Annotated in this window: 188 protein-coding genes, 11 tRNA genes, 1 rRNA gene, 22 pseudogenes and 3 riboswitches (1 of these 225 cut by a window edge); of the genes and pseudogenes, 60 read left to right on the top strand and 162 right to left on the bottom strand. The window is 42.9% G+C overall.

What is annotated here, in order from left to right:
• Nucleotides 1–305: the 3' end of an NAD-dependent epimerase/dehydratase family protein gene (locus tag JCM16418_RS12565; protein ID WP_036649291.1), read on the top strand. Its footprint begins 619 nt before the window's first position; 305 of the gene's 924 nt are visible here — the last part of the coding sequence; its start codon lies off the left edge, out of view; the stop codon is at nt 303–305.
• Nucleotides 306–381: 76 nt separating this feature from the next.
• On the opposite strand, the gene JCM16418_RS12560 is transcribed toward JCM16418_RS12565, so the two are convergent.
• Genes JCM16418_RS12560 through JCM16418_RS12550 form a run of 3 tightly spaced genes read right to left on the bottom strand, consistent with a single transcriptional unit; the run spans nt 382 to nt 2,227 of the window.
• The gene (locus JCM16418_RS12560; RefSeq protein ID WP_036649289.1) at nt 382–783 is read right to left on the bottom strand and encodes a hypothetical protein; all 402 of its coding nucleotides are present in this window, start codon (nt 781–783) and stop codon (nt 382–384) included.
• A 23-nt stretch (nt 784–806) separates the two neighbouring features.
• On the bottom strand, nt 807–1,868 hold the full coding sequence (locus JCM16418_RS12555) for a glycosyltransferase family 4 protein (RefSeq protein WP_036649287.1): 1,062 nt from the start codon (nt 1,866–1,868) through the stop codon (nt 807–809).
• Nucleotides 1,869–1,891: 23 nt separating this feature from the next.
• Entirely contained in the window at nt 1,892–2,227 is a 336-nt protein-coding gene (locus tag JCM16418_RS12550; protein ID WP_036649285.1) for a hypothetical protein, read from the bottom strand.
• A gap of 190 nt (nt 2,228–2,417) precedes the next feature.
• On the opposite strand from JCM16418_RS12550, the gene JCM16418_RS12545 reads away from it, so the two are divergent.
• The gene (locus tag JCM16418_RS12545; RefSeq protein WP_036649283.1) at nt 2,418–3,050 is read left to right on the top strand and encodes a DUF1796 family putative cysteine peptidase; all 633 of its coding nucleotides are present in this window, start codon (nt 2,418–2,420) and stop codon (nt 3,048–3,050) included.
• Between the two features lie 287 nt (nt 3,051–3,337).
• Here the strand turns inward: JCM16418_RS12545 and JCM16418_RS12540 are convergent, their stop codons facing one another.
• The 25 genes from JCM16418_RS12540 to JCM16418_RS12430 all read right to left on the bottom strand — a co-directional run bounded on the left by JCM16418_RS12540 (nt 3,338) and on the right by JCM16418_RS12430 (nt 27,577).
• Nucleotides 3,338–3,526 carry a hypothetical protein gene (locus JCM16418_RS12540; RefSeq protein WP_036649281.1) on the bottom strand — a complete coding sequence of 63 codons (189 nt, stop codon included), beginning with the start codon at nt 3,524–3,526 and terminating at the stop codon, nt 3,338–3,340.
• A gap of 3 nt (nt 3,527–3,529) precedes the next feature.
• On the bottom strand, nt 3,530–4,939 hold the full coding sequence (locus tag JCM16418_RS12535) for a glycosyltransferase family 4 protein (RefSeq protein ID WP_242403822.1): 1,410 nt from the start codon (nt 4,937–4,939) through the stop codon (nt 3,530–3,532).
• Nucleotides 4,940–5,010: 71 nt separating this feature from the next.
• Entirely contained in the window at nt 5,011–5,739 is a 729-nt protein-coding gene (locus JCM16418_RS12530) for a glycosyltransferase (protein WP_036649278.1), read from the bottom strand.
• Complete coding sequence (locus tag JCM16418_RS12525; RefSeq protein ID WP_036649275.1) at nt 5,736–6,680, bottom strand: NAD-dependent epimerase/dehydratase family protein; 945 nt, start codon at nt 6,678–6,680, stop codon at nt 5,736–5,738. Before JCM16418_RS12525 ends, JCM16418_RS12530 begins: the two co-directional genes overlap by 4 nt.
• Complete coding sequence (locus JCM16418_RS12520; RefSeq protein ID WP_036649272.1) at nt 6,647–7,489, bottom strand: dTDP-4-dehydrorhamnose reductase family protein; 843 nt, start codon at nt 7,487–7,489, stop codon at nt 6,647–6,649. Before JCM16418_RS12520 ends, JCM16418_RS12525 begins: the two co-directional genes overlap by 34 nt.
• A complete protein-coding gene (locus JCM16418_RS12515; RefSeq protein ID WP_036649269.1) occupies nt 7,489–8,472 on the bottom strand; it encodes a polysaccharide biosynthesis protein in 984 nt (327 codons plus the stop codon). The genes JCM16418_RS12520 and JCM16418_RS12515 overlap by 1 nt, the downstream gene beginning before the upstream one ends.
• Nucleotides 8,465–9,556, bottom strand: a complete 1,092-nt coding sequence (gene wecB / locus JCM16418_RS12510) for a non-hydrolyzing UDP-N-acetylglucosamine 2-epimerase (RefSeq protein WP_036649265.1) — start codon at nt 9,554–9,556, stop codon at nt 8,465–8,467. The genes JCM16418_RS12515 and wecB overlap by 8 nt, the downstream gene beginning before the upstream one ends.
• A 20-nt stretch (nt 9,557–9,576) precedes the next feature.
• Nucleotides 9,577–10,911 (bottom strand): glycosyltransferase family 4 protein, encoded by a 1,335-nt coding sequence (locus JCM16418_RS12505; RefSeq protein WP_052020244.1) that lies wholly within the window; start codon nt 10,909–10,911, stop codon nt 9,577–9,579.
• Nucleotides 10,912–11,143: 232 nt separating this feature from the next.
• Nucleotides 11,144–12,214, bottom strand: a complete 1,071-nt coding sequence (locus JCM16418_RS12500) for a CgeB family protein (protein WP_242403825.1) — start codon at nt 12,212–12,214, stop codon at nt 11,144–11,146.
• Between the two features lie 102 nt (nt 12,215–12,316).
• On the bottom strand, nt 12,317–13,402 hold the full coding sequence (locus JCM16418_RS12495; RefSeq protein ID WP_052020243.1) for a CgeB family protein: 1,086 nt from the start codon (nt 13,400–13,402) through the stop codon (nt 12,317–12,319).
• 178 nt (nt 13,403–13,580) lie between these two features.
• A complete protein-coding gene (locus JCM16418_RS12490) occupies nt 13,581–13,931 on the bottom strand; it encodes a hypothetical protein (RefSeq protein WP_036649259.1) in 351 nt (116 codons plus the stop codon).
• 3 nt (nt 13,932–13,934) lie between these two features.
• Nucleotides 13,935–14,234, bottom strand: a complete 300-nt coding sequence (locus JCM16418_RS12485) for a hypothetical protein (RefSeq protein WP_036649256.1) — start codon at nt 14,232–14,234, stop codon at nt 13,935–13,937.
• Nucleotides 14,231–14,575 (bottom strand): alpha-helical endospore appendage domain-containing protein, encoded by a 345-nt coding sequence (locus JCM16418_RS12480; protein ID WP_036649253.1) that lies wholly within the window; start codon nt 14,573–14,575, stop codon nt 14,231–14,233. Before JCM16418_RS12480 ends, JCM16418_RS12485 begins: the two co-directional genes overlap by 4 nt.
• 30 nt (nt 14,576–14,605) lie before the next feature.
• A complete protein-coding gene (locus JCM16418_RS12475) occupies nt 14,606–14,893 on the bottom strand; it encodes a hypothetical protein (protein ID WP_036649250.1) in 288 nt (95 codons plus the stop codon).
• A gap of 133 nt (nt 14,894–15,026) precedes the next feature.
• Nucleotides 15,027–15,548: a hypothetical protein gene (locus JCM16418_RS23755; protein ID WP_052020242.1), complete on the bottom strand. Its 522-nt coding sequence runs from the start codon at nt 15,546–15,548 to the stop codon at nt 15,027–15,029.
• On the bottom strand, nt 15,520–16,494 hold the full coding sequence (locus tag JCM16418_RS12470; RefSeq protein ID WP_052020241.1) for a glycosyltransferase family 2 protein: 975 nt from the start codon (nt 16,492–16,494) through the stop codon (nt 15,520–15,522). The genes JCM16418_RS23755 and JCM16418_RS12470 overlap by 29 nt, the downstream gene beginning before the upstream one ends.
• Nucleotides 16,495–16,522: 28 nt before the next feature.
• Complete coding sequence (locus tag JCM16418_RS12465) at nt 16,523–17,413, bottom strand: GT-D fold domain-containing protein (RefSeq protein ID WP_148298799.1); 891 nt, start codon at nt 17,411–17,413, stop codon at nt 16,523–16,525.
• 224 nt (nt 17,414–17,637) lie between these two features.
• On the bottom strand, nt 17,638–18,369 hold the full coding sequence (locus tag JCM16418_RS12460; RefSeq protein WP_036649248.1) for a sugar phosphate nucleotidyltransferase: 732 nt from the start codon (nt 18,367–18,369) through the stop codon (nt 17,638–17,640).
• 36 nt (nt 18,370–18,405) lie between these two features.
• Nucleotides 18,406–19,164, bottom strand: coding sequence for a glycosyltransferase family 2 protein (locus JCM16418_RS12455; RefSeq protein WP_242403821.1), 759 nt, complete (start codon nt 19,162–19,164; stop codon nt 18,406–18,408).
• Nucleotides 19,165–19,989 carry a glycosyltransferase family 2 protein gene (locus tag JCM16418_RS12450; RefSeq protein ID WP_242403820.1) on the bottom strand — a complete coding sequence of 275 codons (825 nt, stop codon included), beginning with the start codon at nt 19,987–19,989 and terminating at the stop codon, nt 19,165–19,167.
• Nucleotides 19,986–20,330, bottom strand: coding sequence for a hypothetical protein (locus JCM16418_RS24660; RefSeq protein WP_148298798.1), 345 nt, complete (start codon nt 20,328–20,330; stop codon nt 19,986–19,988). The genes JCM16418_RS12450 and JCM16418_RS24660 overlap by 4 nt, the downstream gene beginning before the upstream one ends.
• 5 nt (nt 20,331–20,335) lie before the next feature.
• Nucleotides 20,336–21,163 carry a glycosyltransferase family 2 protein gene (locus JCM16418_RS12445; protein ID WP_242403819.1) on the bottom strand — a complete coding sequence of 276 codons (828 nt, stop codon included), beginning with the start codon at nt 21,161–21,163 and terminating at the stop codon, nt 20,336–20,338.
• 186 nt (nt 21,164–21,349) lie between these two features.
• Nucleotides 21,350–23,569 carry a WIAG-tail domain gene (locus tag JCM16418_RS12440; protein WP_036649245.1) on the bottom strand — a complete coding sequence of 740 codons (2,220 nt, stop codon included), beginning with the start codon at nt 23,567–23,569 and terminating at the stop codon, nt 21,350–21,352.
• Entirely contained in the window at nt 23,515–26,355 is a 2,841-nt protein-coding gene (locus JCM16418_RS12435) for a hypothetical protein (RefSeq protein ID WP_036649242.1), read from the bottom strand. The genes JCM16418_RS12440 and JCM16418_RS12435 overlap by 55 nt, the downstream gene beginning before the upstream one ends.
• Nucleotides 26,356–26,419: 64 nt before the next feature.
• A complete protein-coding gene (locus JCM16418_RS12430; protein ID WP_081765420.1) occupies nt 26,420–27,577 on the bottom strand; it encodes a glycosyltransferase family 4 protein in 1,158 nt (385 codons plus the stop codon).
• Between the two features lie 132 nt (nt 27,578–27,709).
• On the opposite strand from JCM16418_RS12430, the gene JCM16418_RS12425 reads away from it, so the two are divergent.
• Nucleotides 27,710–28,825: a YheC/YheD family endospore coat-associated protein gene (locus tag JCM16418_RS12425; RefSeq protein WP_242403818.1), complete on the top strand. Its 1,116-nt coding sequence runs from the start codon at nt 27,710–27,712 to the stop codon at nt 28,823–28,825.
• 164 nt (nt 28,826–28,989) lie between these two features.
• Nucleotides 28,990–29,796 (top strand): archaetidylserine decarboxylase, encoded by an 807-nt coding sequence (gene asd, locus JCM16418_RS12420; protein ID WP_036649235.1) that lies wholly within the window; start codon nt 28,990–28,992, stop codon nt 29,794–29,796.
• Nucleotides 29,797–29,806: 10 nt separating this feature from the next.
• Here the strand turns inward: asd and JCM16418_RS12415 are convergent, their stop codons facing one another.
• From JCM16418_RS12415 to JCM16418_RS26660, 5 genes are all read right to left on the bottom strand, one after another.
• A complete protein-coding gene (locus JCM16418_RS12415; RefSeq protein WP_036649233.1) occupies nt 29,807–30,658 on the bottom strand; it encodes an SDR family oxidoreductase in 852 nt (283 codons plus the stop codon).
• Between the two features lie 23 nt (nt 30,659–30,681).
• Nucleotides 30,682–31,683: a phosphotransferase enzyme family protein gene (locus JCM16418_RS12410; protein WP_036649230.1), complete on the bottom strand. Its 1,002-nt coding sequence runs from the start codon at nt 31,681–31,683 to the stop codon at nt 30,682–30,684.
• Between the two features lie 395 nt (nt 31,684–32,078).
• Entirely contained in the window at nt 32,079–32,864 is a 786-nt protein-coding gene (locus tag JCM16418_RS12405) for a helix-turn-helix domain-containing protein (RefSeq protein ID WP_036649228.1), read from the bottom strand.
• 54 nt (nt 32,865–32,918) lie between these two features.
• Nucleotides 32,919–33,617, bottom strand: a complete 699-nt coding sequence (locus JCM16418_RS26665) for an aminotransferase-like domain-containing protein (protein ID WP_306304780.1) — start codon at nt 33,615–33,617, stop codon at nt 32,919–32,921.
• Nucleotides 33,542–34,369, bottom strand: coding sequence for an aminotransferase class I/II-fold pyridoxal phosphate-dependent enzyme (locus JCM16418_RS26660; RefSeq protein ID WP_306304779.1), 828 nt, complete (start codon nt 34,367–34,369; stop codon nt 33,542–33,544). Before JCM16418_RS26660 ends, JCM16418_RS26665 begins: the two co-directional genes overlap by 76 nt.
• Nucleotides 34,370–34,498: 129 nt before the next feature.
• Here JCM16418_RS26660 and JCM16418_RS12395 point away from each other — a divergent pair, with 129 nt between their 5' ends.
• The 3 genes and pseudogenes from JCM16418_RS12395 to JCM16418_RS25295 all read left to right on the top strand — a co-directional run bounded on the left by JCM16418_RS12395 (nt 34,499) and on the right by JCM16418_RS25295 (nt 36,826).
• Nucleotides 34,499–35,134, top strand: coding sequence for a pyridoxamine 5'-phosphate oxidase family protein (locus tag JCM16418_RS12395; protein ID WP_036649226.1), 636 nt, complete (start codon nt 34,499–34,501; stop codon nt 35,132–35,134).
• A 106-nt stretch (nt 35,135–35,240) separates the two neighbouring features.
• Nucleotides 35,241–36,556, top strand: a pseudogene (locus JCM16418_RS12390) (aminotransferase class I/II-fold pyridoxal phosphate-dependent enzyme).
• Between the two features lie 132 nt (nt 36,557–36,688).
• Nucleotides 36,689–36,826: a hypothetical protein gene (locus JCM16418_RS25295; RefSeq protein ID WP_162832475.1), complete on the top strand. Its 138-nt coding sequence runs from the start codon at nt 36,689–36,691 to the stop codon at nt 36,824–36,826.
• A gap of 152 nt (nt 36,827–36,978) precedes the next feature.
• Here the strand turns inward: JCM16418_RS25295 and JCM16418_RS12385 are convergent, their stop codons facing one another.
• The 5 genes from JCM16418_RS12385 to JCM16418_RS12365 form a co-directional block, all read right to left on the bottom strand.
• Complete coding sequence (locus JCM16418_RS12385; protein WP_306304778.1) at nt 36,979–38,199, bottom strand: ABC transporter permease; 1,221 nt, start codon at nt 38,197–38,199, stop codon at nt 36,979–36,981.
• A gap of 2 nt (nt 38,200–38,201) precedes the next feature.
• The gene (locus JCM16418_RS12380) at nt 38,202–38,948 is read right to left on the bottom strand and encodes an ABC transporter ATP-binding protein (RefSeq protein ID WP_036649224.1); all 747 of its coding nucleotides are present in this window, start codon (nt 38,946–38,948) and stop codon (nt 38,202–38,204) included.
• 90 nt (nt 38,949–39,038) lie between these two features.
• A complete protein-coding gene (locus tag JCM16418_RS12375; RefSeq protein WP_036649221.1) occupies nt 39,039–40,583 on the bottom strand; it encodes a DEAD/DEAH box helicase in 1,545 nt (514 codons plus the stop codon).
• A gap of 157 nt (nt 40,584–40,740) precedes the next feature.
• Nucleotides 40,741–41,538: an SDR family NAD(P)-dependent oxidoreductase gene (locus JCM16418_RS12370; RefSeq protein ID WP_172679231.1), complete on the bottom strand. Its 798-nt coding sequence runs from the start codon at nt 41,536–41,538 to the stop codon at nt 40,741–40,743.
• Between the two features lie 22 nt (nt 41,539–41,560).
• Entirely contained in the window at nt 41,561–42,019 is a 459-nt protein-coding gene (locus JCM16418_RS12365) for a chemotaxis protein CheX (protein WP_036649218.1), read from the bottom strand.
• A gap of 367 nt (nt 42,020–42,386) precedes the next feature.
• Between JCM16418_RS12365 and JCM16418_RS12360 the strand changes: the two genes are divergently transcribed.
• Together JCM16418_RS12360 and JCM16418_RS12355 are read left to right on the top strand one after the other, a co-directional pair.
• A complete protein-coding gene (locus JCM16418_RS12360) occupies nt 42,387–43,292 on the top strand; it encodes a LysR family transcriptional regulator (protein WP_036649215.1) in 906 nt (301 codons plus the stop codon).
• 55 nt (nt 43,293–43,347) lie between these two features.
• Nucleotides 43,348–44,159: pseudogene (locus JCM16418_RS12355) on the top strand (histidinol-phosphatase).
• A gap of 233 nt (nt 44,160–44,392) precedes the next feature.
• On the opposite strand, the gene JCM16418_RS12350 reads toward JCM16418_RS12355, so the two are convergent.
• The 4 genes from JCM16418_RS12350 to JCM16418_RS12335 form a co-directional block, all read right to left on the bottom strand.
• Nucleotides 44,393–45,307 carry a phosphotransferase gene (locus JCM16418_RS12350; RefSeq protein WP_036649213.1) on the bottom strand — a complete coding sequence of 305 codons (915 nt, stop codon included), beginning with the start codon at nt 45,305–45,307 and terminating at the stop codon, nt 44,393–44,395.
• Nucleotides 45,308–45,512: 205 nt separating this feature from the next.
• Nucleotides 45,513–46,460: a DMT family transporter gene (locus tag JCM16418_RS12345; RefSeq protein WP_036649210.1), complete on the bottom strand. Its 948-nt coding sequence runs from the start codon at nt 46,458–46,460 to the stop codon at nt 45,513–45,515.
• Between the two features lie 39 nt (nt 46,461–46,499).
• Nucleotides 46,500–47,081, bottom strand: a complete 582-nt coding sequence (locus tag JCM16418_RS23750) for a GNAT family N-acetyltransferase (protein ID WP_052020240.1) — start codon at nt 47,079–47,081, stop codon at nt 46,500–46,502.
• A 34-nt stretch (nt 47,082–47,115) separates the two neighbouring features.
• Nucleotides 47,116–47,970 carry a metallophosphoesterase gene (locus tag JCM16418_RS12335; protein WP_373280710.1) on the bottom strand — a complete coding sequence of 285 codons (855 nt, stop codon included), beginning with the start codon at nt 47,968–47,970 and terminating at the stop codon, nt 47,116–47,118.
• A gap of 172 nt (nt 47,971–48,142) precedes the next feature.
• Here JCM16418_RS12335 and JCM16418_RS12330 point away from each other — a divergent pair, with 172 nt between their 5' ends.
• On the top strand, nt 48,143–49,522 hold the full coding sequence (locus JCM16418_RS12330; RefSeq protein ID WP_036649207.1) for an aldehyde dehydrogenase: 1,380 nt from the start codon (nt 48,143–48,145) through the stop codon (nt 49,520–49,522).
• A 16-nt stretch (nt 49,523–49,538) separates the two neighbouring features.
• On the opposite strand, the gene JCM16418_RS12325 is transcribed toward JCM16418_RS12330, so the two are convergent.
• The 4 genes and pseudogenes from JCM16418_RS12325 to JCM16418_RS12310 all read right to left on the bottom strand — a co-directional run bounded on the left by JCM16418_RS12325 (nt 49,539) and on the right by JCM16418_RS12310 (nt 53,546).
• Nucleotides 49,539–50,159, bottom strand: a complete 621-nt coding sequence (locus JCM16418_RS12325; RefSeq protein WP_081765425.1) for an ion channel — start codon at nt 50,157–50,159, stop codon at nt 49,539–49,541.
• Nucleotides 50,160–50,331: 172 nt separating this feature from the next.
• The gene (gene sdhB, locus JCM16418_RS12320) at nt 50,332–51,099 is read right to left on the bottom strand and encodes a succinate dehydrogenase iron-sulfur subunit (RefSeq protein ID WP_036649205.1); all 768 of its coding nucleotides are present in this window, start codon (nt 51,097–51,099) and stop codon (nt 50,332–50,334) included.
• A gap of 18 nt (nt 51,100–51,117) precedes the next feature.
• Nucleotides 51,118–52,862: pseudogene (gene sdhA, locus JCM16418_RS12315) on the bottom strand (succinate dehydrogenase flavoprotein subunit).
• Between the two features lie 15 nt (nt 52,863–52,877).
• A complete protein-coding gene (locus JCM16418_RS12310; protein ID WP_036649390.1) occupies nt 52,878–53,546 on the bottom strand; it encodes a succinate dehydrogenase cytochrome b558 subunit in 669 nt (222 codons plus the stop codon).
• A 222-nt stretch (nt 53,547–53,768) separates the two neighbouring features.
• Here JCM16418_RS12310 and JCM16418_RS12305 point away from each other — a divergent pair, with 222 nt between their 5' ends.
• Nucleotides 53,769–54,671 (top strand): LysR family transcriptional regulator, encoded by a 903-nt coding sequence (locus JCM16418_RS12305; RefSeq protein ID WP_036649203.1) that lies wholly within the window; start codon nt 53,769–53,771, stop codon nt 54,669–54,671.
• Between the two features lie 73 nt (nt 54,672–54,744).
• Here the strand turns inward: JCM16418_RS12305 and JCM16418_RS12300 are convergent.
• The 3 genes and pseudogenes from JCM16418_RS12300 to JCM16418_RS12290 form a co-directional block, all read right to left on the bottom strand.
• Nucleotides 54,745–55,919: pseudogene (locus JCM16418_RS12300) on the bottom strand (cation:proton antiporter).
• 85 nt (nt 55,920–56,004) lie between these two features.
• A pseudogene (locus JCM16418_RS12295) lies at nt 56,005–56,672 on the bottom strand (potassium channel family protein).
• A 19-nt stretch (nt 56,673–56,691) separates the two neighbouring features.
• Nucleotides 56,692–58,020, bottom strand: a complete 1,329-nt coding sequence (locus tag JCM16418_RS12290) for a TrkH family potassium uptake protein (RefSeq protein WP_036649387.1) — start codon at nt 58,018–58,020, stop codon at nt 56,692–56,694.
• Nucleotides 58,021–58,100: 80 nt separating this feature from the next.
• Nucleotides 58,101–58,255: riboswitch (cyclic di-AMP (ydaO/yuaA leader) on the bottom strand.
• Between the two features lie 299 nt (nt 58,256–58,554).
• Here JCM16418_RS12290 and JCM16418_RS12280 point away from each other — a divergent pair.
• Genes JCM16418_RS12280 through JCM16418_RS25910 form a run of 3 tightly spaced genes read left to right on the top strand, consistent with a single transcriptional unit; the run spans nt 58,555 to nt 60,243 of the window.
• Nucleotides 58,555–59,844: a hypothetical protein gene (locus JCM16418_RS12280; RefSeq protein WP_242403817.1), complete on the top strand. Its 1,290-nt coding sequence runs from the start codon at nt 58,555–58,557 to the stop codon at nt 59,842–59,844.
• Nucleotides 59,845–59,875: 31 nt separating this feature from the next.
• On the top strand, nt 59,876–60,082 hold the full coding sequence (locus JCM16418_RS25915; RefSeq protein WP_242403816.1) for a CPBP family glutamic-type intramembrane protease: 207 nt from the start codon (nt 59,876–59,878) through the stop codon (nt 60,080–60,082).
• Complete coding sequence (locus JCM16418_RS25910) at nt 60,082–60,243, top strand: hypothetical protein (protein ID WP_242403815.1); 162 nt, start codon at nt 60,082–60,084, stop codon at nt 60,241–60,243. Before JCM16418_RS25915 ends, JCM16418_RS25910 begins: the two co-directional genes overlap by 1 nt.
• Here the strand turns inward: JCM16418_RS25910 and uvrC are convergent.
• Together uvrC and trxA are read right to left on the bottom strand one after the other, a co-directional pair.
• Nucleotides 60,238–62,139, bottom strand: coding sequence for an excinuclease ABC subunit UvrC (uvrC, locus tag JCM16418_RS12275; protein ID WP_148298797.1), 1,902 nt, complete (start codon nt 62,137–62,139; stop codon nt 60,238–60,240). The two genes, JCM16418_RS25910 and uvrC, sit on opposite strands and share 6 nt — an antisense overlap.
• 107 nt (nt 62,140–62,246) lie before the next feature.
• Nucleotides 62,247–62,564, bottom strand: coding sequence for a thioredoxin (gene trxA, locus JCM16418_RS12270; protein WP_036649199.1), 318 nt, complete (start codon nt 62,562–62,564; stop codon nt 62,247–62,249).
• 232 nt (nt 62,565–62,796) lie between these two features.
• Between trxA and JCM16418_RS24655 the strand changes: the two genes are divergently transcribed.
• Complete coding sequence (locus JCM16418_RS24655) at nt 62,797–62,955, top strand: YqzM family protein (RefSeq protein WP_148298796.1); 159 nt, start codon at nt 62,797–62,799, stop codon at nt 62,953–62,955.
• A gap of 80 nt (nt 62,956–63,035) precedes the next feature.
• Here JCM16418_RS24655 and dnaI read toward each other — a convergent pair whose 3' ends face one another.
• The 3 genes and pseudogenes from dnaI to JCM16418_RS12255 form a co-directional block, all read right to left on the bottom strand.
• Nucleotides 63,036–64,001, bottom strand: a complete 966-nt coding sequence (gene dnaI / locus JCM16418_RS12265; RefSeq protein ID WP_036649197.1) for a primosomal protein DnaI — start codon at nt 63,999–64,001, stop codon at nt 63,036–63,038.
• 41 nt (nt 64,002–64,042) lie between these two features.
• Nucleotides 64,043–65,569: pseudogene (locus tag JCM16418_RS12260) on the bottom strand (replication initiation and membrane attachment family protein).
• Between the two features lie 137 nt (nt 65,570–65,706).
• Complete coding sequence (locus JCM16418_RS12255; protein WP_036649194.1) at nt 65,707–66,003, bottom strand: YuiB family protein; 297 nt, start codon at nt 66,001–66,003, stop codon at nt 65,707–65,709.
• Between the two features lie 234 nt (nt 66,004–66,237).
• Here JCM16418_RS12255 and hemQ point away from each other — a divergent pair, with 234 nt between their 5' ends.
• Nucleotides 66,238–66,987, top strand: coding sequence for a hydrogen peroxide-dependent heme synthase (gene hemQ, locus JCM16418_RS12250; RefSeq protein WP_036649191.1), 750 nt, complete (start codon nt 66,238–66,240; stop codon nt 66,985–66,987).
• Nucleotides 66,988–67,058: 71 nt separating this feature from the next.
• Here the strand turns inward: hemQ and JCM16418_RS12245 are convergent, their stop codons facing one another.
• Both JCM16418_RS12245 and JCM16418_RS12240 read right to left on the bottom strand, forming a co-directional pair.
• Complete coding sequence (locus JCM16418_RS12245) at nt 67,059–67,307, bottom strand: hypothetical protein (protein ID WP_036649189.1); 249 nt, start codon at nt 67,305–67,307, stop codon at nt 67,059–67,061.
• Nucleotide 67,308: 1 nt separating this feature from the next.
• Complete coding sequence (locus JCM16418_RS12240) at nt 67,309–68,502, bottom strand: NAD(P)/FAD-dependent oxidoreductase (protein ID WP_036649187.1); 1,194 nt, start codon at nt 68,500–68,502, stop codon at nt 67,309–67,311.
• A 497-nt stretch (nt 68,503–68,999) separates the two neighbouring features.
• On the opposite strand from JCM16418_RS12240, the pseudogene JCM16418_RS12235 reads away from it, so the two are divergent.
• A pseudogene (locus tag JCM16418_RS12235) lies at nt 69,000–70,000 on the top strand (NAD(P)/FAD-dependent oxidoreductase).
• 113 nt (nt 70,001–70,113) lie between these two features.
• Here JCM16418_RS12235 and JCM16418_RS12230 read toward each other — a convergent pair.
• Together JCM16418_RS12230 and JCM16418_RS12225 are read right to left on the bottom strand one after the other, a co-directional pair.
• Nucleotides 70,114–70,257 carry a sporulation histidine kinase inhibitor Sda gene (locus JCM16418_RS12230; protein WP_148298795.1) on the bottom strand — a complete coding sequence of 48 codons (144 nt, stop codon included), beginning with the start codon at nt 70,255–70,257 and terminating at the stop codon, nt 70,114–70,116.
• A 288-nt stretch (nt 70,258–70,545) separates the two neighbouring features.
• The gene (locus tag JCM16418_RS12225) at nt 70,546–71,193 is read right to left on the bottom strand and encodes a YheC/YheD family protein (protein ID WP_242403814.1); all 648 of its coding nucleotides are present in this window, start codon (nt 71,191–71,193) and stop codon (nt 70,546–70,548) included.
• A 234-nt stretch (nt 71,194–71,427) separates the two neighbouring features.
• Between JCM16418_RS12225 and JCM16418_RS12220 the strand changes: the two genes are divergently transcribed.
• Nucleotides 71,428–71,640: a hypothetical protein gene (locus JCM16418_RS12220; RefSeq protein ID WP_036649183.1), complete on the top strand. Its 213-nt coding sequence runs from the start codon at nt 71,428–71,430 to the stop codon at nt 71,638–71,640.
• 75 nt (nt 71,641–71,715) lie between these two features.
• On the opposite strand, the gene JCM16418_RS12215 is transcribed toward JCM16418_RS12220, so the two are convergent.
• Entirely contained in the window at nt 71,716–72,078 is a 363-nt protein-coding gene (locus JCM16418_RS12215) for a HesB/IscA family protein (protein ID WP_036649181.1), read from the bottom strand.
• Nucleotides 72,079–72,424: 346 nt separating this feature from the next.
• Between JCM16418_RS12215 and mqnE the strand changes: the two genes are divergently transcribed.
• Nucleotides 72,425–73,531, top strand: a complete 1,107-nt coding sequence (mqnE, locus tag JCM16418_RS12210; protein WP_036649179.1) for an aminofutalosine synthase MqnE — start codon at nt 72,425–72,427, stop codon at nt 73,529–73,531.
• A gap of 89 nt (nt 73,532–73,620) precedes the next feature.
• A complete protein-coding gene (locus tag JCM16418_RS12205; RefSeq protein ID WP_036649177.1) occupies nt 73,621–74,682 on the top strand; it encodes an NAD(P)/FAD-dependent oxidoreductase in 1,062 nt (353 codons plus the stop codon).
• On the opposite strand, the gene JCM16418_RS12200 is transcribed toward JCM16418_RS12205, so the two are convergent.
• Complete coding sequence (locus JCM16418_RS12200) at nt 74,679–74,933, bottom strand: YuzB family protein (RefSeq protein WP_036649174.1); 255 nt, start codon at nt 74,931–74,933, stop codon at nt 74,679–74,681. The two genes, JCM16418_RS12205 and JCM16418_RS12200, sit on opposite strands and share 4 nt — an antisense overlap.
• A gap of 167 nt (nt 74,934–75,100) precedes the next feature.
• Here JCM16418_RS12200 and JCM16418_RS12195 point away from each other — a divergent pair, with 167 nt between their 5' ends.
• Nucleotides 75,101–75,346 carry a NifU family protein gene (locus tag JCM16418_RS12195; protein ID WP_036649172.1) on the top strand — a complete coding sequence of 82 codons (246 nt, stop codon included), beginning with the start codon at nt 75,101–75,103 and terminating at the stop codon, nt 75,344–75,346.
• Between the two features lie 67 nt (nt 75,347–75,413).
• On the opposite strand, the gene JCM16418_RS12190 is transcribed toward JCM16418_RS12195, so the two are convergent.
• From JCM16418_RS12190 to JCM16418_RS12155, 8 genes and pseudogenes are all read right to left on the bottom strand, one after another.
• Nucleotides 75,414–76,190 carry an SDR family oxidoreductase gene (locus JCM16418_RS12190; protein ID WP_036649168.1) on the bottom strand — a complete coding sequence of 259 codons (777 nt, stop codon included), beginning with the start codon at nt 76,188–76,190 and terminating at the stop codon, nt 75,414–75,416.
• 229 nt (nt 76,191–76,419) lie between these two features.
• Nucleotides 76,420–77,253, bottom strand: coding sequence for a MetQ/NlpA family ABC transporter substrate-binding protein (locus JCM16418_RS12185; RefSeq protein ID WP_036649165.1), 834 nt, complete (start codon nt 77,251–77,253; stop codon nt 76,420–76,422).
• 132 nt (nt 77,254–77,385) lie between these two features.
• Nucleotides 77,386–78,060 (bottom strand): methionine ABC transporter permease, encoded by a 675-nt coding sequence (locus JCM16418_RS12180; RefSeq protein WP_036649162.1) that lies wholly within the window; start codon nt 78,058–78,060, stop codon nt 77,386–77,388.
• Nucleotides 78,060–79,078, bottom strand: a pseudogene (locus JCM16418_RS12175) (methionine ABC transporter ATP-binding protein). Before JCM16418_RS12175 ends, JCM16418_RS12180 begins: the two are co-directional and overlap by 1 nt.
• A gap of 100 nt (nt 79,079–79,178) precedes the next feature.
• Nucleotides 79,179–79,316: riboswitch (SAM riboswitch) on the bottom strand.
• A 100-nt stretch (nt 79,317–79,416) separates the two neighbouring features.
• Nucleotides 79,417–80,136, bottom strand: coding sequence for a Cthe_2314 family HEPN domain-containing protein (locus tag JCM16418_RS12165; protein WP_036649156.1), 720 nt, complete (start codon nt 80,134–80,136; stop codon nt 79,417–79,419).
• 162 nt (nt 80,137–80,298) lie between these two features.
• Nucleotides 80,299–81,009: a COX15/CtaA family protein gene (locus JCM16418_RS12160; protein WP_306304777.1), complete on the bottom strand. Its 711-nt coding sequence runs from the start codon at nt 81,007–81,009 to the stop codon at nt 80,299–80,301.
• A complete protein-coding gene (locus JCM16418_RS26655; protein ID WP_306304776.1) occupies nt 80,955–81,191 on the bottom strand; it encodes a COX15/CtaA family protein in 237 nt (78 codons plus the stop codon). The genes JCM16418_RS12160 and JCM16418_RS26655 overlap by 55 nt, the downstream gene beginning before the upstream one ends.
• A 244-nt stretch (nt 81,192–81,435) precedes the next feature.
• Complete coding sequence (locus JCM16418_RS12155) at nt 81,436–81,780, bottom strand: thioredoxin family protein (RefSeq protein ID WP_036649153.1); 345 nt, start codon at nt 81,778–81,780, stop codon at nt 81,436–81,438.
• A gap of 118 nt (nt 81,781–81,898) precedes the next feature.
• Between JCM16418_RS12155 and JCM16418_RS12150 the strand changes: the two genes are divergently transcribed.
• Nucleotides 81,899–83,230: a DUF2515 family protein gene (locus JCM16418_RS12150; RefSeq protein ID WP_036649150.1), complete on the top strand. Its 1,332-nt coding sequence runs from the start codon at nt 81,899–81,901 to the stop codon at nt 83,228–83,230.
• Nucleotides 83,231–83,262: 32 nt separating this feature from the next.
• Here JCM16418_RS12150 and JCM16418_RS12145 read toward each other — a convergent pair whose 3' ends face one another.
• The 8 genes and pseudogenes from JCM16418_RS12145 to JCM16418_RS25290 form a co-directional block, all read right to left on the bottom strand.
• On the bottom strand, nt 83,263–84,900 hold the full coding sequence (locus JCM16418_RS12145; protein ID WP_036649147.1) for a putative polysaccharide biosynthesis protein: 1,638 nt from the start codon (nt 84,898–84,900) through the stop codon (nt 83,263–83,265).
• Nucleotides 84,901–84,964: 64 nt separating this feature from the next.
• The gene (locus tag JCM16418_RS12140) at nt 84,965–85,450 is read right to left on the bottom strand and encodes a DUF456 domain-containing protein (protein ID WP_036649144.1); all 486 of its coding nucleotides are present in this window, start codon (nt 85,448–85,450) and stop codon (nt 84,965–84,967) included.
• A 9-nt stretch (nt 85,451–85,459) separates the two neighbouring features.
• Nucleotides 85,460–86,206, bottom strand: a complete 747-nt coding sequence (locus tag JCM16418_RS12135; protein ID WP_036649140.1) for a Cof-type HAD-IIB family hydrolase — start codon at nt 86,204–86,206, stop codon at nt 85,460–85,462.
• A gap of 182 nt (nt 86,207–86,388) precedes the next feature.
• On the bottom strand, nt 86,389–88,482 hold the full coding sequence (locus JCM16418_RS12130) for a peptidoglycan D,D-transpeptidase FtsI family protein (RefSeq protein ID WP_036649138.1): 2,094 nt from the start codon (nt 88,480–88,482) through the stop codon (nt 86,389–86,391).
• 149 nt (nt 88,483–88,631) lie between these two features.
• A pseudogene (locus JCM16418_RS12125) lies at nt 88,632–90,760 on the bottom strand (peptidoglycan D,D-transpeptidase FtsI family protein).
• A gap of 328 nt (nt 90,761–91,088) precedes the next feature.
• Nucleotides 91,089–92,072 carry a helix-turn-helix transcriptional regulator gene (locus JCM16418_RS12120; RefSeq protein WP_036649136.1) on the bottom strand — a complete coding sequence of 328 codons (984 nt, stop codon included), beginning with the start codon at nt 92,070–92,072 and terminating at the stop codon, nt 91,089–91,091.
• Between the two features lie 112 nt (nt 92,073–92,184).
• Entirely contained in the window at nt 92,185–92,883 is a 699-nt protein-coding gene (locus JCM16418_RS12115) for a hypothetical protein (protein ID WP_036649134.1), read from the bottom strand.
• Between the two features lie 269 nt (nt 92,884–93,152).
• A complete protein-coding gene (locus JCM16418_RS25290; RefSeq protein WP_162832474.1) occupies nt 93,153–93,314 on the bottom strand; it encodes a hypothetical protein in 162 nt (53 codons plus the stop codon).
• Between the two features lie 242 nt (nt 93,315–93,556).
• On the opposite strand from JCM16418_RS25290, the gene JCM16418_RS12110 reads away from it, so the two are divergent.
• Complete coding sequence (locus JCM16418_RS12110) at nt 93,557–93,988, top strand: hypothetical protein (RefSeq protein WP_052020238.1); 432 nt, start codon at nt 93,557–93,559, stop codon at nt 93,986–93,988.
• Between the two features lie 31 nt (nt 93,989–94,019).
• Nucleotides 94,020–94,723: pseudogene (locus JCM16418_RS12105) on the top strand (AIM24 family protein).
• Between the two features lie 7 nt (nt 94,724–94,730).
• Here the strand turns inward: JCM16418_RS12105 and JCM16418_RS12100 are convergent.
• Together JCM16418_RS12100 and JCM16418_RS12095 are read right to left on the bottom strand one after the other, a co-directional pair.
• Nucleotides 94,731–95,528: an EcsC family protein gene (locus JCM16418_RS12100; protein WP_052020237.1), complete on the bottom strand. Its 798-nt coding sequence runs from the start codon at nt 95,526–95,528 to the stop codon at nt 94,731–94,733.
• 121 nt (nt 95,529–95,649) lie between these two features.
• Entirely contained in the window at nt 95,650–96,105 is a 456-nt protein-coding gene (locus JCM16418_RS12095) for an Lrp/AsnC family transcriptional regulator (RefSeq protein ID WP_036649132.1), read from the bottom strand.
• 204 nt (nt 96,106–96,309) lie between these two features.
• On the opposite strand from JCM16418_RS12095, the gene JCM16418_RS12090 reads away from it, so the two are divergent.
• On the top strand, nt 96,310–97,149 hold the full coding sequence (locus JCM16418_RS12090; RefSeq protein WP_036649128.1) for a sulfite exporter TauE/SafE family protein: 840 nt from the start codon (nt 96,310–96,312) through the stop codon (nt 97,147–97,149).
• Nucleotides 97,146–97,508, top strand: coding sequence for a DUF1634 domain-containing protein (locus tag JCM16418_RS12085; protein WP_036649125.1), 363 nt, complete (start codon nt 97,146–97,148; stop codon nt 97,506–97,508). Before JCM16418_RS12090 ends, JCM16418_RS12085 begins: the two co-directional genes overlap by 4 nt.
• A gap of 99 nt (nt 97,509–97,607) precedes the next feature.
• Here the strand turns inward: JCM16418_RS12085 and JCM16418_RS12080 are convergent, their stop codons facing one another.
• Nucleotides 97,608–99,137 carry a potassium/proton antiporter gene (locus JCM16418_RS12080; protein WP_081765418.1) on the bottom strand — a complete coding sequence of 510 codons (1,530 nt, stop codon included), beginning with the start codon at nt 99,135–99,137 and terminating at the stop codon, nt 97,608–97,610.
• Between the two features lie 277 nt (nt 99,138–99,414).
• The gene (locus JCM16418_RS12075; RefSeq protein ID WP_052020236.1) at nt 99,415–101,337 is read right to left on the bottom strand and encodes an ATP-binding protein; all 1,923 of its coding nucleotides are present in this window, start codon (nt 101,335–101,337) and stop codon (nt 99,415–99,417) included.
• 261 nt (nt 101,338–101,598) lie between these two features.
• On the opposite strand from JCM16418_RS12075, the gene JCM16418_RS12070 reads away from it, so the two are divergent.
• Nucleotides 101,599–102,534: a hypothetical protein gene (locus JCM16418_RS12070; RefSeq protein ID WP_036649120.1), complete on the top strand. Its 936-nt coding sequence runs from the start codon at nt 101,599–101,601 to the stop codon at nt 102,532–102,534.
• A gap of 71 nt (nt 102,535–102,605) precedes the next feature.
• Complete coding sequence (locus JCM16418_RS12065; protein WP_036649118.1) at nt 102,606–102,845, top strand: NHLP leader peptide family RiPP precursor; 240 nt, start codon at nt 102,606–102,608, stop codon at nt 102,843–102,845.
• Nucleotides 102,846–102,921: 76 nt separating this feature from the next.
• Here the strand turns inward: JCM16418_RS12065 and JCM16418_RS12060 are convergent, their stop codons facing one another.
• Entirely contained in the window at nt 102,922–104,760 is a 1,839-nt protein-coding gene (locus tag JCM16418_RS12060) for an ATP-binding protein (RefSeq protein ID WP_158442429.1), read from the bottom strand.
• Between the two features lie 647 nt (nt 104,761–105,407).
• Between JCM16418_RS12060 and JCM16418_RS25900 the strand changes: the two genes are divergently transcribed.
• Entirely contained in the window at nt 105,408–105,881 is a 474-nt protein-coding gene (locus JCM16418_RS25900; RefSeq protein ID WP_242403811.1) for a hypothetical protein, read from the top strand.
• A gap of 155 nt (nt 105,882–106,036) precedes the next feature.
• Nucleotides 106,037–107,080, top strand: coding sequence for a copper amine oxidase N-terminal domain-containing protein (locus tag JCM16418_RS12050; RefSeq protein ID WP_036649116.1), 1,044 nt, complete (start codon nt 106,037–106,039; stop codon nt 107,078–107,080).
• A 74-nt stretch (nt 107,081–107,154) separates the two neighbouring features.
• Here JCM16418_RS12050 and JCM16418_RS12045 read toward each other — a convergent pair whose 3' ends face one another.
• Nucleotides 107,155–108,177, bottom strand: a complete 1,023-nt coding sequence (locus JCM16418_RS12045) for a YeiH family protein (RefSeq protein WP_036649114.1) — start codon at nt 108,175–108,177, stop codon at nt 107,155–107,157.
• A 180-nt stretch (nt 108,178–108,357) separates the two neighbouring features.
• Between JCM16418_RS12045 and JCM16418_RS12040 the strand changes: the two genes are divergently transcribed.
• Nucleotides 108,358–109,248, top strand: a complete 891-nt coding sequence (locus JCM16418_RS12040) for a LysR substrate-binding domain-containing protein (RefSeq protein WP_036649112.1) — start codon at nt 108,358–108,360, stop codon at nt 109,246–109,248.
• A 7-nt stretch (nt 109,249–109,255) separates the two neighbouring features.
• Here the strand turns inward: JCM16418_RS12040 and JCM16418_RS12035 are convergent.
• From JCM16418_RS12035 to JCM16418_RS12020, 4 genes and pseudogenes are all read right to left on the bottom strand, one after another.
• Nucleotides 109,256–110,070, bottom strand: a pseudogene (locus tag JCM16418_RS12035) (formate/nitrite transporter family protein).
• A 286-nt stretch (nt 110,071–110,356) separates the two neighbouring features.
• Nucleotides 110,357–111,363, bottom strand: a pseudogene (gene moaA / locus JCM16418_RS12030) (GTP 3',8-cyclase MoaA).
• 6 nt (nt 111,364–111,369) lie between these two features.
• Nucleotides 111,370–112,212, bottom strand: a complete 843-nt coding sequence (fdhD, locus tag JCM16418_RS12025) for a formate dehydrogenase accessory sulfurtransferase FdhD (protein WP_081765417.1) — start codon at nt 112,210–112,212, stop codon at nt 111,370–111,372.
• Nucleotides 112,209–112,556: a Na-translocating system protein MpsC family protein gene (locus JCM16418_RS12020; protein WP_036649107.1), complete on the bottom strand. Its 348-nt coding sequence runs from the start codon at nt 112,554–112,556 to the stop codon at nt 112,209–112,211. The genes fdhD and JCM16418_RS12020 overlap by 4 nt, the downstream gene beginning before the upstream one ends.
• A gap of 327 nt (nt 112,557–112,883) precedes the next feature.
• Between JCM16418_RS12020 and fdhF the strand changes: the two genes are divergently transcribed.
• Nucleotides 112,884–115,799: a formate dehydrogenase subunit alpha gene (gene fdhF / locus JCM16418_RS12015; RefSeq protein WP_373280709.1), complete on the top strand. Its 2,916-nt coding sequence runs from the start codon at nt 112,884–112,886 to the stop codon at nt 115,797–115,799.
• Between the two features lie 18 nt (nt 115,800–115,817).
• Nucleotides 115,818–116,294 carry a helical membrane plugin domain-containing protein gene (locus JCM16418_RS12010; RefSeq protein ID WP_036649103.1) on the top strand — a complete coding sequence of 159 codons (477 nt, stop codon included), beginning with the start codon at nt 115,818–115,820 and terminating at the stop codon, nt 116,292–116,294.
• A 74-nt stretch (nt 116,295–116,368) separates the two neighbouring features.
• Here JCM16418_RS12010 and JCM16418_RS12005 read toward each other — a convergent pair whose 3' ends face one another.
• Together JCM16418_RS12005 and JCM16418_RS12000 are read right to left on the bottom strand one after the other, a co-directional pair.
• Entirely contained in the window at nt 116,369–117,031 is a 663-nt protein-coding gene (locus tag JCM16418_RS12005; RefSeq protein ID WP_036649101.1) for a phosphotransferase family protein, read from the bottom strand.
• Nucleotides 117,028–117,279 (bottom strand): hypothetical protein, encoded by a 252-nt coding sequence (locus tag JCM16418_RS12000; protein ID WP_148298794.1) that lies wholly within the window; start codon nt 117,277–117,279, stop codon nt 117,028–117,030. Before JCM16418_RS12000 ends, JCM16418_RS12005 begins: the two co-directional genes overlap by 4 nt.
• A gap of 144 nt (nt 117,280–117,423) precedes the next feature.
• Between JCM16418_RS12000 and JCM16418_RS11995 the strand changes: the two genes are divergently transcribed.
• On the top strand, nt 117,424–118,326 hold the full coding sequence (locus JCM16418_RS11995) for a polysaccharide deacetylase family protein (protein ID WP_036649097.1): 903 nt from the start codon (nt 117,424–117,426) through the stop codon (nt 118,324–118,326).
• 150 nt (nt 118,327–118,476) lie between these two features.
• On the opposite strand, the gene JCM16418_RS11990 is transcribed toward JCM16418_RS11995, so the two are convergent.
• The 3 genes from JCM16418_RS11990 to JCM16418_RS11980 form a co-directional block, all read right to left on the bottom strand.
• Nucleotides 118,477–121,572, bottom strand: coding sequence for a PAS domain S-box protein (locus JCM16418_RS11990; protein ID WP_052020234.1), 3,096 nt, complete (start codon nt 121,570–121,572; stop codon nt 118,477–118,479).
• Nucleotides 121,573–121,754: 182 nt separating this feature from the next.
• Nucleotides 121,755–122,300, bottom strand: a complete 546-nt coding sequence (locus tag JCM16418_RS11985; RefSeq protein WP_036649093.1) for a glutathione peroxidase — start codon at nt 122,298–122,300, stop codon at nt 121,755–121,757.
• Nucleotides 122,301–122,518: 218 nt separating this feature from the next.
• The gene (locus tag JCM16418_RS11980) at nt 122,519–123,889 is read right to left on the bottom strand and encodes a hypothetical protein (protein WP_052020233.1); all 1,371 of its coding nucleotides are present in this window, start codon (nt 123,887–123,889) and stop codon (nt 122,519–122,521) included.
• Between the two features lie 280 nt (nt 123,890–124,169).
• Between JCM16418_RS11980 and JCM16418_RS11975 the strand changes: the two genes are divergently transcribed.
• The 3 genes from JCM16418_RS11975 (at nt 124,170) to JCM16418_RS11965 (ending at nt 128,405) form a co-directional block, all read left to right on the top strand.
• A complete protein-coding gene (locus JCM16418_RS11975) occupies nt 124,170–124,598 on the top strand; it encodes a hypothetical protein (protein ID WP_242403810.1) in 429 nt (142 codons plus the stop codon).
• Nucleotides 124,599–124,904: 306 nt separating this feature from the next.
• On the top strand, nt 124,905–126,098 hold the full coding sequence (locus JCM16418_RS11970; protein ID WP_036649089.1) for a MalY/PatB family protein: 1,194 nt from the start codon (nt 124,905–124,907) through the stop codon (nt 126,096–126,098).
• Between the two features lie 300 nt (nt 126,099–126,398).
• On the top strand, nt 126,399–128,405 hold the full coding sequence (locus JCM16418_RS11965; RefSeq protein WP_242403809.1) for a methyl-accepting chemotaxis protein: 2,007 nt from the start codon (nt 126,399–126,401) through the stop codon (nt 128,403–128,405).
• 127 nt (nt 128,406–128,532) lie between these two features.
• Here JCM16418_RS11965 and JCM16418_RS11960 read toward each other — a convergent pair whose 3' ends face one another.
• A complete protein-coding gene (locus JCM16418_RS11960; protein ID WP_081765424.1) occupies nt 128,533–129,846 on the bottom strand; it encodes a (Fe-S)-binding protein in 1,314 nt (437 codons plus the stop codon).
• Nucleotides 129,847–129,892: 46 nt separating this feature from the next.
• Nucleotides 129,893–131,308, bottom strand: coding sequence for an FAD-binding oxidoreductase (locus JCM16418_RS11955; RefSeq protein WP_036649085.1), 1,416 nt, complete (start codon nt 131,306–131,308; stop codon nt 129,893–129,895).
• A gap of 166 nt (nt 131,309–131,474) precedes the next feature.
• Between JCM16418_RS11955 and JCM16418_RS11950 the strand changes: the two genes are divergently transcribed.
• The gene (locus tag JCM16418_RS11950) at nt 131,475–132,212 is read left to right on the top strand and encodes a FadR/GntR family transcriptional regulator (protein ID WP_036649083.1); all 738 of its coding nucleotides are present in this window, start codon (nt 131,475–131,477) and stop codon (nt 132,210–132,212) included.
• A gap of 3 nt (nt 132,213–132,215) precedes the next feature.
• Here the strand turns inward: JCM16418_RS11950 and JCM16418_RS11945 are convergent, their stop codons facing one another.
• Nucleotides 132,216–132,689 carry a hypothetical protein gene (locus JCM16418_RS11945; protein WP_036649081.1) on the bottom strand — a complete coding sequence of 158 codons (474 nt, stop codon included), beginning with the start codon at nt 132,687–132,689 and terminating at the stop codon, nt 132,216–132,218.
• 326 nt (nt 132,690–133,015) lie between these two features.
• Here JCM16418_RS11945 and JCM16418_RS11940 point away from each other — a divergent pair, with 326 nt between their 5' ends.
• The 5 genes from JCM16418_RS11940 to qoxD all read left to right on the top strand — a co-directional run bounded on the left by JCM16418_RS11940 (nt 133,016) and on the right by qoxD (nt 138,984).
• Nucleotides 133,016–134,857, top strand: coding sequence for a DUF2339 domain-containing protein (locus JCM16418_RS11940; protein ID WP_036649078.1), 1,842 nt, complete (start codon nt 133,016–133,018; stop codon nt 134,855–134,857).
• Between the two features lie 347 nt (nt 134,858–135,204).
• The gene (qoxA, locus tag JCM16418_RS11935; protein ID WP_081765416.1) at nt 135,205–136,134 is read left to right on the top strand and encodes a cytochrome aa3 quinol oxidase subunit II; all 930 of its coding nucleotides are present in this window, start codon (nt 135,205–135,207) and stop codon (nt 136,132–136,134) included.
• A gap of 27 nt (nt 136,135–136,161) precedes the next feature.
• Nucleotides 136,162–138,105: a cytochrome aa3 quinol oxidase subunit I gene (gene qoxB, locus JCM16418_RS11930; RefSeq protein ID WP_036649076.1), complete on the top strand. Its 1,944-nt coding sequence runs from the start codon at nt 136,162–136,164 to the stop codon at nt 138,103–138,105.
• Nucleotides 138,102–138,698, top strand: a complete 597-nt coding sequence (gene qoxC / locus JCM16418_RS11925) for a cytochrome aa3 quinol oxidase subunit III (protein WP_036649074.1) — start codon at nt 138,102–138,104, stop codon at nt 138,696–138,698. The genes qoxB and qoxC overlap by 4 nt, the downstream gene beginning before the upstream one ends.
• A 1-nt stretch (nt 138,699) precedes the next feature.
• On the top strand, nt 138,700–138,984 hold the full coding sequence (gene qoxD / locus JCM16418_RS11920) for a cytochrome aa3 quinol oxidase subunit IV (protein WP_036649073.1): 285 nt from the start codon (nt 138,700–138,702) through the stop codon (nt 138,982–138,984).
• 93 nt (nt 138,985–139,077) lie between these two features.
• Here qoxD and JCM16418_RS11915 read toward each other — a convergent pair whose 3' ends face one another.
• From JCM16418_RS11915 to gnd, 7 genes and pseudogenes are all read right to left on the bottom strand, one after another.
• Entirely contained in the window at nt 139,078–139,590 is a 513-nt protein-coding gene (locus JCM16418_RS11915) for a mismatch-specific DNA-glycosylase (protein WP_036649070.1), read from the bottom strand.
• A 255-nt stretch (nt 139,591–139,845) separates the two neighbouring features.
• Nucleotides 139,846–141,207, bottom strand: coding sequence for a hemolysin family protein (locus JCM16418_RS11910; protein WP_036649066.1), 1,362 nt, complete (start codon nt 141,205–141,207; stop codon nt 139,846–139,848).
• Between the two features lie 194 nt (nt 141,208–141,401).
• A complete protein-coding gene (locus JCM16418_RS11905) occupies nt 141,402–142,331 on the bottom strand; it encodes a hypothetical protein (RefSeq protein ID WP_036649064.1) in 930 nt (309 codons plus the stop codon).
• A 226-nt stretch (nt 142,332–142,557) separates the two neighbouring features.
• Nucleotides 142,558–144,107, bottom strand: a pseudogene (gene gntK, locus JCM16418_RS11900) (gluconokinase).
• Between the two features lie 48 nt (nt 144,108–144,155).
• On the bottom strand, nt 144,156–145,514 hold the full coding sequence (locus tag JCM16418_RS11895; RefSeq protein WP_036649062.1) for a GntP family permease: 1,359 nt from the start codon (nt 145,512–145,514) through the stop codon (nt 144,156–144,158).
• Between the two features lie 130 nt (nt 145,515–145,644).
• Nucleotides 145,645–146,325, bottom strand: coding sequence for a GntR family transcriptional regulator (locus JCM16418_RS11890; RefSeq protein ID WP_036649060.1), 681 nt, complete (start codon nt 146,323–146,325; stop codon nt 145,645–145,647).
• A gap of 100 nt (nt 146,326–146,425) precedes the next feature.
• Nucleotides 146,426–147,337 carry a phosphogluconate dehydrogenase (NAD(+)-dependent, decarboxylating) gene (gnd, locus tag JCM16418_RS11885; protein WP_036649058.1) on the bottom strand — a complete coding sequence of 304 codons (912 nt, stop codon included), beginning with the start codon at nt 147,335–147,337 and terminating at the stop codon, nt 146,426–146,428.
• A 331-nt stretch (nt 147,338–147,668) separates the two neighbouring features.
• Between gnd and JCM16418_RS11880 the strand changes: the two genes are divergently transcribed.
• Complete coding sequence (locus JCM16418_RS11880; RefSeq protein ID WP_036649056.1) at nt 147,669–148,538, top strand: hypothetical protein; 870 nt, start codon at nt 147,669–147,671, stop codon at nt 148,536–148,538.
• A 146-nt stretch (nt 148,539–148,684) separates the two neighbouring features.
• Here the strand turns inward: JCM16418_RS11880 and JCM16418_RS11875 are convergent.
• The 5 genes and pseudogenes from JCM16418_RS11875 to JCM16418_RS11855 form a co-directional block, all read right to left on the bottom strand.
• Nucleotides 148,685–149,646, bottom strand: a pseudogene (locus tag JCM16418_RS11875) (DMT family transporter).
• A 123-nt stretch (nt 149,647–149,769) separates the two neighbouring features.
• A riboswitch (FMN riboswitch) is annotated at nt 149,770–149,931 on the bottom strand.
• Nucleotides 149,932–150,132: 201 nt separating this feature from the next.
• Nucleotides 150,133–151,170, bottom strand: coding sequence for an S-layer homology domain-containing protein (locus JCM16418_RS11870; protein ID WP_036649054.1), 1,038 nt, complete (start codon nt 151,168–151,170; stop codon nt 150,133–150,135).
• A 95-nt stretch (nt 151,171–151,265) separates the two neighbouring features.
• Nucleotides 151,266–153,266, bottom strand: coding sequence for a DUF4972 domain-containing protein (locus tag JCM16418_RS25895; RefSeq protein WP_242403823.1), 2,001 nt, complete (start codon nt 153,264–153,266; stop codon nt 151,266–151,268).
• A gap of 12 nt (nt 153,267–153,278) precedes the next feature.
• Nucleotides 153,279–154,914: pseudogene (locus tag JCM16418_RS27075) on the bottom strand (DUF6359 domain-containing protein); the annotation flags it as partial.
• Between the two features lie 138 nt (nt 154,915–155,052).
• Nucleotides 155,053–157,008, bottom strand: coding sequence for a bifunctional 2',3'-cyclic-nucleotide 2'-phosphodiesterase/3'-nucleotidase (locus tag JCM16418_RS11855; protein WP_036649050.1), 1,956 nt, complete (start codon nt 157,006–157,008; stop codon nt 155,053–155,055).
• 284 nt (nt 157,009–157,292) lie between these two features.
• Here JCM16418_RS11855 and JCM16418_RS11850 point away from each other — a divergent pair.
• From JCM16418_RS11850 to JCM16418_RS11825, 6 genes and pseudogenes are all read left to right on the top strand, one after another.
• Nucleotides 157,293–158,272: pseudogene (locus JCM16418_RS11850) on the top strand (phosphate/phosphite/phosphonate ABC transporter substrate-binding protein).
• Nucleotides 158,273–158,392: 120 nt separating this feature from the next.
• The gene (phnC, locus tag JCM16418_RS11845; RefSeq protein WP_036649367.1) at nt 158,393–159,160 is read left to right on the top strand and encodes a phosphonate ABC transporter ATP-binding protein; all 768 of its coding nucleotides are present in this window, start codon (nt 158,393–158,395) and stop codon (nt 159,158–159,160) included.
• Nucleotides 159,157–159,975: a phosphonate ABC transporter, permease protein PhnE gene (gene phnE, locus JCM16418_RS11840; protein ID WP_373280708.1), complete on the top strand. Its 819-nt coding sequence runs from the start codon at nt 159,157–159,159 to the stop codon at nt 159,973–159,975. The genes phnC and phnE (JCM16418_RS11840) overlap by 4 nt, the downstream gene beginning before the upstream one ends.
• Nucleotides 159,972–160,790 (top strand): phosphonate ABC transporter, permease protein PhnE, encoded by an 819-nt coding sequence (gene phnE / locus JCM16418_RS11835; protein ID WP_052020230.1) that lies wholly within the window; start codon nt 159,972–159,974, stop codon nt 160,788–160,790. Before phnE (JCM16418_RS11840) ends, phnE (JCM16418_RS11835) begins: the two co-directional genes overlap by 4 nt.
• Nucleotides 160,791–160,931: 141 nt before the next feature.
• Nucleotides 160,932–161,333 carry a hypothetical protein gene (locus JCM16418_RS11830; protein WP_052020229.1) on the top strand — a complete coding sequence of 134 codons (402 nt, stop codon included), beginning with the start codon at nt 160,932–160,934 and terminating at the stop codon, nt 161,331–161,333.
• 103 nt (nt 161,334–161,436) lie between these two features.
• Nucleotides 161,437–161,688 (top strand): hypothetical protein, encoded by a 252-nt coding sequence (locus JCM16418_RS11825; RefSeq protein ID WP_036649048.1) that lies wholly within the window; start codon nt 161,437–161,439, stop codon nt 161,686–161,688.
• A 5-nt stretch (nt 161,689–161,693) separates the two neighbouring features.
• Here the strand turns inward: JCM16418_RS11825 and speD are convergent, their stop codons facing one another.
• From speD to JCM16418_RS11780, 10 genes are all read right to left on the bottom strand, one after another.
• On the bottom strand, nt 161,694–162,500 hold the full coding sequence (gene speD, locus JCM16418_RS11820; protein ID WP_036649045.1) for an adenosylmethionine decarboxylase: 807 nt from the start codon (nt 162,498–162,500) through the stop codon (nt 161,694–161,696).
• A gap of 125 nt (nt 162,501–162,625) precedes the next feature.
• On the bottom strand, nt 162,626–163,912 hold the full coding sequence (gene hflX / locus JCM16418_RS11815; protein WP_036649043.1) for a GTPase HflX: 1,287 nt from the start codon (nt 163,910–163,912) through the stop codon (nt 162,626–162,628).
• A gap of 505 nt (nt 163,913–164,417) precedes the next feature.
• Nucleotides 164,418–165,989, bottom strand: a complete 1,572-nt coding sequence (locus JCM16418_RS11810) for a sensor domain-containing diguanylate cyclase (protein ID WP_036649040.1) — start codon at nt 165,987–165,989, stop codon at nt 164,418–164,420.
• A 165-nt stretch (nt 165,990–166,154) separates the two neighbouring features.
• Complete coding sequence (locus tag JCM16418_RS11805) at nt 166,155–166,466, bottom strand: GRAM domain-containing protein (RefSeq protein WP_081765415.1); 312 nt, start codon at nt 166,464–166,466, stop codon at nt 166,155–166,157.
• Nucleotides 166,467–166,559: 93 nt separating this feature from the next.
• Nucleotides 166,560–166,853, bottom strand: a complete 294-nt coding sequence (locus JCM16418_RS11800) for a hypothetical protein (RefSeq protein ID WP_242403808.1) — start codon at nt 166,851–166,853, stop codon at nt 166,560–166,562.
• A gap of 29 nt (nt 166,854–166,882) precedes the next feature.
• On the bottom strand, nt 166,883–168,148 hold the full coding sequence (locus JCM16418_RS11795) for a Tle-like phospholipase domain-containing protein (RefSeq protein WP_036649033.1): 1,266 nt from the start codon (nt 168,146–168,148) through the stop codon (nt 166,883–166,885).
• 31 nt (nt 168,149–168,179) lie between these two features.
• Nucleotides 168,180–168,464 carry a hypothetical protein gene (locus JCM16418_RS11790; protein ID WP_036649357.1) on the bottom strand — a complete coding sequence of 95 codons (285 nt, stop codon included), beginning with the start codon at nt 168,462–168,464 and terminating at the stop codon, nt 168,180–168,182.
• Nucleotides 168,465–168,696: 232 nt separating this feature from the next.
• Complete coding sequence (locus tag JCM16418_RS11785) at nt 168,697–169,029, bottom strand: nucleoside triphosphate pyrophosphohydrolase (protein WP_036649031.1); 333 nt, start codon at nt 169,027–169,029, stop codon at nt 168,697–168,699.
• A 301-nt stretch (nt 169,030–169,330) separates the two neighbouring features.
• Nucleotides 169,331–169,501, bottom strand: coding sequence for a hypothetical protein (locus JCM16418_RS24960; protein ID WP_156327218.1), 171 nt, complete (start codon nt 169,499–169,501; stop codon nt 169,331–169,333).
• Complete coding sequence (locus JCM16418_RS11780) at nt 169,498–170,514, bottom strand: TIR domain-containing protein (RefSeq protein WP_036649029.1); 1,017 nt, start codon at nt 170,512–170,514, stop codon at nt 169,498–169,500. The genes JCM16418_RS24960 and JCM16418_RS11780 overlap by 4 nt, the downstream gene beginning before the upstream one ends.
• A gap of 147 nt (nt 170,515–170,661) precedes the next feature.
• Here JCM16418_RS11780 and JCM16418_RS11775 point away from each other — a divergent pair, with 147 nt between their 5' ends.
• Together JCM16418_RS11775 and JCM16418_RS11770 are read left to right on the top strand one after the other, a co-directional pair.
• Nucleotides 170,662–171,198: an RNA polymerase sigma factor gene (locus JCM16418_RS11775; RefSeq protein ID WP_036649027.1), complete on the top strand. Its 537-nt coding sequence runs from the start codon at nt 170,662–170,664 to the stop codon at nt 171,196–171,198.
• Entirely contained in the window at nt 171,185–172,336 is a 1,152-nt protein-coding gene (locus JCM16418_RS11770; protein ID WP_036649021.1) for a DUF4179 domain-containing protein, read from the top strand. The genes JCM16418_RS11775 and JCM16418_RS11770 overlap by 14 nt, the downstream gene beginning before the upstream one ends.
• Before the next feature lie 161 nt (nt 172,337–172,497).
• Here JCM16418_RS11770 and JCM16418_RS24635 read toward each other — a convergent pair whose 3' ends face one another.
• The 7 genes from JCM16418_RS24635 to JCM16418_RS11740 form a co-directional block, all read right to left on the bottom strand.
• Nucleotides 172,498–172,707 carry a hypothetical protein gene (locus JCM16418_RS24635; protein ID WP_148298793.1) on the bottom strand — a complete coding sequence of 70 codons (210 nt, stop codon included), beginning with the start codon at nt 172,705–172,707 and terminating at the stop codon, nt 172,498–172,500.
• A gap of 351 nt (nt 172,708–173,058) precedes the next feature.
• Complete coding sequence (locus JCM16418_RS11765; protein WP_036649017.1) at nt 173,059–173,886, bottom strand: carbohydrate ABC transporter permease; 828 nt, start codon at nt 173,884–173,886, stop codon at nt 173,059–173,061.
• On the bottom strand, nt 173,883–174,785 hold the full coding sequence (locus JCM16418_RS11760) for a carbohydrate ABC transporter permease (protein WP_036649013.1): 903 nt from the start codon (nt 174,783–174,785) through the stop codon (nt 173,883–173,885). Before JCM16418_RS11760 ends, JCM16418_RS11765 begins: the two co-directional genes overlap by 4 nt.
• 122 nt (nt 174,786–174,907) lie before the next feature.
• On the bottom strand, nt 174,908–176,221 hold the full coding sequence (locus tag JCM16418_RS11755; RefSeq protein WP_036649011.1) for an ABC transporter substrate-binding protein: 1,314 nt from the start codon (nt 176,219–176,221) through the stop codon (nt 174,908–174,910).
• Nucleotides 176,222–176,367: 146 nt separating this feature from the next.
• Entirely contained in the window at nt 176,368–177,972 is a 1,605-nt protein-coding gene (locus JCM16418_RS11750) for a response regulator (protein ID WP_036649008.1), read from the bottom strand.
• The gene (locus JCM16418_RS11745; protein WP_036649006.1) at nt 177,950–179,746 is read right to left on the bottom strand and encodes a sensor histidine kinase; all 1,797 of its coding nucleotides are present in this window, start codon (nt 179,744–179,746) and stop codon (nt 177,950–177,952) included. The genes JCM16418_RS11750 and JCM16418_RS11745 overlap by 23 nt, the downstream gene beginning before the upstream one ends.
• A 114-nt stretch (nt 179,747–179,860) precedes the next feature.
• Nucleotides 179,861–181,843: an alpha-amylase family protein gene (locus JCM16418_RS11740; protein WP_036649004.1), complete on the bottom strand. Its 1,983-nt coding sequence runs from the start codon at nt 181,841–181,843 to the stop codon at nt 179,861–179,863.
• A gap of 132 nt (nt 181,844–181,975) precedes the next feature.
• Between JCM16418_RS11740 and JCM16418_RS11735 the strand changes: the two genes are divergently transcribed.
• On the top strand, nt 181,976–182,890 hold the full coding sequence (locus tag JCM16418_RS11735) for a helix-turn-helix domain-containing protein (protein ID WP_052020228.1): 915 nt from the start codon (nt 181,976–181,978) through the stop codon (nt 182,888–182,890).
• Between the two features lie 18 nt (nt 182,891–182,908).
• Here the strand turns inward: JCM16418_RS11735 and JCM16418_RS11730 are convergent, their stop codons facing one another.
• From JCM16418_RS11730 to JCM16418_RS11710, 5 genes and pseudogenes are all read right to left on the bottom strand, one after another.
• Entirely contained in the window at nt 182,909–184,846 is a 1,938-nt protein-coding gene (locus JCM16418_RS11730) for a PAS domain S-box protein (protein ID WP_036649002.1), read from the bottom strand.
• A gap of 207 nt (nt 184,847–185,053) precedes the next feature.
• On the bottom strand, nt 185,054–185,596 hold the full coding sequence (locus tag JCM16418_RS11725) for a hypothetical protein (RefSeq protein ID WP_036649000.1): 543 nt from the start codon (nt 185,594–185,596) through the stop codon (nt 185,054–185,056).
• Nucleotides 185,589–186,575 (bottom strand): Gfo/Idh/MocA family protein, encoded by a 987-nt coding sequence (locus JCM16418_RS11720; RefSeq protein ID WP_036649353.1) that lies wholly within the window; start codon nt 186,573–186,575, stop codon nt 185,589–185,591. The genes JCM16418_RS11725 and JCM16418_RS11720 overlap by 8 nt, the downstream gene beginning before the upstream one ends.
• A gap of 96 nt (nt 186,576–186,671) precedes the next feature.
• Nucleotides 186,672–187,222: pseudogene (locus tag JCM16418_RS11715) on the bottom strand (SLOG family protein).
• Nucleotides 187,223–187,331: 109 nt separating this feature from the next.
• Nucleotides 187,332–188,444 (bottom strand): slipin family protein, encoded by a 1,113-nt coding sequence (locus JCM16418_RS11710; RefSeq protein WP_036649350.1) that lies wholly within the window; start codon nt 188,442–188,444, stop codon nt 187,332–187,334.
• 675 nt (nt 188,445–189,119) lie between these two features.
• Here JCM16418_RS11710 and JCM16418_RS11705 point away from each other — a divergent pair.
• From JCM16418_RS11705 to JCM16418_RS11690, 4 genes are all read left to right on the top strand, one after another.
• Complete coding sequence (locus tag JCM16418_RS11705) at nt 189,120–190,445, top strand: helix-turn-helix transcriptional regulator (RefSeq protein ID WP_036648997.1); 1,326 nt, start codon at nt 189,120–189,122, stop codon at nt 190,443–190,445.
• A complete protein-coding gene (locus tag JCM16418_RS11700; protein ID WP_036648996.1) occupies nt 190,420–191,226 on the top strand; it encodes a WYL domain-containing protein in 807 nt (268 codons plus the stop codon). Before JCM16418_RS11705 ends, JCM16418_RS11700 begins: the two co-directional genes overlap by 26 nt.
• A gap of 61 nt (nt 191,227–191,287) precedes the next feature.
• Nucleotides 191,288–191,761, top strand: a complete 474-nt coding sequence (gene greA, locus JCM16418_RS11695) for a transcription elongation factor GreA (RefSeq protein WP_036648994.1) — start codon at nt 191,288–191,290, stop codon at nt 191,759–191,761.
• A 169-nt stretch (nt 191,762–191,930) separates the two neighbouring features.
• Nucleotides 191,931–192,278, top strand: a complete 348-nt coding sequence (locus JCM16418_RS11690; RefSeq protein ID WP_036648991.1) for a hypothetical protein — start codon at nt 191,931–191,933, stop codon at nt 192,276–192,278.
• A 69-nt stretch (nt 192,279–192,347) separates the two neighbouring features.
• Here JCM16418_RS11690 and JCM16418_RS11685 read toward each other — a convergent pair whose 3' ends face one another.
• The 8 genes and pseudogenes from JCM16418_RS11685 to JCM16418_RS11650 form a co-directional block, all read right to left on the bottom strand.
• Nucleotides 192,348–194,306 carry a methyl-accepting chemotaxis protein gene (locus tag JCM16418_RS11685; protein WP_242403807.1) on the bottom strand — a complete coding sequence of 653 codons (1,959 nt, stop codon included), beginning with the start codon at nt 194,304–194,306 and terminating at the stop codon, nt 192,348–192,350.
• A 220-nt stretch (nt 194,307–194,526) separates the two neighbouring features.
• Complete coding sequence (locus JCM16418_RS11680) at nt 194,527–197,160, bottom strand: transglutaminase domain-containing protein (protein WP_036648986.1); 2,634 nt, start codon at nt 197,158–197,160, stop codon at nt 194,527–194,529.
• Nucleotides 197,161–197,166: 6 nt separating this feature from the next.
• Nucleotides 197,167–198,188 (bottom strand): annotated as a pseudogene (locus JCM16418_RS11675) (carbohydrate-binding family 9-like protein).
• A gap of 39 nt (nt 198,189–198,227) precedes the next feature.
• A complete protein-coding gene (locus tag JCM16418_RS11670) occupies nt 198,228–200,963 on the bottom strand; it encodes an alpha-mannosidase (RefSeq protein ID WP_036648984.1) in 2,736 nt (911 codons plus the stop codon).
• Nucleotides 200,956–204,122: pseudogene (locus tag JCM16418_RS11665) on the bottom strand (beta-galactosidase). The gene JCM16418_RS11670 and the pseudogene JCM16418_RS11665 overlap by 8 nt, the downstream one beginning before the upstream one ends.
• Entirely contained in the window at nt 204,119–205,438 is a 1,320-nt protein-coding gene (locus tag JCM16418_RS11660) for a glycoside hydrolase family 125 protein (protein WP_036649347.1), read from the bottom strand. Before JCM16418_RS11660 ends, JCM16418_RS11665 begins: the two are co-directional and overlap by 4 nt.
• 140 nt (nt 205,439–205,578) lie before the next feature.
• Entirely contained in the window at nt 205,579–206,865 is a 1,287-nt protein-coding gene (locus JCM16418_RS11655; protein WP_036649344.1) for an alpha-L-fucosidase, read from the bottom strand.
• Between the two features lie 62 nt (nt 206,866–206,927).
• A pseudogene (locus JCM16418_RS11650) lies at nt 206,928–208,312 on the bottom strand (alpha-L-fucosidase).
• Between the two features lie 169 nt (nt 208,313–208,481).
• Between JCM16418_RS11650 and JCM16418_RS11645 the strand changes: the two are divergent.
• Nucleotides 208,482–210,608, top strand: coding sequence for a PDC sensor domain-containing protein (locus JCM16418_RS11645; protein WP_306304773.1), 2,127 nt, complete (start codon nt 208,482–208,484; stop codon nt 210,606–210,608).
• Nucleotides 210,545–210,778 carry a helix-turn-helix domain-containing protein gene (locus JCM16418_RS26640; RefSeq protein WP_306304772.1) on the top strand — a complete coding sequence of 78 codons (234 nt, stop codon included), beginning with the start codon at nt 210,545–210,547 and terminating at the stop codon, nt 210,776–210,778. Before JCM16418_RS11645 ends, JCM16418_RS26640 begins: the two co-directional genes overlap by 64 nt.
• A gap of 68 nt (nt 210,779–210,846) precedes the next feature.
• Here JCM16418_RS26640 and JCM16418_RS11640 read toward each other — a convergent pair whose 3' ends face one another.
• From JCM16418_RS11640 to JCM16418_RS11610, 7 genes and pseudogenes are all read right to left on the bottom strand, one after another.
• On the bottom strand, nt 210,847–212,457 hold the full coding sequence (locus JCM16418_RS11640; protein ID WP_036648982.1) for a type 2 periplasmic-binding domain-containing protein: 1,611 nt from the start codon (nt 212,455–212,457) through the stop codon (nt 210,847–210,849).
• Between the two features lie 14 nt (nt 212,458–212,471).
• A pseudogene (locus JCM16418_RS11635) lies at nt 212,472–213,396 on the bottom strand (carbohydrate ABC transporter permease).
• Nucleotides 213,397–213,414: 18 nt separating this feature from the next.
• On the bottom strand, nt 213,415–214,380 hold the full coding sequence (locus tag JCM16418_RS11630) for an ABC transporter permease (RefSeq protein WP_036648980.1): 966 nt from the start codon (nt 214,378–214,380) through the stop codon (nt 213,415–213,417).
• 309 nt (nt 214,381–214,689) lie between these two features.
• Complete coding sequence (rnhA, locus tag JCM16418_RS11625; protein ID WP_036648978.1) at nt 214,690–215,379, bottom strand: ribonuclease H; 690 nt, start codon at nt 215,377–215,379, stop codon at nt 214,690–214,692.
• 107 nt (nt 215,380–215,486) lie between these two features.
• Nucleotides 215,487–215,861, bottom strand: a complete 375-nt coding sequence (locus JCM16418_RS11620) for a DUF948 domain-containing protein (RefSeq protein WP_036648976.1) — start codon at nt 215,859–215,861, stop codon at nt 215,487–215,489.
• A 28-nt stretch (nt 215,862–215,889) separates the two neighbouring features.
• A complete protein-coding gene (locus JCM16418_RS11615; RefSeq protein WP_036648973.1) occupies nt 215,890–216,366 on the bottom strand; it encodes an acyl-CoA thioesterase in 477 nt (158 codons plus the stop codon).
• A gap of 120 nt (nt 216,367–216,486) precedes the next feature.
• Nucleotides 216,487–217,290, bottom strand: coding sequence for a helix-turn-helix domain-containing protein (locus tag JCM16418_RS11610; protein ID WP_158442428.1), 804 nt, complete (start codon nt 217,288–217,290; stop codon nt 216,487–216,489).
• Between the two features lie 120 nt (nt 217,291–217,410).
• Between JCM16418_RS11610 and JCM16418_RS11605 the strand changes: the two genes are divergently transcribed.
• The gene (locus JCM16418_RS11605; protein WP_036648969.1) at nt 217,411–218,637 is read left to right on the top strand and encodes an MFS transporter; all 1,227 of its coding nucleotides are present in this window, start codon (nt 217,411–217,413) and stop codon (nt 218,635–218,637) included.
• 80 nt (nt 218,638–218,717) lie between these two features.
• Here the strand turns inward: JCM16418_RS11605 and JCM16418_RS11600 are convergent.
• From JCM16418_RS11600 to rrf, 19 genes and pseudogenes are all read right to left on the bottom strand, one after another.
• Nucleotides 218,718–218,788: transfer RNA gene (locus tag JCM16418_RS11600), tRNA-Gly, on the bottom strand.
• 8 nt (nt 218,789–218,796) lie between these two features.
• Nucleotides 218,797–218,870, bottom strand: a tRNA-Pro gene (locus JCM16418_RS11595).
• 8 nt (nt 218,871–218,878) lie between these two features.
• Nucleotides 218,879–218,953, bottom strand: a tRNA-Gly gene (locus JCM16418_RS11590).
• Between the two features lie 282 nt (nt 218,954–219,235).
• Nucleotides 219,236–221,167, bottom strand: coding sequence for a family 16 glycosylhydrolase (locus JCM16418_RS23740; protein ID WP_052020227.1), 1,932 nt, complete (start codon nt 221,165–221,167; stop codon nt 219,236–219,238).
• 39 nt (nt 221,168–221,206) lie between these two features.
• Nucleotides 221,207–222,040 (bottom strand): carbohydrate ABC transporter permease, encoded by an 834-nt coding sequence (locus JCM16418_RS11580; RefSeq protein ID WP_036648966.1) that lies wholly within the window; start codon nt 222,038–222,040, stop codon nt 221,207–221,209.
• Nucleotides 222,037–222,918: a carbohydrate ABC transporter permease gene (locus tag JCM16418_RS11575; RefSeq protein ID WP_052020226.1), complete on the bottom strand. Its 882-nt coding sequence runs from the start codon at nt 222,916–222,918 to the stop codon at nt 222,037–222,039. Before JCM16418_RS11575 ends, JCM16418_RS11580 begins: the two co-directional genes overlap by 4 nt.
• Nucleotides 222,919–223,026: 108 nt before the next feature.
• Nucleotides 223,027–224,171: pseudogene (locus JCM16418_RS25890) on the bottom strand (ABC transporter substrate-binding protein).
• A gap of 364 nt (nt 224,172–224,535) precedes the next feature.
• A complete protein-coding gene (locus JCM16418_RS11565; protein ID WP_036648964.1) occupies nt 224,536–226,053 on the bottom strand; it encodes a glycoside hydrolase family 31 protein in 1,518 nt (505 codons plus the stop codon).
• Between the two features lie 86 nt (nt 226,054–226,139).
• Nucleotides 226,140–227,708, bottom strand: coding sequence for a response regulator transcription factor (locus JCM16418_RS11560; protein WP_036648963.1), 1,569 nt, complete (start codon nt 227,706–227,708; stop codon nt 226,140–226,142).
• 15 nt (nt 227,709–227,723) lie between these two features.
• Complete coding sequence (locus tag JCM16418_RS11555; RefSeq protein WP_036648960.1) at nt 227,724–229,481, bottom strand: cache domain-containing sensor histidine kinase; 1,758 nt, start codon at nt 229,479–229,481, stop codon at nt 227,724–227,726.
• A 72-nt stretch (nt 229,482–229,553) separates the two neighbouring features.
• A tRNA-Leu gene (locus JCM16418_RS11550) sits at nt 229,554–229,634 on the bottom strand.
• Nucleotides 229,635–229,670: 36 nt separating this feature from the next.
• Nucleotides 229,671–229,746: transfer RNA gene (locus tag JCM16418_RS11545), tRNA-Lys, on the bottom strand.
• A 5-nt stretch (nt 229,747–229,751) separates the two neighbouring features.
• Nucleotides 229,752–229,826, bottom strand: a tRNA-Gln gene (locus tag JCM16418_RS11540).
• 92 nt (nt 229,827–229,918) lie between these two features.
• Nucleotides 229,919–229,994 (bottom strand) — tRNA-Thr (locus tag JCM16418_RS11535).
• Nucleotides 229,995–230,014: 20 nt separating this feature from the next.
• Nucleotides 230,015–230,092 (bottom strand) — tRNA-Asp (locus JCM16418_RS11530).
• 10 nt (nt 230,093–230,102) lie between these two features.
• A tRNA-Met gene (locus tag JCM16418_RS11525) sits at nt 230,103–230,179 on the bottom strand.
• Nucleotides 230,180–230,197: 18 nt separating this feature from the next.
• Nucleotides 230,198–230,273: transfer RNA gene (locus JCM16418_RS11520), tRNA-Val, on the bottom strand.
• An 18-nt stretch (nt 230,274–230,291) separates the two neighbouring features.
• Nucleotides 230,292–230,366, bottom strand: a tRNA-Glu gene (locus JCM16418_RS11515).
• A gap of 127 nt (nt 230,367–230,493) precedes the next feature.
• Nucleotides 230,494–230,609 (bottom strand): 5S ribosomal RNA (gene rrf, locus JCM16418_RS11510).
• Nucleotides 230,610–230,686: the final 77 nt, after the last annotated feature.

Genomic DNA, 230,686 nt, shown 5'->3' with positions numbered 1-230,686 from the left:
CTAGGGATTTTGTGTATGTACAGGATGTCGTGCAAGCGTTAATCAAAGCAGCAGAATTGAAGGATTCAGACACACTTCATGTCAGCACTGCTTTGCGCACCTCTGTCAATCGTTTAGTAGAGCTATTGCAATACTGCCATGGAAGCCATATTCCAGTCATCCATCGTCAGCATCAATCAGGGGATATCCAGCATAGTTGTCTCAGTAATACCAAAACAAAGGCTAATCTGAGCTGGAATCCTGCTTATACGATTGAGTCTGGAATTGCAGCAACGTATCATTACCATCGTAATCAATCCATATAAACAACATTAAAGCCGGTTCCTTGATAAAGGAATCGGCTCATTTTAAGAATAGGATTGGGATGGATTATATAAGATTTCATGACTGAGAATTGTCTTCCTCCGAGAATACTGTGCCTTCTAGAAAGTAATCTCCGCTAATGATTGCCTGTTGATGAAGAGAGCGAACAATTAAATAGAAATGCTCCATTTGCTCATTACCTGTTAGCGTTATACTTTCTCGTGTACGGGCTTTTAAATAACAACTTTCTAGTGACCAGTAAAGGATAGGCCCATCAGACGTATTCTGACGTATAAAAACCTCGATTTCACCCATGTCCCATCGCGAAGGCTTTTCCCATCCAATATTAATGGAAAGTACAATGCGATCACCCTGACTAATACCTGGGAGTGTAACGGCAGTTAATATGATATCTTCAGCACCGACTAGAAAAGGGGTATACGTAGTAGCTACTGCTTCAATCTTTGTTGTGCTTTTCATCGTCATAAGACCTCCCCCAAAAATTAAATGTTGTACAACATATGAATAAAATTTCGGCAGTATACATCTGTATTAAACTCTGTCAGCAGTAACGCTTGGGCGTTATCACGGATACGTTCCCGCAGTACTGTATCCTGCATAAGCTCCAATGCTTCCGTAACCGCCCCCGGTACATCACCTAGATTATAATTCTTCCCCGTATCATTGTGACGGATGGACACCGCCACTCCATCTGAATGGGTTGCCAATACAGGGCATCTACAGCTCATCGCTTCAAGCACAGACAGCGGTCCTCCTTCGACTTTAGAAGTCGAACACATCAATCCACCCGAATCCCCAATGGAAGAGTAATAATATTGCATCTGCACGTTAGGTACATTTGAGTGTAGCACCAAGTTGTCTTCTAACCGCAGTTGACTTATAACCTGCATAAACTTCTCTCGCTCCGAAGGAATGGACAAGTTCTTATCTTCGAACATCCACATTTCTAAATTAGGAATGTAGTAGGAGAGCTGATACCCAATATTCAGAAATTCTCGCCAATTCTTGTTGTCTTCCATTCGGCCTAACCAAGCAATGATCGGGTGATCCGGTTTAGGTTGTTCTTGATACTTAAATGTTTCTGAATTAAAGCAATTCGGAAAATAAAACCGAGGGACATGCGGATATATGGTTTGGAATATCTCTTCAATATAAGGGGTAGGGGGATGAAGTAATCCCGAGGCGTATTGATTCACAAAAGGTAACGCTTCAGTAAGCTGCGACTGTGCCATCTCCCTTGACCCGAAGCCCTGAATTTCCAAAATAAATTTTCCGTTATAACCCAAATTTCGAAAACGTGGAAAAGTATGATGATCCGTTATAACTACAACAACATTATATTGGCCTTCGTCCAAAATTTTCTTGATTTCATCATCTTCATTCGTAATATATATGGGGAAATCAGCTGCATTCTGCAAGCCTGATCCCCAGCTATAATATAGACAGGACGCATGTATTCCATAGTTGCGTAACGCCTCACATCGCTGACGATTCAATGTTTCTACACCACCACTTGGCACAAAAAAAACAAACAGAACCTTCAACCTCTCATCCCTCCTTTTGAATACTAAACAGATTCAGTCATATCTCGACGCGTATATACAGCAAGCAGCGTTCCGTTATGCTTGAGTCTCACCATCACTTCGGTATGTTCAGCATGATTAGTATTTGTAACCAACACTAACTGAAAAGGCATATACGCAGTTTGAATATCTGAAATCGACACCTTTACTCCAGGATCCAAACTGATCAGATGTGTATCATACAAACCCCGTTCTCCATACATACCAATAAGCATTTCATAGGAATCATTTCCGCTGTTGACGACCTCTAAATCCAAAGCCTGTACGTAGCGAGAATCAACATTGGTATGGGGAGCCGAGTGTAAACTTAATATGGACATGAAGCTTCCTCCTGGCGAAAGTCTTTAACTCATCGTATGAAATTACCGAGTAAGTGGAAAGGGCATATGTATTGCTACTGCAAAAGTAATTGTGCTGGTTCATAAGAACATCCATCCAATCAAGCTGCTCAGTATATGCATTTAATAGAATATAGCGGGAGCTACATTGCCAAGAAAGGAAGGATAGAAGATGCACTTAGCTGATCTGAAAGGGAATTATTCAACCATTTACAGTCTTGGAGACTTATGTCTTGCCGCGATCCAGCTTGAGAAGAATGACCTTCGGCCATTTGCGGGTCCTATCGATTGGATGGGATCTTACAACTTGCCAGATGTAAGTCGTCTTATCCACAACCGTTTTTCGGGTTTTATGAGCTATGGACATCTCCAAGTACAGGAAATCATCAATAATAATATTTATCTCGTACTGGAGAGAGAGTATCAAATTATGTCCAATCACGATTTTTATACACACAATAATTCCCCTACTCAACTGGAAGCGTATCCTGAAATTAAAGCCAAATACGATCGCCGTATTGAGCGTTTTCTTCATAAGGCAGCGACCAGTAAGCATATTCTGTTTATTCGTACAAGAGGAACCTTCGAACAAGCCGCTGAGCTGCAAGAGGTACTCTCAAACTTAGTTGTTCATGAGTTCAACATTCTGCTTGTAAATCATGGGCCCGTCGAAGGACTAATCGAACAGGATTGTCCGCTGGAGCGAGTATGCTCTGTTGTGCTTCCCGATACGGAGATCTGGGAAGGCAATAATCATTTATGGACACAAATGCTAGCTGGTGTTCATTTAGATGAGAGTATTTAATTAAATAAAGATTCTACCCACATTCATGTGGACAGCCGCTACGATAACGGATTGTCATCCGATTGCTGTTGCCCTCTGATTTCTCAATGAATATGCCGCTTTTAGCAATTGAAATCAGAGAGCATAGTCCCGCGATTACGCTTCTTCAGAACAATTAAGTTTCCTTCACTAATTCGAATATCAACAAAGGCGACATTTCATTCAAATAGAATGGAATGTCGCCTTTATCTGTTACATTCAGCTTTAAATCACAAACTTTTTCAGTGGCCAAGAGCCTATTATTCATTTCATTTGGAACCTCGCGTGGGCTGATCCATAAGCAAGACAGGCATATCGGGTAACTTATAGGTTTTGGGCAAATTTGCAAATATCTGGTTCCATGTATTGTAATGTACAAGCAGATCGATGTGAGAAGAAGGTGTGACGAAAATCCGATTGTATAAATCGCCTATAACCCTGAACTCTTCATTCGCCATGTGCTACCTCCCCTCAGTAATCACAGAATGATAGACGGAAAGAAGACGCTCAATCATCACATCGAGCGACCAATGTGTACTTCCCCAAGCTGCTGCATTCTTACCAATTTCTATACGATATTCATCATCTTCAAGCAAGAGATGAAGCTGTTTAAATAGCGCTATAGGATCATTAACAGGCGTTACGAAACCCGTGACACCCTGCTTAACCATTTCTGGCAGTCCGCCTGCGGAAGACACGCATACGGGAAGGCCAGCAATCTGTGCCTCCATAACCGAGAAAGGCTGATTGTCCTGTATACATGAGTGAACGAAGATATCCGAACGTGTTAACAAGGCGGGTACATCATCTCGTTCGCCAAGAAATAGCACATCATCCTCAAGGGCAAGACCTGCGACTTGGAGCTCTAATTCTTTTCTCATCTCTCCATTGCCTACAATCCAGCAAACCCAGTCCTGACGAACAGGCTTGAGCAGTGCCAGTGCAGAGATGAGCACGTTAACGCCTTTAACAAAGGCAAGTCTAGCTGGGAAAATGATAACCTTTTTATTCGCTGGACGCTCAATGGATGTCCCCATATTTGCTCTTTTCCAAAAGCTCTCCGTATCTAAGCCATACTGAAACACATGAATATTTGGGTCAGGAATTCCAAAATATTCAACGAGTTCACTTCTTTGCCACTCATTAGCTGTAATGATTGTGTTCCCCGAAGATGCCCCATAATACTCAATCGAATCATAATATTTCCAAGCAATTGAATGTTCGTCAACGCCCATATCTGGATTCATCCGAAAATGGTTCTTCATCTCCGTAGCCACGGATCCGTGAAGATGGGCCACCAAGGGTACATGTGCAGGCTTCGCTCTACCTAACGCTCGTGCAGAGAAAATATCTTGCGTATGAATAACATCATATTGGTCCAAACCGAAGTAAGCTGCCGCTAGTTCCATACAGTATCGATCTTCTTCATAAAAACTAATATTATAATCGCGATGCAGCAAAGGTGAGTACTCTTTACTCAGCTTTGCTGAGAGGAACGGACGAATGAACTCTTTGGATAATTCCCGGTTCCGATTGTAAATATGAAATTTTTTATAATCGGGGCTGTTTCCTAGCAGATCAACCTCATGTCCCATCGACTCCAGCCTATGCTGAATTTGTTCCATGAATTTCCACACTCCACCAACATGGGGAATAAGCCAAAAGGTAGCGAGTAATATTCTCATGCCTTCTCCTTTCCACGCAATCTCATCTGCGCGCTGAGTGCTGCGGTCATTTGACATAAGGTCGCGGCAATATTCAGATAGGATATTATATTGAATCGGCGCGCATTTGGACACATCTAAGAACCCTGTTTGACTGAAAATATTCATGGTATCCACTTGTCTACCCTGAATATAACGAGTCAACACAAAAACACCGGCACGGTTGTCCCGGTATCTTCATGAGCTCTTCTCCATAGCGCTAATACTCCAATCTAAAGTTAGCTCCGCTGCCGTTCCATCGCAGCAACAATTGGAGACAGGCTATGAATCACATTTCGTTGTGTTATTGCAATTTCCTCCAGAATAACGGATCTATGCTTCATCGTTCCCATGCCATCATGCCAGCGATAACCAACGAGCGCTTCATCCAGATATGGAAAGGAAATTCCCGCTTGGATCACACGTCTCCATAAATCTAGATCATGCGTATATGTCAACTGTTCATTAAACATCCCCACACGGTAAAATAAATCTTTTTTCATCATAACCGTGCAACCATTCACTGGATTACCTTCTAAAAAACTGCGATAAAAATCGAGAATATCATTCGTGCAAATATACCCCGCACGATGATGGGTGATCTGGCTTTGATTATTGAGATAGTTGAAATTCGTATGAGAAATCCATGCATAATGTTCTAGCATATAATAGATTTGGTTGTGGATTTTATCTGGATAGAACACATCGTCTGAGCTAAGCCAAGCGATATATTCTCCTGCTGCGAACCGGATACCATGATTTAGTGCGCTAGCCGTGCCTCCATTGGCTTTGCCCAAATAATGAATATGGGGCAGATAGGGTTGTATTCGTTCCGTATGCATGGTAGAACCATCATCAACTACAATAATTTCAATAGGAGCATATGATTGTGACAAAGCGCTCTGAAGTGCCTGATCAATATATGGATCATTATAAAAAGGAATGACAATCGTAACCAGCGGTTTCATACGGAATCTCCTTCCTTTCGATAATAATCAAGCACGTCCAGTAGAGATGACAGAATGGAGATCGAAGCTTGCCATCCTAGCTTCTCCAATTCACCGATCGTTATGGGACTTTCTATTGTACGTTGACTGGATAGGTTTGTTTCTCCCACCTCTTCCCAAGTCACCGGAACTTTGGCCTTTGATAATCCAATCATCAGCTCACTCACATCGCCCAAGGTTCGCTCAACTGCCGAACGAACCATATACATCTCTCCTGACTTTCCTTGTGTGAGAATCATGCCATATGCCCTAACCGCATCACGAACATCTAGAAAATTACGGCGTGTATAACGAGAGGAAATTTGAAATGTATTGGTCTGCTGATTCCGCTCCGTGGCAACGATATGTCTTCCAAGTAAGGAACAGAAACCAGTAGATGGCCCGGGACCGATCAAATTGGAGGGTTCAGCAAGCATCACATGCTGACCATATAATTTCTCCCAAGAGAGCGCAGCCGCTTTCTGTAAGCTTTTACTAAGACTATACGGATGGGGTGCTTCGAAGGGAGGCGTTAGTTCGAATGCAGTTAGAGAGCCGACGACTAGTATTTTGGTGGAGGGGAATGAACGAAGTGCATTCAGTAAATAAAGCGTGGGGAATATATTCGTCTCCATATATAATAGTGGATTAGACCAAGATTCAGGCACCGAGTTTTTACCTCCGAGATGAAGCACTTCATCTGGAGCAATTTCCCTAACCAGCTCTTGAAGACGTTCTTTATTAAGCAGATCACAGGGATAATAGTGGACGCCTTCGATCGGCTCCATTATACTACCATCGCGTACAAGTGCAGCAACGCCCATACCCTGCGCTGCAAAATACTTACACGCATGAAAACCTGTAAAACCTGATGCACCCGTGACAAGGATTACATGCTTTCGGAGGGCATCTCTCGCATCCATCTCTCCAACTCCTTCAGCATGTCACGGTAATGAGGAACCTCATAGCTCCAATCACTTCGGATGGAGGACAGCGTTCTATCCTGAATAGGGACTTCTCTCGGAACCACTGTAACGTCCTTCACATTCCATATTTCTTGGAATAACAAGAGCAGCTCATATTTACTGATCGGTACAGGATGTGCCAGATGGATGAGACCTGACAGAGATTTCTGCATGACTGCATCAATCGCTTTAGCCAATTCCAGCGTCGTTACTCCATTCCAAAATACATTACGATAACCGTTCACCGTACCATGTTGATGCATAAACCAATGCATGAGTCCAATGCCGCCATGACGTATTTCTGGACCGATAATTGAAGTTCGAATGGTTAAATGTCCATTCGCACGAACCTCTCCCAGTTCTTTTGTTATCGCATAGGTGCTGATGCCATCTGGTGTATCGTCCTCACAATACATTCCACGCGTGCCTTCGAATACGCAATCCGTGCTAATATGAATCAATCTCGAACCGATCGCATCCGCCGCTCGCCGTAACTGGTGCGGAAGTATGCCATTAATTTGATATGCATTCATTTTATCCTTCTCGGCGAAATGATTAAGCACGCCAATCGCGTTAATAACGATATCTGGTCTAACGATCTCCATAACCTGATCGACCTTTGCCATATCTGCAACGTCCAGTACCAGACCCTCCGAATTTCGGAGGTCTCTGGACGTATAGAACACATGGTGCTTGCCCTGTCTTTTGAAATAATCCACTAACATATGGCCCGCCATTCCGCCTGCTCCAAGTATAAGCAGCTTCATTACAGGAATCCCCCACGCTGTAGGATATCCCGTATCTCCTCTTTGCTCATTAAATCATAATTAGAGCTAAAGCTACTGAAAGAGACTGGTTCGCAATGTCTGTATCGTTCCTTAAGCTCTGGCATATTAAGTGTAGGAAGAATAACCAGATACTCTTCATCGTAAACTACGGTCGTCATACTCTCAAAGTCACTCATGAGAATTTCGTGGATTTTTTCACCTGGACGTGTTCCTGTCTCTACAATTTCTACATCATCTCTACCTGATGCCTCGATTAAAACTTCAGCCAGATCAACAATATTACAAGCCGGCATCGTCATTACGAAAATCTCGCCACCTGTACTTTCTTCAGCAGCTTTGAATAGCAGAGTAATTGCATCGCGTAGTGTAAAGAAGAAACGGGTCATTCTTACATCTGTGATCGATACCTGACCTTTGTTGCGGATTTGATCTTTGAATACATGCACTACACTTCCATTTGTTCCTAGCACATTACCACCACGAACCGTAACAAATCTCGTTTCACTGCGTAGCAGATTTGCGTAGACGATCAATTTTTCACCAATCGCCTTCGTCATACCGTAAAAATTCGATGGATTTGCTGCTTTATCGGTCGAAATATAGAATACTTTCTTGACGTTATTATCAATGGCAGCTTCAATAACATTTTGAGTTCCAATGACGTTAGTCTTAAGTGCTTCATACGGTTGATCTTCGCACACGGGAACATGCTTTAGCGCCGCTAGATGAAACACATAATCAATATCCTGACATGCTGTTGTCAGTGCTTCTTTATCACGAATATCTCCGATACGGAAACTAAGACGTTCATTCTCAAACTCACGACTCATCGCTACCTGTGTGGATTCATTTCTGGAATAGACAATTACCTCTTTAGGTTGTAGTGGAAGCAACTGTGCAATCAACTCATAACCCCATGAACCGGTACCTCCGGTCACCAATATACGCTTATTCTCAAACATGAACTTTCCCTCCAAGCAGAAATTTAACAACCTTATCCGATACATCTTCCGCCAAATAACCCTGCGGGCACTGCCATTGACGCTTCATGTGCAGCATGAGTGATGCTGCACCAGCAATTGCATCTGCCTGCACACCCGATACGATATTGCTTCCACAGTCCACGGTCTCAGGACGTTCTGTTGTCCGCCGCATCGTCACGGTCGGTACCTGCATAATGCAGCATTCTTCTTGAACGGTACCACTGTCGGTAAGTGCGCAGCAGGTGCTACGTTCAAGCATGACAAAGTCAAAGAATCCAAAGGGTTCATGACATTCTACTAGAGGATGCAAGGACAGTTCAGTCTGTCCCTTCATCCGCGAGGCCGTCCGAGGATGAATGCTACATATAATTCGGCGGTCATGTGTTTCTGCGATTTGATTCAAACCCTTGATAATCTGCATTAGGGACTCAGGCTGATCTACATTCTCCGCACGGTGGGCAGTCACTAGAAAATAGTCATTTGGTTTAAGTTGAAGCTGGTCTAGAATATCACTTTCGTTAATTTGCGGTTCATAATGCTTCATAACTTCATAAATGGGGTTACCTGTCAGCACAATCCTACGACTAGGAAAACCCTCCGCGAGCAGATGCTTCTTACTCTGCTCCGTGTACGGCATATTAATGGATGAGATCGTATCAATAACACGCCGATTCTTCTCTTCAGGCACATTCAAGTCGAAGCAGCGGTTGCCAGATTCCATATGCACGACGGGATATCCCAGTCGCTCCGCTAGTATGGCACATAGTGCGCTATTGGTGTCTCCAAGCAGCAGAATGGTATCAGGCTTCTCCTGTTCCAGAATCCTTTCCATCTGCGAGAACATGGCAGACAATTGCCCTCCCAATGAGGCTGCTGAATCTTGTAGCACATAATCGGGACTTCGTAAATTCATCTCCCTGAAAAATATACCGCTTAACCTATCCGCAAAGTTCTGTCCGGTGTGCACAAGAATATGCCGCTCTGCGTACTGGTCCAGCTTGGGTAGGATAAGACTCAGTCGTATAATTTCAGGACGTGTACCTAAAATGGTCATAATTTTCATGCAGTCGTCTCCACCTTCACTTATCCGTGTTTACGATACTTCGAGGATGACCGAACTTTACCTATTTTTCGTTTATGTCTACTTTTTGTTGTTGCAGTAGATCTGCTGCTTTTTCTTTTTGCCCGGCGAGCGGGAAGTTTTTTGGCATGTTTAATGAAGCGAAATTTCTTGCGAGAGGTTCTCTTTCTTCGAGGAGATCGATCATTCGCTACCTTGGAGGAATCAGAGGTATTTGGTTGAGGTACATCTCCTAGTTCCGCTTGAAACCATGAGGGATTATGAAGCTGCCATTGCCCTACTAAATGGTGCAGCTTTGTTATATAAGCTTCAATACCATACAAATCTCGGGCAGCACGGGCATTATGCTCCCCTGATGCCGTAAGCGCAGCAGGGTTATGCAGAACTTCTGATACTTTGGCGGCAAGCATCAAAAAGTCTCCAGGCGTTGCTACCAAATGACCATTGCCCGTCTGTTCCATCATCTCACCTAGACCACCGTTAGAGTAGGCAACCACGGGTGTGCCACATAACATGCCTTCTAGCGCCGTCATTCCGAATCCCTCAGCAACCATGCTAGGGACAACTAGAATATCCATTGCGCTGTAGACCTTCTGCACGGACTCAACATAAGGAATCCATTGAAATCGGCGTTTATAAGGCGATTGTTTCACTTCTGTCATGCAGCTATCATAGTACGCCAAATCGGCAGGACGCCCAATGATGAGAAAGCGGCACATCGGATGTGCTGCACAAAGAGATAAAGCCATACTTACAAACTCTCGTAAACCCTTTTCTGGATGAATAAAAGCCGAGATGTAGCCAATACAGTACTCACGATCTTTCAGGGATAACCGCCTGCGTTCCTTTCTCCGAACCAAGCTGCTGGATGGATAGAACTTTGTATGATCTGCGGAAGGAGAGAGGTAGCTGATCGGAGATAAGATATGCCCTTCAAGCATGCTGCCCGCTGCTCTAGAGATCGCGATCACCCAATCACTATACTGATCAATTAGCTGGATAGCGACCGGTGTATACGGAGTCTCTCGCATAACCTCAGTGATTTTCCATACCACAGGTATGTTTAAGGATTTAGCAGCCATCGCAGGCAGGATGTTGACCACCGTGTTGGTCATTACCACGTCCGGTGAACAATCCTTAATAAGTTGAACTACCGTTTGATATTCGGGATGAAGATGCAGATCAAAGACCTTTTGAGCGAGATCTTGGTCTGGTTCATACATCGTGTGCATCAGCGGAAAATGCTGAATCCGTACGGATGTCCCCTGTGCTCTGGCATGCGTTGTTAATTTACCTTCTTGTGGAGCGACCATAATACATTCATAATAGGGAGCCATGTGACGACAAAATAATAAAAGTAGCTTTTCAGCCCCCGTAATACTACCGCTATTACTAACATGAGAGAATAACAGCAGCTTAGGTTGGCGCGTTAACATACATTTCGGATCGTACTACCAGAGGGAGGGATACGATCCACACCTCCATTCACCCGGGTCATATAATATATTAGTATCCGTCGATTGCCGGCACGTCATTTGATCCCCTCCATTCATCCAAAATCGCTGTAGATTAAGGGAAAATGATGGACAACATCTCATGAATACGGTTATTGTACGTATGATCTCGGTACGTACGTTGAAGCGCGTTCAGTGCTATCTCGCATCGTTCTTTCTCATGAGTAAGATAGTATTCAACTTTCTCCAGCAATTCCTGAGGTGAGCTATATGTTTCAATTTCAACACCTGGTGTATAGAACTTGGTTAAGTCATCCCGACTATCACTTAGCTGTAAAGTGGCGCATGCTGAAATTTCAAACGTGCGTGGATTAGGCGATCCTGCTGGAATCTTAATTGCATTGTTATTGACTGAATCATCTTCATGTGAGCGGTGAAGATTGATGACGATTTTGGAGCTATTATAAGCAGCTGCCGTATCCTCAGGTCCCATCCATTTGTTCAACTCAATCTTGTGTTGATATAGACCATATTCAGGTAAACGATCCCACCAAATTCCGTTAACCATCGTATTATGCTGCATCAAATTACCCATAATGGGACTCAGAAAATTAACCCTATTCCAGTAGGCAGATCCGATAAAACTAATTTCTCTGCGTACCGGAGAAGGCGTCTTGAGGGGATGATAATGCCCGGTATATGCTGCAAATGGAAGATGATGCACGTTCACACATCCGAGCTCTTTGTAGAGCGGTATGCAATTGGATTCCAGTGTGAACACATAATCATAATGTGTAACAGACTGTGTGGTCATATCGGTGTAATAGGGGTCATCCGTCAACCAGATCGCTGTGCGAATACCGTTCTCACGGACCGCATCGATCTGTTCGTTCGGTAAATACATACCGTCCAGACCGAGAACGAGATCGGGCTTCATCTGGATGGCCATTTCAGCGATTGGTTGCCCTGGCTCGATCACCGTTACCTCAGCCACCTGAGTCCGGAGTGTAGCCGCAATGGCTTCATCCAAAGGAGAGTATGGGTAGCCTTTACCCGAGGTCACATACAAGACATGCATTTGTCGAAAAGGAAATACTTCTGCAGGGCGACTCGCGATTACATCCGCTCTTCCTCTTACATATCCGTCCTCATAGCCGCCGTGGTACCCTGCCTCGCGTCCTTGCATTTTAGCTTCAAATGCAACGGATCCTCGAACTGTATGCACTGGCGAAGCCTTTCTCCGCCGACGTTGAATTGACATGTAGACACTCCTTCAAGTTAAAATAATTTAGACATACGCCAGCAGTGATTTCATACGTGACTCAAACGTATGCTCTTGACTTGTCGTCCAGAGACTGCGACATGCCATGTTCAGCCTTTCTTCTTCATGGGTCAAGTAATACGTAATCTTATTCTTCAGTTCCTCGACTGTCTCGAATGTTTCAATGTCATACCCAGGCCGATAATGTCGGGACAAATCCGAACGGATATCCGTAATTTGCATGGCACCGCAGGCACTGATTTCGTATGTTCGAGGGTTTATCGATTCTCCGTGCAACTGAAAGCTATTGCGGTTATCCTGACCTTGCTGCGTCGGGCGGTGAATATTGATTACCACTTTTGCTCCATTGTAATAATGAACAGTTTCCTCTGGCGGTATAAATCCCATGTGAACAGAGCGTTGAAGCAGCCTTGTTTGTGAAAGACGTTCCCAAAAACCGCCAGCTATCATCACCTTTTTATCATTTAAAAACGGTGCTAGTTCATCAAAAATAGCCACGCGATTCCAGAACGCATTACCTATGAAACAAACATCATACAAATGCTCAGGTTTACAACGCTGAGGCTTAAACATAACTGGATTCACTGCCAGGGGGAGGTAATGCACATTAGTTGCACCAAGGTCTCGATAGAATGGAATACAACTCATCTCATGTGTAAATACCGAATCATATCCTGTGCACAAGAGCGCTGTATCTTGTGTAAAATAGGGGTCATCCACAAACCATACCGCCGTTTTGATCCCCATTTCCCGAATTTGTCGTACACTGTCCATGTGGTTCTCTGGGAACACATGCAGACCATTCAGTACGAGAACTAAATCGGGTCGTTCTTTCTTCGCCAACTCCAGCATTGGGGAGGCATCACCAATGGTACATTCCCGTACCAAGCTCTGTAATGCTGCCGAGACACCTTGGTCAATGGCTTGGAAGCCTTGGGGAATAAACAATACCTTCATATTTCGAAAATAAGGCTCTGGACCCGGTAGCCGCTGATGGATCGCTTCACAGACACCGAGACGGTAACCTTCACCATAGCCTTGCTGGTAGCCCCCACTTTCTCCTGCAACAGCTTCATAACCCACAGTCTTCACCCTGTCTTGTTTAGATTTCAAAGGACAATATAAATATATGCGGAAGAGATACTTGCATCATGGACGACAGCCTTGCAGGCGTTAAATTGGCGTTTGCCCTGCATGTCACATCACACAAAAACCCCCAGCCCCATGGTTATCCATGGAGCTGAAGGCTTGACTGTATCCCATTATTCGATTATTTCGACTGATATGCTAGCTGGTGCCCATCCTCGTACCCTTTAGCAAATCCGGCGTTGAATCCTTCGTTATACGCTTCATCAAAGCCTTGGCTATATGCAACATCCGGACTTGTACCTGTATCTACAATCTGATTAACAGGTAGAGGCAGTACAGGCTTTATTCGTCTGTGCTTACGTAAGCGTGCTCCTCTACTTCCACGTAATCTCTTCGCATGCTTCGTCCCTAGTTTACCTTTAACTAGTCGCCGCTTCTTCACTTTAAGCAAACGCGTCTTACGGCTCAATAATAGCTTGCGCTTGCGCGGCTTAGCTACGCCAGATCGGGAAACGTTTTTTTTGGTCTTCATCCGTTATTCCTCCTGTACTCCTCGGTTCGGCATTAATACAGCAGTATGGGATGCGTTTAACCAGGGTGAGGTAGGTATTCCATCGATGCGCCTGTGCAGAGAAATACCCGTCAACATCTCGCACATGATACCTTGATACTGGCTGAGAAGACGGATATTCTCCTGGAGATTTCGAGCCGACAACTCCGAATATGCAGAAATATCTGCAATGCTACTAAGAATTCGAGCGAGCGCTTGCTGACTTTGAGCGATGGAGCTTACCAATGCAAGCTTGGTCTCATGCTCCTTACTGGACCAACTCATTTGCCCAGATCCCCAAGATCAAAGTCGCCGCCAAATCCATTACTACCTCCGCTGTCTCCGGAATATCCCTCATCCTGAGCGAGAACGACTTTTAGATTACTACACAATCCAATTTCCAGTTTAGTTAAGCCTTCAAGTAGCTCAACGATCTGACTATGCACCTGTAAAGGTTCATTCAGTTGGTCTTCATGGCTTGTAAAAGCGTCCGCGTTCAAATGATGGAGCGTCCAGTTCCGTACCTTCTCTGCTTCAACAGCTTTGGCTTCCAGAATCATTGCGATATTCCATTGTATCTTGGAGGCGGCATCCAGCATATGCAAAAATGCTTGTTCTCTGCTCATCGACAGCTCTCCTCCGCATATGGTATGAGATCACTCTTCCTCATGGCTACCCAATTCCTTCATCACATAGCCTAGCGTTTCCGCCAGCGCCTCTTGTAGATCGGCTATACTACCCAGATAAGCAATAATACTCTTATTGATCTGACCTGAATTTTCAATTAAGCCGCTGACGCCTTCGAATTCCGGATGGACGTCAGGCAATGCATGAATAACTTGGGACATCCGGACCGCCATTTGACGTTCGGCATCCAGGACCCTAGCCATCTGCTGCTGGGAGTGCGACATATGATTAAGCATTTCATCAATTTTACTCTGCATTCCGGTCCCCCCTTATGTGGTTCACACCGACCGCGAAAGGCGGCCCCGCCTGATCCGCATCTGCCTGCTCTATCCTATGCCGAATGAACGTAGACAGTTACGGATTCTCGAAGGCGATTTGTTCATCTTGGAGTTACAATATGGGATTTAGTAGAACCGGAGGTGCGATGATTGGAAGTCCTTCAGGTGCAGCATACAATTTCTCCTGAGCTATTTGCTGTATTTCGCTTCCTTCAAGCATCCACCGGCTCACCGCTTCTTTCGAAACAAAAGGTCTTCTTGTTCCCTGCTGCCATTGATAGATATTCCCATCACCGCAAGAGAATAACTGACCTTCTTTGAGTGCATCTGAAGTGGAATTCGCTAATTCAGCCCGCGCTGAAAGCCAATCCACTACTGGACCCTCTGGAATGCTATTTATATCTAGCATTGACACCAGCACCGCTGTCCTATTTTCCTCTATATCCTCGCTGCAAAGGAATTTCCGACCACCCTGCAACCAGTACTTTCGGCCAGATTGATCTCGAATAATAACTCCAGTTGGATAGAAATCTACGGCCTGACAACTAGAAGAGGTTCCTGAATCACTGCGCACAGCCCCAAGCGCCTTAACCTGCTGAACCCACTTATGTGGATTTCCCCCATTTCTGCTCATAAAATGTTCCATTCTGCTCATGTACGACCTCAAACTTCTGCTGCCCGAGATTCTTCATACTCACACTGCCATAATGATGGATAAACGTATCGCCCGCAATGACCAGCTCCCGCCCACTCAAACGCACGCGGATCATCCAATCCTCATCCTCATAATTGCCAATTTCAAAACCTTCATCGAAATAACCAGTACTCTTAAGCAGCTCACGCCGGAACAACAGACAATATCCGACCAAGCGATCTGCCTTGGACCAGCGGCTCTCATCTGGCACATTATGCTGCTCTGCAAATGCCCACATTTGCGGTACAGCATCGTATGGCACCTGTATTTGTTGCTCACCGCTAATGTAATTTGTAACAGGACCAACAACACCAATAGTGGAGTCACTATATAAGCAGCGAAGCATATTACTTAACCACCTCGGCGTGACCAACGTATCATTGTTAAGAATGACAATACTATCGCCTTTAGCCATCATTAATCCTTGGTTGACCCCACCAGCGAATCCGCGATTCGTCTCCAATTGCTTGAACCGGATTTGTCCGACTCGCTGCTGTAGATATTGCCCTGTATGGTCGCTCGATCCATTATCAACAACGATAATTTCATATGGATCTGTTGTATGGGCTTCAATGCTAGTGATGCACTGTATTAAATAGTCTGCTTGATTATACGTGGGAATAATAATACTCGTTCCGTGAAAAGGCTCAGCAAAGCTCTCAACCCCTTGATTGACACCAGAGGTATAACCTCGCTCATACCCGTGCTGAAATTGCTGGTTCCCCACAGTTCCTCTGTCTGTACGCTTACGACTACCGATAATCTTCCTACTAGTTTTACTACCCTTAGCTATAGTATTCCTCTGAATTAAACCGTTACGGTTACGGGATAAGCTACCTTTGTGTGCTCGATGTTTGCGCGCAGCCGTATGCAATTTGCCTCGCATCGCTATTCCTCCCACTTCTGTATCCCTCTTATCTATAAAAAGAAATCTCGCCTGTAACGAGCTTGTTAGCAAGATGTCCGAAATCCAAAGCGGCTCTACCCAGTTCACTTGCGATACGCTGGCAAATGACCACAGCCGGAATACCACTGGAAACTAGGGCGATATCAAAATCAATACCTGCTGCTGCGGCCATAACGTTAGGAATGTCACTAAAGCCCTTAACTGGGGTTATGATTCCGGCTACATTCACCGCTACAGTGGATAATACATTTGCTAACTCGCCTGCCATATTTCCAACTAGCAGTACTCGCCTGCCTTGCAGTAACTGCTGTAATAAACCCAGTTCTAGTAGAGCATAGTTAATAGTCGACGAAGTCAATACAACCTGATGAAACTGGATACCATAATGGTAGAAAACCGGCGTAAGCAGTCCCTGATAACTAGGCAATCGTGACAATGGAATACCGATAATACCGGAATTTTTAATAGACTCAGCAAGCAGTTCACGCGATTGCGCATCAGGAAGTGTTATGCCAGCATACGAGAGGAATGGCCCTCTCGCTTGGGCTTCCGCTACAGGTAGCACAGTTTCATGAGCAAGAGCTAACAGCTCGCCATCTCCAAGTCGAACTACCGAGAGGGGCTGCTTCGAGGATAATGCATTTTCAAGCCGCTGATATACTTCTTCAGGAGATAGGAGAGGAATCAACTGAGGGATATATTGCTGAATTCCCGCCGCAATAATATCGTGAGCACCTACATTTGCCAGCAGTGTATAAGGGGGTAATTGAGCCGAAATTGCTTCCTCCACTCCAACTGCACACCCTGCCCGGTAGCCATCCTCATAAGTAGGATCTCCTGCTTCATCCTTAGACAGGATATGCCGCGCAGTTTCGGCAGGAATGACTTTACTATGCACCTCTCCTTCAAGCGGTGAAGGCCTAAATGAGGCTATACTCTTCCTGAATCGACTCCGTAAGCCCCTACTTTTTGACTTAGGATGCCTTTGTTTTTGGGTTGCTCCCCTCTGTGAGCGGAGAATCTCTTTGCTACGCTTGCGTCGAGATTTTGGATGTAACGTTGGTATAGAAATAGCCTTCTTCCTCGAAAGGATGAAGGCTGTCCGCATAGGTAAATGGCGGCTCATGGTTGTCTTCCTTTCAATTTACGGCCAGCTTCCTGTAATGATTCAAAAGTCCCCGCATCACTCCACCAATATTTCAGCATATCGTATTCAAGATGGCCGCGATGGGCATAAACATTATTCACATCCGTAATTTCGAGCTCGCCCCGGGCGGACGGAGCAATTTGCGAAATAATATCAAATACGGAAGTATCGTACATATAAATTCCCGTCACACAATATGAGGAAAGTGGAACGGAGGGTTTCTCTTCAATCCGGCTAATTAATTCTGGGTGATTCGGATCAAAAACTGCGACGCCGTAACGCCTAGCATCATTCACATGTTTTAGTAATATTTTAGCCGTTCCATCTGATTGCCTCATGTAACTATCGACAAATGGTTTTAAATTATCTACAAATAGGTTATCTCCTAACAGAACTACAAACCTCTCTTTCTCGTCCACGAAGCTCCTTGCAAGTTCGAGCGCTTCGGCAATGCCTCCTGCTTCTTCTTGAATACGATAGGTTAAATGCACTTCCCACTCTTTACCGCTTCCTAATAAATCGATAAACAATCCAGCCGACTGCTTACCCATTACAATAAGAATATCCGTAATCCCCGCCTGCCGCAGTCGATCAATACCATAGATAATCATAGGATACCTTCCGACAGGAAGTAGATGCTTATTAACCATCCGGGTCAGGGGATACAACCTTGATCCCGTCCCACCAGCCAAAATGATACCTTTCACTGTAGTCCTCCTCCTTCTGGTGTATCGTTACATCTCTTACATCTCTTCAATAAATTGATGGGGATTGACTTGCCATTTATGGATAAACAATCGGTAATTCCGATCGATTAATTCACTAATATCCTCCGTAGAATGCTTCTTAAAACTCGCGCTCCCCTCATGATGAACAAGTACATCTGCACACACGATAAGGCGATAACCTGCAGCTCTAATTCGGTAACAGTAATCATCATCTTCATAATGACCTGGTGAAAAAGCCTCGTCCAATACACCTACATTTCTCATCATGTCCCTTGTGAAAAGTAGGCACATACCAATCACTCGTTTAACTTCACGCCAGCGGGAAGGGTCTGACACATTATTAACTGCGGCCTGCTGTTGGAATTCTGCCTTATTCTGAAATTCAATTTCCACTTTCTGAATCCCACTGGCTTCATTCGTGACCGGGCCAACAAGACCAATATCAGCAGCACTGTAAAGGGCAATGGTCATATTTCGTAACCAGTTGGCTGTGACGGTCACATCATTATTCAGCAATAGAAGTCGGTTTCCCGAAGCGGCTGCTAGTCCGAGATTGCAGGCCTTGGGAAAGCCCATATTTACAGGCAATGAAACAAAAGTAATCTTCTCACGAATGCAATACTGACTCGTTCCATCCGTAGATGCATTATCAACGACAATAATTTCGTAGGGCTCTGACGTATACGTACGAATGGATTCGATGCAGGTCTTAAGTAAATGCAGACCATTATAAGTCGGAATGATAATACTCGTTAAATTTATATCACTGTTCATTTAGGCATTCCTCCGCATGGCAACATCTTTGCGGGACAATGGAACGGGCGAGCGTGCATCTTTAATTAGCCCCATAACCGTCTGTAATGCTTCCACATGATCTCCAATGATCATATGAGCAACTGGATTTCCTTGGCCCATATTGCCAGTACGAAGCCGATTACTCACAAATACATTCACAGTATCCACCTGAGCGACATGGAAACCTCCCGTAATTGCTAAAGCTTGCGCTTTAGGTGGAATCATCAGCGCCTCCTTACCTATGGTTGCGAGCACACCTGCGGATAGAGCATGAGGTACAGCTGTCAGTGAACTCGCTCCTAAATCGCTCCGTCCAAGCGCCATGTTCAGAAAACTTTTGCAGCGCGTCACATCGTCCTGATGCACGAACAATGGAAGAAATGGATTGATGTCATTTAGAGCCACATCACATCCTCCATCCACTGCATACATAAATGCTGCCAGCTGTTCAGCGGGAATGGGAATATCTCCGTCCGTGAACAAAATGATGTCTCCTCTAGCCATCCCAGCACCAATGCTTCGCCCAACATCATGTCCCAATCGTTCATCATAATGAACGATTGTTACCTGTGGGTGCTTGCGGGTAATCGAATAGCTGTTATCGTCGCAACCGTTGAGCACAACGATCAGTTCCTGTAGCGGAAGACGCTCTAGCTCGTTAAGGACTTGATCCAGACGATCTGCTTCATTAGATGCACTGACTACTGCGGATGCCGAAACATGTAATAATAATGGAAAAAAAGATTCCTTCTCCCCTGAACCGAGGCTATACCCTCTTACATACGCAGATGACAACTCCATCATGTGGCATAATCAGGCCGCATATCTAAACTTGAGGAACACCACTCCATAAAGGAATGCTGCATGTTATGATTCAAATGTAGTGCCGCTCGATGCTGCTCAGCACCATTTTTTTTACTTAATATGCCGTCTCTAACTCCTGCTTTCAGGGCATGCCGCATCCACGACGATTGGATACTAGATTTTCGCTTTCGGGAGGAGGTTGACTTGCGCAGGGCTGAAGACGTTCTACTTGGTACACTTTTCTTTTTGGTGGAGAGAAGTTTGCCCGTAGCCCTTCTTCTTGGGCTACTAGAATCAGACGACCTTAGCCTGCCTGGAGTTCCAGCAGCTTTATGTTTCACCTGCTTCACCTTCCTACCCGATTTCGTTGCCGCCCTAAATCCGTATACCCACATCGGGGCCCATTTTGCGAAATTACCCATTGTAGCGCCTGTAGATGATCCTGTATGACTAAAGGCTGAAGAGGATCTATCTCACCCAGCTTTCGCCTCTTTCGATTCATACGACCTACCGACACCTCATGTACGGTTTCAATGATAAGTCCAGATGTCGTTGCCTTTGCTAAAGCTACAGGAGGGACAGATAAACATTCTGCACCTAATGTATCTACCGCATGGCGGCTGAGCGCATGTGGGACAGCTGTCATGGATGCGCCCTTTAAATCACTTCGGGCAAGCATGGTGTTAAGGACATGCTTAGCTAACACGACGGGATGAGCTTTCGTCTGTTGAACGGGCCCACTATATCGGTTCAATGCCACATCGGTTCCCGATAACACCGCATTTACGAATGGGCGCAAATGCTTAGCGGCTATACGCATATCACCATCAAGATATAGTAGAACACTCCCCTTAGCAGCCTGAGTACCCACAGTTCTACCCACATCATGTCCTAACGCCTGTTCATGCCATATGACAGTCGCTCCCATTGAAGCAGCAATAGTCGCAGTCCGGTCCGTACATCCATTCGCCACCACGATAACCTCCTGCTCTGAATGAACAAGACGAGCTTGCTTGATGACATCCGCTATTGTTCGCTCCTCATTCATTGCAGGGATAATGATAGACACAACAGGCTCCGTTGAATTAACAGTTACTTGCACGGTAGGAACTTTGCGCTTCTTCATTTTAGATCGGACATGTGAACGGGACCTGCGTAGAATCGGTCTCGACATGAGGACATGAACCTCCCTGATGTAAATCTGTCATTCTATTGCATTTTATGCTGCCCATAAGAACCAGGTAACGGCGTTTGTGCCTGAACTAACGGATAAAATCATGATCAGCTTGCTCCCGTGATCATGTACGCATAATAAAGAGACGTGGGAGTATCACCCACGCCTCTTATCTCTTCATTTCAATTATTTGCGCCGACCCGCATCTCTAACGGTTCGAACTCCTTTAGAGAGTCTGTTCGATTTAGACGTTCCACGAGATTTCTGTTCATTCACCGATGTCAATTTCACTTCCTTTACTTCCTTTATTTCATCTACCTCTTTTACTTCATCTACCTCTTTTACTTCATCAACCTCTTTTACTTCATCAACCTCTTTTACTTCATCTACCTCTTTTACTTCATCTACCTGTTTTACTTCATCTAATTTTACTAATTCATCGACTTCATGGGAATTCTCTTTTTCATTCCATCCATCAATTTCATCCGATATCACTTCACTATTAACGTGTGCAGCATCGTTAGGTAGCGCCGTACGATGCGATGATTCAGAAGGTGCAGAGCCAAGAGCGATCCATGAAAGAAATCCAAATGACTCTGTTCCCCCTTCCCTTCGAATAACTTCGAGACTAGCCGAATCCTTACGCTGTGTTTTTAGAACCACATAGAAATCAGGATGGTTACACATCGCAACAATGACGTAGTGGATGCTAGGATAAGGGGTATCCAGCGTAACAACCACCTCTATCCGTGTCTCTCCTCCATTAAAGCCAAATGAAGTCATGCCAAATTGCTGAAGCGCAGGATTACCTGTTACGCTCTGTACAGGCGTAAATGATAAATGCTGCGGCGTTACCGTCTTATTAGCCAGATGACGTCCTTCAATGGCTGCATCCTGAACATGATTTGTGCTTACCGCTGATGGACTGATATGCCAATCCTTCACACTATCTGTCTGAAGATGGAGAGCGCGAATGGCTTCTGGCTGGATATGAATACTTCCTACAGCTCCAGGAGCAATCTTCTCCTGAGTTACCGCACCATTCTGCAAGGCTTCTTGATGAATCGAAGAGATGCTGAGATGCCTTTCATTAATAATGCCCAGCTGAATTTGTTCCTCGCCTACGGATTCGGGAGCTAAATGACGAAATTCTACAGCTCCAGATGCGATATGCCATGGTTGGATACTCTTCTCCTGCACATGTGAAGCTCCAACGGTTTCAGACTGTAGATGTTCGCTCGTGATCGCATTCAATGAAATTTTATCACCAGTCACAGCTCGATCTTGAATGGATTGAGCAGACACTGATTCAGGGGTCAAATGCTGTTCTTTGATAATACTTGTTTGAAGCTGCTGGCTGCCTACGGATTCAGGAGCTAAATGACGGAATCCGAGCGACGTTTGTGCCAAATGATGCTCTAGTATGCTCCCTGATTGAAGATGATGGGAGGCAATGGATTCATGCTGCAAATGATCACTGCCTACGGATTCTGGAGCAAGCTTAGCTGTGGTAACCGATTGATCCTGCAGTGCATCTTCCGAAATACTCGCAGAAGTCAGATGTTGCTCTATAATACTCCCTGGCTGAATATGGGCCTCACCTACAGATTTAGAAGCAAGCTTAGCTGCGGTAACCGATTGATCTTGTAGCGCCTCTTCGGCGATACTCGCAGAAGTCAAATGTTGCTGATGAATACTTCCTGGCTGAATATGAGCTTCACCTACAGATTCAGCCCCCATTTGACGGAAGCCAATAGCTCCTGGGGCTAGATGCCGCTGCAGAACGCTTTTTTCATGCAAATGAATTGAACGAATCGAAGCAGGTTGAACATGAATACTCCCTATAGATTCTTCTGCCAAGTGCCGTCCCTCAACCACTCCATTAGCTATGGACCTACTATTTACAGCTCCATCTGTTAACTGTTCGTTGCTAACGGAAGCTTTACCTAGTTTCTCTGCCGTAACACTTCCTTGTGCCAATTTACTCGCCGTAATAGCTGAATCTTGAATTTTATCCGTTGCAATACTCTCCGGTGATAGCTTGAGGGATGTAACCACGTGGTCTGCCAAATGTTGTGACGTCACCGCTTGGTCTGCCAGATGACGTCCATCAATCGCCGCATTCTGCACGTGCTTCGAGCTTACGGCAGCTGGGCTGATATGACAATCCTTCACACTCTCTATCTGAAGATGCACATCTCGGATTGCTTCTGGCTGAATATGGTTACTATCCACAGCTCCAGTCGCAATCTTAGCCTGAGTTACCGCACCATTCTGCAAAGCTTCTTGATGAATGGAAGCGATACTCATATGCCTTTCCCTAATAATCCCCGGCTGCAGTTGTTCTTCACCTACAGATTCGGCGGCCAAGTGACTGAATTCCACAGCACCTGAGCTAGATGCCAAGGTTGGATACTCTTCTCCTGCACATGGGATGTACCTATGGATTTAGGCTGTATATGATCACTCGTGATCGTATGCAGTGAAATTTTATCTCCAGACACAGCTCGATCTTGAATGGCTTGAACTGATACCGATTCAGGGGTAAGGTGCTGCTCTAAAATGATCCCTTCTTGTAGCTGCTGACTACCCACTGATTCAGGAGCTAGATGACGAAATCCGAGCGCTGTTTGTGCCAAATGATGCTCTAGAATGCTACCTACTTGAAGATGATGGGAAGCAATGGATTCATGCTGCAAATGATCACTGCCCACTGATTCAGGAGCAAGCTTAGATGAGGTAACGGCTTGATCTTGCAGTGCATCTTCCGAAATGCTCGCAGAAGTCAGATGTTGCTGCCGGATAATTCCGTGCTGTACATGATCACTGCCCACAGATTCAGGTGCAAGCTTGGCTGAGGTAACAGCTTGATCTTGTAGCGCCTCTTCGGAGATACTCGCAAAGGTCACATGCTCCTGCCGAATACTTCCGTGCTGAATATGGGCCTCTCCTACCGATTTGGATTCCATTTGCCGGAAGCCGATGGCTCCTGGAGCAATATGCCGCTGCAGAATACTCTTTTCATGGAGATGGATCGAACGAATGGATGCTGGCTGGACATTGATACTGCTTACAGATTCTCCCGCCAAATGCCGTCCCTCAATCGCTCCATCGGCTATAGATCTACTATTGACAGCTCCTTCGGTTAATTGCTCGCTGCTAACGGAAGCTTTACCTAGTTTCTCTGCCGTAACACTTCCTTGTGCCAATTTACTCGCCGTAATAGCTGAATCTTGAATTTTATCCGTTGCAATACTCTCCGGTGATAGCTTGAGGGATGTAACCGCATGGTCTGCCAAATGCTGTGGGGATACCACACCATTACTCAGATGTACGGACTGTATGCTGGCTGCTGCCAGTTTCTGTGCAATAACAGATTCATTCTGGAGTATCGCGGAATTCACACTATCCTGCTGCAAATGATGCGTCGTCACCGCGTTAGCAGCAATTTGTCTGGAATGAATCGCATCATCCTGAATCGTAGCAGCCCCAACGCTTCGATCAGCCAGATGGATGTTCTGAATCGCTTTAGCGCGGACGTGTCCGCTGTCAACCGCCTCTTGCGATAGAATGTGACCTTCAACCGAATCGCTTGCTAACTTCTCTGTAGTCACACTATCATTTTCTAACTGATCTGTAGAAATGGATCTTGCTTGAACATGACGTCTGCCAATCGCTCCATCCGCAATATGCTCTGCTTCTACTACCTGGCTTCCGATTGTGCGGGAAGTGACAACAGACTGCTGCAAATGACTACCACGGATGCTATCCTCTGCGATATGATTTCCTGCGATGATACCCGGCTGGACATGAGCAGCCAGAATAGCATTCGCCGCAATCTGCGTCTCATGAATTGCACCCTTAGCAATGTGTCGCGACTGGACCGCTTCATCGGCGATTTTTTGAGATAAAATACTTTGGTCAGCTATCTTCGAAGCCGTTATCGTCTGCTCCACGATATGAGCCGTACCAATGGATTGTTCTGCGAGTGCTCTAGAGCTTACGCTCTGATCAGCAAGATGCTTGCTTCCAATTTCACCTGTTCCAATATGTCTTCCAAGCAGCGTTCCATCTGCCAAATGATTGCCTGTTACTGCATGTGGCGCGATGATTTGCGAATTGACTGCACCGTCCTGCAGATGACCTGTACTAACTGCATCAAGTGATAATTGCTTCGGCCCTACACTGCCAGCTGCAAGCTGCTCCTGCCCAATCATTCCATTCTCAATAAGATCTGCTGTGAAAGATTGCTTGCGAAAATGTATGCCCTCCAAGGTGCGTTCCTGAAGCATATCCCCTGTTATTTCACCTTTGCGAATCTTAGAGCCTGTAACTGCTCCGTCTGCCAGTTTAGACGTATCTACTGCTTCATTGACTAAATGATGTGTCTTAATACTTGAAGCTGCAATTTTGGCTTCCGTTATGGATTGGTCGTATAGTAATTCAGTCGTAATCAGCAAGTTACTCAAATGTTTGGAAGTGATTGATCCATTAGCAATTTTGGAGGCATCAATCACTTGATCAGCCAGCTTAGCTACAGTAATACTACCGTCACGAATCTTCTCTCCGCCGATAGACTGATCTCGAATTTTGCTTCCTGTTAAGGCACTATCGACGATATGTTCCTCTCTTACGGACTCCAGAGCGATCTTTGGAGATATGACTGAGCCATCGGCTAAATGAACATGGGTTACTGAATAATCAGCAATCGATTCATTTCCAACCGCTCCTGGCTGAATTCTAGCGGAATCAATCGATCTTAGTGCAATTTTATCTTTCGTGACAGATCCGTCGCTCAGATCATCCGTATATATAAAAGCTCTAGATGGGTCTGGCATTTTCTTCGAGGCAAGCTGCTGGGCGAGCGGGATTTCCGCTGCTACCACCTGTTCCGTTGCGACCACCTGTTCCTCTGTTACAACGCTTTCCTCAGTACTCTTTCGCCCCTCTGTTGGAATATGTTCACGTTCTACAGATATTTGATTTTTTTCTTCCGTAATTTCAGTAATTAAATTTACTTCATCCTCTTCTACGGCAAATGATCTAATATTAGCTTGAGTACTTTTCTTCTCTACAGAGGGACTTATGGTTTTCTTGATCAAACTGAGCTCCTGCATGTTCGGATTATCTACATAGTATAGAGATTGAGATTTTTCCACCTTCGATTTGACAATTTTATTTTTTTTCTTCAAATGATTCACTCCTCCTTAACCGGGTTGCACCTTGTAACATCATATGCACCCCTTTAGGCTGGTGTCACCGCTTCGCAAGCATTTGCATAAGCTCGTGCCAGCGGTCGGCAGTATATTGCCAACGGAAGTGCTGAACAACTCTGCTCCGACCTGCGAGCCCCATAGATCTGCTAAGCTCATCATCCTGAAGTAAGCGAATCAAAGCAGCAGACAGATCTCTATCCAACCGATCTACTGGAAGTGTTAGGCCTGTTAATCCATCCTGAACAATTTCCGGAATCCCCCCTGCGGAAGAGGCAACTACGGGTACTCCGGATGCCATCGCTTCAACATTAACAAGACCAAACGCCTCGCCTTCACCTGAAGGTACGACAATGACATCTGCGAGTCTATACCACTTAGGCATTTCTGAATGTGAGACCAGTGGGATGAACGTAACATGATGCCGATAAGGAGTAGCAAGCTGGTGAAGCTTCGCCTCATAAGCTGTGGATGTACCTGATCCATAAAAAGCACTACCAATAATAACAACCATAACCTCAGGTACCGCCTTAACCAGATCAGGCAATGCCGCAAGCAAGTGATGAATCCCTTTAATCGGTAATAAACGGCCCGCATACATGATGATCTTGCGCCCAGTCCACCCCTGTTGCTGAAGCTGAGCTCTTCTCAAATTGTCCTGTTGCGGTGACCAGCGAGATGGAAAGTCGGCGATCGAAACACCGAGCCAATTAACATATACACGATCAGCTATGGCTGGAAATCGAGATTTCAGTTCTTCTCCGAGATAGGTACTATTCGCTACAATGGCATCCACAGATGCAACATAGCGAGCCGCTTGCTCATGACGAAGATGAGGTTCAGATATAAAACTAAGAGAGTGTAGAGACAGAGCCACCTTCGTTTGGGGAAGAGCTTGTTTAAGCGTATAGGCAATCCGTGGTCTATTCATTACATCAATAACTTGCGGACGCCAGTGTAATAGCGAAGCTTGAACAGACCGAATATAGGCAGATCCTTTTGGATAACGATGAACGGGTATCTTTCCAACTGACCCTATTTCATCTTTGCCTTCTCCACATATCCCGTATATACGGATATTTAAACCTTCTGCCGCCAGAGGGATGGATTGCTCTGCCACTCGCTCGACGGAGCTGCTGTTCCCGGATGGAATTACAAACGAACCAGGAGTGATGACCGCCACTCGGGGTTCATTCATCATAGCTCCCTCCCTTCACTAACATCATTTATGAAAAAATAGGCCACTTCTACACGGACAAACGTCCGTGGCTCCATAGCCTGAAATGCATACGATATACACAAAGCCTGTAACGGATAGCTAGGAGGGGTAGCTTTGTGGATTTCATACGTTGGGATTCTAGTGAATGCGGCCATGCACAAAGGAATCCCGCAGAGGAGAACAGGGCAAGAATCGATAACCAACTATGAAGAAGCCGCAAGATCATTCGGCTTAATTCCCTGTTTTATGCGGCTGCAGGATATACATTTGGAAAGTGGACAATGCTTAGCGTATGTGCTGAATAATAACGAATATGCTCGAATACGGCTTCCAATACCGCGTATTATTCATAATCGAGCTCTTTATTTTGATAAAAACTCGCGACACAAGATCGAACTTATGCTCGGACAGGGTTACCGAATTTTTAATGCTTACAACCGTTACGGTAAAGATGAGATTCATCATGTACTATGTAGTGATACACAAATTGCCCCGCACCTCCCAGAAACGATAAACGCCACATCCCTTTCCATTAAGGAAATGATGCGGCGATATGATGATATGATTATTAAGCCATGTGCAGGAAGCGTGGGCAAGGGTTTAATGAGACTCCGTTATAAAGGTTCCTCTTGGACACTAAAATTTTCACGAAGTGGTCGTGCCCATGATTGGCACACCCTTCGACTACGACGGCAGCAGCTTCCCGTTATATTGCTGCGACGCATGCGCAGTGTTCCATTTATTGTACAAGAGCGAATTAATCTGGCTGAGTACAATAAGCGTCCCTTCGATTTACGTGTATCTGTGCAGAGGGGAATAAACGGACAGTGGGATATTACTGGCATGTTTGCAAAAGTTGCAGCATCTAATGCATTCGTATCCAATGTAGCTCAAGGGGGAAGCGTGTTTCCCGTTAATGTTGTGCTGCCCTCCAGCTTGCCGAATATTCCAACAGGACGTATCGTTGCAGATGTAAGGGAGCTATCGATGCGAATAGTAATGAAGCTAGAACGCCATCTTCCTATGGTAGCCGATTTCGGACTTGATATTGGCATAACTTCTTTAGGTAAACCTTATTTTATCGAATGTAATGGTCGTGATCAGAGATACGGTTTTCATAAGGCGGGAATGTATGAAACGTGGAAAGACAGCTATCGCCAACCGATGGCATATGCACGTTATTTACACAATTCACAGGATTATATTGACCGGGTCGTGAACACTCTTTGATAGGATAAAGGGTATTTACGACCCTTTATTATTCATTTTTAACAACAATTAGGTCTCAAGCTTATTCTCCATGGTTATTGCTTAAAACGTCATTCTATGTCAATATATTTCAGAGCGCCCAAACGACTCCAAAATGATTGTAATGACCCGAAGGGAGATTAAGCATGGCAAAAGAAATACTGCGGCTGATGACCGAACTCTCCTCACATAAATGGATCTCCGCCATGATGGGACGTTTTTCTCATAGCAGAATCAGCAAACGCGTTATACCTACATTTATCAAAAGCTATCAAATCCCCGCCCATGAAGCGGAGAAAGAAATACATGAATATCGCTCACTCAATGAATTTTTTGCGCGACGTCTTAAGCCCGGCATGCGACCTATAGGTCAAGGAGATCAGGTGCTCACTAGCCCCGTCGATGGCAAAATTACGGCCATGGGCCGTATTAACGCGGGTACCCTTCTCAATGTAAAAGGACAAGATTATTCCTTAGAGGAACTGTTGAATTACTCCCCTCATTTGGAATTATACAAGCATGGCTATTTTTTCGTGCTTTATCTTAGTCCGACCGATTACCACCGAATTCATTCGCCTGTTACTGGCGTAAAGGTTGAAAGTGAACATATCAAAGGTCGTGCTTATCCCGTTAACGAATTTGGTATGACCCATATGAAGACCGTATTAAGCCGCAATGAACGACTCATTACGTATATCGCCCATAACCAAGGCGAAGTCGCCGTCGTCAAAGTGGGAGCTATGAATGTCAGCAGCATCCACTACAACGACAAAACCGTCACGCAGTGGCGTAACGGTGATGATCTAGCTTATTTTGAATTTGGATCGACGGTCGTGTTAATTACAGAAGATGACACTTTTACGTTAGACTCTAACATACATATGGGTGATGCCGTGAAGATGGGACAACTTCTCGGACAGCTTCATACTTCTCGCTCTAAAGCTCCCAGCTAATTGCCTTATCTTATTTCCACAACACCATAGATAAAATCCGCTGGAAGAGACGATCTGGCAGTAGAATCTTTACAGCTATCATCATCCTTGTCGCATGCGGCAGTGCATATCGCATCGAAGGGGAACGCCGGAGGGCGGTGTATGCTACCAGCCGTGCAACGTCACGTGGATCTCCGCCTTGCTCAGCACTTTGCTTGGAGAAGGTCATGACCTTCTCCAGCATGCCGCGGTAAGGCGAGTTGTCCTTGGTGCTCATTTGCGAGAAGCCCTTATCCCAAATCGGCGTACCATATGAACCTGGCTCGATCAAGATGACGTCGATCCCAAAGGGCTTCATTTCGAGCGCTAAACATTCACTAAATCCTTCTAATGCAAATTTGGAAGATGCATATGGACCAAAGCCGGGAAATCCCATGATGCCGCTGATGCTGCTCATTTGGATGATCCGGCCTTTTTGTTGCTCACGCATTAGAGGTAGTACGGTCTGCGTTACGGAAACAACGCCAATAAAGTTAGCATCCATCTGCTCACGCCATACTTCAAGTGGAATCGCTTCGATAAAACCACCATAGGCAGTACCTGCATTATTGACCAGTACATCAATCCGCCCATAGCGTTCATGAATTAACTCGACTACCTGCTTAACCTGTTCTTCAAGGGTCACATCCAGCTCAATGACATGAACATGCTCGGCAACTCCAGCCTCCTGAGCAGCATCCATTAGCTTCCCTTTAGCTTCAGGCCTGCGCATACCCGCTATAACGGTAAAGCCCCGCAGTGCAAGCTCCACACAGATGAGTAGTCCAAAGCCACTAGAACAGCCGGTGACCAGCGCAACTGCTCCTGGATCAGCTCTACGCATACATCTCCTCCCTTGCTACGTGATCACATCGAAATACGATTAAACAAAAACAATTCTCCGCTCAAATAGTGACGAATTAAAGCGAGTGAATATCGCTTTTGTCCGAGTAATTCTTCCTTTTCCCTCGGATTGGCCGCATGGAAGCTCTGATTCTCAATCAGTGCCTTGATAAAAAAGGTTTCAAGCTGCGCCTCCGCATCATCCTCAAGCTGAACGATGTCTCGGTAAGCCTCCACAAATCTCTGACGCTGCAACGGATGAAGCCCGATGAATGCCTCGGCCATATCATATAAGTAATATCCGAAACCACAGCGCCCGAAGTCAATTAAATAAGGCTTGCCTTCATTAAATACTAGATTCCCTTCATGGAAATCCGCATGAATCATCCCGAAATGATTAGGGCTTGGCTGTAGCTCACCAAGGTGACGAATAACTTTACCCGCCGCCTGCTGATAAAGTTCAAAATCTTCATCCGATAAAAATGCTCGATAATGCTTCTGCAAATGCGCAAAATCTTGTTCAAAGCGTGCTACTCCCCATGTCTGACGCTTAAAGCCATTAGGAGATACGAAATCTTGAGAAGCTTTATGGAGCCTTGCCATCAACGAACCCATTTGTTTAACCTGATTTTCGCTGATTTCCCCTGCCTCATGATCGCCCTCGATCCAGCGAAGCATGGTAACTAGCCAGTGCCGTCCCTTGTCGGTGACCACTTCCGTCACATACTCATCCTGCAAGTTCTTCATCCCTAAGGGAACGGTAATTCCTTCGTGAGCTAGCGCTTCGAGCCATGTAAGTTCTGATCGAATTTCATCTGGGGCTAGTGTTTCAGTATGTATCCGAAGTAAGAATGACTCTCCATTATTCGATTCCAATTTATACGTAATATGATCTGATATCTGAATAAAGTGAATACGGTCTATCTCCTGCGAATATTGCTCCAGAGCACCCATGACAACCTGCTCCGCTTCAACGAGTAGTAACCGGCGTCCCTCTTCTGTATTTGCATCAAATGCTTCATTCATAAGTCGTATCTCCTTCTATCATGTCTAATAGGCCGCTGATGAATTGCCTTACTACCTATACTAGCAGACATCTTCACGATGGAACAAAAATTATCCATCATATCAATCAAAAAGAGCAGCTTCGGACCTTCCTCCGTCGCTGCTCTTCGTTATTAAACATATGTACATCATGTTTATATGAATTTTAATAGAATTAGAACCAAAGGTCGCTTTCAGAATCGCCTGTTTTCAACCGGCTTATACGATTCCGGAAGATCATGCGTCCGGCTCTGAAGCTGTCCCTACTGCGAATCCGCCGTCTGTAACTCATCCATACGTCCTCCCTTCATTTGCATCAACGTGCAAGTATGAAAGTATTTACCCCTACTTTACACTCTCGAAACAAATGGGAGTAATTACCTGATTTCCGACGGGTTCTTGCCGGTATATTGTTTAAACTGACGGCTAAAGAAGAAAATATCACGATACCCTAGCGCATCAGCAACCTCAGTAACATTCATCCCTGCATGTAGAAGCAAATGCTGCGCACGTTCAATCCGAGTTTTAATAATATAGGACTGAACTGGAAAGCCAATCAGTTCCTTGAACTTGATAGAGAAGTATCTTGGAGATAGACCAGCACGCGCTGCAAGATCCTCGACCCGATGTGGAATTCCCGGATGCTGCTGAACATAATTGGCGATTTCATGAATCGCTTCCGTTAGCTGGTTGCTCACTTTCTTCTCTGCTGGCTGTTGCCTGTCCTCGCGCAGCAAATGAATCATAAGCTGCTTCAGAATCAGTTGCCCTTCTTCCTTGGCACCATACGTAGGAACTAGAAACAAACGTACATACCGGGACAACATGTATTCGAAATCTACCGTTTCCGACAACTTACGATAGGGTTCAGGAATTTCATGAATCGGTTCAGCTATGTGAAAATGACTATAGGTCAGCACCAGTGGCTTTTGAGGATTATGTGTAGCACTTGTATGATCGCCTGGCCGGAAAAGAAAACAGCTGCCTTTGCCAACTTCAAACGGCTCATCATTGCGGATAACCGTTCCCTCCCCGCTCCATACATAGAATAAATCATAATTTAATAATGCTTTCTCGCGCTTTTGCCATTTCCATCCGGGCTCGCACACAATTTTAGCGAGGGATGGCAATATTTCAAAAGAAGACGGCGATGCATGCAGCATGTCGTCATTCCCCCCTATAGATAGACTAATAATTACCTTTATTATGATAACGCTTCAGACGTTATTTTGCACATCCTGCCATGCGGCTGCCAGCCTTTTCACCCCTTCGGTAAGCTGCTGCTCATCGAGATGGGCAAAGCCAAAGCATGCTGCCAGCGGTCCCTGTTCCACATGAAACACCGCTGCATCTCGAAAAATAACATTGCTCCGTTTAGCCGCCTCAATGAATGCCGCATATTCCTCAGGTGAACGCTGCCAGTATGCATATACATGCAGCCCGGAATCACCGGGCATCAGCGTAAATATCTCGGATACGAACTCCCGCATCAGAGTGCAGAAATGTCGATGCCTTGCTCCATACATTCGAGTCATGCGCCGCAAATGCTTTCCATAGTCGCCCTTTGCCATGAACCTTGCCAAAGCACGCTGCTCTAGCAGACCCGGCGACATCGGGTCATAGATCGCTTTGGCGCGGATAACTGGATCAACAAGCCCCGCAGGTAGCAAAGCGTATCCGAGACGCAAGCCTGCGAACATCGTCTTCGAGAACGAACCAAGATAGATGACGCGTTCCTGCGTATCCAGTGTCTTGAGCGGCTCAATCGGTCGCCCTCCCCAGCGGAACTCACTATCATAATCATCCTCTATGATAACGGCATCGCGGCGCTGCGCCCACTCTAACAGCTGGCGCCTCCGCTCCAGACTAAGTATCGCACCCGTTGGATACTGACGACTTGGGGTGACAAAGAGCATGCGAGAATCCCAATTCTGTGGCTGAATGCATGATGATCTACATTTGCTGCAAGAGGTTGTCCACCAATGGCAGCAAGCGCACGCCTAATTCCATTGAAACATGGATTCTCTACGACTGCGGTTTCTCCTTCATTCATTAATAGTTGGAATAATAGCATAATTCCCTGCATCGAGCCGCTGAACAAGACGATATGCTCAGGATCTGCAAGTATGCCGCGTGTTAGGCGTAAATGGGCAGCTATCGCTTGACGCAATAACAGGTCGCCCTGAGGCGGCACCTCCTGCTGTAAATCGATCCCACCCTTACCTCCTGCAAAAGCCAGCGCACTACGCCACTCCGAATAGGGAAAATAAGACATACTCATGCTTTCACTCAAAAAACTAATATCTTCAGGGCCGCTATGCTCCTTCCATGAGAAGGTTGGTAGGGCCGCCAATCGCCTTCCCCAATTAGAGAGCTGTATGGGTGAATCCACAGGTTCTAAATTTTCTACTATTGAACCTGCTTGGGAGACGAACGTGCCTCTCCCTACTTGCGCTTCTACATACCCTTCCGCTAGCAGCATATCGTAACTTTGAGCAACACAGCCACGTGACAAATCATATCTATCCGCTAGCTCACGTGTAGAGGGTAGCTTGCTACCCGCAGATAGCCTTCCTTCCAATATTGCCTCACGAAGAGCATAGTAAAGGGCCAAATATTTATAATGATATTTTTCTAGATACGTCGTTAAATGTAGCGCTGGCTCCATCTCATCTTACCTCCGCCGAACCTATCATCCTTAAATTGGACTATAAATTTGAATATAAATTGGATCTTTTTAATTGTCAATGTATTCGATATGCTAATTCAAATTAAATCTATCGAAGGAGATAACGCCATGAGAAGAAGTGAGTTTAGTATTGAAGAAGAACAGGAAATTGAACAATTTCTATCCACGATGACCTTCGGTTTCCTCGGAACCGTAGGAGAAGACGGGCGGCCTCGGGTGACCCCTCTTAATTTTGTATATACCAATGGCCTATTTTATTTCCATGGAAGCCGTATAGGCGAGAAAATGGAGCATCTTAAACATAACCCTATAGTCAGCTTCAGCGTGGCCGATGAGTATGCGATTATCCCTTCGTATTTTACCGATCCTCACATGGCCTGTCCTGCTACCGCTTTTTTCAAAAGTGTTACCGTAAGCGGTACAGCTGAAGTCGTCAAAGATATCGAAGAAAAGGCCTCTTCCTTCTCATTTTTTATGAAGAAATTACAACCTGAGGGTGGGTATGATCCTATCGATGCAGAGAACCCGAAATATAGAAGCAGGTTAAATGGAGTTGCTGTCGTTAAGATTACACCCGATCATATGAGCACTAAATTTAAGTTTGGTCAAAATTTAACGGAAAGCAAGCGAAATGATGTGTTAAATGGCCTTACCCAACGAAGCAGCGATCGAGATCAAGAAACAGCAGAAATGATCCGAGGCCTTGCATGTCCTCATATGGAGAGTAAGTCTAAGAACGAATAAACTTTCAACCCGCTGGTTTTTACCGTGACGGTTCCCCTACCAAATGGTATAATATTAGGCAGTAAAAACGGATAGTAACCTTAATATTACACACACAGTTGGAAGGATGGAATCCATGTTAAACCCATTGGCTGAACAGTTGAACGCAAGTATCGTAGCAGGTAATGCGCATGTGTATGAAATGTTATCTTCGCTCGGCAGAGAGATCTATTTTCCTAAGGAAGGTATTCTGAATCAATCTGCAGAGGCATCAGCCCACGCAAAGAAATACAATGCCACAATCGGTATTGCTACTGAAGATGGTATTCCGATGCATTTGGAGGTCATTCAGCGGAATCTGTCTGCCTACCAACCGAAGGATCTTTATAGCTATGCTCCACCTGCCGGTAAACCAGAGCTCCGCTCCGTTTGGCGTACCAAAATGATTGAAGAGAATCCCTCTCTACAAAATAAATCATTTAGTAGTCCAGTGGTAACCAATGCCCTGACACACGGTCTAAGTATTGTTGCTGACTTATTCACTGATGAAGGAGACGCTGTGATTTACCCCGATAAAAACTGGGAAAACTATGAGCTTACCTTCGGCATTCGTCGCCACGGTGTAACGATAAACTATCCGCTGTTCACTGAGCAAATGACATTTAACAGCGCAGGACTTCGTGAAGCTTTGCTTGCTCAGAAGGATAAGGGTAAAGCTATTGTGCTGCTCAATTTTCCGAACAACCCTACGGGCTACACGCCGGGACCAAAGAAGGCGAAGAGATTATTGCTGCAATTCTAGAAGCAGCTGAAGCTGGCATTAATGTCGTAGCGGTAACCGATGATGCGTACTTCGGTTTATTCTTTGAGGATTCGATGAAAGAATCCTTGTTCGGACGATTGGCTGACCTCCATCCGCGTGTATTAGCTGTGAAGATTGACGGTGCTACCAAGGAAGAATTCGTATGGGGATTCCGTGTTGGATTCATTACCTTTGCCTCGGAGAACCAAGAGTTACTCAGTGCATTGGAACAGAAAACACTCGGCATTATCCGGGCTACGATTTCCAGTGGCTCACATCCATCTCAGACCTTTGTGCTTGAAGCTCTGAAATCACCTGAGTTCGCTCAGCAGAAGGAAGAGAAATTCAACATCATGAAGGGTCGTGCTAACAAGGTGAAGTCTATCCTTGATAGCGGCAAGTATGGAGATATTTGGGAATACTATCCGTTTAATTCAGGTTACTTCATGTGCCTTAAGTTGAAAGATGTTAAGGCCGAAGATCTGCGGACTCATTTAATCCATCAATACGGCGTAGGTACAATTGCGCTAGGCGAACATGATTTGCGTATTGCCTTCTCTTGTATTGAAGAAGCTTATCTCGAAGACCTCTTTGACCTCGTATACCAAGGTGTTCAAGATTTGCAGAAGCAAAATTCTTAATATGAAATAGGTGCCAAATATCGCAAGATATATTTTTACAAAAAGAATGGTGATTTGCCCAAGCACGAAATTCCCCTTGCACATACAATACCGTGTAACAAACACAAACCATTGCACGAAAGGGGAATGACAATGAGCGGAGTTGAAGAAGTAAGAGGCGGATATGGTTACGGTGGCGGTTGTGGAGGCGGAGGAATTTTCACGAACACAGGAGCTATTCTGGTTCTCTTCATCCTTCTGGTAATTATCACTCGTTCTTTCTGGGTATAATTAATAACCAGCCAAACCTCTAGCACTTAGCAGTCCATTATGAGTTGTTGAGTGCCAGTTTATAACCAAACAAAAGACCGGGGGGAATCCCCCGGTCTTTTGTTTGGTTATTTCACTTGCCTTCAAGTTCTCCTCATATCATGCAAGTGATATTACTCATCATCCTCATCCTTAGGCACTTTCCGTGACAAGAAGAAACGGAATAACGCACATACCACCACTCCTACTACCAGCGTACCAAATACAGTACTCATCTGACTCTTAAGTGCTCCTAGCATTGGAAGCCACATGAGCAAGGCAAACATCAGCTGAATCTGAAAAGCCAGCAAGACAGCATTCGTATGCCGACTTTCTGCGGGTACTGGATAGACCGTTAGCCAGAATGACTCACTGTGATACCGCAGTAACGAGGACATTTGTACCCCAATAAGAAAAATAAAGAACAGATAAATGCCGCTTCCGAGCATTGTTCCCCTTGTCCACCATACGAGTAAGGCTCCCAGAACAGCTGCGCGTAGCACAATACCAAGAATATCACTTCGAATGAAACTCTTCGTAAGCAAATATCGATAAGCCGCCTGAGGCTTCCAAGGGATATTGTTGCCTGCCCAAGATAGCCATTTACGCTGATACACTCGTTGCTGTCGGCCTGGTACATCTACAAACCAACCGAGCACCAGCATCACACGACCGCTATGTATTTTCTCCAGCGCAATCAGGCGTTCCCATGCCACAAGGTGACGGGAGGGGATCTTTAGTGAAGCCATGTATGCTGCAACAAGCAGAGCGATAAAGATTAGGCTTTTTCCAGCGGGTTGCCATAGCCAAGCAGCAAGAGCCAATGCAATCACTGCATAACGCAGTAGACGATACGATGAATACGCCCGTTTAGACACCATCTGTTGCTCTTTCCAGCTTCCGATGCTTGCCACTATTTTCAGAGCATATAATAGAATAAGAAATAACCAGAAAGGCTTGGGATCTACATCAGCACGGAAATACAATAGCCATGAAACCATAAACACGAGGGTAACACCGATCATTTTATAGATCACACCACTCGTCCAAGAAGCCCTGAAATATTGATTCATACGTGATTCCTGTGGCAATAGAAATACGGTGTCTGCAGACTGCATATAGGTGCGGAAGCTACTGTTCACCGTCAGTGGTACGAACAGTATCAACATGATCCAACGAATCGGAAGACCAGCTGGTATATGCTGAACCAGAGATGTGTACCAAGCAGAGAAAGCAATAATCAGGAATAATGTCAGAACGGCAACACCGCTCTGAATGACATATCCTAGATAGGGGAGTACTTCACCCCAAAAGCGACTGCGTCGCTTCAATCGTAGTTCGCTAAGATCCATCATGTTTAATCCCTGCCTTGCACAAGACTGTAGAACAACTGCTCCAGCGGAACACCAGGCTGGCCCGCCTGCTGAGCAATTTCTTGCAATGAACCCTGGGCAATGACTTTGCCCTGATGCAAGACGATAAAGCGGTCGCAGTAATTCTCAATCGTTGACAGAATATGAGAGCTGAGCAGGATCGAAGATCCGCCCTGCTTTAGTTCCACCATGAAATCAAGTAAAGAGCGAATACCGAGTGGATCTAGGCCGAGAAAAGGCTCATCGATAATATAGAGCGAAGGACGTGCCACGAACGCACACATAATCATAACCTTCTGCCGCATCCCTTTCGATAGATGGGTAGACAAGGTATCAATCTTGTCTTCCATTCGGAAAATTTGAGCGAGTTTCTTTGCACGCTCCTCGTAATCCTTTTGGCTTACATCGTATGCTCTTGCCGTAAACTCAAGATGCTCACGAACCGTCATCTCTTCATAGAGAAGTGGAGACTCAGGTACGAAAGCCAGTGCTCCATGATAAGCAGCTGAATCTTCTTCTCTCTTCTTGCCTTTAACACGGATGTCACCCTTCTGTGGATTCATCAGTCCCAGAATATGCTTCATCGTGGTACTCTTACCGGCACCATTTAGACCGATCAGTCCTACCATCTCACCTGGCTGAACCTGAAGCGAAATATCATGCAGCACAGGCCGGTTCAGACTGTATCCTCCGCTTAATCCCTGAATATCTAATACAGACGTATCATTCATCATTTCACCTCATCTATGCCAGCATGCTGCTCTAAGTATCAGCTGCTGGCTGAATCCATAAGATAATCTTCACATGTACGCTTAAAGGCCCTAGTCACGTGATGGCTTATCTTTCAACCATTTCGGAGCTCCCTTGTTCTTACGCGCACGTTCCTTCTCACTCTTGCTGAGACGTTTCATTTCTGCTGGTTTCCCCCCACGGAATGCTTCCTTTTTAGGTGAAGCATCTGTTGGCGTGCCTTGTGCTGTATCCGTTGTTTCAGGTGCAGCTTGAACTTTACTACCATTACGATTAGATTCAGCTTGTACCGGTTTTGAAGTCACTACACTGCTGTTTGCGGTAATAGGACGATTAGTTGTCGTTAATGGTTTACGAGCGATTATAGGTGTACCTGAGTTCATCTCAGGAGCACGTGTCTCACTTGATCTGCGGCTGTTGTCTGCAGACAACTCTTTCTTATCACGACGATTCCCTTCGCGCTCAGTCTGTGGAGCCGATGCAGGATCCACAACTTTACCACCAAAAAGTGTACGCTCATCCAGCTGAATTTGTAGTTCTTTCGTAAACTTTTTCATAATGAACAATTGCCGACTCGTTACAATAGATAGTACTGTACCTGTACGTCCCATCCGTCCAGTACGTCCAGCTCGGTGTACGTAATGCTCTGAATCCGTTGGAGGATCATAGTTGACGACTACATCCAGCCCTTCAATGTCGAGTCCCCGTGCCGCTACATCACTCGCAACGAGTACTCTAAACTTCCCACTACGAAATCCAGATAGGACGCTGCTACGTGCCATTTTATCAGCATCACCATATAATGCCTTCGCGGCAATGCCTAAGTGGTTCAATTTCGCCTCTACCTCACCGATGGTCTCCGTCATGTTCACAAATACAATCGCCTTTTTGGTCTTGTACTGGTGAATTAAACGACGCAGCATGTTCATCTTGTCCCGTTCTTCACTCACAAAATAATAATGAGAAAGTCCTGCTGCCGTTGATTGATCTGGATCTATGCCGATTTCAACAGGCTGATTCATTTCCCGCTTAACGAGGTTAGCTGTGTCTGCACTAACCGTAGCGGATAGAAATACCAATTGACGGTCACGGAGCGCGCTGCGAAGTATACGATCTACATCACCCGCACCACCAAGCTGAAATACCTGATCCACTTCATCAACGACAATGGTCGAAACGGTATGCATCTTCAGCTTTCGTACTTCAATCAGTTCGCGAACTCGCCCTGGTGTACCTACGACAAGCTGTGGATGTAGTCTCAACTTCTCCACCTGACGTTTTACCGCTGCTCCTCCAATCAGACCAAGCACACCAATGCCGTGCTGCTCTCCGTACTTCTCACCCTCACGTACAATTTGCATAGCCAGTTCTTGCGTTGGTGCTAGAATAAGCTTCTGTGTAGACTTCAGCTCTGGGTCTATGGATTGTAATAGCGGTAACAGATAAGCAAGCGTTTTGCCCGTTCCTGTCTGTGAGCGTGCAAGTACATCTGCACCACTCAAAATAGCAGGTATCGCTTGAACTTGTACCGGTGATGGTTCAGTAATGCCAAATTCCATTAGTTTGTTATTCAAATCTGTATTTAAACCTATTGCTTCAAAAGTAGTAGAACTCATGTATGTCCATCCTTTGTGTTTGAAATCATTCTTTTTCATTATATGTTATAAACGGCTCCCTACCAAATATCTTTCAATGTATGTGTACGAAAACCCTACAATGTTTATCCATTAGACCCGATTACACAAAAAAAAAGGCCCCAGAATGGGCCGATATCTACTTCTTATTCATCATGCGATAAGTCAGCCTATCCGACAGACGGGGAAAAAGTTGGTATAAACGCATAGCCGCTGCTGCTGACACAGGAAGATTTATCTCTTCCTTACGTGTATTCATCACCCTAACAATTTTGCGTGCTACATGCTCAGGCTTCATCATAAGCCAACGGACATTGTTTACGTATGATCCAGATGGATCTGCCTGTTCAAAAAAAGCAGTATCAATCGGCCCCGGATTAATCGTCGATACCGTAATCCCTGTACCTCGCAGCTCTTGTCTAAGGGAATTACTAAAACCGAGCACCGCATGTTTGGTAGCCGTGTAAGCAGTAGATTTCGCTGTACCAATCTTTCCCGCCATCGAGGCAACATTGATAATCTGTCCACGCTTGCGCTGCAACATATGAGGGAGCACCGCCTTCGTGCATCTGACGGTTCCCATATAGTTCACGTCCATCATTTTGCCATACTCTTCTGCTGGCATATCAAGAGCATTTTCAAACTTACCGTAACCTGCATTGTTCAGTAAAATATCAATACCGCCGTATCTATGTATAATATCTTCTAGAGTCCGCTGTACCTCATTTTCCTGAGTAACATCCATTAATCTAATCTCATGTGGTCCTTGAATCAACCGAGCAGTCTCCTCAAGACGTTGCTGTGAGCGCGCAGCCAGTATAGGAATAGCCCCTTGGCTACTCACCATTTGTGCGGTCAACGCGCCGATCCCACTCGAAGCACCCGTAATGAATACTACCTTATTTTTTAACACGATTCCGATTCCTCCTAAGGGCATCCTACATCATCTTACCCTTATTCTAAGAAATCATAACTTGAATATCCAGTTCACCAATTCCATCCATTATTAAAGGAATGCTAAGTGCTTTTTGCGGTAAAAATGAAGTTATTTGCTCGCTCTTCACGACTTTAGGTGGTGTAATATCCACGCTAACTCCTTGATTGGACAGAATGGTACTGGCATTACCACTGATCATGTTGCCAAGCTCAGATATGGCACTTTGCCCCATCTCATCCATCTCAGTCATCACGTATCCACCCATCATAATCGATACCATTCGTAAAGCAACGGTCTCTTGAATACCAAAAATAATATTTCCGCTGAGCTGGCCGGTCATGCCGATCTGAATCCATATATGACCGTGGATTAATTCCACCGTTTTAATACCCAGAGTTCCCGCTGATGGAGAAACCTGAATGACTTGTTCGATGACTATCCGTGCGGACTCCAGAAAAGGATTGATGACTTCCGCCTTCATAAATGAATACCCCCCTTCTATAACACGTTGTTAAATAGAGTACCAAAGTCCCATAATTCATTTGAAGCAATTATACTTTAAACCCTAGAATAAATCATCATAATTTCATTTGCGACAGCAGACAGGGTCTTTGTTCCCTATTTACTAAACCGTTTTTCCTATTTGAGCAAATTTTAATATCAACCCTCTATGTTTATCGGTCCTAACCGCCGTTCTTTGAATACTATGACGAATTTTTCCCATTTAACTACAGTTATTCTGCACATCCATTGCTCTGTCTCTTTGAATCCCATATAATTTAAACATATAGAATGATCGGCATAATGCAGATCCAACATGACCGAAATACAGTCTAAGGAGGACATGCATGAATATCAGTCAACTGGAGACCCTGATTACCATCTCCAAGACCATGAGTTTCCGTAAAGCTGGGGAGTTATTGAATTTAACTCAACCTGCCGTATCCGCTCAGATCAAAAGTTTAGAGGATGAGTTTAAAACGGTGCTTGTAGACCGTAACCAACCCGTCACTCTTACAGATCGTGGTCAAGTATTCCTTGAGCATGCGGAACAAATCCTTACTGTTGTCGAAGATCTGAAGCAACGTTTATCAGACCTTGACCAAACACCACAAGGACATATTGTCCTTGGTACAACTACTTCAATAGCCATTCAAATTTTGCCACGGGTACTTTCTTATTTCCAAGATCAGTTCCCGCTTATCAAAACTTCAATCCAATCCATGGCCTCTTCTCAAATTTATAACAGTGTAGTTAATGGTCAGATCGACGTAGGCATAGGCTATCTCATTGAGCGTAATCCGAATCTGATGACCTCCGTGCTCTACTATGACACGTTCGAGTTAGTAGTCTCTCCGCGGCATCCATTGGCACGTAAACAAGGGGCTGCTTCAGTCGATGTACTGCGGGAAACACCCTTGATTCTCCTCTCCCACGACACAGTCGGCAGACGTTTTGCAGATGCAATATTTAAAAAACATGGCATTGTGCCTAATGTTGTCATCGAACTATCGAGTAGTGAGGAAATTAAACGAATGGTTGAAATTAACTTGGGGGCTGCAATTATGTCAAAACAGTCTGTAGCAAGCGAACTTCGGCACGGCACACTCAAAATTATCGCACTCTCAGAACTCGAAGTAAGCCATCCCGTCGGTGTTATTTACAGATCAGGCAGGTACTTAAACTCAGCCATGCAGCAATTTCTAAGCGACCTAAAAGGAATGCCGGAAACACAGTTTATCAGCTCCGAATGAGAATAAAGAATGAGAATGAATATGTACATTTCAAATTCAAGGAGGAATCGCATCCATGAAGTTAGACCTTCACACTCATCATTTCCGCTGCGGACATGCAGATGGAAATATACGCGATTATATTGAAGCGGGGATCGCCGCAGGTCTTGAAGTGATTGGTATCTCAGATCACACTCCTTATTTTGGCGAACAAGAAGAGCAAGCCTTTCCTCGCATTGCCATGGGTAAGTCTGAGCTACAGCACTATGTTGCTGAAGTACTTAAGCTAAAAGCTGAATACACAGGAAAAATAGATGTTCTACTAGGCGTCGAATCTGATTTCTTCCCAGAGCATGCGTCACTATATAAGCAGGTATTGGGCAGTTATCCAATGGACTATATTATCGGATCGGTACATAATGTTGGCGGTTTGAGTATATTTAACCGCAATCGCTGGAAGGGACTAGACGAAACAGCACATATCGCTGTGAAGGAACAATACTACCACTTGATCCAGGCCTCTGCTCGTAGCGGTTTATTTCAAATCCTTGGGCATATTGATGCCATGAAAGGCAATTACCCTGCCTTTGCAGATATTCCAGGCACACGGATTTGGATGAGACGTTGCAGGTCATCGCTGAATGCGGTGTAGCTATTGAAATCAATACATCGGGTAAAACCAAGCTTAGTGGGGGTTGGTATCCAGCGGATGCCATCTTAGAGCGGGCTCACCATTTCGGAGTACAAGTTACATTCGGGTCAGATGCCCATAAACCTTCCCGCGTTGCAGATGATCTTGAGGAAGTGGCGTCACGCCTAAGGGAAATCGGATATAGAGAATGGGTGTATTACAAGAATAAACAGAAACAAGTTGTTTCATTGCCTTAAAAAAAGGCTATGTTAAATTCTAATGTTGATATTTGACCATAAGAAAACCGCATTCGTTGAAAAGGCGGCTTATTGCTATCGTGTCCCGTTAGCGCAACGACCTACTCTGTTGAATTTCGTGTTCCGAAACATAAAGCGGCATCAGAGAAGTCGGGTCTTACCTTATCGCGGCCTTTAAACGACAAAATGGTGCCGATAGCAATAGCCACATAGCCGCTAACGAAATAATGAGCCTAATCCGACAGTGCCCGCATGATGATGGATTTCGCCTCTGCCGCAATCGCTTCATTCCCGTCATCGATCGCTTGCATTAAGATCAGGATGGGGATGTATACCGCTATCAGCCGCGCCAGCAGCTTCGTTTCTTCGTCCGCTCCTCCGTACGTTTCGAAAAACACGCCACGAGCGTAAGGTGGTAAAAAGCTATAAGCAACGCTCAAATCGCAAGCCGGATGGCCTATGCTCAGATCGCCCCAATCAATGATGCCGGAAACGATCCCGATCTCATTCACAAGCATATTTTTGAAATGAAGATCGCCATGTAGCAGTGTATTCACCGCCTCGACATGGTCCTTTTGCAGACTGCTAATATACGCTTCGATCACATCGGACTCCTCTGGCGACAAGTGTTCAACCACCTTCGATAGAAAGCCCTCCAATTTCACTTTGCGCGATGCTATGTCCGTCAAGTTTCGATGATCCTGCTGAACTCCGTACTTCAGCGCCGCCTGCACCGGAAACTCATGCAATCTCCGCAAAAAGTTCGCCAGCGTCTCTGCCGATAAAGCCCGGCGTTCTTCGGTCAAACCGATTGGGAAATCTCCTGGCACGTAGGTATAGCCAAGAAATGGTGCAGGGTATTCGTCACTTGCTTCGCCATAAAACAACGGTTTCGGATAGGGGATGGTCATATATGCCTCCAGCTTCGGCAGCAGCTTCCCTTCCATACGAATTGAGCCAACTGCAATCGTTCTTCTTGGAAATCGGAACACGTACTCATCACCGATGAGAAAAACCGTATTGTCCCAGCCCCAGCCCATTCGCTTCACTTGCTTCGATGACAGCTGAGGGAATTGTCTGCCGATCAGCGTCCGCGCCTGCTCCTCGTTAACCTCCCACTCCGCATCCCATACATTCGTTCCTCCCATGATTTGTCTACCTCCTCGTTTCTTACGTTATTTACGCCTTTCACACGTTGTTTTCCGTCGTTTAACATAACCAAAACAAAAAAAGAGGACCCGTCACGTGCGGGTCCCAAACATCATTTATATTTTCAAAAAGGGGGTCATGAGTACATTGTATCCTGTCTCTGTTAGAGTTCCGTAACAGTAATATTTCATTTGTGTAACAAAGCTAATTACGAACGATGTTCTCAACTTTCTTTCTTCCCGCCCGGTTCGCAATAATAATGCCTGTTACTACAAGAAGTAAAGAAGCGCCGATCCAAATGGATAACTTTTCACCAAGCAACAAAGTAGATAATAATACCCCAAACACAGGAATTAAGAACAAATATAAGGATACTTTTCCCACATCATTATACTTCATCACCGTATTCCAAAGCGCAAATCCCGCCGCAGACAGTAGAGAAAGATACATGAGTAAGCCCCAGCCCTCAGCATCTAAATGAAATGGGGTAAGCCCTGTATTTAAGGCTCCTAAGATCAATAGACCTAGACCACCAACCAACATTTGTTTCCCTGTCAGAGAAATCACAGATTCATATCCACTTTCCCGCTTCGCAAGCACATTACCAAAGCCGCCAAATATCGCTGATGCAAGCAAAAGCACGCTTCCGATCCCGAATGTAACATGCATACCCTGCTGAGCAAATCCTATGACCAGTATGCCTGAGAAACCCATCAACAGTCCGAACCACTTACCCGCATTTAAACGTTCACGATTGTCCAAGAGCCTTGCTGACAGAATTTGAAATAAGGATGTCGAGCCCACTAGAATAGAACCTTCTACGCCTGAACTGTAGCTTAAGCCTACATACAGAACCAAGTATTGTAGCAACGTCTGCACCACGCCCAAACGCAGAAGCCTCGGCCAAGGCAAGGTTGTGATGTTATCTCTTCTCTTTCGATTAAGGAGCATGGAGAGCAGTACCAGCATTAATCCTGCCAGTGTAAAGCGGTATCCTGCAAATAACCACTGTTCAAACGTATCCCCTGGTTCGATGCCTATATGAGCATAGCTTAACTTAATTACGGGTAATGCACTTCCCCAAAGCATTGTTGCTGCCAGAGAGCTGACCAAAATACCTCCTGGATGTCTAAACCATGTCTCCGCCTTCACAACTAATAATTTCTCCTTTATAGCTTTATTCGTTTTGTTCTAATCCGAAGTATGAAGAATACCATACATTTCATCTGTCATTCGGTATAATTTCATTTCACTTGCTGACGAGAACAACCCTCGTCTCTGCATCATCGTTTGTTCAAGCTGCATGCCATTCTTCTGCATGACTCGTTCCGAAGCAGTATTCACCGCATGGCATTTGCCTTCAATCCGTTTCAACTCCAGCTCTCTGAATCCGAAATCAAGAAGGAGTCTGAGCGCTTCAGTTGCTAGTCCCTGCCCCCAACAAGAACGATCTAACATATATCCAATCATGGCCTCATGTTTCTCAGGACGCCAATGCTGAAAGGATACAACGCCAATCGGCCCGTCGCGTCCGGGAAGACAAATCCCATAATGCATTGAGCCATGACGACCTGTACTGAGGATCTCTGAAACAATACGCCGGGAACGTGAAAAATTGAATAGAGTGCCTTGGGTCACATAACGCATCACAAACGGGTCCGAAACAATTTCTGATACATACGGTGCATCCTGCTTCGTGATCTGCACTAAACTGATTCGCTCGCCTTCACATACGGGTAGCCGTTTGTCATGATAGGCACTACGTCCAAACATTAAGTATATCCCCTTCCTGTCCACAAGGAAATGATTACGTATGCGAGGTTCTCAGAGTGAATACGGTAAGCTCCGGCTTACACATAAACCGTAATGGTAGATGAGTTTCCCCGATACCACGGTTAACATACAGCGGCATAGATCTGGGTCCGACTTTATACATTCCCTTAATATAACGTTTAGAGCCTAGTGGCAGCATCAGAGCGCCAAGTAGAGGCAAGCGAACCTGTCCACCATGACTATGTCCGGATAGCTGAATATCAAATGAATAATCTGCAGTAACATCGGCATAATCCGGTTCGTGCATGAGAAGTAATGTAAACATATCCTCTGGGATGCCTTGAAGCCCTTTGTCCGGATCAGGCGTCCCTAACAATTGATCATCTAGACCCACAATTGCGATGCTGTGTCCTTGACTCTTCACTATATGATTCGCATTAACCAATACCTTAAATCCACAATCTCCTAACATCTGCATAACCTTATCCGGCTGTCCCCAAAAATCATGGTTACCCAGCACTGCAAATTTCCCCATAGGAGCCTGTAAGCTATATAAATATGGCATGTAAGCTCTCATAGGCTCTGCTTCCCCATCCACAATATCTCCCGTAAAACAAATCATATCCGGCTTTTCTTGTTGAATTCGTTCCATAATTCGCTTTATGTAAGCTTCATTAGAATAAAATCCAAGATGCACATCGCTGAATTGGACAACTTTCATGCCATCAAAAGCCGCTGGGAGACGCTCAAAGCGAAGTGTATGATAAGTTACATCTAATTGCCTTGGTTCCCACAACCATGCATAACCCCCAGCCAGTATCCCTGTACCCAGTAGAGTCGCTCCACTGCGCTTTAAAAACTGCCTGCGAGTCATAGCTTCACTGTTCATACTCCCACGTGGTGGATAGCTAGATGCTTGCTCTTTGAATTCATTCTGGGCTAATGATAACTCTTCCTGAAATGCAGCATCATGAGGCTGCTGATTCTTTTTCATTTTTATACAGCCTCCCTGTATAATGATTATTGAACATCTTTTCCATTTCAAAAAGGATGGTGCGCATATGAATAACGATACCATGGCTGAACTCATACAGAAACAAAAACATTTTCACCGCAGTGGAACTGCTCGGACTTTAGAATTCAGGATAACGCAGTTGAAACGTTTACGAGAAGCTATCGTATCGCATGAACGACAAATTATTGACGCTTTAAAACAAGATTTGAATAAAAGCGAATATGAAGCGTATTCAACAGAAATCGGCATCATTTATGGAGAAATATCATACACCCTTAAAAAACTAAAAAAATGGATGGCTCCGCGCAAAGTGAGAACTGCATTCACTCATATCGGAAGTAAAGGATATATCGTTCCTGAACCTTACGGTACAGCGTTGATTATTGCTCCTTGGAACTATCCTTTCCAATTAGCAATAGCGCCGCTGATCGGAGCTATTGCTGCGGGTAATACTGCTGTTCTGAAACCATCCGAACTCACGCCGAACCTCTCGGCATTGCTCTGTTCAATGATCGGTAACACTTTTGAGGAAGATTATGTAGCTACAATTGAAGGGGGTGCAGAAGTCAGCCAACAGCTACTACAGCAGCCATTTGACTACATCTTCTTTACGGGAAGTGTAAATGTAGGGCGCATTGTGATGGAAGCAGCTGCGAAACAGCTGATTCCGCTTACGCTAGAGCTAGGCGGCAAAAGTCCCTGTATCGTTCACTGGGATGCGCCGCTCAAACTGACAGCAAAGCGTATTGCTTTTGGTAAGTTTACGAATGCTGGTCAGACTTGTATTGCCCCAGACTATTTGTTAGTGCATAGCAAAGTAAAAGATCGATTGCTTTTGCATCTTAAAGAGGAGATCACCGAGTTCTATGGTAAAGAGCCTTTAACGAATCCAGACTATAGTCATATTGTCTCGGAGAAGCATTTTAAGCGTCTAGCTGCTTTCTTAGACCAAGGCACCGTCGTTAGCGGTGGTAAAACATCTCCAGAACAGCTATGTATTGAACCTACACTGCTCGACCATATCACTTGGGATATGCCTGTTATGCAGGAGGAGATATTTGGTCCGATCCTACCTATTATCGTGTATGACAAAATTCAAGATGCCATAGATATGATTAATAATCGTCCTAAACCTCTCGCTCTGTATCTATTCAGTCAAGAGCAAGAGATACAAGACATCGTTATCGAGCAAGTTTCTTTTGGAGGCGGCACCATCAACGATACCTTAATGCATATCGCCACCCCTTATTTACCTTTTGGAGGTGTCGGAGAGAGCGGAATTGGTTCTTATCATGGGCAGAGTAGCTTCGAATGCTTCTCACATCAAAAAAGTGTCCTCAAGCAAACAACCGCCTTCGATTTTAAATTCCGCTATCCCTCTTCGAAGAACGGATTAAAATATTTGCGTAAGCTTCTGAAGCCATGAATAATGGCTTCTTTTTTCACTCATCAGGACCAGGCTTGAAAATTTTACGGAACATACTAAGCATCGATAGGGCGTAGCCTACTGTAATAAAACTGAATGCAATCTCCATAATGACTGCGAGTCGTGAAGTATTATCGACGGCTGAAATGTCACCATAACCAACCGTAACAAATGTAGCCACGCTGAAATATAAAAAGGAAATGAGCTGGCTTAATAGATCGGATCCAATATTCTTGCCCTCAAAGGCCGTTTCACCAAACAGCTTATAGATGGATGTATATATAATCATGAAGAAAAGAATACAGGTAAGAGCTGCCATACTGATTCGGCTAACTAACTTCATTAGCTGTACATTTTTGTTAATAGCAGATTCAGCAATTTTGTTGAAGATATAGAGAATATAAAAAATAACAGAAATTAGACAAAAAATCAAAATCAGTGCACGCATCCCTCCTTTTCCCGGAACAATAGACATTAGATCAATCCATTCCAATAAATCTTCAACCGAAATCAGTACATATATCGTAATTGGGGCAAGGAGCACGGCCTTACTAGTCCATTTCTTCTCAAAATTGTAGAATACATATGTTAAAGCAGCCAATCCCACAATATTAACAATCCACATCCACCATGTCACGTTGTCACGCTCCATTCTTTCACAAGTCATCCTTCATTGATTGATTAACCCCGCGTGATGATCCACTAACCAACAATATGGATTAGAAAGTAAATTTAATCCATATTTATACATTAAAACACCCCTATGATTGCAATCGAACACAATCATAGGGGTGTCAGTTAGTTCAAGCTTATACACCAAGCCATTGTTTAAACATATGTTTGGTGGTTTGTTTGTTGATCTCTGCGATGGACGTCGTAAGCGGAATGCCTTTCGGGCATGAGCGTACGCAGTTCTGAGAGTTACCACAGCCTTCAATACCACCATCCTGCATGAGTGCATCCAAACGTTCGTCAGCATTCATTTCGCCCGTTGGATGAGCGTTAAAAAGGCGTACTTGCGATAGGGCTGCTGGACCAATAAAGTCCGTCTTGTCATTCACGTTAGGACATGCTTCTAGACATACTCCGCAAGTCATACATTTAGACAACTCGTAAGCCCACTGACGCTTCTTCTCTGGCATACGAGGTCCTGGTCCCAAATCATAGGTTCCATCAATTGGAATCCATGCTTTAACCCGTTTCAATGCATTAAACATCCGGCTACGGTCGATAACAAGGTCACGCACAACTGGGAATGTCTTCATCGGTTGTACACGAACTGGTTGCTCCAGATTATCAATCAGAGCAGCACAGGCTTGACGCGGTTTGCCATTAATAACCATTGAACAAGCTCCGCACACTTCCTCCAGACAGTTGGATTCCCAACATACAGGAGCAATGGATTCACCCTTTACGTTTACCGGATTACGTTGAATTTCCATCAGTGAACTGATGACATTCATTCCGGGACGGTAAGGAATTTCAAACTCCTCAACATATGATGCAGAATCAGGGCTATCCTGACGAGTAATGATAAACTTCACTAATTTTTTTTGGGAAGCAGTTGTTTCCGCCATGTCTATTCCCCCTTCTACTTAATCTTTGGAATAATCGCGAATCCGCGGAGGAATCAAGGAAACGTCCACAGGTTCATAAGAAATTTCAGGTCCGTTCGGAGTCCACTTCGCTTTTGTTGTCTTCAAGAACTCCTCATCGTTACGATCTGGGAATTCAGGTTTGTAGTGAGCTCCACGGCTTTCGTTACGCAGCAACGCTCCGAGTGTCATCGCTTCAGCTAACTCCAGCATGTTCCACAGTTGACGGGTAAACGCTACGCCCGGATTATTCCAACGTGACGTATCATTGATGTTGATATTCTTGTAACGCACCTTCATATCCTTAATCGTGCTGATGGTTTGCTCAAGCTTTTTGTTATATCGCACAACGGTCATATTGTTGGTCATGATTTCACCAAGCTCTTTATGAATACCATAAGCATTCTCATTACCTGTGTTCATCTTCAAGATACCTTCGTACTTGTCCGTTTGTTGTTTCTTGTAACCATCGTACAAACTAGGAGATAAGTCTTGAGCCGATTTCTTCAATCCTTTGATATACTCAACAGCCTTAGGTCCTGCTACCATACCGCCATAAATAGCGGATACAAGAGAGTTAGCACCTAGACGGTTAGCTCCGTGGTATTGATAATCACATTCACCAGCTGCAAAGAGACCCGGAATATTTGTCATTTGGTTATAATCTACCCAAATGCCGCCCATGGAATAATGGACTGCTGGGAAGATCTTCATCGGAATTTTCCGTGGATCATCACCGGTGAATTTCTCGTAGATTTCAATGATACCGCCGAGCTTCACATCTAGTTCCTTCGGATCTTTATGTGATAGGTCAAGGTATACGGTGTTCTCACCGTTTACACCCAAACCTTCATCTACACATACATGGAAGATTTCCCGAGTCGCAATATCACGCGGAACCAAGTTGCCGTATGCCGGATATTTCTCTTCAAGGAAGTACCAAGGCTTGCCGTCTTTATACGTCCAGATCCGTCCACCTTCACCACGAGCAGATTCCGACATCAAGCGCAGCTTGTCATCACCTGGAATCGCAGTCGGGTGAATTTGAATAAACTCACCATTCGCATAATAAGCACCTTGTTGATATAGCGCACTAGCTGCAGTTCCCGTATTAATGACGGAGTTCGTAGTTTTACCGAACACAATACCAGGTCCACCACTCGCCATAATAACAGCATCCGCTGCAAACGTGTGAATTTCCATTGAACGCAGATCTTGAGCACAAATACCGCGGCATACGCTTCATCATCTACAACAGCTTGCAAGAATTCCCAATGCTCATGCTTCGTTACAAGACCTTCTGCCTCATGACGGCGAACTTGCTCATCAAGTGCATATAGCAATTGTTGTCCCGTTGTTGCTCCTGCAAAAGCCGTACGGTGAAATTTAGTTCCTCCGAAACGACGGAAATCCAGAAGTCCTTCCGGTGTCCGGCTAAACATAACGCCCATACGGTCCATCAAGTGAATGATACCTGGTGCAGCATCACACATGGCTTTAACCGGAGGTTGGTTAGCTAGGAAGTCACCGCCGTATACCGTATCATCAAAGTGTAGCCAAGGAGAATCTCCTTCCCCTTTTGTGTTAACAGCGCCATTAATACCGCCCTGTGCACAAACGGAGTGCGATCTTTTTACGGGTACTAATGAAAATAAGTGAACATGGACGCCTGCTTCTGCTGCTTTGATGGTAGCCATAAGCCCTGCCAGGCCGCCGCCCACGATAATAATATTAGATGTTGCCATTCCTGCTCACTCTCCTTAACTTAGAACTGACTTAACCGTATCAATCCATACGGATGCTTCTTGGAACTCTACTCTGCGGAATGCAATGAGAGACAATACAAACATAATAGAAACAAGGACAAATAATGTCATACAAATATATGAAGATACGCGTTGTGCTCTCGGCCCAACCGTGATTCCCCAGCTTACAAGGAAAGACCAGATGCCGTTAGCGAAGTGGAAAGATGCAGAAATAACACCGATTAAGTAAAGTGTAAATAATACAGGCTGAGTAACGATGTCATGCATAACTGAACCTAGTTGTTCATGTGTCACATTACCAAGCGCCACTTGAATACGAGTCTCATACACATGCCAAATTACATAGACGAACGTAATAACCCCGGTAACACGTTGCAACAAGTAACGCAGGTTGCGCTCGTAACCGAAGCGACCGTTATTTGGCTTCGCCTGATAGGCAATATACAGCCCGTACACACCGTGATAAAGAAGTGGTAAGTAGATAAGCACAACTTCAAGCACAAGTACAAGCGGAAGGTCATTGAGCAGTTTTACCCCTGCATTAAACCGGCTAGGCCCTCCCTCAAACGCGCCAAAATTCGTCAGCGCATGCTCAATAAAAAATAAAGCGAGCGGAATGACCCCCAGAAGCGAGTGAAGCTTTCTGGCATAGTAACCCTTCATAAATTGACGTACCCCTTTCTCATATACAACATTTTCAAAAATCAACATTTCATAAGAATAGCCCAAGTTCCATAAAAGTGTGAACAACTTGTGGCACTTTTCATGTTACTCCTTTTTATCTTATAATGGAATTGCAATATTATTATTAATAGTTATAACACAAACGCATAAGAGGTAATATGCCTCCTATTTTTATACCCTAATATCAGGAAGGTGAATATATTGTTTGAAGATCTCGATGTTTTTGCAACCGTTGTTGAGCAATCCAGTTTGAACAAAGCTTCGAAGCTATTAAACCTATCACAGCCCGCTCTCTCACGTAAAATTGCAAAACTTGAAGCAGATCTAGGCGTCAGCCTTTTTAATCGCCGTGGCAAGCGTTTGGAGCTAACTCCTTTTGGACAAACAGCATATACCTTCGCACTTGAGCAACGACAGCAGCAGCTTAAATTCATGCAGGTGATTGCTAAGTACAAAGGAGATGATCAAATTGCTGTCACCTTAGGCGCTAGCTTGACGACGCTTCAGACGACACTTCCTCCCTTGGTTAATGCATTTATGGAGAAACACCCTACAGCAGAGTTGAAACTTATAACGGGCAAAACGCACGAGATTGTCTCGGCAGTACGTGATAAGAAAGTGGATGCGGGCATTGTCGCCTCATCTATAGAAGAGACTGGACTACGCTGCATTCCTCTCTTTGATGACCATCTAGTACTCGTGCTCCCCCGAAACCATCCGCTGACTGACCAACCCAATGCGGGTATGGAGCTCATGCAGGGTCTACCTATGATTATATTTTCAACAGGAACTTGGTATCGCAAATTAACGGACGATCTATTTCATCGTACTGGCATCGTTCCAGACATCCGCATGGAAATGGATTCTTTTGAGGCCATTGTACGATTACTTCCAACCTGCAAAGCAGCAGCGCTACTACCTAAATCTTATTTGCGGAGTCAACTGCTCGCAGACAATGATCTAGTCTCTATTCATATCCCGGATTTGAAAGAAACTCGGCGCACGACGTCGCTCATCTACGCTGTAAATGCGGGTATGACCGTAGGAGCCAGACTCTGGATCGAAGAGACAAGTCTACTCTTCAGACGGATGAGCCTCAACTGAGGAGATTGTGATTTCCATATTAAAAGAGCCCTGCATGAGATGGCAGGGCTCTTCGCTATTTTCATTTTGAATCTTATTTGTTTCCGGGCACCGATTTCACTTCCAGCCCTAACTTGCGGGCTACGAAAGCCGTTGTGCTCGCCTGAATTAGAATCGTAAGCATGATGGCCATAAATGTTACGGCTGAAATAACGTCGGCATGAGCCACCCCTAACCCAGCGATCATACCTGCTAGAGCAGCTGGAATAACACCCGTTTCACGTACCCACATCATAAATATAAGCTCACGCCAAGACCATTTCACCTTGCGGTCTGGCAATGCACATAGAAGAATCGTGAGTGGCCGTGCAATGAACATCAGTACTAACACCGTAATCAGACTTGGCCATAAATATTGACCGAGCACCTGAAAATTGACCTGACTGCCCAGAAGAATGAAGATTAACATTCTCATCATAACGCTCGTATTATCCGCGAACGATCTAGTTTCTTCAAGCTTATCATCCATTGATAATCCCATCGTATCGGCATTTCCCCATATCAGTCCTGCAACAAACGTCGCCATAAATCCGCTAACATGCAGAAGGTCTCCTATTAAATAAGAAGAAAGTGCCACAACAATCATCGCGATCGTCGTATAGTCCTTAAGTACACCAAGACGGAAATGGGCAACCAAATACGTTAATATTATGGCGATCACTGCACCCACAACAATACCGCCAACCGCTGTTTTTACAAAATCCCAAGCCATCATTCCAATATGTAATGAACCGCCACCTGTAACTGCAGCGAGCAGAGCAAAGGTCAGAATTGACCCTGTTGCATCATTAAAGGCCGATTCACTCTCTACCGTTTCACGAACACGCTCTTTAATCTTCACTTGCTTGAAGACAGGTATAATGGAGCCGGGTCTGTAGAAGCAATAACAGCCGCTGCCAGAAAAGCATATATCCAATCTATTCTGAACAGGAAATGGGCTGCCAAGCCCACAACCCCTGTGGTAATAATGACCCCTGGAATACTTAGCATCGTCAACGTAATCCATACTTTACGAAGCCCGCTCAGTTTTAGATTTCTACCACCATCAAACAGAATCAGAGCTGATCCCACGCTTAGAATGAGTTGATTCATTAACGAACTGCTCGTTGTATTAATGAGGTGAAGTCCTTGACCAATCAACATACCAACGACAATAAATACAGCTACATCGGGTAACTTAAGCCACGCCGCTAACCGACCGGATAACATTCCGATCGTAATGACGAAGAGCAGCAGAATTAAGATATGATGAATGATTTCCGTTGTGGACGACTCCATATTTTCTTCCCGCTCTCTAATTTATATCCGCAGCTTCTTTTTCAAAACGATCAATATTTACGTTCGAACCGATAATAACCATGATATCTCCGGTTTGTAATTTGTCCATCGCTGTTGGAGCAATGATAATTCCACCTGGTCTATGAAGTGCAACAATACTACAACCAAAACGTGTTCTCGTGTTGACCTCGTTCAACGTTCTACCATCCAAAGTAGCCGGAACGGTCATTTCTACGATGCTGTAATCTTTAGATATCTCAATGTAATCAACAAGATTTGGCGTAACAAGCTGGTGAGCCACACGAATACCCATATCCCTCTCTGGGAATATGACGCGATCTACACCGAGTTTTTCTAATGCTCTGCCATGTAGAATAGATATTGCTTTAGCAACTACCGTTTGTACTCCTAATTCTTTCAGCAATATGGCTGCCAGAATGCTCATCTGAATATCATCGCCAATAGCACGATTCCACAATCGAAATTACGAATTCCGAGCGACTTCAATACTTCTTCGTCGGTCGCATCAGCTACAACTGTATGGGTCAACTGATCACTAAGATCATTGACAATCTCTTCATTTTTATCAAGACCCAGTACCTCATATCCTAAATCCATAAGCTCAAGTGCCAGGCTTGATCCGAAACGACCTAAACCGATCACGACAAATTGTTGTATCTTCATCTCTCTCCAATTAACTCCTCTATCCAATAATTATTTTACCTTCAGGGTGCCGATACAATTCTTTACCCTTTTTAGGCCCAAGTGCATAACCAAGCGTAAGCGGACCAAGACGGCCAGCAAACATCGTCAAACTTATAAGGATTTTACCGATGACTGTTAAATGTGTAGTTAAACCCATAGTCAATCCCACTGTACCAAAGGCTGAGGTCGTTTCGTACAGAATCATCAGGAAGCTGCTATCCTCTGTTGTCGAGAGAACCATGGATACCCCTACCACAAGCAGCAAGGCTAGAAAGGTAATCGTAAGTGCTTTAAAAATACGTTCTTGTGGCAAACGATAACGATAGAGCACGATATCCTCTTTTCCTCGTATCATCGCAATAACAGCACCTATCATAATGGTAAAGGTCGTCGTCTTGATCCCTCCGCCCGTTGAACCGGGTGAAGCCCCAATGAACATAAGAATAACTATGAAAAACTGGGATGCCTGGCGCATGGCTCCTAGATCAATCGTATTTGCTCCCGCCGTTCGTGGAGAAACGGATTGGAAGAAGGAAGCCAGAATTTTGCCGCCCCAATTGAGCGATCCCAGCGTCTTCGGATTGGTAAATTCAAATATGAATATAACAATGGCACCAATAATGATTAAAGCGCCTGTCATAGACAGTACCACTTTGGTATGTAACGAAAGTCTACGTTTTTTACGAAAATCCACTAAATCGGACATGACGATGAATCCAATACCTCCGGATGCGATTAGAAACATCACAACAAAGTTAACTAATGGATCATAAACATATCCGGTTAAACTGTTGAAATGCCCGAACAAGTCAAATCCTGCATTGTTAAACATTGAAATACCGTGGAAAATACCGTAATATATTGCTCTCCCAATCGGCATATCGAAGGACCACCGGAAGGCTAGGAGAATAGCTCCACAGCTTTCAATAGCTAATGAATAGAACAGCACTTTACGGATAAGCCGTACAATGCCTTCCATTGAACCCTGATTCATCGCTTCCTGCAGCAGCAATCGATCACGTAATGAAATTTTCCGCTTAAATGCCAATGCGAACAATGTTGCCATAGTCATGAATCCCAATCCGCCGACTTGAATGAGTACAATAATGACTACCTGCCCAAACGTACTAAAGAATGTACCTGTATCTTTGACAACAAGACCAGTTACACAGGTGGCTGAAGTCGAGGTAAACAGCGCGTCGATGAAATTCAGAGGCCTCCCTGTTGTGTTGGATATCGGTAACATTAGCAGAAAGGTCCCAATTAGAATAATTGCGGCAAACCCCATGACGAGAATTTGCGGTGGAGATAGCTGAAACCATTTCATTTTAGTAAGCACATTAGTCACCTCTTCAAAAAAATCAAAACAAAAAAAGACATCGGAAATCCAATGCCCTTCGGTTTGGCTCCTGCTTGCATAACGCCTACGAGGTTAGCTGACGGATTCGGGCATGCACAGGTTGCCCGGTTCACCTTCGGTCTACAAAAGAGACGATAAATGAACTTCACCCCATAAATAATGGTTCCCCCGCTTTCAAATAGAAATTCGGCGTTATATTCAATTAAATTCATATGAACAAGCATATATGTATTGAAACTTCATTCAATCTATATGGCATCAAAATTATAATCCTAAATGTTAGACTTCACAAAGGTTTAATTGGAGAGTATGGAACTGAAAATGACCTGATTATAAAACAAACATTATATCATGCTTCCATTTTCTTCTGATTTCGCTTTTTCCCACAGTTTTTCTCTTCTTTTAATACCATCTTTTTCGGGAATACTGGCTATAGATAGATATCGTGTGCTATCTTTACCTTATATTGTTATTTAACTATAAATGATAAGGGGGAAATATATGAATCCCATTGGAGAGCCGTTAGTGCTCAAAGTGAATTATAAACTGCTCGGTTTACTCGGAGGCATTGGCCTTGTTTTATTTTTAATTTTTCAAGTGTTCCCTTCTTCTTCCTCAGATACCCTAAACCAGCAAAATACGAAGGTCATAAGCAAAAGTGAGGCCGAAGGCACGGCACGCACATTTGCTGCATCTGTCTTACATATGAAAATTGTAGACACGGAAAAGGCGCTAGTAACGTATCAGAGCCATTCCGATTTATATGGATATTTATCCAAAGAAAAGCTCTTAGACAAATATAATAAAACTTTTGAAAAGCAGTTTCCCTATGATATATACCGTGTTCGCCTACCTGAAGAAACAGGGGGCTATGTGAATGTCGATGTACATATGAATACAGGCAAAGCTCTTGCTTATTCACAAGAACCTGCTTATTCAAACTACGCAGCAGCCTTACTCCAATCCGATTCAAACCTTCGGAGCGAGAAAATGCATATCGTTGAAGGCAATATATCACAAGAAGAGAAAGAGCAGCTTGCTCTTCCTGTAATCAAAGCCTGGGGATTTGATAAGACTAAACTACAAGTAACAAGTGGTGCCGATGAAGCTGGATTGGTATACACCGATAACTCCAGAACCATTCGAGATTCCAAGCTAAAACTCACCTTTACCTATGAGGAAGGTCAGATTCGATCATTTGAGCCCGTCTTCGCGGTTCCAGAATCTCATTCAGATTATGTAAAAAAAGAGACTAATAAAGCAAAATGGCTAACAGGACTCGGATATGCGTTATTAACCTTTGCGCTTGGCGTTCTGGCTATTATTTACAGCATTCTAACCAGACAACATACTTCCTTTAAAAGAGGAATTTTCCTAAGCGTATTCTATTTCGTTGTATCTATGCTTAGTGCAATCAACATGCTACCAGTATTTAAGTCCCAAGGCTTATCTGGTGCAGGTCTACAGTTTGCCTTTATTATCCAGGGTATCTTAACCCTACTTATGACAGTGCTACTCTACTTCTCACTCGTTGGAGGAAACGGGTTATGGCGTAAACTTGGCATCAATCCTTGGGCACGTGCCAAAGAGCTGGATACGGAAAATACGTGCTTCACAGCATGTTCACAGGTTATTTATGGGCTTTCATTCTGCTCGGGGTACAGTCCATCATTTACATTGTACTTGATAAGACCATACATACTTGGTCTACGACAGATGCTACACAGTCTCCTTATAATATGGTATATCCTTGGCTGCTGCCAATCATGCTTGGATGGCCGGTATTTCTGAAGAAGCCGTGTACAGACTATTTGGGATTCCAATGATGAAGAAAATTGTTCGTAATACCTTTATCGCATGCTTAATCCCTACCTTAATCTGGGCGCTTGGACATACGCTCTATCCAATATATCCAGTCATCTCTCGCCCGATTGAACTAACCATTGTTGGATTAATATTCAGTCTGATTTTCCTAAGGCATGGATATATCACGGTTATGTTCAGCCATGTCTCTTCGACAGCATTCTAATGGGTCTTAGCATCATGATGCTAGGCGATGCACTCAATATTACCGTAGGTATCGCTGCTCTGATCATGCCAGCCGTCATCGCTTATCTGATTTACCTCTTTAGCCCCAAAAAGAAAGAGAAGTCGTATATTACGACTCCTCATCCTGAAGGGCAGTTATAATTTCTCTGGCGAGTTTCTCGCCAATCGAGAGAGGCCGGAATCTTCGACACTGGCCTCTTTTATTTTTTTAAGTGAACCAAAATGTTTAAGTAGCACTTTGCGCCGTTTCTCGCCAATACCTGGTATTGCATCTAGCTTCGATGTCACCATGGATTTACCACGCTGTTCGCGGTGGAATGTAATTGCAAAACGGTGAACCTCATCTTGGATACGCTGTAGCAAGTAGAATTCTTGACTGTCACGCGCTAGCGAGATGGGCTCTGGTGGATCTCCAACCATCAGTTGTGCTGTTCTATGCTTCACATCTTTAACTAGACCGCATACGGGAATGAATAGCCCCAATTCATTCTGCAGTACATCTGCAGCTGCTGAAATTTGCCCCTTACCTCCATCCACGACAATTAAATCTGGAAGTTCGAGATTCTCCTTCAGCGCTCGCTCATACCGACGACGCACAACTTCACGCATCGTATCATAATCATCCGGTCCTTGAACGGAACGGATTTTATATTTGCGGTACTCTTTCTTCTCCGGTTTACCATCTATAAATACAACCATCGCGGAGACTGGATTCGTTCCTTGAATATTAGAGTTATCAAAAGCTTCAATTCGGTGCAATGAATCAATTCCAATATGTTCACCCAGATTGCTTGCCGCTTTAGAAGTACGCTCTTCATCCCGTTCAATTAAACGGAACTTCTCATCAAGTGCTACTCTAGCATTCTGCTCAGCCATACCTACTAGCTGTTTCTTCGTACCCCGTTGAGGCACTAACACTTTAATGCCAAGCCATTCCTGAAGTGCCGTAGCTCCGCTCATCGCATCCATAATTTCTGCAGTAGCTGTTTCTTCCCCTGAAGTAGCACCCTCAATCGTTTGGTTTAGCTCTACAGAAACACCAGCCGCAGCTTCTTCCAATGGTATAGGTAGATCAGGCAAAAGCATTTCCTGTGGTAAAGCTGGGTTATCGCTATAATACTGTGTTACAAAGGACATAAAATCACTGTATGCTTCTCCGTAGAAAGGAAATACGGAGGCGTGACGCTGAATCATTTTCCCTTGACGCATGTAAAGAATTTGCACACACATCCAGCCCTTGTCCACAGCAAATCCCAGCACATCCCGGTCTTTCGTATCCACTGAAGTAATTTTCTGTTTCTCCATAATGGCATCGATGTTCATAATTTGATCTCGTAGTTCCTTGGCTCTTTCAAAATAAAGATCCTCGGCAGCCTCTTGCATCTTGCGCTTCAGTTCCTTCTTAATTTCCTCATGCCCACCACTTAGAAAAGAGCTGATCTCCTGACGAATATGGTCATATTCTTTGGTATCAACTTCTTTCTCACATGGAGCCAAGCATTGCCCCATATGATAATACAGGCATACTTCTTTGGGCATCACACCGCATTTACGTAGTGGATACATCCGGTCCAACAGCTTCTTCGTCTGCTGGGCAGCGTAAGCATTCGGATAAGGTCCGAAGTATTGTGCTTTATCTTTGAGAATACGGCGGGTCACTTCGAGCCGCGGGTGCTTCTCATTGGTTATTTTAATATATGGAAAAGTCTTATCATCTTTAAGCAATACGTTATAGCGTGGTAAATGAGTCTTAATTAGATTACATTCAAGAATGAGTGCCTCAATATTACTTCCGGTTACGATATATTCAAAATCACGGATATCCGCGACGAGTCTTTGTGTTTTGCCATTATGACTTCCCGTAAAATAAGACCTTACACGGTTCTTGAGAACCTTTGCCTTACCCACATAAATAATGGTGCCCTCTGCATTCTTCATCAAATAGCATCCGGGCAAATCGGGTAGCAGTGCTAGCTTATGACGGATATTCTCCATCGCCTTCTCCTGCTCCTGTAGCGCCTTCGCAAAATCTTCCATGCTCGTATTCCTCCCCCTCCCGATGATCTTATTATATGAGAAAAGTACGAAATACAGCAAATAAAACGCCTCCGGTTAGCCGGAGGCGCTGAGGGTAAAGCCATTCATTATTGATGTTTAGCAAGAATATTCTTCAGGGAGTCTTTCGAGTTCAGTCCCACAACTTTATCAACCGGTTGACCATCTTTGAAGAAGATCAATGTTGGGATACTCATTACGCCAAAACGGGAAGCTGTCTCTGGATTGTCATCCACGTTCAGTTTCGCGATTTTGACAGAGTCTCCAACTTCAGTGGACAGTTCATCCAGAATTGGAGCGATCATCTTACAAGGACCACACCAAGGAGCCCAAAAATCTACCATTACAATACCTTGACCTTCAATTTCAGCATTAAAGGATTGGTCAGATACATTCACAATTGCCATAATATTATTTCCTCCTTATAAAAAAGCTGAATTATTGTAAACTGATATGTCTTTGCGGACAGTTTAAGTATACCACATTCCATTCCCAAATGTGAAATGTCCTCTATAAGTATTCTCCACATATTCTTTACAAATTCTTTTAGTATTGGGTATACTAAGGTTAACTCGGGTTTCTGTGTCAATGACTCCGTTCATTTACATACCACGAAACCTTCATGAGGAGGCATTTACCATGGATGCAAACGTGCACGCTAATGACCCGCGGAAACACGTGAATGAAGAGCCGCGTAATGACTTGTTTGACTTAATGGCTGGAGTTGGAGGAATGGCTCTGTTTATGACCGTTCTCTTCGCTGCAATGGTCATTATCAAATTTATCATTTCAGGCTAACAGCTCCTTGTGAGCACGCTAAAAAGCCTGATCTTTCCGCTAGCGGAAAGATCAGGCTTTTTTTCTTATATACATACAGCTTATCGAGCGCCTTTATCTCCACGTTGATTTTCACCATGCAAATGTACGACATCAACAAACGGAGAGATTCGATCCATCAATCGCTGACCTTTGTATCCTTCTTCTCCATCCTTGTTGGTGAAGCTCAGATGCTTCTCCAGTCCGTCCAGACCATAGTTGGACGTGTAGAACGTAGGTTTACGATTCATCCGATAGTTAAGAATTGCGCCCATGACATGGTCCCGAACCCATGGATTTAAATTTTCTGCCCCAATATCATCAAAGATAAGCAAGTCACAATTTTTCATCAGCTCAACACTTTCCTTGAGCTTCTGATTATCCTGCAGCATCGACTTTAGATCTTCTACGAATTCAGGCATGTAGACGATCACTCCACTGTAACCTGAAATCGCTAGTTCGTGAAGGAGGTAACTCATTAGAAAGGTTTTACCTGTACCAAAAGAGCCGTATAAATATAACCCTTTCGAGGACAATCCATTTTCCTTAACCTCACGGATGTAGCGAAATACCTGATTAACTGCGGGAGCTCTCATCCGATCTTTACCCATGATTTCAACTTCATGATAACCTTCATTCAGAGCGCGTTCATCTACATAGAAGCTACGAATCCGTTTGCGGATCTGATCTTGCTGTAATTTAGAGACCTGTAATGAACAAGGAACCTTCCGCTCAATCATCTGCGCAGATTGACCTAATGATTCAGTCACTTCTAACTTACTGTAATGACCTTGGAAATCGTTAGGACAACGCTCAAGCCCCGGACAGGCCTCGCAATGATGACGCTCACGTGTATATTGGAATAGCTTGCTTAGGTTCAAGCGAAGGGCCGATGCATCGAGCTCAGGATGCTGCCTCACTAACTCTTGAACAAGCGGGTCCTGTAATAACTCTTTCTCAATATCTTGTGACCGCTTCATAAACGAAGGGCTCTTCATTTTACGAAGTACTTCACCCATGGATTCCATACCTGTATCCTCCTTTCATGAAGGGGAGAACGCCATCAACATCAGACGCCACCTTTACTCTTATTCGCTTGCATTTCAGCCGCCATTCTCAGCATTTCCTCGTACTCTTCCTCTGTCACGTCATGATAGAACCTTGTTCTTGAGCAATCGGAATTTCTGGCTTCGCCTTCGTTGTCTTCCCGCCATACGTTCGTGTCGAACGGGATGCACCCGAAGCTGCCTGCTTCCCTTTCACCTTAGACTGCTCACGAATATAATGAACTGCCTTCTCATACGTACTAACCTGTTTTAGCAACATATTAGAAGCAATCGCCTCGACAAAATTACGATTAATTCTTTGATCACTTCCGCCAGAGGTTAAGAGTGACATTAAATAATGAATGAGAACGTTAATAACTTCACCTGGCAATTTATAGCTTAGATCTATTTTTTCAAATATATCGATTAGATTATCTGGTACCGATCCTGGAAAAAAAGTCTTGAGTAGCTTCGTATAGGGTTCATTACGAAGCATCATATTATATTGGTGAACATCACATTTCGATTGAAATTGAACAGGTACGTCCACATAATACTCCATCTGCACCGCATGTTCCAGTGGAGGAGGTGAATCCTTCTCTTCCTCTGCTGCTGCTTGTCTAAAAGAAACAACTTTACCCGCCAGTACTTCACGTTGCTCTTGCCTTCTCTTCCCTTGACGGAATTGCAGGTTGGCTTGATGCTGGAGCTCATCTAGCAGCAGATTGCCGTCCGTGCCGAAAATACCGTCCTCATCCAACAATCTACACATATCTTGAACGCTTAGATCATATTTACGGACGACATAATTAACGATCCCCAATTGCTCATGGTCGAAGCGCAGCTTTTCTACATGCTTGCGGTTTACCGATTCTTTCGGAAACCGGAGAATGATATCTGCATAATTCAACTCGCCATCTTCTTCAATGCCAGCCATACCCGGTTGTCTTGCTGTTGAGACCTCCGATAATGCCTGCTCTAATTCATAATCAATCACATGTGTATTCAGCTCAAAAATATCATAAAATGCTACAGAAATATTTTCTTTATTGTTTGCAGTTGATCCTGCCCATTCCTCAGGTTCCTTCGACCATAGCTCTTCGCGTAGCCAAAGCACAGCAAACTTTCCAATCTTATCGCGAAGGAGCAGAGTCAAATGCTGAGTATTGAAAAATTCTGCTGGTGATAGTGGCGCCTGGAGCTCATACTCATACATATAATCCTCATGTTCTGGAACATAAATACGGCTTGTTTGCAGTAATCCTACTGCCTCCAGCCGTGACGTCTGTTCAATCAGAAGCTTGCGACCCTTCTCACTTGGTTCCAGCCCTAGCGTCATGAATAAGCGACGCTGCTGTTCTGCACGCGAATATCCCAATTTATCTATAGGTACCTGCTGAAAGAGCAGATGATATAGCTTATCGCAAAGGCTCCGACCATAGTTGGTAGACTGAACTGAGCATTTTACTATCCAAACTGCTTAAACAGAAATCGCGATACACACAGTACCGATGATTCTCCGTATAATGCAGCAGGCTCTTCATTAGCATCGTTTAATGCCCCCCATTGTTTACGTAGACTTTCTCTATTCTATCATAAAAAGAAGGCTTACTCCGAACATATTTCCTCCCTAATAAAGTAAAACAGTCCTCCTATATAGGAGAACTGTGAACGACAATACTTGAAATTAAAACATTTTAAATCCACCCTTACGAAGCTTCTGAATGGACCACCCACTAATAATTGCTCCTGCTAAACCAGCCACACCTGTTAAATAATCAACCACGTGAAATGACTCTAAGTGACCGACAAATGAAATGGAATCGCGGTCCCATAAGGAATATACAACCACTGGCAAAATAACAATAATAAATAAGTAAGAAGGGAACCATGTGGTCTTCATTAACATATTGAGAATAAAGCCAATGCCGAACATCATAACAAAAAACAGTACCATTAACACAAGCACCGGAATAAATTGCATACTAGCCTGTTCACCTCTTCTTCATTTGCCAATTATATGTAAGGTATCAATATAAAGCTTACATGGGCTGGTCTGTTCCTACTATTATAGTAGTTAGTTTACTAAAAAAATTGTCACGAAGCAACGAACATTCCGTGAATAGATTGTGTCTTCGTTTGCTCTTTCACTTCTGGATAAGATACAATAACAACTAGGATTAATGAAGCTACTTATACACTTAGGAGTGATTATTAAATGAATGAAGCAGCATCGACTTTAGAAGGTTGGTACGCTCTTCACGATTTCCGGTCCATGAACTGGACTGCTTGGAAATCCGCCGATGATGAAGACCGCGCTATGGCACTTGACGAACTGCAAGCCTTTTTACAAGAATGGGCTCAAATTGATGAGGCCAAGAAAGGCAGCACAGCCGTATACACCATTGTAGGTCAAAAAGCTGATTTCGTATTCATGCACCTTCGTGAAACCTTGGAAGAACTGAACGCGGTTGAGACCGCTTTTAATAAAACATCTTTTGCGCAATACACAACCAAGTCTTATTCATATGTTAGTGTTGTAGAACTCAGTAATTACCTCGCTGGTTCCGATGGTGGAGATCCAATGGAGAATCCACATGTGATTGCTCGTCTCAAGCCTTCACTTCCAAAGAGCCAATACATTTGCTTCTACCCCATGAACAAAAAACGGGAAGAAGGTTCCAACTGGTATATGCTTGATATGGATGAGCGCCGCTCGATGATGCGGAGCCATGGTCTAATTGGACGCAGCTATGCGGGAAAAGTGAAGCAGATCATTACCGGATCTGTTGGCTTCGATGATTGGGAATGGGGAGTTACACTTTTTGCGGATGATGCCCTTCAATTCAAAAAGCTCGTTTATGAAATGCGTTTTGATGAGGTTAGCGCTCGTTTCGCCGAGTTCGGCGGCTTCTATGTAGGAACACTGCTCACAGCAGGCACGTTTGAAGATCTCTTGAAAGTGTAGTCGACATCCCATATAGATACAAAAGGGTTTGCCTTAAAGGCAAACCCTTTTTATATTTTGTTCACTAATACTTATTGTTGATCGTCTATATGCTGTAATGATTCCAGAAATTCCGCTGTTGCCCGGTCTCGATCACGGCCCTTGTCTTTAAGCCTCTCGATGGCAGGGAGAATTAGAATATCAATTTCCTTCTGAACGATGTATACCAAATCATACTTCTGCTCATTTTCTAGAAATGCGCCAACTTCCATTAGAGCATTATATCGATCCAGCTCTTCACGTGTTAAAAGTCCCCGGACTTGAACGCTGCAATGACGCATTTTAGAGGAATCTTCCCTTCTTCAGCACGAGCGGAATTCCGCCAATCGTAAAGAGGTAACGCATATCTACGACTTTTTTCAGTTGGGCTGCCGTCCATCCTTTTAAATGCTTACCTCCAACAACCGCAATCCCCTCACCTTTACCAAGTGAAGCAACCGTACCTTTATTGCTAAACACAAATTTCTTAGGTTGTTGATTGCGGATTGAAGTCACAATATTATGAGCACAACATACGCCTTGCTGCATCGCAATTTGAGCAGTTGGTGGGTAAGGGCGTCCTTCTGGATTCATGATTAGAGCATTATCTCCGATAATGAAGATGTTTTCGTGACCCGGTGCATGCAGATACTCATCCACTTTCACACGTCCACGCGCAGTTTCAAAGCCAGCAGCTTCAATCATGTGATTACCACGAATACCGCCGGTCCATACAACCGTAGCAGCTTTAATTTCTTCTCCTGTTGCAAGGAGTACACCGCTTGCTGTACATTCTTTAATAGCCACACCGATTTTAAAGGTAACTCCCTTTCTACGAAGAACATCCATCGCATAATCTACGAGTTCAGGAGCAAATCCCGGAAGTGCAGTAGGTGCTGCTTCCACATTATATATATTGACAAGATTAGGGTCTACGTCATATTCTTTGCACAGTTGAGGAATACGATCTGCAAGTTCAGCTACGAATTCAATACCACTGAATCCAGCTCCCCCCACTACGAAATTAATACGTTCTTGTGGATTCTTCTCATTCTTATACAGAGCGAATTGATATTCAATATGCTTACGAATCAAGCGTACGGAGTTGATACTACGTATTGTTAAGGCATGCTCAGCTAGCCCAGGAATACCGAAGCTCTCTGATTCACCACCTAAAGCAATAACTAAATAGTCATAAGACAGGGTACCGTCTTCCAAGATAATTTTCTTCTCTTGTGGACGAATCTCCTGTACTGAGGATTTGACCAAATCCACTTTAAATTCATCAATCAGTCTAGAAATAGGTACCCGCGTATTCTCAATACTATCTGTACCTGCAGCAGGCATATGCAGATGCGTAGTTATGTAATGGTAATCATGGCGGTTAACCAATGTAACGTCTGCCTCATTATAATTCAATTCTTTTTGAAGACGTTGAGCGGTAAGAATCCCCCCATAACCTGCACCGAGGATAACTATTTTAGGAATGTTACTCATGATCTTGCTCCTTCCAAATTCTTCTTTGTATGGTGTATTACATAACAAACTATTGTGAAAATATACACATTTCGGGCAAGTTCAAGTGTCATACTTCCGCTTCCCGTCTCTCCTCGGAAAACGTGAGATTTCTATGTTATCTATTGTAAACCGTTGTCGTTTTTTTATCAAAAAATCTGTAAAACGGTGTTCAAAAAAATTTGATATATTTTCTTATTTAGGGCATAACCGATAATCACACATAATTGAAATAATAGCTATTTTCATACAAAAGATCAAGACTTTATTTGCCAATTACAAGGCTTTGCGGCCTTAATATTTTCCTTTATTTTACAATAAGTCTATATAGAAAGTACATCATTTTCGCATATTATAAACTGAAACTTTTCAGTTTTCGGTTTGAGTATTATAATGAACAAGTATTGAAGACAATAAATCAACGGAGACATGATCTACGGGTCCGTGATTTTTATATTATTTGGAGGTGTTTTACAAAAATGACATCGCAACCTGAGGGTGTTGAACTAAGTGACCTGCTCATCATTGGGGGAGGCCCAACGGGCATGTTCGCTGCCTTTTATTGCGGAATGCGCCAAGCTTCCGTTACGTTAATTGAAAGTATGCCTCAACTTGGTGGCCAGCTTGCTGCTCTTTACCCTGAAAAGTATATTTATGATGTTGCTGGTTTCCCAAAAATCACAGCTCAAGAGCTTGTGGATAACCTATCCCAACAAATGCAGCATTTTGAGCCTAATTTACGATTAGAAGAGAAAGTCACCTCTGTAGTCAAGCAAGACGAGCGTCACTTTATTGTGACAACAGACAAAGGGGAATATCACTCAAGAGCGATTATTATCACAGCCGGTGTAGGTGCATTCGAGCCTCGTAGACTGGATGTTGAGGGTGCTGAAGCATTTGAGAAAGCAAATCTTCACTATTTTGTAAATGACCTCAGTCGCTTTAAAGGTAGAAAAGTACTTATTACGGGTGGAGGGGACTCTGCCGTAGACTGGGCTCTTATGCTCGAACCCATTGCTGAGCAGGTTACACTTATTCACCGTCGTGACAAGTTCCGTGCTCATGAACATAGTGTTGAGAACTTGATGAACTCTAAGGTTAATGTCGTTACACCGACTGAGATCACTGCCCTTCATGGTGAAGAAACGATTAACAAGGTGACTCTTACACATGTGAAAACAAAAGAAACTCAAGAAATTGAAGTCGATGATGTTATCGTCAATTTCGGTTTTGTTTCCTCGCTTGGACCATTGCAGAATGGGGTATTCAAATCGAGGGCAACTCCATCGTCGTCGATTCTCGTACAGAGACGAATATTCCAGGTATCTTTGCTGCAGGTGATATCACGACGTATCCTGGTAAACTCAAACTTATTGCTGTCGGGTTTGGTGAAGCTCCAACCGCAGTCAACAATGCGAAGGTTTACATTGATCCAGATGCTAAACTATCTCCAGGGCACAGCAGTAATATGAAATTATAATCCTTCTATTATTAACAACGATTATTAACAAAAGAGGGTATCCTTTATTTCACTACTTTAGCAGTGAAACGAAAGGGTACCCTTATTTTTTCATTTTGAAGTATGTATCTAAGTTAATGAACAAGCTCTGCTGGTGAGGTCTCCAGTTCACGTTTGTGGATTTCTGCTAATAGTAATGCAATAAAGTCGCGGTCCAACATCAATTGAACGGCGGTATGATATGAATCCAGTAGCATTTCATCTGTTAGCATAGCCATGGATGCCACTCCCTTTCCTTTATTTTCCTTAAATCTATCATAACAAACATTTAATAGCGGAACAAGCGTTCGCTTATCCACAGCTAATTGTGGAAATCCTGTGTATAGTTTGTTAGCAAGTGTCGAAAAACCATTAAGTATGCAGTGGATATTGGGGATAAACTTTATACACAGGATTTCCATCCATGTTATTTTCGAAAAATTATTTTCTTTATTTTGGAATTTTATATGAATCTACCATTTTATTACCCTTATCTTTACTCACTAAACGATAAAAATTAATTTTGTTCATAGTGGACGTGTATTCACCTCAAAGATCCATATCTTTCCTTTATGGTCTAGACCGTAGTCAAATCCCAGTTCACCGATTCCTGGAAAACGAGCCTCTAAAATAGCTGTACATTTACGCGTAAGCATACGCATTTCATTACGTTTAGCTGATGTGGAAACCTTCGGCAGTGAGCGGCGCAGACCCTCAGAACCGGTTAATTGCGAACCACCCTTACATAAATTAGTTACAAACAATCCATTCTTGGCAAGTCTTCCGACCATGGACCGGAAATGCCATTGCCCATCTTGCTTTACATACTTCACACGATAATCAATGGGCCGCCCATTGATTCGCGCAAGATGAATCCCTTGCTGAATCAAATAATTGCGCTTAGCTTTGATTTTGAATAAAGCGCTATACATTTTGGAGAAACTGTCATATTGATGAGACTGGAACGAATGGGTGATCTGATATCCAGAGCCTGTGCTAGCAATTTTAATCACGCCGTATCCACCGCCACCAACGATTGGTTTAACGACAACAAAGCCAAATTTGGTCAACATGTCCTGAAGATTTGCTGTTGTCAGTGATTTGGTTTCGGGGATATAATGGGCTACCTCTGCATCTGTCAGCAGTGCCTCAGTTTTAAGCCACTTGCTGGCCAACTGTCTTCCCCCATACTCCCGCCTCCTTTCTTCTTCTATGCTAGTAGCATACTCGTCAAGTAGAGAGGTTTCTTGGATGATTGTACATAAACCCCGCCTGAGTTAAGAAAAACGTGCTTATGCGGATAAAAGTGTTAGTCAAATGTTCCCAAATCGTCACCCGTTTTAGCTTGGCGTATTTATAAATATCGGATATAATTACGATGATGTGTTAAAAAGGAGGATCTACTTAAGGTGGCTGAATTTTTCGGAGTATTATACTGGATCGCAATGATTGGCATGTCTTTGGCTCTTGCTGTCACGTCGATTGTTATATTTGCCTTAGGTTTCAAATTCATTAAAGACCGCCGCAGAGGACTGGGCGCTGGGTGTATTGTATTCTCTCTCATGGCTGCAGGCATGATTATACTTATGGTTAACAAGACGTTTATCGTTCCTGGGCTGTAGGAAACATAACAGACATAACAAAAAAAGGCGCATGATGTATTCCACTTGGAATACATCATGCGCCTTACTATTTTATTAGCACTCGCCCTCAGCTGAAGGTTTACCTGCATCGGTAGCTGTACGGAATGAAGAGCCACAGCCGCATGTAGCTGACGCATTTGGATTATTCATCGTGAAGCCACCCGACATACCCGATTCTTCAAAATCAATCTCCAAACCGTTGATCAACGGTAGACTTTCCTTATCGACCACAACTTTCATATCCTTAACATTCATAAAAATGTCTTCTTCAGACTCTTCGTCATCGAAACCCATTGCGTATGAAAATCCACTGCATCCACCAGACTGAACTCCCAAACGAAGGAACATATCAGGTATTTCCTGATCATTCAGCATTTCTTTCAGTTTATCAAAAGCGGAATCGCTTATATTAATCATAGGACACCCTCCTTTTGTTACTTACTTATAGTATACTCCACATTTCACTTCCCCTCAAGCCGCTACCCAGCGGATATTTGAGATCATTACTCCCCTTTTTTTCCTGTTCACTGTATTGCGGCTCCTGAGAACGGGAGCTATAATAGGGGAGGTGAAAGTTTGATGAACTGTTGAAAATTTGTCACGTTGCTGACAACGCTTTGTCAATATTAGTTGTAACTTTTTTCACATGAAATGGTAATTGTACTTCCCGATATACTTGATAACAGCCGGACCCCTTCCGACTCCACGGGATGCTAAGTACGACAAGAACTCACTACTAAATATCTGAACAGGAGGAATGGATATGTCCACTATCGTTACGCCTTTTACAGGTAAGAGAATGGAAGAGATTGTAGAGAAGGTGCGCCAGGGCCAGCGTTTAAGCCTGGAAGATGGTGTATTCCTGTATGAAACCGATGATCTATTAACACTAGGCCAGCTAGCTAATGAAGCTAACCTACGTAAAAACGGAAAAAAAGTATATTTCATTGAAAATATGAGTTTATATTTTACCAATGTATGTGAGGCGCGCTGCGCATTTTGTAATTTCCGTAAGGATTTGGACGACGAAGGATCTTATACTTACTCAGGTCAGGAAATGATCGAATACGTTGAACAGCATATTCATCCGGGGGTAAGAGAATTCCATATTGTTGGTGGTCACAATCCACATCAGTCTTTTCAATATTATGTTGATTCCTTGCAAGCACTAACGGATCGTTTCCCTGATGTCACACTCAAAGCATATACGGCTGCAGAAATTGATTTCTTCACACGTATTAGCGGACTTAGCATTAAAGAAGTTCTGCAGGCGTTACAAAAGGCAGGATTGAAGTCCCTTACAGGCGGTGGTGCAGAAATTCTATCTGACCAATACCGTAAAAAGATGAAGGTTGATAAAGCAAATGTTGCTGAATATCTAGCCGTGCACCGTGCAGCACATGAGCTTGGCATGAAAACACATACTACGATGCTTTACGGTTCCATTGAAAGCCATGAAGATCGTATCAAGCACATGATCCAAATTCGGGAGTTACAAGATGAAACAAATGGTTTCATGGTCTTTATTCCATTATCCATGCAACCTAGAAACAAAAATGCTGGAATTATGCGCCGTAATTCGGCTTACGAAGATCTCAAAACCATCGCAATCAGTCGTCTAATGCTCGACAATATTGATCATGTCAAAGCTTACTTCATTAACATTGGCGCTCAGCTTACTCAGGTAGCGCTCAGTTTTGGTGCCTCTGACGTTCACGGCACTATTATTAAGGAACGGATTAGCCATGCCGCAGGCGCTCTGACTCCAGAAGGTCTAACTCGAGAAGAGCTCATTTGGTTAGTTAAAGGTGCTGGACGTATTCCAGTTGAACGCGATACATTCTACAACGAAATTAAAGTGTACGAATAAAGGTTTATATATAAGATAAGCACCTATGTCATGACAGAGGAATTACAACCAAAAATTAAAACCGGTACAAGAAAGGAACGACGGACCCGATGAGAAAATTCGTCATACTCGGTGGAGGCTATGGAGGCCTCGCCATTATTCAAGGCCTTCTTAACCATCATTTGCCATCCGATATTGAATTGGTACTTGTGGATCGTATGCCGTTTCAAGGAATTAAAACCGAATATTATGCTCTCGCGGCGGGAACTGCATCTGATTTTGATTTACGTATTGCATTCCCAAATCACCCGCAGTTAACCAAAACATATGGAGACGTCACTTCCATTGACTTGGAGAATAAAACGGTCCATATGGATCAATCTGATCCGATTGTATACGATTATTTAGTCATTGCCTTAGGTTGTACAGATCGCTATCATGGCATACCCGGTGCAGAACTTTATTCAAACAGCATTCAGACATTCTCCAGCACCCGCCTGACTTATCAGCGCCTGAATGACGTTAAACCCTATGGGAATGTGCATATCATTGGTGGAGGACTAAGTGGCGTCGAAACCGCTGCCGAGCTCCGTGAGAGTCGTCCAGACCTCAATATTACGATTTTGGATCGAGGAAGCCGAGTTTTATCTGCATTCCCTGCTACAGTCTCCAAATACGTGGAACAGTGGTTTCAAGATCATGATGTGCAAACTCGCTCTCATATTTCAGTGTCACATTTGGAAGATGGCGTTGTTTTTAATGGAAATGAACCTATTCATTCGGATGTTACAGTTTGGACAGGGGGCATCCAGCCTGTGAAAGTGGTACAAGACCTTCAAGTACCTAAAGACACTGGTGGACGAGTGATTCTGAATCAGTATTATCAAATTCCAGATCATACCGAAGTCTTTGTGGTTGGCGACTGCGCTAGCATACCGTTCGCACCAAGTGCTCAAGCTGCCGGAGCTCAAGCAGAGCAAGTAGCTGAAATTATGCATGCCATCTGGCGTGGAGACACTCCAAAATTGCATAAAATTCATCTTAAGGGCACATTAGGTGCACTTGGTAGTAAAGCCGGATTCGGCCTAATGGGTAGAACCTCCGTAAAAGGAAGAGTACCCCGCATGTTGAAGAGCGGAGTACTCTGGTTATCTAGACGCCATTTTGGTTAGTCCAGATCAATCTGATCCCAAGCCTCAAGTTCCTTAATTTTGGCTAGAATTATTTCATACAGCTCATCAGCGCTGTCAGCATCTAAGATTTCACCATTTAACATCGCAAACGGCATCATGGCGCATTGGCCACAATTGGAGAGACAACCATATTCGATTACATCGTAATCGAGGTTCTCCTCCAGCTTATCCATAACTTCATCGGTGCCGAAGTGCATGTTATTTGTACAAAACTCAATGATGGGTCTCATCGTTTTATCACCTGCTCTATATTGATTCATCTAAAGATGGACTACCCTTAGTTTAACGATGGTTGTTCACTTAAGCAACGCCTCTTTAGTGACATCAACATATATAGCCATTTTATTTTACCTCGGATTGTAATATAATAATCATTATAGGAAAGGAGTTGAACAAAATGAGCGAAAACGCACAAGGTACAATGTACGATGAAGTATCAGAAGTGCTGGATAAGCTTCGTCCGTTCCTGCAGCGCGATGGCGGTGACGTGGAATTGGTCGACGTGGAAGACGGTATTGTGAAATTGAAATTGGTAGGTGCCTGCGGTAGCTGTCCAAGTTCCACTATTACTTTGAAAGCCGGGATTGAACGTGCACTGGTTGAGGAAGTTGATGGCGTCCAAGACGTTATCCAAGTGTTTTAATCCTATTTAATAAGTAAAGGAGCCCGCTTCTCTATTGAGAAGCAGGGCTCTTTTTTTATGACCATTGTTAATAAGAAGGATCAATCCAAGGACGAATGGGATCAAGACCGCCTGAAATATCCATAATGTTACCTGTAATGAAATCAGAATCATTCTGACATAAATAGTGAATGACCCGAGCAATATCCTCTCCGCTCCCAGGCCGTCCCCGCGGTGTCTCCGAATCCACCATGCCAACAACATCAGCAATACCCTTTTCTTTGTTGTCTCCACGGATATCTCCAGGACATACCATGTTAACGGTAATTCCAAACGGAGCCTCTTCAACCGCGAGTGTCTTCGTAAAAGATACCAGGCCGGTCTTAGCAGCGGCATATACAGCCCGATGAGGCCATGCCCTTGCTTCGCCTGCATGGCCAAAACCAAAGTGAATGATACGGCCCCATTTCTTCTTACGCATAGATGGTAGCACAAAATGATCAAGAAGCATTGTACCGAGCAAATTTCCTTGTATAAGTGAAATAATTTCTTCTTGCCTATATTCCGCAAATAGTCTTCTCTCACGGATAAAGGGTCCTGCATTATTTATTACAATATCGGCACTGCCGAGCTCTGCATCAACTTGCCGAACTAATCCTTCAATCTGAGAAGCGTCTGAAATATCCGCCTGAACAGCGATACAACGAACACCTAGCTCAATAATTTTCTGCTGTAGTTCTTCTGCTTCTGCCTCGCTGTGCACATAATTAAGTGCAATATCGCAGCCTTGGGTAGCCAACGTCAACGCTGTTTTTTTACCCAGTCCTTTGGCGCTGCCTGTAATGAGGGCAATCTTACCTTTCAACGTCTTTCCTCCTCCCCAAAGGGCAGTTCATCCGCTTACACTAAGCCTAACATTCTTCTGTTTAAACCTAAGTTCAGTCTATACAGTATAAAAGATTTACCAAGTCGCTACAACTCACTTGTCTGAAAGAGATGAGACAAAGAAAAAGCCACAGACGCAAGTGTCTGTGGCATGAAATCTAGTTATTTCATTTAATACGTATTTATTCTAATTTTGGACCATCTGTAGCTTAAAATGCTGGGATAACACCGTTGTAATTATCTTCGATAAACTTCTTCACATCGGCGCTAGTCAATGCAGCAGCCAATTTCTTCATTTCATCAGAATCTTTATTATCCGGACGCGCTACGAGGATGTTGGCGTATGGATTATCTTTATCCTCGATAAATAAAGCATCTTTCGTAGGGTCCAATTTGGCTTGAAGTGCATAGTTCGTATTAATAATAGCTAGATCGAATTCATCAAGCTGGCGTGGAAGCATAGCAGCATCGGATTCTATCAATTTGATATTCTTCGGATTCTCCGTGATATCCTTCACTGTAGAATCTACTTTGTTCTCGTCTTTCAGCTTAATGAGTCCTTTCTTAGCAAGCAAGCTCAGGGCGCGTCCACCATTCGTAGCGTCATTGGGAATACCGATAACAGCACCATCTGAAATTTCATCAATGCTTTTATGCTTTTTAGAGTAAGCACCCATCGGCTCCAAGTGAACAGCTACTACAGAAACTAGATCCATATTACGTTTAGCATTCTCACTATCAAGGTAGGGTTGATGTTGAAAGAAGTTCGCATCTAATGCTTTTTCAGACAATTGGACATTAGGTTGAACATAATCTGTATATTCCTTAATCACAAGCTTAACTCCTTCTTTCTCAAGAGCAGGCTGGATATGCTTTAGTATCTCTGCATGTGGCAATGGGCTTGCCCCTACTGTCAACGTGACAGTCTTATTCTCTCCAGCTGGTTCCGATGTTGTACCTTCTTTATCAGCTGTCTTATTTCCGCAAGCTGCGAGTACCGTAATTAACGCCAAACTTAGAAATGCAAGTAACCATTTTTTCATTTTCAATTCCCCCTAAAGTTTATAAGAATAATGAGATTTATATATGAGAAGGTTCCTGCATTTATTCTCTCGCACAAGGAATAAATGCATTCATACCTCTCTTAAAATCCGCATAGATCGGATGAAGACGCATTATTTTCGAGTAAAATGACGTACTAATCTGTCTCCGGCCATTTGCAATATTTGCACGAGAATGATCATGACGACGACCGCAATAATCATAACTTCTGCATCGTACCGAATGTAACCATAGCGGATCGCTAAATCACCTAATCCACCGCCACCAATCATGCCTGACATTGCTGTGTAAGATACCAAGGTAACTACAGTGATCGTAATCGCAGCGAACAAGCCGGGCCTAGCTTCGGGTAGGAGTACCTTCCAGACAACCTGTCCAGTCGAAGCACCCATAGACTGCGCAGCCTCAATGACGCCCCTGTCAACTTCGCGTAGCGACGTCTCAACCAATCTGGCAAAGAAGGGTGCTGCTCCAATGACAAGTGGAGGAATGGTGCCCAGGACACCATACGAAACACCTACGATAAGTTTGGTGAAAGGTAACAATACTACGATCAAAATAATAAACGGTACAGAACGCAAAATGTTAACAATAAATGACATGATTGCGTAGATGGCACGAATCCCATTAGAAGAAGATCGAGCGGTTTGGTACAATAGGATACCTAGTGCTAACCCTAAAATGATGGTAAAGAACGCTGAAGCTCCTAGCATCTTAAGAGTATCCAGTGTTGCTATACCTACTTCGCTCCAGTTCACATTTGTCTGAGAGAAATCCAGGCCCCACATCAGTCAATCACCTCCACGTCAAGACCTTTAGAGGCGATCTCAGCAATGGTTGCGTTTATCTTGTCCGCCTCTCCTTCAATACGGACAAAGAGTTGTCCATATGGCGTATCCTTGATCGTTGAAATGGTACCCTGAAGTATAGCAAAATCAACTCCAATTTCCCTAGCGGTTCTGGACAGAATGGCATCATAAGTTTGCTCACCTAGAAAGGTTATCTTAACGGTCTGTGAAAAGGCTCCATTTGTTCCATTACCACCTACAGTATGAATCCAATCTCCTACATTCGCTTCGCCACGGATAAAATCTCGAGTAACGGCATGCTGTGGTTTAAGAAATACTTCTGTCACAGGTCCCTGCTCTATAATGCCGCCTTGATGTATAACGGCAACGCGATCACAAATACTCTGAATGACATGCATTTCATGAGTAATCAGCACGATGGTCAGATTAAAGCGTTTATTAATATCCAGCAGCAGCTTCAGAATCGAATCCGTCGTTTGCGGGTCTAAAGCTGAAGTTGCTTCATCACATAAAAGCACCTGAGGATCACTCGCGAGTGCGCGAGCAATACCTACTCTCTGTTTCTGTCCACCCGATAATTGTGAAGGTATTTATCACGATGAGCTTCCAGATCAACCAAGGCTAGTAATTCACTTACTCTAGCATGGATATGCTCTTTATTTGCATGTGCAAGCTGGAGTGGAAATGCAATGTTATCGTACACGGTTGCCGAACTGAGTAAATTGAAATGCTGAAAAATCATCCCGATATTACGGCGTTCATGCTGCAATTGCTGTTTATTAAGTGCAGTTAACTCCACATCATTTACCCATACTTCACCTGATGTAGGCCGCTCCAGCAAATTCATACAACGGATCAGTGTACTTTTCCCTGCACCCGAGTGACCTATAACTCCGAAGATTTCGCCTTTCTTGATCGATAAATCAAGTGAGGTCAAAGCGTCGGTTATTTTATCGCCCTTGCCATATTTCTTAGTTAATTGTTTTAACTGTATCAACCAGATGTGCCTCCTTCACTAACGACTTCACTCCGGACACAAAAAAGCCCTCTTTGTTTGTAGAAACAAAAAGGGCTACTTTTATCCAAAAGTCGCTGCCTTCTCATCTCCCAACCGCCAAATCTCCTTGGGGTTGTAGGAATTAGCACCATGACATTTGAAAATACAGCCTCTGCTGTACATTCAAATCGGTTGCCGGGCTTCATCGGGCCTATCCCTCCGCCGCTCTCGATAAGAAAAAAGATTATGAAATTATAAAAGTTATGTTTTCTTAAAACAAGCTGTATTTTCAGTAAGTATAAAATTATTTGCTCGTTTTGTCAAAAAGAAATATTTTACTACATCTTCATACCCTTTTGAATGAATAAATCATTCGTATATTGAAATACAGTTAGCATCGTTTTACAAACCATATCCAGTCCTAATTTCAGATCCAGCAAATGTTTATCGAGATCCTCCAGCTCCACTCTATCGTGAAGTCCTTGATGACGCTGCCATAGATCATCCTGCATTTCGGAATTCATGTAGTGAATCTCTGCATTACGCCGCTTGCGTAGCACGTTCAATGTATATTTATACTCGTCTTTAATTACTGTGAGCTTGCTCGCAAGCTCTGTGTGTAAATTATAGTAAGCGAATTGACGCAATACCGTGAAGTATGAAAAATGAGGCTTTGTTTTAAATGTACTCAGGTTGAATAATTCATTTAATACGGTACCCAATTTGTCCAATATGGAGAAAACTCTAATGAATCCATTTTTATAAAAATAAACGTACCTCGCATACTCACTTTGTTCTTGAATGGTCATATCGTCCATATAACCCGCAATTACCAGTTTTCTAAAAAAGGAAGCCGCCGTCCAGCTCTGCTCCAGTTCATATAAAGAAGAAATCAGCCCGCGCGTCCATATTTCGAGTTTACGAAAGTCATGAGTTGGATCTTCACTCTTCTCCAGTTCCTCTCGAAGCAGTTTATTGGTCTGAGACATCGCCTCAATAGCTGTCTTCATTAGAACATTCTCTTGCCTTGGCATTTCTCCAAGTAACGAAAGAAGCATCCGTCTTCACCCCTCCACTCCATATTTGGCCGGTCTCCACATCTTCACTTAGGATGTCCTTAATGCAGCCACACTCATTCCAAAATAAAGCCCCCGAAAAATTCCTCGGAGACTTTATCTTAGACATATACAATGGTATTGAATTCATTACGTACTGATACATTATCGCTTATCTAGTGCTGAAGGTTTACTAAGCTGCCAAACGCGAACACTTGTATAGCAAAGTATTCCAAACAAAGAAGAAATTAGCAAGTTATGCAGCAGTGCGACAAAGAAATAAATTTCTGGCTTGTCCAGAGCATATACAATACCTGCTCCGCTGAACACTTGCATCAGGCAGAGGATGACTGCTGTAATTCCAAGCCCCTGAAGCTCCCGATTCCCTTTATTACTCCGATACGCATGGTAAGCCATTATGGCAATTAGAATAAATAAGAGCAATGCTGCTACTCGGTGCATGAAAGCAATTCCTACACCTCCAGAAAGCTCTGGAATGAATTTACCATTACATAACGGCCAACCGGAGCAACCTCCAGCCGAACTCGTATGACTGACGTAAGCTCCCAAATAAACAACAAAATATGAATATATGGTTACAGCCCATGTCAAGTTACGAAATAATTTGCCAACGCGAGGCAGTTCCACTTGAACAGGTAAATCCTTAATCTTATCCATTCTCCTTGCCCCAAGCGCCAGCATAAGTGAACTAGCAAAGGCAATCAATGAAAAACCAAAATGAAGAGCCAGCACCGCTGATGATTGAGAAATAACGACAGCAAGCGCACCCATGAATGCTTGTACCAACACAAACACAAGCGTCAAGATAGAATATACTCGCAGATCTCGACGTTTTTGGCAAAAAACCAAAAGCATAGCACGGCAATAACCGCGGTCAGTCCGGCTAAACCACTAACTAATCGATGTGAATATTCAATAAGTGAAGCAATGGTGTGGGCAGGAACAAACTTTCCTTGGCAAAGCGGCCACTCATGCCCGCATCCCAAACCCGATTCCGTTTTTGTCACGACTGTTCCACCAAACGTCGCACAGAACATGGTAATAAAGGTCAGATAACTGAGCCATTTCAACTGTTTTGTATTCAAATTTCGATCACCTGCTGCTCAAATTAAGAAACGAAAAATCGCTTTTTAGCACCGATACTTTATTTATACATCTAATATATTATACCTGATAACCCATCATAACACATAGCCTCTATGTGACAAAATATACAAAAAAATTCAAAATTAAAAAACACCGTTCCCATTGTTAACAGGAACGATGTTATATTTACATTTTTTATTTGTGAATGGATCTATAAATCTCAAGTGTATTGTTCAAATACTCTTCGATTTCTTCTCTGCTTTTACGATTCTTATTCACAAACCGCGATAGCTCACGCCCATCGGAAAAGGCAACAAAGCTTGGAATTCCTAAAATGTTTAGATCCTGGCTAATATCTTCAACTTCTTCAACATCAACCTCAACTAGCGTCAAGTCGTTCGCGAATCTCTTATCGATTTCAGGCATAAAGGGATCTAAAAATTTGCAATCTGAACACCAATCCGCTTTAAAAACAGCCACAGTTAGACGCGGGGATTGCGTTGAAACATCAAATTCAGCACGGGAAGTAACTTTTTGCATGATATACCATTCCTTTCTTGCCATCTCTTCACTTTAGTGAACCAAAATAAAGAGTGGAAGTCAAATTTTTAGACCATACTTATCATAAAACGATTTTACATGAAGGGAAGATCCGTCCATGCGGGACAGTCACGAAGATCACTCTGCTATGCCTGAGATTGTACGCCTGACCGCATCTCTTCCTAAAGCTGCCGTAGAAATGATTAAGGGCCGAATCGCAAGTTGGAAAGCGTCACAACTCCTTATCAAGCAACGTAGAAATATGGAATGGAAGAGCCCTGCCGCCCATCATATACGGGAGCAGCTGGAACGAATCATTCAAGATCGTATTTTTCTTCGGGATATCCCGTTGTATAGGGATCAGCTCAAATCTCGACGAACAGAGCAGGAGAAAGGCATTATTCAGGAAATCGAAGCCAGAACTGCTAAGTCCAATCGTAGTAATATTACACGTACTCGAGCTTACTTAAACTGTTATAAACAATTTCCTGAACTTCATTGGTCTTTTTTAGCACATATGGTCTCGCGTAACGCAGGCTGGAGCATGAGTGACTTAAAGGGTGGCCTCATGTCCGATCTAATGGAGCAGCCGATGCGAGAAGACATGTATCGACTACTTGAACGCTGTAATGCTCTTATTTTTCAAGATGCATATCCGCAGCTTCTCCTTTATATGTACAGTCGCACTTTAGGGAAAAGCCTCTTCCATTTGCTATCTGAATTTCACGTTTCGGCATTTATGCATCCATTTTGGGAACGCTTCTGGCTGGAACGTGATAGCGCCCTGCTAGCTACAGGACTCATCATTAACGAGCAGCAATATATTGAAGGCAGGGTCGTACAGCATCATTATTTTCAAAAACAAATACTTCGCAAACCTTCATTTCTTCTGCATAGTAAATTTCAGATGAACCAAATTATATTTCCATTAACGATTGAGCATCCTGTTCAAGACTCAAACCAGAGCTCACTCCCACAGGCAACCGGAATTTGCGGATTAATTTTAGAAGATTTTACCGATATCCATGAACGGATTGAGTTCGGTAAAAGTTTATATGCCATGCTGTTTGGATATCAGAATGTTCTCTCCGGTGTTCAAGCTTTTGCATTTACGGTCAAGCATCAAGGTTCTAGACAAGAATATTGGCCTGCGCTATTTACTGCGGATAAACAAACAGCTCTGAATTCCCCACAGGAGAGTTCAGAGCTGTTAAAGCAAGAATGGCTACCCGAGGGCAAGAATTTGTACAGTCCTTTGCTTAAAGACGTGTGGCAGGATATGCCTTATGAACCCATTCAACAGTATGACTGGTTCACTAACGCGAATGCTATAGTGCACATCACTCGACCTAGAAGGCCGCTGTTCATTGAAATGACGCATGCACATCGCCTGGCCCTGCAAAAGACAGCTATGATCCACGATGTCCAGAAGGCTTATTTCCCAGAGTAACAGAAGTTATAAGAATCTTATTAAGCTTAAGCTTAATTCCCTTCCGTTTTACTTGAGTTAAATCTCGAAGGCTGTAGACGCATTAACGGGCGCAAGATCTTTTGCAAGATGCGTGGATAGCTCGTCAGCTCTTGCTGGCGAAGTACTCCCAACATCACAAGTAGTACAAGGTATACGACTACAACAGCCCCACCTACAACAAGAGAAGTAATCAGAAAGGCTAATCTCGCTGGCATGACATGGACGAGCTGGATTCCAGCCTCATTTAGTCCATAACCCACCGCACCTGTGAGTATAACGGTAGAAAAAAAGCTCATCCAACGCTTATCCAGAATAGAGAAGGGTACGATAACTTTCAGCATTCTTAAGTTCAATAATGTAATAAATAAGAAACAGACTCCTGTGGCTGCAATAATACCGTATATGCCGATCCACTGGGCAAGAATGTAACTGACAATTAACTTGACGACAATACCAATCATAACGTTAACCATCGACAATCTAGCTTTGCCTAAGCCTAACAAAATAGAATTCGTTGTCATCATTGTAATTTGAAAGATGGTTCCAAAGGTTAGCAGCATAATAATCCAGCTTCCATCCAAACTTGCAAATAGTAAGCCATTTACGGAATAAGCTGCAGCACAAAGTGCAATAACAATTGGCATTCCTGTCAAAATGGCAATTCGCAGTGCAAGCATAATTTGCTGCTTCAAATGTGCCTCATCTTTTCGAGCAAACGCCGCAGATATAACCGGAATAAGCGAGGTACTTAAGGCAATAGCCAGAATTGGTGGAATACCAGCAATACTTTGGGCTCTGTTACCGAGAATTCCAAGTAACTGTGTTGCCTTGGCTTGTCCTATTTGCCCAGTTAGCAATGTGTTCACGATCGAAGAATCAATGAAATTGACTGCAGGCACTGCTAGGGAAGACAATACAATCGGAATAGATAGTGTAAAAATATCTTTATAGATGCCCATCAATGGAAGTTTGGCGTCTGCGCCAGCCTCTAACACTAGTTTCCGATCTTGTTCACGGATTTTAACTGTATAATACATCATGACCGCGAAAGCTCCGATACTTCCCAGCACTCCACCAAAAGAAGCACCAGCGGCAATCCAGCTATCGTTATACCCCATATGAAGCAGAATATAGGCTAACAGGATCGCTGTACCTACTCTGGCAAACTGTTCAACAATTTGCGATATACCGCCTGCAGACATATTATGTCGACCTTGAAAATAACCACGCATCATCGCAATGGTCGGAAACAGAAGTAGCGCAGGTGCTAGCGCCCGAATCGCAAGAGCAGACTCAGGAACTTTGATATAATTCGCATAAACTGGAGCAGCAAAATAGAGCAGCACCGTCATAATCACACCCATAAAGGCTGCGAATAACAGCGCTGCATGATACACACGTTGGGCTTCTCCCGGACGTTTGAGAGCATAGCGTTCGGATACCATTTTACTAAGCGTACTTGGAATCCCTGCCGTCGCTATCGTTAATAGCATTAAATATACATTGTTAGATACGGAGAACGACGCTCTGCCGACATCATTAAATAGATGATCCAGCGGCACACGCTGTACTAAACCTAGTACTCTTGCTACTAAAGCTGCTGCTGCTAATATTAGTGTTCCTTTGATGAAAGATTCTTTCTTAGCCAAGCTCCATTCCCCTTCTTCCTAGCAACACGCCTTACAGGCATATATAACTTGAATGCGAATCTTATTAAAAAGCGAATATCCAGATGAAGAAAATAACGATCATTGCCACTTGCAGTATAACCTTCATGACGATACTACTGAACATTCCGACAACCGAACCAAATCCGACTTTGGCCGATTTCTTGACGGAAGAACCAGCAAAGAGCTCACCAATAAAAGCACCCAGAAACGGACCAATGATTAGACCAAACGCCGGAATAACAAACGGTCCAATAATAACGCCAATAGTACTTAAGATAACCGACGCCCTCGAGCCGCCAAACTTCTTGGTTCCCCATGCGCTAACCACATAATCCGCTACGAACAATACAACCACGATTACCGATTGGATTATCCAAAACCAAACATTAAAATGCTGGAATGTGAAAAACCAACCGTAAACGAAAAATGCAAAGAAGATGGCGAGCGCTCCTGGTAGGATAGGGTATATAGCCCCAGCCAGTCCTACTGCAAATAAGGCTATAACGAGAATCCAACCGAGTATATCCATGGATCGAACTCACTCCTTAGCAAAAATATATTTGCGGATGACTTCTGCAATTCCATCCTCATCATTACTTGCGACTACTACATCTGCTTCATCCTTAACGACCTGTTGTGCATTCCCCATGGCAACGCCAAGTCCAGCTTTCTGAATGACCGCTAGATCGTTCATGCTGTCTCCTACCGCAATAACTTGGCTCACCTCAAGCCCAAGTAAGCTACACACTTGCGCTATTCCTGTTGCCTTGTTAATTCCTTGAGGATTAATCTCTAGGTTATGAGGCGAGGAATTCGTAATCTCAAGCCCACCGAGATCCTGAAGTTCCATTAAAATTTGATGACGAACATCATCATCTTCTGTATGAAACCCAAATTTGAGCCATTCTTGACCGTCGATTTCTGTCGTCCAATTTTCTTTGTTATACAAATGATCTACTGCATAGGCCCAGAACCATGTATCATAATGGGCTGCAATTCCGTACATTTTCTTAATCAAGTCTACATCCATCAGATACCTTTGATACAGATCATGAGGAGCACGCCAAATCTCGCTACCGTTGACCGTTACCATTGGAGTGGCTAATCCGAGTTGTTCACCGAATGGAAGAGCATTTCCAAAAGATCGACCTGTAGAAAGACATACATGGATACCATGTTCTTGTGCACGCTTAATCCATGATGATGTTTCTGGTGAAATTTGATGTTCATTCGTTAACAGTGTTCCATCCATATCTAGCGCCAATAATTTATAAGTGGTATTCATGACATGATGTCCCCCAGTGTAAGCGATTTATTTCACGATCTATTTCACATACCTTATGCAAACATATCGCCATTTTACCACAAACGTGCGAATACTCACAAAAAGGATTTTGCATCAATGAGGAACTAATAAAAAAATGACAGGTGCTAAGTTATACTTAACATCTGCCATTAATTAATCCATTATCTTGTTGTGGTTGAATCTGTAGTAGAACTCGCCGTTCCATCAGTAGCATTATCCGTAGATTTAGCCTTCTTCGGAATGCCATCTAGACCGTACACCTGATCATACGCATCAAACATTTTACGAGCAATAGGAGCCGCACTGCTTGAACCAAATCCACCTTCAGGAATAACAACAGCTACTGCGAGCACTGGGTTATCTCTTGGTGCGTATGCAATAAATACCCCGTTATCCACGGGCTTACCGCCAACCGTTTGGGTAGAGGTACCTGTTTTACGAGCAAAGGAGTAAGGGAAATCTCCAAATGCCGAAACTTCACTCTTCATTCCACGTTTGATCTCATTCCAATATGATTTGTCAAAATCAGCCGTAACCGAGTTCAGTACTTCCGGCTTAAATGTCTTAACTACATTCCCCTTGTCGTCCACAATTTTGCTAACTAGTTGTGGTTTCATTCGTTTACCCTCGTTAGCAAGCATTGCCGTATACTGTGCGAGTTGCAATGTCGTGTATTTACCCTGTTGTCCAAATGAGGCATAGGCCATCGCGGATTGCGCACTACCGGTCTTCGCCTCATTCACGTACTCACGGATGCCTTTAAATTCACCAGGTAGTCCGCTCCCCGTACTCACACCCAGTCCAAATTGTTTCATGTATTCGTCCCACTTATTGACACTCTCACTACCATATTTCTCATACAGCTTCACACCGATCTTATCGACCATGAAGGCATTGGATGATTTCTCGATAGCACGCGCTGGGTCCATCCCGCCATATACGTGACCCTGAGAGTTTTGAACACGCGTCTGATGGCCCTCTTTACCAAAATACGCAGCACCCTTATCTTGATAATAGGTGTTGGTCGTTATGAGACCTTCCTTAAGACCAATAAGTACACTTAACGGTTTCATAGTAGAACCAAGCAATACAACGGACTCTGGATGAGCACCTTTTTTTCCCGGGTTAAACGAACGGATCGTCCCGTTCATATAAATGTTCTGAATTTTATCCCAGTTGTCAGAAGAGATGCTGCCCGTATTCCACATATTCGTATCGTAATCCGGTAAACTTGCCATCGAAACAATATTTCCTGTCTTCACTTCCATAGCTACTGCAAAACCCGTTGTCGCGTTTGGGTGTGTTTTACCCGATACTAAATGTGAATGCAGCCAAGTAAGCTGATCCTTAATCGCATTTTCTGTCTCCAGTTGAATTTCCTTGTTAATCGTTGAGTAGATATCATTACCTTTCACAGGTGGAACGATTTCATCAACGCCCTCAGGCATATTGCGCGGGTTAATAGGTACTTTCTTATAACCGTTCTTACCACGAAGCTGGTCCTGATATAACAACTCCAGCCCATCGAATCCAACAAACTCAGGCTCTGTATACGTTAGACCTGGATCATTTATAATGTCTGGATTTTTCTGTCTAGAATCAATATTCTGATACTTCCCTAATCTCTTTGATCCACTGAACGTACGAATATAACCGATAGTTTGAACAGCTACGGTATCCGGATCATAGTGACGAACACTTTCTTCTTCAACGTCAATGCCTGGAAAGTCAGATTTATGCTCCATAAAATACGCGATTTCTTTATTGGTAAGGTCCATCTTAATTCGTCTCGATAAATAACCCGCATATTTTTTATAATCCAAATCCATCGCATCGATCACGTCTTGCTTCGTTAACTTCTTATCAACCTTTGGATCACCATATTTATCAAATATAGTAACCAATTTCTCAGCCAGCGCCTCTGCTTCCGGCCTATTCTTCATTCCGTTCACCGTACTGTAGTCTTTCATCAGCATTATATAAAGGGAGTGCGTAGGTGTAGAATAGGCTAATTTAACGCCAGCAGAATCATATATCGTCCCTCGATCTGGAGGTAACGGTACGTCTTTCACGATATTGCTTGATTCTTTCTCCGTCAGCATAGGACCTTCTACAAACTGTAAAATCGCAAGCCTCACAATAATCACACAGAAAATGATAAACGTACTGAAAAAAAACAGGTTAATCCTCAGACTAAAGCCGCCTTTTTCTTTACTATCTTTCTGCTGTGGATGATCCGGCGTATAATCACTCACCGGTTCTCCCCCTCTCTAGCTGTATTCAACATACTGGGTATTATTTTATCATAAAAATGAACTCTCAACACCTTTCGACAATATTCACTATCCGAATACCAAGAAACCCGGAGTTCACTAGGAATTCCGGGTTCGTATACCATATCCAATTAATGATTGGATTCATTATTTTGCAATCTTTCCGATTTTGCATTAGCTGAATTTTCTGCTGTTTTAGCAGCATTCATCGCTTTCTTCGGAACCCCGTCCAGACCATATTCTTCGTCATATGCATCGAATATTTTACGTGCAATCGGAGCAGCACTAGAACCCCCGAATCCTCCCTCAGGGATAATCACGGCTACCGCAAGCTTCGGATGATTACGAGGGGCATAGGCTATAAACACACCGTTATCCCGCATTTTCCGGTTAGCATCCTGCTGCGAAGTTCCCGTCTTCCGCGCAAAATCATAGGGAAACCCGTTAAAGGCATCTACTTTAGTGTTCATACCTCTTTTGATTAAGCTCCAATAGGCCTTATCCGACGGATCGGGCTTAATCGTATTCAGCACTTCACGTTTATAGGTCTTAATTACTTTGCCACTTTGATCCGTAATTTTACTCACAATCTGCGGTTTAATTCGTACACCCTCATTAGCCAACGTTGACGTATACTGTGCTAATTGTAGCGGAGTATATTTCCCTCCCTGCCCAAAAGAGGCATATACCAAGGACGCCTGTACACTTCCCGTTGCATCCGTGTCCATATAATCGGCAATGCCCTTTCTTTCATTAGGCAGGTCAATGCCCGTAAGTACTCCGAGTCCAAATTCTTTCATGTACTTATCCCATAGATTAAGTGCTCCTTTACGTTTAGATAAAGGGTTACCTACCATATCAATCATGAATGCATTTGAAGACATTTCGATGGCTTTAGCAGGTGTTTTGAAATATCCATAGCTATGATTTTGTGAATTACGGACTGAGAATTTCTTATCTTTACCAAAGTACGCAATACCAACATCATTATAATCTGTCGTTGTTGTAAACAATTTCTCGCGCAGGCCTATAAATACACTCAGTGGTTTAATGGTGGAGCCCAGCAATACAGTGGAATCAAGATTATTAGCGGACCTGCCGGATGAGATACCGGTAATTGTTCCATTCATATAATTATTATTTAGTTTCTTGAAATTCTCAACCGATGCAGTTCCTGTCCCCCATATGTTCGTGTCATAATCGGGCATACTTGCCATGGCCACGATCTTTCCTGTATCGACTTCCATAGCAACCGCGTATCCTGTTTTAGCCTCCGGATGGGTTCTGCCGCCCGAGATGAGATGCGTCTGGATATAGCTTAATTCATCCATAATGGCCTGTTCTGTCTTCATTTGAACCTGTTTGTTAATCGTTAACCAAACGTTATTTCCTTTGACGGGAGGAACGATTTTATCTACTTCTTCTGTAATGTATTGTTTATTAATCGAAATCTGTTTATAGCCATTCTTACCTCTCAGCTGATCCTGGAAAGAAAATTCAACACCATCGAAGCCGACCAATTCATCTCTCAGGTACATTTGATCCGGAAGTAACTGTGACTTATTATTTTCCCTTGCTTTATCATAAAAATGAAGCGTTTCAGTTGATTTAAAATATTTAGTATACCCTACTGTCTGAACAGCAACGGTATCTTTATCATACTGCCGGTAACTTTCTTCTACCACATCAAGGCCCACAAATTCAGAGCGATGCTCCATGAAATAGGCAATTTCATTATTGGTTAGCCCCGCTTTAAGTCGGCGTGGACTATAGCATTATCTGTTTTAGAGTCCAAGTCCATTGCAGCTAAAATATCATCTTTGGTTAAGGGTTTTGCATTGGGATTTCCTAATTTCTTAGATATTTCCGCAATTTTGGTCGCCATTTGCTCCGCCTTTGGCCTATTCTTTCTACCTTCTGTCGTTGTTATTCTGTAATCTTCAAACAACATAATATATAACGAACTAATTGGTTTTGAATAAGCAAGCTTCACTCCTGTATCATCAAATATAATTCCTCGGTCAGGAGGCAAAGGAATATTCCTCATATCTAGTGCTGCAATTTTATCTGACATGGTTGGTGCTTCTACGAATTGAATAATAGCAAGCCGAATAATAATAACGCAAAATATGACAAATGTACTAAAGAAAAATAGATTCATACGTAATCCTGAACTATGATTATCGCCTTCTGACTGATGCTGTGTACGTTCTCTAACTATAAAACGCAAGTAAGATACCTCATTTCCCCACAAAGGCATATTTAGAATATTATTCCATTCTAAATATAGCACATTTATCCAATTGTATTCATCATTTCCCGGGCTATAAAATGGACGATGTCTTTATAAGGATAATTTGCTGACTGTGGACAAACCTTGTCGATTTTGTTCATTTACTTTGGACTGGGCAATTATAAAAGGAGATGAAGCAAAGGAGTTGAGTGAAGGTATATTCACAAGATTCATAAGGAGGGGCATAGATGGAATGGATATATGCAGCAGAGATGCCTATTAGCATTTCTGCAACAAAACTCATCTACGCTGACATATATCTTCTATGATGTATTTAAATCTATTTATAAAGCTTTTATTGGTAAAGCTTCAACCATTTGAGCAGGTGCTCTTTCATCATTTCACGATATTGTAAGGGTTCTAGAATTTCAGCATCAGCCCCATACTGACGCAAACAACTTAAGAATTCAATAGTATCCGTCACTAACCACTCATAGATTAAACTACCATCGGAACCTGAAACACGGTCCAATAAAGCGTATTTATGTTCACATGACTTAAACATTTCTGTAACAACAGACGATAATTTAATTTTGAAAAGTAAAGGAGCCGTTGATTCCTGTACATCAGGTGTAGGTGATTCATGGTGAGAATTCTTATGTACGGTATAGAAACGATCGTCCAGAACTTCTATTTGTTTAAAATAATGTAAGGGATACGTTAACACTTCCCCTGTGCTATGGTTACGTCCCAACAGCTTAAAATCTTGCTTACACGGAATTAATAGGTAAGGATCAATTCGGCTTTGGGTCATATCTTGTTGTTCAGGAAGGCGGTAATGAGCATATATTGTATGATGGTTAAGGGTTGCCATAAGTACTGGAATCAAGAAATCAGACTTTTCCTTCGCTCCCCTTACTAGCTCTTTTTTGTCTTTCTTATTCGATACATATTCTGAATCTTGATCATCCAGCTGCTCAATCTCCATTCGATCAGCCTTTTGCTTATGATTAGCTGCCATCACTTTTTCATAGGCACTTTCAAATCCTTGCGGTAAAATAGGTCTTAACTGATCCATAATCGTAGGAAGTTCAGTGAAAGCCAGCATTTCTTCTTCCGTCCAGTCCAATGGATGGAGGGCGAAGTTTCCAATAAATTTGTACCCTTTACCATATCCTTGATGCGTAATGGGAATATGCATTGCACTTAATGCATCCATGTCACGATATATGGTTCGTTCACTGGTTCCACACCGTTCTGACAATTCCCTTGCTAGGATGCCAGGCTTGGCTTGAATTAAAGTAATGATACGCATTAATCGAATAAGACGGTCTGTCATGTGGATTCTCCTAGCTCATATAGTAAATTAGACTCATTTTTCAACTATATGTAGTCCATTCGACTTGTAGCAAAGTGAATCCTTCTTTTCAAAAATATAACTTTCGACTCATTTAACCGCTTATTATCTGTGCTTTTCCTCTGCTTGTATATGTTTTCACATATCGTTCACTAAGTTGATATAACATTGTTGCTTCTTCTAACAGTCTTACGTCAGAATGGCGAACTGCATTAATTAATAGTTCATCGCCTTTACGTCTAAGCATCCATTCGCCCTGAACCAGGTCACCATGTTCAAATAATCGGATCGCTTCCTTAAGAATACCTGGTGTCTCAAGAAGTTTGATATGTTTCTTCACATAAAAATCTTCAGGTTGCTGTAATAAGCCCATATGATATGTGTATTGAATATAGATTTCTCTAACAGGGAGCTCCTTCATTCGCTCCTTGTTCTTTTCTTTAAACCTCCATTGAGCTGAAAGTACACCATGCAAGCCTACAGTTTGAGGCTGGAAGGCAAATTCAATGGCAATGAATTGTTTAACGCCATCATATAAATGCCCCAAAGGAATCATTATAGAATCATTAATACTTTTAATTGGCTTCGCACCATGTACTTTTACCAACGAAACATTGGGCTCTAACCAGAGCAGCAATTGAACATCTCGGGCAATAAGCTTAGGTGTAGATCGCCTTCTATTTTGACGTATTGTTCCACCGTACCATTCGACCAATAAGAAAACCCTATTTGTACCACTTGCATAAATATTTTTACGACTCCACATAAAATTAGCTTGAATACCTGACTGCATGGATTCACCCCTTTCTATTCTTATTTTCATATCGTACCAATAGTAGTTGACATCATGTTGTCACGGAACACATGTTCCCATGTATAATTTTGTAAAATATTGATTTTTTTAAGTCATTAACGTGTAATAAGTCCTATGATTTTTCGTAGCACCCAGTTCTTTAGACCTCTAAATACTGTCGAATAACGTAAGCATACAAAAAAAACTGGAGACAATTAAGTCTCCAGTCCTTCGCATTCCCTATATAGTTTCATTTTATTGCAATGATATTAATTAGTGACAATCTCCGACTGTTGATGAGAAGATTGTGTCGTTAGATCGTTAAAAATGACTGGTGCATACGTAATTTTATCAATCCAAATTTCTTTACCAATGGGTTCATCGTTTACCATAATCATAATTTTTTTGTATTTCTGTTCATTGAATCTCATTTCCTTCTACTCCTTTAGTTCTTCTATATAATTTTGACAAAAATCGTCAGCATGTGTAATACGGATCAGCTCGTAAACAATAAGTTTGTGGAATTCATAAGTGGCTCTTTCTCTCATTACCCTCTTTCCATAAGATTTAAACATAAATCGATTTCTAAATGATTCTAATGGGTTAATGTATCTTATAGCTTCTTCTTACGTATTATCCATTGTTCTTATTCTATGCTGTAGGTGGTGAAAAGATGACTAAACAAATTGTCGCTCATTTCGTTCGTTCTTTTTTTATATCCTTATTGATCTTTTGCGGATTTCTATGGCTTCCTGCTTCTTCAGTTCAAGCAAACTATTTCCAAGACTTTTATAAAGGTATCGAACAATTTTCAGACTTGCCTAGTCAAGTCAATCAATTAAAAGAAAATTATCAACAGACTGTTGATGAATTAAATAAGGCACAAGCCAATATTAAAGCTTATCAAGATCAGAATGCTCAACTCATCGAGCAAAATCGCCAACTTGCTTCAACTGTACAGCAGTTAAAAGAAAGCAATGATGCTAAGACTTCCAGTTACCATAAACTCAAAGTAATATGTATTACAGTTCTGCTACTGACTATAGGTTACTTTGTTCTGATACGCATTCTTAGATATACCATGCGCCGTTCTAACCGAAGATGATAGGAGTTTTTCTTGAAAGGGGAAAGAAAGTTTGAATATTCAAGTTTCACAACATGGCAACACAGGAAGCGGACAAGCCGTTAGCTTCTCTCTTACCAAAGGAGATCAAATGCATATTTTGCACCCCGAGCAGATTGTAGCCTACAGGGGACCCTCCGACGGTCGAAGTGACCGGTTTATGAATGTGAATGGCATGTACCGCAAACGACGACTGATCCAGGCTGATATGAGCGGGCCTTGTCAGTTTACAGCTGCGCTCCCCCCGGGATTTGCTATGAAGACCGTTGAACTAAACGAAGGTAGCGACTTACTATATGAGTTTCGTAATTTATTCTTTTATAGTCAAGGCGTTACCATGCAGACCCGCATCTTGCGTATCAAAAATATGCTCATAACTCGTGATGCGGTCAAAATGAAATTTTCCGGTACCGGTACGATTGGCATTCTGACGGAAGGAGCAGTCTGCGAGACCGAACTGCATCCGTCACAGCGATTTATATTGATGCGGGTAGCATTATTGCATATCCTGAGAACGCCAAATTGGAATTAACCGTATATGGGAATACATTGGCGAGTCAGCATATGAGTTATCACTGGAAAATGACGGGGCAGGGTACCGTATTATTCACGGCAGGGCGGCAAAATCATAAACTTCAAAAAGATATGGAAAATGACGGAATCATTAAAAGAATTTTGCGTGAAGTTATTCCTTTTGGAGGTATCTTCATTAAATAAGATATGTTTAATGCTGAAGCCGAGATATAATTCGGCGTTTTTTGTACAACATTTGACCAGCCTCTGCTACATCCTCAATGGTTCCCTTGTTGCTAATCGAACCAAAGACAATTCCCGCAACGGGGACAAGCTGGAACAACTTCTTAAAGCCGAAACTATCGCGGTAGGTTTGTACAACTTCACGCCAGCCTTGAATTTGAGAAATCACCTGTACAGACTTATCATCCATTTCAAATTGAGCGAGTTCCTCAAGCACTGCCTTTTTACCGACAATATCGGCGGAAGCAAACTGCAGGCATTTAACGATAAATACCCGTTCCTTCTCCTCGCGGGGATCATATCCGTAGCAAAGAGCAATTTCTTGCAGTACTTTAAGTGATAATCCCAATACGGCAGGAATATCTGCAGCCAAGGTGAAAACTCCGCCCACGCCTGTTGTAGCACCTTGTGCAGCGGCAAAGCGCACTCTACTTTTAACCATTTCATCTGTAATTTGATCCATCATAGCTAGCGGCAGTTGTGAAACTTCTTCAAGCGTGGGATCTTCATCTATAAACTTTGCATAACGCTTCATCACGGATTTCTGCTGTACCAAATATTGTCCACCTGTTTGAATAAACCGACCTACTTCCGCTAAACCTTTTCCGAGAATATCCCTTATAAATTTGGGCGTCAATCGGTCGAGCACCATGAACGGCAATCGACTAATCTTGTCCCAAAGCCATACCTTCTTCTGATTCTTCTCCCACGCGTAAATTTTCAGCAGCTCAGTTTCAAGGTCTTCCTTCGACTCCATTTGTAACATGATTGTAGCTCCTCTATGTAAAATATCGTCTGATTGTAAGTACGACTTACCCCTTCTGGGTAATAGTCATTAGCATGAATAATCTTCCTGAGTAACTTACCCTTATTAGACATATTTTAAGCTAAATGAGGATACCTTCTCTTTCTTTAAAGCGACGCACCAAAAATTCACTGTCAACATTAGTAATGCCTTCAATGGATTGAAGTCGAATAAGATATCGCTCTACATGTGTTTGATTATCCATAAGCGCATGTACATGAAGATGTGGCCCACCACTCATTTGATATACATTCGTTATCTCATCATCCTCAAGAAGCAAATTAGCAATAGACTCTAACTTGTCCCACTGAACTTCAATATTTAAATAGACAGACATGTTCTTTCCCGCCTTCAATGGATTCACAATGATCGTAAACTTATCAATGATTCCTTGCTCCATTAGACCATGGACACGCTCTCGAACTGCCGCACGTGTTAAATGAACCATTCGGCCTAACTCTGCGTGACTTAGCCTCCCATTCTCCAGAAGAAGCTTCACAATCTGTGCATCCTTTTCGTCCATTTGGCTAAATAGCATGACACATCTTCCTTTCTTAATTTACAAATGTATATTTAACATGAAACAAATGATCTCAATTGTATATTAATTATTATACAATCGTTGTATAATAGGCACCATATATAGCCAATTGGGGTATATAAGATATTATTAATTTTACAGTTACATAAGCATGCATTGCAATCCGATTCATGCAATTAACAAACGGGATGGTGTTTTTACTTGATTATTTTCTCATTACAAATCCTTCTCATTTCCATTCTTGCCGGTATTGTTGGCTCTGTTTTAGGACTTGGAGGGGGAATCATTGTAACGCCAGCATTGACCCTGTTATTCGGAGTCAGCATCGAACACGCTATTGGGGCCAGTATTATATCGGTAATTGCTACTTCCAGCGGTTCAGCAATAGCGTATATCCGCGACCGCATTACTAATTTAAGGGTGGGTATGTTTCTTGAAATTGCCACGACGATCGGTGCAATAACAGGTGCTTTTATCGGTGGAATTATAGCTCCTAATCTGCTTTACATCATCTTTGGACTGTTGCTCATTTATTCTGCAGTCAATATGATCAAGAAGAAAAAAGGCGATCAACAAGAGCAGATAGAGATGCATCCAGCCGCGCAGAAGCTTAAACTTCAAGGAAGCTACTATGATAAAGCGATTAAAGAGAATATTTCCTACAATGTAGGAAATGTATACGGTGGTTTTGGCGTGATGTATGGGGCAGGTATTATTTCCGGTCTACTCGGAATCGGCAGTGGCAGTTTTAAAGTTATGGCTATGGATGTATTTATGAAGTTACCTTTAAAAGTTTCAACAGCAACCAGTAATTTCATGATGGGTGTCACGGGTGCAGCTAGTGCAGGTGTTTACCTACTCCGCGGGGATATTGATCCTCATATTGCAGGGCCAGTCGCTCTGGGCGTATTAGCAGGTGCTACGCTGGGTGCCCAAATTATGCAACGTCTAAAAAGTAAAACGATTCGAATGCTATTCATACCCGTGCTCGTATATGTAGCCATTCAAATGATCGTTCAAGGAATGGGGCTGAGCAAATGAACGATAAAAAAACGGATATTCAAGACGTTGAGCTCGCTGTCAGCCGTTGGCTTCGCATAGGCGTTATCCTTAGCGCCGTGGTTATCCTAATCGGACTGATCTTACTCTTCATTACAGGAACTAGTGGTTACCCAGGTAATACGTATCCGCATAGCCTATCCGATATTTTTAATGGTGCCATCGAATTGAAGTCTTACGCTGTCATTACCGTTGGTCTTATCTTACTGATCCTGACCCCCGTCCTGCGAGTAGCCATCTCGATATGGGTCTTTATGCGCGAAGGCGATAAACTGTATATGGGTATTACGACAATCGTACTCCTCATTTTAATTGTCAGCTTTGTCCTTGGTAAAGCATAATAAAATATAATAAAAAGGGGTGTCCCAAAGTCATACCAATGACTTAGGACACCCCTTTCGTCTATAGAAAGAGAATCGTTCGTTGAACATGCTGAGCCATTATCTTTTATCCTCATCATCTGATGCAATGACATTCGTTTCATTTCGTTCATCTTGACCACTAATATGGGAAATTGGCATCGCCGGAGAAGTGAGAATCGCTTTTAATTGCTTACGTCTAGACTTGGGACTTAACATATATAGCGTATCCCCTTCTTCAATCTTGGTATTACCTCTAGGCGTTATAATTTGTTCATTACGGATGATGGCCGTAAACAAAATATCCTCAGGCAAATCAAGCTGTAAAATTTCCTTACCAGCGATTGCCATCGTCTTGTTTACTTCGATATGATTAATTTCAGATTTTGTCTTACCAAGTGCAGTTAACTCCAACAACGAAGGGTTAGATGGTTTGACATCGCCCGCTAAACCAAGCTTGTTTGCAAGCGGCGATATCGTTGCACCTTGAATAATTGCCGAAGTCAGGACAACGAAGAATACGACATTAAAGATTAATTGGGCATGCGGCAAGTGAGCCAATAGTGGGTACGTAGCTAAAACAATTGGCACAGCACCCCTTAGTCCCGCCCATGATAGTAATATTTTCTCGCGGAAAGAATACTTCATAAGTATCGTACTGACAAATACCCCAATAGGCCTTGCAACCAGCATTAAAATTAATGATAGGACGATCCCTTGACCAATAATGTGAGGTAGCTGTTCCGGGAACACTAGAAGACCCAGCAGCACAAACATCATAATCTGCATCATCCATCCAAAACCCTGATTGAAGTGCATGATGGAACGTCCATAGGTTAGATCCGAATTACCCAAAACAATTGCTGTGACGTATACAGCCAATAGGCCACTACCACCTACAACTGAGGTCGCTCCGTAAGCCAAGACGGCAAATCCTAGCGCCATAACAGGATACAGCCCTGATGAATCAAAATTAATTTTATTAATCATATAAACTGCAAGTTTACCAATTAGTATACCTAGAACCAAACCAATTCCCATCTCCCATATGAACGAAAGGATCATAAGGTAAATAGGTGAATCCGGAGTTGCAATCCACTCAATCAGTGAAACGGTTAGAAACACCGCCATTGGATCGTTACTACCTGATTCCGCTTCGAGCGTAGATGTAATCTTTTTCTTAATGTTTTTGCCACCCAGAACTGAAAATACCGCTGCAGCATCCGTCGAACCGACAATTGCCCCAAGCAAAAAGCCCTCAGCCCAAGAGATGCCCATAATATATTTAGCTGTCACACCTACCACAAAAGTAGTCAGCAGAACACCAACTGTTGCAAGCGATAATGCCGGACCAATGACCGGCTTGATATCATCAAACTTGGTCTGCATCCCGCCTTCAAACAAAATAACGATGAGTGCAAATATACCCACGATTTGAGTAATCAATGCATTATCAAAATAAATAAATCGATTAAGTATCATCCCTACAGCAATAAACAATACAAGTGCAGGCATACCGAAACGTGACGAAAATTTTGTAGTAAGTACACCTACAAGCAGCAGGCCGGACAGCAGCAAAATGAGTGAATTAACTAATGTTGTGGATTCCATAGCCTCGCCTTTCTTAAATTGAATGAATTATATAACCTTATATTTATATAAACCATGTGCTATAAAGTACAAACTCGCCATGAAAAATTCTCATCTTTAATTTCCAATATTCACTTGATCCATAGTGTACAATATCCTGTAACAACCTTTTTTATACTGTATATTTTGAAAAAAATTTATCTTTATATATGTTATTTTTTTCTATTTAAAAAAAACAAAAATGGCGCAGCTAATATATAGCCTGCGTCATTTGATTTAAACCTATATAATATCCATTTTACTTCGGTGCAGGAACGATCGTTTCTGGTGTCACGCTCGGAAAACGAACCACAGCTTCCGTTCCATTATCCTTCTCGCTTGTAAAAACAACCTGGCCATGCATCGCTTCAATAATGCGGAAGGTTACCATCAGTCCAAGGCCCGTACCTTTATTTTTATTAGAAAAATAAGGTTCTCCGAGACGTGCTAAATCAGATTCGTTCATACCTTCACCCGTGTCTTGAATATGAATATAAACTTCGTCGTTTTTTGAATAAGCCCAAATATGAATTTGCCCGTCGCCATTAAGCGCTTCAATACTATTCTTGATCATATTAATAAAGGCCTGCTTAAATTTGGAGGAATTACCTCGAATCCATAAATCATTAGGGATATCCGTTGTCATCTTCCCTCCCTGAAAATTTGCAAGAGGGATAAGTATTCCTTCGATATGACGGAATTCTTTAGAAATATTCAGCAGTGTAACCTGCTCAATCTCTGGTTTGGCGAACGTAAGAAAGTCCGTAATAATGTTAGACGCTCTTCCCAGTTCCTCAAGTGCAAGCGTAAGATATTCCTTCTCCTTATCTTTCGACTTTTCTTGCAATAACTGCAAGAAACCTCGTGTAACCTGAAGAGGATTTCTTACTTCATGTGCGACCGAAGCTGCTAATTCACTAATGATCTCCATCTTTTCTGCACGCTGCAGTTCATTACTAAAAATTTCAAGTTCCCGAGAATATACCACAATCTGTTCATGATTATGTGCAAATTTACGTCCTAAGATAATAATGAGCGAGATAACGAATGCAAAGACTCCCCATTTCCACCAGAACATCTCATAATTTTCTTTTTGGATATAGTACCATACCATTTCGCCACCACTTACGATGGCAAAAATTGCAAAGCCCGTTGCAAATATGGCCGCGTCCTTATTACCACGGAGTGCATAAATCATAGTACTTCCTACAATAAGTATAAGCTGCATGATCATGACAAGCCCCAGTACTTTGACCGAGACAAAATAATAAGCATCAAAATAGCGATTATCAAACATCTTATTCACAAACATAAATATAAGGATACCTACCGAAAATACAATTTGAAATCTGCGAAAATTCCGTATGAAGCGTATGTTCCCAATATTCACTGTCTTCTCAAAGAATAAAGTCATAGATGGTAATAGAGTAAACAGTGCAACATCGTACATTAGAAGTAATGATTCACCTTTATCTTCGTCCAAACTGTACAAAAACGGTGAATAGGTCAAAATCAGTACGCCAATAGACATAATGATAATAGATAGAGTAATCCAACTGACTAGCTGAATTCGATTTAGAAAAAAACCACATATAATCATAATGAATGCGATAAACACATAGGAACTTCCCAGAATGACATCCTCAAGGTTAGCCTTCTCATATAATTTAAGCATCATCTGATAGTCGCCAGCCATTATATTACGGTCAATGCCAATGCGGTCTCTTACTGCCTCAATGTGAACAGATACTATTTTACCTGAATCTTGTTTACTTAGAGGTAGTAACACTTTATTCGTATCATACATAAAATTTCGGCTAATTTCGTATACTTTGCGATTGTCTATGTAGAGCGTAATATGTTGTCCATACACACGTTCTATGTACATTGCAGAAGAACTCCATGGGAGCGCCGGAACCCTGATTTGATACCAGACGGAATTGACATCACTACGTTTAGGAGGAAGGGGTTGATTCGATACTAGCTCTTTCCACCCATTGGTAGAGTTAACTCTCTCCAGTCCTCCACCTCGGTCACCCTTCTCTTCCCATTTGAACTTCTTGCTAATGATAACTGTAGCAATGGATTCATCTGGAGCCGTTCGACTTGGAGGAGGAATGAATAAGACAACGATCATAAGAATGATAGCCAGTATAATGGAGCACTTCATCGCCAATCTCATTTTAACACCTCGATGAGTGATTATTTTTAAGCCAGAAGTCCTATATTACACTAAAATATTTTTAAAAATTACATATTTTCCAAATAAAAGAATCGATATATAATGAAATAAATCAAAAGAATCAATTAATATAGATAAATTGAACTATTCATCATGTAAACTATAAATGAATTAAGCTATTAATTAAACACTTATTCCTGAAAAAAGTTTAGCTTTTGTATTCGCCTATTAAAAACAAATTTAAAACGTAAAGGTGATGTAATGAAATGGTTAGAAGCATTTGAAGTTGATTTACGATATGTATTTGAAGAATCTGAGTTTATCATTACAAAATTTCCAGAATCATTTCGCGAACAAGGGCTATTGTACTTACAATCGTTCCATGCACTCGGAGAAGGAAGCTCCAAAAATTATATATGCTATTTACTTCCCTTCTGGATGAGCGATATGACAAACCTGTCCAACGAAACTTGTCGTAGACTATCTGTTGGAAACATATTTGCAATGCTTTATTTTTTTATTCAAGATGACATCATGGATACAAGGTTACCACCCGGCAAAGAGAAATTAGCGCTAGCGAACTTGTACTATATTACGTTTTTGGAAATTTATCATTCTTTTTTTCCAAGCGACTCTCCATTCTGGCACTTATTCCAGCAGTACATTTACGAATGGTGTGTGGGGGTAACAAGCAGTTATGGTCAAGAGAACGTTATGGATAAGCCGTTACGGCTAGCTGCTAAGGCATCTCCTATCAAGCTTTCAAGTACAGCTGCACTGCTATTAGCCAAGCAACCTGAGCTAATCACTCCAGTTTCTGACCTATTGGATCATGTTCTAGTGACACTACAGATGGCTGACGATTGGGCTGACTGGAGAGAAGATCTAGAACAAGATAGCGACAATGGGCTTCTCTCGATGATTCATTCACTTGTACCACATACTAGCCAACTTTCATATGAAGTGGTACATCAATACATTACACTCAAGAGCGCTATGAAACTATACGTTAACACGGCTACTCTCATGCAAGAGTACGTAATTCAGACTAATCTTCCTCTTCCTCATCTCATTTCATTTCATACCTATTTACTGAATGCCCTGCAAAAGGATGCTGAGAACATTGAAGAGGAGAAAAACTCACTCCAAAAAGGGGGACTATACCACTGGATCTCAAAAAATGCACTCGGTTCATAGATTTCTAGATTCTCACATGCTATATTATATAGGTAATATTAACCAGTATTTATGAGGAGGGTGAGATTGTAATGTCAACGGAAGTTCTATTTCAAAATCAGCTTGTTCAGTTAGCATGGCAAGATCCAAGTTTTAAAGAGAGGCTTATGAGAGATCCCAAGTCTGCAATTAAAGAAGCCTTTGGTATTATTATTCCAGAACACATTAAGCTTAAAACTGTTGAAGAATCCGCTCATGAGTTTTATCTCGTCATTCCTCCTAGTCCCGCAGATGTGTCAACTATCGATCCTTCTACTAAAGCAACCTGGTAATTCATTAAAGTTCATTTAACAACTAGATATAGACATATAAGGCTGGGAACTGGCAGTAACCCGTTTCGTTGTATCATCAGTCGTTAGCTGATGGTAATCGGATGATTGCTTCCGTTCCCACCCCTTTTTCACTTTTAAATTCGATACTTCCATCCATTACCTCAATAATTCGATACGAAACCATCAGGCCTAGACCTGTTCCTTTTGTTTTACTTGAAAAATAAGGTTCTCCAAGCTTAATAAGCTCATTAGCGCTCATTCCTTCTCCATTATCCTGAATATGGATGACTGTCTGATCCTCTTCTTCATAAGCCCAGATATTAATTTCCCCATTTTCTGACAAAGCCTCAATACTATTCTTAATCACATTTATGAAGGCTTGCTTTAATTTCGAAGAGTTACCCTTCACGCGAAGATGAACTGGAATTTGCATTTGAATACGTCCGCCTTGCAGGTTCGCTAACGGCATCATGATGCCTTCCACATGCTTCAGCTCCTTATTTAAATCTAATAGAGTAATAGATTCAAACTGAGGTTTCGCAAAAGTAAGAAAATCCGTAATAATATTCGAAGCACGGTCAAGCTCTTCAAGAGCCATCGTAATATAGATTTTCTCCTGATTACTATATCTATTCGTCAAAAACTGGAGAAAACCCCTTGTCACTTGCAGTGGATTCTTCACCTCATGAGCTACAGAAGCGGCAAGTTCACTTATAATAGATAACTTCTCCGATCGATGCAGATCCGTGTTAAACAGTTCTAGTTCCTTAGCGTATTTAATAACCTGATTATGATTTTGGGCATAGTTTCTTCCCAGTACGAGAATCAGGGACAGTATAAATACCGTAACTCCCCATTTCCATATAAACAAATCATAGCTGCCTGAACGGATCAAAAACCATATGAATTCAGTAACACATGTGATTTCAAGTACTATCAACCCTACCGCTAATAATATCCCGTTACGATTACCTTTGAGAGCTTGCATTATCGAATGCACTGTTAATAAAACCAACTGTACAACAACTATTAGCACAAACATATCAACGGTCAGATTATAGTACATCTCAAAAAAATTCCGAGGTATTACTAAATAAACAACTAAACATATAAAACAAACAATAGAGTATGCACATTGAAATTTACGAAACTTAGTCAATATCGAATGATAGCCGGTACCTAATACAAGTTCAAAAAAATACGTCATTGATGGAATCAAGACAAACAACGCAACATCTAGAAGCTGAAGATATACATCACTATAGTCATTATAAAAGGTATATAGAAATGGAGAGTATATAAGCACTAATACGCCAAAACCCGCAATAATTATACTGAGAGATATCCAGCTGGAGCTATGTACTTTATTTAGGAAAATGGAACAGATAAAAATAACAAGAGCTATAAACAGGAATGAGCTGCCTAATATTATATTGATTACATCCTTTAGTAAAAACTGATGTAATAGATCCTCGGAATTACCGATTTGGGGAAGTTCTTGTATACCGACCTGATCCTTCGTGGTTTGAATCCCGATATATATATTTTTACCTCCACCGCTAACTTCAAGGGGCAAAAATATATTGTTTTTATCATACAAAAAACGAATATTCGAAGAATATATTTCTTTATTTTCTAAAAAAACTTTGATCCTTTGACCAAAAATGTTGCTAAGTAGCATTCCAGGCCTGTCAAATTTTATGGTAGGTAGATGTATTTTTATCCAAGCGGTAGAATTCGAATACGGTTTCTCGGGTAAAGTATCTCCTTCACTCATATTACTCCATCCATCATCTGACTTTATAGAAGGAGGGCCTTCATCTAATTCATCCTGGTCTCCCCATTTCATTTGCCATTTCATAATATTCTCAGTGGAACCTTGCTGCTGCTCCGCATAGGTTCGTTCAGGTAACAAAATGAATAGCAGAAAAAAACATGTAAAAAGTACGTTTCTTACATTCATGGCCTTGGGTAAAGCTTCATACATGCACCTCGAAAATTAATATTTGTGACAAAAACGTATGATAAAAACCATGTTCAAATTGAAACACTTACAAAGAGTGTTAAAAGCATATTTCAAGCAATCTTAATCAAATTCTATTAATTATCGTATAAAAATCTATATTACTCAACCTTTATGCATAAAAAATCATGACTAAATTAGTAAAATCATAAAAATGTTTCATAAAATACACTCTAGTTTATAGAATTACCAACAAAAACAATTTTTCCCTGTACAAGGGAATCGAGGAGGAATTACGTCATGCAAGATTCACATAAAAATGTAGAAGTAGAACGGACCGAAGTTCATAAAAATTCAGATTCGAGTTTGGTTGCATCAACGTTCATTAAATACGCAGCATATATCATTATATTTTTCGGGTTCCTTTTCTTTCTCATCCGCTACGTGTTTCCAAAATTCTAATCGTTTTATTTGTAATAAAGAAACCGCACCTATATAACAGAGGCTCATGAGATGCCTCTGGGTTATATAGGTTTATGAGAACAAAATTAGGGTAAGGGTAGATATAAGAAATCAATATATCGAAGGAGATGTTAACGATGGCAGAAGATCCTAAAACCACAGCAGATCTTACATACAATCAATATAATGCTTTACGCGATGTCCCAGAAGATCGGGATATCCCCAATGATGATATAAAGGATGTTAATACCCAGACTACTCAAAGCATCAGCCGTGAACCGGATGCAGTCGATATTGATTTTTATAGACATGCCGATGTAAATGATCAGGTAGAACAAGATAAAATAACGACGCATGCTAAACCAAGTTACGAGGATGTTCTCCCGACCGTGGCTGGTGAAGAAGACGAGGATTATCTGCATGAAGCAGATATTGAACATATTGAAGACATTGAAGATACGGATGAAGATGAATCCGAACTTGAAGATATACCGGATGCAGATGATATACAGGAAAATTCGCCCGTTGACCCCTCTGCTCCACCTTTAGAAGACATGCACGGCACGGACTTAATCAATGGATTTAATGGTGAGGATCCCGAAGAAGGATAATATCAAAGATTATATTTATCTTATGGAGAGGGGCCTACTTAAATAAGGCCCCTCTCCTTTCATCTAAACGAAAACAACCTCGAATGCAACCTAATGAACCAAAGACCCGTCTATAATCATGTGAAAGAATATACATCAGAAGGGATGACATCATCATGAGTAATAAAATAACAAAGAGCATCGCACTACTTGGACTTTCGATGGCACTTAGCAGCGGAGCCGCTGTAGCTTCAGCTAATCAGTCGCAAGATTCCGCGTTTAATGCGGTTCAGAATACAGTACAAACCGTTATGGTTAACGGCAAGACAATCTCATCAGGATACTTACAATCTGGAGGTAAAGAAGTAATGCTTCCTCTAAGAGATTTGGTTGAAACTCTAGGTATGACACTGAAATGGAATCCAGATGATAAATCAAGTGAGATTACAAAAGGCACATTGTGGACAACCGTGAAAACGGGTGAAGACCGTTACACTATTAATAAAATGTATACCTCTCTTGGTACTGCACCTGTGATCGTAAATAATAAACTCTATGTGCCTGCATCCTTTGCTAGTGAAGTGCTTCATGCCATAGTAAAAGTGGAGGGAAGCTCCGTGTCCATCTCATTCCCGGAACAAGAAAAAACGGCAACGACTCAGGGAGTTATTACTGAAATTAAAGATAATGACGGTCACATCTCGATTCATCTGAACGGCATCCAGGGAGATGGAATCGTGCTGAATGTAAGCAAGGATACTGTTTTTCAAACTTCCGAAGCCAAAGCACTAAAATTATCTGATCTTACATTGGGTATGAGTGTGAAAGCCGAGCATTCACTTGCAACGACAATGAGTCTGCCACCACAAACCGCTGTATACACGCTTACAGTTACTGACAAAATCGAAACTGCTGAAATTATCGGTACAGCGGGTACGATTGCAGAAGTGCGCACAAATGAAGCTGGCGTAGATAAAAGCATCCTTATTAAGGGTTTAGGCCTAACGGAACAATCACCTAAAGAAGTTGTACTAAATTTGAGTAAAGATACGGTCTTAGTCGATCAAAACGGTATGAAGGTAGAGCAAGCCTCATTAGTGAAGGATGCTAAAGTCATTGGATTCTACACCCCGATGCTGACTAGAAGCCTTCCTCCTATAGGTAATGCAACTAAAATTATGCTACAAATAGCAACAGAGAATACAGAGCCAGCTCTTTAAAACTAGCACTCATGGCTAAATTCATCTTTGAACATCAAAACGGAGCCCCCTATTCCAGTAGGGACTCCGTTTTGTTATGTCAGGCCTAATAGAATAACAAGTCCGTAGCCCATGGCTGATAAAATAAGTGATCCTATAAGACCTGCTACAAATGGCTTAATTCCTTTACGTCTGAATATGGCCACATCTACATTTAAACCCAAGCCTGCCATTGCCATTGCGATGAGAATGTAAGCAAACGTAATGACTTGGCTAGTTAAAGCTGCGGGAATGATGCCTAGTGTATTCACTCCACTCATCACAAGAAAGCCTAGGACAAACCATGGAATCGGAATCCCTTTCTTCTTGTTCTCTCCCTTTTCTTTGCGACCCGCCCAGATTCCAATGAAAATGGATACAGGGACCAGTAGTGCAACCCGAGTCAGTTTCACAATCACTGACATATCTTCTGCGACTTTACCGCCCGGCGCTGCCGCTGCAATTGCATGGGCCACCTCATGTAATGTACTTCCTGCAAACAGCCCGTAACCTGCTGGTGATAAACCTAGAATGGGATAAAGTCCCACGTATAGAAGTGTGAATAATGTTCCAAGTATAGCAACCGTTGCTGCACTAATGGCGGTCTCTTGTTCATTTGCTTTAATCTGAGGGGCAATTGCGACAACGGCTGCCGCTCCACATATCGCAGAACCACAAGCCGTTAGGAGTGCCATTTTGTTATCTACCTTCAGTAGTCTGGCCGCGCCGTATACGATAACAATAGTCACTGTAATATTAATGATTGCTAGCAACAGCACTTTCGGACCCGCATGAACAATATCGGTCAAATTCAGCCGCATGCCAAGCAGGATAATCCCGAGACGCAGCAATTTTTGATTTGAAAATGCGATTCCCTTCTTGGTATACTCGGGTACACCCACACTAGCTCTATAAATCATCCCCAGCATAATCGCAAGAACGAGCTGCCCCATGATGCTAAGGAAGGGAAAGGTTGCAAGTCCTTTGGCTATTAAAGATATGATCAAAGTAAGTCCGATGCCGAGTATAAAACCGGTTGAATTTTTCTTACCTGCCAACGCTGATTGTTGATCCTGCATAAGCCTGTTCCTCCTGTCAACGTTCCATGATGTATTATGCATTTATCATAAATCTAATATGTGAAGGAGAGAAATACCGATTTACTATACTAATAATGAGAAATACTTATCATTGAAGACCAAGTTAAATACGCGTATTGTATATACAAAAGATAATATAGTCCATGAGAGGATATACATATGATCACAGAAACATTGAAAGTATTTGTCACCGTTGCGCAGCAACGTAACTTCTCCAAAGCAGCCGTATTACTTAACCTGTCTCAGCCGGGTGTCAGTTTACATATTAGAAATTTAGAGCAGGAGTTCGGAGCTAAGCTTATGCACCGCACATCTAAGCTTGTGAAATTAACTGAGGCCGGGGAAATACTGTTTGCGCAAGCGCAGCAAATGCTTGGATTATACGAAGAAGCGAAGCAGCGTATACATCTGCTTCGCGATGAAGTGACTGGTTCACTGCACATCGGTGCAAGCTTCACAATCGGTGAATATATTATGCCATGGGTACTGGCAGAATATGCACAGCAATATCCCCATGTGGAAGTTCAGGTACATATCAGCAATACCAATACCATTGTTCAAGCCGTCCGTGCAGGGCGCTTCGAGCTTGGACTAGTTGAAGGTATAGTAGATGCTAAAGATGTTCAAATTTCGCCTTTTATGAAGGATGAAATGGTCCTTATTGCCCCGCCGGAACATCCACTGACAATGCTTAAAACGGCAGACATTAAACATCTTCAGCATCAAATTTGGGTCATGCGCGAAAGTGGATCAGGCACCCGAGCATACAGTGATAAGCTGATCGAACATGGAGACTTGTCCGTGAAGCGAAGCTATGTCTTTAATAGCAGCCAAGGGGTTAAGGAAGCTGTTGCTGCCGGTCTCGGCATAGCCCTACTATCTCGCTTAGTTATACGCAAAGAGTTAGACAGTGGAGAGCTATGTGAGATCCCAATAAAAACAATGAAGCTTAGCCGCGAACTATCTATTGTGCAGGATAAGAATCAACCTCAGATAATGGCTGTACAGAAATTTATGCAATCGTTAGATCGGCATACGAGAACACTTTAATGAAATCTTATGCCGTTTTTTGATTGTCAGTAGCATTCGTTAATGAATGTGTAGCGGAGGAATTCTTCTGATATGCTATAAAGTAAGCCAGACCCACAAATACAACACCACCGATTAAGTTACCAATGAACACTGCACTAAAGTTAGGGAAGTACTGCGACCATGTCATTTGCCCAGCAAAGATGGCTGCCGGAATAAGAAACATATTCGCCACAACGTGCTGAAAGCCAATGCCTACGAAAGCCATGACAGGGAACCACATACCAAGGATTTTACCAGCAACATCCTTGGAACCAAATGCAAGCCAAACACCCAAGCACACAAGCCAGTTACAACCGATACCGGATATTAAAGCCTGTAAGAACGAATCATGCACTTTAGCATTGGCTATCGCTACGGTTTTAGTCAGAAAAGCACCTTCTGTCAAACCAACAACGTGACCAAAAAAATAAGCAACAAATATGGCACCTATGAAGTTACTGATTGTTACCACAACCCAGTTCTTCAATACAGATCCAAAACCGATTTTACGAGAGAACCACGCGATTGGGAGCGTCATCATGTTCCCCGTAAGCAGCTCTCCGCCGCTAGCACAGTTAAGATTAGTCCCACTGGGAATACTGCCGCGCCTAGAAAACTAGTAAAGGATCCCCATTCTTTAGGAGCAGTGCCGATAATCCGGATATCAAGTAGAAATCCAAATGCGATAAACGCTCCAGCTAGAAAACCCAAGATAAGTAATGATGGCAACGACAGTTTGGATTTCTTTACTCCGGCTTCTACAGCAATCTCGGCGATTTGCTGCGGTGAATTGAAAGACATCAAAATACCCCCATTTTTAAGTATGAATACGAACCTCATGCTGAGCACACAACAAAAAAACCACCACGAACCATCCCTTAGTCAAGACTCAAAAGGAATGATTTATGCCGGTTAAAGCTCCTACCCGTTACCTATAGGAGAATCAATCACACATATGGCCATATTCTATAAAGCTTGTGCAGTACCTACACACACTCCATTGGAATATGACAATTCATACACATGATATACGTGTTATGAATTGTTTGTCAACAATGTGAACAATTTATTTCGAGAAAAAACAAATTTAACCACCGATATGAGACATTTCCACTTTCTTGCCCCTGTCGTCTTTTCCTTTACCGCGATCTAACGAATAGCATCATGTCTGCCTGTCCATATCGAAATGAGATGCTCTTCGAGCTCCTCATCGGAGGCCTCAGAACGCAGTAGTGGCCGTAGATCATGCCCCTCCGAAGCAAATAGGCAAGTATAAAAAGTACCTTCGGCAGATAGTCTTCCCCGTGTGCAGGTAGAACAAAAAGCATCGCTGACCGAAGAAATAATACCAATTTCCCCTTTGCCATCTTTGAATTGGAATCGTGAAGCCACTTCACCTGTGTAATTGGGAGCCTTCGGCTCCAGCGGAAACTTGGCGCTAATACGTTCAAGTAGCTCCTGCTTACTGACGACATGTTTCCAATCCCATCCATTGGTATTACCTACATCCATAAATTCGATCATGCGTAGAATATGTCCTTTATCGCGGAAATACTCTACCATGGGCAGAAGTGCATGTTCATTCATGCCTTTTTGCACAACCATATTTACTTTCACAAGCAGTCCGGCAGCCGCTGCCGCTTCAATTCCTTCAAGAACAGGCTGAACGCGGGATTTACCTCCGTTCATTTTCATAAACGTCTCATCATCCAGTGCATCCAGACTGACAGCTACCCGCATTAATCCCGCTTCTGCAAGTGATTCAGCATGACGCGCTAAAAGACTTCCGTTTGTCGTCAGCGCAATGTCTTTAATGCCTGAAATTTCAGTCATTCGGCGAATAATTTCCGGAAGCTCTTTACGTAGGAGTGGCTCACCACCAGTAAGTCGTATCTTCTCAACACCCAAACGGGCAAATATACGAGCAATCCGCGATATCTCATCAACGGATAATAAATGTTCTCTAGATAAAAAAGGATAATCTTTATTGAAAATTTCTTCTGGCATACAGTAACGACAGCGGAAATTACAGCGATCCGTTACCGAAATCCGCAAATCACGCAGGTTGCGTTTATAATGATCATCCAGTTCCATTGCTTATCACTCCATTTCAGGGCGTAGTTGAACGGACTGATCCTGGCACTCCACGATTCGGTGAGAATGAGTATATACATTGCATGAACTGCCCCGAATAAACCCAACAACGGTAATGCCAAGATGCTCAGCAAGTTCAAGTGCCAATGCGGTCGGTGCTGATTTAGATAAAATCATACCGCATCCAATCTTTGCAACCTTCAGCAAAATTTCAGAGGATACCCTGCCACTAAATACAATGACCTTATCCTCCATTGAAATGCCATTTTTCAGACAGTGACCATATATTTTATCAAGTGCATTATGTCTTCCAATATCCATACGCATTAGAATAATGCCATTGCGATCACATAGAGCGGCATTATGTACCCCACCTGTATTCGTAAACGTCACTGCACCATGCTGCATATCATGCACGAGACGGAAACAATCATCGAAGCTTAGCTCGACCGATATATTTTGCAAAACTTTAGCTGTTCGAGCATCGTTAAAAAACACAAACCCATGGCGGCTGCTTCCACAGCAAGAAGTTACATACCGTTTACTAAACATCTGGCGATGCAAAGGACTCCATTTATCCACTGTTACATGCACAAATCCTTCGTCTTCTTGAACCCATAGGTTATTAATATCCTCGTACCGAGTGATAACACCTTCTGAAGCTAGGTAACCTACGGCCATGTCTTCAATGTATTCAGGTGTACACACCAGTGTCGCAAATTCCTCACCATTAATTTTGAGAGTTACAGGATGCTCTGTTACGATTTCATCCGTGATTTTGGAAATGATTCCTCGTTCATAGCGGATAATATTACCCTGTTCTCTCGTCGCTGTATTCATTGGCTTCATCCCTGTTCTATATTTTTCTCGAACATAAAGACTGAAATGGCCACATCCTCATCCACCTTGATATCCGTAAATAAATGAACAAGCTTCGAGCCGCATAGTTCCTCTAGGCCCTCTGGAATATGATGTTTATACAAATCTTGAATCATGTAAGTTCTTGCACTATGAACCATCTTTTTACCATCTGGTGTTTGCGCAATAAACTTCTCAGTTGGCGTGAAATTACCGTACATTCGCGTAATAGCCATGTTCTCTACAAATGTAGTATGAATACGCTCCGGACCCTTGCCGAACGTGTCTTTCCTGACTTTACGGATGATATCATTAAAAGCTACTTCTTTCTTCATCCAAATAATCACCTCGTTACAAGTTAAACACTATACTAAATCTTAGTAGTATTGTACAGAATAAATCAACCTTGTTTTTTTAAATGGAAAGAGTATAATCAGGGCGAGAAGATTGTTTAAATTTAAGATGACGGAATGATACATTAGTAGGCCAATGCTGATGAATTACTCCACTATAACTTGCCGCATCTAAGAACTGCGGACAAGTTTAGTGGAGTTTTTTTGTTTGCACGAAGAAAATTTTGCTGTTAGATTGCCCAGTTTTTTTGTTTTTGTAACAATTTTTAGGGGAAAAGGGGTTATTACGTGAGCCAAGAATTACTAAACATCACGCTTAATGGGCAACCATTTGAAGTCAAGTCAGGTATGAGTGTCATTGAGGCGATTAACCTTGCAGGACTTGAACATCCACAAATTTGTTATGTACCTGAAGTCGATCCAATTCAAACATGTGATACCTGTATCGTTGAAATTGATGGTAAACTTACACGTTCTTGTGCTACGAAAGTAACTGCGGGAATGAATATCAAATTATCTTCAGCGTCAGCTAAGGCTGCACAAACGGAAGCAATGGACCGGATTTTAGAGAATCATTTACTGTACTGTACAGTCTGTGACAATAACAACGGAAATTGTAAACTTCATAACACGGCAGAAATGATGGAAATTGAGCATCAAAAATATCCCTACCGTCCGAAGGTTGATCCTTCTGAGGTCGATATGTCTCATCCCTTTTATCGTTATGATCCTAATCAATGTATTGCCTGTGGACAATGCGTAGAAGTATGCCAAAGCCTACAAGTAAACGAGACTCTTTCTATTGATTGGGAAGCAGATATTCCTCGTGTAAAATGGGATGCCGGCACTTCCATTAATGACTCTTCTTGTGTCAGCTGTGGACAATGTGTAACCATTTGTCCATGTAACGCCTTGATGGAGAAATCCATGTTAGGTGAAGCTGGTTTTATGACCAATATGAACGAAGAAGTGCTTAGTCCAATGATTGACCTCGTCAAAGAAGTAGAACCTGGATACGGTGGTATCTTTGCAATATCTGAAATCGAAGCAGCCATGCGAGATACAAGAACTCGTAAGACTAAAACCGTCTGTACCTTCTGTGGCGTAGGTTGCTCATTTGAAGTATGGACGAAGGGCCGCAAGATTCTAAAAGTCCAGCCTTCCCATGATGCGCCTGTAAATGCAATCTCCACATGTGTTAAAGGTAAATTCGGCTGGGATTTCGTGAATAGTGAAGCTCGTGTAACGACTCCACTCATTCGCCAAGGTGATGTATTTGTTGAAGCCACATGGGATGAAGCATTGTCACTTGTAGCTGAGCGTCTAGGTGGCATTAAAAAAGAGTATGGTTCTAACGCACTCGGATTTATTTCTTCTTCCAAGATTACGAATGAAGAAAACTATGTCATTCAGAAACTTGCTCGTCAAGTATTTGAGACGAACAATATCGATAACTGTTCCCGTTATTGCCAATCTCCGGCATCAGACGGATTGATGTCAACCGTAGGTATCGGCGGTGATGCTGGCACTATTAAGGATATCGCCGCCGCTGGCCTCGTCATTCTAGTAGGATGCGCTCCAGCAGAAGGACATCCAGTACTTGCATCACGCATCAAACGTGCACATAAACTTCATGGTCAGAAGCTCGTTGTAGCCGACCTACGTAAGCATGAAATGGCAGAACGTTCCGACCTATTCATTCGTCCGAAGCAAGGAACAGATTTTGTATGGATTTCCGCGATTACCAAGTACATGATTGATCAAGGCTGGCATGATGAAGCTTTTGTACAGCAACATGTTAATCAATTTGGAGAATACAAAGACTTGCTCGAGACGTTCACACTTGAATATGCTGAGAAAGAAACAGGTATCGAAGCAGCTACACTGATTTCCATAGCTGAAATGATTCGTGACGCAGATGGAACTGTGATCTGTTGGGGTATGGGCGTAACTCAGAACGTTGCAGGTTCCCACACTTCAGCAGCGATCTCTAACTTACTTCTAGCTACCGGTAACTACATGCGTCCAGGAGCAGGAGCTTATCCGCTACGTGGACACAACAATGTACAAGGTGCCTGTGATATGGGTACGTTGCCACCATGGCTACCTGGATACCAGCATGTAACCAATGACGAAGCTCGCGCTCGTTTCGAGCAGCATTATGGAGTTCCTATCTCACCAAAGCCTGGTATGGATAATGGTCAAATGATTGATGCGATTGACCGCGGCGAATTGAAGGGGATGTACCTTGTAGGCGAAGATATGGCATGGGTAGATTCCAATGCGAATCACGTGCAAGATGTACTCGCTAAACTCGATTTCTTCGTCGTACAGGACGTATTCTTGTCCCAAACGGCTCAATTTGCAGATGTCATTCTACCTGCAGCTCCATCACTGGAGAAAGACGGTACATTTACGAATACGGAACGTCGTGTCCAGCGTTTACATCAAGTACTTGAGCCAATGGGTGACTCGAAACCAGACTGGTGGATCACCATGCAAATTGCCAAACGTCTCGGATTTGATTGGTCTTATACACATCCAAGTGAAATCTTCGCAGAGATGGCTAGCTTAACTCCATTCTTCTCTGGCGCAAGCTACGACATGTTGGAAGGCTGGGGAAGCTTCCTATGGGGTTCACTTACTGGCGAAAGCACACCGCTTCTATACACAGATGGATTCAATTTCCCTGATAAAAAAGCCCGCTTCTCGCTTGTAGGATATATTCCTCCCGTTGAATATCCGGCGGAGTTCGATCTTGTACTCAACAATGGCCGCCTACTGGAACAATTCCATGAAGGTAACCTGACAAATAAATCGCATGGTATTAATCTTAAATTACCCGAAGTATTTGTTGAAATTTCGCCTGAACTGGCTGCGCAGCGCGGAGTTGAGAGTGGATCGATGGTCCGTCTAGAATCGCCCTACGGTGCGATTAAGCTGAAAGCTCTAATTACAGACCGGGTACATCGTAATGAACTGTATGTTCCAATGCATTCTGTTAGTCATGAGAATGCGGTTAATCTACTAACAGGTAATGCGGTTGATGTACGTACACACACACCTGCATATAAGCAAACAAAAGTACGCCTGCAAATTTTAACTGTCAAAGGTACTAATCCATTACCACTGACGAATCCACGGAACAAGAAGCGTCATCCGCAACAAGGCGTGGAAGTGCAGCGCAAATGGAATCGTCCTGGCTATGTTTCACTCGTAGATTAAAGGAAAGGTGGCATAACAATGGCTCAACCCATTTCGTTCATACAGAAACGTGTATTAAGTGAAGAAGAACTGAAGCAACAGTCCTTGGAACAACTCAAAAGTTATATCGCAGAGAATGAACAAGCGTTAGAAAAAGCGATGTCGGTCATAAGTGAGCTGCACGGCAGCGGTATCTTAGAAGCAGCAGAATCTCTACTTAAAGCGAAAGCAAAAGTAGCCGAAATTGCCTTGCATCAGGCTAAACGTCCTGAGATGACGAACATGATCAACAACGGAATTGCTGCAGCGGGAGCATTAGCTGCAATCGAACCCGAGCAAACTGCAAAGCTGCTGAATAGTGTGGCCAAAGGATTGGAAGCAGCCAATGAATCGCAGCAGCAAAAGGTTAGCGTATTTACGCTGATGAAAGCCTTAAAAGATCCTGATGTTAACAGAGCCATCGGTTTTGGCCTTCGCTTCCTCAAAGGTATGGGTAAAGGACTAGGCGAGAAATAAAATAGTTGAACACAATAATAAAAAGCTAGAGCTGTCACATGCAAACTGGCGGTTCTAGCTTTTTAAATTCTATTTTACATATCAAAATAATGCGGTGTATTCATCCATTGTATATAATCCATTGGACCTTTAACTTGTAAAAGTGCAAAGAAGTATCGATATGGCCTTCTTATCTCATGTAATATCGGGAAAGCATCTATACTTTCGTATCCTCTTCTAAAAGCTATCGCTCTTTCTAAATCTAAACTGCATTCTAACGGGATTAAATCTAACTCTCTTGGTCCTATAACATAAGCTTCCGTATCCACTATTGCAGTTATTTTATCGTCACTAAATAGAAATTGACGTGCATCGAAATCAACCATGACATATGAAGCATCACTTGGATCAGGGAGTTCAAGTAGTCCTTGTAGAATCTCATCATACTTGGACAGCTCCTGAAGATCAGTATCATATCTATGTGTAATCTCACTCAGCACTTGCGTCAGACGCTTGTTAAATTCCGTGACAGGGTATCTGAATGCTCCACCCATATTACCGCACTCATTAAACCTTCTACTATGTATAATCGCTAGATCCTTTCCAAACGATTCAAGTATTGATGGTGAACAGTCGATAAACTGACGTTGGTTACCCTCCATCTTGTTAACTACAACAAATTCTACATCTTCTATAATCGCTTTCCTTAATACTTGAGGGATTGGAATAGGACTAATTGCTGCTAATTCTTTATTCATGAACTCCAATTCAAATGTTCGACATAACTCATTCCCAAATAGCTCTCTACAACCATATAAAAAGGGGCATCCGAATCCTCTCTAACTCCCGATGCCCTGACAACGACCTCTTCTTTCGAGGTTTTGATAAGCCATACATCACTTGCGTGACCACCTAAGTTATCTTGTGTTTCAATAGGCTCTTCAAATAAACATTCTACATTCAAATGACTCAGTCCTTTCAATTCAGACTTCATATGTACACGCAAACTATATACGAACTAATTAACCCAAAATTAGGATTACTTCTCCGTCATATACTTCTAAATTTGAGTATTTCATGATTTCATCATACTGCTGGTGAATAGGATATAACAACGAATGCATTAGCTTATTTAGAGGAGGCATGTGTCATGAGTCTTGCTCAAGCTCTGGGTTATACGTCAGATGACAAGCTATTAATCATCAATGCCGATGACTATGGTATGTGTCATTCCACCAACGCTGGAATTCAGCAGCTTCTTGATGAGAAGGTGATTTCTTCCGCTACAATTATGATGCCTTGTCCCTGGGCGAAAGAGGCTGTGCAGTGGGCTGTCTCTCAACCCCATGTCGATATCGGTGTTCATTTAACGTTTACGAGTGAGTGGGATACCTATCGCTGGGGGCCTGTCTCTCGGATACCCACTGTATCTACCCTACATAGCGCAGAAGGATATTTTCCGTCAGACTGCCTTACGTTTGAACAAACCGCTCATCCCGAACATGTATATATAGAAATGATTGCCCAAATCAATTTAGCACAACAGATGGGAATCGTTCCTACCCATCTGGATAACCACATGGGTAGCCTATATGGACTTGAATCCGGAAATGATTATCTAGGCATGGTTATTGATATTTGCGCCCAATTAGGGCTACCATTGCGCATGCCAAGATATTCGGTTGATGGATTAACACTTCCAACCGAAGCTTTACGAAGACTACAGCATCGTGTGAGGCAGGCTGATGCTCTAGGCGTTGTCATCCCCGATTATGTGATCAATCTACCTTTTAAACAACAGCTAGGAGGAACTTATTCTTCGTTTAGAGATTTAGTAGCCTCCTACCTCCATTCACTCAGACCGGGTGTGACGGAAATGTATATTCATCCCGCGATTGTGACCGAGGAACTCAAATCCATTCATTCTGAATGGAAACAAAGAGATATGGATTTCGAAGTGTTCCGCGATGCTACCATTCGGAGATTGATACAACAGGAACATATCCATATTATTACTTGGCGAAATTTGCAGATATTACAGAAATCACTCTGACATCTATTCACATAAAAATAGACCCAAGGCACGGTGCCCTGGGTCTGCTTACATATATTGAAAAGGGGTATAAGCCCATTATAAATAGACTTTCTTAAAAATAGATGAAGATAACCTTTGGCTAATATTAAATATGAAGCTTTCTCAATCTCAGCTACTCCAATGCCGAAGGATACGTTCAACTTCAGCTATTAAAATAGGCTTGCTGATAAAATCATCCATACCTGCTTCAAGGCACATTATTTTATCTTCTTTACCCGCATAAGCGGTCACGGCAATAATTATGGGTGCCTTATGATGCTGTCTAATCAATGCCGTCGCATCAAGTCCGCTGAAATTAGGCATCTGGACATCCATGAATATGAAGTCATAGACATGCTCAGCAGCAGCCCGCACGGCCTCAGCACCATCCTCAGCGATATCAGCGCTATAACCTATTTTCTGCAGAATCGTCTGAAGTAGCATTCGATTCACGGCGTGATCATCTGCTATCAATATACGCAAAGGTCCAAATGGCTGAAAAGTATTCCCATCTTCTTTAGATTCATGAGGAATCGTATCACATATGCTTTCTTTCCCCGCTGCCAATTCATTTACAACATCCACATCATTCCAAATTGTGGTTTGAATCGTGAAATAGAATGTCGTGCCCTCATCATGATCACTCACAACACCGATTGCACCACCCATAAGCTCAACAAGTTTTTTACAAATAGACAATCCGAGTCCCGTCCCGCCATATTTACGGTTAATAGCTGGATGCAACTGAGAGAATGATTGGAAGAGCAAACTTTGCTTATCAAATGGGATTCCAATTCCCGTATCTTGGATTTCAAATTCAAGTGTCAACTGGTTGTGGTCTCGATGTGACTTAGCCGGACGTACGGATACCGAGATACTTCCCTCTTCCGTAAACTTGATTGCATTTCCAACCAAATTAATCAGTACCTGACGAAGTTTCCCTTCATCTCCGCGTATAATCTCTGGAATGTCAGGCGAGATATGACAAGTAAGTTCGATCCCTTTCTCTGCAGCCTTTACAGCAAACAACTCTATGACACCGTCTAGCGTTGACTCGAGGAAGATCGGTTCATCATTCAGCACCATTTTTCCCGCTTCAATCTTACTGAAATCTAGTATTTCATTCAGAATATGCAGCAGCGCATCACTGCTCTGCCGAATAATATCTGTGTAGCTGCGTTGTTCTTCATTTAGTGGTGTATCCGCAAGAATCTCCATCATACCGATGATTCCATTCATTGGTGTTCGAAGCTCATGACTCATGATCGCTAAGAATTCAGATTTCGCCCGGTCTGCCTGCTCAGCTGATTCTTTGGCACGAATAATTTCCTTTTCATTCGTTTTATCCAGAAATACGATGACAGCTCCAATTCGCTCCTCTTTCTCATATAAAGGCGTTACCTGATAGGAAGCGAGGAAGCTAGAACCATCTTTACGCCAAAATACAGACTCCTCTTTTCTAAGTTTATGCCCTTCCTTAATTGCCTTCGCAATAGGAGTCACTTCGGGGAAATACGAGCTACCATCAGATCTCGTCTGTTGAATAATGCTCAGGAAGGACTGACCAGTCCATTCCTTTGGCCCAAATCCAAGCATAGCTGCAGCTGCTGGATTCATAAAAGTTGCTTTACCATCTATATCCACGCCAAAAATACCCTCAGAAACGGAGTTTAATATAAGTGCATGTTCATAACTAAGTTTTTCAATTTGTTCAACATATCTTTTGCCTTCTGTAATATCACTCGTAATTCCATACACGCCAACAACACTGTCGTTCATAACAATAGGTACATTAATTACACTAACTTCGATTCGGTGCCCATCCTTATGTCGAAGACCAATTTCGTATGTCTGTGGCTCTCCTTTAGTCGCAAGTTCAAAATGGTAAGCCGTTTTTTCTATATCCACCGGATCTACTAATGGACCGAAGTAATTCTCAACCATTTCCTGCTCTGTAAAACCACCCAGTAGTTCCTGACTTCGATTAGCTGTCAAAATGTTACCTTTTAAATCCAGAGACGCTACTCCTGCAGGGTTATAATCAAAAAGGGACTTAAACTCTTCTAGCTTTAGATCCATCTGTTTGCGTTCAGTGATATCTCGGGAGATCGCAATAATTTCTTGTACTTCACCAAGTTCATCGTACGCAAAACGGCTATTGGTTTCAAACCATACGTAAGTCCCATCCTTACGTCTAAACCTGAACATAAGGGATTCCGTAATCTCCGCTTGTTGAATCGAACTTAATTTCTGTTGAACATTCCTCTGATCATCCGGATGAATGTAAAGAAGACCGGCAGTGCCGACCAATTCCTCCTGCTCGTATCCAAGCATCGTAATGCACACGGGTGAAGCATATATAAATGTAAAAAGTTCATCTGCTTTATGTCTTGAAATAAAGTCCATCGAATTATCAGAAATAATTCGATAATCTCGTTCACTCTTCTGAAGCTTGTGCCCCATTTCAATCCGCTCCGTTACATCTCTACCAATGGTAACGACTCGCTTTACACTTCCATCTGTGTTGTATATTAGCTGAAAGGAGGTTTCAATCCAAAGAAAATGCCCATCTTTGTGTCGTACTCGACGAGTAAATATGCGATTATCACTGGCATAAAGCTGCTCAGGACGAAGCATATCCGCTGCATCCGCCGAATGGTAAAACTCCGTCCGGTGATAACCTATCATCTCAGATGGCTCATAACCCAAAATATTCTTAATAGAAGGAGAGACATCTACAATGATTCCATCAGGTGTACTTGAGGAAAACAAATCCTGAGCATTCACAGAGAATAGGGTTCTAAGATCCCCATTTCGGATCCATTCCTGATCAGCAGAAGCAGAAGACTTAGGTATGACGGAAGCTTCTTGTAACAAGTAACTCGGAGTATTTGTATTCGGATCAGAAATAAGTGAAATCGTAAGATACACCGATATTTCACAGCCCAATTTATGTATATAACGTTTCTCTATTGTACAAGTACCCTGCGATGATGCATGCAATTGTTTCTGTATGCTGTTAGGATCACAAACTTCTTGGTCTTCGGGTAACGTAATTTCCTTTTCGCTGAGTGCTCTTAATTCATCTTCTGTATAGCCTAACATTGTACAATAAGCATCGTTTACGGCAAGCCATGTCCCATCGTCAACGGATATGGCTGCCAAGGCCACAGAAGCATGATTAATAAGCTGTTTAAACAGTTCAAATGAATCCGGTTTTTTCACAGGAACCTCCTTAATTACAAAAAACAATATGTCCATTTCGGAAATGAATACGAATCTTTTGTTCTATTATATCAATAACCATAACACAGTAGTCTATACCTCTATCAAGCTATAAAAATAGACTTATTAGAAAAGTACGAAAAAGGCCTAAAGCTGGTATAGCTTCAGACCTTTATTGTACTCTATAATATAGCTTCTACCGCAGGTTCAAGATCCAATGTTCCGACTGGAGATTCAAATCGCTCAACGACTTCACCCTCACGGTTGATTAGAAATTTAGTGAAATTCCATTTAATTTCGTCACCTGGCAGCAGATCTGGTTGTTCCTTTTCAATGAACATATTTAGCATTTTTGCTTCCGAGTTGTTTAAATCTAAACCTTTATAAGGAGCTTGCTGTGTTAGATAGGCGAATAAGGGATGCTTGCTTTCACCGCGAACATCAACTTTTTCAAATAAGGGGAAGCTCACTCCATAATTTAATTGGCAAAAGGTATCGACATCCTCATTACTTCCTGGTTCTTGGCCACCAAATTGATTGCATGGAAATCCAAGTACCATAAAACCTTGATCCTTATATTTCTCATACAGCTTCTGGAGGTCTGAATATTGGGGAGTAAATCCGCATTTGCTAGCTGTGTTCACAATTAAAAGCACCTTGCCTTTGTATTGCTCCAGACTCTTTTCTATACCACGGATATTGATTGCTTGAAATGAATATACACTCATCGCCCTAACCTCCATTTTGTTTGCCAGAACCACCAAATACCTTTTACTTCATCAATTAAGAATTAAGTTGTGCAAAATATAATTGTATACAATAGCTAGAATCTACCATATCTAATCATAGAAAGTCAAAGAGAGTACGATATTAATAAATACAAAACCGTCCCCCTCCGCAGCTGCTGGAGAAGGACGGTTCTTTGCGATTTATATTTACAAAAGCATCAGGTCTCATGAACAACCATTAACCTAATCCCTTCGCGGATCTCATTCGCTTTCTTCCCTGGAATAAACCATAAATCTGGTGTGTCCTTGACACCACTTACTTCTACAGCAAATGGAACTTTAGGGGGATTAGACAGTCGTAACACGATACGGTTGCCATCGACCAAACGTTCTTCGATCTGAATCTCATGGATGATTTCTCCTCGAACCTCGGAAGTATAGAACAATAAGGAACCTATATATTCTGGATCGATTCGTTTATTAAACGAAATAACTAACTGGGTTTCGCCTTGCAAGACAGCCCTTAGCGGCTCAGGGGATTCTTCATACATATAACTACCCAAATGATATTCATACGCTGTCCATGAATCATATCCTAGTTCATACACTGTATTCTGAAATTCATTCAACCAACTACGGTTTTTCACCATGCTTGCCTTAGATCCAATGTCTGCTTGTATAGCTAGCGGCAATCCGGGAAAGGCGGACCGAATAGGCGCTGCAAATCCTTCATAAGCTCTCACGTAATTGGATTGAAGGTTTCGACGCATCCAATCGGGCCAATGAGTCTGAAGGACATGCATATCCGGCTTGACCCGCTCAATCATGGAGATTGCGTCGAGTCCCTGCCACTCTTTTAACCGTAATGTAGAAACAGCCCCGCCATCAACAGCCAGCGACCAAGTAGCAACCATAATATCGGGTCGAACCGAACGGGCACCATTTACACCATTGATAATTTCATCAATAAGTCCATTCACTGCATCCACGCGAAAGGAAATCCATTTCGTATACGTTTCCGGAACTTTTTTATAATAATTTGATGATCTTTTATTATGAAAGTCTGGTATCTCAAGATCATATTGTTCGCGAAAGGCCTGCTGTGCATGGATTCCTATATCACCATATACCCCTCTACGTATTCCATCCCACTCTGGAAAATAAGGCTCAGCAATTTCGATACCATCGAATGGATGATCCTGAAGCAATTTCGCAACAGCCTGCTTCTTCCAAGCCACATAATCTTTAGACAATGGGGAAAACCGTACGAAACCATCGTTCAGCTCTTTGACGAGTCCCATACGCCATGTTTGCCATTCCGGAGGCAAATGAGAAGTGCTAAATGTTCCATTACCGATCACAAGCGCCCATACCGCGATGCCGCGCGCATGCAACGCTTCAAGTAGTTCAGCATTCACTCCATTTTCATTCACTACAAAATAGTGAACCGTCTGATAACCAGCTAGCTCAATCTCTTCGGCTATACTATCAGCTGTGCGGCCCAGATAATAAGGAAACAATGGGTCGATCTGTATACTAGGTCCCCCTAGCGCCCATGTTCGTGGCTGATTGTCTAATTTACTTCTCATCTTGTCACCTCTCCGGTATAGCAACTTCTAGCTATTCATACCTTAATCTATTTTTCCAAATACACCTTGCCAACAGAACGCTCAGAAGCTTCTCTACCTTCCAGCTAGGCTCAGATCAAAGCAATCCAGCATACCACCTGAAAGACACAGAACATTCTAAACGGTTTATTTATAAAAGATCATCCGCATCCGTACATCTTGCTCTAGCTAGCGCCAAATTCATCACCTGCCTAATGTTCGTCTCATATAATACATTAATTCATAAACGGAGGGATGTCTGGTGTCCATACTATGGTTAAAAAGAAAACAAACATTACAGCAGCGATTATTCCAACTAAGAGGTCATCTAGTTGAAGTTAACGGAGAGAACCTCGGGCTTGAACCCGGCCAGTTGCAACAAGTTTTTAAGCACAACTTTATAAAGGTCCAAGGAGAATTATTTGTTCCTCTTAGCCTTCAGTCAATCCGGGTGTTTGACATCAAGCCTCCACGAAGAACCGTTCGTGTAGGAGTTCGTACAACGTTTCGCACAGGCAGTGCCTTCTCAAATATCAGACTGGTACAGATCGGCACCGATTTTATCGAGCTACAGGCTAAAGGAAGTCGGTTTCCTTCCCGCATCTTGTTTCCTCTAAACAAGGTGGAAGGGATTTTCCCTGTAAATACCGAGCAGAAAACCTTACGTAAAAGAATCGTTAGACGTACATGATAAACGCTCTAAGAACATGAAAATGGAAAAAAACTTATAGAATGAACCGGTAATGCCGCAGTACACTGCTGGAGCTACGCTCGGGAGGCAAATGTGCTAACATGTTGCATATATCCTCCTAGGTCAGCTTTGCTGCGGCAAGCTGCTATCCCTATTATAACCATTTATGATTCAGGAAAATAGATGGTAAACCTTGCTTGATCCACTATGTTAATGAGCTTCGATATTCATTATACAATCCTGTAATCGACTGAGTTATAATTGAAATAACACTTATCATTCAGTCCCGCAAGGAGGAAGCTACTTATGAATCTTAACAAACATGATTTTAATGAAGTCGTAAACCGAAAAATGACCGCTGCTGAGAAATGGGATGGCATGGAGCGTGTCTTCGGCGTAACCGATGTCCTTCCCCTATGGGTTGCAGATATGGATTTCAAAGCACCTGCTTCCGTCATAGAGGCAATAGAGAAGCGCGTAGAGCATGGAGTGTTTGGTTATACATTACAGACACATGATTATAAGCTTTCAGTAGCCCAGTGGATGCAGAAGCGCCATCAATGGACTATAGATATGGATTGGATTGTATTCAGTCCAGGAGTAGTTCCGGCATTAAGCTTTGCCGTACAAGCCTTCACAGAGCCTGGGGACAAAGTACTTATTCAGACGCCTGTTTATCCACCCTTTTATCAGGTTGTTACAAATCATGGTCGCGAACTCGTCATGAATCCACTGCAGCTTCAGCAGGACGGAACGTATGTAATGGATTTGGAAGCTTTAGAACGCAGTTTGGACGATGGCGTTAAGCTCCTTATTCTTTGCAGCCCTCATAATCCAGTGGGTCGCGTATGGTCCGTTGAAGAACTCGAAGCAATCTCACGCCTTTGTGCTGAGCGAGGAGTGCTAATCGTATCCGATGAAATTCATGCTGATCTCGTATTTGAAGGTAAACATACACCCCTGGCTATGATTTCCGAGCAAATCAAGAATCAGTGTATCATCTGTACATCACCAAGTAAGACCTTTAATATCGCCGGCCTCAATACTTCGAATATTATTATTCCAAATGATGAAATTCGTAAGAAATTCCAGCAAACTGTTCAGCTTTATGCCGTCGGTTCAATCAGTGCCCTAGGAAGCGTCGCAACGGAGGCTGCGTACAATGGTGGCGAGGTATGGCTGGACGAGGCTCTGGAATATATAAGAGACAATATGCATTACATTCAGCAGTTTATCGCTGAGCATATTCCAGAAATTCATGTCACATTGCCAGAAGCCACGTATCTGCTGTGGCTGGATTTCAGAAGTGTTAACATGTCTTCTGACGAACTTGCAGCATTCCTTCTAACACAGGCCAAGCTTGCTTTGAATCAAGGAGCCAGCTTCGGCACTGAGGGTGAAGGATTTATGCGCATGAATGTTGCCTGTCCTCGTTCCATCATTGAAGAAGCGATGCATAGACTTCACTCTGCTATGCAGAATCTGCGTGCACAGCGCTAATGAAATACCTAACATCATGAGCTCATTCACACATAAGAATAGAAATTGAAAAGGATAACTCTAGTGCATATTGATGTACAGGGTTATCCTTTTTTGATTTTTTTTTAGCCTTAATATTAACAATAACTCATTGATACCGTCCAAATAACATGCTAACCACATATTTATTCTCCATTGCTATGAACTAATTGGAGATATTAGTCGAAATATAATAGAGGACTGTTTTAAACTGTCCCTTTTGTTGTGTTCTAAACACGAACTCGGAACTCAAGTCCTAATATACTATCAGGAGGAATCAGATTGAAATCGTTTATGCAAAAAATCCCCAAATATTTTACCCTTAAGAAATTGCGGAATAAGCTCATGCTGTTCATATGCATTATTCTTATCGTTCCTAACTTGGTTGTAGCTTTCTTCTCTGTGTCGAGTGCCAAAACCCAATTGCAGACGAAAATGGAGGATGCAACTAAATCAAGCGTAAAGCTACTCGATGAGCTTCTAAATACGATGATTCAAATGGAAACTTCAAATGTGAATCAGCTAGCCACTCTCATATCTTCAAATGATATTGAACAGGGTGCCATTCAAACGCAAATTCTTCTCGACGACTTTAAAACAAAGCATAAGGAATTAGATGTGATCTCCATAGGGACAGATACAGGAAAGTCCATGAGATCGCCAGATCCAGGTAACAGTAGTTCCTACGATCCACGTACTCAAGAATGGTACAAATCCGCGAAAAAATTTCCTGGACAAGTGATTATTGTTGATCCTTATCTTTCCGAGACAACGGGTACATATACATTGAATATTACAAAAATACTTCCTGACGGCAATGGTGTCATTAGTCTAGGTTTAAGTATAGATAGCTTTAGCGCGATTGCTCAAAAAATCCATCTCGGTTCACAAGGTTATGTTTTCATAATGGACCGTAAGAAACGTATCATGTCGCATCCTACTGTGAAAGCCGGAGTTCCTGTTGAGGGCGATATCCTTAGCATATATGACCAAAACCCCGATGGTTCGATTGATACTACGGATCCAAATACAAAAACACATCAAAGAGGATATTATGTAACGAATGGATATTCAGCCTTCAAGCTGGTCGGCGTACTTCCTCTCGATGAGTACACGCAGGCTACCAATCCGATCTGGTGGACCAGCATCGGCGTCATCATCATTTCTTGTATAGTTGCTGGAATCCTCATGTTCTTTATTATTCGGAATATAACACGTCCCATTGAACAACTGAATCGTTCAGCTAAACGAGTGAGTGAAGGCCATCTGAATGAACAAGTTATTACCAGAAGAAATGATGAAATTGGTCATTTAGCTGAAAATTACAATGTAATGGTTCGCTCATTACGTGACATTGTCCTCGATATGTCAGATACATCCGGCCAGCTGGCAGCGGCCAGTGAGGAACTTACAGCAAATACAGAGATGAACTCACAGGCTGTAGAATACGTCGCCAGCCTTGTACAAAGTTCTTCTGCCGGAGCTCATAACCAGGCAGTCGCAGCAGAAGAGAGTGCCAAAACAATGGATGAAATGGCAAGCGGTATTCAGAGAATCGCCGAGTCCGCTGGTGGCATCGTGGATTCTTCTACTCGCACCGAAGAAGATGTATACCGGGGTAGTGAGAAAGTACAGCAAGTAAGTGTACAAATGGAGACTATACGCGTATCAACTCATGAATCCGCAACATTAATTGAAAGACTACATGATTTGAGCACGAATGTAGCCTCTATGAGCAAGGCGATTACTGAAGTAGCCAAACAAACCAATCTATTGTCTCTGAATGCCGCTATAGAAGCAGCTCGGGCAGGAGAACATGGACGCGGCTTCGCTGTTGTTGCTAATGAAGTTCGTAAACTAGCTGACCAGTCTAGGAAAACATCTGATCAGATCCAGCAGACCTCACAGCAGATGACTGTCTTAATTACTAGCGCATACGACGTAATGAAAAACAAAGTCCAGTCAGATGTCGATAAGGGAATCCTTGTTACAGGAGAAGCACTTGAGGCCTTTGCTAATATAGAGCAGTCTGCTAAACAAATAACGGATCAAATTCAGGATATCTCAGCGGTTACGCAGCAAATGTCCGCAAGTAGTGAGGAAGTCTCCGCATCTGTACAAGAAGTTGCGGGTATATCTCGCAAAACGGTAAGTTCGTTTGAAGGCGTGAGCGCTGCAAGCCAAGAACAGCTCGCTTCCATGGAGGAAATTACTGCATCTGCAGCTAGTTTATCGCAGATGGCTAACGATATGCAGTCCAAAATTGAGAGGTTTACATTCGATAAATAGTAATAAAAGAAGGATGCTGAACTCAGCATCCTTCTTTTATTAGAACATTTCAAATCTTGGTGTAATCATAGCAAAACTACATATATTTGATGTTTGCTATCTTTTTGCATGCATAAATGATCTATCGTTAGTTCTGCATATGCTCATGTAAAAAGTCCACGATATGAACGGCTTTCATTTTATCACCAAGACCTTGCTGCTCAATACCTAACTTCATTTGCAGCAGACAGCCCGGATTACTTGTCAGAAGATAAGAAGCATCTGCCGCTTTGACGTGTTCCATTTTCTCATCCAAAATCTGACCTGCCATCTCGGGTTGTGTGATATTATAAATTCCTGCTGATCCACAGCAGCGGTCTGCATCCTTCATTTCAACAAATGTAACTCCATCAACCTGACGCATCAGCTTTCGCGGTGCTCCCGACGAACGCATCACGTTACGAAGATGACAAGAATCCTGATAGGTAATGCGAATAGAGCCACTCGCCTCTTCCTGCATAGCGCCTTCCTGCTTATTCACGTTCTTACTAAAGCAAATCTCTCTGCCATGACGAACTAGCAGATCACTGACATCTAGAACGCGTTCAGCGAACCATTTAGCATCGGCTGTCCATTCTGGTTCACCCTGCAAGAGGTGGTCATATTCCGTTAGTATCGCACCGCAACCACCCGCATTAGATACGATATAGTCAATACCTGCTTGCTTGAAGGCTTCAATATTTCGACGTGCAAGCGATCTTGCACCTTCACCCTCTCCACTATGTGCATGCAGAGCTCCGCAACAATTCTGTTTCTCTGGAATCACAACATCAAAACCTGCTGCTGTGAGCAAATCAACCGTATGGATATTGGTATCCGTGAACATAACATCCATAATGCAGCCTTTGAACAAGGCAACCGTGGCGATTCGCTCGCCCTTAGCAGGGTGGCGGGTTCCGATTTGTTCTGCAACCCCTTTAGCCGCCGCATCCGGAAGTATTTGCTCCATTTCACGCATATGTTTGGGAAATAGCTTCATTAAACCTGAGCCGCGTGCCACCGTACGTAGACCTGCACGTTGATACAATCTCAAACCCTGACCCATTAACTTCATCCGTTTAGGGTTTGTAAATACCGAATGAAAGGCGGTATGGCGAATCAATCGAACCATTGGCTTGTGCTGCTTATGATCTTCAATCGCATCACGAGCCTGTTCGATCAACTGCCCATATTTCACATCCGCTGGGCACGCAGGCTCACATGCGCGGCAACCGAGACAATGATTCATCTGTTCTTCAAATGCTGCATCGGGGAGCATAATCCCGTCATTTACGGCCTTCATTAGTGCAATCCGTCCTCTTGGGGATTCAGCTTCAATACCTGTCTCAGCATAGGTAGGACAGGCAGGTAGGCAGAATCCGCAGCGCATACAGTTCGTCAGTTGATCCTCGTCTAGCAACATACGGAGTTTGTTAGTCAAGGGCTTAAGCTTAGCTTCATCCTTAAGTTTAGCCACGCTGAATCACCACCCGTTTGCGAGATTCCTTGGCGAAGATTTTGCCTGGGTTCAGTATGTTATTCGGATCGAAGGCATGCTTAATGCCCTTCATAATCTCTATACCTGCAGGGCCGACCTTCCATTCTAAAAATGGAGCCTTAACCACACCTACTCCGTGCTCTCCCGTAATCGTACCGCCTAGACGAATGGTCGCCTCAAAGATTTCCGCGAAAGCAGCTTCAACACGATGAATCTCGTCCGTATCACGAACATCCGTCGTGGCAGTAGGATGTAGATTGCCATCACCTGCATGACCAAACGTACAAATTTGAACATTATATTTCTTAGCAATACGATTTATTTCCAGCACCATATCGGCAATTTTGGACCGAGGAACCGTAGCATCTTCTAGGATTGTCGTCGGTTTGAGCCTTGCTAATGCTGTAAAAGCACTACGGCGCGCCGTCAGAAGCTTTTCAGCCTCCTCTAAACTTCCCGCTACACTCACTTGCTTCGCTTGCTCGCTATGGCAGATTTCTGTAATCCGTGCAATATCACGTTCAACGGACCCCTTATCTCCATCTTGTTCAATAATGAGGATCGCCTCCATTTCACGTGGAAGTCCAAGCTGGGCATAATCGTCCACAACCTGAAGTGTGGCATTATCTAGAAACTCTAACGTTGCTGGAATCATACGACTTTCGATGATTTTAGATACTGTTCGAGCTGCATCATATAAGTCGCTATACATCGCAAGCATGGTCTTCTTATATTGAGGTGGCGGTATAAGCTTCAACGTAGCTTCTGTGATAATCGCAAGTGTGCCTTCTGAGCCTACAAGCAGTTTCGTTACATCGTAACCTGCCACATCCTTCATCAGCTTCCCGCCTGTACGAATCACTTCCCCATTCGCCAATACTGCTTCAAGCCCGATCACATAATCTTTGGTCGTACCATATTTAAGTCCACGTAAACCACCCGAGCACTCTGCAATATTTCCTCCAAGGGTCGAAATGGACATGCTGCTTGGATCTGGTGGATAAAAAAGGCCCAATGCCTCCACGTGTTGACTAAATTTCTTCGTGTTGAGTCCAGGCTGAACTGTTGCCGTCAGGTTCTCTATATCCACTTCGAGGATCTGGTTCATACGATGCATCACCATGACGACCCCACCCTCCACTGGCACCGTTCCTCCACATAAATTCGTGCCTGAACCACGCCCGATTAGCGGGATTTTATAATGGTTAAGCACTTTCATAACCTGGGACACCTGCTTCGTATTCTCAGGATAAATAACCAGCTCAGGCAAAGATTGCAGCATTGGCGTGCCATCATAAGAGTGAGTTACAAGCGACTGGGGATCATCTTTGCAATATGAGCTGCCCAGGATTTCCGTTAGTTCGCGTTTTACTTCTGCATTCAGCACAAGGAAACACTCCTTTATATGTTAATGATTGATCTCATCCTTAATTGATCAGGTCATCTGATGACTTTTCATAAAAAAAAGTATACACTAAAATAAAACAGCCGAATATAGATTTTGAAATTTTATTTTAAAATAATTAATTGTTCATGAAAGGATTTGAACCAAAGTGTCTGAAACGCCACGACCCTTAAAACAGCATGAGTGGGTTATGCAGGATTTGAAGAAGCAAATAGAAGAGGGAAGCCTTTCCTCAGGGGATCGGCTATCTTCGGTCGTTGATCTGGCAAGTACATACGGAGTTGGCAGATCAACAATACGTGAGGCGCTAAGCGCATTAAAGGCTATGGGGATGTTAGATATACGGCAAGGCGGAGGGACATTTGTTCGAACACCAAATGCTCAGCAACGCCTTCACCCAAGTCAAATGTATCCTGAACTATGGGAGCATCGAGCCGCTTCACTTCGCCATATTCTTGAGGTTCGTCGAGTGCTTGAGACCGGTTGTGCTGCTCTGGCCGCACAAAACCGAACCGAAGAAGATTTAGAAGCTTTTCGGCAAATTTTGCATGAGATGGAACATACTCAGGATGAAACAAAGAATGAACAAGCCGATGTAAGGTTTCATCAGCAAATCGCTATCGCAACACACAATCCGTTGTTAGAAGATTTAATGCAGTCTTTATCGTTCAAACTTCATGAAAGTATGCGGGATATGCGTGCGCTCTGGTTCTATGCCGAGCGGTCATCTGCTATTCGTCTATTACAAGAACATAATCATATTTATGAGGCTATTCATGCTAAGGATGCGAAAGAATCCTCTACTCGCATGGACATTCACATTTCTAAAGTTGAACAAGTTCTATGCGAAAAAGGTGCGGTCGACCACTCACATCATGAATCTTAAAAGCTACATATGTAACTGAACCTTAACTTTCATATCCATCACTTGATTGTTCATTGAAGCTAGTATTTCCTCCAGCCGTTGCAGCATGGTAACCACATGATTCTGGCTCATACCATCTAAGAATGACAAATGATCCTCTTCCGAAATAAAACATAACGTATTCAGAAACAATTCGGTTTCCATATTAATCTTAGTTACTTCTCTCGTGTGACTGACTAGATCATCAAAAAGCCATTGCTCAGGCGGTATCATCCCTGCCACTTGCAGGTAAATTTGCTTGAGCTTCGCCTTCACGGCCATGTGCGCTACAATTAGACTAGGCTTACACAGCCCTTCTTCTAATAATAGATGTGCCAAATTAAGATGACTCTGTGCCAATTCACTCCAGCTTAGAGCCTTGGCGCATAAGTCATGGTCACCCTCATAATGCTCTAGCTGCTCTCTCATTTGGTATTTGTCAAAAGATTCTAGATACATTCCTCAAACATCCTTCCTAAGCTTATACCCTCTCAATTGTTTTTAATATGTCTTTCGGTAATATTACTGGAAAAATAAAACCAAACCCACTAAAAAAATGCGGATTACACAAAAAATATATAATTGAATTTATATTCCCAACTCTAACTTATTATACAGATTTCTGTCTATTCTGAAAGCTAGATCTGCTTTGATTTGCTTTTCCTCTCCAAAATATCCGCTAACTCGGCAATCATAACGAATTTTGGTTCATTCAAGTCAGGGATGTGTTATATTCATTGCAGTGACTATATACATAATTATGGGATTAGAGGGGTTGTCATCCAATGAATTTAGAACAAAGAGTTCAATGGCTTGAACACAAAATGAGGATCATGGAACAAGAGATATTGCAATTACGTAGTCGGACAGATCGGTCGGTACCGCCTGTTGCAGGTGGTCCTCAGCAGCATCCATCTACGGGCGTACAGCAACAACAACATAGCAATATGCATAGTCCACCTCCACCAGAGGCTATGAATGGCCCTACATTACATCCAAGGCAACAAGCACCTTTACATGGGCCGCAACTACCACCTTCGCATCGTCATGGAAACGCTCTGCCTCGCCCACCTTATGTTCCCCCACAGCCAAAGAAACCTACGGATTGGGAACATTTGATAGCTAGAGTCTGGTTACCAAGAATCTTCATCGTTGTACTACTTCTTGGCGTGTTGTGGGGCTTTATCGCAGCTGTCAGCGAAGGATATCTAACCAAACCCGTACGATGTATACTAGGTCTCCTCGCTGCCGGTGTGATGTACTGGCTTGGAGAAAAGCAAATCCGCAGCAAGCGTGAGGCGCTAGGTCAGGTATTGTTAGGCGGATCCATAGCCGTATCTATGCTCTCGTTCTTCTCCGCTCATTATTTATATGAGCTGATTCCTTCGTGGCTGGCTTTTGTATTGTATATATTGTCGATTGCACTAGGGGTCTTTACAGCCATTCGTCATCGTTCACAAACGCTAACCATCATCATGATGCTCGCCGGATACCTAGTTCCTTTTCTCGTACATTCTACAAGCCCCAATGCCTGGGTATTTGTCGGATATGAAGTCATTTTCTCCGTTGCCATGATGATAATATCCATTCGTTACTCGTACCGTGTTGCTTATTTCGTTGCCTTCGGGGTTCTACATTTACCGCTTCTAATTGGTTATCTATCAGGTAACTTTGATGACAGCCGGTATGTGTTTATATTAGCGGTATTCCTGCTACATGCAGCGCAGCTTGCTATGTCACTATTCAGGCCATATCGACACCTTCTTGATGAGAAAATACTATTAGGTGTGGGCTTTGCACTGACACTATTTTGGAATGCAGGCTTATACGGAAATCATGATACTTTCCTTAATCCACTAATGCTCATAGGTTGGGCATTGATTTACAGTTTAGTTACCGTCTGGAGATGGATGACAACGAAAGATAGCGAGCTTTATCTCGTTATTTCTACTTTTAGCTGGTTCTTATGGATCATAGACGTATTTGACTTCACCTACGTCCCTGTTTCAATCATTTTGCTCGCAACGCTCGCTATTGCATTAGGTTTTTATGTCAAAAGCCAAGTTCAACAGATTATTTCAACCGTTATATATGTTATTGGTTTTGTATATACACTATCGCTAGGCATTACAGATATTTTCTCAGCAAACACCATCTCGTGGCTTGTTTTACTCCTTAGTTTAGCAAGCTTATCAGTATATATTCGGAGCAATTCAGAGGAAGTTTGGAAGACTAAGCTTTCGGATGGCATCATGTGGCTTGACTCGCTCTTATTCATTATTTTTATTACTCAAATCACCAATGTCCTAACGGATGAGCTTTCATATGATATGCAACATCTGATCTTGTCCGCAATATGGGCTCTGTATTCCATTTCCATGATTATCATCGGCATCGTAATCCAAAAGTCTATCGTTCGTCTTGCCGGTATTCTATTCCTTCTGTTTACACTACTTAAGGTTATATTCTTTGATTTGCCAGGTGTATCCATCGGCGTTCGTGCCATCTTATTTATCGGACTTGGTATGATCGGCATCGCGATTTCTAGATTAATGTACAGACGAAAGAGCGATAGTTCTTCAGACCCAGCACATATTGAACCAGAAACCAAAAGTGATTCACTCTAAAAATTGAATTGATTCTAGTCAAAAAAGCTGCCATTCCTCTTGAATGGCAGCTTTTTTTGTCAATAAGTGCCTTTCAAATGTGACAGAACTGGCAACACTGCTCGGTTCCATGTTAATTATGAACAAAAATGAAAATCACCGAATTTCAACTTTTACAGTGATATTTCGCACATTTTGGAGCTTTTTCTGAAATAAATCATAAATTTCACCGAAATAAATGGATTTAGCTGGTAAATATGGAGTAGCTTGCATTTGTTTTCACAATGTCAAAAACCTATTCTAGGACTATAAGGATGACATGATTCATCCGACATCAGCTAGTAGTTATCGCTAGAAAGGAGCTCCCTGTGAAGAAAACCAGATGGTTGTTTTATACTGTCATTGTTTCTATTGTAATGCTTTTAAGTGGTTGTGATTCTTCGTTGGTTGTCTTAAATCCGAAGGGACCTGCAGCTAAAACACAATCGGATACGATTATCTTTTCCATTCTAATGATGGCATTCGTCCTTATTGTTGTCTATATTCTGTACGTGTTCATGTTAGTGAAATATCGGGCAAGCAAAACGAGTGACGATTATGAACCACCACATATGGAAGGTAGCAAATTACTCGAATTTATTTGGACACTGATTCCGATTATTATCGTTGTCATCCTGTCCGTTGTTACCGTGAAATCCACAAACGCGGTGGAAAATGTTCCTGCAGGTTATGAAAATGAGAAGCCTCTTGTCATTTATGCTTCTTCTTCTAACTGGAAATGGCATTTCAGCTATCCGGAAGAAAACATTGAAACGGTTAACTACGTTAACATTCCGGAGAATCGTCCTGTAGAGTTCCGCCTTTACTCGTACGGACCGATTACAAGCTTCTGGGTACCACAACTTGGCGGTCAGAAATATGCCATGAGTGATATGGTTACCACTCTACACTTGCTTGCAAGTAATGAGGGCTCATTTATGGGTAAGAACTCTAACTTCTCAGGTAAAGGTTTTGCACAGATGGAATTTGAAGTACTTTCCATGACGCCGACAGCTTATACCGATTGGGTTAAAGAAGTTAAGGACACTGCACCTAAACTAACAGAGTCGGAATTTAACTCTTTAGTGAAAACGTCATTTGTAGGACGTAAATCATTTACTTCCACTCACTTAGAATTTAGTCCACCTCCAATGACATCTGAGGAAATGGGCGATATGAATGGTAAGACAGATGAGAATACAAACAAAACAGATTCAACAGATATGAAAGATATGGAGAACATGAAGCATGATAACTAACTCCATATGGAAAGGAGACAAACCGGAATGAAATGGAGCGAATTTTTTGTAACGGGTGAACCCATGATTTACGGGGCTATGGTCAGCATTGTCCTCGTATCTCTCGCCATTCTTGTCGGATTGACCTATTTTAAAAAATGGGGATATCTTTGGCGTGAGTGGTTAACCACTGTTGACCATAAGCGAATTGGTGTCATGTACATCATTGCCGCATTAATTATGTTGTTCCGCGGCGGTATTGACGCATTAATGATGCGGACGCAGCTGGCAGCACCGGAAATGAAATTTCTAGATGCACAGCATTATAATGAAGTCTTTACAACGCACGGGGTTATTATGATCCTGTTCATGGCCATGCCATTCGTTATCGGAATTATGAACGTTGTTATTCCGCTCCAAATTGGTGCGCGTGACGTTGCGTTCCCACGTCTTAATGCAGTCAGCTTCTGGATGTTCTTTGCAGGAGCCATGCTTTTCAACATTTCATTTGTAATCGGGGGATCACCAGATGCTGGTTGGTCCGCATACTTCCCGCTAGCAAGTCTAGAATTCAGTCCGACGGTAGGTAATAACTTCTACTCGCTCGCACTGCAAATATCAGGTGTTGGTACGCTCATGACCGGTATCAACTTTATCGTTACGATTCTTAAGATGCGTGCACCAGGCATGAAGCTTATGCGTATGCCAATGTTCACATGGTCTGTACTGATCACGAATGTCATCATTGTATTCGCCTTCCCTGTACTGACCGTCGCATTAGCACTTATGATGTTCGACCGTATCTTTGGCAGTCAGTTCTTCACGATGTCCAATGGCGGTATGGATATGCTCTGGGCCAACCTGTTCTGGGTTTGGGGACATCCTGAGGTATATATCGTCGTCTTACCGGCCTTCGGTATATTCAGTGATATTATCTCCACATTCTCCAAAAAGAATTTGTATGGATACAAATCAATGGTTGTCAGCATGCTAGCCATTATGCTACTTTCCTTCCTCGTATGGGCTCACCATTTCTATACGATGGGCGCTGGCGCCATGGTTAACGGCTTCTTCTCCATCACCACGATGGCGATCGCTGTACCGACTGGGGTTAAGATATTTAACTGGTTATTTACACTCCGAAAAGGTAAGATTTCGTTTACAACACCGATGTTGTATGCGATGGGCTTTATTCCGATCTTTACCATTGGTGGTGTAACAGGTGTCATGCTAGCCATGGCTAGTGCTGACTACCAGTACCATAATACGATGTTCTTGGTTGCCCATTTCCACTACGTTCTCATTCCAGGTACCGTATTCGGGGTTCTTGCAGGTATGCATTACTGGTTCCCTAAAATATTCGGTTTCCGTCTGAACGAAAAACTGGGTAAATCAGCTTTCTGGCTCATTATTGTAGGATTTAATGTTGCCTTTATGCCGCTGTTCTTCCTTGGACTCCAAGGTATGACACGCCGTCAGTACACATATTCAGAGAGCACCGGATTTGGTCCACTAAATATGATTGCTACGGTTGGTGCATTTGTACTTGCTATTGGTTTCGTTGTTCTCGTGTACAACTTCTACTGGAGCTTCCGCCACAGCCCACGTAATGAGGGCGGCGATCCTTGGGATGCACGTACGCTTGAATGGAGCACACCAAGTCCAGTGCCTGTTTATAACTTCGCACGTGTTCCAGAAGTTCATGAACAAGATGCTTATTGGTACTCTAAAAAGAAAAATGTTCCTCTATACTCAGGTGAATATGAATCCATTCATATGCCTAACAATAGTGGACAGCCATTCATTCTTGGTATTGTAATGTTCTTATTGGGCTTCTTCCTAGTGTTTAGCTGGTTTATTCCTGCCATTATCATGGGTGTTGTTACGGTTATTATGTTAGCATGGCGCTCCTTTGAACGTGATCACGGATACCACATCTCAGCTAAGGAAGTTATGGCTACTGAAAACAAATTGCGGGGTGATTCCGTATGAAAATAAATGATACACTACCGCTTGAATACAGCACGGAAGAGAACAGTAATAAAGTCTTTGGTTTCTGGATTTTCCTAGGGGCAGAAATTGCCCTCTTCTCTACTCTGTTTGCCGTTTACTTTACCCTCTGGAACCGCACAGGTAGCGGACCTTCAGGAAGTGAACTCTTCGAGCTTAACGGCGTACTTTGGGAGACGTTCCTCCTACTCACAAGTAGTTTTACTTGTGGACTGGCTATTCATGCGATGCGTTTAAATCTAAAGAAGCCGATGATGATCTTCTTCGGACTTACATTGCTCATGGGCCTCGGATTCCTTGGCATCGAAATTTCTGAATTCGTGACCTATGTTCAAGATGGTGCAACATTACAGACAAGTGCATTCTTATCTAGTTTGTTCGTACTTCTTGGTACTCACGGACTCCATGTTAGCATGGGCTTTCTATGGGGCGCAGGAATTATGCTACAAATTAAACGTCATGGTATTACGCCTGAAACAGCGAATAAATCATTTATTTTCTCGCTGTACTGGCACTTCTTGGACGTCGTATGGATCTTCATATTCAGCTTCGTCTATTTGAAAGGATTGATGTAATATGGCAAGATTATTCCCGGTTCGTCATGTGATGGGATACATCTTCTCGCTGGTCCTTTCACTAGTTGCACTAGGCGTCGTGTTTTGGGATTTAAATGTTACGGCTGGTCTTACTATTCTGACGGTATGTGCAGTGATACAGGCTTCTCTTCAGCTTGTTGTCTTCATGCACATCGGTGAAACTTCGAATAAAAGAAGCCTCTATCTCAACATCATACTTGCAGTGTTCGTCGGCGTTGTTACGATCTTCGGTACACTGTTCACTATGATCTGGGGATTCAGATAAGAATAGTTTGCATAACAAAAGGCTCTCCCTTCGTCCATAAGGACTTAGAGAGAGCCTTCTTTTTTATATCTTGGCCATTAACATCTCTTCAACTTACTCATCTACTTGAATATAGTCCGCAAGCTGCTTGTAGATAGCAATGATCTCACCCATCGGCATCCGTACAAGGCCACTAGAGGAAGGTGCGACAAACTCTTGGATCTCCTGAACGAATGGATTAGACTGGAATCCCCATTCTGCTTTACTTCTCTTACAGTATTCGGTATATACACCCTTGCCTACAAAGCAGGCGATTCTAGGATGATAATACTCTAGCTTTGCTCGAAGAATATCTCTTCCTTCTGCATACTCTGCACGTGAAATATCATCAATTCCCTTTGTCGGCCTAGAGACGATATTGGTAAATCCATACCCCAGCTTCAATAAGTCCTGATCCTCTGTAGGATCATATAATCTTGGAGTCAAACCTGAATTGTAGAGAATGCGCCAAAAGTTGTTACGCGGATTAGCATAGTGATGCCCCGTCTCTCCAGAACGTATGGATGGATTAAATCCAATAAAAAGAACGGATAATCCTTGATCAAGATGATCCGGTATATATGGCATCTACTCACCTCCTTGTAACTTCACATAACCTTAAATTCGTATAGCCAAACAGCCTAACTTTAGAATTCTTTTCCTTGGCTCGGGACAAGATTTTGTACCGATAACATAAAAAAACCGGTAATATAGCGACTTCATTAAGAATATCTCTTGACCCTCAAAAATTGATAACATGCTCAAGACTTGCTAAAAGACCGAAGATCAGCTTCACATCAAGCTGATCTTCGGTCTTTGCGGCGTTAGTAGTCATCCCTTTGCCTAACGCTTCTTCTCTTCTTCTTCTTTGTTAATTTCTTCAACTACGATATCCTTGGTCGCTTCAATCAATATAATATGCGGACCCTCCATCTTACGAACTGTAAACTTACAGTCCTCATATCGCATGCTTCCTCCTTGCGCCAGGTCGAACTTCTCCGACAGCATCCAGCCGCCAATCGTATAAACCTCATCCCCTGATGGAATATTGATCTTGAGCTTTTTATTCACATCATGTATAGGTGTCTGAGCTTTGAAAGCGAAACGATTATCTTCAAGTTTAGTAATTAAAGAAGATTCAGGTATACCATTACCCGTCCCTGAAGTTGAGCCAGACGGAATATCGCCTACGATCTCTTCAATAATATCTTCAAGCGTGACCAGTCCAGATGTACCCCCATATTCATCCATAAGTACAGCAATGTTAATACCAGCCTTCTGCATTTGTGCTAATAGATCACGTGCTTGAACAGTTTCGATGACTTGCAGAATCGGTCTGATAAAGGGCGTAATCGGTGCATTTCCCCCCGTGGTATTCCTAACAACTTGATGTAGCATATCTTTAACATGAATCATGCCTTGGACCTTGTCCTTATCTCCATCGGTTACCACAGGCAGATAGTTATAAGCTTTAGGATCAATAACATCCATCACGTCACGGACATTAGCATCATGTGATACGACTCGAATCGCTGTACGAGGTACCATGATTTCGCGAGCGTCCCGATCATCAAAGTCAAACACATTATTTAAGTATTTGTATTCGGTTGGTGTAATTTCACCGCTCCGATACCCTTCTGTGAGTGCAAAACGCAGCTCAGCCTCACTTAAAGCAGCATCTTCTTCTGACATGGGCTTAATTCCAAACACACCTGTAATTAGACGTGAGGAACGGCTAAGCACCCAGTTAAAGGGATACGTAATTTTATAAAATATGATCAACGGACGTGCAAAGAATAGCGCCATGGGTTCAGCAATTTGAATCGCAAAGTTCTTCGGTACCAATTCACCGATTACGACTTCAAAGTACGTCAATATCATAAATGCAATAATAAAGGAAACAACACTCTCTAGCGAAGCGGGCATATGGACTAGCTCAAATAACGGATGCAGTAGTCGCTCAACCGTAGATTCCCCCACCCAACCGAGAGCCATCGAGGTTAACGTTGTTCCGAGCTGACAAGCTGACAAAAATTCATCCAGTTTAGAAATGATATGCTTAACCGCTTTGGCATTCTTATTCCCTTCTGCAACTAACTGATTAATACGAGACATTCTTACCCGAATTACGGAATATTCTGATGCAACGAAGAAAGCCGTAAGGGCTATCAATACAATCACTAGTAAGACTTTCAATATTTCCATGCTGTTCCCCACCCTTTACGTTCAGGACAGGTGCACCTCCCTTTTCTTCGCCTTAAGATTCACCTTAATCTACTTCTTTTTATTACCCAATTTTCATCAAAAGGATCTACACGTCTCGAATTAATATGTAAATAAAGCGTTCATAACAGAAAAAGACCGCTGCATAAGCAGCGATCCGTGTTCAGAGCATTTCCTCAGACCATAAAATTAGTTAAGGAATCCATTAGAATATTTCCCATAATCCATAAAACGATACAAGTTAACAAATACGTCAGCAACGTGCCATAAACCGTATCCAGCGTAGACTGTTTTGCTTTATTATAGCTGCTAATCAAAAGTGCAGGTATTGTAAAGATCGCACCGATAAAGCCAAGAGCGAAGAATATAATGAAAATGGATGCGTGAAGTATAGCCATAATATAAGCAATAAGCAGACAGCATAAGAAAGGCACAAGCAACGCGCCAAACTTACTAATGACTTCTTGGTAAGATACTACGGTTTTACCTAGCCTGATGGTCAAATACGTAAATGAGGCTATAATCATCATAAATATAATGTAGCCAAACCATGGCTTAACGAACATACTCCAGAATGGATGATCTACAAAAAAAGCTACATTACGAAACAGCGTATACGCCATGAGTGGAATGATCAGAGAGAATAGAACAATCGTAATCAGACCATTCATAAAATTCTCTTTGCCGGTTTCCTGAGCGTAACCCATCGGTCTTTTCAATGCATTGACGAAAAATCCAAAATATAGTTGAGATACTTTCTTGGCATTATCTAAATACACTTGTGCAGAACCAGTCCCCGTTGAAGCAGCATCGCGAGGAGATGATTGTGCATCCACTCCTAATGGACCTCTGTTCTGCGTAGCCGCTGCGACTGCTGATTCTTCACTACTATAACCTGCTTCTCTACCCAGAACTCTCTCAGAATGACGAGCATCGACGTAACGCCCCTCATCCTGTGTCTTTGAAATATGTACCTGTGGTGGTTCGGCTTCACCCACTAAGAACGTATTTCTTGATACCTCGTCCTCTGCCAATCTAGTACCACATTCCGCACAGTAATCACCGTAATCGTTCAGATGGTGACAATTCGGGCAAATCTTCTCCATAGATACACTCCTGACTTATAGTTTTATAAAACGCTTATGTATTCGTCCTGAAGCTACACTTAATTCACCAATCTGCGCATTTATTCTATGCTTTGTTTATATAAGTATGTTAGACAACCACTACTTTGGCAACCATTATTTTCCTTTAATTTCGACAAAAAGCCTCCCTTACCGCTTGAATCCGGCAGAGAGGCTTTCTTCTGTATTTATCTAGTATAAAGTGTATTTAGAATATATTCCGCTGAAATTCCGCAATATCCTTATATTCCTCTTCTAATTTACGAGATATACGAATAAAGATTGGCAGCAGCTGATGATAGATATGTGCATTTTCCTTCATCGGTGTATGGTGATGTGTAGCTCCCACCATACCGGACACAACTTCAAGTGAATCTACTTTACCTGTGGCATATAACCCCAGCACCACTGCGCCTAGACAGGAGCTCTCATAGCTCTCTGGAACGATAACCTCTTGGTCGAAGATATCTGCCATCATTTGTCTCCAGAGCGGCGAGCGAGCGAATCCACCCGTAGCATGGATTTTGGCAGGTCGACCGATTTGCTCTTCCATAGCTAACAATACGGTATATAGGTTAAATATAACGCCTTCTAACACAGCCCGAATCATATGTTCTTTACGATGATGCATCGTTAAACCGAAGAAGGAGCCACGGGCATCTGGATTCCATAATGGGGCTCTTTCACCCGTTAAATAGGGATGGAACAGCAGTCCATCCGAACCTGCTCTAACCTGCTCAGCAATACGCGTAAGTAGATCATAAGAATCGAGTCCGAGACGCTTCGCCGTTTCCACTTCCGATGCCGCGAATTCATCACGTACCCACTGGAACAGCATGCCTCCATTGTTGACAGGGCCGCCTATAACCCATAGCTTATCCGTTAAGGCATAGCAGAAGAAACGGCCTTTCGGATCCGTTAGGGGTCGATCGACCACCGTACGGATGGCTCCACTTGTGCCGATGGTTGCAGCCACAACACCAGGAGCAATTGCATTTACACCCAGATTCGACAATACACCGTCGCTCGCGCCCAGAATAAATGGAGTCGCCGTAGAAAGCCCCATTTCTTCAGCATAGACGTCGTTCATACCTTCCATGCTATGCGTGGTAGATACGAGCTTCGATAACTGATTCGTAGTCACTCCAGCAAGTTTAAGTGCTTCTTCATCCCAATCTAGCTTGTTCAGGTTCAAGAGCCTGTGCAGGAGGCTATGGAATAATCAATGACGTATTCATTAAATAGCTTAGCGAAGACATACTCTTTAATGGAAACAAACTTGCTTGCCTTGCTAAATAATTCAGGCATATCATGCCGTAACCACATCAGCTTCGTTAAGGGTGACATCGGGTGAATTGGAGTGCCTGTACGTAAATAGATTTCATGACCATTCAATTCTGTCTTCAGCTTCTCTGACCATGCAGCACTGCGATTATCTGCCCAAGTAATACAATTCATTAGCGGTTTACCTGCTTCATCTACAGCAATAACACTATGCATCGCTGCACTGAAAGAGACAAACATGACTTGCTCAGGACGAATGCCGCTCTCGGTCATAACCTGCTTAACCGTGTGAAGAACAGCTTGAAAAATCAGTTCAGGGTCTTGCTCTGCCGTCGAAGAATTAGGAGTATACAAAGGGTATCCTTCGCTGGCCTTACATACGACTTTTCCCGATTCTTCGAATAGGACAGCCTTGGTACTCGTCGTTCCGATATCTATGCCAATCATCATATTAGCGTTCAATGTACCGCTCATATTCCAACCTTCTTTCATAACGTACTTTCTTTAAGGGAGTCCGCTCCATCACACGATGAAACTTAATCCAAGGATCAGAATTAAGCTTATAACCGAAAGTAATGTCTCCATAACCGTCCAGGATTTCAGGGTTTGGGGAACCGTCATATTAAAGAATTCCTTAACCATCCAGAAGCCTGCATCGTTGACGTGGGATAGTACAATGGAGCCTGCACCCGTTGCCAGCACAACTAGCTCCACATTGGCGCTAGGGTTAAGTGCAAGAACCGGAGCAATAATGCCCGCCGCTGTAGTCATTGCGACTGTAGCTGAGCCGGTAGCCACACGAATGAGCGCTGCGACAAACCATGCAAATATAATAATATTGATGTGGGCGGAAGTTGCAATTTGCGCAATGGCATCACCAACTCCGCTAGTAATCAGCACCTGTTTGAAGGCACCGCCACCCCCAATAATCAGAATAATTGTAGCGGTAGGTGCCAGACATTCACTTGTAAACTTGGACACCTGCTCTTTCGTAAATCCTCTGGAAAAACCAAGTGAGAAGAACGAGAACACGACCGCGATTAATAACGCAATGATTTCATGTCCGATGAACTCACAGAATACGGTAAAACCATGTACGGCCTGAGGGTCAATGATCGTAGCAACCGATCCAATCAACATCAGGATTACAGGCAATAAGATGGTAAACAAGGTCAATCCGAAACTTGGTAATTCCTTGTCATTACTTGCTGAGAATTGCTCTGCAAGCTGTGCCGGTGGCTCTACCTTAATTCGCTTCCCGATCCATTTACCAAAGACCGGCCCTGCAATAATAGCTGCTGGGAGACCCACAATAAGCGAGTAAAGAATCGTCGGACCTAAACTAGCCTGATAAGCATCAATGGCTATCATTGGTGCTGGATGTGGCGGTACTAGACCATGAACCGTCGATAAACCCGCCAGAATCGGAATACCAATTTGCAGCAGCGACATTTTGGTCTTACGTGCTACAGTGAAAATAATAGGTATCAGTAATATTACCCCAACTTCGAAGAAAACGGGTATACCTACAATAAAACCGACAATCATCATAGCCCAATGAACACGCTTTTCTCCAAAACGATTCACAAGGGTCGTAGCAATCTGCTCTGCCCCGCCGGATTCAGCCATCATCTTACCAAGCATCGTTCCAAGACCAATGACTATAGCGATCGTGCCAAGCGTGCCACCTAAGCCTTTCGTAACCGAATCGACAATATCAAGCGGTTTCATTCCTGTCAAAAATCCTAGCAGCAATGCGGATAAAAGCAGCGTTACAAAAGGATTCCATTTGAATTTAGCGATAAATAAAATGAGAAAAACAATGGTAATAACGGTCCATACGATAAGCGTCCAATTATGACTCAGACCAAACATACTCATGTGACGCCTCCTTTGATATATAGAATACCCCGTTTCAGGATTTTTGATAGATTGATAAGTATTTGTATACTTGTCGACATGTTAAAGTGCAGCTGGAGTACAGCTGATCTAGAACTGCTCCCTACAATTCCTATTGCTCTGGGATACTCCGGTGAAGCGTAGTCCGCGAATCCGCAAAATACTCCTCCACGTCCCTCTGAATAATGTCGGGCTGCTTGGATTCCAGAGCATTAATAATCTTACGATGCTTGTTAATGACTTGATCCAGTTTCTGATCACCCTTAGAGAAGACCTCTTCTGTCGTAATCAACATAACGGTCATGACCACGGGTCGAATGCTATTCCAGAGATGTAAGATTCTCTGATGCCCTGCGGCTCCAATCATCGCCTCATGAAAGGAAAGATCCAGATACGAGAAGTCAGCGATATCGCGGTGTTTAACGGCCAGTTCCATTTTATCGATAAGCCGATAAAGTGAGGAAAGCAGTGGTTCCTGATCAATGTCAGCTAGTCGTCTCTGGACAAAGCTTTCGATCAAAAAACGCACATCATATAATTCTTCAATATCCGTAAGGCTAAGGCCGAGTACCACTGCACCCATACGTTCAAGGCGGATAAGGCCTTCATTTGAAAGGGATTTCATTGCTTCCCGAACAGGAGAACGGCTTGTACCAAAGTCAGCAGCAATCCGATTCTCCGAAAGGATTTCACCCGTGGGAATGGTCCCGTTAATGATCTGTAATCTGAGTTCACTTGCTATCTTTTCCCCAAGGGACATACCTAACAACCAGGCTGAAGGATAATGTAACATAATTCAACTCTCCTAGCTCGAATTCAATCATTCGATATACATTGAACTAAACAGTCCACTGTATATAGTAGCACATATGCGGGGAGGCTTGATCATTTATTCATTCCTTACCAGAGTCACTTGCTATAACGCTATGTCCACCGAATTCATTACGGAGTGCTGCTACAACTTTCCCATGAAACGTATCGGATTGCAGAGAACGGTAACGCATTAGTAGCGACATTGTAATTACCGGTGCACTCACCTGTAAATCCATAGCCGTTTCCACCGTCCATTTACCTTCACCAGAGCTCTGCATGATTCCGCGCATACCTTCGAGTTTCGGATCTTTGGCAAAAGCACTTCCGGCAAGATCCATCAGCCAGCCACGGATCACAGAACCATTCGACCATACTCTTGCTACATCCTCATAGTTGAATGCAAATGGGCTGTGCTCCAAAATTTCAAATCCTTCTGCAATGGACTGCATCATTCCATATTCAATTCCATTGTGGACCATCTTCAGAAAATGACCACTTCCGCTTTCGCCTGCATATAAGTATCCTTGCTCAACAGCCATATCCTTTAAGATCGGTTCGATGACTTCGAAAGCTTCTCGGCTACCGCCTATCATGAAGCATCCACCTTCTGCTGCGCCTTCCATGCCGCCTGATGTACCCACATCAAGAAATTGAATACCATGACCACGTAATTTCGTTCCTCTAGCAATGGAATCCTTATAGTGAGAGTTCCCGCCATCAATGACGATATCACCTTCGGACAGTAGCGGAATGAGTTCATCAATTACCGCATCGACTACGGCTCCCGCAGGAACCATTAACCACACAATTCGAGGAGAGTCCAAATGTGTAATAAGCGCTTCCAGATTGGAGGCAGCAGTTGCTCCCTCCTTGGCCAATTGTTCGCCAGGTTCAGAATGGACATCATACACGACTACTTCATGATGATGTGTAAGTAAATTTTGAGCTAGATTATAACCCATTTTCCCCAAACCAATCATGCCTAATCTCAATATAAAAACCTCCATAACATCTATTTTTAAACTTTAAGTATACTTGTATACAAGTTTATTTAAGAATTATTTTAAAGCAGACCTAATTATCTGTAAACCTTCCCCTTTAAATGAAGAAGGAGAACTTTTAAATTTTTCCATACCAATTTTTCATCATTAAGGGTTTAATCGTTGATTCAACCTATTTGAAAATTTTGAAACCTTTGATTCATAAACAAATGATTATTTTTCCATACGTAGCACGGAGATAGGTAATGTTTAAATCTTTATTTAACAATTGCAACTATTTACCAATATAAATCGTTATGACAAATGAAAAGGAGTGAGTTTCATGAATAAAACAATTTCCTTAGCCCTTACAATGGTGCTATCGATGAGCATCTTCAGTACGAGCGCGTCTACGGCAAATGCAGTTAACGCTCCATCAGCGAAAGTGACTGCAATTAAAGCAGCCTCGGGTGAATTGAAACAGGACCAATTCATATTCGGATATGTCGATACATCTGGTAAGCAGATTCTCGGTTCTGATGATCAGAGTATCCCAAATCCTAAACGTTTCAGCAACGTTTATTCTGCCCCCGGAAAATTAGAACATGTAACCTTTGTAAAACATCAGAAGAGAAATGAGAAGAAGGATACCGGAAGACAAACAGAACAAAACTTCAAGAATGATGAGGGTGAATTATTCAAACTTAATCCGAATCAAGCTAAGCTCAAAGCAAACAGTAGTGTTCTATTTGCGGAAACAAATGCTTTTGTAGGCCATCAATTTTTAAGTTTTAATTCGGTTCAAAAGGCTTCACTCGGTCGCAATACAATCCAAAGAATTGAGAAGATCAAGGGTCTTAAGATCGAACGGCAAGGAATCATTGCTCAAGTCTCAGCTGGGGAACAATTTGCTGCAATACAGTTCAAGAAAGTCGGAAATAAGCTACCTCAGGCAAGTCTTGTTCTGGTGACGAAGAATGGAATCATCTTTCAGGATTTTGTAGGCAATACCTATGCAGATTCGACTTGGCGCGTGAATGACGGTGGCGTTTTTGATGTTGCGCAGTTTAATCTGATGTTCATTACCAATTCGAAGGCTGGATATTCGTTAGGCTATGAGTGGTATGGCGAGGAGGGCCTAAATCTGGAATTGCTCCAGCAAAAAGGAACTAAGTTTCGTATCATCCAGTCCGGTGGAAGGTACACCTTTTAGTAGTATATTGATACCTATTCATATCTTAGATCCCTTAGTTGTACAACAATAAGAGCAGACCGACTAAATCTCGGCCTGCTCTTATTGGTATTGCATCATCTATTTAAAATCATGCATATTTTATAAGTCCAATTGAATCTCTATCTCTATCCAGCTTCAACTGCTTGAGATTTACGCGAAATTACGAATAAAGCTCCCCAGATCAAGACAAATCCCAAAGCCTGAGTCATGGTCACGGCCTGCTGGAACACAATCCAGTTGATGATGACACCAACCATTGGAAAGCTCAGCTCCGCCAAAGTAGCAACCGAAGCCTTGGTTGTTGTTAAGCCTTTGTAATATACGAGTAAACTTAACAATCCCGGCAACAGTGCCTGCCCTAGCAGGTTCAGTGATACACCGACGGCCGCTGTTCCACCTGGGAAGTTCCACCCTGCTCCCTCGTTCCAAGTAATCGCAAGTAATAGCGGAAGCGCCAATATAAAACGCAGCATGTCACCGTTTCATATTGCATCTTGCCTACCATAAGTCGGCCCATGACTGTTGAACCACCCCATAATGCAGCAGCTCCAAGTGACAATAGACTGCCGATCTGCACAAAATCATTGACGTGACCGAATGGAAACGTAAACCCAAAGGTAAGCAGGTACGTTCCTATGAGTGCTACGACAAGCAACCATGAGAACTGCTTAGGAAGCTTTTCTTTAAGCAACAGCCGGGCCATCAATATAGCGAAAATTGGTTGCAGTTTCTGGAGCAGAACAACAGCATTCAAGTTACCACTTGATAATCCCATCGTAAATAGAATAGTCGCGATAGCTGAGCCTCCCCACGATAGGAAGAGCAGCGCGCCGATATGGCGCATTTTCAGCCCCCGCAATTCACTGCGATGCTTCATAAACACAGGGATGACACATAAAACAATAATGATGTGCTCCAGCAATACAATTTGTGTTGAAGTTAGCGATTTGAGCAATAAAATCCGAAATAACGGATCCATCCCCCATAACGCCGCTCCTAATACAACAAACCAAAAACCACTTTTCGCCTGATCTGGTTGCTGAGGCAAAGTACGCTTCACCTTAATGTTGCCACTTACATTTTCCATACCTGTCCCCTAACCTGAACATGGAGCGACAAAAGTAAACCCCCGGGATCGATAAAAATCGACACACCGGGGGTTGATCAAACAAGCTTGCGGAAATATAAAAATTTCGCGCATGCTCATTTCGTTGATCTTCTCTCATCCGGACTGTACCGTCGGCCTTGGAATCTCACCAAGTCAGTCGCTATCTTAGTATCAAAACAGCGAGTCGCGGGCTTACATTTTATTCTTTTAAGAAGCAAAATGCTCACCGCCGGTTGGGAATTGCACCCTACCCCGAAGATCCATATTCAATTTTTTTATTTTGTAAAACCAACATATGCTGACACAAGTTCACCCTATGCTAAGTTATCACAATTGAGTTTGTTACATGCTTGTTTTCATGTAAGTTTCATTCCTTGCCACATTATATCATAAAGTTGCATTAAAATTACCTGTTTTATTTTTCTTTTTTAATTCAATTTCTGGAATATTATTATTCACATGCATTTACTTGTGATTTAACAAGGATAAAATAACGACAACAGACTCTGCGCGTGTTGCGTGTGCGCTAGGAGCAAATCGATTGCCAGCTCTGCCACTCATCAGCTTATTTCGCACAGCGGATGCTACGAAAGGCTTAGCCCAATTAGAAATTTGCTTCGTATCTGCAAATGAAAGCTGTCCATTCGTGTCGCCAGCCGAACCATCCAGCGCACGGACGACTATCGCAGCCATTTCAGCCCTTGTAATGAGCTGACTCGGCTTAAATGTTCCATCCTCATAACCTTTCAGAATCCCGCTATTCACACTTGCCTCTACGTATGGCTTTGCCCAGCTTGGTATTTTATTTCCATCTGATAACTTAAGCTGAGATCCCTCTGTTATGGGAAGTCCTGTTGCTCTGATAATCATCGTTGCAAATTCAGCTCGTGTCACTTCTTTTTCAGGACCAAAAGTACCATTCTGGTAACCACTCACCCAACCTAACTCTACTGCACGTAAGATTGAAGTCTGCGCCCAATGACCTTTGATATCCTTAAACTGTAATTGCTCAGAAGGCTTCCCATCTCCACTTTTCAAGGTTAGCACCGCTGTATTCTTAAGAGTAGCCTTATTGAGCTTGGAGTCTACCAACTGGACATCATGTACTGACAATCCAGAATCACCACTCTGCTTTTGCTCAAATGTGACGATTACCATTTGAACTGTGCCATTGTCACCGGCCGTTTTACCGACTCTAGTATGTGCGATACGCACTTCATTATTCTTCACAATAGGTTCAATAGAGAAGCCATTACTTCCAGACGTGGCCTTCTTAAATTTGAGCTTAGAAGCGTCAAATGTCAGCCTCATATCATATGCATACAGATCCTTCATCTGTTCACCCGTAACCGTAACGATGATTTCATTACCTGAGTTCACAGACTTCAGCGATAGCGTAGGCTCATCCGCAGCGGCATGAGCCGAATCCTGTACTCCTATACTTAAGATAACAAAGAGAATAAGAAAAGATAGTCTCGTACATATGGTTTTAATATCGATCACCCTTTCCAGCCTGTGAGTTAAACTATAAAAACAGGGGGACGCATCGCGCCACCCTGCAATGTTTCTTGATCGTTCCTGACAGATCCACTCATCTTTTAATTCACGTACCAGTCTCCAATGATCATCTGCGCCACGGATGCCAATACGCGGATAGAAATTTCACCTTCGCCAAACAAATCAGCCTTACTAATTTGGCTCCAGTTTGGATCGGTTGATGTAACTCCATAGTATTTAGAAATAATAGACAAGTCCTGTATCGTAATCTTCGTAGCCCCTGGAACAAGCGATACCAGCTTCGTTTGGAATAACGCTATCGCACTATTCAGAGATGCTGTTGCTGCATCAACCTGCGCTTGAGTAGCAGATGCACTGTTCTTAATAACCTGTGCATTCTGAATAGCAAGCTTCAGTGCTGACTTCGCATCCGCAGGATACTGTCCTATTTTGTCGCCTGTAGTTGAGCGATCATAGAGGCTTTGAGCCGCTGTAATTGCATTAACTAATGCTGCCTTTTCCGCTGGAACCGTTGGCACAGAAGGATTAACTGCATTTTTAAATATATTTACCGCATTCGTAAGAGCCGTAATTGCATTGTTCAGTTCCTGCTGCGTAGCGGCCGCATTATTGCGGACAGCACTTGCTGCTGTAATCGCTTGCTGAAGCGCTGATTTTGCATCAGCAGGGTACTGACCTGGATTTGATCCAACAACAGCTTGATCATACAGACTTTGAGCTGAATTAATTGCTGTGCTGAGTGCTGTACGATCTGTAGACTTCACTTCGATACTCCAAGTTGCTGCTGTTGTATCAAGTGTCGATGATGTACCATCCAAGGACACTTGGAAGTCCGACAAGGATATATCGGTTTTGCCATCTGGAAGGTTAGCCTTCAATTTAACATGGAGTTTCAACAATTCACCGCTGCCTGTGACTGCATGCTGAGCGCCTGCACTACCCATAATGATACGGATAAGCCCTTGATCTGGCTTGACACCAGAGGCTAGCAAACCAAGGCCATCGCGTGATGAAGTCACTGCCGAGTCAGCAAGCGAAAGGGTGCCATCTCCATTAGGACTCGTAGCTACATCCAGCTTAGAAGGATCATAGTGAACAATCACATCCAAAGCTGTAAAGCCATTTACCGGATTAAGTACACCAATAGGTAAGTCAATGCTTGTCTCAGGATAAGCTGAGCTAGGTCCAGTCAGTGTTGCGGTATGATTTGCACCAGTCTGTGCAGCGCTAACGGTCACTCTTACAGTCAGTGTTGCTTCTGCGCCCTTAGCATCCACAGCCTTTAATTTAATATCGTAGCTACCAGACTGCTCTGGTGTCCAAGTAATAAGACCACCTGCTGAATCAAAGGATGCTCCATCTGGTAAAGATACTGCCGAGTATACGATAGCATCTCCGTCTGCATCCGTTGCCTCAACCTTAAGGCTGAATGCTTGTCCTACCACGGTATTCTGAGGTGAGACCTCCTTGAAGACTGGAGGATGATTCTCCGCTGCTGGGCTTGAAGGCCGAATATCACCGAGATTCAACAGCTTAAGCTGATATGCTCCCTTGAAGATGGAAGAAATGCCTGTAATATGAACGGCTGTCCCCTCGGGATAGGTTTGTTTAAATATATCGGAATTAATATTCGTTCTGCTATCAATCCGAACATGGTTTGTGTTACTACCGTTAACTAAATCGAACTCCAATGATCCAGTCACAACAGCGTATTTGCTAATGACTGCGTTCTGTATGGAAATTAATTGTCCTTGATTCGCATCATTTACTGCGTTCTGCGGTAATGCGACGGGTGTAGGTAACGAAGCTTGATCATCAAGCTTCGTAATTTGCAGTTCACTTAGCAGCTCTGCTTCCGTGTTGTAGGTTGTTTTCTGAGCACTAATCTTTACCTTATCTCCAACATGGTATCCCGTCGCCTTACTGGGGTACACGTATATACCTGCTGTGCCGTCCTGCATATAGAAGCCAGTGCCTCCAAAGATTCCTGGCTCCGAGGTAATAACGCCTTGCACCGTAACATAGCTGCTATCAGCAGCTTGTCTAGCCGAAGCGATGCTCGTTAGTTCAGGAATCGTCACCACGGGTCCTGAACTACCCGAACCGTAAGAACCTGCCTTATACGTAGATGGATCATACCATTTGTATCCAGCTACAGGCGTATTCCATGGCTCTGTACCGGCAATTTCAGCCGAAGTTGCTGGTTCTTCAAGGGCACCTAATAACGGAGTTGGTGCGTCAAGCGTAATTCCTTTATTCTCAAACGTCGTATAATCTTCTTCATGTACTGCAAGCCATTCAACGGTCTGAACAAGGAATACCGCATCCTGTGCTTCACCTTTAAATCCATCATATGTTGTCTTCTTCGCCCCTGTATCCTCGCGTACATACGCCGGGCTAGCATCTTCAACTGGAGAAGAATCCCCGATAAAAGCTGCCTTTCCTTTATTAAGCTTAGCTATGGCTGCATAAGGTCCTTCTGCTACACCACCATTTTTGTAGACGCCGCCGTTCGGGAAATGAGCCTTGTCACTATTTTCAACTGCATTGTTCCAGCCTGGTACATTCTGCGGCAAGTAGATAACACCTTTGGCTACCTTAGGATTGAGAATCACGAGTGTAGAGCCACTGTGCATCTCCACATCGTTAACACCAGCCGTGATTCCAAAGGATTGGTCATACTTGACCGTATCTGTCTTCGTTACATCTCCAACAGAGTTATAACGGAACCGGATGCCAAAGTTCTGGCCAAGCCAGTCCGTACTCGTTACATTTTGCATAGCTCCTGAGGCTACTTCCCCAGCCGACATGCCCTTCGTAGGATCACCGTAAGCTCCACGGCGGTAGCGTTCATCACTTCTGATGAATCCCAGCGATTTAGATTTCGGTCCGAATTATAATGGTCGGCAATAAAGAAAATACTTCCGCCTTCCTTAACATAAGTGAGCATCGCATCCTGCTCTGAGGTTTTAAAAGGAATGTTGGCTTCACCAATGATAAATACGTCATATTGTTTCAGCTTACTGAGTGTAACAACTGGTGTATCATATGATTTCGCATTCATAGGTAGCGTGCGTTGCAACGCGTCTACCTGAAAACCAGCTGCTTTCAGCCCATCAGCAAAATCTGAAAATGCACCATCAATAACCCAGTCAGATGCCCCTGCGGTTTGGCCATGCGTCTGGTCAAATAGAACTTTCTTACCTACTCCATTCGGTAATGTAGTAGGTACGCCCATATTCTCGCTACCAGGATCTGACGGATTTGGTGTCGTTCCACCGCCACCCCCACCAGTCTCGCCCGTAAGTGTGAATGCAGTTGCTGGTTGATGCCATTCATTGAGCTATACGTTGCAAGAGTACCTGTGACCTGAATTTTTTTACCCACGAGAGTAGGGTTGGTTTTCAGACCAAATTGAGCCCTGAAATTACTAGGAATTTGAACGTCAATTAGCTTTGTCTTGTCCTGTTCACCTGGAGTATCTGCGATCAGCAGATTGAAATCATCTCCGAAGTTTGTAAAAATAGGTTTGGAGTTAAACACTTCACCTACAATAAATCCTTCTACCACCGCATTACTTCCGTTGTTGTTCTTGGCGATAGCCTGAGCCACTGTGAGCGGTGTGTCTGCGGATGCTTGTCCAGATAAAACATTGAAAACACTAACCATAACAAATAAAATTGCAACCAATGAAGCAGCCCATTGCCTCTTACGATTGTTCCTATTCATTCGCTTCACGTTCCCTCCCAATCTATCAATTCATAGCTTACCTCCTTAATATAACATGCAATTATTAGATATATTAGATTTTTATGTAAAAATTGTATGCAATAAACATTATGATTACACTGAGCTTTGATCCATTGTTTAGCTCATATCGATTTTAAATATCCCATAACCCTGACTATTTATTCGTCCCGTATACTGTATTTTCACAGAAGGAGGAGTCGATATATACTTTGCGGCTTGCGGTGAACTTGTAAACGTAACGTTTACTTGCCCCTTAATCGGAACAAAACTCCAATTCGCTTCGATTTGAGCATCCAATTGACCTTGTGCTGCAATATAATTCATAAGGATATCCCGGTTTTCCTCCGTTGAGTCCATAATAAGTTCTGCATCTTGCATACCAGGAAAATTACCTCCGCCAAAAATACGATAGTTGCTAGAGACCACGATGAATTCTTGCTCCGAAGATATCATCTCTCCTTGATACCTCAGGTTATAAATACGCCCCGCATCCGATTTATTTATCGAGCCATTGGGTGTATATTTGGCAGGCTTTGTTACATCAACCTGATAGGTTACACCACCCATAATGTCAAAATTAAAGATCGAATATGTCGCATTCAGCAGGCTCTGCTCTTCCAGACTTTGAGGATCAATCTGATTATATGCACCTGCTGACATCTCCAGCCATTCCTGAATTCCAGCTTTGTTCATTTTGACAGCTTTAATTGTATTATCGTAAGGATATAGCTCCGTTGCGCTCTTAATCGCAAGCTTACCCGCTGGAATATCAGAATAATCGGATGGACCATTCCGGCCAGCCTTAAAGGGAGAAGCTACCGAAATAATTGGAAAATTAACGTATTGAGGCATATTGGTAGAGATCCAGCGCTGTGCATATTCCTGCTGTGCCCGGTTCACAAGCTGAACCGACAGATCATTTTGAACCAGAGCAAAATAACTATAAATAGGAGCATCAATTTCACCAATGGATTGATTGGCATAAGTTATAGTAGCTTCATGAGCCTCTTTTAAAATAGCTACTGCACCACGGTCGGCCTCAACTAGCGGCTCAGCATTCTTGTTATCATAAATATGACGAATGCTAGCATGGGCATCGGCAATGATCCATCCTCCTTCTTGAAGTTTCAGTTGGAGATCGATGATGCCGAGCTGCGCCCCACCATATCCAGCCTGTACCGATGGGATGCCGTGAATTGTGCCCCGATTCAAATCAATATAAGGAAGCAGATTCCCCTCTCTATCTTTGAAAGAGGCGTCGAGATTATTCAAATTATCCGCAGGAAAAATATGATGCGTATGCGAGAACGTAATTGCATCAATCCCCTGTTCCTTGCTAAGGGATAAAACCACATTTTCGGCCCCCCTCCCGTTAGCGGATTCGCCTCCATCAAATCCGGTATGCGCCATCGCAATGATTAGTTCCGCACCCGCTTCCTTCATTTTCGGAATGAAATGACGTGCCGTTTCTACCATATCGCGAACGATGATTCGCCCCTGTAAGTGAGCCTGATCCCAATTCATAATTTGCGGGGGCACGAAACCAATTAAACCAATTTTCAGGTCATGCCAGTTACCAACGTTATCCTGACAGCGCTTAGTCAAAATAACATATGGAGTATACATATTTTGCAATCCCTCGTGATCTCCATTACCTTCATCCTTATATATATTAGCGTTCACATACGGGAACATAGCTCCCATAACGATACGATCCAATAATTCTAGTCCATAATTAAATTCGTGATTTCCAAACGTTGCTGCATCATATCCCATCTCATTCATCACTCGAAAGAGGGGATGTACCGGTCCGAAATGTGTCAGCTGATCCAATTGAGCCACATAGCTACCAAGCAGTGATCCCTGCATCAAGTCTCCGTTATCTAGCAGCATGGTGTTAGCTTCCTCTTTACGCGCCTGTTGAACTAGCGACATGGTTCGAACAAGTCCGATTTGTGGTGTATATTGATCTCGATAATAGTCATAGTCCATTCCGTTGGCATGGATGTCCGTCGTAGATAAAATGCGTAAGGTTATGCTCGGGTTATCAGCACGACTCACTTGGTTGTTCAAAGCGTTTCCCCCTATGAAAATACGTCTCTCCCCCTATTATAAATTCCAATTATTAAATCACGGTAAATCGATAGATTTCATTCAACTTCCTTATAATGTCTACTTTTCAATGTATATTTACTTACTTACTTTCCCAAATAAGGATGAAAATTTAACTTTAATTCAACAAAAGTCTGTCTTTCATTTAACCCTTGTCCACGCGGGCTATGTTACGCTCTTTCCTGTCAGGTCGGAAGCTTTCGATCATGATCACAAATATAGATTTTCCTTTGGAGGGGACCATCATGTTTAAAAAAACACTTACCATTTGCATGTCCTTAGCGCTTGCAGCAAGCATTTCGGCATGTGGATCAAAAGACAACAGCAACACTTCTGCGGAAGCAAGTAAAACGACCAGCACTGAAGCAACAGGTGGAGATTCTTCTAAATCTTATGTTCCAAAAGAGTTGAACGTACAATTTGTACCATCCCAGAATGCAGATACCCTTGAAGCTAAAACGAAGCCGCTTGAGAAGCTGCTTGGCGATAAGCTCGGCATTCCTGTCCATGTAACGGTATCTCCTGATTACAATACAATTGTTGAAGCCATGGCTTCGAAACAAGTAGATGTTGGTTTCTTACCTCCGAACGCATATGTTCTAGCACATGATAAGAAAAAAACAGTGGATCTTCTGCTGCAAGCTCAGCGTTATGGCGTAAAGGATGAGACTGGTGAAGATACAACTGATAAAGTAGATTTTTACAAATCAATGATTATCGTGAAGAAGGATTCCCCTATTCAAAGTTTGAAAGACCTGAAGGGTAAAAAAATCGGCTGGCAAAACGTTACTTCATCCGCTGGTTATGTATTCCCTGCAGCTGAACTGAAACAAGAAGGTATTGATCCAGACAAAGATGTCCAAGGTGTAACGATCAAGGGTCATGATGCTGCAATTATGGCACTCCTGAACGGACAAGTGGATGCTGTTGCTGTATTCCAAGATGCGCGTAACACGGTGAAGAAAGATGTACCTGATGTTTTTGCAAAACTCGTGTACTCCATTACACTGCCAAAATCCCTAACGACACGGTAAGTGTGCGTAACGATATGGATCAAAGCTGGAGAGACAAGATCAGCCAAGCGTTCATCGACATTACCAATGATGCCGAAGGAGCTAAAATAATTAAAGACATCTATACCCATGTTGGATATGTTGCAGGCGATGACAAGAACTTTGAACCCGTTCGCAAATATGCTGAGGCTGTAGGACAAGAAATCAAGTAATCCTCACCTTCAGAAAGCAACATATAGCGAACAAAGCAGCACCGTTCATGAATGTTCATGACGGTGTTGTTTCCTTTATTCAGTTGAGAATAAGACTCCATGACAGAAAGTTGGATAACCATGATTGAATTCGATAATGTATCAAAAATATACCCAAATGGCTCGATTGGTCTACGTAATATCAACCTTACGATTCAAAAGGGAGAACTCGTCGTTATCGTTGGCCTCTCTGGTGCAGGGAAGTCGACATTACTGCGCTCTATTAATCGCATGAATGACATTACCTCAGGTGATATACGCATTAATGGAAACTCCGTTACCCAAGCATCCGGCAGTGAACTACGCCTAATTCGGCGCGATATTGGCATGATCTTTCAAAGCTTCAATCTGATTAAACGTGCTACGGTCATTCAGAATGTTCTGTCTGGACGTGTGGGGTATCACTCCACACTAAGGACTATGCTGGGCTGGTTCCCCAAGGAAGATATTGATCTGTCACTTACAGCTTTGCAGCGAGTTAACATCCGCGAGAAAGCCTATACTCGCGCCGATCAATTATCGGGAGGTCAACAGCAGCGGGTATCCATCGCTCGCGCTTTAGCGCAGGAGGCTCAGGTTATTTTGGCTGATGAACCCGTAGCTTCACTTGATCCCCTAACTACGCGCCAAGTTATGGAGGATTTAAAGCGAATAAACCGTGAACTAAATATTACCACGGTCATTAATCTGCATTTTATTGATCTAGCTCGTGAATATGCTACACGCATCATTGGACTTCGCGCGGGTGAGGTCGTATTTGATGGTACACCTGAAGAAGCTACAGATGAGGCCTTCGCAGAAATCTACGGCCGCGCAGTAAAGCATGATGAATTATTGGGAGTACTATGATGAGAGCGCCACTTCCAACCCCATCACAACCTAGTCCGCCTGTCGTAGACATCCAGCCTCCATTACGTTACAAGCGTTATGCAGGCTGGATTCTACTCATTCTTATCATTGTCATGTGCTCTATACAGACGAAAGTGACTCCCTACCAACTCATAACGGGTCTACCCCAAATGGGACAGCTTCTGAAGGAAATGTTTCCACCGGATTGGAGTTATATACCGACTATATGGGCTCCGATGATGGAGACTGTTCAAATTGCCATTCTTGGGACTACAATCGGCGGAATTATTGCCGTCCCTGTAGCACTGCTATGTTCATACAACATCATGCCTAACCGCTTCATCGCCTTACCTGTTCGCATGATTCTCAATCTGGTGCGTACAATTCCAGATCTCTTATTCGCTGCGATCTTCGTAGCCGTCTTCGGTATCGGTCCTTTTGCAGGGATGCTCGCACTCGTCTTCTTCTCCTTCGGTATTATCGCTAAGCTGACATTTGAAGCGATCGAAGCGATTGATCCAGGACCCCTTGAAGCGATGACAGCAGTCGGCGCTAGTCGCTTGCAAGTGATTCGATTTGGCGTATTGCCTCAAGCGCTACCTTACTTCATGTCCTATTTACTATATACATTTGAAGTTAATGTAAGGGCAGCGTCAGTACTTGGTCTAGTTGGCGCAGGCGGAATTGGATTGCTGCTTGATCGATCCCTTGGTTTATTCAGATATGATCGTGCTTGCGTCATTATTCTATTAACCCTCGTTATTGTATTAATCATTGATTACTCAAGCACATGGATACGGAGGAAACTACTATGAGGCTGATACCGTCAAAAACAAGTTCTAGCTCATCCAAACATATCGCTCTGACGCGTATACGCTTTGGGATTATCGCCATTGTAGTGGCTCTGATCTATTACTGGTCCATCCAAGGCATGCATTTCGAAGGGCTGCAAAGCACGGCGGGCACTGTATCACGATCCATATTACAGGGCTTTCTACATCCTGACTGGTCCTTTGTGTACTTAGCTGAAGGCGAGGATTTACTACGAGGTCTGCTGGACACGCTGATCATTTCCATATTAGGTACCGTTGTCGCGGCTATTACTTGTATTCCCTTTGCTTTCTGGGCCTCCTCCAATATGAGTCGCCATCTAGCTACATCCGGTAGTGGTAAAATCATTCTCAGCATCATTCGTGTATTTCCAGAAATTATTGTTGCTATACTGTTTATTAAAGCCGTTGGTCCAGGCTCTTTTGCCGGGGTGCTTGCACTTGGTATCCATTCAATTGGTATGCTTGGCAAGCTATACTCCGAAACGATTGAGAGCATCGACCATGGCCCTGAGGAAGCTCTTATTGCCAGCGGAGCCAATCGCTTGCAAGTGCTTCGTTACGCCGTACTACCTCAGGTCATTCCACAGTTTCTTTCGTATTCGCTCTACCGATTTGAAATTAATATCCGTTCAGCAACCACGCTTGGCTTGGTTGGCGCAGGAGGAATCGGTACACCGCTGATCTTTGCACTTCAGGTCCGCAATTGGAACCGAGTCGGTATTATTCTGCTCGGAATCATCTTCCTCGTCGTAATGACAGATCTCATTTCAGGCTGGGTTCGCAAACGGATTATTTAGGATCACTCCATACTAGCAAGTAATAGGCTGCTCCGGGTGTAGGGAGCGGTCTATTGTTAGACTAACATTAAATTTTTCCCATATTTGAAACAACCTAACAAGCTTCTTCGTCTATATGAATATAGTGAAGGAGGCTTTGACATGATCCACAAATCATTTATGCTACTTATTGTGTTAATTATGCTAACGAGCTGCGGAACGCGTATGGATTCCAGCACTGAACAAAAAGAATTAGCCATGTCTGTATCCACAGATCAAATGACTTCCGTCTCAGCAAGTTGGCCTTTCTCCAATATGATCAGCTTTAATAATCTTTCTTATCTGGGTACCGATGAAACCATCGATAACATCGATCATATTATCGGCCAGATCGATAGTTACTCTGATCAAGAAACCGCTGTACAATTTGGCAATTTCTCCAACTTCTATCCCACGCAGACGAAGCTTTACAAGATCAAGAATGTCGACATTGAAGATGAAATTGCCATTGAAGTGGCACCTCATGTATATGTTAAAGCCATTCGCAATCCTGATCATAAATAATATAATAAAAAACGCCATGTTCATGAAATGAACACAGCGTTTTTTCGAATTTTCATGCTACAATGATGACGAATATATACATCCGCAAAGGGGAGCCCTCATAATGGAATTGAATACTAAGGACACCCGTCTACAAGATGCGCAGCAGTTACAAGCGACTGCCCTCACTCGTATTGAAGATACCCCAATTATGGAAGAAACACTAGAAGCTGCTGAACACATTGTGGAAGCAAGCTTACCGGATAAGACAGGGGGATACTCCAGACCCCACCCTATTCGGCTGCTGGATTTCTTTTACATGTACATCATCCCAGTACTGCTGCTTATCCTTATGTTAATCGGCTTTTTCCGTTAACCGAACTAGCTCATGTTCCGCCCATAATAAATTTCATCCATCTCTAACGTAATCCGTTCGGTAATCTCCTCTTGCTCTTGCTGATTCAGTTTATCCTTGGTGTATCCAAACAGATAGTTATCCAGATCGAAAGCCTTCAGCTTGCATTTCGTATGAAAAATATGCTCCGGATATACGTTCACATCAATCATTTGATACATGCTCTTAATCTCATCCGGGATATAGTTCTGGATCGAATTGATATCATGATCAATGAACAGCTTGTGACCGTTTATATCTCGCGTAAATCCACGCACCCTATAGTCAATCGTCATAATATCCGTATCAAACGAATGGATGAGATAGTTTAGCGCCTTTAGCGGTGAAATTTCCCCGCAAGTGGAGACGTCTATGTCAGCACGAAAAGTGCTAATTCCCTCATCCGGATGAAATTCAGGATACGTATGCACTGTAATGTGGCTCTTATCCAGAGCCATTAGCACAGCATTGGGTAGCGGACCTGGTGATTCCGAATAGGATTCAGTAGGCACCTCAACAACTGGACCTTCCGATACAAGTATCGTTACACTTGCCCCTTGAGGTACGTAATCCTGCTTCGCAATATTTAGCACATGAGCACCTATAATGTCAGATACCGTTTTGAGAATCGTTGTTAAACGATCGGCATTATACTGCTCATCAATGTATTCGAGATAAGCCTCACGTTCCTCTTTGGTTCGTGTGTAGCAAATATCATACATATTGAAAGCTAGTGATTTTGTTAGATTGTTAAAACCATGCAGTTTCACATGTTTTTCTGGTGTTATTGTCATTATCGTTCACCTACCCATTCAGTATCCGCTGCCTGATAATCTTGATGTCTTTAGCGTGAGTAGGCAGCCGTATGTCGTATTTAACTATTTACCCATTCTGAGGGAGGCAAAAACAATATGCGGCTCTACTCTGTCTCTTCTATCACAAATTGACGATATTTCTCATAATCCATCGCCTTGCATTCTAAGCTCAACCGCGTACCTTCATTCTCATATTCGGTCGACTTAATGTTCGCTTGTTCATTCAAATAGGATACAATCTGTCCCTGTTCATAAGGAATTAACATCTCACATTGCACATAATCGGTGAAAATAAATCCACGAATCATATCCACGAGCTCCGTAATTCCTAGTCTCGGCTTCGCCGCTAGATAGATGTTATTTCCTTCAACTTCAGGAATATCCCGTCCCGCCATATCACACTTATTATAAGCAAAAATCGTCGGAATATCGGTAATTCCGATATCTTTTAACGTATTCTCTGTGATGCGAATAAGCTGCTCATAATTAGCATTCGAATAGTCTATAACATGAACGAGCAGATCAGCTTCAGCTACTTCTTCCAGCGTGGATCGGAAAGCCTTCACCAGATGGTGAGGGAGCTTACTAACAAATCCAACCGTATCGGTGAGCAAAAAGTCTTTATTATCTGCTAGATGGATATTACGAACTGAAGTCTCAAGCGTAGCGAATAACATATCCTTCTCGAACACTTTCTTCTCTTCAGTCCCACCAGATGGACTGTATAACTCAACCATCGCATTCATAATCGTCGATTTGCCCGCGTTGGTATATCCGACTAAAGATACGACCGGAACCTGATTCTTCTTGCGCTGTTTACGCTGTGTTTGACGCTGGAATACTAGCGTTTCTAGTTCCTTGTGTAGAGCATTGATTTTATCTTCAATCCGGCGGCGATCGAGCTCAAGTCTAGTTTCGCCCGCACCTTTATTCTTCGTACCCACACCACCACTTTGACGTCCAAGTGACTCGCGCAGGCCGGAGAGACGTGGAAGCATGTATTGCAGCTGAGCAATTTCAACCTGAAGCTGAGCTTCACGGGTCTTTGCTCTCTTTTCGAAAATATCCAAGATCAGGATCGTACGATCAATGACCTTACACTCCAAATCAGCTTCCAAGTTGCGGAGCTGTGACGGAGATAATTCATCGTTGAAGATGATCAGATTTGCCTCTAGACCACGATATAATCCCGCTAGCTCCTCAACTTTACCCGTCCCGATATAATGAGATTTATTAACTTTTTCCATATTTTGTGTCATTTTACCTACCACTTCAACGTGACAGGCATGAGCCAGATTCCCTAGCTCTTCCATTGAATACTCAAAATCATCCTGATGTTTTTGCTTTAAATTCACACCTACGATAATCGCTTTTTGTTGTTCTTCTTCCATCTTTATATTCCTCCAAACTCTCATCTTCATAAAAAAATCCGTAGGCTAAACCCTAAAGTTTGAGCGAACGGAGATTCCATAGCTATGTTCAATTAAAATAACGCATACCGCGTCATTTTATTCTTAAAGACAAGAAGGCGTCTTCGCCATCCATACGGACGGCAATCGTTTCTGCGAGAAATATAAGGAAGTCACATGTAATGTAAAGACTACTAGTTATATTCCAACAAAAAGAGGGCGCGATCGCCCTCCCTCTGCATATATGGACACATCATAAAAACAACGTGTCGTATATGAGGTTCTTTAAGCCATAAGCATACCTATCCCGTTCGCCCGCCAATAAGGCCGAGCCTTTGAGCACTATTCAATTAGCGGCGCAAAGTGTTGTAACGGAAATGAATGTACATGGCTTTACGAACCCTCCGATCCTTAGAATTGTTATTATGATAGCACAATTGGAACGTTTTCACAATGAAGGACATGAAGTAATCATCCAAACTAGTGCTTACTTAATACTACTTACCGTCGTCTGGTTTCTGCCACTTGTCTTGGATTGATATAACGCCTTATCTGCCATGAGTAACAGATCTGTAGCACTATGAGTATGCTCAGGATAAGATGCAATCCCGGAAGAAATAGTGATCGGTTGACCTGCCGGGCTATTCACCAATTCAAGTTCTGTCCTTAACTTCTCAGCCATCTCTTCTGCACCGCGTGGTCCAACGTGTTTGACCAATATGCCAAATTCCTCGCCACCATACCGGAAGCATACATCTTTTTCCCGCGATATATCCTGCATCGTTTGTGATAAATAACGGAGCACTTGATCCCCTACGACATGACCATACGTATCGTTTACCAGCTTAAAATGGTCGATATCGATTAAAATAAGTGAGAATGGTACCTGTAAATCAATCCATTTTCCCATAACAGCGTCAAATGCTTTACGATTCGCAAGCCCAGTTAACTCATCAATTTTCACCTCGTTACGAAGCTGATTGATATCTTCATTCATATTCTGAAAGGCAATCTTTACACTCTGCGACAGCAGCCTAACTTCATAGTATGAAGTCCGAATGTCTGGGATATGCTGCACCTGGTTTGGATGAAGCGTAGCCTCATCCGAGAATTGCGCTAAGGTATGGAGCGGTTTCGCGATCCGACTAGCGACCCACCAACCCATCAATAAGATAAGCATTAAGAATGGTAATGATTGCAATAATACCCGTTTAACAAGAAGCTGTAGAGGCTTGTCAATCACCATGGTTGGTGTTTGAGATATAATTCCCCATGAGGTACTAGGCTCGTATGCATACCCAGCATAAAAAGGGTTGCCCTTTGAGTTAATCACACGTTGAGAACCACTCTTCCCGAGCACAACTTTCTGGACGACTTCATTCTCAATCACGGACTGCCCAATACGTTTTCGATCCGGATGAAAAATTAAACTTCCAGTCTTCTCAACGACATATACATATGAACCGTTACCAAAAAAGTGTTCCTTCAGCATCGTATTTAATACGTTCTTTTCTTCTAAATATATGGTTCCGCCGACGAATCCTTTGTAGTTGCCGGCTTTATCTATGATAGGTGCAGAGACCAGAATAATAAGTCGACCTGTGGTAGCCCGGTAAGGCTTAGATACAAAGGGCTTCTTTAACTCAACTGCCATTTTGCTTTGCTCTGAGTTCAGTCGATCACCTACTTCAACACCTGTAGTATGAGGACTAATCGCCCGAATAACAAGGTTCGGATCAGCAACCACAACGGAATTGAAATACTGGGTATTTTCTTGAAATAAATCGTCAAATAGCTGAACATCAATCACCTGTTCGCGTTCAGATATTTTGGCAATGGCACCGATATTCTGCTGCATCGTAATCAATAGCTCGTTTGTGGTCAGCGCCAGCTTCTTGGCGTATTGCTCATTATTCTGCAAATAATTATTAATTAGTGTTGAGCGATTCACTTGAAGCGCCGAGAAAACACTAATCACCATCGTTAGTAAAATGGCTGTAATAACTAGAACACTAATCGTAAATCGAAGAGTGAACCCTTTTGTTCTAAAATGCTTCAATATTGCATCCCGCCTGCGTTAATAATATGGAAATTGATGTCAAAATATGTCGTCTCTTTTATTATACATCAATAGCTTAATAGGGGGATAGCTTATTCAGCTTTTGTCACATTCTCAGTTCTTCGAGCGTTATTTCGAGCGTTATATAGATAGGTTGATATAACCTTATTTCCCAATTTTATTATGTATAAGCTCTATGACCTGATCCCTGTCCTTAATAACAAAGCGATATTCTTTGCCAGATCGAAGCTTAATGGTAATCCCATTTGGCACAATACGCAGCGTATTTCGACGCTCTACTTCTTGGATATCACTCATTGGTATCTCCAGTGAATCTCTTTGGACATTAAGTCTTGTCGCATTAAAAATGACCCGATCACCTGTAATTTTAAGCTTTCCACCTACGGCTTCCATGCCGCGGAATAGATTAGCAGGTTTAGTTAATAAAATTTCTCCGGTTGTTTTCATTTGCATCATCACGACCTCCTCAATATGTATCTCTCCAATACTCTATCTAATTAAATACACGTTCTATTTCTTTATTAAACGCATTCCATTCCTCCTACAAGATTATCGTCTTAAATCTGTTTGCTTCATCAGTTCAACGTACCTTATCAACTCTACCTTTTGCTGCTCAATATGAGATATTTTACTACCGAGACCCATGAAAAATGCTTCGATTTGCTGTCTTACCGTCTCTGCCGACTGACCCGTCCAATCGTCCAGCTGCCCATACAGTGTCCTTGCCTCCTTCTCGTCGGCACGAAGCTGACTCAGAAGCCAAGTAAGTTCCTGTTCTGCCCGCATCAGGTCATCCAGTTCCACCAGAATTTCTTCATTCAATGCTACTTCACTCCAATTCATCAATATTCATTATTCGTTGTTATAAGCTGCTATCCACTGTCTGCTTGCCTAAATTGCTCAGCCTTCTTATTGATAAAATTTAAATATTCCAAAGTTTGCTGTAAATGCCATTGATTTAATTCCGTAATAGACTGATCCAGTTGGATGACTATCGGCTGAAGCCTGCGACTATGACTACTATGCATATACTTAGCAAGTCGTCCCCGCACTCTCGTCATGTCAGCGTTCACCTGCTCTGCATTCAGCTTCCATTTCTCAGCTATTGCCTTTAATTGTTCAGGAGTGACCCGGATCGTCTTGCCTGATCCCACCACTGTAGCAAGCAGACCCAGTTGATGACTCATACCACCGAATAAAGTAGATAATCCACCAAATGAATGACTGGAAGAGGTTAACCTAGGCGAGTTACTCACAAACTCTCCCGTCGCCGCATCATATAAATCATTAGAAAGATACCCATCCTTGAAATGATAATTATTTAAGCTGTGGTAGTTTTCACCACCAAATGAATTATTAATTTTATCGAGTAAACTGTACCCTTTATTAGCATCCTCATAGTTCGAATTAATATAATAGGTAGAACCTACATGAAGGTCAAATCCGCCCATTGTTCCGCTTCCTACAATATCTTTAGGATGTACAAAATTTACGATTTGAGAGTCGAATTCACCTTTTTCTGCTTTGCTTCTAGCTTCTGGTGTGAGACTAGCTATAACAGAAGGTGCACTGAAGGTAACTGCCGTAAGACCTGTATATGCGGCAGCATACTGTGCATTTCCTCCCCCTAGAGAATGTCCTGTTAGTGAAAAGTCGAGTTCTTTATATTTATCTTTCATTTTATTTGCATAATCTTCTGACTGGTATAACTGATTATTCTGACCCAATGTCGCTTTATCAATATCTTTACCTCGATCACCCATCCAGTTATTAAACGTTGTCACACCTAAAAAATCTTCTGCTTTTTTTATTGAATCATTCCAAGGAGGTGCAACCGTTCCTGTCTGAGTTATTTTTCTTCCAAGTTCGTTAATTCCAATGACACCATCATTTAAAAAATCGGGAAGTGATTCGGATAGTTCTTTGCTCCCCTCCGTTCCACGGTAGGCAATGACCGCCTGGTTGGTATCTGGATTTACAAAGGTAACCGCGTCAAACCCAGATTGATCATTGTTTGCTGGCGTTTCAAGCACTTTCCAGCCTGGGAGTTCCTCTAGCTCCTGATCCTTCTTCAAATCGGAGTAGGCTAAATCAGACATTATTTTATAAGTTTCATCATCTACAGCATTAGAACTCATTCACATGTGACCTCCTTACTAATGATTTAAGCTATTTTTTTATAAATGGCTCATGACCTTTTGCGCGAATGGCACTCACTAATTCAGGACTCATTGCAAAATTCATCGTTTTCTTTTCTTTATAATCCACCGCGATGTTAAAGCTTTGATCAGGATGTCCGATCACATGGCCTTCCATCGTAATTTCATCATTCACATAAGTTGGGAGCATCTTTTGTTTCGTGATTTCAACATCGATTTCATATTTTTCTTTTAAATGCTGGACTGCGATCGTTTTAGCTTCTTTCATCAAATCCGTTTCATCTTGTTTATTCATTTTCCCGCAACCTCCTAGCAATAAAATAACAACCATGATCCATATCAGTGATAGATAGCCTGATTTAATCATAAACACTCCCCTCAAACCTTAATAAAAACTATAACTATGAGTAACCTAAATTTTACCTTTAACAGAGATTAAACCTATTTCCTTCAAAAATAACGCAAAAACTAAAAACCCTTTCCAAAAGAAAGGGTTACTTCATTTATTTCTATAATGAAATTGTGTGCTATTCTGCTTCTTTCGTTACATCCATCAAAAATACGCGATCCTCAAAAGCTCCACGATCCTGCGCTTTATCCGCCCTGAGCTCTTCAAGTGCCGGCCAACTTGAACCGCGTACATCCGCCAATGCTCGAATTACTTCCAGTATATCTGCGAGCTCATCCAGCGCCTCTTGATCTGTCGAAGCATTGAAATACTCGTCTGTTTCCTCACGTAGCTTCGCAGTAAGTGCCTCTTTATACTCCTCCGGGTTCAAAATCCGTGTCTCACATACTTGGCCATTCGCACTAATCATATGCGGGATTTTGTCGCGGACTAATTTGTTATATGTAGTCATGATGTCGCTCCTTTCGCAAGTAAGTCCTTCCTATATCTTACACATAAGAGAGCTCATTAAATCATCTTGTTACTTCTCGATGCGGAAAAATGCCCTTGTCGTCTTCACGGTCTCTTCAGCTACTTCTTGTACCTCTCTCCCCATACAAGAAGCAATGACTTCTACAATATGTGCTTAAAAGACCGGTCCATTAAGTTTACGCCAATGTCGATTACTTGTGATTTCATTTCGCACATCTCCTCTTCGGTGAGTTACATAACAAAAAGACCGCATCCTAAAGGTTGCGGCCCTGCACATTCTATTATTTATACACGGGTTTTCCGTACTCAGCTTTCTTCTCAAAAAGAACGGTGTAGGTTTCATCCGAACCATCTACAGAAGGAGCCACCACTTTTTTTAATCCAACCATGGGCAGCAGCCCTGAACTTTTCAGTCCGAGTTTACGAAACGTGGGTCTAGAATTATAACTCACGACGATTCCCCTCCTAACAAATCATGGATCGAATCCAACAACGCTTTATTCATTTCACATAAAGCTTCAAATAAATGCTCAGTCACTTGTACGGAGCCTCTAAGATGGATCGTAAACACATATCTTCTCGCTAAAGGATAACATAAGATATATTCCTTCACAACCGATTTGCGATTTCGTTGACTAAATGTCACATTTCCGCTCGCGTGGACGTCCACGACATGAATAGGTTCCTCGTCCGGCTTCTTATCCACATTCGCTTGAAGTGAATATTCATGCCCGACCTCTCCTATTCCGTCTTCACCCACTTGCTGGATCGTAACTTCTCCTGCTTTAAACAAAGCCGTCCCACTTACCGTGTAGGGCACAGAGAGGAAGGAAACGCGAAGTGCACGACATATTTTATTAAACAAAACGGTATCCAGTGAAGGCTTATGATTCAGTTCTTCAAAGAATCCGATAATCTTTAACAGACGATCCCGCTCATCTTCCGATTCACGTAAAAGTTCGAAGGGATCTGGATTTCTGCATCCTAATTGTTCAATCTTGGCCCCTACTTTACCACAAGCCACTCCAACTGCTGCATTCCAGTTTCGCGGATTATGCTGATAGGTCAGCGTAGTCATCCCTAATAGATCTGACGGGGTCTTGAATCCCTCAATTTTATCTTCATCATGGCCTTCCTGCTCAGGAATATGCGCTGGTATAAGAAAAAATACCCGATCTCTACCCAGTTTACTCCAAAAAAGTCCCATTTCAAATACAGTATTATCCCTTGATGTATAATATAGCTTACCCCGAAAAAGGGTGACATCATCAGGATGAAAAACAAATACTGCGAAATCGCTCTTCTGTATTTGAAGCTCTAAATCTTCCATTGTATAGCGATTTACCTGAAAAACTCCCCTATGCCAAGGTGTCACCTCAGCATAATGTTCCAGTTCTTCTTGGACAGCGTTTACAATTGGAATCGCTTCTTTGGATGAGCCAATAAATACGGTTGGTTTGTCCATAATCGCCTCCAATTAACCCATAATATACCTTTTTAGTAGTATAGCATAGAATTTCATAGAGTTAAGAATACAAAGTTTCTTCTAAACGATGTAACCGATTGACTTCTCCTTCACTCTAATCCATATAAAGACGAAAGGAGCCTATCCTTGAATAATGAACTGAACGTTATTAAAGCCCAGCGTGGCGACCGCCATGCATTCGTATCACTCATGCGCATGATTGAATCTGATTTGTATGGAATGGCTTACTCCATGCTCAGACAAGTAGAGGACTGCGCAGATGTAATGCAAGAATCTATGTTAAGTGCCTATAAATCAATTCATCAACTACGTGATCCGGCTTATTTCAAAACTTGGATATTTCGGATTCTTATTAATGAATGCAACAAGGTACTCCGTAATCGTACATCGACGTATGCAGCAATGAGATTATCCGATATCGCGACCACTAGCGGTGGTTATGACCAAATCGAACTTCATGAGGCTGTACAGGGACTAGAGGAATCTATGCGAACCACAATCATACTTTACTATTTTCAAGATATGTCCATTAAAGAGATTGCGAGTATCCTCGATATTTCAGAAAGTGCAGTAAAAACTCGGTTACACCGAGCTAGAAAGATACTGTTATTACAATTACAAACTGAACAGGAAAAGGAGATGATCATCCGTGAAAACTACTGAATTGGAGCAACTGCTCGATTTAGACAAAAGAAAGATGGGTACCTCTAAAGCTATTCCGACTATGGTACGTACACGTTTGGATGATCTCTATCGAGACTTTGAGAATGGTGAAGTGCATTCGCCAGGAGGACAAGCTAAATCGTTATTTCGTCGTATGCGTAAAACTGCGATCGCCTTAACCGCCACAGCAGCACTCGGGCTCGTACTCGTGGGCAGTGCATTCTTCTCCCCTGTCATGGCTGAGTCTTTGAAGCAAATCCCCATTGTTGGGGGGGTGTTCAAGATTGCAGGAGATTTCGGGCTACAGCAAGCAGAAGACAAGGGATATATACAACAGGGAAGTAATCGTATCCAGCATAAAGACGTAAAACTTAAAATTACCCAAGTGATCTATGACGGTATCCGCCTTGTTATTGCTGTTGAACGCGAGGGAGGCGACCCCAACGTCAGTTTAGATGAACAAATGAAAAACTTTGATTTCACCGTTGACGGTAAAAAAATGGAACCAGCTGCATTTTCTTATATGATTTCCCCAACCCACCATAATCAGAACTCGCTCATCTCCATTAGTAAACAAACGGATAAGTATCAGAAAATTGATGTTACCTTGCCTGATTCCTTTAAGCTCAATCTACAAGTGAACTTAACAGGGATTGAAGAGCCCTTTAATTTAGAAGCGCCTGTTCACAAAGTACCTGTGCCGCATACCGTCTGGAAACCAAATGTCAGTAAAGCTAGCAAATATATTCGGTTTACGGTAGACAAAATTGATCTTTCGCCTGTAACGACACAAATCTTCACCACAGCATCACAGCTCAAATTAAGTGAATCTACAACCTACGCTTACACGAATGGTTTAGAAATTAATAGTCTCAATTACACCGTATTCGATGACCAAGGAAATGAATTGAAAGAGATTAATGGTACTTGGGGAAGAAACGGTACGAAGGATTTAAAGAGACCCGCGACTCGCCAAACGAGTCTAACTCCTTTTCCAAACACGCCGAAATTTATCACCATCAAGCCGTATTTATTACCATCTCACGGGAATGGGTCGTTCTATGATGATGGGAACGGGGATTTTATTAGGGTATATTTACCTGAGCTAGAGGTGACTATACCTGTAGAACAAAAATGAGAAATACAAAGAGAACTGTCACGTGAATGGAACAGTTCTCTTTTCACCACACATAAGTTATTTACCCGAGTATCCGCCCATAGGGACAAAGAATTTATCGGTATCGTCCTTTTTGCTCTTATCTATTGGACTCGCTTCTACCTCTGGCTGCTTCACTTCACTTAGTAAAACCCGGCTACCATCGGCCTAACGATATATTGGCGGGTAAAACATCCTTCTCTGCATGTAACCAGCTTGGCGCCACCATCACTTTTACCATTCGCTTGTTGCTCTTGCAGTTCAAGTTGGAATTCAGGTGTGGATTGGTCACGATTCACACCATGCCTACTATTCTTCTCATTCCAAGAATATCTTTCTGACTGGATACGCACATGAACACGTCCTTTGGTATATGTTTACGTATGAGTTAAGAATACATTAATCACTACAACAATATATATCGGCATATGAGAACGGTTTCATTCGTATTTCAAGATAAATAATCCCAAAATATATTACAAATCCACCATTCCTTACATATACATACCTATCATACCATACTGTCTCCTAAGAGTTGTTATTAAAGTCTCGTTGATTTCATAAGTAGGGATCTCCAAGACATAGTAAAACCTCCGCTATAGTACAGAATAGCGGAGGTTTGCAGCTCATTATAAACAAGTTGCCTGTGTTCCAAGCGGGTATAGCTTATATTGTTCGAGTAAGAATTAAGAAGCTAAGAGCTGTTACTCTTTGACCGCACCCGCACTCAGCCCCTTCTCTACCTTCTCTTGGAATAGAAGATAGACAACGATTGTAGGTAAGATCGTAAGCATGATGCCCGCAAATGTTGGTCCAAGCTGAGACGAACCCTGCTGACCTACGAAAGACATCAGCGCCATGGAAATATTATTCATATTCTGATCGGAGATCAGAATGACATTCCATACGAGGTCATTATAAATATCGAAGAAGCTCAAGATCCCGGCCGTAGATACCGCTGGCATAGCTAACGGCGCAATGATACGGAACAGCATCCGCACAGGACCACAACCGTCCATGATCGCTGACTCATCTAATTCCTTACTGATGCCGCGCATATATCCTGTAATCAGGAATACCGCTAGCGGCATTTCGAACACACCGTATAACACAATCATCAGCGGATAGCTGTTGAAGAGATGCATAGCGCCAATCACTTTAGAAATTGGAATCATCAGTGAGAATACCGGAATCATCAGACCAATAGCAAAGTAATTGTACAGCCATGGATTAATCCGTAGTGGCATTCTCGTAAGTACAAATGCAATCATTAACGCTAATACCAAGCACAATAACGTACCCGGAATGGCATAAATAAAGGAGTTCAGGATTGCACGGCTAATATTCGCATCGACAAGCGCCATTTTATAATTTTCCCAACGCCAGATCTCCGGTAGTGAGAATACGGATTTATTATATATTTCCACATTATCCTTCAGTGAGGAGAAGAATGAATACAGCAGTGGATATAGGAAAATGACAGCGGCTATCAGTGAGAAGACGTAAAGCAGCGTTTTTTTCATCGTACTCATGCCTGCTTCACCCCTCTCTTCTTAGAGCGCTTATTAGGGCTAGTCAGGAAGTTCATCACAACCGTAATTACCAAAGCTGCTACGATCATGAAGGTACCTATACTGTTACCTACACCGAAGTTATTGAACTTAAAGGCTTCGTTGTAAAGGAGTGTGGTTGGTACATCTGTTGCACCATTCGGGCCACCGCCTGAAATAACATAGACCTGTCCAAATACCCGTATCGATTGGGTAATCGCTAGAACAGCGAACACTTTGAACGTTTCCTTCATTAGCGGAATTGTAATCGCATAGAGCTTCTGGAAACCATTCGCTCCGTCCAGCGATGCTGCTTCATAAATATCATCAGGTATGGAAACCAAACCACTTGATAAAATGATCATGTTCTGACCGCAATAAATCCACGCATTCACGATTACAACGGTATATATCGCAAGTGCCGGCTCGCCCAGCCAATCATGAGTTAATCCGCTAAGTCCAACCATGTCAAGCAACTTGTTAACTAGACCATCACTCTTCAATAAAAACTGCCACATCAATCCTACTGCGGTCAGTGGAAGAATAGATGGGATAAAGAAAGCTACTTTAAAGAAACGTTTGCCCCGCATCCGGCTCGTGACAACGAGGGCCAGCGTGAGCGCAATAGGTAAGATCAATATAAAAGATCCAGCGATGAATAAACCTACATTTTTCAGCGATTTATAAAAATTCGGGTTGTCTAGCATCTCCCTATAGTTATTTAAGCCATCAAAAGTCAATGGAACATTAAATATTCCATTCCAGTCAAAAAAGGATTGGTATATCGTCTGAATGGCGGGATAAATGAATGCGATGGTATACAATATCAATCCAGGCAATAGCAAAATCGCAATTGCCCCATAGGTTTTTCTTCTATTCAAGCGATTCCCTCCGTTCGATGCGAAGCTGTGGCCTTGAAACAACAACCGCCGGTACACTGCGCTCCATAAAGCTGCGTTGATGCCGGCGGCTGTGACCCTGTATCATGTAAGCTTGAAATTGATTAATGACTCGAGTCAACGACCTTCTGCACGTTATCAGCTGTTTGCTGTGGAGTGGCTCCCGCAAACATTCCCTGAATTTCGCTGCGTAGCTTATCCTGAAGCGAAGCGATATTATCATACGTCTCGATTTCAGAAAGATATTTTTTAGCCGATTTCTGTGCTTCCATATAGGCCTGAGTTACTGGATCAATCTTAGAAGCATCCATTTCAAAATTCACTGGATACGTTCCGCCTTTGGTAGCTTCAGCAAAATATTTAAAAGTATCGACGGAGGTTAAATATTTAAGCAGTTTAATTGTTGCATCTTTCTCAGCACCCGAGATCGATTTCGATACAGAGTAACCACCTGCTGTTCCAAACCAATTATCCTTATTCTCTGGGTGATCTGCGAAATAAGGGAATGGAATAACACCAATCTGATCTGCTATAGGAGAAGAAGAGATCTGTGCAATCGCCCAGTTTCCTTCAAACAACATCGCGCTTTTACCTGCCAAGAACTGAGCCGTTGTACCATTCGAATCAAGCGTGACAATGTTATTTCCTAGCACGCCTTCATTTTGCCAGTCCTTCATCAATTGGAACAGCTCCACCATATCTGGATCATTCCATTTCGCCTTGCGGCTCACTAGATCTTCGGTCTTTTGGAATCCGAAACGTTTAAAAGACAGGTTATTGATGAGATGACCTCCACGGAAATTTTCCTTATCACCCATGAGCATCGGAACTGCATCAACCGCTTTGAAAGGTTCAACAAGCTTGGACATATCTTCAATGGTCTTTGGAGGCTCTACGCCAGCCTTCTTAAACAGCTCTTTATTGTAATAAATAGCTGTACTACTGTCCTCCATCGGTATCGCATACGTTCCTTTTACATCGGAATACTGCCAACCGCTAAATAACGGTTTGAAGGCATCCTTCCAAGTCTTGTCTTCATCTAGAACAGGTTGTAAATCCATTGCGATATTTTGAGCATAAATTTTGAATGATTGCCCGCCGTAATTCATCCAAATATTTGGGACATTCCCTGTAGCTACTGCTGTTTTGAACTTGTTATTATATGAGGTTTCATCATTAACAGATTCGTTAATAACCTCAATATCCGGATTTTCTGTTTTGAACTTCTCAAGCAGTTCACCAAATGCTTTCGACTTCGCATCTGAACCTGTCAGTCTGGTCATGATGCGTACTTGAGTCTTCGTTTTGCCGTCAGCCGACTTACTGTCCGCCCCGCTATCCGATCCACAAGCAGAGAGAACGAGAGAACATACTAACGTGACGGCTAGTGCAACATGTGATCTTTTCATTACTTTCATAGGTTTCCGCTGCCTCCTTAAAGTTCATGCAAGATGCTTTAATATTTAGGATTATAAATGGTAGCGGTTTCAAAACGAATGTAATATAACGACTTCATCGGTAAAATTATGACATTGTGACTCATCGACATATTCAAAAAAAACTGCTACATCAAAAATTTGGAAGGCGGAACATGATAATGTTTCTTGAAGCATTTACTGAAATAATGGGGATCAGCGTACCCAATCTGCTCTGCAATGTATTCCACATTCTTATGACCATCTAGCAGTAACTGTTTAGCTTTATTCATACGGCAGAATGTTACGTATTCGGTTATGGACAGCCCACTTTCCGCTTTGAAAATACGGCTGAGATAATTCGAATGAATATACAGCTCTTGAGCAATGGCCCCAAGATCCAGTTCAGTATTGCTATAGTTCGCATCAATATATGCCTTTGCTGCCTCAACCAGTTTCACCGCAGGTGACTGCTTCTGAAATCCCGCTCTTGAAAAGAAGGTGCCGAAACGTTCTACAATCCAGGCTTCGATCATTGAAGGCGTCTCCAACTGCTCTATGACCTGTGCTGTATTTAGCGATGTCGCTTCCTCTTCCGTCATGTCCATTTGCTGTTCTTCTGCATATATGTTTAAAGTAGCTATCAATTCATAGACGATAAAATACATTTGATCGAGATGCGTAGGCTGTTCATTGAAACGAGCAAACAAATCCTTTATCCGATTAACCGCTTGTTCCACACGATTTAAGCGCAAGTCGATCAGTAGCTGCTCTCGAATGCCTTGAAGCTGAAATGCTTTCCACTCCGATGGAAGCTCCTCGTATCGGATCATTCGATCACCACCATATACGGCTTTATGACGCATCGAAAGTAGCGCTTCCCGGTATGCTCGATCAATCGTTTCGATATGACCAACACGGCTAACACCCATCGTTAGGGTCATTCCTGCTTTTTCCCGGAGGCTTGTCATGAGCTCTTTGCATAATTCCTGTACGACTGTATCCTCACACTCCCCCTTAACTGCTTTATCACGTAAGGGTAAGAAAATAACAAGTCGTTCCGTATCGTCAAATGTGACGACACAGTCATTTCGTAACGCCAAAGTTTCTATCCAGCCTGCATACACGGACGCCATATCTATCTTTAGATTGAGTTCATGTATTCTAATCGGTTGATCCGGCGTAACCACGAGTACAATGAGTTCAGAGCCAAGTAGTTCTGAGGCATAATTTCTCAGACCTTCCATTCGCTGTTCCTCATTTATTAATTGTGATTGTTCAAGTAACCGGCAAAGAAAATTTCTTTTCCCGAGCTCAGAGACTTCAGCCACATTTGCCTCCAAAATCATGGTCCGATCCATCATATTCTGTCTTTCATCGATTAATATTTTCACTTTGGATAACGTTTCTGCTAGCTCCTCCATATCAATCGGCTTTAAAATATAATTGACCGCACCGAGTTGAAGCGCCGTACGTACATAATCGAAATTGCTGTATCCCGTAAGAAATATAAAATGGATGTCCGGATACTTTAAACGTGCTCTTTTGGCAAATTCCAGTCCGTCGATCATAGGCATATTAATATCCACCAGCACGACTTGAACTGGGGTATTTACCATATCCAATAACTCCAACGCTTCTTCCCCGTCGCCGGCTTCTCCTGCCAATTCAAAACCCAGCGTATCCCACTGAACGAAACGTTTAATTCTTTCACGGATTAAAAATTCATCATCAACGACTATCGCCTGAATCATGTGTGAATCCCTCCATATCAAGCAATGGCAGAACCGCTGTAACGGTCGTACCTATGCCATATTCACTGCTGATCTGCAAACCGTATGCGCTTCCAAAATATATTTTGATCCGTTCATCTGTACTCTTCACACCAAATCCGCTTCCATCCGCTGAATGCTGGCGTAAAATGTCGTTCAATTTCTCGGGCTCCATGCCGATTCCATTGTCTGTGACACTAAGAATTAAGCAACCCTTCGCTTCGTACACGCTTATATCAAGCTGCCCTTTATCCCGTTTAAAACGTAGTCCATGATACACAGCATTCTCTACCAATGGCTGAAGTAATAACTTAATCGTTGGATACTCAAGCACACTTGAATCCACTTCGAAATGGCTGCTGATCCGATCTCCATACCGAACTTTCAGAATGTCCAAGTAGTTTCGAGTAATATTCAGCTCATCCGCCACCCGGATAATTGGACTTCCTTTGCTTAACACACCTCGGTAAAATGCTGCTAGCTTCTGGACTAGGGTCACGATATCTGATCCTCTTTCCAAATCAGCCAATGCGCTGATACTCTCTAGCGTGTTATACAGAAAATGGGGGTTGATTTGCGACTGTAAAGCTGCAAGTTCAATTTCCTTCAGCTTCTTCTCATCTTCAACAATCTGCTCCATCAACAACTTGGTTCGATTAACCATTTTGTTGAACTCCATACCCAGAGCACCAATCTCATCCCTAGTCTCCACATCAAAGACAACGTCGAGATTACCCTCCTTCATTTTCTTCATGGTACGTTTCAGGGCTAATAATGGCCGCGTAATAGACCTCGATGTTATCGAAGTTAGGGCGGCAGCAAGGGCAATAAACAGCAAGCAAAGCAGTGAGAACTGACGTATCAAAACTTGATTATCCTTCGTGACTTCGCCGACAGGAACAACGCCTAATATGACCCAATCTAGCTTTGGAAAATAACGAGAGACGACAATTTGCTTCTGTCCATCTACCTTGTAAATGTCGCCTTCCTCATGACCCATCACCCAAGGGAAATAAGGCTCACTCGCTACAGATTGATATATTCTTGACTGATTGCTATCAGATATAACGACTCCTTTACGGTTCACGATAAAAATATTTCCGCCTTTACCAATCGATATATTCCGATACTGTTGATTCATGCTTTTTTCATTAATCGACAGTTGGATGAGCCCAATCGGGAGACCAGTCTTCGATGAATAGAACTTCTGATAGAACGAGATCACGTTACGATAACCGTCTTCGCGCTTGTAATTGGACAACGTTGTGTCTAGCCATTCCGAGCCAACACCAGCCATCGAAAATTTCTTTTTATATAGAGCACTTGTATCCGAAATGTCTCTCTCTACACCGGAACTATAAACTCCACCTAATTCATCGTAGACGATAACCGAGTCAATTAATGTCTTCTCTGTAAACCCAAACAATGCGTTCTGCATGCCAATCTGATCATTATAATAAGCGAGGTAATTGTTCGGTTTCGGTTTACTGATAATCTCCTGCACTTTAGCATCCGTAATGGCCATCTGCGCGAAGGTTTCGGCTTCGCTCATGATCATATCTAGTTTCTCGGAAGCTAAACGTAAATTCTGCTCCATATTCACAATTGATTTATTAATCAGGATTGTAGAGGAAATGAAATACGTTGTAACTGCCAATAAAATAAGGAGTACTGCGAATAGCCAAATATAAGCAAAGGTGATTTTGCTACTGATTGATCCGGGCAGGAGCCGGTGCTTCCATTTATGCAGTATCATAAGCTCACCTCCATACAACCACAACAAACCGCTTCCGAGCGGAATGTTTATCCGCCCGAGAAGCAGTTTGATCTCGTTGTTTAATTTTGCCCTTCGCCCTATGAAATAGGATTGTTATTTCAAATCTAGCACGACCATCTGATGCCCCTTCAGTACTGGTACCGTATATTGAATGTGTCCATCTACGATGTCATATGCCAATGGTGTTTTCTGTGGAGCAAGATAGACACCAGCAATGTCTTTACCTGGCAGATGTAAATCCACCTTAACATCATGCACAGGCAAGATGTCCTCAATAATCTCTACCCCTTGTCCACGACTAACAGGTGACGCGTAGAGCAGATGATTTACTAGACGCTTCTGACTCGTTTGATGCTGGAGGGTCACTACACCCTGTGCTGGCAGATTCGTTGAAAGTGTAGGTTCTGTCAATAACATGCGCATACACTGATGGATAAGCTCCTTAACAGGAAGACTTCCCTCCACTGCGTAATCTTCGAACACATTCCAAGCAATATAGATGCTATTACAGGTCTGGACTACACCTGGACTTTCATCTTCCTTGCGGAAGGTGAATGGCGTATGCTGATGTCCACTGAACTGGAAGGCTTTACGGTTAAAGTAAGGATCTACGCGTTTCGCCAGTTCCGTTCCGCCTTCCGTAAGCTCAATGCGCTGACCAACTGCCTGAATGAGGAAGTTAGCATGACCTAAATTTGCAAGTTCAAACGATGGACGGAAATAATCAGGTTTAAACGTATTCACACCCAAATGACGAACCCCAAAATCCATCACAAATTGCTGCTCTTGCCAATCCATACCCGACTTGCCTGAAGCAAGGATTTTACCGCCTTGCGCAGTAAAGTTCTCTAGCTTCGCTTGCAGCTTCTCATTCACTAAAACATGGTCTGGCATAATGATTAGCTTGTAAGCGTTGAAGTCCGAATCCATATCAACTACATTGAACAAGAATTTACCCTCAAGCAGCAGACGAACTGCGCCTGCGTCATATTGGTTCGTAAACATCGCGGAACCATGTTGCTCATAACCAGTACTTTCTACCGATAATAATGCAACATCAGCAATATTCACCGTGTTCTCACACCAAGCTTCCTTTGCCTCCACTTCACTGTAAGCAGCGCCGATCAAATCATACGTCGCAGGGTCCATCAGACCTTCTGGATGCAAATGATCTCCAATCGAGCAGTGTGCTCCATGCGCCAAACTCAGCGCAGTTTCATAACGGAGTGCATTCGGATGCTTGTATCCACCGAATTCTCCCCAGAACTTGTGGAATTTTCCTGTCATGCCCAGGAAATCCACACCCAGCGGCTGTACATAACGTGCCGATAAAGGGAAGTGATCATAGCCCCAACCCGCTGTAGGCAATGACTCTAATTCTAGATGCGTATTTACATCGATCAGATCACGACGACCATGTGGGAAATGCCCGGAATTTTGTGTAACTGGCATATCGGGTTTGATTGCTTGAATTGCTTCACGGATACGTTTCGCATAATTAGCGTATACCCGCTCCCCTTGTTCAGCTACATGCTTCTCGTTAAAAGGATCCTTCCCTTCAGCAAGCAACTGGTTTAGACATGTTGGACAGTAACATTTCCGTACACCAACGATATCTAGGAAGATTCCATCCGCATCATATTTGCGTACCACTTCTTCTGTTTGAGCAATCACATGATCTAGATAAGGTGTATTTAGGCAAAACTGATGCCACCCTGGGACCATGAATCCATCGACCCAGTTCGTACGGTCTTTCTCATCGCGCATCAGCCACTCGGGATGAATACGAGCCATTTTTTCTTCAAAACCTACAGATATATATACAGGTGTCTTCACATTAATTTCATGTGCAGCCTCAATTTGCGCGCCTAATAAATCAAAATCTAAATTTGGATGCTGGTCATTCACTTCGGACGGAAAATAAGCCCAACCATGATGACATTTAGCAAAAACCGTAATCGAATCTACATGGCCACGTGTAAGCATTTCTTGGAACTGCTGTTTGGAAAATTGTGTACCAATTCCCGGTATGTGTTCGGATGTGTGAAAATCAAGATGGACCTGTCTAAAACGCATATGTTGTCACTCCCTAGGATACTAATGTTCTGAATTGGCCTTTAGTGTATCATGGAAGTAGATATGTGTATTTGAATGGTATTCCGTTGTTTATACGTCATTCCACCAACATGATGAAGGGTGATCAGGAACATGGCAAGCTTAAGCGAAGCATCCCCCTACATCCGTTCTGCTCACCGCTGGGTTTATGATGGCGGAATTCATGAGCATACAAGGTTTGGGTATGCCTATGCGGTGCATTATTTCACAGCCGGAGCCGGCAATATTATGGTTGATGGCAAGCTTTATAAAGCAGAGAAAGGCACTCTAGTACTCATAAGGCCGGGACAGGTACATTCTTTCCATCCAGCTGCCAGGCAATCTCTTGAAGCATACAATGTTTATTTTGATCTCTGGTCCGTTCCAACAGATCAGCAGCCTCGATTTGTTTTCGCCCCGCAGGAACCAGATCAACAGTACATGACCCTGACTCCTTCCTGCCCCGAGCTTGATCATATTCCGGTCTGCACATCTATGGCTGCAACTTCACTACCCGCTGATTGTCTGCATCAGCTCTGTCAGATGGAGTATCTGACTTATGGAGAAGAGATAGCCTCTAGTCTAATGCGCGCTATCCTTCTATACTGGGCAGGCAGCATTGGTAATAATCAGGTCAGTGATTACCGCATAACTCGCCTAATGGAACAGATGGAACTCTACCCAGAGACAGCATTTCATATTGAGGATTGGTGCCGTCAAACAGGACTACAGAAATCACAGCTATACAAACTGTTTCATACGGAAGCAGGCATGTCGCCTATGGCTTATCAGTCCAAGATGCGGCTTAAGAAGGCCGCTGTCCTGCTACTGGAGACGAGGCAAACCGTCACGCTAATTTCGGAGCATCTTGGATATAGCTCCATTCATCATTTTTCCAAGCAATTCTCGTCCGTTTATGGACGTAGCCCAACCGAATACAGACAATTAAATCGAATGGATACTGGGCAAGGCGACTCCTGGTTTAATGAGCATATAAAAAATAACCATCCATTATCCACAAAAGGGTAACGGATGGTTATTTTCAATTTACTTTGCTCTATTGAGCTTACAAGAATTCCTTATTAATGAGAGGGGTTCTAGAATGGAGCATATTGATTGGATCTTATATGGCTTGCTTATATATTCATCCATGCCGGCTTCCATACAGCTCTCCCGGTCGCCTTTAAGTGCATTCGCTGTAACTGCCACAATGAAAGGACACTGATCAGGCGGAAGAGCTGCCTTAATGGCCGCTGTTGCTTGGAAACCATTTAGAATTGGCATTTGAATGTCCATAAATATGATATCGAAGGTTGCTGTGAGTGCTGCATCAACGGTAGCCTGACCATTATTGGCAATGGATACGATATGACCTTGCTTCTCTAACATCTTCTTTAGCACGATTTGATTAATTTCATTATCCTCACCAATTAGAATATTCAGCGATCTAGCAGGATAATGTTCCCCGTCAGGACAATTCCCTTCGTTATGATAGGTCCCATCTTCCTTAAAAATAACGGTAAATACGAAGGTTGCTCCTGGCTCTTCATTCTGCTCCACATAGATGTTACCACCCATGAGCTCGATCAATTTCTTACTAATAGCTAGTCCAAGACCTGTTCCTTCATAATTACGTGTCATGAAATTATCCACCTGTGAGAACGGCTCAAATATATAATTGGTTTTGTCAGGTGGGATGCCGATGCCTGTGTCAATGACTTTAAATTCAAGCTGAATCCAATTTCGTTGCTGCGACAGCTTATTCACCTGTATTGTGATTCCGCCGTTTACCGTAAACTTAAGCGCATTGCCAACAAGATTCATCAGTACCTGGTTAAGTCGTTTGGGATCACCAATCAGAGTAGTGGGTACATCACTGTCCACCGCAGATATTAATTTCAAATCCTTCTCACTAGCAATAGCTGAAAGAACATCAAATGTTTCTTCAATACAAGCCCTTACGTTCATCGGCTCCTCTTGAAGCTCGGTCATACCTGATTCCACTTTGGAAAAATCCAAAATATCGTTAATAATCGTAAGCAGCGTCTCTCCGCTCTTACGAATAATTTCAACGTATTCTCTTTGTTCACTGTTCAGATCGGTTGTCGTTTCTAACAAGTCCGTCATACCGATCACACCATTCATAGGTGTCCTGATCTCATGACTCATGACTGCTAGAAACTCACTCTTCGCCTTATTCGTATGCTCAGCGGTCTCTTTGGCAATGATCAGTTTCTTATGCTCTGTAATATCCTTGGCAATAATATAAAACCCTACATTTTCATTACTGATAATAATAGGAGCTATCGTTGTCATAACCTCAACTTCATGGCCATCTCTATGTCTAAAGGTGTTAATATTATTCTCTACCGATGCATTACTCAAAGACTCGGATAAAATTCGGTACAGATTCCCCTCACCAATAAAGTGTGATGAATCCATCCCAACCATTTCACTCACAAGATATCCAGTCAGCTTTTCAGCCATGACGTTGGAATTGACAATCTTTCCTTCCAGATCAAGTGAAATAACTGCATCATGATTATATCTTTTAAGAGAAGTATAGCGCTCGACGGATTCCTGTAACTTCCGTTCAGCTATCTTTACAGATGAAATATCATTCACCTGAACAATTAAGCATTGTGGAATTTCTTGCTCATCCCTCATTAAAGAGACATGAGTAGATGCCCAACCATCTTCTCCGTTTTTCTTAATATAACGTGTCTCGATCCTTACTTCGGATTGATCCATATCAGGGTTAAGTAATATTTCAAGCGGATTTGGAGTATGTGCTGGATCATTTGGATGAACCACGTCAGTAACATGACTTTGCATCAATTCATCCTTCGTATAACCCAAAATGCTGCACATGGCTGGATTTACTTGTAACCATTCACCATCAAAAGAGATGAGTGCAATACCAAAAGGCGAAATCCTATATACATGTTCATACAAAGCATAAGGGTCTGCTTGAAAATTACCCATATTGTGCCTCCGTCCGTTATGATCCCAATTGTCGATCTATGTAAAATTGTAACTTAATCATACCATATCACATGATTAATCTTAATGTCCTACTTATCCTTGCAGATAGACAGACGTATCCTCTTACTATGCTTTAAACAGCAATCAACTTTTCTGAATCATCACATATTTTAATATAAAAAATAAACCGCACACAAAGTGTACGATTTATTTGAAACATTCTTCTAATGTACGGAGCGTATCAACCACATGCTCGATAAGCTCTGGAATATCATCCATCTGATCTTCATTGATTTTACGATTAAATGTCAGTTCTGCGGTGATGTTACATTGAACAGGTTCTTTCCCGTACATACAGCTTACAGTCTGTACAAGTGTAAGATCCGGCCAATGCTGCTTCATAATCTTTTCAATTTTATCGCATTGTAAAGGCTTACTTAACCCTTGTCCTACTTGGCTAGGAACCACTTCCATGTCGAAACGAATCACCAGCTTACAACCCGGTGACTGATCTTTCATCTCCAATATCTCTGCTGCCAAATCTTGAAGAGAAGCCATCAGCCGAATTTCCGCCTTAATCTCTCCGCCATGGATTAGCTCGAACTGAAGTGCGAATTCGCGCGCCATGACGGACATTTCCATACGATCCGTTCGATTCGTAATTCGGATGATGCCATCCAAATTATCTAAATCGTACAGTTGGTTCTCCAATGCAACTTTCAAATTCTCAAAGACAGTAGGATCAAACATCTGTCTTGAACTTGAGACCGATTTGCTGGCGAGCATCTTCCATCACTTCTGCAACTGCTAGTGAATGTGCGAGGGAATTAATCTTACTATCCCGCTTGCCGCGCTGAATCAGTTTCATAAATTCCTCTAATTCATAATACATAGATTCATGGGTTTGGAGCTGTGTCAGTTCCTCCACACTCCCATCTCTATACTGAATTTTCACATCATAGGGCTGATTAATCCGGTCAATGACCATCGTTCCGTTCTCGCCCTGAATTTCTGCCGGAAGGAAGGAATCCGATATCTTCGAATGCATAACGACCGCATCCATCTCCGGATAGCGCATAACCATGCTTCCTTCTCCATCAACGCCAGAGGATAATAAAGTACCTACCGCATGAACGGATTCGGGCTTTCCAAATAAAGTCACCATCGGATAAAGGCAATAAGTACCCAAATCCATCAAAGATCCATTCGAATATTCGGGATTGAACGCGTTTAGAACCGTACCTTGTTTAAAAGCATCATAACGCGAGGAGTATTGACAATAGCTAGCAAAATAACGACGAACTTGTCCTATTTTGTATAAATTGTCTTTCATCACTCTGAAGTTTGGCATTAATGTAGATTTCATAGCTTCCATTAGCAGAACATCGTTACTGCGCGCAGCGTCAATCATCCGCTTCATTTCATTTGCATTGGACGCCATGGGCTTCTCGCATAGCACATGCTTACCATGGTTCATGCATATGATCGCTTGCTCCGCATGAAATGAATTCGGACTCGCAATATATACCGCATCCACTTCGCCGCTGGACACCATCTGCTGCACATCCGTGAATACCTGCGGCTGCTGCTCATACATTGCAGCGAAAGATTTCCCCTTCTCCTCTGTACGTGAATAAACCGCCGTTAGTTTAAACTCATCATGCTCCGCAGCAGCCTGCAAAAATCTCTCCGTAATCCAGTTGGTGCCAATTATACCGAATCGTATCATCGTGATCTCAGCCTCTTTCTGTCCTGTTATCGCTTTGATACATTCTCTCATTCTGAGTGGCTCATGTCTACTTAAAACCCGAATAAAGCCCATCCTCTATTCATTATATCGTTCGTCATCCGCGATACTTTGGATATCATCTGAGCTAATACTAATATAGGTATAGTCTTCTTCCTGCTGCTTACGTAGTGCACGTTCTTTATAGAACTTGGGACTGCCTTCCCCCGCATCTTCATCATATAGAAGCACAATACCGTCCGTTTTCCGAAATAATAAATCATCTCTTGCCTTAAGCTGCCATGGCCCTTCATAAGGCTGTTTGCTCACCGATGCATAATAATCTAGCCCTTTTATAATTTGATGAAAATATTCTTTCTTATCGTCCTTCCATTTATCTTCAGGATTCAAATACGCTGCAATAATGGAGCACTTTAAATGAGGATAATCTTGTTTCAAGAGAATCGCTACCTCCATGGCCCATAAATCCACACCGTATTGACCGGGAGTAATCACCCATTCCAGCCCTTCCTCAATGAGGGAAATCAGCTTGGTTCGTATGGCTTTTTGAATGTAGGCAATGCCTTATGCTTCTGGTCAAAAATATTGAGTTCATGTGCACGATAGCCTGTAACCAGACAATTCTTCATAGTATCAACACCTTAAGTGGAAATTCATTGGAAAGCCACGACTTAATGGCTCTACCCATCATACCGTGACTTCCATGTTCATTACCACTATGGTGCAAGTTCAGCATACCTAATCATTAACACTCTTCGCACTGAGTAGTGAATTCAGCTGCTCAAGCAGATTACCTCCACCCGTCAATGAAATGGTTCCAATTTTCTCACAAATCTTCTCAAGGAACTCAAGCTCCTTCAGACGATACAGCGTACCGTTCTCATCCATGAGCTTCGCAGTATTCAGCAAACTACGCGTTGAAGCAGTCTCTTCACGACGAGTGATCATCGTAGCCTGAGCTTTCTTCTCAGCGAGTAGCACCGTGTTCAAAATATCCTTAATATCACCTGGCAGGATGATGTCCTTAAGTCCTGCAGATAGAAATTGCATACCATATCGATCACTTTGTTCATTCAAACGCTCCAATACAAAGGTACCAATCTCCTGCTTCATCCGGAGCAGATCATCCAGCTTCAACGTACCTACATATTCACGTAAAATGAGCTGGAGCAGAATATACAATTGATCCTCGTAATGCTTGATCTCCAAAGCTTGAAGTGGATTCACAATTTTATACTGGCATACAAAGTTGAGGCGCAGCGTCACCTTGTCTTCAGTCAATATTTCCTGACCTGTCATGTCGAGCTGCTGCTGACGAAGATCTATCGTTTTAGCCTGTACGGAAACGGGCCCCTTCCAGAAGTAGTATCGACCTGGACGAAGCTCTTTTTGTAACACGTTGTTATAGTATAGAAGCGCCATTTCGTGGTTTGCCACCTCAACCGTCTGATAGTAACCATTGATTCTAGGCAAAATCGCTAAATCAATTTCAGGTCCAAGCTCTGGAATTCGAATATCAGCCGTAATAAATGTATGCTTCTTAAGTACATTCCAGAAAGCGTAAGTCCCCGCTGTGAGTATCGAAACAAACCGCCCATTTTCATAATGAAATGCCAGTTCATGATCCTGTACTTCAACTAGCGTCAGCTTACTCATCAGTATTTCATCCTGAGTAAACAGGTGAATATCCTTGCCTGGTACAGCAAAAGGCTTCGTCATATTTAGCACTTCTACGCTATCATCAGCCATTATAAAGAAACGGTACGTTCCTGGCTGCAAAAGCTTTACATAGCTACCTTTTCGGAACAGCAGACCACGCTCATCTTGTTTGATCGTTATTTTTTTAAACATCGGTATTCCCCCCATATGAATAGATATGTATGTAGTCATCTGCAAGTTGGTTGTGATTTGATTTGATTTGATTTGATTTGATTTGATTTGATTTGATTTGATTTGTAAGTAACCTTCTGATTTGTAGTGACCTTTCATACAGGAACTCTCCTGCAAGGCCATGACGGAATCCAGTTTGAGAAAAGAGGACATCTGCCCCTTATGCATAGAATTCCACGACCTCTCAAGGATCAACTTCTCCTGATTTCGTGCCGCTTGCTTCGCCGCATTCGAACAAATTACTCTACTCGGTATCCACCGATTACAAAGTCATGTCTCGCAGTACTCGGCATACATTTCATGCCGAGTATTAGAATTCCTGTGAGAGGCCTCTTGAAGTTGTACCCTTAACCTACAAAAGGTTGTTTTTCTACCAGAAGCTCGCTTTGCAGGCGAGTTAGGGATTCGATCCCTGTCTATTGGAGTCAACGACGGTGCGGACAATACAGCATACAAGCAGATAGAATCTGCATGCACTGCGGAATTTTCAAATTCCAGCCTGGGTAATGCCGTCACTTCATTCACTGACAAGAACTATCATCGCTCATTTATGTTCGATCGAACATGGCGTAAGTATTACGACATAGCAGAAACTGCTACAATGAATGAAAGGAATGTTGAATCGGAGGTTTACATATGGCTAAAGAAAGCTTCGATAAAGAAGTCCAGTTTCTACGAATGCTTGTTTTGACGAGTGGGGCTTATAGCCGTCAGCAGTTTGCTGACAAATTGGGTATTTCCATCCATACGTTTGATAAAACAATCAAAAATCTGAAGAACATCGTAAACTCGATGTCTGAGCAGCTTTCCTCTGGGCAAAGCAAGGAATTTGCCGAGACTCTTCGCTATAATTATCTGGATTCAGCGAATCCAGCATTGCTGTTTCTTTTTCGTGCCAAATCACTTAAAGAATCCGAAATTGTACGAATTTCTCTTATCTTAACGACACTTCAGCATGATCCCTTAACAGCCAATGAAGTTTTAGATGCATGCTACGGGGGTCTACCCGTTGATTCTCCGCTTCCAGATGAGAAAACCATCCGTCCAGACTTGAAATATTTAGAACAAGTTGGCGTAATCCGCCGTTTATCAAGCTCACGCCCATACCGTTATCGTATACATGACGACTTGATAACGAAATTATCAACCGAAGAACTGCATGACTTATATGATTTCATTGATATTATGGCGAACACACAGGTGCCGTCAGTACAAGGGTACTTGCTCCGAGATGGTCTTAGGAAGCATTTAGCACGAAATGGGACGAATCATAATACAATCGCCCCCTTCTTATATAAGTATCATTTTTACTCACGTATTCTGGCTGAGGCTCATTTGTTTACTCTCTTCACTGCCATTCGTAATCGCTGCAACATTGAAATCCTTTACTTTTCACATAAAAAACCACAAATGTATGCGTCCCAAAACACCAATCCGTTATTCGAACGTGAGAGTACTTCTATAGCGGAAACCATCCTGCCTATTAAGGTCGTATACGATCATCAATATGGTCGCTGGTATCTTCTTGCGCATCATAGCCGTAATGGGATGCGAACATATCGGCTTGACGGAATTACACAAATTCAGGTTGCCGAGCAAGTTGCGGAGAGTTTATATGAGGAGAAGCGAGCCAAGCTGGAGCAGAACATGAAGAACAGCTGGTTAATTGATACGAAAAATCCGGTCACCGTTCGCGTGAAATTTTATAACCCTGGAGATGGAATTCCTAATTTCGTGAAGGAACGAGTAACGCTACAGGGACAGTGGGGGCAGATTACAGAAGAACATGATGACGGCTTCATCTACGAGATTCATGTAAATGGAGTTACTGAAATTCGGCCATGGCTGAGGAGTTTTGGTTCCAGCTGTGAAGTCCTTGAACCCAAACAGCTGCGCAAGGAAATGATTGCGGATTGGAAGGAGATCCAAAGCTACTATGAATCCATTCGAGAAAATATTTAACTACCAGATTCTTTCATCCCTCGATCAATCTGGTACATATATGGTTACTTCGCATGAGAGAAGCTGGCTGAAGTCCATGCTGCTGCGACCTGCGGCTAAAGAAGCTTTTACAGCCGAGACGCTTAAGAAGCTCAACGCTCTGCTGGATGAAGATCCTTGTATGGATATCGACGGCATACTTATAGAGAAGGCATATAGCCGTGAGAAGCAGGTGTATCACCCTTTAATACGCTCCTTAAGACAGCTCATTATGCACAAGAATGGAATTACAATTCGTTATAAAACGAAACATGATGTTATCGATTATGCTAAACATGGGATTCCATATAAGCTAGAGTATTCTATGGTTAAAAGGGAATGGTACCTTTTGTGGTATTACACCCGTAACCAAACCATGGTCAGCACGAAGCTAGATACCATTGCGATGATTACCGAGCAGGAGTGTCCACAGGAGAAATATGATCGATATATGGCTGATATTCAAAGACTTCAGCTTCACCATAAAACCACCGTTTCCGTTCAAGTCATCCGGCAATTCAATGATGAATTATCTCGAATCTTATATGCCTTCTCCTGCTTTGAGAAAGAAGTGATCTACGAGGCTGAAGATAATCGCTACACGATCGTGCTTAGTCTAAGCCGTCAGGAGCTGGAATATTTACTGTCCAAGATAAGATTCCTTGGGAAACGCGTACAGATTGTGGATCACCCTCATCTACAACAACGCATGAGTGAAACAGCAACCAAAGCACTTCTTAGGTATAAAGAAGCAGATTTGTAACAAGGATATTTTCCATTAGGCGATATTTCGTGTAAAATTCATATATAGAGGAGTTGTAAACATGTCAAACGAAGAAATTATATTAACGCAAGAAGGTCTGGAACAATTAGAGGCTGAACTTGAAGATCTCAAAGTTGTAAAGCGTAAGGAACTTGCAGCACGTATCAAAACTGCAATCAGTTACGGGGATTTGAAAGAGAATAGTGAATACCATTCTGCTAAAAACGACCAGTCCTTTATGGAAACCCGGATTTTAATACTCGAAAAAATGTTAATTAAAGCTCGGGTGGTTAAAAGTATAGACGTGTCTACCGTAAATGTCGGAACAGTTGTAAAGCTCAATGACATTGAATTTAAAGAAGAGATCGAATATCGAATTGTTGGTCCTGCGGAAGCAGACGTGCATAATAATAAAATTTCATATGAAAGTCCCCTCGGTAAAGAACTCATGGGTAAATCTGTGGGAGACAAGATCAGCGTAACCGCTCCCATCGGTATTATTAAATATGAGTTACTTGAGATTAGAGCCAATTAATCTCAAGATTATACGGTGGGTATAGAATAGGGATAGGCGCACTGAGCATTCGGCTTGGTGAACCTATCTTTTTTTATGTGAATAATACGATATTCAATCTATCTATCTTGCCAAATTATGACTATAATAGATTTGTAATCCAAAAAATTTCAAGGAGATGATAAGGCTAATGAAAAAAATGTTCCTTTCACTCACGCTATTGTTCACTATGGTGTTCTCCTTCGCTTCCTCGGCTTTTGCTTACTCTGAAACATGGCCTGCTGATTACTTACAAGGTACGGTTTACTTAGAAGGTAATTATACGAACACTGGCTCTACGACAGATATACTCTATCTTCAGCTCTATCAAGTTACTCCGCGTGGCGATCAACTTGTGTCTACGAATACAGTTACTCTAGGCGCTGGTCAAAGCGCTGTTAAGAAAGTACTCATTGGTAGTAATCTACTCTTTGGACAGTACAGATTGGTGCTCTCGGGCTCTAATTTCTGGAGTGTTGCTGCTGGATATACGTATTAAATGATCTATTTATCTATCATTTGCTAAAGAAAGGGCAGTTCACATGATGTGAGCTGCCCTTTTTAATATCTAGTATTTAAATTTCTGAATTTGAATCTTTAGCTCATCGGATAAAAATGATAACGTCTGGGAAGAAGATGAAATTTCCTCCATAGCCGCTAACTGTTCTTCCGCCGATGCCGCTACTTCCTCCGAGGTTGCTGCATTTGTACTTGATAGCAAGGCAAGCTCGCTCGCCACCGCGCTAACCTCTTGGATTTCCGCTGATATTTGTTCTGTAATAGCCGAAACCTCATTCATATGCGGGGTTGTATTTCGCATACTTATTACAATTTGTTCAAATTTCTGAATGGTTTGTCCAGAGACTTCTATGCCTTTCTCAACATGTTGCGAAACTTTTTTCATATTTAACGCCGAAGCCTTCGTCTCTTCCTGTATCTCTTGAATCAAATCCGAAATTTGTTTCGCAGACACTCGAGATTGTTCAGCTAATTTACGCACTTCACCCGCAACCACATTAAATCCATGTCCATGCTCACCAGCCCTTGCCGCTTCAATGGCCGCGTTCAATGCAAGTAAATTCGTCTGTGTAGAAATTTCACCTATAACTTTGGAAATCGCTCCGATTTCTTTTGAACGCTCATATAGCGAACTCACCATTCGATCTGACTCTTCTACGGACGTATAAATGGAATTCATGGTTTCAACAACCTGGTTAATAGATGCGCCCCCTTCATCAGCCTGTTGTGTAGAATGCTCTGACAGATTTGCGAGCTCCCTCACGCTATCTACAATTCGCTCAACACCATGAGAAATCTCCTCGATTGCTCTTGCGTTCTGATCAATTCCATTCGTCTGTTTTTCCGCTCCTATCGCAATATCCTGCACAGCAAACGTAATTTGCTCCGTTGCCGCACTGGTCTGTTGAGCGTTAGCTGTTAGTGCTTCTGACGATACCGCTACCTGCTCAGCCCCCGTCTCAACATTCTTAATTAAGGAACGAAGATTATGCTGCATGATGCTAAATGCCTCATTCAGTTCACCAATTTCATCATTAGACTTCACCACATTCGTTACGGTTAGATCCCCTTCGCTTACTTTAACCGCATGTTCTTTTAAGCGTCTAATGGGCCTTATAATCGATCTCAAAATAATCAAGATCATCAACCCTCCGACGATTAAACAGACGATGATCGTTACAAAAGTAGTTATGAATATTGGATACGCGGCTTCATCAAACTCCGTTTTATATACGGCTCCAGCCACCTTCCACCCTGTTACTTCATTCGTGGTAAAGAACATCTCTTTAGCTTTGTTATCCAGCGTATAGTTGAAATTACCGGTTTTGCCTGTATATAAATTTTTATAAAAGCTATCCTTCGCCTCAGATCCAACCTTTTGCTTAGGATGGTATATAAATTTCTGACTCTTATCCACAATAATGATATATCCCTCGTCACCAATATTGACAGATGAAGCTATCTGCTCAATTTGATCCATACCCATCGTAATGCCGATAACACCAGAACCATCGTTCATTGCTTTTGCAATGGTAATTATAAGTTTTCCATTAAAGGAGGAGGTATATGGATCTGATACAATCGCCTTCCCTTTGTTCTGCATTGCAACTTTATACCAATCATTTGTTCTTGGATCAAAACCTGGCTTTACCTTCAGATCCGGTGAGCGATAATATCGTCCCTCCGCTGTGCCTATACTAATACTCGATACTTCATCCTTATGCATTTCCATATATTCTTCAAAGTCTTTTCTAATTTCAGCACTCTCATCATACAAACTGTGATCAATATGTTTAGAGAAGAAGTCCGCATCCTTCATTCGAGGCTCGATCATGTTACTTACCGTGTAATTAACAACCTCAATATTTTCATTTGCACCATCCACAATTTCTTTTCCGATCTCGATCTTCGACTGGTTGTACGCTAACACCCCAATCAATAATGATGGAATAATGAGTATCATCGTAAATGCTACGATTAGCTTCGTCTTAAAATTATTTCTCAACATTTTTTGCAATTTCGTCCTCATGTAAAATCAACCTCTCTCACGATGTAGCAAAAAACGTGTTACTTTTCGCCTATTTTTACTATCGGTTATAGTGCTAATATACTTTATTAAAATCTAAAATTTTAAATAATTATATTTTTAATCGAAATTTGTCGAATAAATATAAAAGAGGAGACACATTTCAATTGAAGTGGGTCTCCTCTTTTCCAAAGGGATAAGTCTATATTTCTGCTGCGCTATTTTTTAGACTAGATAAAACTTGCAAAGCCTCGTTCCCCATTCCGATCTTATACCCAGAAGCAGTATAACGAATTTGATCCTGACTATCCAGCACAAACAGATGTGGGAATCCGGCCTCATTTGCCGGAGCTTCCGAAATGAAATCCGGTAATGAAGCATAAGTTAAATCTCTCACAAAAATAGTGTGGGATGGTAACTTCGGATAATTAGCAGGATCAAATGAAGAGCTCCATTCCGCATGTCCGATTACAAGGATGATTGGAACGCCAAGCTTGTTCATGGGCTCTGCCAACTCGCCAAGCTCCCGGAAGAGATGCTTCGTAGGTTCCCGCTCAGGTTCAATCCAGGCCGCAATGGCACCTCGATCGCCGATCAGGTCTCCAACTGTCTTCACCGTTCCATCCAGCAGGGTTAGGTTGTTCGAGCGATCAATATTACCGAGCACAGGGATGTCCACCTTCGTCTCACGGTACGTTAGCATAACTTCCGTTTGCTCATCCGCACATATGGTAAAGAAAGCAAGTCGAACTCTTACCGTCCCATCCTTCAAGCGGATACCTGACGTTAAACGGTAGGCTCCAGGCTCGACCTCAAACGGTTCATCATAAACGTCACGTTTACCATCTGGATAAACTAACGTCTTATATACTCCATTCTCCAAACGGGCGAACGTGAAGTTCTCCGCATAGGAAGCCGCCGGCGTCTCCAATGTTGCCTCAGGGTCCTTGACCAGATGAAGCATACCCCATGCCGTTTGTTCAGGCTGTTCTTCAATAGAAGCTATTGTAAACAAGGCATCTTCCCAGCTTCCCCCCTGCCAATACTGTGGCTTCTGTTCGCTTGGATGTAAGCGAGCCGGAATACCTAAGCTGCGGCATACAGCCACGAATAGAATATCTAATGACACCGGATCGCCCTTCTTCATGGAGTATGTTCCTATTGGATTTCCTCTACCTCTAAGATTCGGGAGGTCTTCCCAGATTCCAAAGTTCTGTTCCAGTCTGCGGACAAGCTCTGAAGGATCAGATTTAAACACTGCTGACTCTTCAGTGCTATACGCATCTTGGAAAAAATGTTTATACGGTACAATCATTTCATGTAAGATCCGTGGACTAAGTATATATGATGTGAACGTATCCTCTGGGAGGTCTCCACGCTGCGCGAGTGCACCTGTCAGATGATCATCCAGTGTAGGAATGAACGTATCCACCAAGTCTTTTTCGTTCAGGGTCTCCAGTAGCCTTAGCGGCCACTCACCATATTCACTAGAGCGTTTCTGTAGAAAAGATGCAATTTCCCTGCTATTCCCACGGGCTTTTTGTAATACATCCCATACGCGCTCAGGTGGAAGATTGGCATTACGGGCAATCGCGGAAGCATCTTCTTCACTCAAAAAGGTATTCTCATACAAAGTACGCGTTTTGGTACCTTCCTCAAGCCGCTGGTTATGATATTTAATTCTCTCATCAGAAAGTGCGCCCGAAGCTTCACCTTCCAGCTCAGGAGGCGGAACCATGTCAAAATCAACAGTTTCTACGGGCTGCTTCGTAGCCTCTAGCACGAGTTCATAACGATTGCTATCCGCAACCGTAATTTTCATTTGTCCCCACATACCATCTTTCACGGCGCGAATCACCAAATCGCCAAAGCCTGTCTTTAATATCGCTTCTCCCTGCTCATTCGTTGGAAGCGTAGCGATTGGATATAATTCAGCCATGTTGTACAGCTCGAAATGGACGTTAGCTCCGTGCACAGGTTTTCCCTGCTGATCCTTCACCGTCACGGTGATAATGCGCGTTGGCGCGTAATTCTCTAACAAGTTGATTTCCGTAAATCCATCATCAACTAAGGTAATATCCTCGGGTCCTGGATAATCTGCATAAATGCTCGTATTGATTAACATGGCTCTTCGTGCAGGCAGGCTGAACCACCCTTGATTCAGACGGGCTTCTGGTTCGCACGCACCGATATAGTACCAAGTACCATCAGCCCATGCCTCCACCCACGCGTGATTATCGTCACAATGTGCCCAGCGCGGTGTATATACCTGACGAGCAGGAATACCTATACTGCGAAGAGCTGCAACCGCAAGCGTAGATTCCTCCCCGCAACGTCCTCGCGCATTTCGGATCATCGTCAGTGGTGACATTGTCCGCATATCGCTTCCAATATATGTCGCTTTCTCATGGCACCAATAGTTGGTTTCTAGTATCGCCTCCTCCATCGATAATGTTTTTGTCCGATCGACCAATTCGTTATACAGAACACCGCGATAATCCTCAATATTCTCCGTGTTGACTCTATAGGGCAGTACAAAATGAAGGAATAAATGATCGGGTACACGTTCTCCCCAAGGCATCTGTCTACGAATTTCCAATGTCTGTCGCACATGATTTAAGAATAAAGAACCGTTGTAATCTGCCATATCATTCACTGGCATATATGCGAATAGATACTTAAGCGCCCAAGTCTCTTCTATGGACAATTCCTGCTGAAAAATATCAAACAGCTCATGTTCTCTATTCTTAGCCATCACTTTCTTCTCAAGAAATTTCTTCTCAATAAGTTCCATCGTTTTGCGATCTAATGAGAATACAGATGTCTGTATGGTCATCTCGATTCACTCCTTCCACAGCTTACCGTCTTCTCTGATGCAAAAAATGACTTTCTCGTCTGATGACGGCGCTGATATCTGAAATAGACTGCTTGTCGTCTCAATCTTAGGTAGGATACTCCACGATTCGTCGCCCATCAATAGCCTTACATTCGTTGTAAACTCACCATGGATCTCGAAGTAATTACGTTCACGGTAATAGAGCCTGCGAAGCTCCCACTTGATCCGTTCATCTGCGGTAATCTCAAATGATTCAGGACCTTCTTCATCTGCGAACACAACGTATCCCCAAAGTTCGGGATAATGCATATTAATAATGCCCATCGGAGACCAGACCCAGTTATCCTCTGGATAAGATGTACCCGTAGATGGATTGATAACCTTACGGTATTCACCCTCTTGAACCTCGGTTTGCCACTCCACACGCGAGAAATTTACGCGCCAGAATTCACCTTTTATCGGCGGACGGCTCTCTGCTGCACACTCACGTAAGCTCGTCCAAGGCATGGCTACCTCAACACTCCACTTCCGGTTCTTTGCATCCGGACGGTTTAGCTCGCCATCAATATGCACTGCAGTCTTGAGTCCATAAATGTCCCAAGCGTTAACAGGAGGTCCACCATCACGATAGGGTTTAACCAGCATTAAGTCCCATACGGTATTTAGGGCATTGATCTCGAACTCATAATATTGGTGTGTGTCTCCGTCTGGATCAATGAAGATTTCAAAATCATTATCATAGAAAATGACCGATTCGCGCTCCGTTAACGTCGCCCATATCTGATCCTCTATTAATTCCGCTGCAAAATAGAAATATTCGTCATCCCAAAGCATTTTAACCCGAGTTTGTTTCGCGGGCTTCGGCCTTAGATCCCCTTCGATATCAACAAAGTCTTCTGTCCAGTCCGCGACTGCCCAGAAGGCTTATCCACACGCCCATCAAGAACAAGCTGACCTGGCGCACGCTGACATATATAATGTTTGGGAGCATATTCAATCTTCGGTTCAGGTACTCCGCTACGATTCATGTTATTTTCCCCCAGGTGTCTTTTAGCTTAATTCATAACTTAAATATTGACTAGAATCGTAACAATCTCTGCTGGACCTATGCTAGCCAATTTAATTACCTGACCATTGGTACCATCAATGCGTTCCTGCCGCTCCTCAAGGACATTACTCTTATGAACGTCGTTAAATGAGAACTTTGGTTCAACCGTTAATGCGCTCTCACCTAACGTCATATTGAACCAGCGTAGTGCTAGATCACCTGTATTTTCCACCATCTTCACAGAAGATAGTTCCAAGCCCTGTGCCTCCCAAGTAAACCACTGGTATATGGGTGGCAAACTTCCCTTCTGTAGATGGGTCTGCTCCGCGATCCACGGAACCTGAAATTGATAAGCTACCGCATACGCTGCCTCCGGTGCATTATTTCCATGAGGAATGATCATAAGCTCTGCCCGTGCTTCTCCCAAACACTGCGCTTCCGGTGTCGGGAATACTCCCCAATCGCCTAATTCTCCTACAGAACGCAGCAGTGTTACCGCGATCGTATTGCGGCTGTCACGAAGCACTTCATATTCGCTTAGTCCTTTGTTTGCAATCGTAAGTCCTGTTTCTCCATCTTTCACGCTGACAAACGACTGTTGGTGATGACAATAGCTTGGATTATTCCACTCCACCGCCGGCTGGTTATCTCGAGTAGCAACCTCAAACATGGAATCAGCCTGATGAACGCTACTATTGATATCCGTTGGGAACAGCATTCTCAAGCGATGATCAGCCGCCTGATTATTGAATGAAGTATTGACTTTCAAGCCCTTCGCCCCTTGTTCAAGCGTGATCGTCGTCGTAATCTCCAGCTGCATCATTTCCTCAGAACGTGCAGACTTTCTACCTGTAAACCATACCAGCTCATCCTGTTCCTGTTGAAGAAGAGAATCAGCGCCCTTCGGAATTGCCCATTGATGCACAATTTGCATTGCCGATTCGTATGACTTATCCGTCATAACCGTTACACTCGCTACTATATTCTCCGTTGTCATGGGTGACTCGCCGTCAGGCTGTCGGTACATATATTCGTTTCCAATATCACCACTATCTTCGTATATACATAATCCACTGAACGTTCTGCCACTAGCTTTATCTGTTAACGTAACAGAACCATTCTGTTCTACGCTTACTTGCAAATATTCATTCTCCATAGTCCGTTCATTGACCAACAATGACGAGGAGGTCCCGTCCTTAGCAGCATCCGAATCTTTACGAATCAATGCATATGCCTTATACCCGTTCGCAGGGACTGCTGAGGCTGCGAATTCTATTCGAAGCGAACGCGCGAAATACGGCTGGCGGAACTTATCATCAGGCAGATCATAACCAAATTGCAGTCCGAGATCCGTTATTGTACTCTTCAGTTCGTTTCCCTCGCTATCCACCACGACCCGCTCCTCCAACGCAAGCTGCTTAACACGGGATTTCATTTCATCAAAAGATAGGTCCTCGTTGAAGTAGTGACGAATAAGATCCAGCTCTACCGTGACTGTTCCGCTGCGTTCATGGCCCGTCATATTGAAGACCGTGAACGGCCGAGTATCTTCCCCGAAACGTGAGAAACAAGTAGTATCAATACGATCTGTAATAACCTTCACTTGATCCTGTATGATCGCTTCAGCTACATGCCGACTCTTCTCAAAGCGAGTCACCATTTCGCGATGCACTTCATCGACGCTGCAGCCGCAGATGCTGTCATGTGGATGATTCTTCATTAACGTTTTCCAAGCATATGTTAATAAATGATGCGGATATTCATGACCAAGTAGACTAGCGTATGCGGATAGCGGCTCAGCCATTTTTTCCAATATCATTTGCCCTTGCTGATTCATCTGCTTCAGATATACTCGGGCGGATGCCGTATTCACGAGTGTACCCCAGCCATCGGTCCGCTGACTACGAAGCTCACCTCTTACCGAAGACAATTCGCGATCTAACGATTGTTCTAGCGATTGTAAATAATCTATGAAATTTGAATGTATAAATTCGGTATCCGGATACATTTCACGAGCTACCCGAATCGCTTCTGGCAAATCTAGTTGAATGGGTTGATGATCACAGCCATTCATGAAGAGTAGTTCGCCTGTAGAGGCATACTTCTCAGCATCTGTAAGCTTCCTTTTCCAATATGATATGGCTTCCTCAGCATTCGCCGGCACTTCATTACCATTCGAATACCAATTGGCAAACAGGATGCCGAGTACCTTCGAGCCATCCGGTCCTTCCCATTGTAACTCGGAGAAGGACGATTCATATTCACCATCTGCAACCGTATTATTGAAGCCCGTCGGCTTTACGCCCCGACCAAAGAACGCATTGTTGATTCCAGATTGCTGCATGAGCTGCGGTGTCTGACCCACAAGCCCAAAGGTATCCGGAAAATAACCGACCTTGGATATTTGCCCGTAACGAAGCGCATCCTGATGACCAATTTGCATATTACGAACATTGGCCTCACTACTCGTTAAGAATGCATCCTGTAATATATACCATGGGCCAATCAGAATACGACCGTTCTGGATATGCTTCACCAGCCGTTCTTTCTGTTCAGGTCTGACCTGCAAATAATCCTCTAGGATAATCGTCTGTCCGTCTAAGTAGAAGCTGCGGTAATCAGGGTCTTGATCCAGCTTATCGAGGAGTGTATCTACCAGCTTCACAAGACGAACATGATGCTTCTCATACGGTAAATACCATTCCCGATCCCAGTGGGTATGCGAGATGATATGAGCTGTTTTTTTGTTAGACATTCGCTATGTCCCCCTTATTCGCACCTACTTGGATATGAACTTCATCAGAACGATATACCGACTTGATCTGACCTTGTGCATCTGTTGCAAAGAGGACTGATCGTTCTTGTTCCAACACAAAAGTATAACTCTTCTGTGTAACGGTATCCTTCACTTCAATATTCGTATCCAAGCCGAATTCCGATACGAAAATATATAAGTAACCATCTTTAAACTGTAGCTTTCGCCCATATACACCTGCGAGGTCCCCACCTTTAATCCATTCTAAACCGCTTTCGCAGCCGGCCGCTGAAATGGCATAACGATACAGCTCTGCTACAGATTCCGACCGTTCATTCAGCTCTATCGGAAGCGGACTCCAGATTAATCTTCCGCTGCCTAGTGGGATATCGACTACGGTATCACCCATTGAGGTTGCACTGGAATTACCTGTAGTAGCATGCTGACTTCCCATACGCACTTCCTTACTTAACTCAGCAATCCGCCGCTTTCCGAAAGACACAGGAATCTGCTTCCCTTGTAAATCTAGTATTTCTTCGCGTCTTACATTGCGAAGTTGACCTTCACCTAGTAGCTCTGTTAATCGGTCTGTCTCTCTCCAGTAGCATCGATGCCCAGAGGACCTGTTACGAGCAGCGTTGCACCTGTGCGCTTTACGATATTTAGAAGGCGAGTCCATGCCACATCATCAATATTATGTGCGCTAGGTAGCATTATGAGCTTCGCAGGGTTTGCTTCAAGATCATCTAAATGATATTCAGATGCTCCACGGAATGGCATGTTTAACTGATATGACAATATACGTGCAAGGCTTGTTGTTGCTTCATATGCCAATTTTCGATTGGAGAAATCATTCGAATAAGGGAAGATGGCGACAATCTCCTCAAGGGTACGTTCCTCGAATAGGTCTCTTATTTCACTTATGAACTTCCCGAAATCATAAGACACATTCGTTTCTGGCTTCTGTGTACCATCTGCACGTAACGCTCCGATATGCGATTCATTCGCATTATCCATGTAGAAATTTGTATTCCATATCCATTGAATGGCGCCAGCTCCTCCAGTCGAGAAAGCATACGCATACTTGCGTTCTAATATATTTCGCAATTCCTTTTCTGTACGTTTCGCTAGTCCATCTGGTGTCTCAACATACATAATTCCGGTCTCTTGGATGACATTCGGCTTATTGGCGGTCTTCGCAAAGATACCATCCCAGACCAGATCATCGTTAAGCCACCACGAGTGAACTGTCGTATAATCAACGGCTTCCTCATAGAAAAAAGGTGACGGGCGCTGCGCCCCTAGCGCCTCATCCTGACCTACCGTAACCAGATGATTCGGACATTGCTCCTTAATTGTGTCATATAACTGTTTCGCCCAGCGGTTATGCATATCCATGGAGAATAAGCAGTAATCGAGCCAGCGGGTTCCCTTCTTGCTCATGATCATATCTTGCACGTCGAAATTAATTTCTTGTGGGCCAGGAATCATAGCCGCTGCGAAGCTTGGAAGCTGGGCCGGAGTCATATTCCAACGCTCTTGGAGAAGCTCAATTCGACCATGTCGCTGCTCCAGCCAGTCAATAAAGGCCGCCTGTTCAAAACGATCGTTGCAGGATCTTGGTCCCGCTGAGAAAACCTTTGCCGGATCGAACATCGAAGGTTCATTAATTAAATCCCAATCCACGTTCGTCGTTTCCCTGTGACGAGATACAATGGAACGGATAAACCGCTTCTGCGCCTCAACACTTTGTGGGTCCAGATATGGATTAAGTCCTTCCCATGTCTCTGGTGTAAAGGAGAAGAACGTAAATGTCACTTGTAAATTATATTTTTTTGCCGTCAATAAAAAGGCATCTATGGCTCTAAGCACCTCTTCCGAAGCGTGACCATCAACCTGCATCATGTTACGGTACGCTGTCCAAATACCTGTGCGAATCCAGTTGATCCCTGCCTTTGACATCTGCTTCATGTCTCGATCCCATACATCTGCATTCGGTAGGAAGAGGAATTTACGTGCCACATCCGAAGCCATGTATGTCATGCCTACAATCGGAAGTGGACGTCCATCCTTAATGAAATAATCTCGATTGCAAACCAGCGGACTTCCCTCCGAAAGTAACTGAGGATCATTCCCCCAGAATCCTTGATGAAGCACACGTACCTCGCCGTCTTCTGCAGTTGCACGGCATGTCACACGATACAGGCCACTTTGAATATCTAAGGAAACAGGGATACGTACAAAATCAATGTTCTGCGTTACTTCTGTCGTGAAACGTTGCTCCCAGTACTGATCCCCTTCTTCCTGCTCTACAGTAAGTTCAAATGTCCAGCGATGTGTATGTTTGTCAGATGTCTCTATTCGGTCTATCCGCTGTGTTTGCAGTGTAAGCACAGCATGTTCCCCTGGCTCATATACCGCGTAATTCGTTTTGATCCACAGCTCCGTAACCGCCTTGGAACAAAATCCAATCCAATCTGTCAATGCATTCGCTCCGCCTTGTTCCCAGAATGTCGCCGCTAGTGGCACATTCACGAATAACCAACGCGAGTTCGCAAAGTCACCACGAGTATTTTCCCATAACACGACAGGGGCTGCGATTTCACGTCCCTCTTTACTGATGCCTTTCAGCAGAGGATATATCTGGGTAGACATGGTACCTGCAGATCCCATCTGGTGCGGAATATCGCTATTCCGAGTCGTATGCGGTACCAGATTCAAAGTGTCTTGAATACTAAACAACGACTCCTGACCGACAAGGAGCGGAATTCGATCCAATGCAGTAAACTCGGTTATAGACTCTACTTCAACTCGCAAAATTTCATGAATATACATGTCTCGATGATAAGCAGTTTGTTCCGCTTCCACCTTCCAGCTATCTTCTTCATAACGAACCGGATTTCGAAATGGAGCCCCACCAATACTTATGAGTCCGCCTCCACGTCTTAAGAAGGCAAGGATCTCAGGCCATGCTAACTTTGGAAAGTACGGAGCATGTAGGTTAACCAAACAACCGTCCATCGTAGAACGAAGTGCTTCTGCTAATCCATCTGCGTCTACGACCGTACCCATCTTCTCCAATACTTCTACACCGCCACCTTCAGGCATCGAATGACCGGGAAAAGAAGGGTCATAAAAAATAATCGTCGAATGTCTCATAGAATCCCTTCCTTCATCGCTTGATAGACAAACTGCGAGAATAGGCTGTTAGACCATGCGAACCATGATCTTGTAAAATTCAGAGGATCATTCGAATCAAATCCCTCATGCATATATCCAGTATCTGCATCTGTAGATTCAAGCATCGCGATCATCTCAAGCTTTTCTTCTTTCGTTGTCGCTGTTATTCCTTGCATCGACAATGCCATATGCCAGATGAACCCGTCAGGCGTATGTGGACTTCCAATTCCTCTAGCCGCTGTTCCTTCGAAGAAGAAAGGATTCTCTTTTGACAGCGCAAACCGTCTCGTATTCTGGTAAATTGGATCTTCAGCTGACACGTAACCAAGATAAGGAATGGATATCAATCCCGGTGTACCTGCATCATCCATCAAGCAGTAGTTTCCAAATCCATCTGTTTCATATGCATAAATCGGACCAAACTCTGGATGACGATAAATGCCATACAATTGTATCCCGTGATCGATATCCGCTTCGAGTGCCTTGAGTTCTTTCAAGAAGTCCGTATCGCGGAATATCCACTCCGCAAACTCTTGCATATGACGAAGAGCTACAACCGCAAACATGTTTCCTGGAATGTTGTAGTGAAAGTCACAAGCATCATCGCTGGGGCGAAAACCAGACCATACCATCCCTGTATAATTGACAGGCATGCCTTGACCATTGTTGCTTAGCGAATCCGTCCGAATTCCGTTATCTCTCGTAAAGCGATATGGCGATAACTCGAAGTGCCTCTGTTCGGTCTTGAACAAATCGTAGATTAAACGCATAGCAGATTTAAAGCCCGCATCGAAAATATCAGTCAGACCTGTTTCTTTCCAATACGAATGTGCTAAGCGCATCGAGAAACATAGGGAATCAATCTCGAACTTCCGCTCCCATACCCATGGTGACATATCCGTGATATCCGCCTTGTTCCAATGCCAATCATTCGCAGATTCATTGAATGCATTTGCATACGGATCAATATGTATATATTGAATATGGCGTTTTATTAAGCCACTTAGAATACGTTGCAAGTCTGCATCATCCCTAGCAAATGGGACGTAGTGCATCACTTGCTCAACCGAATCACGGAGCCACGAAGCTGGAATATCTCCTGTAATCACGAATGTTGTTCCGTCTTCCATAAGTTTAGTTGTCGTTTCCAATGTATTCGTAAAACAATTCTTAAATAATTGAAGAAGCTTCGGACGACCCGCTAGTTTCTCCTCTGCTTCTTGGAGTACTTCTTGAATAGCTAGGGGGAGTGTCATTTCAGGCATCTTAATTTTGGGTAATTTAAATGATTCCATAAGAACCTCCTTATATATATCAAACTCGCTTAATGTAAATCCGCTTAATCTCAAAGCGCGTAAATTATTCATTGGGATGAGGGAGGATGAATGGTTATCATGCAGCCTCCTTAGCAATATTCATAGCTTTCATCGGTTTACTAGTTGTGAGTGACCACAGCTCCCGAACCGCCGTACATATCCAGTTCTTCTTCTAATTCAAGCTTGAGGACCGTGACTTGCTCATGCGTATCTTCGGCTGTCATATGAATCCAAGTCGTACCCGGAATGTTGAACCAAGGCACACCCCCATGAATTTCATGAGTAAGCTCTTTGTCAGAATGCATTACGGTAATTTTCTTGATAGGATTGCATAGTCCTTTGAGGCAAATGTTTTCTTTCGGATCATCGTATACAAAAAGGTAGAGCGTCTTTCTGTCTTTTGAAATCGTACTACCGCCTAAGTAATATCGGGTCATAATTCCTTCTTCTGTTCCAAATACCGCTTCTTCATGCGCCCGAATCCATTCTCCTAGACCTAGCAAAATATCTTCTTGTCTCTGATCAATCGTTCCATCTTCCATAGGTCCAATATCCAGCAGCATGTTTCCGCCTAAGGATATACAGTCACAGAACATACGAATGATCTGATTCAGCGATTTATACTGATTATCCGTTGGTACGTAGCCCCATGAGCCGTTAATTGTGGTGCAGAATTCCCATGGTCCTTCCGGTCTCGTGATCGGAATTCCCTGTTCTGGTGTTTTATAGTCGCCATGACCTTGAAGACGTGAGTTGATGATAATATCCGGGTTGAACGATTGAAGATACTGTTTAAACTCCGGCAGATTCCACTGCTCGGCGCTCCGTTCCCAATCCCCATCAAACCACAATAAATCCACCTTACCGTAATTCGTTAAAATTTCTCGCAGCTGATTATTGTTAAATTGTAAAAATCTCTGCCATCTCTCTTCATCCTGTATACCATCTAGAGGGCTTGAGTATTTATTCACTGTGCTAAGATCCTCAGGTATATTTCCACCTTCATACACACTTGGGTAATCAGGATGCGACCAATCGATCAGCGAATAGTACATCCCAAGATGGATGCCTCTCTTTGTCACGGCTTCAGCATATTCTTGAATAAGATCACGCTTAGCTGGCGTTTTCTTCACAACGTTCAAGTCACTAAACTGCGTATCCCATAGCGCCACGCCATCATGGTGCTTCGTCGTAAGCACGGTATATTTCGCACCTGATTTTTCAATCAAATCAGCCCACTTGTCCGCATCAAATTTGGAAGCGGTGAAGCCATCTAATTGTTTCATATATTGTTCATAGGGCATTCTTCCATTATAGAAAGACCATGATTCTGAAACCCCATCCACTGCATAAATACCATAATGAATAAAGATGCCTAATTTTGCTTCCTCAAACCATTTTTGCATATGTGACAGCACCTTTCCCGATATATTCATAGAGTTATTTCCTAAGCTATAAATCAGATTATTTACTGGATTCTGAATACATGCGCGATTGGAGCCTGGATTTGAAGCTCCGTTTCCGGCATGCGGACAACTATGCCGTTCTCTATACGCCGATAATCTAGCTTGTCCTGGCCGCCTACCAGATCAATCCTACTAAATTCAATCATCATAGGAATATACAGCTCCTCTTCAACAACTTCTTGATCATCCTTGTACAAGTAGAAGGCATACGTGGTGTCGCCTTTTCTAGTGAAATGATAGTTACCAATAGAATATGGCTCACAGATCCGTGTTCCATAGATCGCTTCCCCGTGAATATTCAGCACGCTCCCATGCCCTGGATTCGGGAAATAGCCGTTTTGGATATTCTTCCATCAGGTTGAGGTCCAACGTTAAGGGCTAAGTTACCACCTCTAGCAACAATTTCAACAAGCAAATGAATAAGCTCCCGTACGGATTTATAGTTATCCTCATAGCGGAAAGAGAACGCAGAACCCATCGTGATACAACTCTCCCATGGAACATGAAGCGGCCCTTCAGGCAATGTCTGCTCTGGTGTAATCAGATTCTCATAAGGACCCCCAACGGTACGATCCGCCGAGAGAAGCCAAGGCTGGATTTCACGTGCCCTTTCTACGACTTCACCCAATCTGACGTTCTGATCACGATAATCATTGACCCATCCCGCATCAAGCCATAGCATATCGATACGTCCGTAATCCGTCATCAATTCCATAATTTGCTCATGAGTGAATTGTACGAATTGCTCCCACAGTTCGGGTTTTTCCTTGGGATCATAGGTAGGGCCACGAGATGTAAATGTCCCTTCCTTCATTTCTGGTGCCCAGTAATACGGAGTATGCCAATCAGCCTTAGAGAAGTAGGCAGAGATCGCTAACCCCTTCGCGCGAAACGCATCGAATAGCTGCTTGGTTATGTCGGCATATTTGTGTGTATGGAATGGACAATCTGGACCTGTAATGCGGTAATCGGTCGTATGTGTATCCCACATGCAGAAACCATCATGATGCTTGGTCGTGAAATTCAAATATTTGAAACCATTATCCGCAGCCAAATCAGCCCATACCTCCGGCTGAAAGCGAAGTGGATTGAACGTCTTATTCAAATTAAAATATTGCCGTTTGAGTTCTTCAGCATCTATATCCCAATCGATCTCGTTGCGGGACCATTCTACATCTTCATCGCTTAATGCCCATGATTCAACTATACCTAGCTGAGAATAGGGTCCCCAGTGCATCATCAGACCTAGCTTCTGATCCTTGAACCATTCAAGTCGTTCGAGCAGAAGCGGTTCCTCTGGTCTAACCCATTTCTCCTCGCTGCTATAGTTATGAACACCCTGTTCTACTACTGGTACCTGCTCTTCTAACCTATGGTTCTCACTCATTGGGATACCTCCAATTTATTTGTTTATTACTTCTTCACATCGCAGATTACAGTCGTGTGGAAGTAATGGTATGATAAAAATTGCGTATTCCGCTCTATGTCCAAATGCTCGCTTTGTTGGTATATTAAATTTAACTAGATTAATTATTGATATAGAGGAGGCAGAATAAATGAGACTGAACTACTTCAAATCCAAGCTATTCTTAAAATACATTTGGTCCTACTTATTCATTTTGCTTATCCCATTAATTCTAATGACTATATTCATTTATGAAAGCGCAGTCAGTAATCTTCGGACCGAAATTGAACAGTCCCGTCTGGGTCAATTAACGCAAACCAAGGTGATTATTGACGGCCGAATGAAAGAACTCAGTGAAATCGCATCACGTGTTTCCTATGATACAAGACTGACACCCTATCGAGTTCATGATCCGATTTATAGCGGAGAGGCCATCCAAGCATTAGATCAATACAAAGCAACAAGCTCTATCATTGACGAGATGTTCTTGTATTTTCATAAGGATAATAAAATCTATTCTAGCAAAGGCCTATCCAATATAGATGTATTTGCAAAGAGCTTTAGCTTTCAAAATTGGAAGAAAGAAACCCTTTTTCGAGATTTGGATCAAGTGAAATTTCCGACCATGCGTCCAGCAGATATGGTTAGTAACTCTTCTCAACTTCAGGAAACAAAGCTAGCTTATCTGATTCCAATTACGCCGAACAGTCCCACTCCGCACGGAACGATCATGTACCTGATCAAAGAATCCGAGCTCAGCAATCTAATTGATTCCGTTTTGGGGACCTTTCAAGGTATGACTTACATCCTAGACAACAACGGTCAAATTCTTGTAGATAACCGCCAAGGTGAAGCGTTAACGAATGCGGAGGCGAAGTCCTTATTTAATAACCTAACGCCGGGTATTCATGACCGCACCCTAAATGGGAAAGCTCACTCGATTGTATCCGTCAAATCGAAAAATAATGGCTGGACCTATGTGACAATCATGCCGAGCTCCCAATTCTTCAGCAGTGTTCTGCATGTGCGTAGTTTCATCATTATGCTATTTGTCATCGTCGTTATCGTTGGAGCTGCTATCGCACTTTTGCTGGCCAAAATGCAATATCAACCGATATCTATGCTGGTTGAATTTGCGGCTTCTAAATCTAATTCAAAGCGCCCCGTAGATGGCTCTATCGTATCTGGCAATGAGCTTGACCGTATTTGGACTACACTCCAGGAATACAGCTCACGGATAGACCTTCAGGAACCCTTTGCCCGTAATCATTTCCTATCGATGCTCCTTAAATATGGGAGTGCTCAGAGTCTTACGCCTGAGCTGCAAGAAGCCTTTGATCTAGAATTTGATTGCTCCCATCACTTTGTCATGGTCATAGCATGGGACGAGGATATTCAGAATGAAAGAGCAGAACGTCAAGATATGATTCATCTGCTCACCCAGATTGAATTTCCGGAACTAGCCGCCCACGGATATGGTGTTGAGCTATCGCAGCTTGATCAGCTTGGCCTCATTATCAGCTTTAACCTAAACAACCAGATGGATGAATTCTCACATGTACGTCAGATTGTCGAAGCCGTGCGCAGCAATATGCTCGAAACTTTTGATATCATCCCTATGATTGGGGTCGGAACCTGCTATTCTAGTCCCGATCAGCTGAATCAGTCATTCATTGAGGCCTGCTCAGCTTTTGAACTTCGAGTATCCACAGGCCACGGTTCAGTCACCTATTTTGAAAAGCTATCTTACACGCCTGATCATGCCTTCTGGATTCCGAACAATACGCTCATGAAGCTCGCTCAGAGTCTCAAGCAGGGTAGTTACGATGTGGCGGCCCAGATGATTCATTCAGCTATTCAAAGCCTGCGAACGTCTGAGCTCTCTGCTTCACTCACTCGCTGCATAAGCTACGACCTATTGAATACGATTCTGAAAACGTCTTCCGAGATAGGTAATCACAACTTGATGCAGGAAATGGCACCTAATCTGATGTATAGCAATTCCTTAGATGAACTAGAACGTAGCCTGCTGAATCTCGCCTCTCAGATCTGTGATCAGGTTGAACAGAACAATCAAAAGGAAGAACAATCCATCATTGATCAAATTGTTGGCTATATTAACGAGCATTATATGGACCATACCTTAAGCCTTGAGACAGTGGCCTTCGAGTTCGGCATCTCGCTTCCCATGTTAGTCGTTCGTTTAAGGAAAAGATGGGACTTAATTTCATTCAATATATTTGGCAAAATAGAATGGAAGAGGTTATGCACCAACTGAAGACGACGAATGACCCACTTAAGGACATCATTCTAAAGGTCGGTTATATGGATACACCTAACTTTATTCGTAAATTCAAGAAGGAAACGGGCTATACCCCCGGCCAATACCGCAAGATGTTCTCACAAAGTGACTCCATTGGATTAGAGCCAAATTTGGAGGACGAATAATGATTAAAGCCAACATCCGGTCGTTAGACCGGGATATGTTGGCTTCATTTTTTTATGCGTGAATCACTTTATTTAGCTGATTTCCAGCGATCGTATGCACCTTGATATAATTCTACGATACGATCACTACCCATTTTTTTGATTTGAGCTGCATACTGGTCCCAATTGGATAGAGGCTCTTGTCCAGTTACGAATTTAGCTTCCATTTGCTTCACATACGTATTTAAATCCGACAATAAGGCAGTAGCCTCGCTTTGCTCTTCATTCGTCAGATATACGTTAGGGAATGGTGCTTTTCCAATTGGAGTGAGCTTGTCCGCATTTTCTTTATCAATCCAACTGTCAAAGTCCGTCTTAAGGCCTTTGGTTAGCTCACTTGAGTTCATCCCAGGCGTGAGAATACCATAGTTCGGTGTAAGCGTGCCGCGGTATTCGTCTCTTTCTTTTCCACCTGGAACTGGAAGCCATTCTTTCTCATGTGTTTCTTTGTTTTTATACTTCCACAGTACGTTTTCAGGTCCTTGGGAATATAGCGTTGCACCTTCATAACCATATTGGTAATCAATCCAGCGCATCGTTGCTTCCGGAGCAGGGTTCTTACTTGTAATGGCAAAGGTTCCTTGTGCGGAAATACCAGGATGCTTGCCATAGACTGGTGATCCAGCCACTTCACTCTTCACCGGTGTCATAAGAGGGTTGTCGCTGCTAGGCTCACCTCCAAGTGTGAAGTAAGGGTAGTAGTCGTTAAACAATGCGATCTGATTGCTTTGCCCCTTCGCTTTTTTCTGCTCAGGCGTTTGCGAGAATGTCTCATGATCCAGCAGATTGTCCTTCCAGAGGCGGTTCAAAAATGTCAAGTAGCCCTTGTAGCCTTCTTCTTGAGGCGTATAGTGGACCTTTCCATCCTTATCAGCGTAGTACACTTCATCATAAATGCCCCAGAAGCCAAGGAAGTACATACGTAAATCGTCTAGTTTAACAGAAGTAAGTGGAATTTCATCGTTCTTCCCATTTCCATTCGCATCCTCATCTTTAACACGCTTCAGATAGGTATACAGTTCATCTGTTGTCTTAGGCAGCTCCGTCATCTTAAGCGCTTTCAGGAATTTACCGTTATACCACATTGGACTGCGGTACCACACCGCTGAAAGATCAATATTAGGAAGTGCGTAGATATGTCCGTCTGGTGTTGTGTAGGACATACGGATGTCTGGATGCTCATCAAATATCTTTTTAATATTCGGTGCATATCCTTCATCAATGTATTTTTCCAGAGGAACGAGTACGCCCTGTGTACCATATGTCACTTGGTCCGCTGGTTTAAGATCTGCCCCATAGAACACATCTGGCAAATCACCACTGGCAAACACTAGGTTTTTCTTGGTAGCAAAACTATCAATCGGTGATAGCTGATACGTAAACTTAATTCCTGTCAGCTTCTCCATTTCCTGATTTACAGGCATCTTATTCCAATCTGCAACGCCTGCGTCCTGTGACATCATGGAAAGCGTCAGCGGCTTGTCTATGATAGGAAAGCCTTCCTTCTTAACATCTTGAGCCGTTTTGGACGTTCCAGAAGCAGAAGAATCTTCACCTTTAGATGAACCACAAGCAGCTAACAATGTCGAGGCTACTGTCAGACATAACAACATGGATGATGCCTTGCGAAGATTTTTCATGTAATAACTCCCCTTTAGTTGAGTATGGTAAGATCAGCCTTTACGGAACCAATCATAACACCTTGTACAAAATAACGCTGTAGGAATGGGTAAATTGCGATAATAGGCACGGTCGCCACGATAATAACGGCGTATTTGACCAGTGCTGCAATTTCCGCTTTGCTGTTAAGTGCAGCGGCTGCGGCAGCATCGATTGCCCCCCACCTTGAGCCGACATTTCCTGAAGAACAAGAATCTGACGTAGAACAAGCTGTAATGGGTATTTTGCAGAATCATTTAAATAAATAAGTGCTGAGAAGTAGTTATTCCAATTCCCCACCCCATAGAATAGAGCCATAACTGCGATAATCGGCATCGATAATGGCAGCACAATCCTAATGAATAGCCGTAAGTTAGTGCATCCGTCGATTTGGGCTGCTCCTGAAGCTCTTTCGGAATTGAAGACTGGAAGAATGTACGAGAAACGATGATGTTCCAGATCGAGGCTGCTGAAGGAATCACAATGGCCCACATCGTATTAATCATCCCTAAATTTTTAATGAGCAAGTACGTTGGCACAAGGCCACCGCCGAAGAACATGGTAACCATGAACATACCCATAAAAAAGTTGCGTCCTAGAAAATCTTTGCGACTGAGTGCATAAGCTGCTGGAAGCGTAACAATTAAGTTAATCGCCGTCCCCACCACGGTATAAAGGATCGTGTTGCGGTATCCGACCCAGATACTGTTGTTCTCGAATACTCTTTTGTAGCCATCAAAGGTAATTCCCTTTGGAAACAGCCACATTTCACCAGAACCTACAAGCTTCGGATCACTAATGGAAGCACTTATCATATACACCAAAGGATAGGCCACAATGATAAAAGCTAGGAACACATAAATATAGTTGCATATCAGAAATATCTTGTCCCGACCGGTTTCTTTAACAGCAGAAGTCATCGGCCATCACCCCCTCTTCTACCATAAACTGTTGCTATCATTGGTGCGTCTTACAATTTGGTTCACAACAACGAGCAATATAGCGTTGACAAGCGAATTAAATAGTCCAATGGCTGTCGAGAAACTGTACTGTGCATCTACAAGCCCTGAACGATAAACGAACGTTGAAATTACATCGGATGAACCCATATTCAATGGATTTTGCAGCAATAGTATCTTTTCAAAACCTACACCAAGTAGACTTCCCATATTGAGAATCAATAGAATCGTCATGGTAGGAACAATCGTTGGTATGTTAATGTGCCACACCCGTTGAAATCTGGAGGCTCCATCAATTTTTGCTGCTTCATGAAGCCCTGGGTCTACTCCAGAGAGCGCTGCCAAATAAATGATCGTACCCCAACCTGCGCTCTGCCACACACCCGAGAATACATACATGGTCTTAAACCATCGCGGATCCGTTAGAACTTGAGGTGCATCAAATCCAAGCCATTCAATAATGTGTACAATAATACCCGTCGAAGGCGATAGGAACGTAATAATCATACCTGCCATAACCACGACAGAAATAAAGTGAGGCGCATATGTGACCGTCTGTGCCATCTTTTTAAAGAATCCGCCCCTTACCTCATTAAAGGCAAGCGCGAGAATAATAGGAATCGGAAACCCGATAACCAATTCATACAAGCTAATACTCAGTGTGTTCCATATTAAGTCCCAGAAATAATAGGAATCGAAGAAACGAGTAAAGTGATCGAATCCTACCCATGGGCTGCCCATGATTCCTTTTGTAGGAATGAAGTTCTTAAACGCAATTTGAATACCGTACATCGGACCGTAAGAGAAGATAAGAAAATAGAAGAATGCAGGTGCAATGAATAGATAAAGTTCCCAATTCTGAAAAATTCTCTTCCATACACTGCTCTTTCTCTTCCTCTGTTCCAGGAGTACGTTGCCAGCTATGCTAGCTTTATTACCCTGCATACAATCACCCCTTCCAGATTTAATAGTGCTGCTCTAGCTTGATTATCAGTGGTGAGTTTTTTGCTAGCGCTTACATATTTAACGATATCCGACTCCAAGTCATTTCGTATATATGTCATTTTCGTTTCGTTAAGAAAGCGCTTTACATCAAGGAAAATAAGCATAATGACAAGGTAAACGGACACCTGGACAATGTGTCATTTTTGCTCTTTAATGGCGTTTATATTCGCGAATAACAAATATGACAATCCATTTATACATCAAAAAGGTCGATGGGATATCCCCATCGACCACAGATCAAGTACGTTTTTATTTTCGTCCAAAGTCTGCCTTAATCTCTCCCCATTCCACCGTGTTCCATTTCAGAATCTTGTTGGGATACGTGTTCGTTTGCAACCACTGCACTGCACGATCTGTTAGTTCCCAGACCTTAGCTGTCGATTCATTTCGAGGAAGGGTAGTCGAGGGCTTCTTATTTCGTAACCATGCAAGAGCTGTCCGTGAATCCGTATAAACAGTCTTCTTACTTCCCTGCTGTTTCAAATACGCGAGTGCGTGCACAATGGCGATAAATTCACCTAAATTATTCGTACCGTTCTCGACGGGACCGACATAGAACAGAATTTCACCTGTCTGGGTATCTACCCCCTTATATTCAATCGGCCCCGGGTTTCCTCTTGTCCCCACATCGACCGAGATACTGTCATAATCAATGGTCTCAGTTTCTCCACCCGATGCATTACCTGATTTACTACTGGGCTTATAAGCCTTTGAACCACTAGTCATCGATTTTGCTGAGGAAGACGATGCAGAGGCGCTTCCTTTACCCCAAAATTTCTTCCAACCGCCTTCCAAAGCAGCTTCTGCCTCCGCACGGGACTCATATGATTTATATTTAGCATCCGTATGTCCATTAACCTGAGCCTGACAATCTGCCCATGATGTATAAATTCCGGGCGAACGCCCTTCCCACACCACATAATATTTTTGTTTAGCCATAACTAGCTCCTATCATTTCTCATTAGATAAAAAAAGAACCTCCTATAGGAAGCTCTCTAATCACTATATTAAGTATTCACTCATCAAACTGCAAGTAGGTCCACAGCTTATTTCGTTCTAATATGCAGGTTCGGTGTGGAACTGTACACCGTGGAGGTCTGCTTCTCTTTAATCCTTGCAGCGGCTTCTCTAACTGAATTCGTTACACTACTGATCACCTCACCTACATCATGCGCAGATTCAAGCAGTGGATCAACTGTGTTTATTTTGCCTTTCACTTCTTCTGTTATGCCACCCGCTTGATGAATAAGATACTCCGCCTCACCCGACAGTCCTCGTACAGCCCCGCGAACCTCTACAATTGTCTTATTTACTTCATCAATCGTAGTAGTACCCTTTTTCAACATGTAAATGGCGTATAGATTGAGTCCGGCAAAGGCGAGCGCAGCACCAGCAAGGCTATTTTTGAGGATTCTATCCATACCACTCAGCTCCTTCCTTACTCATAATTTATGAGTTCGGTTGCTGTGGCATGCCTATCCCTTCAAAAGAAGCAATAGCTTCGCGTACATCATCTGGAATAGGTGTGCTCTTCCCACTCTTTTTATCAATAAGCACGATTGCTCCACGTCCCGCTGCTTTCAACATATCTGAAGCGATAATAGCGTACTCTACGTCTAGAGATGATCTACCTATCTTAGCCACACGTACATGCAGCACTACTTTATCACTACGGTACATTTGCGCTAGATACTGACATTCTAGATCTGCCACTACAGCAATTTGCTCCTCACCAAATATCTCATCAAACAAACCGATATTTTCAAAATATTCAATACGTCCTTGTTCAAAATACATAAAATAACTAACATTATTCACATGACCTAACATATCCGTCTCGCAATATCTGACCTTAATCGGAATAGAAAAATGAAATTTCTCCATCCAGCTCTGTGGATCAGGTTGAATAAAACTTTCCTTTCTCATCGCTCCGGCTCCTTTACGTATGCGGCTTACTTAAAACCTTTATTACCCCATTCCAAAGGCCTTGAGTAAAAATCACTTCGAGAAATTACCTATATAAGTTATGTATAAGTTATGCAATGGCTACGTGCAGGTTATTCGCCGAAAATCACTCGGTGTCATGCCTGTTATTTTCATAAATGTTCGGTGAAATTGGCTCGTACTCGCAAAACCAAGTCCACAACTAATATCCGCAACCGTAGCTTTTGTTCGTTTTAGCTGATTCATCGCATCTTCTACACGTAGCTTCAACAGAAATTGATAAGGAGTCATCCCCGTATGGGCCCTGAAACTTCGCATAAAATGATAGCGACTCTGTACCGCAATCGTAGCCAACTCATCGATTGAAATCGACGTCGTGTAAAATTCACGCATATACTCTAGCGCCAGCGATATATGCGGATCTGAACTGACCGGTATACATATACGTTCTTGCTGAACTCCATGTTCCTTTCCCTTAAATACGGGATCGAAATATTGTAGCACCTTATTTTCAGTCTCTTCAATAGCAAGTGGCTCTATAAAGTCACCAAACATTAAATCGGTCGTCCAATTCTTAAACTGCTGCGACAATTTAAGTGGATCGATCCACTGCTCCAGCCCATATTCCGTCTGTTTCCTTGAATCGTTCATTTCTTGCAGGACATCATTATGGAACTTCACAATAATTACGCTGGATTGCTCCTCTAAATGAAAATAATGCTCTGTTCCAGGATGCTGAATCAAACCCCGTCCACCAGCTAACTGATATCCCTTATTCTCCATCATGAAATGGCATGTGCCTTGCACAGGAACTGTTACCTGATACCAATCGTCATGAGCGTGTGAGCTATTCGAGAATCGGTTAGCTCCTTTGAATAATTCGATCCGATCCGTTTTAATACTCATTTTCATCGTCTTCACCTGTTGACATTATAGCAAAAAGTGCTGAGGTTTCCAGCACTTTTCACGACGACATACCCCAAGCTATGAAGTTATGATTATAAAAAAAGTAAAGGTGTGTATGCCATGTCGCAAATTTCAATTGCTACTCCTACCCCAACGCGAAATTACGCGGGATGGATGCTGATCGGAGTCAGCTTCGCACATCTACTGAATGATGCGATGCAATCTATCGTCCCAGCTTCGTTTCCACTACTTCGCGAATCCATGAATCTAAGCTTCGCCCAAGTCGGCTGGGTTGCCTTCACGCTCAACGTTACGGCGTCCGTGCTACAACCACTGATCGGCTATTATGCTGACCGAAGGCCGATGCCAAGCCTGCTGCCCATAGGCATGCTATTCTCACTCGTTGGAGTTCTAGGCTTTGCATTAGCCTCTACTCTCTGGATGCTACTCTTTGCAGCCGCTCTGATTGGAATTGGATCATCTGTCCTACATCCCGAATCATCACGTGTTGCCCATATGGCAGCAGGTAAAGGTCGCGGGATGGCGCAGTCCATCTTTCAAGTAGGCGGAAATACCGGTCAAGCGTTAGCACCGCTTATGGTTGCATTCGTCCTTGCTCCACTCGGCCAACACGGATTTTTATGGATGATTGTTCTCGCCATGATCGGTCTTGTCGTTCAGATGGTCATCAGTCGCTGGTATCGACAGCAACTAAACTACACGGGACATATGAAGAAGAAACAGACTGAATCAGATACCCAAACGGTACCGAATAAAGGTTTTATCATTTTCGTCATGGGCATTCTTATGGTGTTATTGTTCTCTAAGTTCGTGTACATTGCAGGGATGACAGGGTATTATTCCTTCTATTATGTGAAGCATTATCAATTACCCTTACCAAGGGCCCAAGTCTGCCTATTCGTTTTGCAATTCGCTGGCATGATTGGTACTCTTCTTGGAGGTAAATTTGCAGACCGCTTTGGCCGTAAAAAGATGATCTGGTTCTCTATAGCAGGTACAGCGCCTTTCTCTATTTTGCTACCATATGCGAGTCCAGCCTTTGCGCTGATATTATGCTTCCTCATCGGGCTTATTCTAATGTCTGGATTCTCCGTCATCATCGTCTATGCCCAGGAGCTTCTGCCGAGCCTCGTCGGAACCGTATCAGGATTATTCTTCGGATTCTCGTTTGGCATGGCCGGGCTAGGTTCTGTTATACTCGGCTCGCTCATGGATAAAACGAGCGTGGAATTCGTCATTCAGCTATGTGCTTTCCTACCACTACTAGGGATATTCGCCTTCCTGTTACCTTCGGATGCGAGGCTAAAAGCTGCTGGTAGAGTTTAATACCTCATTCTTATTTCATAATTCTACACAAAAAAAGAAGTCCTTAGATATCCAAGGACTTCTTCTCTATGAAACTTTTAAGCGGGTGATGGGAATCGAACCCACGCTATCAGCTTGGAAGGCTGAAGTTCTACCATTGAACTACACCCGCGTAACGTATCGGGACGACACGATTCGAACATGCGACCCCCTGGACCCAAACCAGGTGCTCTACCAAGCTGAGCTACGTCCCGATATTTATTGGAGCGGACGACGGGAATCGAACCCGCGACCCTCGCCTTGGCAAGGCGATGCTCTACCGCTGAGCCACGTCCGCATTTTTTCATTGTTGCTCACTAAAGCATCTCTATTTCAGCGGCGACAAGAAATAGTATATCAAATTATAATATGAAGCGCAATATTTTTTTATGAGATTTTAAATTTAAATTCGAATGAAGTATCTATTCATAATTATGAAAGATAGGCTGTCTTAATGACAGCCTATTTATTATTTATTCATTAAAGGTAATTTCACGCATGACGACTTTATTATCCCATTTCGTGTTTGCAGACTTAATATTTATCTTAATCTTAGAACTTGATAATGTTTGTTTCAGTTTTACTGTAACCGTCTCTCCCGCTTCTCGATCTCCTGCACTCGTCCAAGGAATCGTATACTCTGTCCCCTGCTCGATCCAGCTCTGAGTGGCATTATCCCATGTAGACACCGTAAACGTTCGGAAACCTTGTCCATTTCCATAGTTTGCTGCAAAAGAAATCGAGGACACATTTCTTGGTTGTCCAAAATTATAGGAAATATAGGCTCCAGCTGGCAGCGGTTCATAATTGATGTCCAAGAGGAGCTAGTACTTACACCATCTTGGTCAAACAACAAATTCAAGTTGTTCGAATTTAAATTTGTATCCCAAGGGGTTGTATTAATCGTTAGCACTGGGCGAACTAAACCTGGGAAATTTGCAGCGATATTCGGTAAGGTCCCTTGTTTAGTCACTGTTTCTCCCCGCTGAAGCTTCTCTAAATCTTGCGCGGTAATGGGGTCCCATTTCACAAATTCTTGCGTCACTACACCATCGTTATACGTCACGTTCGTATAAGATTTAGTGCCTGGCAATGTGCTTTCTGTAAACGTTTGTCCTTCTTGACCAGGAACTGCAGAAACATATGTTTTAGGCTTTGCATTCGGCGATATAGATAGACTTGCGTTAGCAACGTTTGTTATAGCGAGCTGCGCCTGTGGAACCGTAGCATATCCCGCTGGGATTTTCTTATAAACACGTACATAGTCTAAACGGAACGTGTTTGGATATGGTTTACTCACCCATGGTCCTGTCCATCCCCCAGCTCTCTTTTCATAGAGTGAAAAGAGTTGAATCAGTGGATAATCAATCTTCACATTTTTTTCGCCGGTTTTAACACCATCTACGTAGAATTCCATCTTATCTGGCTGGGAAGCACTTCCGCCGCCTTGTACCCAATTGAATCCGTATGTGTGAAATTCCTTATGGAAATCCATATTGTTATTGGTGTACGCAAATCCACCACCTTCTGGACCCGTTGGATCATTCCAACGATGGAAAGCAACTGGAACACTGTGAGAGTTATTTCCAAGAATCTCAAAGATATCTATCTCAGCCGATTCATTGGGGATGTCCTCAAATCCTAGCAGCCACCAAGCTACGTGACGAGACGAGCCTGGCTGTCCCATTGCACGAATCTCATAATATCCATATTGATTGATGTGTGTCAGCTCGGTTTCAACAGGGTTTCTAACCGTATTGTTACCATTCCAATTATGCAGTGCGTTACGGTTACCTGTCGTAAACCCTGAGACGACCGTTTGACCGTCAAACTCAGGTGCCCAAGGCTGAGTATCCTGCTTAATTTGCAGCTTCATTAGTCCGTTCTCCATAACATATGTCGGCTGTGCATACTGCGGTGTCTTTGTCCAAGAAGATAAATATTTGTTTACCCACTTCCCTTGGTTCAACTGTTTATCTCCAAATTCCTCCTGAAAAATTAAACGATATCCAGATTTGTCTATTGGAGATACTGTAGTTTCCTGAAAAGTAACATAATCAAGGCCAGGCCCATTTTCTCCTGCAGGTGCGAAGAATTTGACGGTATTCTCCTGCCCTGGAGTCAATTCAATGGGTAATGTCTCATTGTCAAAGCTGCTCCAACTGCCACTGTTTAAGCTAGATATTTTTTGAGGAGCTTTATTGTTCACGGAATACATCAGATTCCGTTGCTCACCAGAACGATAGCGGATGTTCATATCAAAGGTACTGCCTTGTACAGGAGTTACTTTAATTGTAAGACTGTTTGCCTCACCTTGATCTATGAAGCTGACCGTTTTACCTGAGTTTCCGATTACCGTCTCTTCTTTTACGGTACCCGTCTTCACTCCACTTTCCGCTTCAATTTGCTGCGACCAAGCGGCTGCATGTGCATTAACGGATGGAGCTACAGCAGATACAAATAACACTAGCGTAGAAACTCTCAAAACATTCTTAACCGATTGTAGAAACATTGTATTTCCTCCCTATATTACAAATTGAATTCGCTACAACTATCCTTTTACCGAACCTGCCACAACACCTTCAATAATACTTCTCTGCATAATGAGATAAAAAATGACCAGCGGCAAAGTTGCTAAAACGAGCATCGGGAAAAATGCCGTCCAGTTGGTGGAGAATGGACCTACGTTTTTATAAACCTCTTGCAGCAGTACGGCCTTGCTCGGATCTTGCAAAAATAATAGAGGGGTGAGAAAGTCATTCCACACAGCCAGTGCATCTAGAATCGCAACCGTGGAAACAATCGGTTTCAGCAGCGGGAATATGATACTCCAGAAGGTGCGGAAGGTTCCGTATCCGTCAATCGCAGCCGCTTCTTCAAGTTCAATGGGCACCGTATTGATGAATCCTCTGAACAGAAAGATAGACAACGGCAAGTTAATGCAGAATACGTCAATCAGGATGACTCCAGGCAACGTGTTCATCAAATGCAGGCCTGAGATGATTTTATACAGCGGAATAATCGCAATCTGAAATGGAATAATGAGTCCCACCATAAATACGGAGAACATCCATTTATATATTCTCTTCTTACTTCGAGCGATAACATATGCTGCCATAGAAGAGATCAGAATGAGCACGATAACAGCGCATCCTGTAATCAACACGTTATTCAAAAGTGCTCTTGGGTAATTCATAGCGTTGAATGCGTTAATATAATTTTCAAACATGAACTGCTTCGGAAGCCCCAAAGGACTGCTCGCAGCCTCCGTCGGAGTCTTAAAAGTAGTCACAATCAGATAATAAATGGGCAATAGCATCCCTGCTCCAATGATAGCATACAGGAGGTTAAGAGATGTATTACGGAGTCTCTTGGAAGTTATCATGACAGTTTCTCCTCCCATTTGTTCAAGAAATACGTAATAATCTTACTCATTACAAACACAATAACAAAGAATACAACGGCAAAAGCTGAAGCATATGCTGTTCGTCCACTGTTGAACCCTTCACGAATTAAAGTAGTCATAATCGTCTCTGAGGCATAACCTGGACCTCCCTTGGTCATGGCAAACACCGCATCGAACACTTTCAAGCCACCGATCAAGCTCATTAAGATATTGAAGGAGGCAGCAGGGTATAGCAGCGGCAGGGAGATATAACGAAAGGACTGCAATTTACTAGCCCCGTCGATTTCAGCAGCTTCGTACAACGAACCATCAATGCTTTTTAAACTGGCAATATAAATGACCATGCTCCAACCTGTCCATTGCCACACCTGAGTAGACAAAACGGAATATAGCGCGATCTTTTCATTACCAAGCCAATTGACTGGAGTTCCTCCAAAAAAAGTGATGATTGAGTTCAAAAGTCCAGAATCGGCTGAGGTCATAATATATTGAAATAGAAAACCTACAACTAAGACACTAAGCACTGCCGGTAAAAAGAATATCGATTTCACAATGTTAGCCATAATCTTCTTACGGTTAAGCAGTACTGCAAAACAAATGGCCAAAGCATTTTGTACGATTGTAATGACCAAGGCGTAAGTAACAGAATGCTTGATCGCTGCAATATTTTTTGTATCCGTAAATAATTTCACATAATTATCGAAACCAACAAATTTATAATTGGGTTTATACACAGACCAGTTTGTCACACTATAGGCAAAACTCATGATCGTTGGCAAAATAAACAATAATACAAAACCTATAAAAGCAGGAAGTATCATAAAAAGAAAAACCCGGTCTCTTCTCTTAACGTTCAATATGGTTCGGACCTCCCTTTTACCGAGCGGAAGACAAAATAAAAACCAAGAAGCTTCGTTCACCTGTTGGTTTTTATTTATCTCTACTCTTTCATTCAGCTTATTTCCTTATTTCAGTGATTCACGCATCGTATCATTAACTTTGTCAGCCTCTTCTAAGGCCTGCTTAACTGTCTTGGTACCTGCAAGCACTTCTTGAAGTGATTTACCGTAACCTTCAACAACGGGGTTGCCAGAAATCCAAGCTGCCGTCCATGGAGCATATACATTACCTGCTTTAAAGGCCTCTTCACAATCTTTGTAAATCTCACCCAAATTAGCATCAACGCCTTTGAGGAATGAGCTTCCTGCGTTATCTTTAATCAGCGCCTGCTGTGCTTCAGGAGTTGCAGTCAACCCTAGAATCTCTAATACTTCAGCTTTATGACTTGTCTTCGCATTGATAGCTAATGCAGATCCCGGGCCACCTACCAACCAGCCTGGACCTTCTGAAGATCCAGGGATCGGGAACATACCCAGCTCCATCTTCGGATTCTTCTCCATAATGGTTTTCACTGCCCATGGACCACTTTCCCACATCGCAGCTTTGCCAGTGGCGAACTCATCAAGCGCCTGATCATAGCTGAGTCCAAGCATATCCTTAGTCAGAATTCCTTCGGATATGAGACTAGCCCATTTCTCTACCGAAGGCAGCCAAGCATCAGCGAGCTTAACTTCTCCTTTATTAAATTTCTGATCAAAATTTATATTTTCTGATTTAGAGTAAAAGTCATTATTTACCACACCAATACTTTGCTTCATCATAGGCTCCCAAGACTGTGCACCCATTGTTTGAGGTTTTGTCCCTTTGGCAAGGAGGTCCTTATGAATCTTAATAAACTGATCAAATGTTTTCGGAACTTGAATGCCGTTATCACGGAACATAGCTTTGTTATAAAAAATACCTTCATACCAATCTGTAGTGGTGTCGCGAATACTTTACCATCTACGGAGTAAGGAGCTAGGCCTGAATCTGCATATTTTGACGTAAATTCCTCGCCAGTAAGATCCATCAGGTAGCCTGCATTCGCAAGCAGTCTAGTCTCGCCTCCCACCTCAATGATATCCGGTCCTTGACCCGCTTGAAGCTGCGAATTCAATACATTGTTGAAATTATCTAGCGCCACAAACTCAAACGTAACCTTGATGTTGGGAAGCTTCTCTTCTAGTAGCTTCAGATAGGTTGCACGCGTAGATTCTGCGTTATAAGCCATCACACGGATTTCTACTTTTTTGTCAGAACCCTTTGAACCTTCTGTGGTCGTCTTACCTGAATCCGTATCCGAGGTACTGTTACCACAGCCTGCAATCATAGATGGTATAATCGCTGCGCACATCATTAAAGAAAGCCATTTCTTTTTCAATTCATATTTCCCCCTTTAGATATAACCTCTGAGAACGTCTTGTTTCTAGCTCTATCTTATCAACTGCCCTGTACCTTGCAGAAGGAACTGTATTCCGCTTTTATAGCATAAAATTATTGCAAATTGTTCTCTTGATATACAGATCTTTTTCACAATTGAAAGCGATTGCAATATATTACGATTGGCCCACTAACTTCTAACACTTTATTACGTTTTAGTCGCTTTGGAGCATTTTAAAAATAACGGGACGGGCCTCACTTGGAGTGAATACTAATGATTCCCCTTCGCTCACGAATGTTCGTCCTTCAAATGACCATGTCCCTTTAGGAACATTCACATGACGAGAAGTAGCTCCTTTTTCATATAAAGGTGCAACCAGCACAGTATCTCCTAGCATGAACTGATCTGTGACGGCCTCCATACCTTGTCCTGGGAACTGATACTCCATATACCGGATGATTGGCTCCCCGCACTGGACAGCTTTGTCATAGGCATTCTTCCGCTCTGTAGCGAACTGGCTACGAATGCTCAGATGCTGCTGAATTTTCTGTAGATTGTCCGTAGACAAGATTCGCCACGGCGCAGCAGAGAACTGAATAGCTGGCATTAAGCAGGCAATTTCACTGTGACGACAGAAGAGTTCTTCATCCAGCCCCCCATGCTCCAATTCCTGAAAATTCAAATATTCTCCGCCTCCGACCATATCTGGGCAACTGAACGGATGACCTGTTATGCCTTGTGCTAGGCTGTCGGGGATCAATGCCGCTATCCCTTTGTCACCCCATGAATGCTCTTTATCGCATAGGCGCTGGAATAAAGAACTTCCCCCTGCCCGAAATGTTACTCGGTATTCATTCAATGAATACTTCGATCCGTATTGCGCCCATAGACGTGATTGCTCATCTGGAGTTACATTCCCACAAGTTACATTGTCTGTTCGATAATAAAGACTATCTCCTGCATCAAATTTGAATCCCTGTATTCCCAGATCCTGCAATCGTTTCAGTTGGTCATCAAACCATGACACGGCAGCAGGATTCGAAAAGTCCAATACAGCAGAGCATCCATTCCACCATTCACTTATGTAAGGCTTACCATCGGATGTTTTTATTAAAATATCAAGTTTACGTGCTTCCCGATAAGCCACGGTATCCGGTGTGATAAATGGACAGACCCATACCATTACAGAAAAACCCATCTCATTCAGTTTACTAATAAACTGCCGTGGATTCGCAAACTTACCTGAATGAAATGTCCAATCACCGTAGGACTCACTCCAGCCGTCATCGATCATGAACGCACCAGGCTCAAACCCATTTTGTACAATATTCTCTGCATATTGCAGTAGATCTTTCTCATTCTGGTTAAAGGTAAGTTCAATCCAACTGTTAAAAATGGGCTTGTCCCATAGTGTTGATGATAGAGTAATCTGCTCAAATGGAAAATGCTGTTTCATCGCACCCAGATAAGCACCTCGAAGTGTATCAAAGCCACTTGCTAGCGTAATATTATCTGGGCAAGTGATGGTACCCCTATTAAATTGAATTGCAAATCCGCTATCTCTCCATAAATAACGTCCTTTTGAAGAAATAAATAACGGCATCGCCTGATTCGGAGTTGGATTCTGCTCCATATTAAACTGGGCACAATGATCCTGTCCTATAGGCATCCTTTTCCCTTCACTAACACAACCGCCATACCAGTACTCGTTCTCAAGCATTTGAATAATCATAAAAAGGCTTACCTCCGTTCTGATATCAGATTAACGGAGGATAAGCCTTGAGACAATGAACTCTTTTCTGTTTTTATAGCAATATATTACTTAGTTAATCCCCTGAATTCATTAGGCGTCTGACCTGTACTTTTCTTGAATAATTTAGAGAAATAACTAGGGTTGTCATACCCCACCATATATGCGATCTCATAACTTTTCATTTCAGTTGTCGCTAATAGCTCTTTCGATTTGTTCAAACGGATATCGGTAAGATAAGCCCACAGATTATGCTCCGTCTCTCGTTTAAATAAATAGCTAAAATAGTTTTTGCTCACAGCAAGATGTGTACACACTTCTTCCAATGATAAATTGCGATCATAATTGTCATGTAAATATTGAATTCCTGCCTCTACCAAACTGCTATACTTCGGTTTAGAGAGCTTTCCTCCCCCGGAGAGTAAGAGTAGCATGCGATTCATAAATATACTCAGCTCTTCTATAGTTGATATTTGAGATATATCTTTATAGCTGATGTTGAGTATATATTGAAGATCCGCACTTAGCTTGTTTTCAGAGCTTAGTTTCTCTCGAATAATGCAAAAGGCATTATAACAAAAGTCTATAAAAAGATGCAGTGAAGACGGGTCTGCTTTACCTGATAATAATAGTACCTCATCTAAGATCTGCGCTGCCTGCTCAATGTCGTTATGCTGCAATGCAGCTGTCATTGTTTTGTTAAACGGCATTAGATCGATTTGCTCAAACTGGGTTTCCACACAATTGTACCCATATCCTAGAATAGGTTCATCACCCACAAAGAAACTAAACCGACTCAAGTGACGTAGACGATGGTATAACTGAGGCAGTTCGCTCATCTCGCTACCCACATGACTGAAACAAACATTGATATCCATACGAATCTCTTCTGAGAAGAAAGCAACCATCTGTTCAGCACATGCCGGAAGCTGCTGAGCTTCACAATCATACAGTATGGCCGTCCACTTATAATCCTCATAATCGAAAAGCACATAGTGTCCATAACTACTCATAACGTTAGTCATACGTTCCATAATAAACCCCATTTGAGCATCCAGTTGAAGATTATTCTCAATATATTCATTGATAGAACGATCACTCAGAATAAAATCAAACAAGGCAAAGGAGGAAAAACGAATCCCTAGATTAGATGCGCTTTTGGAAGCCGCAAGTGGATTTGTTCCTGTGTTCATATAGCGAAATATAACCTGCTTTTCATGCTGAAGCCAATTTTTCGTAGCATTCTTCTCTTCTGCTTTTTTGTAACTAATCTTCGCGGTGATTTTTTTTAACGTATTTTCAAGCTCAAACTCATCGACAGGTTTAAGAATATAATTAGAGCAACCCAGTTCTATCGCCTTTTTGACATAATCAAAATCCGCATACGCACTAATTAATATAAACTCTGTTTCGGGGCTCGATTCTCTAGCTTTTTTAATAAATTCTATACCATCTAAATTTGGCATCTTAATATCCGTAATAATAATATTGGGATTTAGTTTATAGAACTGACTTAGAGCCTCCATTCCATTTTGCGCAGTTCCCACGATCTGAATGCCCAAACTGCTCCAATCTAAAATACTCTCCATCATTCGGATAGATAAAATCTCGTCGTCCACAATCATTACGGATAACATATGTATCCTCCTTTCTTATTTGGGTATCGTGATGACAATACTTGTATTCATACCTTCTCTTGAAAAAATTTGTATGCCTGCTTCAGGTCCAAAACAGCTTTTTAACCTTTGATTCAAATTTAATAAACCTATACTTTTGTTCTGTTTGTAGGTATCCTCGCTTTGTAATACCTCGTTAAGACGATTCACTTCCGCAGCATCCACCACAGTCCCGTTATTTGTAACTGCTATATAAATCTCATGCCCCACATCCTCAGCAACAATAGTGATATGTCCTTCTTGATGATTCTGAAAACCGTGCTCTATCGCATTCTCCACCAGAGGTTGAATCATTAATTTAGGGACTGTGAAGTGTTGAAGATGATCGTCGCAATGCATTGTATATGTAATCAGATTATTAAACCGGATATTTTGAAGCAAAATATAGTTCTCTGTATAGCTCAGTTCTTCCTGTAGTCCCACTTGCTCATATGGATTATAAACAGAGTAGGAAAGAATTTTGCCGAGTAAGGTTACAGCTCTTGATACAGACTCAACATCCCCGCAAACAGCCATTGCTTTAATGGATTGCAGTACATTATTAAGGAAATGCGGATTAATTTGGTGCTGGAGAACTTTAAATTGTGCTGAGGCCACTCTCTTCTGTTCTTCAATAATTTCGTCTGTTAAGTGATTAATATTATTCAGCATATTTTCAGCATTGATGGCGATTGAATTAATCTCGATGCTTCTAGACTCCTTAAAAGAAACGTCTCTTCGTCCTGCGGCAATCTCGTTGAATTTCACAATCAAGCTGTTTATAGGAACTAGAATAGATCGGGATATCCAACCAGATAAGAAAACAACTAGAATGCAAGCGATTACAATTATAACAATAACGAAGGTTGTATTGGTAGTCCGCATCTGTTCTAATTCCGTTAAGGGCATAATCCCAAGAATAGACCATCCGGAAATTTTCGAGGTTTCATTCACTACCAAATAAGATACTGGATTATCCTTCGTCTTAGAAATGACAAAAGACTTTTGTTCTTTAGTCAAACTCTCGGCAATCTCTGCCTTTTGGCTCTCGGCAAGCCAGCTTTTATTCGTGAAGTATACAGGGTTTGTTCCGTCAAATATAGCAATCTGTGAGTTCCCTTTACTACTGCTATCCACTATAATCGGATCAAGATTGAAATCACACATTAGATAGGCTCGTTTTGATATACTATATTGATTTGCATTTAGAATCGGAACAATAACGGATACCGTCTGTTTATTCTTATCATTGAGCAGATAATCGGTAGGATGGAAATTCGTAAAATGAATATATTTATTACTCATCAGATTAGCATTGGTAAACCATTCCTGTGCTCCAAAATGATATCCTCTCACAGGCGAACTTCCATAATAGTATAAATACTCGTCATCATTGCCAATAATCAAAGCATTCGTAATATCATTTAATACATCCAACTGTTTAATCTTGGCGGCCACATTCCTTTGATTATAAAGCTCAACCGAATAATCGACTTCCTTTACACTATTGCGGTAGGTGACTGCCTTCAGGATATCTGAATCATTAGCCACAATTTTGGAGACCGTAATCAGTTGCTCTAGATAGTTGTCACTCAGTGAGATATTAGCTTTTACTATTTTTTGTACATAATCAAAACTTTGCTTTTGATAGTTGGAAATATTGTAATTTAGGATGAGGCTTCCAAAAATAACGATCAGAAGAATAAACACAGTTGAAAAGCTAAAAATCATTTGTTTACGTAATGAAATTTTCATTTAATGTTCTCCTCTACAAACCAACTATATCCAAAAACACAAAAAACCCTTAAAAAGGGTTTTTTGTTATGATGCGCGTGGAGGGACTTGAACCCCCACGTCATAGACGCTAGATCCTAAGTCTAGTGCGTCTGCCAATTCCGCCACACGCGCACATTGAAGGCAGTCCTTATAAAACAAGGAGTAAAATGGTGAGCCATGTAGGATTCGAACCTACGACACCCTGATTAAAAGTCAGGTGCTCTACCAACTGAGCTAATGGCTCATAAATGGCTGGGGGTATAGGATTTGAACCTATGCGTGACGGAGTCAAAGTCCGTTGCCTTACCGCTTGGCTAACCCCCATCAGGAATTAGATAAGTATGGGGCGATCCAAGACTTCGTTGTCCGCAAATCATAACCCATAATCCGATATAACCTTACCAGAACAATCATAATGGTGCCGGCGAGAGGACTTGAACCCCCAACCTACTGATTACAAGTCAGTTGCTCTACCAGTTGAGCTACACCGGCATATTTATGATTGGTATAAATGGCGGAACCGACGGGATTCGAACCCGCGATCTCCTGCGTGACAGGCAGGCATGTTAGGCCAACTACACCACGGTTCCATAATACAATTGGTTGCGGGGGCAGGATTTGAACCTGCGGCCTTCGGGTTATGAGCCCGACGAGCTACCGGGCTGCTCCACCCCGCGTCATTCAGAAAGCATATATGGTGGAGGCTGAGGGGATCGAACCCCCGACCCTCTGCTTGTAAGGCAGATGCTCTCCCAGCTGAGCTAAGCCTCCGAAAAACAATATATAAATTGGTGACCCGTATGGGATTCGAACCCATGTTACCTCCGTGAAAGGGAGGTGTCTTAACCCCTTGACCAACGGGCCATATATATAAAGTTCAAGTCAATGTATAGAACTACTATAATCTTCTTGAACGATCCTTCTACCCACTAGCAATTCCATGTTGTATGTATACAAGTTGGGCAAAAAAAATACCACAAAAGTGGTTTCCGCTTGGCAACGTCCTACTCTCCCAGGACCCTTCGGTCCAAGTACCATCGGCGCTGGAGGCTTAACGGTCGTGTTCGGGATGGGTACGCGTGGAACCCCTCCGCTATCGCCACCAAACGGGCATTTGTGAAACAAATGCAATCTGTGTGAAATTCGGTTCATCTCAGATGAATGAATTTCATAGCAGGCTTATT

Source organism: Paenibacillus pini JCM 16418 (assembly GCF_000576305.1).
GTDB classification, from domain to species: Bacteria; Bacillota; Bacilli; order Paenibacillales; family Paenibacillaceae; genus Paenibacillus_AQ; species Paenibacillus_AQ pini.
Note: the sequence above shows the minus strand (reverse complement) of the source record. Positions and strands in the feature narration are given on the sequence as shown.

Bases quoted from the DNA above. Each gene is read 5' to 3' on its own strand.
- JCM16418_RS11690 (WP_036648991.1), top strand. From the start codon at position 191,931: ATGAAAAAAATGTTCCTTTCACTCACGCTATTGTTCACTATGGTGTTC.
- JCM16418_RS11725 (WP_036649000.1), bottom strand. From the start codon at position 185,596: ATGTTTGATCCTACTGTCTTTGAGAATTTGAAAGTTGCATTGGAGAAC.
- JCM16418_RS12120 (WP_036649136.1), bottom strand. From the start codon at position 92,072: ATGACAGACCGTCTTATTCGATTAATGCGTATCATTACTTTAATTCAA.
- JCM16418_RS12080 (WP_081765418.1), bottom strand. From the start codon at position 99,137: ATGGAATCCACAACATTAGTTAATTCACTCATTTTGCTGCTGTCCGGC.
- JCM16418_RS12230 (WP_148298795.1), bottom strand. From the start codon at position 70,257: ATGGCTATGCTAACAGATGAAATGCTACTGGATTCATATCATACCGCC.
- JCM16418_RS12505 (WP_052020244.1), bottom strand. From the start codon at position 10,911: ATGGCTCCCTATTATGAATGTATTATGGTCGCTCCACAAGAAGGTAAA.
- JCM16418_RS12150 (WP_036649150.1), top strand. From the start codon at position 81,899: ATGCGGGACAGTCACGAAGATCACTCTGCTATGCCTGAGATTGTACGC.
- JCM16418_RS12110 (WP_052020238.1), top strand. From the start codon at position 93,557: ATGACTAAACAAATTGTCGCTCATTTCGTTCGTTCTTTTTTTATATCC.
- JCM16418_RS11880 (WP_036649056.1), top strand. From the start codon at position 147,669: ATGAATAAAACAATTTCCTTAGCCCTTACAATGGTGCTATCGATGAGC.
- JCM16418_RS26665 (WP_306304780.1), bottom strand. From the start codon at position 33,617: ATGCTCTTTGTCACCCCAAGTCGTCAGTATCCAACGGGTGCGATACTT.
- JCM16418_RS12365 (WP_036649218.1), bottom strand. From the start codon at position 42,019: ATGAAGGCGGAAGTCATCAATCCTTTTCTGGAGTCCGCACGGATAGTC.
- JCM16418_RS11765 (WP_036649017.1), bottom strand. From the start codon at position 173,886: ATGAGTACGATGAAAAAAACGCTGCTTTACGTCTTCTCACTGATAGCC.
- JCM16418_RS11620 (WP_036648976.1), bottom strand. From the start codon at position 215,861: ATGGATAGAATCCTCAAAAATAGCCTTGCTGGTGCTGCGCTCGCCTTT.
- JCM16418_RS12010 (WP_036649103.1), top strand. From the start codon at position 115,818: ATGGCTCAACCCATTTCGTTCATACAGAAACGTGTATTAAGTGAAGAA.
- JCM16418_RS12375 (WP_036649221.1), bottom strand. From the start codon at position 40,583: ATGAGTTCTACTACTTTTGAAGCAATAGGTTTAAATACAGATTTGAAT.
- JCM16418_RS12550 (WP_036649285.1), bottom strand. From the start codon at position 2,227: ATGTCCATATTAAGTTTACACTCGGCTCCCCATACCAATGTTGATTCT.
- JCM16418_RS12135 (WP_036649140.1), bottom strand. From the start codon at position 86,206: ATGAATACCACTTATAAATTATTGGCGCTAGATATGGATGGAACACTG.
- JCM16418_RS12330 (WP_036649207.1), top strand. From the start codon at position 48,143: ATGAATAACGATACCATGGCTGAACTCATACAGAAACAAAAACATTTT.
- rnhA (WP_036648978.1), bottom strand. From the start codon at position 215,379: ATGGCTAAACAAAAATATTATGTGGTGTGGGAAGGGCGTTCGCCCGGA.
- JCM16418_RS12455 (WP_242403821.1), bottom strand. From the start codon at position 19,164: ATGAACAGTGATATAAATTTAACGAGTATTATCATTCCGACTTATAAT.
- JCM16418_RS12380 (WP_036649224.1), bottom strand. From the start codon at position 38,948: ATGAATGATACGTCTGTATTAGATATTCAGGGATTAAGCGGAGGATAC.
- JCM16418_RS12475 (WP_036649250.1), bottom strand. From the start codon at position 14,893: ATGCAGAGTAAAATTGATGAAATGCTTAATCATATGTCGCACTCCCAG.
- JCM16418_RS11915 (WP_036649070.1), bottom strand. From the start codon at position 139,590: ATGCCATATATACCGGATCATCTTGATCAAGGATTATCCGTTCTTTTT.
- JCM16418_RS12310 (WP_036649390.1), bottom strand. From the start codon at position 53,546: ATGAAGGGTTACTATGCCAGAAAGCTTCACTCGCTTCTGGGGGTCATT.
- dnaI (WP_036649197.1), bottom strand. From the start codon at position 64,001: ATGGAATCCATGGGTGAAGTACTTCGTAAAATGAAGAGCCCTTCGTTT.
- JCM16418_RS23750 (WP_052020240.1), bottom strand. From the start codon at position 47,081: ATGTTTGGACGTAGTGCCTATCATGACAAACGGCTACCCGTATGTGAA.
- JCM16418_RS12445 (WP_242403819.1), bottom strand. From the start codon at position 21,163: ATGTCGAGACCGATTCTACGCAGGTCCCGTTCACATGTCCGATCTAAA.
- JCM16418_RS12545 (WP_036649283.1), top strand. From the start codon at position 2,418: ATGCACTTAGCTGATCTGAAAGGGAATTATTCAACCATTTACAGTCTT.
- uvrC (WP_148298797.1), bottom strand. From the start codon at position 62,139: ATGGAAGATTTTGCGAAGGCGCTACAGGAGCAGGAGAAGGCGATGGAG.
- JCM16418_RS11805 (WP_081765415.1), bottom strand. From the start codon at position 166,466: ATGATGCAAATGAAAACAACCGGAGAAATTTTATTAACTAAACCTGCT.
- JCM16418_RS23740 (WP_052020227.1), bottom strand. From the start codon at position 221,167: ATGTTTCTACAATCGGTTAAGAATGTTTTGAGAGTTTCTACGCTAGTG.
- phnE (WP_052020230.1), top strand. From the start codon at position 159,972: ATGAGGCTGATACCGTCAAAAACAAGTTCTAGCTCATCCAAACATATC.
- JCM16418_RS26640 (WP_306304772.1), top strand. From the start codon at position 210,545: ATGGGACTTAATTTCATTCAATATATTTGGCAAAATAGAATGGAAGAG.
- JCM16418_RS12205 (WP_036649177.1), top strand. From the start codon at position 73,621: ATGAGAAAATTCGTCATACTCGGTGGAGGCTATGGAGGCCTCGCCATT.
- JCM16418_RS11995 (WP_036649097.1), top strand. From the start codon at position 117,424: ATGAGTCTTGCTCAAGCTCTGGGTTATACGTCAGATGACAAGCTATTA.
- JCM16418_RS12280 (WP_242403817.1), top strand. From the start codon at position 58,555: ATGAATCCCATTGGAGAGCCGTTAGTGCTCAAAGTGAATTATAAACTG.
- JCM16418_RS12450 (WP_242403820.1), bottom strand. From the start codon at position 19,989: ATGATGGAGTTGTCATCTGCGTATGTAAGAGGGTATAGCCTCGGTTCA.
- JCM16418_RS12350 (WP_036649213.1), bottom strand. From the start codon at position 45,307: ATGGGAGGAACGAATGTATGGGATGCGGAGTGGGAGGTTAACGAGGAG.
- JCM16418_RS12530 (WP_036649278.1), bottom strand. From the start codon at position 5,739: ATGAAACCGCTGGTTACGATTGTCATTCCTTTTTATAATGATCCATAT.
- JCM16418_RS12020 (WP_036649107.1), bottom strand. From the start codon at position 112,556: ATGAAGAAAGAAGTAGCTTTTAATGATATCATCCGTAAAGTCAGGAAA.
- JCM16418_RS12160 (WP_306304777.1), bottom strand. From the start codon at position 81,009: ATGCTTTTGGTTTTTTGCCAAAAACGTCGAGATCTGCGAGTATATTCT.
- trxA (WP_036649199.1), bottom strand. From the start codon at position 62,564: ATGGCAATTGTGAATGTATCTGACCAATCCTTTAATGCTGAAATTGAA.
- JCM16418_RS12410 (WP_036649230.1), bottom strand. From the start codon at position 31,683: ATGAATGAAGCATTTGATGCAAATACAGAAGAGGGACGCCGGTTACTA.
- JCM16418_RS11615 (WP_036648973.1), bottom strand. From the start codon at position 216,366: ATGAGAAAGGAAAGTTTTATTCAACCTGATCCACAGAGCTGGATGGAG.
- JCM16418_RS12255 (WP_036649194.1), bottom strand. From the start codon at position 66,003: ATGCAATTTATTCCGGTGCTTGTGTTAATGGTACTGTTTTTTGTTATG.
- JCM16418_RS11795 (WP_036649033.1), bottom strand. From the start codon at position 168,148: ATGAGTTCTAATGCTGTAGATGATGAAACTTATAAAATAATGTCTGAT.
- hemQ (WP_036649191.1), top strand. From the start codon at position 66,238: ATGAATGAAGCAGCATCGACTTTAGAAGGTTGGTACGCTCTTCACGAT.
- JCM16418_RS11560 (WP_036648963.1), bottom strand. From the start codon at position 227,708: ATGTTATCCGTAATGATTGTGGACGACGAGATTTTATCTATCCGAATG.
- JCM16418_RS11655 (WP_036649344.1), bottom strand. From the start codon at position 206,865: ATGCAAAAATGGTTTGAGGAAGCAAAATTAGGCATCTTTATTCATTAT.
- JCM16418_RS11740 (WP_036649004.1), bottom strand. From the start codon at position 181,843: ATGCGTTTTAGACAGGTCCATCTTGATTTTCACACATCCGAACACATA.
- JCM16418_RS11980 (WP_052020233.1), bottom strand. From the start codon at position 123,889: ATGAGAAGTAAATTAGACAATCAGCCACGAACATGGGCGCTAGGGGGA.
- JCM16418_RS11645 (WP_306304773.1), top strand. From the start codon at position 208,482: ATGAGACTGAACTACTTCAAATCCAAGCTATTCTTAAAATACATTTGG.
- JCM16418_RS12085 (WP_036649125.1), top strand. From the start codon at position 97,146: ATGAACGATAAAAAAACGGATATTCAAGACGTTGAGCTCGCTGTCAGC.
- JCM16418_RS12005 (WP_036649101.1), bottom strand. From the start codon at position 117,031: ATGAATAAAGAATTAGCAGCAATTAGTCCTATTCCAATCCCTCAAGTA.
- phnC (WP_036649367.1), top strand. From the start codon at position 158,393: ATGATTGAATTCGATAATGTATCAAAAATATACCCAAATGGCTCGATT.
- JCM16418_RS11830 (WP_052020229.1), top strand. From the start codon at position 160,932: ATGATCCACAAATCATTTATGCTACTTATTGTGTTAATTATGCTAACG.
- wecB (WP_036649265.1), bottom strand. From the start codon at position 9,556: ATGAAAATTATGACCATTTTAGGTACACGTCCTGAAATTATACGACTG.
- JCM16418_RS11670 (WP_036648984.1), bottom strand. From the start codon at position 200,963: ATGTCTAACAAAAAAACAGCTCATATCATCTCGCATACCCACTGGGAT.
- JCM16418_RS11660 (WP_036649347.1), bottom strand. From the start codon at position 205,438: ATGGAATCATTTAAATTACCCAAAATTAAGATGCCTGAAATGACACTC.
- speD (WP_036649045.1), bottom strand. From the start codon at position 162,500: ATGACAATAACACCAGAAAAACATGTGAAACTGCATGGTTTTAACAAT.
- JCM16418_RS11825 (WP_036649048.1), top strand. From the start codon at position 161,437: ATGGAATTGAATACTAAGGACACCCGTCTACAAGATGCGCAGCAGTTA.
- JCM16418_RS12395 (WP_036649226.1), top strand. From the start codon at position 34,499: ATGAGAAGAAGTGAGTTTAGTATTGAAGAAGAACAGGAAATTGAACAA.
- fdhD (WP_081765417.1), bottom strand. From the start codon at position 112,212: ATGAAGCCAATGAATACAGCGACGAGAGAACAGGGTAATATTATCCGC.
- JCM16418_RS12360 (WP_036649215.1), top strand. From the start codon at position 42,387: ATGAATATCAGTCAACTGGAGACCCTGATTACCATCTCCAAGACCATG.
- JCM16418_RS12485 (WP_036649256.1), bottom strand. From the start codon at position 14,234: ATGAGTTGGTCCAGTAAGGAGCATGAGACCAAGCTTGCATTGGTAAGC.
- JCM16418_RS12200 (WP_036649174.1), bottom strand. From the start codon at position 74,933: ATGAGACCCATCATTGAGTTTTGTACAAATAACATGCACTTCGGCACC.
- JCM16418_RS11905 (WP_036649064.1), bottom strand. From the start codon at position 142,331: ATGGAGAAGATTTGCCCGAATTGTCACCATCTGAACGATTACGGTGAT.
- JCM16418_RS12095 (WP_036649132.1), bottom strand. From the start codon at position 96,105: ATGCTATTTAGCCAAATGGACGAAAAGGATGCACAGATTGTGAAGCTT.
- JCM16418_RS12540 (WP_036649281.1), bottom strand. From the start codon at position 3,526: ATGGCGAATGAAGAGTTCAGGGTTATAGGCGATTTATACAATCGGATT.
- JCM16418_RS11890 (WP_036649060.1), bottom strand. From the start codon at position 146,325: ATGTTACATTATCCTTCAGCCTGGTTGTTAGGTATGTCCCTTGGGGAA.
- JCM16418_RS12335 (WP_373280710.1), bottom strand. From the start codon at position 47,970: ATGAACAGTGAAGCTATGACTCGCAGGCAGTTTTTAAAGCGCAGTGGA.
- JCM16418_RS12040 (WP_036649112.1), top strand. From the start codon at position 108,358: ATGATCACAGAAACATTGAAAGTATTTGTCACCGTTGCGCAGCAACGT.
- JCM16418_RS12480 (WP_036649253.1), bottom strand. From the start codon at position 14,575: ATGAGCAGAGAACAAGCATTTTTGCATATGCTGGATGCCGCCTCCAAG.
- JCM16418_RS25910 (WP_242403815.1), top strand. From the start codon at position 60,082: ATGGGTCTTAGCATCATGATGCTAGGCGATGCACTCAATATTACCGTA.
- JCM16418_RS11605 (WP_036648969.1), top strand. From the start codon at position 217,411: ATGTCGCAAATTTCAATTGCTACTCCTACCCCAACGCGAAATTACGCG.
- JCM16418_RS11705 (WP_036648997.1), top strand. From the start codon at position 189,120: ATGGCTAAAGAAAGCTTCGATAAAGAAGTCCAGTTTCTACGAATGCTT.
- JCM16418_RS12490 (WP_036649259.1), bottom strand. From the start codon at position 13,931: ATGAAGACCAAAAAAAACGTTTCCCGATCTGGCGTAGCTAAGCCGCGC.
- JCM16418_RS12405 (WP_036649228.1), bottom strand. From the start codon at position 32,864: ATGCTGCATGCATCGCCGTCTTCTTTTGAAATATTGCCATCCCTCGCT.
- JCM16418_RS11780 (WP_036649029.1), bottom strand. From the start codon at position 170,514: ATGGACAAACCAACCGTATTTATTGGCTCATCCAAAGAAGCGATTCCA.
- JCM16418_RS11800 (WP_242403808.1), bottom strand. From the start codon at position 166,853: ATGAATTGGAGTGAAGTAGCATTGAATGAAGAAATTCTGGTGGAACTG.
- JCM16418_RS12045 (WP_036649114.1), bottom strand. From the start codon at position 108,177: ATGCAGGATCAACAATCAGCGTTGGCAGGTAAGAAAAATTCAACCGGT.
- JCM16418_RS25915 (WP_242403816.1), top strand. From the start codon at position 59,876: ATGATGAAGAAAATTGTTCGTAATACCTTTATCGCATGCTTAATCCCT.
- JCM16418_RS12415 (WP_036649233.1), bottom strand. From the start codon at position 30,658: ATGCGTAGAGCTGATCCAGGAGCAGTTGCGCTGGTCACCGGCTGTTCT.
- JCM16418_RS11745 (WP_036649006.1), bottom strand. From the start codon at position 179,746: ATGATACTGCATAAATGGAAGCACCGGCTCCTGCCCGGATCAATCAGT.
- JCM16418_RS11970 (WP_036649089.1), top strand. From the start codon at position 124,905: ATGAATCTTAACAAACATGATTTTAATGAAGTCGTAAACCGAAAAATG.
- hflX (WP_036649043.1), bottom strand. From the start codon at position 163,912: ATGGAAGAAGAACAACAAAAAGCGATTATCGTAGGTGTGAATTTAAAG.
- JCM16418_RS12165 (WP_036649156.1), bottom strand. From the start codon at position 80,136: ATGCTTCTTTCGTTACTTGGAGAAATGCCAAGGCAAGAGAATGTTCTA.
- JCM16418_RS12430 (WP_081765420.1), bottom strand. From the start codon at position 27,577: ATGATGAATGAACCCCGAGTGGCGGTCATCACTCCTGGTTCGTTTGTA.
- JCM16418_RS11960 (WP_081765424.1), bottom strand. From the start codon at position 129,846: ATGTTGCTAGACGAGGATCAACTGACGAACTGTATGCGCTGCGGATTC.
- JCM16418_RS12470 (WP_052020241.1), bottom strand. From the start codon at position 16,494: ATGCGAGGCAAATTGCATACGGCTGCGCGCAAACATCGAGCACACAAA.
- JCM16418_RS12560 (WP_036649289.1), bottom strand. From the start codon at position 783: ATGAAAAGCACAACAAAGATTGAAGCAGTAGCTACTACGTATACCCCT.
- JCM16418_RS11640 (WP_036648982.1), bottom strand. From the start codon at position 212,457: ATGAAAAATCTTCGCAAGGCATCATCCATGTTGTTATGTCTGACAGTA.
- JCM16418_RS25290 (WP_162832474.1), bottom strand. From the start codon at position 93,314: ATGAGATTCAATGAACAGAAATACAAAAAAATTATGATTATGGTAAAC.
- JCM16418_RS12500 (WP_242403825.1), bottom strand. From the start codon at position 12,214: ATGCAAGGACGCGAGGCAGGGTACCACGGCGGCTATGAGGACGGATAT.
- JCM16418_RS11555 (WP_036648960.1), bottom strand. From the start codon at position 229,481: ATGAAAATTTCATTACGTAAACAAATGATTTTTAGCTTTTCAACTGTG.
- JCM16418_RS11910 (WP_036649066.1), bottom strand. From the start codon at position 141,207: ATGGAAATATTGAAAGTCTTACTAGTGATTGTATTGATAGCCCTTACG.
- JCM16418_RS11680 (WP_036648986.1), bottom strand. From the start codon at position 197,160: ATGACCATACAGACATCTGTATTCTCATTAGATCGCAAAACGATGGAA.
- JCM16418_RS12515 (WP_036649269.1), bottom strand. From the start codon at position 8,472: ATGTTTGAGAATAAGCGTATATTGGTGACCGGAGGTACCGGTTCATGG.
- JCM16418_RS12245 (WP_036649189.1), bottom strand. From the start codon at position 67,307: ATGCGTCATTGCAGCGTTCAAGTCCGGGGACTTTTAACACGTGAAGAG.
- JCM16418_RS11630 (WP_036648980.1), bottom strand. From the start codon at position 214,380: ATGCAGGGTAATAAAGCTAGCATAGCTGGCAACGTACTCCTGGAACAG.
- JCM16418_RS12065 (WP_036649118.1), top strand. From the start codon at position 102,606: ATGTCAACGGAAGTTCTATTTCAAAATCAGCTTGTTCAGTTAGCATGG.
- JCM16418_RS11720 (WP_036649353.1), bottom strand. From the start codon at position 186,575: ATGATACGATTCGGTATAATTGGCACCAACTGGATTACGGAGAGATTT.
- JCM16418_RS11945 (WP_036649081.1), bottom strand. From the start codon at position 132,689: ATGTATCTAGAATCTTTTGACAAATACCAAATGAGAGAGCAGCTAGAG.
- greA (WP_036648994.1), top strand. From the start codon at position 191,288: ATGTCAAACGAAGAAATTATATTAACGCAAGAAGGTCTGGAACAATTA.
- JCM16418_RS25295 (WP_162832475.1), top strand. From the start codon at position 36,689: ATGAGCGGAGTTGAAGAAGTAAGAGGCGGATATGGTTACGGTGGCGGT.
- JCM16418_RS12075 (WP_052020236.1), bottom strand. From the start codon at position 101,337: ATGAGATTGGCGATGAAGTGCTCCATTATACTGGCTATCATTCTTATG.
- JCM16418_RS12100 (WP_052020237.1), bottom strand. From the start codon at position 95,528: ATGTTACAAATGGAGTCGAAGGAAGACCTTGAAACTGAGCTGCTGAAA.
- JCM16418_RS11685 (WP_242403807.1), bottom strand. From the start codon at position 194,306: ATGTTGAGAAATAATTTTAAGACGAAGCTAATCGTAGCATTTACGATG.
- JCM16418_RS11710 (WP_036649350.1), bottom strand. From the start codon at position 188,444: ATGTTTAAAAAAATAACGATCAAACAAGATGAGCGTGGTCTGCTGTTC.
- JCM16418_RS12185 (WP_036649165.1), bottom strand. From the start codon at position 77,253: ATGAAAAAATGGTTACTTGCATTTCTAAGTTTGGCGTTAATTACGGTA.
- asd (WP_036649235.1), top strand. From the start codon at position 28,990: ATGGCAAAAGAAATACTGCGGCTGATGACCGAACTCTCCTCACATAAA.
- JCM16418_RS23755 (WP_052020242.1), bottom strand. From the start codon at position 15,548: ATGAGCAGAAATGGGGGAAATCCACATAAGTGGGTTCAGCAGGTTAAG.
- JCM16418_RS12050 (WP_036649116.1), top strand. From the start codon at position 106,037: ATGAGTAATAAAATAACAAAGAGCATCGCACTACTTGGACTTTCGATG.
- JCM16418_RS12180 (WP_036649162.1), bottom strand. From the start codon at position 78,060: ATGTGGGGCCTGGATTTCTCTCAGACAAATGTGAACTGGAGCGAAGTA.
- JCM16418_RS12140 (WP_036649144.1), bottom strand. From the start codon at position 85,450: ATGGATATACTCGGTTGGATTCTCGTTATAGCCTTATTTGCAGTAGGA.
- JCM16418_RS11755 (WP_036649011.1), bottom strand. From the start codon at position 176,221: ATGAAAGTAATGAAAAGATCACATGTTGCACTAGCCGTCACGTTAGTA.
- qoxB (WP_036649076.1), top strand. From the start codon at position 136,162: ATGAAATGGAGCGAATTTTTTGTAACGGGTGAACCCATGATTTACGGG.
- JCM16418_RS12070 (WP_036649120.1), top strand. From the start codon at position 101,599: ATGAAATGGTTAGAAGCATTTGAAGTTGATTTACGATATGTATTTGAA.
- JCM16418_RS11565 (WP_036648964.1), bottom strand. From the start codon at position 226,053: ATGATTATTCAAATGCTTGAGAACGAGTACTGGTATGGCGGTTGTGTT.
- JCM16418_RS12520 (WP_036649272.1), bottom strand. From the start codon at position 7,489: ATGAAGCTGCTTATACTTGGAGCAGGCGGAATGGCGGGCCATATGTTA.
- JCM16418_RS11985 (WP_036649093.1), bottom strand. From the start codon at position 122,300: ATGAGTGTATATTCATTTCAAGCAATCAATATCCGTGGTATAGAAAAG.
- JCM16418_RS12525 (WP_036649275.1), bottom strand. From the start codon at position 6,680: ATGGATGCGAGAGATGCCCTCCGAAAGCATGTAATCCTTGTCACGGGT.
- JCM16418_RS11735 (WP_052020228.1), top strand. From the start codon at position 181,976: ATGGCAAGCTTAAGCGAAGCATCCCCCTACATCCGTTCTGCTCACCGC.
- JCM16418_RS12195 (WP_036649172.1), top strand. From the start codon at position 75,101: ATGAGCGAAAACGCACAAGGTACAATGTACGATGAAGTATCAGAAGTG.
- JCM16418_RS11610 (WP_158442428.1), bottom strand. From the start codon at position 217,290: ATGAGTATTAAAACGGATCGGATCGAATTATTCAAAGGAGCTAACCGA.
- JCM16418_RS12115 (WP_036649134.1), bottom strand. From the start codon at position 92,883: ATGCAGTCAGGTATTCAAGCTAATTTTATGTGGAGTCGTAAAAATATT.
- sdhB (WP_036649205.1), bottom strand. From the start codon at position 51,099: ATGGCGGAAACAACTGCTTCCCAAAAAAAATTAGTGAAGTTTATCATT.
- JCM16418_RS26655 (WP_306304776.1), bottom strand. From the start codon at position 81,191: ATGTTCTGTGCGACGTTTGGTGGAACAGTCGTGACAAAAACGGAATCG.
- JCM16418_RS11790 (WP_036649357.1), bottom strand. From the start codon at position 168,464: ATGAATAAACAAGATGAAACGGATTTGATGAAAGAAGCTAAAACGATC.
- qoxC (WP_036649074.1), top strand. From the start codon at position 138,102: ATGAAAATAAATGATACACTACCGCTTGAATACAGCACGGAAGAGAAC.
- JCM16418_RS12155 (WP_036649153.1), bottom strand. From the start codon at position 81,780: ATGCAAAAAGTTACTTCCCGTGCTGAATTTGATGTTTCAACGCAATCC.
- JCM16418_RS11730 (WP_036649002.1), bottom strand. From the start codon at position 184,846: ATGGGTAATTTTCAAGCAGACCCTTATGCTTTGTATGAACATGTATAT.
- JCM16418_RS11700 (WP_036648996.1), top strand. From the start codon at position 190,420: ATGAATCCATTCGAGAAAATATTTAACTACCAGATTCTTTCATCCCTC.
- phnE (WP_373280708.1), top strand. From the start codon at position 159,157: ATGATGAGAGCGCCACTTCCAACCCCATCACAACCTAGTCCGCCTGTC.
- JCM16418_RS24655 (WP_148298796.1), top strand. From the start codon at position 62,797: ATGGATGCAAACGTGCACGCTAATGACCCGCGGAAACACGTGAATGAA.
- JCM16418_RS12215 (WP_036649181.1), bottom strand. From the start codon at position 72,078: ATGATTAATATAAGCGATTCCGCTTTTGATAAACTGAAAGAAATGCTG.
- JCM16418_RS26660 (WP_306304779.1), bottom strand. From the start codon at position 34,369: ATGGAGCCAGCGCTACATTTAACGACGTATCTAGAAAAATATCATTAT.
- JCM16418_RS11580 (WP_036648966.1), bottom strand. From the start codon at position 222,040: ATGATAACTTCCAAGAGACTCCGTAATACATCTCTTAACCTCCTGTAT.
- JCM16418_RS12240 (WP_036649187.1), bottom strand. From the start codon at position 68,502: ATGAGTAACATTCCTAAAATAGTTATCCTCGGTGCAGGTTATGGGGGG.
- JCM16418_RS12290 (WP_036649387.1), bottom strand. From the start codon at position 58,020: ATGAAATGGTTTCAGCTATCTCCACCGCAAATTCTCGTCATGGGGTTT.
- JCM16418_RS12385 (WP_306304778.1), bottom strand. From the start codon at position 38,199: ATGATGGATCTTAGCGAACTACGATTGAAGCGACGCAGTCGCTTTTGG.
- JCM16418_RS25900 (WP_242403811.1), top strand. From the start codon at position 105,408: ATGGCAGAAGATCCTAAAACCACAGCAGATCTTACATACAATCAATAT.
- JCM16418_RS11895 (WP_036649062.1), bottom strand. From the start codon at position 145,514: ATGAGTATGTTTGGTCTGAGTCATAATTGGACGCTTATCGTATGGACC.
- JCM16418_RS11750 (WP_036649008.1), bottom strand. From the start codon at position 177,972: ATGATTCAGGCGATAGTCGTTGATGATGAATTTTTAATCCGTGAAAGA.
- qoxD (WP_036649073.1), top strand. From the start codon at position 138,700: ATGGCAAGATTATTCCCGGTTCGTCATGTGATGGGATACATCTTCTCG.
- JCM16418_RS12370 (WP_172679231.1), bottom strand. From the start codon at position 41,538: ATGCCCTTAGGAGGAATCGGAATCGTGTTAAAAAATAAGGTAGTATTC.
- JCM16418_RS11940 (WP_036649078.1), top strand. From the start codon at position 133,016: ATGAATTTAGAACAAAGAGTTCAATGGCTTGAACACAAAATGAGGATC.
- JCM16418_RS11785 (WP_036649031.1), bottom strand. From the start codon at position 169,029: ATGACTACATATAACAAATTAGTCCGCGACAAAATCCCGCATATGATT.
- mqnE (WP_036649179.1), top strand. From the start codon at position 72,425: ATGTCCACTATCGTTACGCCTTTTACAGGTAAGAGAATGGAAGAGATT.